Below are 210627 nucleotides of genomic sequence, written 5' to 3' on the forward strand. Positions count from 1 at the left end.
TAGAAAAGCTGAAATGCTCATTGACTTGCTAGCGAGATTTTGCAATCTCAATTGTAGTCACTTACGTGACTGAATTTGCTGATATGCTTCATTCATTTGTTCAGTTTTCAAAGAGCTTTATTGCGTTACCGTTTAAAGCGTTAATGTGTCGCTCTTGCGGTGACAAGAACATATATTATCAGGTTTCAAAATGAAATGCAAGTATCTTTTTAAATACATTATCTTACAGCTTGGTAAAGCCTGTAGTTACTGCATTTCGGCGCCAAACATCCTTCATGCCAAGCAAATGAACGCCACCGATCCATTCATCGATCCCGTTCAGAAAGATATGATCCTGTTTACACGTAAGAATAAGTTTACCCATATCTGTCATCTTTACTCTGTAATTTTCAAAATGCGGCGGCCATGCTTCATTGTACTTTGGCAGCCTATCACCACCAAGGACTTGGATAAGGGGATGCTCGCAATGCCAAAGCCCATTCAGGATGCCATAGAATTGCAAATCACCTAAGCCATAGCGGACGGCTTGCTCAGATATGTTTTGAAATAAGGACAAGACGGACACCTCGTCATCCACTAACAGCTCAAGCGTCAGCTGCTGAATGGCAGTCAAACCATTTTGCATAGAAGGAAAACGGGCTGTATGGGTCTCTAGGGCCTTTTTAAGAAAAGGGAGTGCTGAGAGATCTTCTTCTAATAAAGCCTCCATAGGCAAAGGCTCGGAAGCCGAATAGGCTGTCCAGACCTTGCTGGCAAGGGATTGCTGGTCATCGCTCACAGGCAACCAAGTGCCATGCAGCTGTAGAATTTGATCTACGGTTAATTGCCCCAAACCATAGAAAGGGTCTACGCTAGGGAATCTGTCAATGCAGATCAACGACAGTTCAAAGGAACGGCCAGGTGAGTCATCGATTCTTGAAAGCAGATAACACAGCATCAATTGATCATATAAATCATGTTCAAACCATAGGACAACCTCATCCACTTCATCCGTTAAGGTATCTAGCTTCGCTTCCTGCTGTATGGTCTGAGACTTGAAAGTGTCCTCGGGAATGCCGTAACGGTCATTCATATAAGTTGCTCTCATAGAGATAAGGGCACTATCAGACATCTGCATGCCAATAGGTCCCTCATAAAGTGACTCGCGCCACACCAAAATCTCACCATGGATACCGGATGCTCGCAGCTTATCGCCGAATGCGTCTCCGTTGACAATATGTAAGGTCGTTATAGGCATGGCGCTGTCACCTCTCTTCTATATAGATTAAGCTTCGCCTAACAGTTGCAGTAGCTCCTGCTCATCTTCAATGATTCGGATACCCAGCTCTTGCGCTTTCGTTAGCTTACTTCCTGCGCTCTCGCCTGCGATCACGATGTCGGTCTTTTTGGAGACACTGCCAGTGATCTTAGCACCTCTAGCTTCGAGCTTCTTCGCACACTCGTCCCGTCCCATCGAGGAAAGTGTTCCTGTGAGGACGATTGTTTTGCCGAAGAACGGGTTATCTTCGCTGGCCACGATGACCGGGGCTTCCTCTGCAACGGGGCTCACACCTGCGGCTAACATCCGCTCAATGCTGGATACCATCACAGGGTCACGGAAGAACGAGTGAATGCTCTCCGCTACGATACCACCCACGTCTGGAAGCGAGATAAGCTCCTCTGTCGTTGCTTCCATGATGCGCGAAAGGCTGCGATAGTGATCGGCCAGCACTTTCGTAGTGGTTTTGCCCGAGTTCGGGATGCCCAGTGCATACAGGAAAGACGCGAGATCGCGGGACTTGCTCTTATCGAGGGCGCCGAGAAGGTTACGCGCCTTCTTCTCACCAAAGCGATCGAGCTTTACGAGATCGTCGAATTGCAAGGTGTACAGATCCGCAGGATCACGGACATCCAGCTCTTGATGCAGCTGTGAAGCGGTCATCTCGCTGAAAAATTCAATATCCATCGCATCGCGCGAAGCAAAATGCGCCATCCGGCCCACGAGCTGCGGACTGCAACCGAGTCGGTTGAGACAGAAGAGGTGCGCACCGCGCATCTCCAGCTCACTGCCGCAGGACGGGCAATGCGTCGGAGCGACGATCTCCTCGCCGTCATTCTCCTCGGTGACCTTACCGAGAATCTCTGGAATGACGTCATTCGAACGGCGAATGTAGACGAGGCTGCCGAGGGCATGTTTGAGGTTTTTGCGCTCAATGTCGCCAACGTTGTTGAGCGTACAGTTCTGCACCGTCACGCCTGCGAGGTCAACAGCCTCAACTCGGGCTAGTGGTGTGATTTTACCCGTGCGCCCAACTTCCCAAGATACACTTTGCAAGATGGTCGTCGCCTCTTCGGCTTCAAACTTGTAAGCAATCGCCCAACGCGGGAATTTATCCGTATAGCCGAATACCTCTCGCGTGCGCATATCCGTCAGCTTCACGACGCTTCCATCAATGAGGAAGTCAAAGCTGGACCTCTCCTCAGCGATGCGTTCGAGCTCGCTACTTACCTCTTCGATGGTGGAGAAGTACCGCGTGCGGTTACTGATTTTGAACAGGTTATCCCGCAAGAACTGAACCATCTCCGCATGATCTTCAAATTGAAGGTCACTCGAGTAGCCCACATTATAGAAGAAAGCGTTCAGTTTACGCTCTGCGGTTAACTTAGGGTTCTGATTACGCAGGGCACCTGCTGCGGCATTGCGAGCGTTTTTGAGCGGCTCTGCGGCCGTCTGATTGTAAGTTTCAAGGACAGACAGGAACATGACGCCCTCGCCTTGCACTTCAATCGTCCCTTGATCATAAGGAATCTCCAGCGGGATCGATTTGATCGTTTTGACTTGGGCCAATATGCCCTCGCCAACGGTACCGTTCCCTCGCGTGGAGGCTTGTACCAGCTGACCTTGATCATACGTAAGGTTTAGCGTTAGCCCATCAAACTTCAGCTCGACCACGTAAGTCGGGTCTGGCAGAGGCGTATCAGGGTTCTTGCTATTGTAATCCGCAATCAGCTTAAGTACACGTGTATGCCACGTTGCCAAATCGGTAGCGTTTTGAGCCTTATCCAAGCTCCAAAGACGGGCTAGATGGCGGTGCGGTTCAAAGCCTTTAAGCAGATCCCCGCCTACCCGATGGGTAGGGGAAGCAGGCAGGGTAACCCCTGTCTCCTGCTCCAGCGTGGACAATTTATCGTAAAGAGCATCCCATTCTGCGTCAGAAATCGTAGGTTGATCCAACGTATAGTAATTATGGTTATGCTTGTTGATTTCTTGGATGAGGGTTTTCATTGCCGCGAGTTTATCGGTCATGGCGGACTTCCTCTCTCAATGGGAATATGGGTGTGACAAGGGTAAGACAGGGCAGGGCAGGACAGGGCAGAGCAGAGCAAGGCAGAGCGCTCCTACACTTTCGTGATCGGAGCGAACTTCGCGAGCAGGCGCTTCAAGCCAACAGGCGCCGGGAAAGCAATCTGCAGCTCGGTGTCATCACCCGAGCCCTTCACGGACACGACGGTGCCGACGCCCCACTTGCCATGCGACACGCGGTCGCTGGCTTTGTAGTCCGTCACCCCGCCGCCTGCGGCAGGCTGCGGAGCCCGGAACGCGGCCGGTCTCGGCGCGGCCGCAGGGCTTGGCGCAGCAGTCGCGCCAGCGGCAATGCCAGTGCTAGGCCGTCCCCCGAAGGAGGACGGTGTGCCCCAGGTAGACGAGCCGGTGGTGCTGCCACCACGGCTCGATGCAGCGGCGCTGCCGCCGCTGCCCCAGGACGAGGTGCCGCCGGAACGGCCGCCTCGGGAGAAGCCGCCGCTGGATCCGCCAGCGGAGACGCTCTCCAGGAGTTCCTTCGGAATCTCCTGAAGGAATCGCGACGGCGCGTTCGCGGCGGTACGGCCGAAGAGCGTGCGCATGCGCGCGCACGTGAGGAACAGCTCTTGCTCGGCGCGCGTAATGCCTACATAGGCCAGACGGCGCTCCTCTTCAAGCTCTTCGTTGTCGGCGAACGCACGGCTGTGCGGGAAGACGCCTTCTTCCATCCCGATGATGAATACAACCGGGAACTCGAGTCCTTTGGCGCTGTGCATCGTCATGAGGACGACAGCGTCCTGCTCTTCTTCGGGCTTGTCTTTATCTAGTGTATCGATATCCGCGATCAACGCTAGGTCGGTAAGGAAGGAAATGAGCGATTTATCCTCATTGCGCTTCTCAAAGTCCATGGTCACGGACAGGAACTCTTCAATATTTTCGAGACGAGCCTTGGATTCGATGGTGTTCTCGCGTTGCATTTCTAAACGGTACTGAGACATTTCAAGGATTTTCTCAGTAAGCTCGGTTACGGACAGGTAATCCACCATGCGATTGAGGTTATCAACCATTTCTCGGAAATCCGCGAGGGCGTGCTTGGCCTTCGTGTTGATCTCTAGAGAATCAACTTCCTCCAACATGGCAAATAGAGAAATCCCTCTACGTCCAGCCATTTCCGCCACTTTATCCAACGTCGTACCGCCAACGCCCCTTTTCGGCACGTTTACGATTCGATTCAAGGAAATATCATCGTTCGGATTGGAGATCAATCTTAAGTAGGCCAAAATATCCTTAATCTCTTTCCGATCATAGAACTTGACCCCGCCGACGATGGTGTAGGCGATATCCGATTTAATTAGAATTTCCTCGATGACCCGGGACTGAGCGTTCGTACGATACAAGATTGCGTGATGGCCGAAGCTCTTCCCGTTCGATTTATTCTTATTGATTTCATTCGTAACGAAGTAACCCTCTTCATACTCGGTATCGGCTTGATACAGCTTAATCGGTACGCCGCCCTCTTTATCCGTCCAAAGGTTTTTCGGCTTACGACCTGTGTTGTTCGCAATAACTTTATTCGCAGCTTGCAAAATATTCGACGTTGAACGATAGTTCTGTTCCAACAGAATAGCCGTTGCATCAGGGTAATCCTGTTCAAAATTAAGGATATTGCTAATATCCGCTCCACGCCAACGGTAGATGGACTGGTCACTATCCCCCACAACGCAAATGCGTTTATGTTTGGACGCGATCATTTGACATAGCATATATTGCGCTCTGTTCGTATCCTGATACTCATCGACATGGATATATTGAAATTTGTTTTGATAAAACTCCAGCACCTCTGGAACTTCTTTGAACAAATGAATCGTCGCCATAATCAAATCATCGAAATCTAAGGAGTTATTAGCTCTTAGCTTCTTCTGGTAAAGGGTATAAATTTTCGAGGTCAGCCCTTCGAAGTAGTCACCGATTTTGTCTTCAAATTGTTTAGGAGAGATAAGTTCGTTTTTGGCTGTGGAGATGGCCGCTTGGAATGTTTTGGGTTCGTGTTTCTTCGTATCAATATTGAGCTCTTTGCAGCAGGTTTTGATAACCGACAGTTGGTCACCTGAATCTAATATCGTAAAGTTCGAGGAAAAACCGATCCGATTGATGTCCTTGCGCAACATACGCACACACATCGAGTGAAACGTGGAGACCCAAATATCACTTCCACTACCACCCACCAGTTTACTAACGCGATCTTGCATCTCACGTGCTGCTTTGTTCGTAAAGGTTAGCGCTAGAATGTTCCACGGTGCCGCTTTGCGCGTACCAATGAGGTATGCGATTCGATGCGTAAGCACGCGCGTCTTACCGCTTCCCGCTCCAGCCATAATTAATAGTGGACCGTCTACGGCTTCTACAGCTTTGCGCTGCTGGGGGTTTAACTTTTTGACTGCTTCTAAAATATTGACAGTTTCATTCACGTTAGAGTTACCTTCCATTTCTATCAAAGTTCGCATGCACGGTCTGGAGCGCCTGCTCCAAGTCACTATATATAATGTTGCCGACCACAATTGTATCTGCCGCTTCGGCTGCTAGTTGCGCTTTCTCTAGGGAGTCGATCCCGCCACCATACAATAAACGGGCATTCTCGAGCACCTGCCGCGTCCGACGGACGAGCTCCATATCTCCGAAGGTGCCGCTGTATTCCAAATACACAATCGACATGTGAAAAAGCTTGTCCGCCATACGCGCATAAGCTGCTACGTCCTTCGCATCCAAGTCGGTACGCGCTGAGGTCAGCTGGGCTGCCGTCGCTTCTTTATTCAATATAATGTAGCCTTCGGCTACGATCTCATCCCAATTCAATAATGCGCCGTATTCCTTAAGCGCCTCATGATGTTGCCCAACGATCCATTTCGGATCATCTGCATTCAGCACTACGGGTATTAGAAAAAGGTCAAACCCAGGTACAATTGCTTCCTGATTCGAAATCTCTAAGGCAACAGGAACCTCATATTGGCGGATTCGCGATAAAAGATCTACCGTGTTATCGAACGTCACTCCGGAAGATCCTCCTACGAGAATTGCATCTGTACCGGATAAACAGAGCCGATCCAGCGCCTCGTCTGAGATCTCCCGATCCGGGTCGAGCTTAAAAACATGCTTCCACTTGCGTATATCGACGATCAACTCTTTCCCTCCGATTAGGCGGCAGTTCTGCCATACTATCAACAGTCTATGCTACGCATAGGGACGTGTCAAATGACAAAAGACGGGCTAATCGCCCGTCTTTTGGAGGAATATGCAACTGAACGTATCCGATCTTCGTGGAAGCTACATTTGCGCCCGAATACGCACAAATGTTCGTTATTTTACGACGATGTTGAGAATTTTCTCCACATTGATTTCTTTGTGATCATTTTGCTGAAGCTCAAGTTTAATTTCGTGGGCGCCTGTTGTTAAATTCGTGAGCGTCAGTGGGCCTGTCTTCCCGATCATCGCCTTCTGCTTGCCATCCACATACAGGTGGAGATGTCCTTCTCCTAGTACATTGGCTTTATTCATGTCTTCTTCCGATAATTTAAAATTGGACGTTTGGTACGTAATCGTGACATTCTTCCCGTCTACCTTGTAGCTGGCATCAATCGCAGGCTTTGCACTTGTCGTTGCCGCTTTCGTTCCTGTTCCAGTTCCTGTCTCCGTCTTCACTTGGACCGTTGTCGCAGTACCCGCATCCTTCGTCCCTGTTGCTACGGACGGGATGACCTCATCTTTGGAACCGCATGCTGTCGTTAATGCTCCCAATACCACTAAAGTAGCCGCACCATATACCCATGTTTTTTTCATCAGCTTAAGCTCCCTTTTCCCTAAGTTTGGACATCCTATGTTCCTTATATATGTGTGCCAAGCCGTACTCATTCCTGAATTAGAAAAATAGTGGGACAAATTAGAGGAAGAAGCAAAAAGACACCCTGCCAATGGAGGCCAGGATGTCTGAATGTCTGGAAACGATCTAAACATGTGATTACACTTGCTTAGAAGTTATATTTATTACCTTCTTGTGACCTATTCATGTAGGAGTTCCCTTCGGAACCAGGCGATGTTACGCCCTGCTGTGAACGGGAAACAATACGGGCTTGCGCACCTCTGCCTGTCCCCGTTATGCCAGTATGCTCATTTGCTTGGTTGGAAGAAGCTGCATATCCCTGAGGCCCACGACCATAGCTCGATGCATCATGACTCTGATCTTGGTAGCTCCTTGTTGGAGTTTGGTTATAAGAAGAGGACTGTTGCTGAGACTGACTAGGTGTGTATCCTTGGCCTCGACCTTGTTGATTGTTGTACACCGCATTCGGATACTGGTTAGCATAATTCACTGGCTGGAACGAAGGTGCAGGTGCTGCCGTTGGCGTTGGTGCTTGGTGCAGTGCCGCAACTTGATTCTGCCCTTGATTTGGTTGTCCTTGTTGCTGACTGTATGGCTGTCTTTGTTGGTATGACTGTTCGGATTGGTGAGACTGCGTTTGGTACGATTGGTGCTGCTGTGATTGAGATTGAGTTTGAATTTGCGGCTGATGCTGTTGCTGCGACTGTGTAGCTGATTCGGAACTCCGATCTTGCTGGGCAAAGCTTGTTGAAGCAGCTCTGCTAACATGCTGCTGGACGATGGATTGCACTTGTAATGCTGTCTGACTCTGCTTCTGAAGCTCTTGCTCAATCATCTGCTGCTCAGCCTGTTGAATCTGATAACCGCCAAGGCTCTGAATTTCTTGAAAAACAAGCGCTTGGTCATCTAATGTTTTCTGCAATAAAGTTTCAAAGGTCTGTCGAATGCCAGGATTAGCAGCTTCCAAGGCAGCCGTTGTGTATTCACGCGCACTGCGCTTCAATTCAGACAGAACGAAGTTGGCAAAATCTAAATCTTCTAGGTCGACTTGCTGTTGTTGGTGCTGTTGTTGAGAATTTTGCTGATACATGCGTCTTGCACCTCCTTGTGGGTTCGAATTAGTGGGTCATGCCGGATTGTTGTTGCAGGGCATTGATTAGGATACTCATATTTTGCAAACGTTCTTGAGATAGGTGAGACAGGGCTTGTTTCAAGGACTGACTTTGGCTGTTCACCGCGCCTTGTACACAAAGCTTTGCTAACAATTCTTCATTCTTGAATGTATCCGTTAGATACGAAAGTTCTTTACCAGAAATAGCTTGATTCTCTTGTGTGTTGTACATGTGCATGTGACCTCCTTTCCTCTCTTTTATTTTTCCCAAAAAATGCCGTTTTATGTCGGATGAACAAAAAAACTGCTTCGCCACAGTTTAAATCCCTGTAGGAAGCAGTTTTCTCGTTAGGAAGCAGGCTGAGCGGTCTTGCCCGCATAAGCATCTGCTAAACTTTGAATATCCTCGGCTGCCAATGCGTAGGCCCACTGCCCACCCTGTTTAGCTAGCCAAACTTGTTCTCCGCTCAATTTACCTTCATAAACGTCGGTAACATCTTTCCCGTCCACCGTCATAGCTATCTCCAACTTAAGCTCTCCACCGGTTGTCGGCTTCTGAGCTGCCGCTTGCGGAAGTTCACTGCCATGCAAGAAGATGAGCTGATCCAGCAGCGGACTCGCTTCCGTGCCTTTCATCTCTTTATCTCCAAGCTTCCAGCCTGCATCCGCAGCGACTTTATCTTTGTCTGTCTTAGAAAGGGTCCATGATTGGCCCTTCCACGTCAACTTGACACTTTGCACCTTGTCGTTCTCCTGATGAATCGGGCTTGTGTCGGCAAAGTCGACCGGCGTTTTGTTCAGCGATGTCAACGATTGATCACTGACTTGATACACAGCAGATGAGCCTTCCACCTGCACGTAAGAGAAGCCTTCGATCGGAAGTGCAGTCCCTACGAGCAAGCCTTTCTTGGAACCGTCCTTCATTGTAACTTCATAGGTGCCAACCGGCTTATCCAAGCCGTATTCGACTAAATTCGTTGCTTGATCCTCCACCAGCTTAGTCGATGTCACCAGGCCTAAAGCATCGAGCCAAGCGTCGACTTGGTTCGCATTCGTTGGCGCCGCTTGCGGCTTTTGCATATCCCAACCATTGGCCGTACGATTGAGTGCTGTCAACCCGCCCTCTGAGGAAACCGAGACAGCCTGCACATCTTCTTGTTTCAGGGTTAGAAGGGACTTGGGTTCATCTTTCTTCTCTTGGAAGAAGTCTTTGCTTGAGGCGTACCAGAAACCACCGATGCAAATGACGACTAACAGAATGGTTGGAATAAACCGTTTCATCCTCTTCTCCTCCTCCACCAGATTAAGCCGCCAATGACAAGGAACAAGAGTGGTAAGAACACGATGGTAATGAGGAAAATCGTATTCGCTTGGCTAGGCGTAATCATCGCCTGTTGATACGCATCACCTTGACGCGGTCGGATCGTAATTTGATCCTTCTGCTCCTGCAGCCAGCCAATACTGTTCAGAGCAAAATCCTTATTACCCTGATTCTGAATATCTTCATCTAGCACGAATGTAGAACCACCAAGAATAACGGCCTTAGGCTTGTTATCTTTGTCCGAGATGGCGTAACCCAAGTTAAGCGGTCCTTTGACATCTGTCGCATCCTGCTTCGTCTTGTTCTGTGCCAGCAGGTTAATGTCGGTTTCACCGTATGCTTTGTCCGTTGTCGTCAACAACAGAGATTTCGTGTAATCCGGTGCACTATCATCCGCATTCAAGCTAACGGCCAAGGAGAGCATGGTAATCAGATTATTGCTGGATAATTTGTTCGTAATATCGTGTGAACCGTACTCTGGAATGATTGTTAACGGGTCATACAACGACGTTTGTTTCGTTTCAATCGCAATCGCGTGCTGATCCTGAACACCGTAGGTTTTCATGATAGCATCAATGTTTTTCCACTTCGTCGTCATATCCTTGTTGAAGCCCAGTGCGATATAGATTTTACCTTTACCCTTCAAATAGGTCTGAATGAGCTCTGCTTCTTTGTCGTTCAAATCGTTGGTCGGTCCAAGGAGCATGAGCATTTGGGCATCATCCGGGATTTTGCCTTCCACGTAAAGATTCAGATCTTTCACGTCATAGTTGGCAGCAGCCAGGCTGCTTTTAAAAATACTCATAGCAGATGCCGGATACTCTTGATGACCTGACAGTAAGTAGACCGTATGTTTCTCTGTGGATGTCAGGCTTTGAATCGCTTGTGTAAACTTCTCTTCACCTGAGAAGGTGTAGGAACCATCCTGTTGCCCCACGAACAGTTCATAGAAGTTGATGTTTTGCTTTTTGGTTCCTATTTCAAAAATAATCGTTCCGCCTTGGTCCACCCCATACTGCTTCGCCATCGAAGGCTGCTTCAGCATATCGTACTCATCGTAGGTAATTTTACTGCTTTGCTTTTTGTACTCAGCTACCATATCCGTGACTTGGCGCGTCACAAAATCATTGCCATCTCCGCTGTTCGTGAAAGCGATGACGTGAATATCTTGATTAAGATTTTTGAGTGCAGCGGTTGTTTGCTCTGAGAGCGTGAAATTTTTATTTTTCGTCAAATCGACCTGGAAGCCCTTAAGCGAGTGAAGGAAGATTGTCAGAATAATGAAAATGCCGATAACCGCGATTGATAGAACCGTCGCATTAGTTCCCCGTATCCACTTATTCATTCCGCTCACCTCCAACGCTTTCTTTCAAGGACTTGTATACAAAGAACCAGGAACACGGCTGTTAATGTGATGTAAAAGAGGATGTCGCCGCCATGGAAGACGCCTTTTTGCAGGTTGTTCAAATGACTGGTCAATGAGAATTGACCTACGTAATCCTTTAATTTACCCGTCATCGTGCTGCTGACCCAATCTAATAACCATAGCAAGAGCAGAATAACGAAGCCGGTGATCCCCGCGACCATCTGGTTATTCGACAGACTGGATGCGAACAATCCGATCGCCATCATCGCACAGCCAAGCAGGAACATGCTCAGGTACGACAACCATGTAACAGGCATATCTAATGTACCGAAGGAAGACATGATGAGCGGATACACGAGAGAGATCGCCACTAGGCCGACTTGCACGATTAGCGCGGATAAATATTTACCCAGCACGATTTCGCTAATACCCGCAGGTGATGTCAGGAGCAACTCATCCGTACCCTGACGAAACTCATCCGCAACAAGACGCATCGTTAGTAGTGGGATGATGAACAGGTAGATGAATGTGGTATTGCCCACGATGGAGCGCGCATCCACGATTGGCGGCTGTCCCGCTACGAAATTGATATAAAAGAAGAAGCTCGACAACAGCACATAGAAGGCAAACGCCACATACGCAACTGGCGAGAAGAAATACATTTGCAGCTCTTTGGAGCAAATGGCCCAGATTCTACGCATCGGTGTCACCCTCCTCTTTGGATGTGTCGGCTGGCTCGTCCGTCGTCAGCTTGAGGAAGATATCCTCTAAGCTGAGGCTTTCTCGCTTCATCGCTAGAATCGGCAGTCCTGCGCTTGCGAGTCGGAAGAATACCGCTTCGCGGATGTCTTCTGCGCGATCTGCGGAGGTGACGAGGAGTTTGACGGACTCGACTGGTGCAGATGACAGAGCAGCTGCCGGAACATCGGTTGCTTCGTCTGTAGCGGACTCCACAGGTTCCAAAGCTTCCAAAGATTCTAGGGCAGACACCGTTGGTGCTGCTGCGCCCGCTTCCGGTGCGTCGACTTCTTTCACTTCGCCGATGGAAGGCAGGCTGCGCAGCTCGTTCAAGATCCGCTCGCGAGGTCCCTTGACCTCGAGCGACACTTCGAACGTCTCGCCCATCGTGCGGCCGAGATGCTCGGGGCGCTCGTCGAGAACGACGCGGCCTTGGTTGATGATGAGAACGCGATTACAAATCGCGTTAATTTCAGGCAAAATGTGCGTGCTCAGCAGCACGGTGTGATTCTCGCCCAGCTCGTGGATGAGCTGGCGGATCTCGATGATCTGCTTCGGATCGAGGCCCGACGTGGGCTCGTCCAGAATCAGCAGATCCGGTTGGTGCAGGATCGCTTGCGCGAGTCCGAGGCGCTGCTTGTAGCCCTTGGAGAGGGAGCGAATGATTTGCTTCTCGCGACCTTGCAGTCCGAGCTTGTCGATGGCTTCGCCGACACGCAGTTTTTGCTCGCGCGCAGGCACATCGCGCAGGTTGGCGATGAAGCGCAGGTAAGACTGTACCGTCATCTCGGGGTACAGGGGCGGTGTTTCAGGCAAGTATCCGATCTTGCGGCGCGCCTTCTTCGGGTTCTCGGCCATGGAGTGACCGTCCACCCATATTTGACCATGCGTCGGATTCAGGTAACCTGTAATCATGCGCATCGTCGTTGTTTTGCCAGCACCATTCGGCCCTAAGAAGCCGACGATTTCACCGCGCTGCATCGAGAAGTCGATGTTATGCACGCCGCGATCATTTCCGTACAGCTTGCTGACTTGTTTGACCTCTAGCATCCAAGATCCCCCATTTCTATGCGTTCGTATTATTCATCATCACTATACGGGTGGAAACATAAACCAACCTTAAGCAAATCTGAAAAATAGATTAAAAAAATGTGTCCGATTTGTGAACGAGAGGAGATTTTTGTTTAGATGTGTTCGGCTAGTGCGCATTATGTCGGATATACGATTTAAATGGAAAATATGTAGGTAATTCCGTCTGTTTCTCTGTTTTTTCCGAAATAACTGGAAAAGGTACAGCTATTCTTGGCTGTAGGGCGAAAATGTGGTGGTATGGTCAAAATTAGCTGGATAATTTCCAGTTAAATATTAAATTCGCTTAGAAGTCGATAATTTAGATGGAGGTTTTCCAGTTAAAAGGTGCGGGGAGCGTTGGCATGGGGCGGGCGATGAGTTGGTGGTGGAGTGGCTATTGGTTGGGAGCTCGATTGGGTGGGAGTTGAGTAGCTTTTGCTTGGGAGATCGAATAGGTGGTGGTGGAGTAGCCTTTGCTGAGGAGATCGATTGATTGGAAGTTGAGTAGCTTCTGCTGGGGGAGATCGATTGGCTGGTAGTTGAGTAGCTTCTGCTGGGGAGATCGATTGGCTGGTAGTTGAGTAGCTTCTGCTGGGGAGATCGATTGGCTGGTGTGTTTAGTAGCTTCTGCTGGGGAGATCGTTTGGCTGGTGTGTTGAGTAGCTTCTGCTGGAGAGATCGTTTGGCTGGTGGTAGAGTAGCTTTTGTTGGGGAGCTCGATTGGCTGGTAGTTGAGTAGCGTTGGTAGAGAGCTCGATTGGCTAGTAGTTGAGTAGCTTTTGCTGGGAGATCGTTTGGGTGGTGGTGGAGTAGCTTCTGCTGGGGAACTCGATTGGCTGGTAGTTGAGTAGCTTCCGCTTGAGAGATCGATTGGGTGGTAGTTGAGTAGCTTTTGTTGGGAGATCGATTGGTTAGTTGTCGAGTAGCGTTTGTTGGGAGATCGATTGGTTAGTGGGTGAGTAACGTATGGTAACTCCTAGAGAAATCGCCTGCTGGGCGTAAGCAAACTCGCCATAGGCAGTGAGAATGACAATTATGGCCTTCCTTCACAGGGCTCAATGTAAAATCGAAGTCCAAATTCAACTCCCAAGTATAACTGAATGCGTTCCTGAATGTTTCGCAGACCCAGATTATTTAATCTTTTTTCAGATGATGACGTGACGTTCCCCGCAAGAATATGTTCAAGTTTCACTGGATCAATGCCAGGGCCTTTGTCAGAAACCTCAACCACGACGACCCTATCTTCCACTGACGATGCCGTTACGATAATATGATTGACGGCTCGTTTGCGTAATCCGTAAAAAATACTATTTTCAACCAAGGTAATAATCGTCAGTTTAGCAATGGATACTACCGGAAATAAGAAAAGAGGTGAGCTTGTGCTCACCTCTCAAACGAATACCTATCGTGTTCCAGTTATTTATTTCACCAAAGTACCCTTCGTTACACCCAATTGATTGGTCGCTTTCAGGGAACGCCACACTTGTGTGCCGTTAATTTGACCATCGATCGCACGGCGGTACAGGTCAAGAATTTCCGTTACTTTCTCCGGTGTCTCTTCCAAGAACTCCACACGGAACGAGCGAATACCGAGATCCATGAAGTGGTTCAAATACTCCGCACCAGACTGGTCTATCGCGTTGTACACGGTATTCCGGCAACCTTCATCAACACGCACGGGATGTGACATCCCGACACGGTCCTGCAAGGATACACGCTTCTCCTCGCATGGACGACCACAGTTCGTGAAATCCGTACCTTCACTCAGGAAGGTACAGTACACGCAGTGTTCGGTGTGGAACATCGGCATATGCTGATGAATAACAACTTCGAGCTTGGATGTTTCCGCGCGGCGAAGCAAGTCGACCATCTGCTGAATGTTCAAGTCATACGAAGGTGTTACCTTTGAAAGCCCAGCAGCCAAGAACAAATCTGCTGCCTTATGGTTAGCGACATTCAAGGAGAAGTCACCAATCAACTCTGGTTGTGGTGCATCGGGATTCTCTAAGCGATGCTTCAAGAAATAGTACGCTGCGCCTGTATTACGAATCAGAACCGCATCTGGCTTAAGCTTGAGTATATTGTTAAAATAGCCCGTTTCCCCTGGCATATGAATCCGCGGTGTCACGAGGGCAATTTTGCGCCCAGCGGCATGCACGGCTTCGACAGCGGCAGGAAACTGCTTAATAAATTCAAAATCAGCATAAATCAAGTTGACGTCCGTAGTCGCCAGCACAGCCTTTATCTGATCCAAGCTACGGCAAAGTGCGGTCAACTGGGCGCTACTACGATCCGCTTGAGATAAAGCAGGTGCATTCACAGCGGTAACAGCCGCATGATGCTCGGTTACAGCAACCGGCACGTCGTCATACACGCCGACTTCGCGCTTGATGTACGTGCGCGGCTTCTGCCGCTCGTCTTCCATCAACTCGACAGCCATGCGGCGCATGCTGTTCAGCTCACGCATCGGCACGATCAAAGCGCCGTCCAGCTGGACATCCAGCTCGGCAAGCTCATAAATCGTGCCGCCTAGACGACCGAACTGCTCGGTGAAGAGCTGTTCGTCCATGGGTCTTTTTTCCGCTTGAACCAGCGGAAGCTCGGACTGTACGAAGACGGTGTGACCGCCTTTCACATCCGTCCACCAGCTCTTCAGCGTCTCGCCAAGGACGCCGGTTACTTTCACGCTTACCGGGAATGTACGGTAAGGCTTATCCGTCTCGAACGTCTGACGCAGACGTTTGTCCAGCGCAGGGTCGTTCGTCTTCCAGATGCGGTCGCCAACGTGCAAACGGCCTAGCTCTACATCGTTGCGTCCCATAACGATTTCGATCAATCCACCCTCGGCTTCGCCTTCGAGTTTCTCTCCCTTGCGGCGCAAATCGTAGATGCGCCCGCCCTCTTCCTTCTTCGTCGGATCCCCCGCGTCGAAGACAAGACCATCGCCGCGCTTCAGCGGCGCTTCCAGCTCACAGATCACAGCATCACGCAGGATCTGCTTGATGCGACCCACGAAAACCCCGCGGCTCTTCGGAAACGTGCCGTCAACCAACTGCTTGTTGTTGGTTCCTTGCAGGAACCCAACGGTAAAGCCACGTGAGAAGCTCTGCTGCAGCTCACGCACTTCCTCTTTGGACGGACGAGCGTCCAGCCCATCGAAATAACGATCAATCGCTTTGCGATATTTGCTCACAACATTGGCTACATATTCAGGGGTCTTGAGACGCCCTTCAATTTTGAAAGAACGAACACCCGCTTCGATCAACTCTGGCACGATTTCAATCGCCGCCAAATCTTTCGGCGACAGCAAGTACGTAACGTCACCCATTGGCTTTTGTTCGCCATCGACCATCAAGTCATACGGTAACCGGCACGCCTGCGCACACTCTCCACGGTTAGCCGAACGTCCTCCCCACATTTCGGAGGTTAAGCATTGTCCCGAATAGGACACACAAAGGGCACCATGCACGAACACTTCCATCGGAAGTTTCGCTTGATCACCGATTTGTTTAATTTGTTTCAGGTTATTCTCACGACCAAGAACGACACGTTCAATATCGAAAGGTTTCGTAAACTCAACCGCTTCTGGCGATGTAATCGTCATCTGCGTTGAACCGTGAATCGGGAAATCGGGTGAGATTTCACGAATCATTTTAACCAAGCCCAAATCCTGAACAATTACCGCGTCCACGCCCGCATCGACACACGCGTCAATTAATTGTTTGGCATCGTTCAACTCTTCCTCGAATACGAGAATGTTAAACGTTAGGAAACCCTGTACACCATATAGATGAAGGAACGACATAATATCCGGCAGCTCAGCCATCGTAAAGTTATGCGCTCTCGCTCTCGCATTGAATTTCTCCACACCAAAAAACACGGCATCCGCCCCATTGGCTACAGCCGCTCGCAAACAATCCCAATCCCCCGCAGGGGCCAATAATTCTACATCTTCTCTGCGTATCGTACGCATGGCAGCAAATCCTTTCAATATCAATCCTCGGTAATCCTCAAACTCTTCTTCTCTTTAGTGTAACAGAAACGATAGGTAGGAATCTAGGGCAGGGGATAACTACGCCTTAAGCCAATATCCGACAATACAATGCCTTTCCATGCCTTTAGAAGTTAACAAACGTACCCATGAATGCTATAATGGCAAGGATAGTGACCTTTATTGACAATTCTCCCATGCTTCGACAAGGGTGAATTGCAACCTTTCTAGCAATCGAGGGATCCTTTTGAATTTGTCGAAAATTCGTGTAACCCAACTACTGATCGGGTTAAGCCTTGGCCTCTTAATCATCGTGCTAACCCTTCTATTTTTGCCAAAAGTCGAGGAAACTAAGCTTCTATACGCAACGAGCGGGGATTCTTATGATATGGCCGCTTATAGTAATTTCGAGCAAACCTTGCAAGCAGGTGTTCAAATTGATAGAAAAAGCGTGCTTTCCCTCTCAGCCCGCCAGCTACGCTCCTATGACGCTTTATATCTGGATCCCGCGCTAGCGCAGGCTTCCACATGGCCCAAACAAGCGGATAAGCTCATCAGCTTCGTGAAGCAGGGCGGACATTTACTGTTAGAAAATGAGTTTGCGAATCAGTTCCCGGTAGACTTTCTGGGAGCTAAGTCGATTATTGATTTGAAAAAAGTGCCAATCGGCAACTTAGTTTTAAGCCCTCAGTCAGTAGATTCGCTGACGCTTGGCTATCCTCAGGTGTCTGTTAATTTACAGGGCATTCAGCAATCGTTTCAATTGTTTACACAAAGCTATCTCAAACATAATGCCATGGATGATATGCCTGGATTTAATCTTGGATACGGCTTTGAGCCATCTACCGGACAATCCGTTATCAACATGTACAAAGCATTCGAATCCAAACAGCCTGTCTCCCTTGTCTTGCACAATCGTGTGGGCAAAGGTGCCGTGCTCATCAGCAGTAATTTCCTGCCGAATCGGTACTTCCCTACCGGTTTTGATATGAAGAGCGGATTCGATCCGAAATTAGGCTTTGCCAAGCTCGCAGAGAAATACGAAGCAGCAAGCAAGGTAACTCCGGGAACGACTTACTTCAATAAAAGAGCGATGCCCATCGAGCCCTATTTTGACTTTGCTTGGGCGGCGGCGAACATGCAGTATCGCAGTGAGCTGCTCGCCTATGTCGCTAAGGAAACGCTCGGGTACAGTATTAAGAAGAGTCTTGGACCGTATGGCAGGCCAGCGATGGCGTTTCAAAACCATTTTGAGGCGATGCCGGCGATCGGGCAAAAAGACGGCATCGCTTGGGCGGAGAAGCTGAAGGAGTATAACGAGGTTCCCTCGTTTACCCTAGTGCGCAGCGCCTTCTACTGGGGTGAATGGCGCGAGAGCGTGACGGTGCAGCTCAACACAGGAACGAACGCGAAGCCGTCGTTCGTCGGCGAGCTGCCCGGCTCCGGCTACGCGAGCGGACTGCACGTGATGGCTGCCGGCATTCCGTTGCGGCAAGCCACGTACGGGCCGTATCGTGACCTCGCAGGCACGATTGAACTGCCGTACCGCGCGTACCCGGCCGCCGCGGATCTGAACGGCGACGGCCGCATGGACCTCGTCGTCGGCAGCGCGGATGGATTCGTGTATGTCTACACGAATCTGGGCAAGGATGAGGCGACTTACGTCAGCGAGCCGCCGCCGAAGGGCATGGCGCTGCCCGACACGTTCGGCGCGCCGGTGAAATTGCTGCTGGAGAGCGGCGCACCGCTCCAGCTCAGCCCTTACAGTGCCGTTCACGCCGCAGACGTGAACGGGGATGGCCGCACGGACCTCGTCGTCTCGGACGAGTCCGGCGGGGTGTGGCAGCTGCCGCAGCTCGCTAGCGGCAGGTTCTCCCCGCCCGCAGCTGTGCGCGCGGGCGGGAAAGCGCTGCAGCTGCCCGGAGGGCCTGCAGCGCCAGCCGTCGCCGACGTGAACGGCGACGGCAAGCTCGACCTCGTCCTAGGCGCAGCCGATGGACGAGTGTGGCTGTATCAGGGCCGCAGCGCAGCGGCCCTGGATCTCGAGGAAGGCAGCGCGCTATTCCCGCTGCCCAATCACGCCACGCACGCCGCGCCAGCGGTGCGTGACATGAATCAAGACGGCCGACCGGATCTTGTGGTCGGCAGCAGCGACGGGGACCTCCAAGTGTTCACCAAAGAAACCGGTGGCGCTTGGGCAGACATAGGCCCCCTCGCCGGGACAACCTTAAACCAAGTCGGCAACCACGCGTTAGTTGCTGGACATTATTCCGTGCCATTATGGCTGGATCTCAATCACGATGGCAATGACGATCTCATTGTGGGTGGTATCGAATTCGGCTCACCGGTAGCGATCGATGACCCGCACTTTCCTTATAAAGCGGAACTAAACGAGTTCATTGCGTATGCGAAAGATCAGCATTTACAACTAAATCCACATACATTTGTACATAATTTTAAGAGTGCTGAAGATGAGACCACAGAGTTCAACCTGCATCAACAGGCTTTTGATAAGCTTGGTATTCCATGGTTACACCCTGGAACGAACCAGCACACCTGGCGCATTAACAATGAAGCATGGAATCAGACCTTTTCTACAGAGAAAAAGAACAAGATGTGGTACAACTTCGGATTCTTACCGTCCGAGTCACCTGTGCTCGCTCGTCCAGAATCGATCTGGTCGCTTCCCTTCCTTTTACAAGATGAGCAAGGAAAGACTGATGCGACGATGCTCATTCATGCACCTACACCCGTCCTTAGGCCGGCTGGTGACAATGCCAACACAGATGTATTCGAATCCATGGTCAAGCTGGATATGCCGATTGATTATTTCGAGCATATTGAATACCATTTTCCTGAACCTCAGAAAATTGCTAACTTAACGGAATTTGCTGATTACTTTGACAAGCTTCGCACGAAGCATGATTATAATTTTATGTCCGAAACACAGATGGCCAAATCGTTCTTAACCGCTATGCAAAGCGATGTGAAGATCAGCCAATCCTGGGCGTCCTACCTGTGGGATCGATTGAAAGATCATCTCAGCGGAGGTAGTCCTCACTTCCACGCCACGCTGTCACCAGAAACATCAGGTGTCTCTGGTTTAGCGGAAGAGTATGCAAATACCCTAGGCGTCACCATTGAAAAAGGCGATAAGCTCGCCCTATATTCCCTGCAAAGCAATTCCAACATCTATACGACGATGGAGAACAAGTTATATCTCGGATTAGCGAAGAAGGCTGAGATTCGCGTGGGCCCATCTTCACAAGAGTTCCACGTTGTGCGTTCGAATGTCCCTTTTACCCTTACTAGTGAAGGAAGCACACATCAGTTGAAGCTTGAATCAGCAGGACTGCAGCAAGTTAAATTGTTTAGTCCTGTCGAGCTTAAGTTTAGTACCACTGACGACACGTCAATTGTTTATGATGCACCTACCATGACGTACACAGTGACCCGATACGGGGACGTGACAACACTTACTTTTACCGGACCTGCCGCCAATGCGCAGTAACCCTATCAACATTAATCATATCTACCCATTTGTGAATCAGGAGGCTTTCCCCATGTCTACTTTATTAGAAGAGCTTGAGCAGCATATTCGCGAGCGTTACGAAATTGCCGAGGACGATGACGATTTCGATGTTAATGTTCATTTGTTCGATTATGGTTTTATCGATTCCGTTGGGGCGACTGCCCTCATCGCGCATATTGAGAAAACGTACAACCTGCAAGTGACGAATCAAGATCTTATGCTCTATCCGATGAACACGGTGAATGAAATTGCCGAATTTATTTCCAAGAAGACAGCGAGGTAATCAACTCATGACGACAGTTAAAATTTCTTTGGCCGGTCTTGCTGAAAGTCAGCATGGTCAAGTCAAATATGCCTCTGCGTTCGCCGATGAGCATATTCAGGAAATTCTTTTAATCGATGGGCACATCATCATTACCCACAACTCGCCTAACGGCGATGAAGGTATTACTCAGCGGGTTGAGCGTCTCATTGAGCGTTTCTCCCATGGTGATTTCGGCTTTAAAGAGAATATTTTGTTCGAAAATAAAGTGGACACGCCTTATGAAGGCGACATTATTGCTGAGCTCGCTGAGCGTAAAGCGATAAAAGTGCTAGAGCCCGGCCTCTTCATCTTCCGTGAGCCTTTCTCCAGCTTGATGCGTTTCCTTGACTACTCGTTCGTCAGCAAAATTGCGAGACGTTTCGAAGGTGTCCAAGAGGAACAATATCCTGCGGTTATTAACAGTCATACGTTGAACAAAACGAATCATTTCACTTCGTTCCCCGAACACATTCATTTCGTGACGCATCTGCGTGAGGATCTCGATGTGATCGAGGCATTCTCCCAAACGATTCGCGAAGCTGGCGGCTGGGACCAAGAAAAGCCATTGGCGCTGGACAACAACATGGTGAAGCCTAACTTCATGATGAACCCTTCTACTTGTTACCACTGCTATGAAGGTCTCGAGAATGAAACCCTGGAAGGCGACGGCATTGTCGTGACTGCGATTGCGAAATGTCATCGTTTCGAATCTAAGAACCATTCCGACTTCGGTCGTTTGCTCGACTTCTCGATGCGTGAAATCATTTTCGTCGGTAAGCCTGAGTTTGTGAAAGAGAATCGCTTGAAATCCATCGAGTATTTGAAAGAACTGGCGGTAGAATGGCAGGTAGACAGCCTGCTTGAGATCGCGAACGATCCGTTCTTCACGAATGACTTCCAAGTGAAAGCATCCTTCCAACGCAACCAGGAGATGAAGTACGAGCTTCGTCTGAACATTCCGCATGTGAAGAAGTCGATCGCCTGCTCCTCGGTCAATTTCCATAGCAATACGTTCGGCAATGCTTTTAATATCAAAATGGGCAAACGTAACGCCGTTACAGGCTGTGTAGGCTTCGGTATCGAGCGTTGGGCGTTCGCTTTCCTCGCACAGTACGGTCTTGATGAGCAGCAATGGCCTGCCACGTTCCGTGAGCAGTACCACGCTTGGCAAGAGAAGGCTTTGTAATCTAATTACCCCAGGGTTCTCGTTTATCCGAACGAGGCCTTGGGTTTTCATTTTCACCACTACGAAGATAATGAGTGATTCTATTGAAAGCAACCGCTGCTTTTCTCAAAAAAAATAGCTTTGCACTCGGCCTTTTGCTCGCCATCGTCGTCTCCGACCTGCTGATCTCCTGGTGGAACCCGATGGCGTCTTCACGCCGTTTTTACAAAAACGACTTCACCAAAACGCTCTTCCACCATAGCTGGTCCCATACGGGTCCGGTTTTCTTCGGTAATTCGGCCGTTACGGGTGCTTATATCGAAGAGAAGTCGGATAGCCATTTGGTCGAGATGGGGCTTTCCTACGGGAAGCTCACGGATCTGAAGGGCATACTGAAGAACAACCTCTACCAGGTGAAGGACCAGCTTGTGATCGGAATTGACGTGCATACGATGCTCGACCCTCTCGAAACGGATCCAACCTATCAATGGTTCAAGCCTTGGTACCAGCCTTATGTGTATACGTACCGCGATTACTTCCGTGATTCGGGTACCGAGTTTGCTCGTAATTTAAGCAAAGGCAGTCTTGCCTTCGAGCCGCGCTGGATTGATAAAGAGCTGTACCCAGGACGTAAGGACGACGCAGCGTTAAAGCTCAAGTGGGACGACTACGACAAACGGTTCGGCGCCATGACCTTGAAGGATTTCCAAGACAATCTGGATGCCTTGCAGTGGGTCCTCCAGTATGCGGACGAGCATAAGCTCGCGCTGCGTGTGATCTGGATGCCGTGGAACAAAGGCTACGCCGATCCTCCCTATGTCGCTTCACTGAAGGATGCCGTTAACGCCCAGCTGAAGGCTGCGAACGTTCCCACGCTCGATTTGATGCACACGTACGATCCGCGTTATTTCCATGACCTCGTTCACTTGAACCGGGAAGAGGGCGCGCCGTTATTTACGAAGGAGGTTGACACATGGTTAAATTCCTTAGGAAAACCGTCGAAATCCTCATCTACCTCGTGATGCTTTACTTGGTTTTCATTTATTTTACCGGCAAGGGATTGTTCATCTACGAGAAGTTCTAAGATCTAGCAAGCGAGGAGTTCTTTAGCTATGTTTTATATGCACATGAACGCGATGGTCGCGATGAGTGGCATGATTGCCGTTCTGATGCTCACCCGCAAGTGGGCGGATAATAAGCGCATTTTGATGATCATATTCAGTCTGTGCTTCCTCCTGTTGTTTAGTAAGAAGCTGGTGATTTTCTATGCGGCTTTTACGATTATTAATTATTTCGGGTTTGTGTATCTGTGCCGGACGACAATATGGCGGAAAGCGACCTTTATTTTCGGAATCGCCGCGAATATTGTGGGTGTCTTTCTCGGTGTTCGTTTTTTCGTTATGGGTGTTTTCAGCTCACCATTGTTCGACGCCATCATTTATTTAGGACTCATTTACAACGTTCTCAAAGTGATTGATTCGTACTATTTCGCTTATTTCTTTGGAAAAGAAGGCGAAGTGCCAGCCATTGATTATGCCAACTATCTATTGTTTATTCCGACTTTTACTTCCGGACCGATTCTGAAATTCCGTGATTTCATGGCTGACAGCAAGAAGCCCTACACGGTAGATGCCAAGCTGTTTGAAGACAGTATTAAGCGTATTATTTTGGGCTTATTCAAAAAGATCGTCGTCGTCACCTGGATGACTGGGGTGTTCGATAGCGTGTTGAAGCATGAGCTTCATACTTGGGAATCTTTGTTCCTACTGATCTGGTTCTATGCGCTCATTTACTTCGATTTCTCGGGCTATTCCGATATGGCGATTGGCTTTGGCCGCTTAATGGGGTATACGATGCCTGAGAACTTCAAAAAGCCTCTCTTCTCACCTTCCATGACGCAGTTTTGGCGGAATTGGCATGCGACGCTGGGCGATTTTTTCCGGGATCACATCTTCATGTTCTTCTCGCGTAAAACACCCTCTACGGCGCTCACAGCTAGCCTATCCATCCTGATCATGGTGCTGATGGGCTTATGGCATGGCTTTACGTGGTTGTACTTCCTCTACGGGCTGTACCATGGCATCATTATTGCGATTGAGAATATCTTCAAACTTACAACCGTGAATAAGAAAAAGGTGTCTAAAGCATACTTCTACTTCCGCTGTTTGGTGACGCAGACGCTCGTGACGTTCTCCGTGATCATCTATAGTTCGAATTACGATACGGTGCTTCGGATCTATAAAGGCTTGCTTCATTTTACTGGATGATAGTGGTATAATTTGATCTGATTGTTTTATCAATTATGGAGGTGTAATCGAATGAAGTTAGGCGTTTTTATGGTTCTTTTCGGTGGAAAACCTTTCGAGGAAGCTTTGGATTATATTGCTGCGAAAGGCTTAGATGCTGTTGAGATTGGTACGGGTGGCTACCCAGGTACTGCACACTGCAACCCAGCTGAACTGCTTGCTGATGCAGGTAAACTGAAAGCTTTTAAACATGCGGTAGAGTCCCGCGGCTTGACGATTAGCGCACTTAGCGCTCACGGTAACCCTCTTCACCCGCAAAAACACATCGCGAAAGAGTTTCACGATGCTATTATACAAACGATTGAATTGGCTGAGCGCCTTGAAGTACCTGTTGTTAACACGTTCTCTGGTTGCCCTGGTGACCATGAGGATGCCAAATACCCGAACTGGCCGGTTGCGCCATGGCCGAACGATTTCCAAGAGATTTTGGACTGGCAGTGGACGAACAAAGTCATTCCTTACTGGACAGAAACAGGTAAATTCGCAGCAGATCGCAATATCAAAATCGGACTTGAGCTGCACGGTGGTTTCTCCGTTCATACGCCAGCTACGCTTCTTCGCCTTCGCGAAGCTGCAGGTGAGGCAATCGGTGCTAACTTGGATCCAAGCCACATGTGGTGGCAAGGGATTGATCCAGTTCAAGCGGTACAAATCCTTGGACGCGCGAACGCGATTCACCATTTCCATGCGAAAGATACGTCCCATGATTACAACAACACGAACCGCTTTGGTGTGACGGACATGCAGTCCTACACAAACATGCTGGATCGTGCTTGGCAGTTCCGTTCCGTTGGTTTCGGTCACGATATGAAAGTATGGGCAGACATTATCAGCGCATTGCGTCTGGTTGGCTATGACTATGTCGTTAGTATCGAGCACGAAGACGGCTTGATGTCCGTTGACGAGGGCTTCTCCAAAGCCGTATCGAACCTGCAACAAGTACTCATCAAGGAACCCCTTGGTGAAATGTGGTGGGTGTAATTTAATAGATTGTACACAAAAAGCCCGCAGGCTAGAGATCTTCCGATCTAAAGTCCTGCGGGCTTTTGTTTACTTGTATGTACTACCAGCCTTTGATCATGATAACATCCATGAAAAGAAATACGAGTAGAGATACAGTTCCAAATCCAAGTGCGAACAGATTTCTTCTTGGGTTGATCAATTGACGGATAACGGCAATTGCAATCACCACTGTGAAGATCAAAACATAGATATCAAAGCTTGTATACGTACTAGTTGATGCTTCAGCTGCTTCTGCTAATAACATGGTGAAACCTCCTTATAGTAACTCGGTGCAAGGCACACGTCCTGCTATTTTAATACTATGTTAGCTCGATTGGACACGAGATGCAAGTAGTTGCATCGATGTGTAACAAGTTTGTCACCTTTTGTTTGGGATTAGGCCTATTTGGCTAGCCCATGCAGGCAGATTTCTTTATTATCCCTTGTACGTATAAAATGTCCATCTGTGCAACTATTTATTACTCTCCGTAAGAACAACAAAAGCCCATACGGAGAAACCGTACGGGCCTTGTTCATTGGAACTTTAAACTATGCTTACACGGCTAGCGCATCTCGGTGATCTTCATCTTCCGGAATTTCGGTCAATTCGGCGTATGATAGCTCTTTCTCTTGCCATGCTAGAAATCGGAATGGATCAATCCCTAATGCAGATACAATTTCCTGTAGCTCTAACGTCGGTTTCATCATTTGCCTCCATTACATGGAATAGATTAGAACTGCTATATCTCTCAATCATCAAGTCAATAGTTAAGGGAGAGGGAGATGTTCACTGTTACTTACTATTATTATAGGCCTACTTCTATGACTATTGATAGAGGGTTAAATTGTCGAAGCATGTATCATTCAATTAAGTCTTCGCAAACTTTTAGGTATTTTTGTCACTTGCGCAAATAAAAAGCTCGGAATTGGCAAATGAAACACCCAATTCCAAGCTTAAATGTTCGCTTTCTAGCTAACGGATCCTTCTAGGACCTCCATCCGCTTCGCATAGTCTTCTGAACGCACGCGATCCCGTTCAAGGATCGGCTTCAAATATTGGCCAGTATACGACCCGGCCACCTTCACGACATCCTCTGGCGTACCCGCCGCCACGATCAAGCCCCCACGGTTACCACCTTCGGGTCCTAGATCGATGAGGTGGTCCGCCGTCTTGATGACATCGAGGTTATGCTCGATGACTAGTACCGTTTCACCGCTCTCCACGAGGCGGTGAAGGACCTTCAGGAGACGATCGATATCATGGATGTGAAGCCCCGTCGTGGGCTCATCCAGAATATAGATCGTCTTGCCAGTGCTGCGGCGGTACAGCTCCGCCGCGAGCTTCACACGCTGGGCTTCGCCGCCTGACAGCGTGGTTGCTGGCTGGCCGAGGGTCATGTAGCCCAGGCCGACATCGAGAAGGGTATTCAGCTTACGATGAATACGCGGCAAGTTCTTAAAGAACTCGCAGCCGTCCTCAATCGTCATCTCTAACACTTCAGAAATGCTCTTGCCCTTGTACTTCACTTCCATCGTCTCGCGGTTGTAGCGTTTGCCTTTACAAATTTCGCAAGGCACGTAAACGTCCGGCAAGAAATGCATCTCGATCTTGATGATGCCATCCCCACGACAAGCTTCACAACGGCCGCCCTTCACGTTAAAGCTAAAGCGTCCCTTCTTATAACCACGCACCTTCGCTTCGCTCGTATTCGCATAAACATCACGGATATCATCGAATACACCTGTGTACGTTGCTGGATTGGAGCGCGGTGTGCGCCCAATTGGCGACTGATCAATATCGATAACTTTATCAATATGCTCTAATCCGACAATTTCTTTATGTTCACCAGGTCGGACTTTCGCCCCATTCAAATCACGGGATAACGTCTTAAACAAAATTTCGTTGATTAACGTACTCTTGCCTGACCCGGATACACCGGTCACGCAAGTAAATACCCCTAAAGGCACCTTAGCCGACACGTTTCGCAAGTTATTTTCTTTGGCGCCTTTCACTTCGATCCATTTGCCATTCGGCTTACGTCGAACCGCAGGAATGGGAATGAACCGCTTGCCGCTCAAATACTGACCTGTTAAAGAGTTATCATCCTGCATCAACTCGGTTGGTGTACCTTGGGCAATAACCTGTCCACCATGAATACCAGCCCCTGGACCAATATCAATGATATAATCGGCCGCCATCATCGTGTCTTCATCATGCTCGACAACGATCAATGTGTTGCCCAGATCACGCATATGCTCGAGTGTTTGAATCAATCGCGTGTTATCCCGTTGATGCAAACCGATACTCGGCTCATCGAGGATGTACAGGACGCCCATGAGGCTTGAACCGATTTGCGTAGCCAATCGAATCCGTTGCGCCTCTCCACCTGATAATGTGCCTGCGGCTCGATGCATCGTCAAATAATCAAGACCCACGTTCACCAGGAAGCCTAGACGAGCTCTAATTTCTTTCAGGATCAAATTCGAAATCGTCAGCTCACGCTCGTTCAGTTGCAGACCCTTAAACCATTCTTCCGCTTCACCGATGGAAAGGGAAGTTGCGTGCGAGATATTCTTACCGTTAATCGTTACGGCAAGTGTTTCAGGCTTCAAACGGTGCCCTTTACATTTCGGACAAGGCTTCGTACTCATGTAGGTCTGAATATGCTCACGGATGCCTTCAGAGAAGGTATCTTTGAACCTGCGTTCCAAGTTGCGAATGATGCCTTCGAATGGAACCAATGCTTCTTTGGATGCACCCATATCATTCTCATAACGGAAACGGATTTTCTCGCCACCCGTCCCATACAAGATCACCTTCATTTGATCGCTGCTTATCTCAGATACAGGTACATTGCGTGGGATCTTGTAGTGCTCACACACAGCGGCAAGAAACTGCGGATAGTAGTTAGAGGTACTGCCCGCCCACGCTTCAAATGCCCCCTCTTCAATCGTCAACTTCATATCAGGAACAAGCAGATCCGGATCGACGATCATCTGACTGCCTAAGCCATCACAATCTGGACAAGCACCGAAAGGACTATTAAAAGAAAACATTCTCGGCGCTAGCTCCTCGACACTGAATCCACACTCTGGGCATGCCAAATTCTGGCTGAATAACAGTTCTTCTTTCTCCATAACATCGACAATGACACGACCATTCGCCAATTTAAGCGCAGTTTCCAAGGAATCTGCCAAACGAGTCTGTACATCATCTTTGACCACGATACGGTCAACGACCACATCAATGGTGTGTTTTTTATTTTTGTCTAGCTCGATTTTCTCGGAAAGGTCTACCGTTTCCCCGTTTACGCGAACCCGCACAAATCCTTGCTTCTGAACATCCACGAATAGCTTCGTATGCTCACCTTTGCGCCCAGAAATAAGGGGTGCTAGAATTTGAATCTTCGTGCGCTCCGGGTACTCCATAATTCGGTCTACCATTTGTTCCACGGTTTGCGAAGTAATCTCGATACCATGGGTAGGACAGTGCGGTCGCCCAATACGAGCAAACAACAGCCTTAAATAATCGTATATCTCCGTTACGGTTCCAACCGTGGAACGTGGATTACGGCTTGTCGTCTTTTGGTCAATGGATATGGCTGGTGACAACCCTTCAATCGAATCGACATCTGGTTTATCCATATTCCCAAGAAATTGACGCGCATAGGCAGACAGTGACTCTACATAGCGCCGCTGTCCTTCTGCATAAATCGTATCAAAGGCCAGCGATGATTTCCCCGATCCACTTAAGCCCGTGAGTACGACGAACTTGTCACGTGGAATGGTGACATCAATATTTTTAAGATTGTGAGCTCTAGCTCCTTTAATAACGATCTGATCTCTAGACACAGATACCCTTCCTCTCCTATGTGAAACTGAAACCCTCTTGCTTAGGCGTCAGCTTTCATTTCCATAATCGCGTCACGCAGCTGTGCTGCACGTTCGAACTGTAGGTTCTTCGCCGCTTCTTTCATCTCCACTTCTAGGCGCTCAATGAGGGATGCTCGATCTTTCTTCGACATCTTAGCACCCTTCACATCAGCCAGATAGTCGGATTTCTGTTCAGCAACCTTGGTTGCTTCGATCACATCGCGGATTTTCTTGGCAATCGTCTGTGGCGTGATGCCCAATCGCTCATTGTTTGCTTCCTGTAGGGCGCGGCGTCGATTCGTCTCCGAGATCGCTTTCTCCATGGAATCGGTGATCTTATCCCCGTACATGATGACTCGACCATCTGAGTTCCGAGCTGCACGACCAATCGTTTGAATCAACGAACGCTCCGAACGCAGGAAGCCTTCCTTATCTGCATCTAGAATAGCGACCAGTGAAACCTCTGGTAAATCAAGACCTTCTCGAAGGAGGTTGATCCCGATTAGCACATGGAACGTCCCCAACCGCAAATCTCGCAAAATCTGCATACGTTCAAACGTCTTAATATCCGAATGCAAATAACGCACCTTAATGCCAATTTCTTTAAAATAATCCGTTAAATCCTCCGACATCTTCTTCGTTAAGGTCGTCACAAGCACACGCTCATCTTTACGAACACGGTCATGGATCTCAGCGATAAGATCATCAATTTGACCTTTGGTTGGTCGAACCTCGATAATCGGATCCAACAACCCTGTTGGACGAATAATTTGTTGAATCATAGTAGGACAATGTTCTAGCTCATAAGGTCCTGGCGTTGCTGATATATATAAAATCTGACTGACTTTCTCTTCGAATTCCTCGAAACGCAGCGGACGGTTATCCAATGCGGAAGGCAGCCTGAAGCCGTGATCAACTAATACATCTTTCCGTGCTTTATCCCCATTAAACATCGCGCGAATTTGCGGCAACGTCACGTGGGACTCATCCACCATGAATAGCATGTCGTCTGGGAAATAATCCATCAACGTATACGGGGTTGCCCCACGCTCACGGAATGTTAGTGGCCCCGAGTAATTCTCGATACCTGAGCAGAAGCCCATCTCTTCCATCATTTCCATGTCATAGCGTGTACGCTGCTCCAATCGCTGTGCTTCCAGAAGCTTACCTTGCTCCCTCAACTCAGCTAAACGATCCTCAAGCTCTTGACCAATGTTCACGAGCGCGCGCTTCATCGTATCCTCGCCTGTCACGAAGTGAGATGCCGGAAAAATCGCGATATGATCGCGTTGGCCAATAATCTCGCCCGTTAGGACATTGATCTCTGTTATTCGCTCAATCTCATCCCCAAATAGCTCAACACGAACTGCATGCTCACTGTGCGAAGCTGGGAAAATCTCCACAACATCTCCACGTACACGGAACGTACCGCGAACAAAGTTCATATCATTGCGTTGATACTGGATATCTACTAGACGATGCAGGATTTCAGTCCGCGATTTCTCCATCCCTACCCGTAACGATAACAGTAAATTACCGTACTCAATTGGTGATCCCAAGCCGTAAATACACGACACGCTGGCAACAACAATGACGTCACGGCGTTCGAACAAGGAACTTGTCGCCGAGTGACGAAGTTTATCGATTTCTTCATTGATGCTGGAATCTTTCTCGATGTAAGTGTCGGAGGAGGCAATGTAGGCTTCGGGCTGGTAGTAGTCATAGTAACTAACGAAGTAGGAAACGGCATTATGAGGAAAAAACTCTTTGAATTCACTGCACAGTTGTGCGGCTAAGGTTTTATTGTGGGCAATAATCAAGGTTGGTCGGTTTAGTTTCGCTATTACTTGTGCAGCTGTGAACGTTTTACCCGTTCCCGTTGCACCGAGCAGCGTCTGATGTTTGTTGCCGGCTTGTATGCTCTGGACGATCTCCTCAATCGCTTGAGGCTGGTCTCCCTGCGGCAGAAAATCGGATACAAGCTCAAATTTCTTAGAGCTCATGACAAGTTCACTCATCCATTATCACCCTCATTGTCGAAATAAATCGAACTTTTATCCTATAAACTTTCCCAATCGACATTCCGATATAGAAGTCTATGGAACTTTTTCGTACATATATGAAGGATTGCAATATCTATCCAACATAAGAATGTTTGTTCTCGTTTTTTCATTATACTATTTTTGAATCATGGATGCAAACAGCTTTATCTGTTTTAGCCTTATGTAAGGCGGTTTTCCTAAGTTTTTGGACCCTATTCTTTTTATGATAATTAGGAGTGGTACAGTCATGGATTTGACAACAGTATTAGGATTACTATTAGGACTTGCAGGTTTAATCGGCGGGTACATGTGGGATGGCGGTCATATCAATTCATTGATCATCCCCAGTGCGATGCTCATCGTTTTCGGCGGAACCTTCGGTGCAGTCGCCGTTAGTTTCCCTGGCTCTATTTTAGCCAAAATTCCTAAAGCACTCGGCATTGCCTTTATGCAAGTCAAACGAGATCCCGCAGCAACCATTAACGAAATTGTCGATATGGCCTCTGTCGCTCGTCGCGAAGGCGTACTTGCCTTAGAGCAACGCGCTCAAGAGCACGAGAACCCGTTCCTGAAGGACGGATTGCTCATGGTCGTAGACGGAACCGATCCCGAACTCACAAGGCAAATTCTGGAACTGGAAATGGACGCCATCGAACATCAAGTTAATAATATGTCGAAGGTATTCGAAGCCGGAGGCGGATATGCACCAACGATGGGGATTATCGGTACGGTTATGGGACTTATCCACGTTCTCGGAAATCTAGATGATCCCTCTTCCCTTGGCCCAGCGATTGCCGTTGCATTCACAGCTACTCTCTATGGTGTTATGAGCGCCAACTTAGTTTATTTGCCCATCGCTAACAAAATCAAAGTCCGTGGTAAAGAAATGGTCAATGAAATGGAACTCATGTTAGAAGGCATCCTTGCCTTGCAAGCTGGGGAAAACCCGCAATTGATTAAGAAAAAACTGAACTCCTTCCTCCATGATAAATCGAAAAAAGCCGTAGAGGAGGTTGATGTGAATGGCGAGGCGCAGTAAGAAGCAAGAAGAGCATGTTAATCATGAAAGATGGCTCATTACTTACGCCGACTTAATTACGCTGCTGCTCGTATTTTTCATTATTATGTATGCGATGAGTAAAGTGGATGTTCAAAAGTATGCCGTTTTGGCGCAAGCCTTAAACCTACAATTCCAAAAAGCTGACTCTATCTTAGATAAAAACCATGGTATCAGCGGCTCAATGACCCCTAAGCAAGGGGACGCAGACAGCAAAGATAAGGATTTAACGCATCAGAATCAGGATGATCAGAAAGAAGAGCATGACAAGACGAAGACGGAAGACAGCGAGAAAGAAAAGCGCGAGAAAGAGCTTCAAGATCTTTTGAAACAAGTACAAGCCTATATTAAGGATCAAAATTTAGAGGCACAAGTGTCCGCCAGTGATACGGAACGCGGTGTGGCGATCACGCTCAATGACTTATTCTTATTCGATTTGGGAAAAGCTGATCTGAAGGCGCCGTCGTTCCCGATTCTGCAAAAGCTGGCTTCGCTCTTTCCAACTTTGAAGAGTAAAGTTAGCATCGAAGGACATACGGACGATTTACCCCTTGCACCAGGCTCTCCCTATAAGGATAACTGGGGACTATCGTTTGCCCGTTCTCTTTCTGTTCTTCGCTATTTCAGCGATACGGCTAATTTGGATGATCACAAATTCATCGCCACCGCCTATGCGGATACGATGCCCCAAGTGGCCAATTCCAGCGATGCAAATCGCAGCAAAAATCGCCGCGTGGAGATCATTGTCTTGCGGAACGATATTGCACCAACGACCCCAGTCCATTAATTCGTCTGGACGCATAGAAGCCCTATTTCCACGTTTGTGGAGGTAGGGCTTTGTTGTTGTGGTGGGTTGGGGTTGGGGTGGTTGTTATTGTGGTTGTTCGTGTTTCATGCATTATCTTGTTCGTGCTTTGCCTTCACGCTTTGGCATGTTCACGTCTCAGTAGCTGTGCCGCTATTAGTAACTGTAAAAACTCCAGCTATTTCGGCCATTTCTCCCTCCAAAATCAAAATAACTGGATAACACGTAGTTAATTCTCCCCTTTCCATTCCATCTGAGCTAAATAGGGAAATTTAACTGTAGGAAATCCATCTATTGTCCGAACTGCGCCAAAACAAGCCGATTTAACTACATAAAATCCAGCTATTCACCTAACAACCGCTGATGCGTAGTCGTAGCACGACGAACATTGAATATAAAAAAGAGCCATCCTCACCCGTAGTTACCACTACGCATGAGGACAACTCTTCTCACATTGACTTTGTCGAGTCATTCGGCAATAAGCCCGTTAATTTGCTTCGCAGATAGCTAAACAAGTGCATCGGACGCTGCTCCAAGAAGTACAGCACATCCTGATCCGGTGCCAGTAGAATGCCCAGTTGATGATGCTCACCGGCAAAAATCCCCCGCTTCAGGAAGCGAACCTCCCCTTGATCATTCAGCACTTCCAGTCTGCAGAAAGCTGAATTGAGGCTCATGGCCGCATGTAGATCCGTTTTCGTCTTAATTTTGTATCCATTAACTTTGTGGATGATCTCCCCAACGCTGATTCCTAACCCCTGAGCAGGACTGTTCGGAACAACGGATAGCACCATAAGCCCGCGCTCCGAGTGGATGTAGAAGGGCGTCTGCTTCGCTTCTACCCACCGGTTGTAGAGCAGCAGCCCTTCATGAAGGGCTATGCTAAGAATTGCGACAATCAGCACCATTGGCGTCCAGTAGTGGGCAGCAACGGCTGTGCCTAGCAGAACGAGCCCGTACACATAGAGCAGCTTAGCGCTGAAGCGTGCCTGTCTCTTCGGCAGCTTCGAAATCGTCAACTCCGTGAAGCCGATCATGGCCGGGAATGCGAGCATCGTCCAGCCTGCGCCTAAGTTAGGGTCGAACAACGTTGGCCACGGCAAGCCCAGTTCACTGCCTCCAGCCATCGGCACTAGGAGAAACAGAGGGACTGGCCAAAAGCCCTGCAACTGCTGTGCGCCAATCATTTGCCCGCGCTTCCCTTCGAGGAACAGAGGAGTCGCCATTCGCGCACCTTGGAAACCAACGAGCACGCCCTCCAAGAGATGAAGCACGCCTACTATGACAAGCAGCGATGGGATATCTGCGCTTGCAATGGTCTCGAGAAACGTGTAAGACTCACGTAAACTCTCTGCATTAGGAAACCAAGAGAAGATCACTTGGGCAATTCCTAGAATCCCTACTGCATAAGCTAAGCATAGGAATCGTATGCGGAATATCATCAGTACGACGGTGATAATCCAGAGCACAATCACGACATTCAGTTGGATGTTTACTCCGACGAAAAGGAGCAGAACGGAGGCTCCTAGCCCGCCTAACCAGCCCCATAGCACCACGCGCCACGTTTCATTCAACAAGGAATGAAGCCGCGTGTGAAACAACTTGCGTTCTAATTGGATTTGCTTCCTGTAATGTAACACGATAAAAACAATACCTATATAGTAGAAAGGATTCGTAAACAACTGCCCCACAGCCAGCAGCATTCTGTCCAATAATTGAAACCACACATCCATACGAATCTAGGCTCCTTGAAAAAGAAATAGGAAGGCTGCCTAAGCAACCTTCCTACTCTATTTCGACTGTGAAAGCTTATTTCCTGCCCGCTTCGCACAATTTCCATTAACTAACGGTTATTATTTCCCAAGCTGCTTCTGAATTTGAAAGACAGCTGCTTTCAATTGCGAGTCATTCTTCGGATCACGAATTTGCGCTAAAATCGCTTTTTCGATTTTGGCCGCTGTTTCCGTATCAACTTCGCCGGTCACCGGCAAATCGTTGGTCCGTTGGAACGCTTTAACCGCGAGAGCCGTTTTATCGTTGAAATAGCCATCTGTTCGCTCCGGATTGAAACCAATACCAGCAAGCATCAACTGCAAATTCTTCACATCATCGCTGTTGTTGTCTAGTTTCAACACCTCTTTCTTCGAAAGCGGTGCTGCTTTGAAATAGGCTGGTTGCTCGATCGGGATATCCGGCGTAATGCCTTTTTTGTGAATCCAGTTGCCATTTGGCGTTAGCCATTTGTAGACGGTCATCTTAATGTTGCTGCCATCGCCCATTTCCTTCTCGAACGTCACTTGAACGGTGCCTTTACCGTAGGACGTTTCACCAACAATCTTACTGCCTACTGCTTCTTGGAATGCGCCTGCAAGAATCTCCGATGCGCTGGCACTTCCTTTATTAATCAACACGGTAACTGGATAGTTCTTACCTTTACCTGTAGAAGGTGTTGGCTCACGTTTGCCGTCCCGATTCTCCACTTGGAGAATGGAAGCGCCACTCTTCACGAATGGATTTACAATATCGACAACGACATTCAATAGACCGCCTGGATCATTACGAACATCGATGACGAGTCCCTTCATCCCTTTAGCCTCTAAGTTTTTCAACTCTTCAGCAAAACGAACGGCTGTGTTCGAGGAGAACTGACGAATCTCGATCTTGCCAATCTGATCCTGCATCATTTCACCGTAGACTGTTTCAACGTCAATATTGTCTCGAACCACGATGACTTGAACCGGATCCCCTGTTCCTTGACGGAGTAAATCCAGCTTAGCTTGCGTGCCCTTCGGTCCGCGGATTTTCATGACGGCTTGATTCAAGGTAAGCCCGTCCAATTTATCGCCATTCACAGAAAGGACAACATCTTTGGATTGAATGCCTGCTTTCTCGGCAGGTGAACCTTTAATCGGTGATACAATGACGAATTTACCCTCCTCTAGCGATACCTCAGCCCCGATGCCTTGGAAAGAGGACGTAATGCTCTCATCGAATTGTTTGGCTTCCTTCTGATCCATATAAACGGAAAAAGGATCCTCTAATGATTCCAACATCCCATTAATAGCTCCGTTAACCAATTGATCATGATCAGGTTGTTTCAAATATTTGCTTTCAATTAGCTGAAACGTTGTTGCGATCTTGCTTAAATCCTTACTCGAAAGACCAGACGAAGCGGATACAGAGGTAGCTGAACCTCCTGTTGATTGCTCCTTCTGTCCCCAAGTAAAGGAGGGATCTACAATCGTTAATGTGACGATACTGCTTGCAAACATAGCTAACAGAACAAATACAATGACCGTGCGACCTTTGAATTGCAAAACCGATTCACCGCCTTTTTCCTAAAACCGAATTTGAGTTGGCCTGATTGTAGTATATGACAAGCCATACCCCTTTTATGAAAAAACCTCTTATCGAGGGTATTCTTGGAAGAACGACCGCGTTTAAAGAGGAGAGACTTTGGTCTCTGACCAAAGATCCCTATATATGGTTTTATCGCCAATAAGAAAGCTGTTTCCGGTAAGCGAAAACTTAAGCTCTCTTATGTGGTAACCAGTTTGTCCTATCGAAGGAACGGTTTAGGATCGGTAGGCACTTCATTTTTCCTAACTTCAAAATGCAAGTGATTACCCGTCGACTGTCCTGTGGAGCCCACGCCAGCAATTTTCTGGCCGCGCTTCACGACATCGCCTACTTTCACATAAATCCCATCGTTCATAATATGACCATATAACGTCCACAGACCATTCCCGTGATCCACGATGACACAATTCCCGTAACCGTTCATCCACGAAGCATAAATAACAGAGCCATTCTCCGCAGCAAGAATTGGTGTGCCTTTCGCTGTACCCAAGTCAATCCCTTTATGATTCTCAGCTCGCCCTGTAACGGGATTAATCCGCGCTATGAAATCGGAGGTCATTGGCGCTTGTACAGTCAAAGGATATCCAAGCTTACCGCCCGAATAAGTAAACGGTGATTTCGCATTCTCTGCTGCCCGCTTCTTCGCTTGCAAATCCGCCTCTTGCTTCGCCAGCTGCGTGATCATTCGGTCGCTTTCTTCCGAAATATCCTCGAGCTCTCTCTCCTGCTTGGAAAGGGAAGCGATCTTCACTTCTTTCGCTTTTTCCTTCGCTTGCAGATCGTCACGCAAGGCATCTGCTTCCGCATAAAGCCCCTTCACGTTCTCAAGCTGCTTCTCGGTATCTGCCTTCTTCAGCATAACCGTTTCTTTGTCTTTCATATTCGACTCTAGTATTTCTTTGTCTTGATTGACGATAGATTTCAAGGCTTCGACTCGATTCAAAAAGTCAGAGAAGCTCGTTGCACTCAACACCACGTCCATATAGGAAACGAAACCGTTCATATACATCAAGCGAACGCGGGATTTCAACATATTATCACGGCTCTCTACACGAGCCTCGGCTTCATCCAACTGCTTAGCGCTCGCTTCCAGGGCGTTCGACACTTGATCAATTTGTTCATTAAGCTGCGTCAGCTTTTTGCTTGCCTCATTCACCTGGCTGACAAGGGCATTCATATCCTTCGTTGTCTGATCCTTCTCGGATTGAACTTTCGTGATTTGACTTTGGGCGCTATTGGCCTTCTGCTGCGCTTCCGCCTTCTGCTTTTTAAGCTGCGTCAACTGCTGGTCGATCTTGTCCGTTGCCGAAGCGGCATAGCTAGCTGCATGAGGTATAGTCAGCGATATCGCCATACCTAATGTTAATACGACAGGTAGAATCTTCTTCTTCAAGCACGTAGCCTCCCCATTTTCAAGCGATTAATGCTGCATGTATGGTTTGAATCTCTTACGTTCTGAGTCTAGGAATCTATACTTATAGAAATCTATGAATCTTTGAAAATGAAAAAACGAGGAATAGATGAAAAGGAGGCAAGAGGAACACTCTGCCCCAGTTTTCATTCAAGGTTTCCTTAAACGCGTAGGAACTTGCGAACGGAAATGAGGGAACCCCATACCCCAATCACGATCCCTAAACCGATCAACAATACAGTCAACGTTGGTGCAATATCTTCAAATGGTGTTAATTTAATCATCAATAAATTCAAATTCAAGGAGCTCAAATTCAGCAATTTCCAGTAGCCAGCAAGAATAATGGCAGTTGGGACAGCCGAACCAATAAGTCCGAGTAACGCACCTTCAATGAAAAACGGCCAACGAATAAACGAATTCGTCGCACCCACGAGCTTCATAATCGAAATCTCTCGTTTTCTTGCCAAAATCGTAACTTTGATCGTATTTGCAATCAGGAATACCGCTGTAAAGGAAAGCAAAATAACGATACCAATGCCAATCCAACGTGCAATCTTCGTCACTTTAAACAACGCTTCCACAGTTCCTTTACCGTAGTTCACTTTGTAAATAGGCTTAGGATCTTTGCCAACGTTAAGCGCTGAGATCTGGTCAGCTACAACCGCGACATTCCGAGGATCATCCACTTCGATCGTGAACGCATCGTTCAGCGGATTATTGTCCCCCTCGAAACCATCTAAGAGAGCCTTCCCGCTATCGCCAAGCTTTTCGCGTAAGTAGACAAGTCCCTCTTCCTTCGAAACGAATTTAATCGTTTTCACTTCAGGGATCGCCTTGATTTGCGTTTCGAGCGCTGTGATTTGATCCTGAGCGGTGTTTACCTCCAGGTACACGTTGATCTCAACCTGTTGCTCAATTTGCGTAGCTACATCATTCACATTTAAGGTGATAAGTACAAAAATACCAAGAATAAATAGGGAAATTGCGATGGAGCTAATCGACGCGAACGTCATCCAACCATTTCGCACGACATTTTTCGTACCTTCTCGTAGATGTCGAGAAGCTGTACTAATCTTCATAGCCATATTCCCCCCGGATTTGATCGCGAGCAATAAGGCCATTCTCGATTGCAATCACGCGCTTACGCATCGTATTCACGATTTCTTTGTTATGCGTAGCCATGACAATGGTGGTACCGCGGAAATTAATTTCCTCCATCAACTTCATAATGCCCCATGACGTTTCGGGGTCCAAATTTCCTGTCGGTTCATCGGCGATAATGACGGAAGGGCTGTTTATTATTGCCCGGGCAATAGCAACACGTTGCTGTTCGCCCCCGGATAACTGCGATGGGAGGGAGTTTGCCTTGTCCTTTAGCTTAACGAGCTCAAGAACTTCCATGGTGCGTTTCTTGATTTGCTTCTTAGGAGCCTCAATAACTTCCATGGCGAAAGCTATATTTTCAAAAATCGATAATTTCGGAAGTAAGCGATAATCTTGGAAAATCACGCCGATATTTCGTCGTACATAAGGAATTTTGCGTTGTTTAAGTTTCTCTAAATTAAATCCATTAACGAAAATTTGACCTTTCGTTGGTCTTTCTTCTCTATACATCAACTTCATGAAAGTAGATTTACCTGCGCCTGAAGGTCCAACCACATAGACAAACTCATTGCGGTCCACTTTTACATTAATACCTCTTAATGCATGAGTCCCGTTGGCGTATGTTTTCCATACGTCCTGCATTTCGATCACAATATCACATCCTAATTATATAGATAGCCTATATCCATTCGACACAAAAGGTGAAAATCCTTCTAAAACCTCTTTGAAATTCATGGGGAATACCGTCATTATACCATGCATTGCACATATTTTAGCCGAATCAGGATTATGTACTAAATTGGCATCGAGATTGATACATATAAAGAGACAGGCCGTATCACATTCGTATGTAAAGGAGTGGCTCTTCATGACACGCTCATTCAGAAACCCCATCCTCTATTTCTCGCTCGCTCTTGGTTTATTCGTCACGTGCGGCACCGCACTCTACATATATGGATCTCAATCTACGTTCCCTAAGAATGTCACGATTGCTGGCTGGCGTGTGGGCGGAATGCCTTATGCGACATTTCAGTCTGAATCCGAACAGCGCCTGAAGCGACTAGCCGCTTTCCCGGTCCTTTTGCATACATCCTATCCAGAAGTTCCTGCCAAAGAATTGTCACTTGGACAACTCGGCATTCGTTATGACAAGAACCTCCTCACACAATCTCTCCAACATTTAACTAGCGGATCTCCCTTCGAACGCGCCAAAGCCCGCTGGACCTTGCGAAATGCGAATATCCCTTTAAATGTCTCGCTGGATCCCACTCAACTTACGGCCACTGTAAAGGACAATTGGAAAGAGCTATACACGAAACAGCCTATTGCTGCCAAACGCATCCTCAAATCGCAAGACCAGGTTGATTACGAACCGGAGCGAAACGTGCTGCGCATCGATACTGCGCACTTACAGGAGCAGCTACAAAGCATCGCACCCAGCTTGGGTACGCTAACGCACACCGCACCACTCGGGCTCTCGTTACCCATTTATGAGCTGAGCCCTACTATTACAATGGCATCCTTGAAGCGGCAAGGTATCGATGGCAAAATTTCTGAATTCACGACCTCGTTCCCCCAATCAGGCGAAGGGCGGGTTCACAATATACGAGCAACCGCTACATCCATACAGGATTACTTGATGGCACCGGGCGACACCTTTGATTACAGTAAAATTATTGCACAGACGGAAGCCAAATTCGGGTACAAGGAAGCCCCTGTTATTCTCAATGGAAGTCTCGTCCCAGGAATCGGCGGCGGCATATGCCAAGTATCCACAACACTCTATAATGCCGTTTTACGCAGCGGTCTTGAAATCGTAGAACGACGTAATCACTCTCTCCCGGTCAGTTACGTCCCTCTCGGGCAAGATGCCACATTCGCAAGCGGCTATATTAATTTCAAATTTCGTAACAATACCAATAGCTATATCTGGATTCGTACCATAACGACGGATTCAGCGGTGACTGTGAAACTTTTTGGGCATCAAACACCAACGATCACCTATGACATTGCGTCCAAGATCGTAGAAACGATTCCGCCTCCGGTCAAATATGTGAACAACCCAAGCTTGAGCCCAGGGTTAGAACGCCCCATCAGCGCGGGAAAAGTCGGTTACAAGGTTGAGACCTATCGAACCAAACGAGAAAACGGCACAATCGTGAGCAAAGAATTAATCTCGAAGGATCAGTATTCACCTGTGCCTACCGTCATCGCGGCCAACCGTAAAGGTCTCCAAACGGAGGACCCAACTCCAAAGCAACCTATGGTGGAAGATGGCGTAAGTACGCTCGCTGTACAATGATAACCAATAAATGTGATGAAATCATGAAGGTCATGTGACTGTAGTTACTACGTCATTATGACTTTTTTCTTTTATGATAAGACTATGGAAAGAGTATTGAAGGAGGCATAACGATGAGCAAAGTGGATTATTTCAAAGAATTAAACTATCGCCTGCGCGGACTTCCTGAGAAGGAGCGCCAAAATATATTGAAAGTATATGAAGAATTATTTCAAAAAGCCGTTGAAAACGGCAAGCATGAAGATGAGGTATCACAGTCTCTCGGCTATCCGCGGGTACCGAACTGGGATGCGCAGAAAGAGACACCACCCGTGAAAGAGGAAGTTACCAAGCGTCCCATAGATGAGTTTGATGTTGAAGCGATACAAGCTGAGGAGCTGCCTTATTCGAATGAGGAGCTTGGAGAGACAGCTATCCCGTATGTCAAACAGCCCGATTCAGCTGCCGGACCGAAAATTCCCGTACAAGCCCCAGAGTCCTGGATGCCGCCTGCCTACACACAGCCGCCTCAGCCGAATTACCCACCTGTGTATAATACACCTTACCCTCCTCCCTATCCGACAGCAAAGCCGGAAAGTGGGATTAAGGCGATCATTATTTCGATTATGCTTGGTTTCTTTAATCTCGTATTCGTTCTAGGTCCGTGGGTCGGGATATGTTCAGCTTTGATTGGGTTATTCGCTGCCGGATTCGCTCTTCTGATCGCACCTGTTGTTGGCGTGCTTACTAGCTTAGCGGGAACATCGGGGAGTGACTTCCAATTCATTTCCTTTTCACTACTTGCCTGCTTTGGCCTAGGCATCATCATCACAACGCTTAGCACTTGGCTGCTCAAACAGTTTTTCAAGCTTAGCTGGAAGTACATCCAATTCAACGCCAAATTGATTAAGGGGGTTTAAGCCATGCAACGTAAAGTGAAATTTTTCTTAGTGACCGGCTTTATCTGCCTGGCAATAGGCTTGATTGGAGCAGCCGTCTCTTTCCAATCCTTGGATTTCGATGCAGGTGTCTCAAACATAGATGTCGAGAAGAAAATAGCCGCAGCCAATATCGATACATTAATTATTGAAAATGATATCTCAGGCATTACTTTCGTTCCTAGCAATTCAGATGAAATCAGCGTTCGTTTAGTCGGTGCTGCTCGATCCGAGAATGATCAGAACTGCACAATCGAAGCCGTGACAGAGGGTTCAAATACGTGGCGAGTCGACGTCTGTACGAATAGAAAGCAACACATTGATTTCGGATTTGACATCACCGAATTCAAAAGCTTATTCAGTGGTCAAAGCCTTCGTTTACGAACAGAAGTCAGTTTGCCCGACAAACTTTACAAAGCCATCACTGTCAGGACAGATACAGGTAGCATCAACTTCAAGGAAGTGAAAGCTGAGAAGCTAACGGCTAGTGCAGATACGGGAACTATTACGGTTGACCGTTATGAAGGAAAAACATTGAATCTGCAAACAGACACAGGCAGTATTCATCTCAATGATGGGCAGGGCAATGTGAAACTCAAAACCGATACCGGTTCCATTACTGCGAAGCTTCGTGAGCTTGGTGATGCAGTTACCGCTGAATCAGACACAGGCTCAGTACGCATACAGCTAGATTCCACACCTACAGATGCGAGCTTCGATCTACGCACAGATACAGGCAGCGCTGCGCTGGATGTACCAGGTGTGAACGTTCAACAGCGAACCAGCCGCAATGAAGCCAAAGGCACTATCGGCAATGGCAGTAAAAAAGTTACGGTGCGGACAGATACAGGTTATGTAGAGGTTAAGGGTAGATAACTGTTTCAGATACACATCGTTTTTCCCGAGGCTGTCTCTTAGGTCCATTCGACCTTTTGAGACAGCCTCTTTTCGTTAACAAAGCAATTGCTTACATTTATATTATTTTGTCGAAGAAGAAGGAATTAAGTCACACGCCCCCGAATATACAAAAATATACAGTTTTCCTCTATATTTATCCAAATGTTAATAAAACTGTATATACAAAGAGAGAAGAGGGTCAACATGAAAAATAGTAGAGAAATTCGAGAAGAAGCAAGAAAAGCATTAAAAGGGAATTGGCTTGCAGCAGTTGGGCTGTATCTAATTACCATTCTAATCACACTCCCATTTGCGATTGGCAGTAGTTTAACTGAAAACGGTGAGCATTACGTATTATCTATCTTGTTTAGTTTGGGTTCCATCCTTCTTTCCGTTGTTATATCCACAACCGTATCAACTTACTTCCTTCACATAGCTAGACAACAGAAGATTGGGTATGCTGACTCATTTTCATTTGCATTTAAAAAATTCTGGCCATTTTTCAAGTTAACTTTTTTAATGGGACTCAAAATATTGGCTTGGACTCTTCTATTTATCATCCCAGGTATTATTGCTTCTTTACGATATTCACAAGCAATATACATTAAGTTAGACAATCCAGAATTATCTTCATCGAAAGCCATTCGAGTTAGTTCGGAGATGATGAAAGGGTACAAGTGGAAATACTTTTGTTTAGCTCTTAGTTTTATAGGATGGGTACTATTAGTTCCATTCACATTATTTATTGGAGGATTATGGGTTAGCGCTTATTATAATACCGCAAGATCCGTATTCTACGATATCCTGAACGCGGACAGAATAGTTAAGCTCACCTAATAAGTCATACCATAAACTTAAACAATAAAGCTCCTCCCAAGCATCCGATGGATGACGGGAAGAGCTTTTTTACGATAAATGGACTTCTCAAGCGGTGACCTCTTTCAAAAAGTTCTGAATCTTCTCCAATAGCCGATTCCAATCAACCGGCTTCGTATCGAAGTCATCGCAGCCAGCCTCGAAAGCCATCTCCCGATCCGATGCCATGGCATGGGCGGTTAGCGCGATAATGGGAATTCCTTGCGTCTCCGGCGATGCTTTGAGCAGTCGTGTCGCTTGCCAGCCATCCATGACAGGAAGACTCATATCCATAAGTATAAGAGCTGGCGCTTCGGTCCGCGCTGCATCGACGCCTTGCTGTCCGTCTGTCGCCATAATGACTTCAAAGCCTTTGCGGATTAAACGGCGGGACAGCATGTCACGATTCATTTCGTTATCTTCCACCAATAAAATTTTAAACATGGTCGTCCGCTTCCTCTTTACGTCGAATACAGGCCTGATCTCCGTTGCTATGCTCATTCATTGCACTTGCCATAAGGCTGCGGATTTCCTGCAGCAGCGTTTCACGCTTAAAACTTCCTTTTTGGACAATGTTTTTCACATACCCGTTCAGCCGCATCCGGTCTTCGGAATTAATATCTTTCGCAGTAACAACGACAATCGGTATCCATTGCCAACCCTCACGTTTGCGCAGCTCCGTAACAAACTCGAAACCATCCATGCCCGGCATCATTAAATCGAGCAAAATCAATTGCGGAAGCGCTTGAGACATCATGTTCAATGCCGCGCGACCATCCTTCGCCTTCGAGACTTTGAAGCCTTCCCTTTCCAACATTTGTGTCATCATGTGGCTTGTTGTCACGTCATCCTCGATGACAAGTACCGCGTTGGTTTGACGCTCAGGGATATGCTTATCCAACACAGCGATTAATTTATCGATGTACACCGGCTTGGTCAGAAACTCTGCCGCGCCAAGCGCATAGCCCGTATTCTTGTCATCGGTCATCGACATCATGATAACGGGGATACCGGATAATTCCGGATCGTTCTTAAGCGTCGTCAGCACGGCCCAACCATCCATGCCCGGCATAAGTACATCTAGGGATATCAAGGTAGGACGCAGCTCTCTAGCGAGTCGAATGCCTTCTTCACCATTTTGGGCCAAAGCAACCGTACAGCCTTCTTTGCCGAGAAACCTCTGCATCTGTTGCAGTACAGCTGGATCATCGTCAATGACTAACACCGTGCGATTGTTTTGAATGTCGAGCGGACTGTTCTCCATCAATTCATCAGGGCTTCCACCCGCCTGATTCTCCTGCAAAGGCAACCAAGCGGTAAACGTTGTACCTTGACCGTGCACACTATCAACGGTGATATGGCCGCCCATCATTTGGCACAGCTTCTGAGAGATTGCAAGTCCAAGCCCCGTACCTCCGTATTTCCTCGTTGTCGAGGAATCAGCCTGTTTAAACGCTTGGAATAGATGCGTCATCTGCTCCGCCGTCATCCCGATCCCGGTATCCTGAATACTGAAGCTAATGCCCGATTGCCGATTGACCATCTCGTAACCAGCCGTCAGCCAGATGGTGCCATCCTTCGTAAACTTACCTGCATTGCTCAACAAATTGAAGAGAACCTGCATCAGTTTCGTAATATCTGTTCGTATTTCCCCTTCAGGGAAAACGACCTCCAAACGGTTGCCGCCTGCCTCTATAAGCGGATTGACTGTCGTCAGCACATTGCGAATCAAGGTCGGGATATCACAAACTTCTAGATACATATCCATCTTGCCTGATTCGATCTTGGAGAGATCCAGAATATCATTAATGAGTGTCAGCAGATGCTTGCCGGCGTTATGAATTTTGCCCAAGTCGTCTGCAAATGCGGGTTCATTCATATCTTCGGCATCTTCTTTGAGCATCTCGCTATAGCCAATGATCGCATTCAGCGGTGTTCGCAGCTCATGGCTCATATTCGCGAGGAACTGACTTTTGATCTGATTGGCTTCGATCGCCTCGTCACGCGCTTTGGAAAGCTCCGCCGTACGCTCCTTCACCAATTCCTCCAGTTGATCATTTAACTGCATCAGCTCTTGATTCACATAATAAATTTCCCGAGTCTTCTCCTCGGCGATCTGTTCGGCTGCCTTCCGCGCTTTCTTCTCCCGCTCTAGCTGCCTTCGAAGAACATCAATTTCGGATATATCCTCCATTTATCTCACTTCCGCTTTCGACAAAATAAACCGTGCCGCGGTTCCTTCCTCCAAGTTCTCGCGAACCACGTTAATCGCCTCACCATAATGCTGAATGCACCCGTTAATCAGCCCTTCAGCCAAATCCGCAAACGGTCGCGAGGAGCGATAAATCATGATCAGCGTCCCTTCTACGGATGTGTCATATTCGAACGCAGGCAGCTCGGCGCCTGGATAGAGCTTACGAACTTCAACGTGAATATAGCTGTCCACCTTTTGCAAAAAACTAAATACCGTACTGTTTTCTTCAAGAAATTGCGGGTGCAGCTCAGTAAGCTGGGTAAACAAATATTCACCGAACGTGATAATCAAATCGGTAACGGGGATGCTTGTCCGCTGGCTTAACTGCACGATAAGTTGAATCATTTCATTATGATGATAAGTGCCCACAGAGGTATAGCTGCCGCCCGAAGGTAAATCCGAGCCTTCAATAATTTGATCGACGATGCTTAAAGAGAATTTATTTTCAACCATTTCCAGAAAAGAAGTAAAAACCATGCCTTTCATCGTAACACGCTCCCATTTTCTATATAGAATAACTCTCTTTACGTACGATGTGCATGAAGGCATCCACCACTTGGGGATCAAAATGATAGCCACGCTGCTTCTGAATTTCCGTCAAAGCTTCCTCGGCGGACCAAGCCCGTTTATAGGGGCGTTCGTGCGTCAAGGCATCATAAAAGTCGGCAAGTGCCACAATGCGCCCTGCAAGTGGAATCTCCTCTCCACTTAAACCGTTCGGATACCCGGTACCGTCCCATTTCTCATGATGCGTTAAGGCAATCGTATGGGCTAACTGCAAATCCGGGAATTGACTCCCCTCGAGAATACTTGCACCAATCGTCGTATGCGTCTTCATCTGCTCGAATTCTTCTGGACTGAATCTTCCTGGTTTCAATAAAATATCATCCGGTATGCCTAGCTTCCCGAGATCATGCAAAGGTGTAGCTCGTTCAATCAGCGATGCTTCGTGATCCGATAAACCAAGCGAGGAAGCAATCTCCTTCGCCATTTGACCCACACGCTGCGTATGCTGCCCCGTCTGATCATCACGGAATTCCGAAGTTCTTCCTAGTAATTGCAGGATTTCCAGCTTCGCTTGCTCTAGTTTAACGGTTCGTTCTTGTACGCGCAGCTCTAATAACTGATTCTGGTCTTGCAGCTGCAAATGATAAAATCGTGTTTTCAACAAGTTCTTGATCCGTAAGACAACTTCTGTTTTATCTAAAGGCTTCGTAAGGAAATCATGAGCGCCCAGGTGCAGCGCTTCCTTCTTGGCCTCCTGCGTCACATCTGCAGTCAGCACTAAGATCGGCAGAAAATGACCTTCCTCCACCCGTTCTCGTAGCAGCTTCAAAGCTGCGAATCCATCCACATCAGGCATATGTAAATCCAATAAAATAATATCAGGTTTAATCTCTTCATATAAGACTTCTAGCTGTCTGGGATCCGTTGTACAGTGTAAATTGGAAAAACCTGCACGGCTCAGTATTCGCTCTAACAGGCTGATATTGTAGGCCTGATCATCGATAATCAGAAAACGAGCGCCTTGCATCCAAATTTTATCCATCTATGCACCTCATTCCATCCTTGCTTGCTGATCTAATTCTCATGCATATTTTACCATATATATCATGCTATGTGACTTTGTAATGTCGAAATTTAGAATAAAAATTAACATGGTTTTCATTTAATCGAATTGTAAAAAATTTGTCGAAATAGAGGGAATACAATAATTATCAAGAATATATACAAAATAATACAGAAAGTAGGTAAATTAACCATATGTCAAAAAGTTTTCAGATGAACATTCAGATGAAGATTGTGACAACATCTCTGCTTTTACTACTTATCCCCATTCTCATCCTTGGCAGTATCAGCTACTATGTATCTTCCAATGTTACGAATTCCCTGATCGAGAAAGACTTACGGAATGCTGTGCAAATGTCCATCCAACTGATTAAATCCTTCGATGATTCCGTTAAATCGGGGAGTATTACGAAGGAAGAAGCGCAAGAAAAAGTGAAAATATGGATGCTCGGTCCCAAAACCGATGGGAAAAGGCCGATCAATCCAAAGATTGATTTAGGTAAAAACGGGTATTTCTTCGTCCTTGATAACAAGGGAACCGAGCTTGCACATCCCTCATTGGAAGGCCAAAATATTTGGGATAAGAAATCGAATGATGGTCAACTTTTCATCCAAGAAATGATTCAAAAAGCAGAAAATAACGGTGGATTCACAACCTATATGTGGCCACTGCCTGGTGGTTCCACGAAGGAAGCTATGAAAATTACCTACGCAGAGAAGGATCCTCTGTGGGGATGGGTTGTGGCAGCCGGATCCTATTTACAAGATTATAACGCTGGACAAACAGACATGTTGAATACGATTATAATCACTCTTATCAGTTGTTTACTGGTCGGCCTGATCGTCCTCATCCTCTTCGCTAGACATATCTCTAAGCCTCTCGTCCGAGTTGAACGTCAAGCCAGTCAGATTGCGACAGGCAATCTATCGATAGCGGATTTGAACGTGATGAATCGTGATGAAATCGGCAAGCTGGCCGGTTCTTTCAATCAAATGAAAGCCTATATCAAGCAGCTTGTTTCCCAAGCGGGCTCGAGTTCAAGTGCTCTTAATGAGGAATCTAAGCAAGTCTCACATTCTCTAGATCAAATGGCACAAGCAGCGAACCACATTTCCTCTGTGATGCATAGTGTCGCAGCGAGTACAAACACACATGCACTAAGTGTCATGGAAAGCTCCTCCGCTATGAAAGAATTGTCCGACAGCATTCAGCAGGTCGCGTCCAGCTCATCTATTGCCTTCGATTTATCAGAAAACACGGTTCTGGAAGCGGAAAAAGGAAATGCCTATATCCAGCAAACGAATACCCAGATGCAGGTCGTTAGCTCCACCATGGACAACCTCTCTAGCATCATCGACTTACTGCGTGATCGCTCCCAGCAGATTGGCGAAATCGTTTCGATCATCTCCGACATCTCGTCACAAACGAACCTCTTGGCCTTGAATGCTTCAATTGAAGCCGCACGCGCTGGGGAACATGGCAAAGGGTTTGCCGTAGTCGCTGGGGAAGTTAAGAAACTTGCCGAGCGCTCCAAAACGTCTTCAGAGCAGGTCACAGAGCTGATCGTAGGTATCCAAGGTGACATCCTCGGAGCCGTTGAAACCATGCATAAAGGTGACGAAGAAATCTCGTCTAGTGTAGGGACCCTTAAGGAAACAGGGTTCGCTTTTGAACGTATTCACAGCGCTGTTAAACAGGTGTTAGGGCAGGTACAGCAAGCATCCTCAGAAGCCGATCGTATGTCAGCTACCTCTCAACAGATCATGTCATCCTTATCCGAAATGGAGAATTCCGCCAACCAGTCAGCAGGTACCGCACAAACCATATCTGCTTTGACCGAAACACAGCTATCCAGCATCGATGGCATCTCCGCCTCCGTTAAAAACTTAAATGACATGTCAGCCCAGCTGCAGAATGTTATTCAACAATTTAAGGTATAGGTCGGTAACGTGAAAAATAGAAAGTAAAAAGCTCTTCCCATCATTGACGGGAAGAGCTTTTTTACGTGCCTATTTGAAAATAGCCCTATTTGCTTTTCTCTAAAAAGTCTTGCAACCATGCCTGCGATTCCGCCAGCACTTGCTCTGCGCGACCAATCGCCTCGCTCACTTGATTACTCGCTGTTCCGCCGAACACGTTACGTGCATTCACGACTTGCTCCGGTTGAAGAACCGCATAAATATCGGACTCGAATAGCTCGGAGAAGGTTTTGAACTCCTCGATGCTCATATCGAGCAAGTATTTTTTGTTTTGAATGCAGTAAAGAACAGTCTTGCCAATCACTTCATGCGCTTGGCGGAAAGGAAGACCCTTGTTCACCAGGTAATCTGCGATATCCGTTGCGTTCGAGAAGTCTTGGTTCACGGCTTGGCGCATGCGCTCCGTGTTCACCTTCATCGTCGACACCATCGGCGCAAACAATTGCAGCGCGCCTTGCAGGGTACGAACCGTATCAAACATGCCTTCTTTGTCTTCCTGCATGTCCTTGTTGTACGCCAGCGGCAGCGACTTCAGTACGGTCATCAGACCGAACAAATTGCCATAGACGCGACCTGTCTTACCACGGACAAGCTCTGCTACGTCCGGGTTCTTCTTCTGCGGCATGATCGAGCTGCCGGTGCAGAACGCATCATCGAGTTCGATGAACGCGAACTCGGTCGAAGACCAGAGCACCATTTCCTCGCTGAAGCGAGAAAGGTGCATCATGATCATGGACGCGTTGGAGAGGAACTCCAGAATGAAATCGCGGTCGCTGACCGCGTCCAGGGAGTTCTCGTACACGCGTCCGAACCCGAGCTGCTCCGCCACGAAATGACGGTCGATCGGGAAGGTCGTGCCCGCGAGCGCGCCAGCGCCGAGCGGCAGCATGTCTACGCGCTTGTAGCTGTCCTGCAAGCGCTCAAGGTCACGCTGGAACATGCTGACGTAGGCCATCAGATGGTGCGCGAACAGGATCGGCTGCGCACGCTGCAGATGCGTGTAACCCGGGATAATCGTATCGAGATTAGCCTTCGCTTTCTCAAGCAAAGCCTCCTGTAGCTTGATCAGCAAGCCAACGAACTCAACCACGCGCTTGCGCAGGTAGAGATGCATGTCTGTCGCCACTTGATCGTTACGGCTGCGGCCCGTGTGCAGCTTGCCGCCGACAGGGCCAATCAGGTCGATCAAGGTTTTCTCGATATTCATATGAATATCTTCATTTTGAATCGTGTACTCTAGCTCGCCGCGGCGAATCATGCCCTGAACCTGAAGCAAGCCGTCTTTGATTTTCTCTACATCGTCAGCAGGGAGAATCCCGCATTTGCCCAGCATTGTCACGTGCGCCAAGCTACCTTCAATATCTTCCTCGGCAAGCTCTTTGTCGAAAGTAATGGATGCTGTATATTCTTCGACCAATTGGTCGGTTTGTTTCGTGAAACGTCCACCCCAAAGCTTAGACACCTTGCATGACCCCTCTCGTATGAACCTTGTCCTATGAGACAAGCTTATGGACAGCCCAAAGGCTTTCCACGAAGGGAAAGCCCACGGCTGAGGCTATTGAAATTTTACTTCTTCGCGTTTTGTTCCACGCCGGAACCAACTTTCAAGCGCAGTGCATTCAAGCGAATAAAGCCTGTTGCATCGCCTTGATCGTAAGCCTTCGTTGGATCAGCTTCCATTGTTGCGATATCCGGGTTGTATAGGGATACTGGGCTTTTCACGCCAGCGCCGATTACATTACCTTTGTACAATTTCAAACGAACTGTACCGGATACGTTCTTTTGGCTCTCGGACACAAGCGCTTGAATCGCCAAACGCTCAGGTGCGAACCAGAAGCCATTGTAGACAAGAGATGCATATTTCGAAATTAAGGAATCACGAAGGTGCATAACGTCGCGGTCCATCGTGAGGGATTCCATTTTGCGGTGAGCGGTGAAAAGAATCGTACCACCCGGAGTCTCGTAAACGCCGCGGCTCTTCATGCCGACGAAGCGGTTCTCAACCATGTCCACACGGCCAATTCCGTGTTTGCCACCGATTTCGTTCAACGTTTCCATCACTTCAAGTGGGGAAAGCTTCGTTCCGTTGATCGCTACGCAATCACCTGCTGCGAACTCAAGCTCGATGTACTCGGCTTGATCTGGAGCGTCTTCTGGCGCAACGCTAAGCACGTACATGCCTTTGTTGTCATCAGCTGCTGGATCGAACCAAGGATCTTCCAACATACCGCTCTCGAAAGAGATGTGCAGCAAGTTGCGGTCTGTCGAATATGGTTTCGCTGCAGATGCCGTTACTGGAATGTTATGCTTTTCCGCGTAAGCGATCATCTCTGCGCGGCCCGGGAACTCCTCGCGGAACTGCTCCAAACGCCAAGGCGCGATCACGGACAGTTCAGGCGCAAGCGCCGCTGCTGTAAGCTCGAAGCGCACTTGGTCATTCCCTTTGCCAGTTGCACCGTGTGCAATGGCTGTTGCGCCTTCAGCGCGAGCGATCTCAACCATACGCTTCGCGATCAATGGACGCGCAATGCTTGTGCCGAGCAAGTATTGCCCTTCGTAAAGAGCAGCCGCCTGGAACATCGGGTTGATGAAATCTTTTGCGAACTCAGCGCGAAGGTCGTCGATGTAGATTTTGGATGCGCCAGTTGCCAGTGCTTTTTCTTCCAGACCGTCAAGCTCATCTTTTTGCCCAATATCCGCTGTGAAAGCAATGATTTCTGCGTCGTACGTTTCTTTTAACCATTTGAGGATAACTGATGTATCCAACCCGCCTGAATAAGCGAGTACGATTTTTTCCTTAGCCATGTCTACTCTTCGCTCCGTTTCTACACTCTCATTTGAAATTTATATCATTGTCGCGGCCATAATGGCCTTTTGCGCATGAAGACGATTCTCTGCTTGGTCGAAAATAATGGAATGCGCGCCGTCGATGACGCCTTCGCTCACTTCTTCCCCGCGGTGTGCAGGCAAGCAGTGCATGAACAGGTAATCCTGCTTCGCATATTTCACCAAAGCTTCATTCACTTGGAAGTTCTTGAACGCGATTTCGCGCTCTTTTTGCTCATCTTCTTGACCCATGCTCGCCCATACATCCGTATAGATGATGTCGGCATTTTCAATTGCTTCGCGCGGATCGCGCGTAACGAGCAGGCTTCCGCCTGTTTCAGCGGCATTTTCCTTGGATTGACGAATCACTTCTTTCCCAGCCTCATAGCCCTCTGGCGAAGCAATCGCGAAATCCATCCCAAGCTTACTAGCTCCCATCATCAGGGAGTGTACCATATTGTTGCCATCGCCGATATAGGCGACTTTGATGCCTTTCAAACGGCCTTTTTTCTCCAAAACCGTCTGATAGTCCGCCATAACTTGGCAAGGGTGTGCATGATCCGTTAAGCCATTAATGACAGGCACTGTCGCGCCGCGCGCCAAATCGATCACCTTGCGGTGCTCGTAGGTACGAATCATGATCCCGTCCAAGTAACGGGATAGGGTTTGAGCGGTATCCCATACCGTCTCTCCGCGGCCCAGCTGCAAATCATTTTTGCTTAGGAAAAGCGCTTGCCCGCCTAATTGGTACATCCCCACTTCAAAAGACACACGCGTACGCGTCGAGGATTTCTCAAAAATCATGCCCAGCGTCTTACCCGCTAGTACGGCATGCGGCTCTCTCGCCTTCTGCTTGCGCTTCAGCTCAATGCCGTAGTGAATCAAATATTCGATTTCTTCCGCTGTATAATCAACCAATGCAAGAAAATCCTTGCCCTTCAACTGGGCAGCCATTTCTTCCTTGACCATGCTATTCATGTGATCCAACCTCTCTACTGTAAACTTCGGTTAGACGCCGCTAATGGTCGATGCCTTCTGGGAGAGGACACCGCACACGACTTCTAACGCTTGATCCAAATCTTCTTGCGGTATCGTTAACGCCGGCACCAAACGAATCACGTTAGGTCCTGCTGGAATGACCAACACGCCTTGTTTGTGGATTTCGCTGATGATTTCGGCACTTGGCTGTGCACATTCAATACCAATGAGAAGTCCAATACCACGGATGCTTTTGACCAACGGATTACCCGCTAGCTTGCTCTCCAACGTCTTCACCGTATACGCGCCTAAATCTGCTGCACGCTCCGACAACTGATTGTCGATAATCGTACTTAATGTTGCATGAGCCGCTGCGGTAGCAATCGGTGTGCCACCGAACGTGGAACCGTGACTGCCTGCGCTGAACGCTTCCGCCAAGTGCCCTTTAGCTAGCATCGCACCAATCGGGAATCCACCGCCAAGACCTTTGGCCAATGTGAAAATATCCGGTTCAACGCCATAATGCTCATAGGCAAAAAGCTTACCTGTACGTCCTACCCCCGTCTGGATTTCATCCGCGATCAGAAGTAGATTATGTTCCTTACAAAGCTCAGCAAGCTGCTTCACAAATGTCGGATCCGCCGGCAACACGCCGCCTTCACCTTGTACGAACTCAAGCATAACCGCACACGTACGGTCGTTCACAAGGTTGCGAACAGACTCGATATCGTTATAATCGGCATACACAAAGCCTTCTGGAAGCGGAAGGAAGCCTTCCTTTACTTTGTCCTGTCCCGTCGCTGTTAATGTAGCTATCGTACGCCCATGGAAGGACATGTTGAACGTGATGATCTCGTACTTGCCGTTGTTCAGCACTTTTTGGGAGTAGCGACGCGCGATTTTGATCGCAGCCTCGTTCGCTTCCGCTCCTGTGGAACAGAAAAACACAGCATCCACACAACTGTTGTCCGTCAATAAACCAGCCAATTTTTCCTGATTCGGAATATGAAATAAATTACCCACATGCCAAAGCTGATCCAGCTGCTCGATCAATTTCTCCTTCACGCCTTGCGGTGCATGCCCAAGAGCGGCAACGGCAATCCCGCTCATCATGTCGATGTATTCCTTCCCTGTGTCATCCCACAGTCGGCTGCCTTCACCTTTCACTAGCGTAATCGGATATCTGGCGTACGTTGGAAATAACGAGCTTTTCCCTTGTTCTGTCATGTACATTCCCTCCTTATGGGGTTATTAAAATTACCGCACAATGCGCGTGCCGATACCTTCGCCCTTCAAAACTTTGCTAAGTACGTTCGGTTCCGAACCGTTCACGATAACCACTTCTTGCACTTGCCCTTGTATACAAGCAATCGCTGCACGAACCTTCGGGATCATGCCGCCATAGATGTCGCCACTTGTGATCATCTCTTCAATTTGCGCTACGCTGACGACAGGAAGCACTTGCTTCTCGCCATCCACGACTTTCATAATGCCGGGAACATCGGTCACAACAACCATTTGTTCCACGCCAAGGTGAGAAGCGACAGCACCAGCCGCCGTATCGGCGTTAATGTTGTAACGTTGTCCGCCATTTGCCCCCAGACCAACTGGTGCGATAACTGGAATATACCCCATGCCTACGATGCCTTGAATCAGCTCAGCATTCACCCTAGTCACATCGCCTACAAGACCAACTTCATGGCTGTTGGCTACCGGCTTCGCTTCGATCAAATGTCCATCCACACCGGACAAACCGAGCGCCTTCGCGCCCGTCAATTGAATACGGCGTACGATTTCTTTGTTAATCTGGCCTGACAGCACCATTTCCACTACGTCCAGTACCGCTTCAGAAGTTACCCGGAGACCGTTCACAAAGCCAGACTCGATGCCAAGCTTGCCTAACGTATCCGAAATGGCAGGACCGCCGCCATGTACGATGACTGTAACGATTCCTTCTTCCTGAAGCTGACGCATGTCTTCAAAAAAACTAGTTGGCAGCGCCGCAAGCGTGCTACCTCCGCATTTCATTACAAAGCAATTGTTCTTCACTGCTCTTTTTCCTCCTTACGTCCGATACGCCGCATTAATGCGGACATAATCATAGGTCAAGTCGCAGCCCCAGCCCGTTGCTTTGCCTTCGCCCATATGTAAATTCACATGAATTTGAATCGTATCTGTTTTCAAATAAACCAATGCCGCTTCCTCGTCGAACTTCACAGGACGCGATTGCTCCAAAACTGCGATATCGCCTAAACGAATATCGACCGTGTTCACGTTCACCGGCTGACCCGAGTAACCTACAGCCGCAATGATCCGGCCCCAGTTCGCATCAGCGCCATATACGGCGGACTTCACGAGGCTCGATCCGATGATCGACTTCACGATCTTACGAGCCGCATCGTCGCTCTCTGCGCCGATAACCGTCGTCTCGATCAGCTTCGTCGCGCCTTCGCCATCACGTGCAATCGCTTTGGCCAGGTATTCGCCAACGTATTGGAACCCTGCCGCGAAAGCTTCCCAATCCGGGTGACCCGGATGTAAGGAGTCGCCGCCGGCTAGCCCGCTTGCCATCACCACGACCATGTCGTTGGTGCTTGTATCTCCGTCAACGGTGATCATGTTGAACGTGTTATCTGTAATCCTGCTTAGCAACAGCTGCAGGTATTCGCTCTCAATCGCGACGTCGGTTGTCATGAAACCGAGCATCGTCGCCATGTTCGGGTGAATCATCCCCGAACCCTTAGCCGCACCGGCAATGTGAACCTCTTTGCCGCCAACAACAACACGGACGCACGTCATCTTCTGCACGAGATCCGTCGTCAGGATCGACTGGCAGAAGTCTTCGCCGCCGTCTAGCTTCAGCTTCGCCGGCAGCTGCTCGATGCCGCTTAGCACTTTGCCCATCGGCAGAAGCTCGCCGATCACGCCCGTGCTCGTCACGCCGACGTGGTGCTCCGCCACGCCAAGTGCCTTCGCACTTGCCGCGCGCATGGAGCGAGCGTCGTCTTCGCCTTGCTGACCGGTACACGCGTTAGCGTTACCGCTGTTCACGATCATCGCCTGCAGCTTGCCGCTGTGGGCGATGCTTTCTTGCGTCACGCGCAGCGGTGCCGCTTGGAACGCGTTCAGCGTGTACACGCCTGCCGCTGATGCAGGTACATCACAGAGGATCGCGCCAAGATCATAGCGCTCCGTCTTCTTCAATCCGCAGTGCAGGCCGCCTGCACGAAAGCCTTTCGGTGTTGTTACAGTGCCCTCTGGCACGACAGTGAAGCTAACTTGGTCCGACATGGTCGTCTACTCACCTATCCTCATCTTCTAGTTATGGATATACCGGTGCGAACAACAACCCTGTCGTTTCGTCCCAGCCTTGCATAATATTTAAATTCTGAATCGCTTGACCTGCGGCGCCCTTAACCACATTGTCGATAACCGACACGATCGTTACACGCCCTGTACGCTCATCCACAGCGAAGCCAATATCACAGTAGTTGGAGCCCATAACTTCCTTCGTTGAAGGATACTTCCCAAGTGGGCGAATTCTTACGAATTTGCGGCCTTCATAGTACTGACGATATTTTTCGATAAACTCTTCAGCTGTATGTTCACCTGTTAACGTGGCATACATCGTCGCCATAATCCCCCGTGTCATTGGCACAAGGTGCGTCGTGAACGTCGTCACAACCGGTTTCCCTGCAATGCGGCTCAACGCTTGCTCAATTTCCGGGATGTGTTGGTGCTTATTTATTTTGTAAGCCGATAAATTCTCATTCACTTCGGAGTAGTGTGCGCCCAAGCTCAAACCTCGACCCGCACCCGATACACCGGATTTCGCATCAATGATAATCGTGGACGGATCAATCCATCCCGCTTCAACCGCAGGAATAAGTCCTAATAGCGTCGCTGTTGGGTAACAGCCAGGGTTCGCGATCAGATCACTGCCCTTCACTTCGTCCCCGAATACTTCGGATAGACCGTAAATCGAACGGGCCAATGCTTCTTCAGAAGCGGCCGGTTTTTTGTACCATTTTTCATAGTCGCTAGCGGACTTCAGTCTCAAATCCCCCGAAATATCAATCACCTTCAGGCCTGCCTCGACCAGTTTAGGCGAAAGCCCCGCGCTCACACCTGCCGGAGTAGCTAGAAACACAACGTCTGCTTTACCAGCGATCAAATCAACATCAAGGACATCAAGAATATCCACAACTACTTCCTGCAAATGTGGAAAATGCTCCGCCAACGGCGCTCCTGCATTCGAAGTCGAAATAACGGATGTAATATGTACAAGTGGATGCGCCTGTAAAAGACGAATCAATTCCGCACCACCATACCCTGTTGCTCCAATAATAGCCGCTCTAATGCTCTGACTCATTCCCATGACCTCCCGATGTTCCGAAAATATATGTATTATTATACATTCGTATACATAATAATTCAATGAATTTTTTTGCGCTCTGGCTTTGGCCGAAAATGCTGTTCAGCAAGGTATTTCAAGGCTTTTATCCGGTAAAATCGAATTGAATTTAGTTAACTGAATAGTCTGACTATATCGATTTATATACACATTATGCATCAATTTTCGCAAGTCGTGCATAAAATTAATCGCAATCACCGCCATCGCTTCTTCCGTTATCCATTCGCCCAGCCTTACTCATTATCCCAAAGACTATAGTCGAAAGGCAAATTATGTTAGTTGCCCTTGAGTTATGCACATTTGTACACAGGCATTGTGTATAAGTCAGGGGATTACGCACAATTTGCCAACAAGTTATCCACAAAAAAGACCATCAGGCATATTTCTCCTGACGGCCCTCCACTATGCGTGGCGCTTAAACCCTTCTCCCAACACTTCATTCGTTTCACTTAAAATAACAAAAGCCTGTGGATCCACGGATTGCACCAGTGTTTTTAACCGACTGACTTCATTCTGTTTCACAACCACCATCATGACCGTCCGCGATTCGCCCGTAAATCCACCCGATCCGCTAAGTTCGGTTAACCCGCGATCCAAATCGTACAAAATAGCCTTCCGTATGGCATCCGTATGATCCGAAATAATAAAGGCCACTTTGGCATAGTTAAAGCCGAGCTGCACGATATCAATCGTTTTGGTCGTAACGAATAAGCCGATCATCCCATACAGCGCATTCTCTGGCGTAAACACTAGGGCGGAGCTGATAATAACGAGTCCATCGAATATGGCAACCGAAAAGCCGAGGCTTAAGCCGGAGTACTTATGTAATAATTGTGCTGCCAACCCCAGTCCACCCGTGGAGCCACGCCCTTTAAAGACGATCCCCAGACCCAAACCCACGCCGATGCCTCCATATACAGCAGCTAGTAATGGATTATGCGTCGGCACGCCTAAGTGGGTCGTGACGAGTACGCAGAATGGGAAAATAACCGATCCTACAATGGCTTTAATGCCGAATTTCCTCCCTAGCAGCCACAGCGCTAACAGTAAAATCGGGATATTAAGCGCCCACTGTGTGTACGCCGGGTTTATTTGGGTGACTTTCTGCAAAATGGTCGAAATCCCCGAGACCCCGCCTGTCGCGATTTGGTTCGGGTTCAGAAAGCTGTTGAAACTCGCTGCCATGATCAACGAACCAACGATCAGTAATATATATTCAAAAACGGTATGCGTGGGACTTCCCATTGTAATTCGTGGTTCTCTTCTGGACACCCGTGGTCCTCCTTTGTTCGTTTACATGAAAAATCCTACACCCATTAGGTGTAGGATCAACGTTTATGACGTGAACCATGCACAGCCCGGCAAAACAGCTTGCTTGGCTTGTGGCAGGCTTACTCTGGCTTCCGTATTTGATGACGCAGATACGCGTCAATGAAGGTATCCAGATCTCCATCCATGACGGCTCCAACATTGCCCGTCTCAGCGGAGGTTCTGTGGTCCTTCACCATGCTGTACGGATGAAAAACGTAGGAGCGAATTTGGCTGCCCCACGCAATATCCGACTGCTCGCCGCGAATCTCGGCAAGGTGCTTTAATTGCTCTTCGATCTTCCGCTCATAGAGCTTGGAGCGTAGCATCTTCATCGCTTTCTCGCGGTTCTTGATCTGCGAGCGCTCTTGCTGACAGCTCACCACGACGCCAGTCGGAATGTGCGTAATCCGCACAGCCGAGTCCGTGGTGTTGATATGTTGACCGCCGGCGCCGCTTGCGCGGTACGTATCGATCTTGAGATCCTCGGAGCGGATCTCACCCACGTCGGTGTCGTCTTCGATCTCTGGCATCACGTCACACGATGCGAACGAGGTATGACGACGGCCAGAGGCGTCGAACGGCGAGATCCGGACGAGCCGGTGCACGCCCTTTTCTGCCTTCAAGTAGCCGTAGGCGTTGAAGCCTGTGATCTGCAGCGTGACACTCTTCACGCCAGCTTCGTCGCCGGGCAAATAGTCGAGTACCTCGACTTTGTATCCCCGCTTCTCCGCCCAGCGGCGGTACATCCGCAGCAGCATCTCTGCCCAATCCTGCGACTCGGTACCGCCGGCGCCTGGATGCAGCTCTAGAATCGCATTCAGCCGGTCGTACGGCTGATTGAGCAGCAAACCAAGCTCGAAAGATTCGAGCTTCTTGACGAGCGCCGCGATGCCGGTTTCGATGTCTTTGACAAGACCCGCATCGCTCTCTTCTTCTTCGAGTTCAACCATAACTTGAATATCCTCGAACGCGTTCGTGAAGCCTTGGAACTCATCCACGACACTCTTGATCACGTTGAGCTCAGCGATCGTCTTCTGGGCACGTTCATTATCGTCCCAGAAGTCTGGCGCGCCCATTTTTTCCTCAAAATCTCCGATGGCTTCTAGCTTATGATCTAAGTCAAAGAGACCCCCGTAATTCGGTTAGTCGCTTCGCTGTTTCTCTTAAGTCTTGTTTTACTTCTGGTTCTAGCATGTCGTACACCTCGTTTATTCTGCTTGCATGTACCTAGACAAGTTGTTTAGTTGCTTACATGCCTTGCCCGTGGCACTGCTTGAACTTCTTACCGCTGCCGCATGGGCACGGGTCGTTGCGTCCAATACGCTGCTCTTCACCGCGTACTAGCGGTTTTTTGCCGCCGGCTTCATTCTTCGTATCAACAGCCTGACCTTCTGCTACCGCTTGGCGCTCCAGGTTGCTCTGTACGTGTGCTTTCATAATGTACATCGCGACTTCTTCACGAATGTTGTCGATCATCTCTTGGAACATCTCAAAGCCTTCAAATTGGTACTCACGAAGTGGATCTGTACCGCCGTATGCACGTAAGTGAATACCTTGGCGCAGCTGATCCATCGCATCGATGTGATCCATCCATTTGCTATCTACTGCACGAAGCGCTACGACTTTTTCAAATTCACGCATGAATTCTGCGCCAATTTCCGTTTCACGCTCATCATACCGTTTGCTCACAAGATCTTTGATCAGCTCGATGATCTCATCTTGCTCTTTACCCCAAATGGTTTGATCTGTAATTTGTGCATCGTCGTGCAGCAAGTTGTTATTCACAAAGTTCGCAACTTCTGTCAGTTCCCACTCTTCTGGGATTTGCTCCTCCGGACAGTGTGCTTTCACGATGCGCTCGATGACGGAACCGATCATCCCCTCGATGACTTCGCGGATATTTTCGGACTCCAGCAGCTCGCGGCGCTGTTTATATATAATCTCACGTTGTTGATTCATGACATCGTCATATTGAAGGACGACTTTACGTACGTCGAAGTTGTTACCCTCAACGCGCTTTTGCGCGGATTCCACGGCACGGGAGATCAATTTGCTCTCAATTGGTTGATCTTCTTCCATTCCGAGACGATCCATCATCGCCATAATATTTTCAGCGCCGAATCGTTTCATCAACTCATCTTCAAGAGAAAGGTAGAATTGAGAGGAACCAGGGTCACCTTGACGTCCTGCGCGTCCACGCAGCTGATTATCAATCCGTCTGCTCTCGTGACGTTCCGTACCTATGATATGCAAACCGCCAGCATCATGTACGCCTTGACCAAGCACAATGTCAGTACCACGACCCGCCATGTTCGTTGCAATCGTAACGGAACCTGGTTGACCTGCACGTGAAACGATTTCAGCTTCTTCCGCATGATACTTTGCATTCAATACTTTATGTTGAACGCCTTTCTTCTTCAGCATTTCGGAAAGCTTCTCCGAGTTCTCAATGGATACCGTACCCACAAGCACTGGCTGATTCAGCTTATGACGCTCTAGAATTTGCTCAACAACAGCTCTGAACTTACCGTTCTCTGACTTATACACCACGTCCGGTAGATCCTTACGAATCATTGGACGGTTCGTCGGAACGATAATAACTTCAAGGCCGTAAATTTTCTTCAACTCTTCTTCTTCCGTCTTCGCCGTTCCCGTCATTCCCGCTAGCTTGCGGTACATACGGAAATAGTTCTGGAACGTAATCGTAGCGAGTGTCATGCTCTCATTCTGAACTTTCAGCTGCTCTTTCGCCTCAATGGCTTGGTGCAACCCATCACTATAGCGACGGCCAGTCATGATACGGCCTGTAAATTCATCAACGATCATAACTTCTTCTTCTTGAACAACGTAGTCCACGTCACGTTTCATAATGAAACGAGCTTTGAGCGCTTGTGTGATGTGGTGGTTGATGTTTACGTTTTGATGATCAAATAAGTTCTCAATACCGAAAGCTCGTTCACCTTTCGCCACGCCTTCTTCCGTTAACGCGACAGCACGCACTTTGATATCGATCGTGTAGTCTTCTTCTTCTTTCAGCGTCGATACAAAACGGTCCGCCGTAAAGTACATATCTGTTGATTTCGCAGCTTGTCCAGAAATAATCAATGGCGTTCTCGCTTCATCGACTAGAATGGAATCCACCTCATCGATAACCGCATAGTACAGCGGACGTTGAACCATCTGCTCTTTGTACAGCACCATGTTGTCACGCAGGTAGTCAAACCCGTATTCGTTATTCGTACCATACGTAATATCACAAGCATAAGCGGCTTGCTTCTCTTCATGAGACAAGTCATGCAAGTTAACCCCAACGGTTAAGCCGAGGAACTCGTAAATTTGACCCATTTCGCCGCTATCCCGCTGTGCCAAATAGTCATTGACGGTAACAACGTGTACGCCTTTACCAAGCAAAGCATTCAAGTAAACAGGAAGTGTTCCAACTAACGTTTTCCCTTCCCCTGTTCTCATCTCTGCGATACGGCCTTCGTGCAGTACCATACCCCCGATAAGTTGAACGTCATAATGGCGTTTTCCTAATACACGGATACCTGCTTCTCTGACTACTGCAAATGCTTCAGGCAATAAATCATCGATTTCTTCGCCCTTCTCAAGACGTTCTCTGAACTCGATTGTTTTCCCTTTTAACTGTTCATCGGACAGCGGTTTAATGCTGGCTTCAAGCTCGTTGATGTAGTCAACGGCCTTGAGCATCCGTTTAATCTCCCGTTCATTGGAATCACCAAAAATTTTCTTCACTAGTCCTAGCATCGGTGAACCCCTTTCCATTGCGTTCGTATCCTTAAATTGTACCACTTATGACAGTCCTGTCGCAACAAACGAGCATTCTCTTCCTTCTAAAACCTATAGAAATAGGACTTAAAAACCATGCTTTTCGTATTTCTTAGTATGAAATGGAGATGCCGCTAACATGCATAGCAAAAATTATGACTTCATCGCTAAAGGAAAGAGCTTAATCCGATGATATCGAATTAAGCTCTTTTGATCATTTTGTATAGGAATGTTGATTGAATGTATTAGGCCATTTATTTATGCATTACATCGCCGGTTCGATTAAACCGTACTTACCGTCGTCTCGTTTGTAGACCACATTGACTGTGTCTGTCTCCATGTTCGAGAATACAAAGAAGTTGTGACCCACCATATTCATTTGGAGAATCGCTTCTTCCACGTCCATCGGCTTCAAATTGAAGCGTTTGTTACGCACGAGTTCGAAGTCCTCTTCTTCTTCCATATAGGAAGCCGCCGCGACTTCTACCTTGAACAAATCACGTTTGCCACCATCTTGGCGAATTTTACGATTCGTCTTGGTCTTGTGCTTACGAATTTGACGCTCTAATTTGTCCACAACCAGATCAATAGATGCGTACATGTCAGTGTTGCGTTCTTCAGCTCGCAGCAGCACGCCTGTTAATGGGATGCTTACTTCGATGGCCTGAAGACCTTTAACCACGCTTAGCTTTACTTGTACATCGGATGTAAGGGGAGCTTCAAAATACCTCTCTAGTCTATTCAACTTCTTGTCGACATAGTCTCCGAGGGCTTCAGTAACTTCAAGGTGTTCTCCGCGAATGCTAATTTCCATAGTTAAACATCTCCCTTCCTTCTTACATTATACTACATTCCACTCCAACTTCATAATTCCTTTAAATTCCGAGCTAAACTTTCTAGGCAAAATATAAAAAACACCCCAGAGTATGTCCCCAGGGTGATCTTGTTCATCGTTGTATGCGATGGCACAATACGTGCCGATTAATTATAGTCTGCTTACGTTTGCAGCTTGTGGTCCGCGCGCGCCTTCTACGATGTCAAACTCAACAGCTTGACCTTCGTCTAGCGTTTTGAACCCTTCGGACTGAATCGCGGAGAAATGAACGAATACATCCCCACCATCTTCGCGCTCAATGAACCCATAGCCTTTTTCTGCGTTAAACCATTTCACTTTACCTTGCATATCGTACACAATCCTTTCGTTTTAAAAAATATAAATGATAAGAGCGAGAAATGAAAACCCTTACATTTTGACTATACCACCTACCTGCTTGACCTGTCAATTTCTAACTTTTAATAAAATAGAATATTTAGAAAATTCAAGTATTTACATCCCGTGGATAACTGCAGAATTTGTAGAATCCTGTCACGACGGGCTTCTTTACATGTTATTAACAAAGTTATTAACAGGTTTATGCACATTATCCACAGGTGGAATGGTGGGAATTATGGATAACTCGTGGTGAGTTCATCGATTTATTCACATATAGGGCCTTTATAAAATGGATTGTCCACATTTCATCACAAAATGGACTGGATAACATAAAAACCTCTTGCCGCGGCAAGAGGTTTTCTGTATCTTTATTTTTTTCGATCAAAAAAATAGCTTTCAACGTCATAATTGTTATCGTAGGCATTTCGTTGCGTCTTGCCATTGTCAATCTTAGCCAATTGGACACTGGCTTCATCACGAAATTGTCTAAGCTTCTTCACAAAAATAGGATCTAAACTTAGGACCGCTTGAATACGAGCTTTATATCTGCCCATTTCACTCTTTGCAGTTACTTCCGTAACTTTAAGGAGAGCCTGCATGATAGTCCCCCGCCGCTCCATATATTCAGAAAGACGCTCCACATCCATCGTAATAAGCTCAGCAAGAGCCTGTTGCGTTTGTTGTTCTAGCTCTGTGACTAGCTTATCCATGCAAGGCTCCAGTAGATGCTGCACTAGCTGTGCTTCCTTTAATTTGCAAAGCAGCTTGCATCCACGTTTCTTTCAACTGCATCAAAAAACCTAATACTTCTTCGGCCGGCTCTATTGATTTTTTCATGTTTGCTTCAATTAAACGATGATTGAAGTACTCATATAATCGCAACAACTCCACGGCAATTGGAGCATTACGATCTATCGTGATGGAGAATTCGCTAATAATATCCTGTACCCTGACTAGGTTGGTGTTAGCGTCTTGGTAGTTGGTATTTTTCAAAGCCTCAATACCCGCACGGCAAAAACGAATAGCTCCATCACAAAGCATAATTAACAATTGCGCTGGGCTTGCTGTTTGAACAGTGTTCTCCAAGTATTTATTACGTTGGGCTTGAATCATCGATATTTCCCCCTAGTTTAAAGTAGGACTCTTACTAGCCCATTTGCTGTGTTAGTTGTGCACTTTGTGCTGACATTTGATTCATGTACTTTTCCATAGCTGTGAATTGAGTGTAGTAACGGGTTTGCAAATCCTCTAATTTGATAGTCAAATTATCAATTCTTGTATTAAGCTCTTTTGTTGTTTTTCCTAATGTATAGCTGGTATCCACACTGTTCGTTATACCAGCTCTTGCTGTAATTTTACCTATTAATGATGTAGCAAGGTTATTTAAACGAGTGGCTACACCATCACCACTGGTAGATTCTTTCAACTTGTCGTCCGATATAAACAAAGCCATAACTTGATCCGGATTCTCGGCAATAGCTTTCTTAAGCTTATTATCGTCGATAAATATTTTCCCGTTTTCTAAATAACTGCCAGAGATTGTTCCACCAATTGCAACACTTGTTGATATACCTATTTCTGAAAGACTTTTGGCACTGCCTGAAGGCAAACCTGTTACAGGGCTTGAAAAACTACTTCTAAGACTTGTTAACGCTTGACTAAGTATCCCATCTCCACGCAACATTCCGCTCTTGGCTTTAGTTTCCCAAGCTGTAATTTGATCGTCTTTCATACTCTCACGTTGATCATCTGTCAGTGGTGTATAATCCCTATACTTCTTTTCAGTGACCTTTGAATTGACGGTATCAATAAGCTCGTTATACTTGTCAATGAAATTTTTAATGTTAGTGTAAATAGAATCGGTATCACCGACCACGTTAAAGTCTACAGCCGACGTTGTCGTTTTCTTCGCAGTAAAATTTAATCCATTTATGGTGAAGGAGTTTGTATCGTATTTGGCTATTGCCCCATTAAACTTAACTTCAGCTTGAGTTCCTGTATTCTTTAACTGATTAAAGGTCGCTGCTGTAGCCGTGCTGTTCATCTTAAATTGCGGCATTACATTTGCCAAGCTATCCTTTTCATCAGTTACGGCAATCGGATCCGATGTTGGATTAGTAAAAGAAATATTATGATTATTATCTAGATATGCAGATACACCTAACTTACCTACTGCCGAACTATTAATAGCATCGATCACATTAGCAATTGTGGTTGTCTTATCAATACTTATATCAACGGATGCTGATCCAACTTTCACTCTTAATTGTTTCGTTGTCGTTAAACTTTTATCAATTAATGTTGAAACCGGCACTTCCAGGTTAGGAGCAGGTGTAGTTAGTTTGCTATTTACATTCATGATATCATCATTTTGGTCTGATAACGTAGCGGTGACTGGATTGTTGCTAGCATCTTTAAATTTTAAATTATTATTACTATCCAAGTATGCCGTTGCAGTTGTTGATATTTCAGACTTGTTAATCTCCGAAATTAACTTGTCATAGGTAGTATCCTTATCAATCGTGAAATCAGCTGTTGTACTACCAATCATTACGCGTAATGTCTGAGTTGTCTTTAGAGAGCTATCAATTTGTAGAGATCCTACAAAATTATTTGTCCCTGAAATTATAGTACCAGCTTGGGGTGCACCACCTGAAATCTTCAGCACATCAGTTAGTAAGTCAGCCGTATTACCAGTTGCGCTCTTACTGCTTAGGTTTACTTGACCTGCTTTACCTGTTGAGGTAGATGTGAAAAAGAGCTTATCGATGGTCGCATCATAGCTTACATTAACGCCAGTAATACTAGCTTTACTATTAATTGAGGAAACAAGGCTACCTATTGTATCAGTAGGTTTCACCTCAATAGTGGTAGTCCCCTTGGAACCACCTATAGATAGAAGCGTGTTATTTACAAAAGTCTTAGCCGGAATATTCGCTCCTGCTATATCAGATATTTTGGTGTCTGCTCCCTTTACTGTAGCACCTAGAAGACCGGATGTTGCTGTCGCAGCTGTAGCCAACTTGTCTACTTGAAGCGAGTAGTTTCCAGGTGTTGCTGTTGAAGTTCCAGTTACACTTACACTGCTCTCATCAGTAGATGTAGCCTTTTTTGATTGATAAGATGTCTGGAGCTTCATATTAAACGCTAAATCACGAAAGGCCATAATTTTAGAATTAATAGAACGATAATCATCACGTTGCCATTCAATTGATTGTTTCTGCTGTTTTAATTTATTCTGTGGAATGCGAGCCGCCGCCATTAACTTCTTTACTGTATCATCAATATCAATACCCGAATTTGAGAAACCACTCAACCTTAATACCATATTATCCTACCTCTCATGCTGGAATACTATCTCTTATCTCTTCTCATCGACAAGAATCCCTGCCATTTTCCAGAGCTTAGCTACAAAATCCAAACTCTTTTCTGGCGGAATTTCACGAATCGTTTCACCTGTATCTTTATCTAACACTTTTACGGAGATTAACTTCGTTTTTTGGTGGATAGAAAACTCAAGAGAAGTTGTTCTTCCTTGCATTGCTTTGATGGCGTGCTCAATTGCTTTAACGACCTGCGCATCACTAATGGTGACACTCTCACCCTTTAGTTCTGCTTCCTTGAGATCCGAAGTATTCGTAAAGTTAGATGCAATGATTGCTGCTGCGTTACTCGTTCCGATCTCATCCACTTTATGAACTTTTACTGGTTCAGGAGAAGGTCTGCTATCTCCTGGATTTCCATAACCACTTACAGGGTTATTAATACTCATAGAAACAACCTCCAGTCGAAGATATACATATATCTTATATATCGGATGGAGGAGTTTAAGATATTAGTGGATTCACAGAGTATTTGGTTATTTTTTATTTATAAGCTTGATAAACCTTCAAAACTGCCGAAATAACATCCTGAATATCTTGATCTGCCATCTTAGGAAATAAGGGAAGCGTAATTGCTTCTTCATAATACTTTTCTGCTTGCGTACATTGACCTATTTGATACCCTAGTTTTTGGTAATAGGGCTGATTATACACCGGAATATAATGGACGTTAACACCTATATTTTCTGCTTTCAATGCTTCGAAGACTTCTTTTCTACTTTTTTTCAAGTACCCATTTACAAATCTCAAAATATATAAATGCCAGCTCGAGTTTGATTTGTAATGCTGAAAGGGTGTAATTATTCCTTCTACATGTTCAAAAGCGTTCTGGTACGTTGCTACAATTTCTCTTCTTCGTTCAACAAATGAAGTTAGCTTACGCATCTGTGAAAGACCCAAAGCTGCCTGAATATCCGTAATTCTGTAGTTATATCCAAGCTCTTGCATTTCGTAATACCATGGGCCATCATTCTGAAGTAACTTTGAAGGATCTTTCGTCATCCCATGACTCCTAAAAAGCTGTAACTTGTCGAAGTAATCCTTAGAATTTGTAGTGATAATGCCTCCTTCACCCGATGTTATATGCTTAACTGGATGGAAACTAAACATCGTCATATTAGCCAAAGCGCCAACTTTACAACCATCATAATCAGCGCCCAAGGAATGTGCAGCATCTTCTATAACCACTAATCCATGATCTTCCGCGATACGAATAATTTCATCCATTTCTGCAGGCTGACCTGAGAAATCAACAGCAATAATTGCTTTTGTATGGGGTGTAATTTTAGCCCTGATTTCGTTAGGATCAATATTGTATGTATCTGATTTGATATCAGCAAATACCGGGATTCCCCCTTGGTATAGTACACTGTTACTACTTGCCAAAAAAGTAATAGGCGAAGTAATAACTTCATCCCCAGCCGTGATATCGGCTGCAAAACACGCCGCATGTAATGCCGCGGTACCATTACAAAATGCGACAGCATATTTCGCACCAACATAATTTGCCACAGCTTGCTCAAACTCCGCAATTATCGGTCCTTGCGTAATATAATTACTTTCAAGTGTTGTAATAACCGCAGATATATCAGCTCCATCAATCCACTGCTGTCCATACGGAAGCAAGGACTTCCTAACAGGATTCCCACCTTCAATAGCAAGCTTCATTTTTTTAAGCCTCCAGTATAGTAAACAAGCTACCTGTTAGATAAGGTAGCCTGTTTGAATCCATTCTTCTGTACGTGAAATTCCTTCTTCCAAAGTAACCTTAGGTTCCCATCCAAGAAGTTCCTTTGCTTTTGAATAATTACATAATAGTTTCTGTATTTCACTTTGCGGATGAATATGGGGGACATGTTTAATTCGGGAAACATCTCCTACCACAAGCTTGGCTAAATCATTAACAGATATGTCGCGTCCTAATCCAGCATTTACAATATGACCATTGACACGATCCGAATAACCCGCTTCTACAACAAAGCGAGCACAATCATCCACATACAATAAATCCCGAGTTTGCGTACCTTCTCCATAAATATTCAAATCTTTGCCTGCCAATTTATTATTGATAAAGATCGCTACTACGCCGCCTTCACCGCCAGTCTTTTGAAACGGACCGTATGTATTAAAAGGACGAATAACGACGACAGGTAAATTGTATGCGTAGTAATACGAGAGTACCATATTCTCAGCTGCGATTTTGGAACCTGCGTATGGGGAAGCAGGCTTAGTTGGATGCAGCTCCGTAATTCCTTCTTCATCCGTACAACGATCATAAACCATGCATGTGCTCATAAATACCACTTTGACTTGATGCTTGCGGCACTGTTCCATGATATTGAACGTTCCAACCGTATCGTTATTGAACGTCGTTCTCGGATCATCTATGGAGTCCTGCACATTGATAGAAGCTCCAAGGTGATAACAAATATCGAATTTATTCGCAGTGAATAATGCTTCTAACAGCGATTCATCTTTAATGTCACCCACAATGATCTCCTTCAACCCAAGGTGATGAAGGAACTCACTTAAATTTCCTTTACTACCGTTGGATAAGTCGTCCATAATCCAAACTGCATGTCCATCCTGAAGTAGACGCTTGGTTACCCAGCGGCCGATAAAACCCGCTCCGCCTGTTAATAATATGTTCACGAGAGGGTCAACTCCTTAGTTTAAAATGCTTTAATTAGTGGCGGTTCTTGCACGCCGAATTCACCGTCCAAGAAACGATCGACGATATCGTTGTCGAAGTGATTATAAACGAGCCTCAGGTGCTGCGGCTTCCAATCTACTCCGGTAAAGAGTTTGCCTGAGTTCTTCTGGGGCTGCCCGTTTATTTCCTTCCCATCTTGTAAAAGGATTAATATTTGTATCAAATCTTCTGCCACCTGAATAACAGCCCTGGAGGCTACGTCATGAATGCCATCTCCACGGACAAGCTCTGGAACAGAGTGATGTACAATCGGCCCTCCATCCAACTGAGCAGTCAGATGATGCACAGTCATGCCTGCAAAGTTTGGTTGTAAGAAATAGAATGGCCAGAACATCGTAATGTTACCTCGGTACCATGGCGAGAGTCCTCCGTGGATGTTCCATGCATATTTGGGAAGAATGTCGAGAATATTCTTGTTTATCTTATGGACACCGTACGACAGAACAACGTCAGGATTTTGCTTTTGAATCCATTCCTTTACCTTGTCGCTATTAAGTTCTTCCATCGTGACACGAAGGACTGGAATACCTCGGATTGAATCACTTTCTGGCGTGCTTAAGAAGCGCTCTTCTGATTCGCTGCGGTCCTTGAAATGACGAACGAAGTTATGATGATCTACTTCTTTTAATCCTGCATGGGGAGAAGGCACGAACTCTTCCCTCTCTTCAACTAATAGCCCGCTCAGTAAGTTGGCTTTATGTAACCTCCATGCAATATAAGAATGTCGTGTATGAGAACCAGTTAAGAAAATGACTTTCATTCGAACAACCCTCTTTTCTCAGTGAAAGGACCTTTAATGAGCTGTTTCTCCAATAAAATTTGCAGTACTGGTTCTAGCTCCAGGACGCTGCAGCCGCATTTATCAGCAATTTGAAGAAGACTGTGCTGCCCGTCCGCATAATTCAGCATAGTTAAAATGCGATTTAATTGGGTCCGATGATCAACCACTTGATTATTGGAATGTCCCCACAATCCAATGAAATTAAAATCCGGATACAACTCATGCTTATCCAACTTTACTTCTCCGTAGGGATTAAGATTAATATAATGACCCTGTAGCTCAAGCGAATGAAGAATCGTCTCAAGCTCATTCACACTCCGCTGCAAGGAGTCGATCCCCATGGCCTCTTTTGTGTCCATCGAATTATGGTAGCCGATATAACCGTCATGTAACACCCGTGTGATTTGCCCTACTGGCAAATTAAAGCCAGGGGAACCATACTGTCTTTCATCCGAGCCGTGTATAGGTGTAAAAGGTCTGGTTCTGCCGGGAATTTGATTATGAAACAAATGCTGTATGAGTACATCCAAGTCCGTGTTGCCGCGTCGTGTTCCTTTGAAACTTAGAGTAGCCTCGCCGCCTAAACAGGTCAGCACAAGACCCGCGTGTAGGTTCTCAAGCAAGTCTTTCCCATTCTGATGCAAATAAGCAACTGCTCCAATCGTTTCAGGCGCCAAAACAAATCGATAAGTAAACCGCCGTTTGGGCCAACTTTTGATCCGATTGTAAAGAAAGGCCGCAACAATAGGACCACTTAACTCATTATTTGCCATGGATGGATGACATATATAAGAACTAATTAGAACTTCTTCCGTGTTCTCTCCAGGAAGAACAAGATGCCCGTAATTTAACTCTCCGTGAACATGTTCACTATCTATATACACCTGATAGTTTCCAGGTTGCAGCCCTTCCAACTGTCTTTGCGAAAGACAAAAACCCCATCTTTCTTTGTAGTAGGAAGTTACATATGGAATAGCGTCAGGAAGATGAGGCAACGAATATAAATTGCTCTTTAATTCATCAAGCGTCATCGTTTGATCAACAGGAACGCTATAGTTTAATACGTGTAAGTTATTCTCTTTGAAATCCACAATTTTGTTGCCTTCGCTATCCTTAATCCAAGCATCACGAATTCGCCATTCCTTAGGAATTTGCCAATCGTACACAACCGTACCTGTAGAAACTGCTTCAACTTGCAGCGGAATGTATTCTTGTAGAATAGCTAAAGTTTCACGAACACCCGGCCCTGTAATACTTCGACAAATCGGAAATAACCGATCGAACAATTGATCCATTTGATTTCTTTCCAGATTTGTATCCAATTGATTTGTTAGAAGAACTTCCATCTTAGCCCTCCTTTTCTTCAAACTTGATCCCATGTGATTGGTGTTCCTTTAGGAATATCCTTAACAACTCTTCTTCCCAAAAACTTGTCCAGATACTTGGGGGGCATACCAGCGCCAGGTCGAATTGCTCTTACATTGTCTTTAGTTAAGATGTCACCTGCTGCAAGATCCTGAACAATGTATAAAGATCTTCGATGCTTCAAAGAGGGCTTCTCCGCTTGTGTCGGGCCATATGTTACTTTGCCTAGGCTTTGCCATACGCGCTCAGATTCAATGACTAAGGATTCAAACTCGTGAGGCTCCATTGAAAAAGCAGAGTCTACGCCTCCTTCGGCTCTCGACAATGTAAAATGCTTTTCAATGACCGTAGCGCCGAGCGCTACACTGCCTATACTCACGCCGACTCCCATCGTATGATCCGATATTCCGACGTGGCAGTCAAACAACTGCCGCAGATGAGGAATCGTCATCAAGTTCGTATTCTCGGGACTAGCCGGGTATGTGCTCGTACATTTTAACAGAACAAGGTCGTTACAACCGGCTTCTCGCACACATATTACGGTTTCATCGAGTTCCGCTATGGAAGCCATACCGGTTGAAATAATAACAGGCTTACCGGTTGCCGCGACTTTCCTAATGAGGGGCAGATCCGTATTCTCAAAAGAAGCAATTTTATAGCAAGGCACGTTCACACTCTCCAGGAAATCAACCGCGGTTTCATCAAAAGGCGTGCTGAATGCAAGCATACCAAGTTCCTGACAGCGCTTGAAGATAGGCTCATGCCACTCCCATGGTGTATATGCTTCTTGATAAAGCTTATACAGAGAGTTACCCTTCCATAGGCTGTTAGGATCCTCGATAAAAAAATCACCTTGATCAATATCAAGCGTCATTGTATCTGCCGTATAGGTCTGCAGTTTAACGGCATGCGCACCTGCTTTGGCTGCAGCCTCTACGATTGCTAGTGCTCTCTCCAAGGATTGGTTATGATTTCCTGACATCTCGGCGATGACGAACGGCGGAAATTCTTGACCAATCGAGCGGCTGCCAATCTTAAATGCTTTCATGATGAACCTCCCAATATCGCTGTTACCAATGGATGCCGACCACCGGCCGCATCCATTAAGTCATAACAAGCTTTTGATTTTCGCAAAACCATTTTCGGATCATGTAAGGCTTCTGTCAAAGTCTGAGCGATATGTGACGGCAGTACCTGTTCATACCATCCCAAATTCCAAATAGTATCCGTTGTTTCCAACGCCTGGACGGGTTCCCGTTGATTATCCGCAACTATGGTTACGATAGCGGGGAGACCTAGTATGCTGCGTTCCCACATAGCTGTACCCCCTGCACCTATAGCAAGATCGGCTTTGGCCATCAAATCAGCCATATAATCAATCTGGTAATGATACGTTATATTCGAAGCTTCTGAACATAGCTCACGTATTGCCTCTTTCTGAGGGTTTGCTGCACCCACTACGACATCCACAAGTAAATCAGTCAGTTGCAAGCTACCGATTGCTTGAAGCGTCTTAATCGTTTCCTCAGTCGGATCGCTGCCACCAAAAAAGACAAGAATTCGACGAATGCTTCCGTCCCGGGTACAAGAATCCATTTCCCGAGATTTTATAAATTCAGGGCGAAGCAGCGCATACTGAGGACCAAGTAACAGCTTACACGATTTGGAGACTAAGTCGAGATACCTTGATTCCATGTTAAGGTAATAATTTTGGTCGAGCAACACATCGCAATCATGCAGTCTATTCGCCAAGTCGTCGATAACCGCGATGTTACTCGCAGAAGCTCGAAGCTTCTTCTCCCATCTGGCATCGAGATGGTAATGATCCACGATGATCCAATCAGGATTAGTAACATATGTGTCAATGACAAGCATTGTTTCCCTTGCATCAGTTTCCCAATCAACCACTTTAAACAGCTTGTAAACAGCGAAATCCTCCGCTTCAGCAAGTTGCTGGAGTTCTACGGGTATATATCGACAAATAAAAGACGGAATTGTACCCTCCATCTTAAAATATTTGGCCAACGTCAAACAACGGATGAAATGTCCAATCCCCCATGCTGTGGAGGCATCCACCCGAAATATAATTTTGGGGTTCATTATTGCACCGGCTTCTGTTGAATATAGGAATTAATTGATGCTAACTCTGGATGCTCTTTGAGGAAAGTAACCATCTCTACAGCCGGTAACTTCTTATCTTCACCTAAATGCCTCACAATTGCTTGGCACAATTCGTAATCTTCTGGGGTATCCAATGTCATTCGAAGATCAGAGTTACTTGCATATGCAGAAGGGTAAAATGGCGTCAGCTGAAACTCGCTAGGAAATTCTTTAGCATAGTACGTAACATGCTCGCGATGTCTTACTTCTTTACCATTCATGTGCATGTATTCAAGAGCTTTAAATGAAACGACTTCAACAACTAATCCTCTGGTCAATTCTGATTCGCCTTGAATCGACAGCATATCCGATGGACACTTTTGCATAAGCTCTACCATTTGATTAGCCATATCATAATCCATAAATGGGCAATCACCCGTTACCCGGATCACGTAATCCGGTTTATAGGGCAGCGCACATTCATAATAGCGAGATAACACATCTTCTTCAGAGCCACGGAAAATAGGGACATGATTTTGTAAACACCAATTTTCAATGGCATCATCTTGCTGCTGCTTGGAAGTTGCAACAATCACTTCATGGATATGATTTATTTTTTGGCATCTGGAAACAACATAATCAAGGATAATGGATGAACCAAGTGGAAGCAGAACTTTACCCGGTAGACGTTCTGAGCCCATTCTTGCTTGGATAATCGCGAGTGTTTTCATTGTTGTCACCGCCTATTTAAAGTGTTCGTAGTTGATCTAACAAGTTCGATGTCAATTCATCCAAAGAAGAGATTCTCACATGTGCTTCATATTTTTCTTCCTTTTCAACATCTTTATGATTTCCCTGCATGATTCTTACCGTGCGGAATCCAAGAGCCTTAATCCCAATAAAATCTTTTGCCGGATTATCACCTATGTAAACAATCTCTTCCGGCTTGACTTCCTCCCACTTAGCGATTTTTTCAAAGCAGTAGGGGGATGGTTTGGCATGCTTGATCCCATAGCGGTGAGTAACAAAGCAAAACTGGATTCGTTCGTAAAGACACAAGGCTCTCAACTTGTTATGCTGAACCATCTTATTTCCGTCCGTCACAATGTACACGGGATAATCTTTAAAGCGTTCCAAACATCTTTCCGCGGCAGGATCCAATGTGATTTCTGGTGTGTGTGTGCGATAGGCTTGTACACATTGATGGACATGTTTCTTAGAGTAGCCGTTGAAATGGCGCAACATTTCGTCGAAAATATGTCCTCGACCCTGTCCAAGTGCTTTCCACATAAGATCAAAGGCTTCTTTTGAATTGATTCCAAGCTGCTGCTCTACAAAGTCAGCAACAGCAAGAAAACCACTACGGACATAAGTTAATTCTTCATAGAGCGTGTCGTCGAGATCAAAAACAAGGACTTTCATGGTGCGCCCCTTCTCACAAAGTTCGTTGCAAAATTTCTTCCCAGTTCCATGTAACTCGTGCAATATCTTCTTCGAGCAACTCGCTTCCCATTTGAATTTCCATGAACACAAGATCGCTGATCGCCTTCAAAGCATGACCTATCCCCATAGGGATATCAACGATATCACCAGCCCTTATTTGTTTGAAACTTTGGTCTAATACAAATTCACCTTCCCCCGAGAGAACGGTCCAAACTTCTCTTCGACGGTTGTGGAACTGATAAGATAAATTATTTCCTTGCTTCAAATGGATGCGTCTCGTTAATGTTTCCATTTTCCCATCCACAATAGAATGATCCAGGATACGATACGAACCCCATGAGGTCTCCTCATACATCGGTTGTTGCTGGAAATCGCTAACCATCTCTTTAAGTCGGGGGCTTGCTAGCTTGTCTGATACCAGAATACCATCTGGACTCGCAGCTATCACAACGTTCGAAATACCTAGGACAACGATAGGGATATCGAGCTCATTAATCAGATGAGTGTTATGTGAATCATGGCTGATTCTACCTTTACCAACAAGGGTATCCTTCATTTCGTCAGTAAGCGTGTTCCAAGTACCAAGGTCTCTCCAATAGCCATCGTATGGAAGTACTGCTATACGAGAGGCTTTCTCGACAACCGCGTAATCAAAGCTGATTTTCGGCATTTCGGAGAAACCTAGAAGCAGTTCTGAATAATCGAGAGGAAGGCCTTGAGCCTTAAGGATATCCAAGATATAGCCCAAACGAAAAGCGAAGACGCCGCAATTCCATAGCGCATTTCTTAAGATCAGCTCTTCCGCATTATCTTCTGTTGGTTTCTCTACAAATTTCTCAACATGAAACCAAGAATCATCGCTCATCTGTTCCCGCGGGAGAATATATCCATATTTCGTAGAAGGATATGTGGGCTTCACACCTATTAACGATATTTCTGAGCCACTTTCTTGCAGTACATTACTTAGCGCCCCCATCTGTTGGAAGAAACGTTCCTCGACATAGGGATCCACTGGAAGAATACATATAGTCTCATCCTCGGAAACCCCCTGCTCAGTAAACAGATAAACACACGCCAAAGCAATGGCAGGCAACGTATCCCTACGTTCTGGCTCTACAATCAAAGGCACTTCTTTACCTAATTGGCTATGAAGCATTTGCACCTGTGCTTTACTAGTGGATATATAGGTATCATGGCTTAAGCCATTACTGTCAATTTGTCTCCATACTCGCTGCACCATGGATTCCATCGAGCCCTCTTTATTGGATAGCACTTTCAGAAATTGCTTGGATCTAGCGTCATTAGACAAAGGCCACAACCGTTTGCCAGATCCACCTGATAGTAAGACAAGCTTCATAGCATTGTTCCTTTCATCTGCCTACTTATTATGCGAAGTAGTAGCTACAAGCGAGGTCATAGCCGTTTCGTATTTCTTTACGGTGCTCTCAAATGAGAAAGAGTGTTGAAGTGTACGCGATCCTTGTTTTACTAAAATGCTTCTCCGTTCAGCAGGCATGTTAATAACGGCAATCGCTTGTTCAGCAATGCTTTCGATTTGTCCAGGTTGGAAAGTTCCAAGACAGTCCTTGTCCAGAATATCTTCTATATCTTTCATTCCCTCAACCGAGGAGAAAATGGTAGGAACCTCCATCGTCGCTGCTTCTACAATTGCCATTCCCAAGCCCTCACTATAGGAGGGGAATATGAATAAATCTGTTGCTGCCACGATCTCGTGAGGATCTTTCACCCATCCCATGAACTTTACATGATCTCTTAACTGATGTGCATCCAGCGCCTGGTCGATTTGCATTTGATATTCCTCGTTACGGCATTCTCCAATTAACAAAAGATAAGCATGTTGAACTTGTTCTCGTATGGCTTTCATCGCATGAATCAAATCGAGCTGCCCTTTTCTTTCCGTAATTTCTGCCAAATTGGATATCAACACCGCTTCAGACGGGAGGTTCAACTCTTGTAAAAGACGGGAACGATAGCTTTGCTTATTTGCCAAATAGGGGGTTGGATTGATGAGTAACCCTGGATAAATAACGTCATGTTCGGTATGGAGGCCGAAAGTTCTGCCAAATCTCATATATTCAAGAGAATCAAAAAACACCTTATCACATTGATTAAATGCCCATGTATCAGCTGTGTTCATCCAAGCAGGACGATCCTTACTCCAGCTATGAAACGTGGCAATGATGGGTATATTAGCCTTACAGGACACTTTGGCTGTATAGGCAGCCATCGCAGGTACACCTGCATGAGCATGAATCACATCAAATTGCTCTTGCTGGATAAGCGTTGTCAGCTTCTCTACTTCACTCCAAAAAATATTCGGTTCACGTTTAAAAAAATTCAATGTATGATGAGCAATTTGGCTGTTAGCTAAATCACTTAATAGTTCTTCCCAATCTACTAATTGCTCAACATGACCACTTGAAATCACTTGTACATCATGTCCGTGACTTTTAAACATCTGAGACAAACGAGTAGTAAAAACCCCTGCGCCCCCTCTTAAAAAAGTGGTCATTTCTAAGATTTTCATGATTTTATCTCCAATCTTCCCTTCCAATACTCAACCATCTCTTCTAACGTTTGTTCTAATGATATTTGCGGCTCCCACCCTGTTGCAAGGCGAAGCTTGTGATAGTTGCCGAACAGAATTGATGCGTCCTGCTTTCTATGATGCTCTTCAGAGGATTGAATCCGTAGGGGCTGTCCAATTATTCGGCTTAAAGTATCTATAATAATACCAATTTCATATGCCTTGCCGCTACAAATGTTATAAGCTTCTTCTGAGGTGCCTTGACGTAAAAGCAGATGATAGGCCCTTACGACATCTCTAACATCTGTGAAATCCCTTGCTGCCGCCAGATTACCAGCTTCAAGCCAAGTATCGGTACGATTTAAAGCAACTTCAGCAGCATATTTAGCTAACTTAGCGCATACATAAGCCGTAGTTTGTCTAGGACCCGTGTGATTAAAAGGGCGCGCGATCACAATAGGCAGGTTCTCTGCTTGATAAGCTATTGCTGCAGCTTTACTAGCCGCATAATGATTATATGGACGAATCTCTGTACGCTCTGAGATTGGCATTTGATTATTCAATACTTGTCCATATACACCCGATGTACTAACGACTAATATCCGAGCGCTCGGTCTAATTTCTTTAACTGCTTGCAACAAATTCACTGTTCCAACAAAGTTATTACTGTAATAGTCCGTAGGTAATTGCCCGGTAGTAACTGCAAGACCAGCTAAATGATAGATTTCATCCGGTTGGAAACTTTGGATCACTGTTCGAATTTCTGACTCCTTGCACAAATCCACTTTGAACCAGGTCACTTTGCCCGATTCCGAATTAAGAATAGCTGACTGATTCGACATGGAAGCAACCTGATAGCCTAAATTAAGCAAATATTCAATGAGATAAGAGCCTGCGAAGCCGCTGCCGCCTGTGATTAGTGCTCTCATTCGTTCCTCTTCAAATCGGCTTCTACCATAATAGTAACTAATTCTTGGTACTTTGTAGAGGGTCCCCAATTCAAGTTGGTTTTTGCCTTTTCAGGGTTTCCTATTAACAGCTCAACTTCCGTTGGGCGGAAAAATGTTTCATCAATGACAACATGGTCTTCCCAACAAAGACCTGCTGCCGAGAACGCCGCTTCAACAAATTCCTTGACAGAATGCGTCTCATTCGTTGCAATGACATAGTCTTCTGGCGTTTGTTGTTGAAGCATTAGCCACATAGCTTCTACATATTCTGCAGCATAACCCCAATCACGCTTAGCATCCAAGTTGCCTAAACGGAGCTGCTTTTGCTGCCCCTTTTTAATTCTAGCAACAGCTTTAGTAATTTTCCTTGTAACAAATTCTTCTCCACGCAATGGAGATTCATGGTTAAACAAAATACCCGAGCAAGCAAACATATCATAGGACTCTCGATAATTAACTGTCATCCAATGTGCTTATAACTTTGCCGCGGCGTATGGGCTTCTTGGGTAGAAAGGTGTCGTTTCTATCTGCGGTACCGCTTGCACTTTCCCAAACATTTCACTTGTGGAGGCTTGATAAAACTTAATCGATGGATTCACAATCCGAATAGCTTCCAGTATTCTTGCCGCACCAACACCTGTGATGTCTGCTGTCGCCAAAGGCTCCTCGAACGAGACTCCCACAAAACTCTGAGCAGCTAAATTATATACCTCATCTGGAATAATTTTCATTAAAACACGAATAATATTGCTTGTGTCTAATAAGTCCATATCTATAATTTCTACTTCTTCACGGATACCCAGATATTCGAGTCTCCATAGATTCAATGTACTTGTCCTACGGACTGCACCGTAGACTTTATATCCTTTGGATAGTAATAACTCCGCTAGGTATGCACCGTCTTGTCCTGTAATTCCTGTCACTAAAGCTTTATTAGTCATATAATCGCTACCTTCCACTTGTTAGCGTTCTAAAATTAATCATAATTCATTATCGACAATAAAACGACGTATTATGATATTTTCCAACAAAAAAAGATGAGAGCAGGGGCTCTCATTGTGAATTTCGAAGCTTATAAAATAAATTACGGTTGTAAAATAGATTGAAACAATTCGTGCGTTCTCGTAGCAGCATCCTTGTAAGTGAATAACTTCGCTCTAGAATGTCCTAAAGCAATTAACTCTTGGCGTTTGGTTGGACTCAAAACAACACTTATAATAGCTTCTGCAATTGACTCAGCTTCGTAAGGGTTACAATATACTACAGCATCTCCCCCAACTTCTGGTAAAGAGGAGTTGAATGATGTGACAACCGGCACTCCACATGCCATAGCTTCCAATATCGGTAAGCCAAATCCCTCAAATAAAGAAGGATACACAAAAACTTCTGCATTACGGTATAAAGCAGGAAGTTCTTCATCTGGGGCAAACCCCGTCATAATGATATCTTCTTTGAATTCAAATTGTTGCAATTCTTGTAGGAGCTTCTGATAATCCCAACCTAATCCACCCACTAGAACTAGCGCCATTTTTTCCTTCGTCCGCTTTCGCACCAATTCATATGCGGCTAAAGTTCTTGACAAGTTTTTTCTAGGTTCAATCGTACACACGGATAAAATATACGGCATATTAATCTTATATTTATTTAATATAGCAGTATCCTGGCCAGTATTACTTATAACTTTCTCGAAAATGGGATCTATCCCAGGATAAATGACAGAAATTTTCTCATCCTCAACATTAAAAAATTCCATTATATCATTTTTTGTAGCTTGCGAAATCGCTATGACATGATCAACTGTCTTAATTGAACTTCTTATATAGCGATCAAAGAGAGTATTATTCACAAATAACTCGGGAAATCTCAACTGAATTACATCAAGTACTGTAAGAACGCCTTTGAAAGCTCTACGCTCAGGTATTGGAAAAAAAGGGGAGTATAATAAATCAAGATCGTGCATTTGACCATTAAGCGCTAACAACTTATTGGCATATTCTACGCTGCTATGAGGTATATCGATTTGAATTTGTTTGGATTTATGAAACAATCCTTCTTCATAAAACTCCCCTAAGGAATAATATGAATCTACGTCTTTTTTAACAAGCTCTCTTACTAAGTTATAGGTGTATCTTCCTGTACCTGTGCGATTTACATCATCTAACACACGCAAATCTATCCCAATCCGAGTCAATGTATCACCTACTCTCTATATTCTCCCAATGCCACTCCGACATTGCTTTCATCAATTTCAAACTTTTGATATGTAAATTAGGATTATCAATTCTTAAAAGCTCCCAGTAACTATTAAAAACATAGAGTTCTTTTTCTGTTATAGAAGACATGATTTCCAGCACGTTTTCATAATCGATCCCATACCTATTATTATAAAGTAAGCCAAATCGGTCAATTGATTTGCTCTTAATATATTGTAGCTTGTCTTTTAGATACTCGACATCGTAACTTCCCGTATGCGTATATTCGATTATCTCACAATCTTCACCACATATTTTAATAACATCTTCTTTGTCTCTTGAATGCGTTAGAATATATAGGAAAATATCAGGATTTACTTCTTTAATACTTTTTATAAACTTTGAAAACATCTTTGGACTTGCGGATCTTATGATAAAAGCAGTGCGGTCTTGTGAGAAAACTTGCAAATTATCTGTGGTAGGCTTTATTTGTTCGTAAATTGCGGTAAATAGACTCTTCATTGCTATATCCGTATCCATCACTATCCCCCAATTATGTTACTAAAATAAGCTATTACAAACCTTTTTTTAATTTAAAATAACTTCAACAAAATCAGTCGTTTCCACATATCCGCGAGTATTTAAAGAGGCTCTAATTTCTTTAGAATAGGAAGAGCCAATTACTATAAATGCTCTTTTTGATAATTCACAGTTACTCTCCAGTACCACTTCTGGACTAAGTATTTTCTTATCTAACAACCGCTTTTCCCACTTCAGCGAGTTAGAATCAATAAAACCTTCAATTTCAATTTTGCGTTGCATCATCAATTCCGCTACTCTTTGTCCAGCACTTCCGCCACCCCAAACATATATAGGCCTACCTTGGGACAAGCTTTGTATGTGATTGCCTTGCAATAAAGTATTAATATCTTCCCTCAAAATTCCTTCATCAACATAATTTAATACAATACTTTCAATTAACGCTATTTGTTGTTCTAGACTAACTACAGAAAGGGGGGGGAGATATTCTTTAATGATTAGATTTTTCCATTCCTCATTTTGATGAGTCAATATATCTATAAAATTACGAATAAGTTGATCTTTTGAATTATGATCTATACGGGAAAACTTAATGACTTCAATTAAATCCCTTGCAAGATTACTATAAGGAGTTTTTATTTCAGAAACGGTTGGTTTATCATAATTCATTAAAAATTCTTCAAAACTCTTATTTGATGTTCTATAGTAAAAAAGCGGCTCATTTACTTTGACAATATCACCACGCAGCATGATTTCTAATGTAAAAGATACGTCTGCACCAAAACGAGATAAGTCAACTTTGCGATCTTTGATTGTTTCTAATCTATATAACCCATATGTATCATACCATCCAAAATTATTAAAAATGTGGTCAGCGCTTTGTAAGATCGTTTTTCCCACTGTCTCTGGTGTAATATATGTTGTTGTTGAACATTTACCATCTTCATCTATGAAAATAAGGTCACTTAGACAAAGAAGAGCATCAGGTGACTCCTCTAATTTTTGAACACACTTAGCAATAAATGTTTTATCAAAAAGATCATCATGCGCTGCCCACATGAAATATTTCCCCTTTGATAAATCAAAGACCCTCTGGAAATTATAAGCAATTCCTTTGTTTACTTCTTCTTTTGAGTATTTAATTCTACTATCTTGGGCAACAAAATTCATACAAATATCACCAGTTGCATCGGTTGAGGCATTGTCTGAAATTATTATTTCAATATTTCTATACTCCTGAGACAGCAGTGATTCTAATGCCAATTGTAAATACTTTTCTCCGTTATACACAGGCAATCCAACGCTAATTAGTGGACAATTTGCATAACTGTTCATATTCCAACCACCTAGCTTAGATATTTAAATTAAAGTACCTTGCTAAACTTTCATCACGAGTGACCGCCTTCGAGCTGGCAACGTGTACACGTCTCGTCAGGTTGTAAGATTTATGGGTCCTGTTCTGCAACGTTACAGAACCAAGGCTCCGGAGGCATTCATTGTCGTTCGCGTCTTGCGTAACCCAGCCAGTTCGATACAAAGCAGGCATTTCTAGTTGAATACAATCGTCATCATCTTTTATATCCGCACAGTGTTTTCGATCAAATATTTACTAATAATATTATTAGAAATTAAATCATAATAATCACTTCTTGGTGATCCAGAGACAGATAATTTAAAAAGTTCTATGTACATTGTTATGTTACTCGATCCTTTTACTTCATATTTATTTCCCATTCTGAATACTATCTGCATTAGATATAAAAACAACTCAATAATACATTTATTAATAGACTTATTATCATCAAGGTATGCGAAATGAGTATTAAATAAGCCTATGGCGATTTTTTTCCTTTCTGATTCAGAATAGGAATAAGAAAATACTTGATCAGCTAATTGATATAATAAATTAATCTCTTGCACGTATGAGTTGGAATTTTCTATAGTTTCTATTTTATTTGGTGGATTAACTTTACATAGATACTGGTAGGGATAAAACTCTTCATTATAGACACCAGTTAAATATTCGTAAAAATCCTTATCTTGCCTAACAGCATATAACCCGTTCTTATTAAGATCATTTATTAAAGTCTCCGAGGTATCCCACCTTACATGTGGGGCTGTCAAATCGTCTCTAGCACGTAACCTTGCGTGTCTAATAAACAAATCACTATCATCCGTAAATTCTTTATAATTTTCATAAATTAACACATTACGACAAGTATCAACCGTAAATTCCCTAAGACTCTTTGCATTATACGAATACACATAAATAAAGGCATCTTCGTTCATTAAACACTGTTTGATTTTCCCAATAAAGGTATCAAATTCTTTTATGCAAGGCAATATTCCATATAACCAAATAAAATCTGCTTGGAGATTTAATTCTTCTTCAAGAATATTCCCATGAATAATTTCAATATTTTTGATATTCAAATTTATACAATAATCATTGAAGCGTCTAACGTTATCTGAAGAAGCATCAACTGATATAACCCTTTTAGCCCCTGCTCTTAAGAATGCAAGAGACCAATTTCCCCGACCGAATGCATAATCTATTACCACTTTATCTTGAATCAGTTCTCCACAAATCTCTACTATATAATCTGCACATGATTGAATCCATTTCTCGTGTAACTTTTCATTGATAAACATACTGTTTGCATACTCATTTATTCTATCTACACTCACGTTTGTACCTCCACTTTCAAAAGTCAATGATTTATTTTATTAATAAGATTTCCCCTATGAGTAAAGCATCAATATTTGTACTCAAGAAGCATCTAATAGCATCCTCAGGAGTTTCTACAATCGGTTCTCCTGCTACATTAAAAGATGTATTCAACAATACGGGGACTCCACTGATTTTATAAAACGATTCAACTAAATCATAAAAAGCACCGTTTCGTTCCTTGGTCAATGTTTGTACGCGTGCTGTACCATCCACATGTGTAACTGCAGGTATCACTTGTCTTTTGTCTTCGTTTACATTCGGAACCAGCAACATATACGGACTTTGTCTGTCAAGATCAAAGTAATCACAAGTAAACTCCTCAAGTATTGCTGGAGCAAAGGGTCTGAACGACTCTCTATGTTTAACCCTTTCATTAAGAACATCTTTATTTTCTTCAATTGTAGGATTCATTAAAATTGAACGGTTACCTAATGCTCTAGGTCCCATTTCAGATCTGCCATAGTGACGTGCAATTATTTTATTGTCGATCAGCATTTCAGTTAATTTTTCTATCGCATTCCTTTCGTAAATACTAAAACCTGTAAATGAACTAATAGCTTTATTAATATCTTCTACACTATATTCTGGTCCCATATAAGGATTTATTGTACTGTAACTTTTAGGTCTCCCTTTAGCAATATGGTACCCATATAAAGCACATCCTAATGGGATACCTGTGTCTGAACACGCTGGATTTATAAATATGTCATTAAACAAACCACTTTTTAGAACCTTATCATTTGACACAGAGTTTAACGCTACCCCACCTGATAAACAAAGGAAATCTGATTTCGTTTTTTCTTTTGCATACTTTGCCAAATGAAGGAAGGCGGCTTCACATTCTTCTTGGACCTCATAAGCCGCTGTTGCCACATCGTCCCAACCGCTAATTTCCTTGTCATATTCGGCAGTTAAAGTATACGTACCCTCACTAACAACATTAGAATAGTCCGTGACAACTCCAACAAACTCTTTAGGAAAATTAAATATTCTTTTGTTGTTATCCCGACCATATGGTGCTAAGCCCATTGTCTTTCCTTCTTGCATTTTGCCAAAACCTATTTTTTGAGAAACAGTAGAATACAATAGCCCTATTCCCACCTTGTCGGTTGAGTCCAATAAATTAATTTGATTATCCTTAGTGGAAGCATAGAAAAGACTTTGAGTTTCTTTCATAGTCCCTCTACCATCAACAATTAATACCGCCGCCTCATCAAATGATGAGGAAAAAAAAGTAGAACAAGCATGGGCGAGATGATGATTAATTATTTTTATTTTCTCTTCATTTATGTCTTTAAAAAAATCATTTACAATTACTTCTCTTGTTTTATTATCTTTTCTCCAGTCAATATCTTCAATATGATCCATAACAATTAAATCAATCTCATCCTTTGAGTTAATGTTTAATTGCTTCATACATGCAAGAATGGATTTTATCGGAAATACCCTGGAGTCCTTTTCCCTGTTTAATCTTTCTTCACTGATAAACGCAAATTGCACTTCATTGTCTACTTCTTTTATGATCGCAGCACCTGTATTGTGCCAAGGATCTTTATGAATACCAAGAATAATCAATATACTCCACTCCCGCTGTTAAAATACTTTACTCATGCTTTAATTTAATCTTTTTAAATAAGCACTCGGCCAGTAGGTTACTCTCTCTTTAATGTTACCTTCATTAAATGGAAATACAGGCTCTTCTAATACAAAGCGGAGATCTCTTTCAACAAACTTCTCTGCTGCGGCTTTAGGATTATTCCATACCCAATCTTCCTCAGAACGCGGGGCTCCTACTAGTGAGCTCATTATTCCATCACATACAACTGCATAGGAGTTTACGGAAACCAAACTTGAATATGCTTCTAGTTCTTTTGTAACATGATCTTTTGTATGATTAGAATCTAAAATGAGTAGTACCGTTTCTCCTTTATCAACCAAGGAATGTACTTCCTGAACGATTGTAGAATCTACTGAATTCCCTTCAATCAGCGTTATATATTCGAACATCTGATGTTCCTCAATTGCTTTGCGATTATGGGGTCTTATTTCCACATCAATTCCAACTACTCTACCCTTGCCAATTGCTTTGCATAATCCAGCATAGAAGATGCAAGAACCACCATGTGCTACACCTGTTTCTATAATGACATCAGGTTTTATCGAGTAGATAAGTTCTTGAATCCGAATCATATCTTCTGGCAGCTGAATGATAGGTCTTCCTAACCACGAAAAGCCATATACATATTTATTATCCCAGCCACTACGCAACCACGTTTGGGAGATATAAGAGAAAGCTTCCGATGAGCCGATATCGTATGCCTTTTTACCCGTTTCATTTTCAACTAAAACTTTCCCTTGCTCTGTATCAATTGTTATGATCATGTAATCAATCCCCTTACTTTGGAAATATAACTGTTTGTTAAAGTCTCTATAGTATTATCTAAATTTGTCGGAGAATACAAAAACTCATTTTGAAGTCTTTGAATATCAATACTTATATCGATTCGAGTGACAGGGTCATGAGCTACTTCTACTAAGCAGCCAGTAACCTGTTTTATTTTATTTATAATGAATACATTAGTAGTGTTTATTCCACTGGCAACGTTATATATTCGATGTTTTCCGCCGATTGATATTTCAGGCAAAAGCTTAACTACATCCTGAATATCAATATAATCTTTTTCGGACTCCATTGTTGTATTTAATAAAATATATTTTTTTTCAACAGCGTCTTTTATTAGAGAATTAATAAAATTATTCGAGTTAAAGTCATTACCTATCACATTAGAAATTCTAGCGACTCGAACTGTGGGGCTTTGTTTAGAGAAGCAGATAGATTCACCCATCAATTTAGATATGTTATAAAGATCACTTGGATTTAATGGATTAACTACTAAATCCGCTTGTTCACATGTCCGTTTTTGACCGCTATATATCCGTGTAGATGATAGGTAGAGGAAAGAATCAAAGCTACATTCACTTAAAATTTCCTTTAATAAACAAACATGTGCCTCTACAGTGTCAAAAGGACGTTCCCTAAAATCTGCCGTTAAACCAATACAATAAATAACATGTCCTAAGTGTCTACTATATATCGATAAATCGTCTCTCCCAGGAGCGGTATAATTCATTTGATGCTTCTTCAAATAATTAACGAGGTGAGAACCCACAAAGCCACCAGCGCCCAAGACTGTAAAATGATTCATTATTCCCTCGCTTCATTTTTTTGTGTTTAGTGTCTCGAACATAGCATCTTTGTCTGATATAATAATATTATTTCCCTCAGGCCACGCAATCCCAAAAGCCGGATCATCCCACCGCACACCTCTCGCACATTTCGGTTCATAGGACTCACTCATCTGATAAAACACTTCCGTTTCATCCTGAAGCGTCTGAAATCCATGAGCAAATCCCTCTGGAATATACAACATTGTTCTATTGTCCGCGGTTAACTCAACTGAAATCCACTTCTTATATGTCTCCGACTCTGGTCGTAAATCCACAATGACATCGTAGATGGCACCTCTAGTGCATCTCACCAACTTAGCTTCCTCGTGAGGAGCGCACTGATAATGCATACCTCTTAACGTCCCTTTTTTCTTGTTATACGAAATATTACACTGAACAAGATTCGGATTCATTCTCCGTTGCTCAAACTCATCGCGGCACCACGACCTGGCAAAGAAGCCTCGTTCATCCTCTATCTTGTCCAATTCGATGATATATGCATTCTTTAGTTTAGTTTCGGTAAATAGCAGTTAAAACACCTCCACTTCAGGAATCGGCACGACAAACCGTCCTCCCCAATCATAAATGTGTTTCATCTGCTTACTAATTTCATCCTTGAGATTCCACGGCAAGATGAAGACATAATCCGGCTTAGTCTCCGTTATTTTATTAGGGTCGTAGATCGGAATATGTGTCCCTGGCAGGAACAATCCTTGCTTATGAGGACTGCGATCCACAGTATAATCGATAAAATCGACACCTACTCCGCAATAGTTTAAAAGCGTGTTTCCTTTTGCAGGAGCGCCATATCCAACAATGGTCTTGCCTTCATTCTTAGCTTTGGTGAAAAATTCAAGAATTGCACGCTTAGTCGCCTTCACTTTCTCTGCAAAAGCTGTATATGTAGAAAGTTCATACATACCGAAAGCCTCTTCTTTCTTCAACAAGTCGTCGACCCTGCGGCTACTCGGATGCTTCCCGAAATCCTCATGTTGAGCATAAATGCGAATAGAGCCTCCGTGTGTAGGTAACTCTTGAACATCGAACACAGTTAATTTTTTTGAGGCAAAGATCTTCATAACGGTTACCAGCGAAAAGTAGGAAAAGTGCTCATGATAGATAGTATCGAATTGATTCTCCGACATAAGGCGAAGAAGATACGGGAACTCCATGGTGATGATGCCATTTGCTTTAAGCGCTAGTGTCATTCCTCCCACGAAATCGTGAAGATCCGGTACATGAGCCAGAACATTGTTACCAATCAGCAAGTCAGCTTTTTTATCCTTTAATGCCAGCTCAGCTGCTGTCTTCCTCCCAAAAAAATCAACGTACGTAGGAATCCCCTTCTCTTGAGCAACTTTGGCAACATTCGCTGCTGGTTCAACTCCTAGAACAGGGATATTCTTTTCCTTAAAATATTGCAGCAGATACCCATCATTACTAGCAATTTCAACAACCAGTGAATTACTTGTTATTGGGTATTTAGATGTAATATCATCTACATAATGCCTTGCATGCTCAAGCCAGCTGTCTGAGTATGAACTAAAATAAGCATATTCACTAAAAATATGCTCAGCAGATTCAAACTTCTCCAACTGGACTAAAAAGCATTCCCCGCAAACATAAGCATGTAAAGGATAGTAATTCTCTTTTTTATTTAACGCATCCTTATGTAAATAAGAATTGGACAACGGTGTCATTCCTAGATTGACACAAGACTGGGTTAATTCTGCATTACAAAATCGACATTTTCTATCATTCATAGGATTTGCTCCTTAGCTATGAGCACTTAGTTTCTCATATTTCTCAATTTGCTCTAGAGTTACTCGAAGCATGTTTTCTTCACGATGAAACGCACGAGTCCATTCTACAATCCACGCTATTGTTTCATCAGTCGAAAGCCGCGATTTCCAATTTAGCATGCTGCGTGCTTTGGTGCTGTCCAATCTTAGTATTGAAGCTTCGTGAAATGTTTCACCAGTATCATGTAGTACATGAGTTTGATCCCCGCCCCAAAATGATACCATTTTGAAGGCTAGGTCATTCACTGTCATTTCCCCTGAATAGGAAGGCCCAAAATTCCAGCCGCCTGATAAATCTTTATTGTCCCATAGCGCTTCTGCCAAAAGGATGTAACCAGCTATTGGTTCAAGTACATGCTGCCAAGGACGAATCGCATGCGGATTTCTCAGAACAATATCTCTGCTCTCGGATAAAGCGCCTAGAATATCAGGGACTAAACGATCGACTGACCAATCACCACCGCCAACAACATTCCCCGCTCTCGCAGAAGCAATCGTAATCTCTCTAGCACTGAAAAACGAATTAATATAAGCAGATGTTACTAATTCAGAGCAACCTTTACTCGCACTGTATGGATCATAACCACCCATAGAATCCGATTCTCTATAGGGCCAAATCCATTCTTTATTGTCATAGCATTTATCACTAGTCACGTTAATAAAGACTTTTACACTTTCTTGTTGTCGAACAGCTTCTAAGACTGATACAGTTCCCATAATGTTTGTTGAAAACGTAGTTACTGGATCAGCGTAGGAAGGCCGAACCAATGCTTGTGCTGCAAGGTGCAATACAATATCCGGTTGATGATCGTTCATAGCTGTTTTCAAACACTCAGTATCTCTGATATCTCCATACGTCGTCGGATATCTTTTCTCTAACCCAAGTAAATTGAATAGATTAGGGTCCGTATTTGGCTGCAATGAATAACCAGCTACTTCAGCACCCAATTTCGTTAGCCACAAAGACAACCAACTTCCTTTAAATCCAGTATTTCCAGTAATGAGCACTTTCTTACCTTGCCAGAACGTTTGTTTCATGACCATACCTTCCACGGTGCTTTACCAGATTCCCATAACTCCTCAAGCTTAACCCTGTCTCTAAGCGTATCCATTGGCTGCCAAAAATGATGGTGGCGATAAGCTGATAACTGTGAATCTTTAGCTAAGTTCTCAATCGGCGCTTGTTCCCAAATTGTCTCATCATCTTGTATGTAATTTAAAGCTTTAGGCTCAAGTACAAAAAAACCGCCATTTACCCACGCACCATCTCCCTGAGGCTTTTCCTCAAATGAGGTTACTAAATTGTGATTCATATCTAGTGCCCCAAATCGCCCTGCAGGTTGAACTGCTGTAACGGTAGCTATTGTTTTTTGCTCTTTATGAAATTGGATAACTTCCGCAATGTTAACATCACTTACCCCATCTCCATAGGTAAAACAAAACGTCTCGTCGCCAATATATTTTTGCACCCTTTTTAATCTACCGCCAGTCATTGTGTGTTCACCTGTATCAACTAGCGTTACTTTCCAATTTTCCGCGTTGTTCTGATGAACTTCCATGGTATTCTTCAGCAAATCAAAAGTCACATCCGACATATGGAGAAAGTAGTTAGCGAAATACTCCTTAACCATATATCCTTTATATCCTAGACAGATAATAAACTCATTAATTCCATAATGGGAGTAAATTTTCATAATATGCCATAATACAGGCTTCCCGCCAATCTCAATCATCGGCTTCGGTTTTAGATGCGTTTCTTCACTGATTCGGGTGCCTAGTCCTCCCGCAAGAATAACTGCTTTCATATGTTCCCTCCCTTACCTATAATTCTAATCAATGCTACTCCTTGCGGAACACCGCTTCCTCATAACGAAGCATAACGAGATCTTCTTGAAAAGGCAGTAGCTCAGGAAAGCTTGATGTTTTTTGTAATATTAGCTCGGCGTAAGGAATTCCCGCTTGAATGGTTAAGGGGACCCCTCCACCAAATCTCGGATTAATTTCGGTAAAGTAAAAGCGGTTTGTATGATCCTCAATAATTCCTTGAAGCGTGACTGGACCATAGAAGGGAAGTTGTCGCAAAACATCGTTAGATGCGCGAATAATCGCATCATTTTTCCTTGTCACCGTTTTACTTACCTCCCCAGCCCTTACTTCCAACCTTACACGCGGCACAACGGATCTAACCTTGCCTTGCTTGTCTACATAAGCATCTATCGTGTATTCTTTACCCGAAATAAATCTTTGAACAATCGGAGATGATACCCTTTGTATCCACTCACTAGCATTGTTTTTTTCAAGATCGATAAAGTGCACATCCTTGCTTGCCATTCCTCTTCTCGGCTTAACAACCCAGTTATCACTCTTTTCAGCAAACTGCTCTGGTAAATACGTCTCCGGCGTCGAAATCTGATGATTTATAAAAAATTGATACATGTGATACTTATCTAAACAAACACGAAGTGTCTCTAAACCGGAAACGAGGATGTCGATACCCTCAGCTTCGAATTTATGGTTCTGCTTAGCTAGTAGCATTAGCTCGGGTTCAAAAAGCGGAATAACAATGCTCACTCGTTCTGCGCGACAGATTTCCAATAACCGATCAATATAATCTGGATCATCGAAGCGCGGAAGTTGATAAACACAACTTACAAAGTCACTTGCCGGAGCATAATCAGGGTTCAAGTCTGTACCAACTACTCTGACACCCGCGTTTGTAAAATGCTTTATTAACTGCACTCTTCGGCCTATTGCTGTAAATAACACTGTTTTCATAGGAACTCTCCCACTAGATAAGTCTATTAGACATAATCCAATCCCCTAGAACCTCTTGACTAATGAACGGATCGTTATCTACCGATGGCTTAACCGTCGTTCTTACCGCATTTGGGTACTCCTGTTGGTCATGGTTCGAAAAGTGTGATGGTATGATATACATATCCGGTGTTTCGTAGGAAGTGTACACCTCATCATCCGACATCAATTCTTCATACATCTTTTCCCCTGGTCTAAGACCTATCTCCTTGATTTGAACTATCTCTTTGATTTGGTATTTGTTGGTCACTTTCTCGACCATTACTTCAGCGAGGTCTGATAAGCGAATCACTGGCATTTTCAGAACAAAAACTTCCCCGCCTCTAGCCATTTCATTCGCTTTAAGCATTAAAGAAATTGCTTGAGTAGGAGTCATCATGTACCGCTTCATGTCCAAATTTGTTACAGTGACATATCGATTCTCTAAAATTTGTTGTTTAAAAAGTGGGATCACAGAACCACGAGAACTCATGACATTTCCAAATCGAACTGAAGAGAAAATAGTTTGTTTTGGACCCTTTTGATACTCCGCGGCGGAGATTAATCTTTCGGATGTAAGCTTGGTTGCTCCATACGTATTCGTCGGAGATATCGCTTTATCCGTGCTTGTGAACAGCACCTTCTTTACCTTTGCAGCTATAGCTGCTTGTATCACATTTTGAGTGCCCAATACATTTGTCTTTACCGCTTCGAACGGATTGTATTCACAGGCCGGAACATGCTTCATAGCTGCAAGATGAAATACATAATCGATATCTTCCATTGCTCTTAGCAGCCTCTGATCGTCACGAATATCCCCAATCAAGTAACGAATATTTGTATTCTCACTAAACTCCTGCTGCATTTCATACTGTTTATGTTCATCTCTACTATAAATGCGAACCACTGAAGGGTTGTAGGTCAAGATTGCTTTCAGTAAGTGCCGCCCTATTGTGCCCGTACCACCTGTAATTAACACTTTTTTGTTCGTATACATTTGAAATACGGCCCCTGTCTAATTATTCATCGGTTTTTCTTGGTTCAGGGCAATCTGTACAGCTTTTTGCATGTTCATGTAAAGTGGAGTTATCATCTGCAAATCGTTCCGTATATCGTAGACAAACTTCCCAACTTTCTCGACAACCTTCTTTGTTTTTACTAGCATGTCCGACTCATACTTTATTGTATCAAATTGCTTCGTAAGCCACTCAAGCTGCAGCATATTCATTGGTTTAAGAATCGTCTTGTAAAATTCATTTTTTTGAAAAGACTCAAACGCAGTGTCAAACTTTTGCGTCAGTTTGAAAGCTTTTTTAGCGTTCTTTTGATTAACACTACGATTCATATCATTAAAAATCCCAATAACTTCATCAATCTGCTTAACAAAGAGCTCACGCTTCTCTTCCAAGAACTTGGATTGCTCCCTTAAATAATTCAGATCGTATCCTAGCCCTTCATTGACATACCAGTTCGAATCTACAACCTCATCATTCAAATATACCTTCATGACATCGCTTAAATCCATAAATTGGGTCCCTTGAATCTTGGCACCCCCTTGAGTTGTATTAATAACGGTTCTATCGGTGTACTTTGTCAGATGGAACTCCATCTCAAGTCTCATTGTGTTAAATGACCAGTCAGTTTGAATCATGTTTCCAGAAACATCTTCCACTTGGAAAGAAGCGTCTAGATCACTTTGTACAAGTACTCTGGTGTTTTCAAGACCACTCGCATAGTAGCTATTATTACGGTAACCAAGATTTTGACCGACCAAAACAATGGGATTACAATGCATTTCAGAAAATAACTGCAGAGCTATTATTGCAATTGATGGAGCATCTTCAAGTTGCTCAAACGTTTTTTCATTTTCCTTTTTTAATAGCATACCCACTATGGGATCCTTATCTGTAAAAAGAGACACTAACGGTCCAGGATAATCCTTCAGCGTTCCAGCACCTACAGTCGACCCATAAATAAGTGGAATGCATGTAATCTCCTCATCAATTACTTTCTTGAAGACATTCACATTGTGAAAATGTGGATCATAGGTGCAAGCACCGTCAGGTATAATACCATGGTGTAATAAAGATGTAATCGCTGAACCAACAGCGAAGATATACGCAGATTTCTGCGCTTTAATGTATTTGAGGTTCTCGATTTCTTCAACTAATGATGGTCCTGCAGCTACAATGATTACAGGCTTACCTTCAAATAATTGCTTTTTATTACATATATGCTCTGCATGTATGGTAAATGGAAAATTGTCCAAAGCATTAATGATCCATTTTTTTTCGAACGCATGTCTAAGCTGGAATATTTTCCGGGTTTCCTGAAGAAAATGCTGCATGGTCTCTGAAAATCTTCTAAATGCTTCAGCATAGACTCGTTCATAGCTAGGCAGAGTAATAATCGTTGCTTGTCCGCTTGTTTGATTAACAAAGTCCTGAACGTAGCTGCTGCATTCGCTAACATCGAGTTCTACGTAAATATGCCTAAGCATCGACCATCTCTTCATGTCTTGATGTGAAAGAAAAGCACGAAATACATCCACATCTGGTTCATATATCGAAAATGGGATCGTAGGATTATGCCGCGCAAAAATATCAATATGGTAACCCAACCCAACTCCATAAAACAGTACATGGTTATGTGCGTCTTGAAGGTGCTGTTCCATGAACTTCCCGGCTTCGTGTAACGGATTATATTTGCTGTGTAGATACTCGGCAGTTCCAGAACGCTCGACTACTAGGGTAGAATCCCCCGACTTACTGTCTACTACTTGTACTTGCCCACTTTCCCCAATAAAACCAATCTTGCTTGCAAAATAGGGGTGTTTCGCTTTTAGTAAAGCATAGTTGTCTGCAACCCTCATTTAGGTAACCTCTTGCTCAACGATGATGACAAGAAAACCATGTATTTTTTCTAAAATCGGTAAAACTTCATAGTTTAAAATATCTCCAATCGCAACAGAATCCTGAGCACTAATTGCCTCATATAATCCTTCCAATTCATTAGAAAACTTGATGATTGCATTCTCAACTTCATGCCATCCCTCGTATGAAGAAGCTCCTGCTTGCGTCATCGACTCAAAAACTTGAAAGATCCATGAAAATGCTTCAGCTAGTTGTGGCAGCTCGCTCCATGGCTGATGTTCCAGCGATTTATAAAAACGATCAGCCTGATCTTTAATTACTGGTAATGAGCGATTCAAATATTGTTCAAAGCTGAGTATGACCTCGTTAAGTTGTGATCTCACATTGTTAGTTTCCATCATTACACCCCATCGATATGCATGTCGTATATGTAATCTTATACAATATTATCGGTTTTTGTCGAACAATTATAAAGAGGGAACAAAAAGAAAAAGACTGGGAAAATTGTCCCAGTCTTTTTGATTACCATACTACTATTAACGAAGCAATTGCAGAACGCCTTGTGGTTGTTGGTTCGCTTGAGCCAACATTGCTTGAGCTGCTTGGGAAAGGATGTTGGATTTTGTGAAATCCATCATTTCTTTCGCCATATCCACGTCACGGATACGGGATTCAGCTGCTGTCAAGTTCTCAGAAGCAGTTTGCAAGTTGTTGATTGTGTGCTCCAAACGGTTTTGAACAGCACCCATTTTGGAACGTTGGGAAGATACGTTTTTGATAGCTGAATCAAGTGAATCTAACGCTTTGGAAGCACTAGTCGCAGTACTTACATCGACAGAAGAAATACCAAGAGCTGCAGAACGCATGTCGCCAATGCCAAAGCTAATTGTTTGTCCACGGTTTGCACCAATTTGGAACGTCACACCGCCACCACTAGAGGATTCTGTTTGAGCTTGGCTCAATCCAAGATCTTTAACAGCTGTTCCGCCAGCTTGATCATCCAATCTTACTGGGCCGCTTTCGCTATTGATTACAAATCTTCCATCTTTATCAGCGTTCACAGTTACTTTCTCAATATAGCCTGCTTGACCAGACGATTTCCCAGTTGTATTGTTGTATGCGGTGATGGCAGCATTGAGGTCTGTTTGCAACTGAGTAGCAGTAGAAGACATTTTGTCTTTGTTATTAATAGCTGCTGTTGTTGTCACTTGCATCAAGATGTCACCAACATGCATATCAAACTTAGTGCCCGAAGCAATATTTGCACCGTTATAGTTGGAATCGCCATCTTTTTTAACTGCAGTGTTCATCACAGTTTTCAACACACCATTAGCTGCCGCAACATCAATTTTAGAATCAGTTCCCTTAGTTCCACTTTCTAGTACTAGTTTGCCATTTGTTGTATCAATATAACCAGTAACATGCGCTACACTTTTACCTGAAGCATCGATAGCTTCATTAATTTTGTTTACAATAAGCTCAGCAGCTGCATTACGGGAAGTACTGCTGCTTGTCATGCCGCTAAGCGTACCTTTTTCAACACTTGTAAGATCTTGCCAGTTTACATCAATATCAGTACCATCAATAGTAATTGTTTCTTTTACAAATTGGCTTGCTGCCAGAGCAGATTTATTATTTTCAATAGCAGCAGCTGAAGTTGAAGTACCGCCAGACAATTTAGCTACAATCGCTCCATTTGTTGAATCTTGAGCTACGTTGGATGTGCCAGCAGATTTCAAGTTACCATTCAGCAACTTTTGAGTATTGAACTCAGTTGTGTTACCGATACGGTCGATCTCGGATTTAAGCTGTTTAACCTCTTCTTGAAGTGCTGCACGGTCGTCATTTGTGTTCGTTCCGTTTGCGGATTGGTCAGACAATTCGCGCATACGTTGAAGGATGGAGTGAGTTTCGTTCAATGCACCCTCAGCTGTTTGAATCAAGGAGATACCATCTTGAGCATTCTTAGCAGCCATATCCAAACCGCGGATTTGTGCTCTCATTTTCTCGGAGATTGCTAGACCAGCTGCATCATCACCAGCGCGGTTGATGCGAAGACCGGAAGACAATTTCTCAAGGGATTTGCTTGCTGCTGCTGTGTTACCCGTCAATTGACGGTGAGTGTTCGCTGCTGCGATATTGTGATTAATTCTCATGTGTTTCTTCCTCCTGAAGGTTCGTTTGATCCACATCCATGTGGATTTATTTTGAGCTCACAAGCGGGTCGGCCGCCCAGCTTGAGGCCCGTTGTTATATATATCGTCCTAGCGATTCCGAAAGTTTATAGGTAAATACAAAAAAATGTCGACCAAGGTCGACATTTCCGCTTTATTTGGACTTATTCATTAATTTGCTTAGGTTTAAAGGACTAATTGGATTAGAAACCGCTTCTTTATTCGACTCTTGTATGTTCTGATAGATCTCTTTGCGGAAAACTTCGACATGTTTTGGTGCGCGAATGCCCACACGAATCGTATCTCCCTCACTACCCAGAACGACGATCTCGATCTGATCACCGATCATAATCGATTCTCCTTTTTTCCTGGCCAATACGAGCATACTCCTCACCCCTCCACTTGTGTTGGTTCGCCTACTTCGCTTAACACGATTTCATGTTTGACGTTGTACTCCGAGTCGTGCAAGATAATCTGCTTGGCTAACTGCTCTTGTACATTCCATATAATAGGCGCCAGGAGGTTAAGTGTAATTTTCGTAAAATCATCATTTACCGTAACGACCGACCAGACTTGCACATCCTCTGGCTTCTCAATGTTTAATTCAGTCTGCACAGCGTCTGGAATACTTAACTCATAATCTTTAAAGAAAAGAAAAGGGTCTGTTACCAAAAAAGTAAGACCGCCTTCTTGTACGGATTGGAAATATGAGAAAGGAGCACTATCAGCTGGCTGAACTAATGTAAACCGAGTTAGTTCTTCAAAGCCTGGCACTCCTTGTGTAAACGTGACTATATCCGAGTCCTGCACTTCGATCTCTCCGAAAAATAAAGTCGTTATCTTCATCTACCTAGCTCCTTCATTTGAACGAATAATGAGAAAACCTCTATCGGGGCCATTCGAAGATGAGCGACCGCGTTTAGAGGTAGGTTATATCACCAATAATCAAGCTGTTTTCGGAAACCGAAAAATTATACTTTCTTATGTGGTAAAAAAGGCTATAGAAATCATCTATAGCCTGATTATACCCTATTATGTTTTGAAATCAATTTGTGGCACCGAGATATCTACCTTAGGATATTGTCTCATGTAAATATCAAGTTTACCTCGATTATACTCAATCTCAGGCTTATTCACTTGCGCATTAACATTTATTTTACCGTCCGTAACATTGATTTCAGCTTTGCGTGCTGTATACGTTATATCAACGTTATCGTAACTTGCTTCACCGTAGTAATCGAATTGTGGACGGCTAATACTAAGGTCTTTCGCAATCTCAGCAATTGCATTCCCGCCATGATGAATGGCAGCCATCCTATTGCCATCCTCTACACGCCTGGCGATCCCCTGCATAGCAATTTGTGAGCACTGAGAATAGATCCGGCTCAAAGCTGTTAGAATCGGCCCTTGACCAAGGGCGTCCCAAGCTCGGCTTTGATCTATCTCTAGCTCTCCCCTAGGCTGTTGTATGTCCTGTTTAGGGCGATCAACTTGCATTTCATAAGTAGCTCTAGGCTGTCGAATATCTTGCTTTCCGAGGTCGGCATCTATTCCAATTAGAGCCGGCTGCTGGCTTATTTGTATTTGTGGGATACTTGGCACTTCAACCGCCTCCTAATTGAAATTATTACCGCAAGAAATCAACTAATGTAGGGACAATCACTTTGGATCCGGCAGAAAGCGAAGCCTGGTAGACATTCTCTTCCATTTTCAAATTGGTGATAACTAATGACATGTCTGCATCTTCCGTCTTCGATTGCAGACTTTGCAAGTTAATACCAATGTCTTGCAAGCGCTCCTCTGCAAGCTGAACGCGATTTGTTTTGGCACCAATATCTGCGCGTGCACCCAGGACTCCACTCATTCTTTGATCCATAAGTTCAATAGACTTCTGTATATCTGGTGTTGTACCTGATGCTAAAGCCGCAGATAAATCCTTTAAAATTTGAAAAGCGTTATTAACATCACCGGATTTGCCAAAAATCTCTTCCGCTGTTTTATTCATAGCGATTTGAACGCCAGCACCAATTTCAAACTTAATTTCACCACTATCCGTTACAGCATTAGCTGCATTATCCGGATCAGGAAATGGCGCCTTATCTGTGATTTGCCCATTAAAGACAAATTTACCATTGAATTGACTATTTCCGATGTTCGTTAACTGATTATACAACTGGTCAATCTCCGTTTTCATCGCATTCAGCGACTCTTCCGAGTTGGTGCCATTCGCAGCTGCTACAGCAAGCTCACGCGCTCTTTGCATGACACTTCCGGTTTGATCCAACATCGTATCCGTATAATCTAGAAAAGAAACCGTCGCATCGACGTTTCTCTGATATTGATCGTTCGTTTCTAGCTCACTTCGGTAGCGCATAGAGAAACTAATTCCCACCGGATCATCTGAAGGCTTATTGATCTTGCGACCTGTTGACAATTGATCTTGAAGCTTATCCATCCGCGATAAATTTCCATTCAAATTACGCAGCAATTGTGTGTTTAACATGCCTTGTGTTACGCGAAGAGCCATTGCAATTCCACCCCATACCTCAAGTTTTGTTACTTACATCTATCTGCCTACTGTACCCATTGAGTTAATCACCTTATCTAGCATCTCATCAAATGTAGTTAAGGAACGCGCTGCCGCGTTATATGCATGCTGGTATTTAATCATATCGGCCATTTCTTCATCTAACGAAACACCGCTTACGGATTGACGTCTTGCATCCACTTGATCGACAAGAATCTTCTGGTTAGAAACTTGGCGTTGAGCCTCTTGCGTTTGGACCCCGATTTCGGAGACTACTGCACGAAGGAACTCGTCAAATGTCCCACCATTCAAAATGATTTTGGTAACTCCCGATCCGTCGAAATTATATTTCTGATTTTTGATTCCCGCCATTTTCAGCGCTAGCTCATTATTACCTTTTACAACATGCTCAACACCATTGGCGTCAAAATACGTCTTCGAAGAAGCTGCAATATTTTCAACATTATCTGTAATATTCGCACTAACTTTAAATGTGGCTGCAGCTGTACTGAAATCAGCAATCGGAGTGAAGAAATCGCCACCTTTTGTAGGAGGATCTTGCAACGTGTACCCTTCTTTATGTGCCGCATTCACCGAAGTTACAATGGTGGAAACCATCGAATTCAATTGATTCTTATACTCTGTAACGTAACGTTGATTGGATAGCATAAGTCCATAAAGCTCACCGCTGTTTAAATCAGCTGGATACGCAGAAGCTGCCGTATTCTCATCGAACTCTGTAGCTGTGCTTGCCACAACCAAATCCTGATTTCCCATCTTCACACGATAACCGCCTGATTCTTCTTGAACGGAAACATTGATAACCTTTGACAGTTCATCGACTAGCAAATCACGCTGATCGCGAAGATCATTCGCATTATTGCCAAGACCCTCAACACGGAAAATCTCATTATTCAAGCCGGCAATTTGCTTTAGTGTTGTATTCACTTGTGTGACTTTAACCGTAATATTGTCATTTAAATCAGACGAAAGGTCGTTCAATTGCTTCGCTGCATGATTAAATGCGTCAGTTACTGCCAATGCGCTCTCTTTAACAACGGCTCTTGTCTCCAAATTATCTGGTTGCTTACTCAGCTCTTGCCAAGAGTTCCAGAAGTTATCAAGAACTTGTCGAAGACCTGTATTAGAAGGCTCATTAATAATCGCTTCCAATTTCTCAAGAGTATCTTGGCGAACAGTCCACTCGCCTAGACTCTTATTCTCATTCGCATATTGCTTATCTAGGAAAGCTTCACGAATACGTTTCACTTCTGTAAACTCGACACCCTGCCCCATTTGTCCAGGGATTGTTGAACGGTTAAAACTTAATGCCTCAATGGGCTCAGAAGCAACCATTTTGACAACCTGGCGTGAAAAGCCCGGCGTGTTGGCATTTGCCACGTTATGTCCAGCCGTTGTAAGTGCTGCTTGCTGCGTTAGGATCCCACGCTTGGATATTTCAATTCCGCCAAAAGTTGATCTCATGGTTTCTCTCTCCTATGCCCTACTGGGTATTCTGATTAAGATTTACGCCTAGCCTCTTCGATCGAAAAGTCCTTGCCGATTTCCGCTCTTAGCTTGGTTCGGATTCTTGTACACCATATCATCATCTGGCGGTCCAATAATAAGATCCAGTGAATAGTCTACAAAAGCCAATGATTGCTCAATCAATTGTTGATTGATTACGTTACTTAACTTCAATTCCTCTATGGTAACAAGCAGTGTTTGTTGAGCTTTCATAAGTGCTTGCTTCTCTTCAGCTTTAAAAATCACTTTAATTAAATCACTTACCGTGATATTGGGATTGGGATTGTAACCTCTCGATATCAAGTAAGAACCGATGAATAAAATACGTTGTTGATTCGCCTCTGCAATCGCTCTAACCCACTTGTTCTCTCGATTCACAATCATATTGAGCTCATCAATATTGTTGCTGACAAGGACCTGCTTCTTCACCTTGGCTAGTTCAAGCAATGCCTCATGCGCTTCCTGCAGTGTGTTCATCGTTTCCAATAAAGGCTGTATTGACATTATCGTCACCCACTTTTATCTAATGTATAAATGAGCTGTTTATTTCAAGTATGGTAACATCTTCTCTGCGATTTTACCCGCGTCCACATGGTAAGTTCCAGATACAACAGAAGATTTCAATTGATCAATTCGAAGGGATCGCTCTTCTGTTCGATTTCCTTGAGCACCAAGCAGCTCTTTCGCTTCAGCAGATATCTCAACCTGATCCTTCGCTTTACCCTTCTTCCCTGCAGCCTGTGCGAATGCGGATTCTCCCGATTTCTTATATGGATTCACATTGCCAATGCGCCCATTATCATTAATTTTCATACCGATACACTCCTATATTCTCTGACCTAAAAAATAAAATGCCGATAATCGTTAGAACTATTATCGGCATCTTCTATATGAAACTTTATATCTTAACTGACCTATTTCTAAATTAGTGGCGGTCCCGTAAGCGTTCTTGAATTTTAAAGCTGACTTTACTTTCCTGAGAAGCATGATCCTGCTTTCGCCGCTCATCCTCCGAATTATTCCTTACATCCTTTACAAGCTTCATTCGGCAAGGTTCGCAAATTGTATTTTCACGGATTAGAGTTCCACATACTTCACATGGATACGACATATTAGGCGCATGCAGAATGGAAATGCGGCCTTCACGAATGAACTTTGTAATTTGTTTAAGAGAGACACCTGTCGCTTCGCTTAAATCGTTTATATTGACGCCTTTATTTTCACGTAGATACTTCACACATTTCTCATATTGTAACTCTAGGTCTTTCATGCAATTCGGACAAAAATCGGCAAAGCCTTTTACAAATATTTTCCCACAACGTGAACAATTCTGCACATTCATACTCATTGTATGTCCCCCTTTTCAGCATTCCCAGTTTCCACTTTTTAATTCCAGTTTACCGCAATTCGACAGCTTTTGCCTAATACTATTTTTATAAAAATAGGACTTTGACCTATTTATCTCGCCCATGTGAGTCCGCAAATTTCGACACGCATCGACATTTTCTCTTTTAACACCATCGCACATTGATTCATCGTACTCCCCGTTGTGTACACATCGTCAACAATATAAATAATAATGGCGTCCCCGTAACCCATTATGGCTCCAAGTTCTGTCGTATCAAACTCAAAAACGTGTGCAAGGTCATCGATCCTCTCACTTCGACTTTTAAAACTCTGCTTTGCCGTATGTTTAGAACGATTGAGTAAACGGATGACCGGAAGGTCCACTCGTAGGCCTAGCTCTCTCGCCATTTGTTCCGCTTGATTGAATCCACGCTCTTGCATGCGTTGATCACTTACGGGCACGTAGGTGATAACTTCTCGAACTTGCCCCGCTGACGCCGATACCCGATCCAACCGAAGTTGCTGAAAAGCATGAACCAGCATATGACCGAAAACTGCCTTCAAGCGCTCGTCTCCTCGATACTTGTATCTAGCCAACAGCTCTTTCATCGTCTCATCATATCGGACGGCACTTCGGCTTTTGGCGAAATAGGTGTGCGGTTTCCGACGACAATCTGGACAATACTCACCTCGTCCACATGATAAACAAACCACCTTACGAATCCACGGAATTCGGGTGTAGCACGTGTGACAAAGCCCCAACTGGCCTCTCTCCAGACTGGTTACCTGTTTGCACAATAAACACATTTCCCGCTTAGGGCTTAATAACGAAAATAGCGTGTTCCCGAGACGCCTCCACTTGCTCATACCTGGCCTCCTTGTAGAAAGCCCTGTCTTCGCGCAATCCGATTCATCGTGCGTATCTGCCGAACAGCTTCTTTCTGTGATTTCGTTATTTCTGCAGCTGCCAAATATACCTTGCCATGTGGGTCATCCTTCGATCTCCCAGCCCGACCTGCCATCTGGACAAGTGCAGCTTCATCGAACAACTTCGAGTCTGCATCCAAAATGAAAACATCGGATTGGGGCACGGTTACCCCACGTTCGAGGATGGTCGTCGTTACGAGTACACGAATATCCCGATTTCGGAAAAGCTGTACCTTCTCCGTACGCGAAGTATCCTTAGAGGAGGTTCCCTCTACGCGAACCACTGCGCTTTTAGGGGCCTTGCTCAACTTCTCTCTCAGCAGCATGACCATCGGCTCCACAAGCTGGATATTCGGAACGAATACAAATACTTGTGCTCCACGTTCAATAGATATTTCTAGTCGGGATTGAATAGATTCCGGGATGGATTGAGAAACAATGGATTTTCTTAATGTAGGCGTAGATATCAACTGAGGTACTGGTAGGGGATGTTTATGAAATCGTACTGGAACGCGAACATGTGGCAGACGTCCGCGTTCGGCTGCGTGTCTAACGCGCGTAGGCGGTGTCGCTGACAGTAGGATATTCGTTCCGCCGGGCTTGCACACTTTCTCTGCAGCGTAGCTAAGCATGGGGTTATTGTGATACGGGAAGGCATCGATTTCATCGATGATGACGAGGTCAAAAGCTTGATGAAACCGCAACAACTGATGCGTTGTTGCGATGGTGATTTGCCCTTGCTCCCAGCGCTGCTCGCTTCCGCCATATAGCGTGACCACGCTGTATGTAGCGAACGCCCGCTGGATGCGCGGTTGCAGCTCTAACACCACGTCCTTACGTGGTGTAGCGATGAGGACACGCCCGCCTCGAGCGGCGGTGTAGTGAATGAACGGGAAGATCATCTCTGTCTTCCCTGCGCCTGTAACGGCCCAGATAAGGAACTTGCCTGGGCCGCCAGGCTGCTTGCCTTGGATGTAGCGCAGCCCCTCAAGGGAAGCATGGGTCTGAGCATCACTGAGCCCCCAGGGCTCTATGTAGCCTTGTAATTCGTCGGTAGCCTCCGCGTCAGCAGTCGACAGCGCATTACCCGAGCCTCCGAGCACAAGCAAGGAGCAAGATCGAACCCTGCCCATTGCGAGGCACTCCTCGCAATAGGGACAGTCTTGTCCGCAATGCAAGCAGGCCGACCAGAACATCCGCGCTTCGCCGCTTCCACAGCGTTTACAAGCGTAATGCGAAGTCTTCCTGAACCATCGCCGCCAGTCACGCTTTACCTGTAGGTGTAAGCCACTCGTGAGCGACACATCGCCATTGAGATAGGCGAGTTGCAAATAGGCTGGCCACAAGGCTTCCAACCCCGCTAACCCTGCCGTCTCAACACCAGAAGCCTCTATTAGCTGCTGAAGCTCGTCTACCAATAGCGAACGCCCTCTGCAAGCTTCAACGAGATTAATATAAGTGGACGAGTGTAGCTGGAAGCTGCTGCTAAAACGTTTATCACACCATAACTTATAGTCCATCACTTCCGAACGCATTTCATCCACGTTCGCTATTCCAAGCACAGTGGCTTCCCGTTTAACCATCGCAAGTAAGCGACTCTCGTTAGTATCCTTAGAAGTCGCATCACTTTTTCTTAACTTCTCAAGCAGTTCCATGCCCTGCCCTAAAGAAACAAAAGGTTCGAACAATACGAGGCCGGCGTCGGCTGCGTAATGCTCGAACCAACATTGGATATCTGTCTGGGCATGCATCGTGAATTGCCACTCCCACACATATCTCTTGCGAACAGCATAGATCTGAACCTTCATTCCTCACCGTTCTCTCTTCATCAAATATAAATCATATAACGTACATGTTAGTTGAAGGTTAGTAAGTTTCTACCTGAAAGCGTTTGCTCTCAGACAACAGGAATCTTCACGAGATCCTCCCTATTACTGAGGTGAACAAGTACAACAGGATCTTCATCATGCTGACTCAGAAAACGATCAACGGCATCATAGTCAGACTGTACACGCAGCTCTATGGCATACGTTTGGGATAAACGCTCAATAATCTCTCTTGTATCGTCAGACGACCCCTCGTCAATAATCGTAGCCTTGACCTGGTTGCCTCTTACACGCGAAAAGAAAAATAATGAGCGAATAACCCACTCAATTTGATTTTGATTGTTTTTGGTAACAAGTAAAACAGTAGCAGGTTTCTTCTTCGTTCCCTTACGGGTACCCAATAAGAGATGCAGCACGATAATGCTCACGCCATAGCAACCGAAAATACAAAGCAATCCAATCCACATAGCGGGTCCCTCCCTTACCTGCAGTGTATGCGGCAGTGCAAAGGGGGGTTCCTATAGGCACGGAAAAGCAGGATAGCGAGTTACAATGTTACCCAACCATTCTTGATTGCAATAATTACCGCTTGCGTGCGGTCATCGACTTCCATTTTTTGAAGAATACTACTCACGTGGTTTTTCACTGTTTTCTCACTGATGTACAAGAATTCGCCAATCAGCTTATTACTCTTGCCTTCCGCCATAAGTCGAAGCACTTCTGCTTCCCTTTTGGTTAGTGGGCTATTCGCATTATGTATGTATTTCAATCCGGAATCCTTCACGCCTGTGCCCGTACCAACCACACCAACGTCATCCAGATACGTCATACGTCTTAGTTGATTGATTAGCTTACCCGTTACCTTCGGATGAATGTAGGCGTGTCCTGCAACGACAGAACGAATGGCATTAATCAGCGACTCCGCTTCCATATCCTTCAGCAAGTAACCTGAAGCTCCTTTGCGAAGCGTCTCAAACACATAGCTTTCATCATCATGAATGGATAGAATGATGACTTTAATATCAGGAAAAATCAGTTTCAGACGTTCTGTTGCAATGACACCGTTCTCCAAGGGCATATTGATGTCCATGAGCACGATATCAGGCGTAATTTGATTACACAATTCAATGACTTGGATGCCGTCGCCACACTCACCGATAACTTCCATGTCATCTTCCATATTAATGATCCGTTTAACACCTTCACGAAAAAGCTGATGATCGTCTGCAATGACAATATGTACATTGCGTTTGTGACTCGCCGTGTTGTCCATTCTAGTTTTCCTCCTTGTTCTCTCCAACGCCGCCGATAGGGATGAGCATCGTAATTTTTGTTCCTGAATCTTTCTCGGACTCCAGAACCATGGTACCTTCTAGCAGTTCCACACGCTCTCTCATTCCCAGTAAACCAAAGTTATTCCCCTTGGCTATTCTTAGTTCTGTTAGCGGAACATCAAAACCGATTCCGTTATCTACAACGTAAATCTGTACTTGATCTGGTTCTAGCGTGAGTTCAACAGACAAGAAGGTTGCTTTGGCATGTTTGTTTATATTCGATAAAGCTTCCTGCACCAAGCGGAAAATAGCTATTTCCAACCCAGACGGGATGCGTGTTTCTTTCCCGACCAAGTTAAACTGTGTGTGGATTCGATATTTGTCCTCGAAATCCTGCACATATTTCCGTAATGTAGGCACAATCCCTAAATCATCGAGCGCCATTGGTCGGAGGTTGAAAATAATTTTGCGAACCTCTTCAAGGCCATTTCTGACTTGTCCCTTTAAATCAACTAACTCATCCTTCACCGCCGAAATATCTTCCTTGACGAGCATCCGATGGGCAATTTCAGTCCGAAGCACAACGTTCGCCAAGGTTTGAGCCATACCATCATGAATTTCGCGCGCGATTCGTTTGCGTTCTTCCTCTTGAGCCAAAATAATTTTCAGCCCCAGCAGTTGTCGATTCTTAGCCGACTCAATAATACGTGTTAACTGATTGAGGTCCCCTGATAAATATTCCAGTGCAACATTCATCTGAGAGACGATCGTTTCGGCGCGTTCTACCTGCTTGTCCACATTCTTCATGCGAACCTGCAGGTCATTGCGGCGGATCTTGAGATTATTCTCTTTTTCCCGCGCAACGGTTAGCTGTAGTTGAAAAGCGATAGCGGCTTCATAAGCAATCTTGATATCTTCTTCTCGATACTTGTTGAAATCTCGACTCACTTCCGTGAGCCGGATCCGCGATCTCTTATATTCTTTCTCTAACATATCCACGAGATCAATCGTGACACCCGTCTCATGCTTAATGTCATTCAGCTCCCGAGTAAGCGACTCCTTCTCTAAGCGTGATGACTCAGCAATCTCAAACAATTGATACTTGCTGCTTTCCATGACGTTAATGGCGTTGGTTATGACCTTGTCTATAGCGTCTGGTTGCACATGAAACGAGCTCCTTTTAATAAAACCTTATAATAGTAAGTTGTCTACCCCATATTGTAGCATAGTTCTTCCCGTTTGCCGTGTACTTCTAGTACTATTTATTCAATAGAAATTCCGTAATTCTGGGGATCCCAGCCTACTTTGAAGCCTAATCGCTCCGAAATGAGCCGTAACGGGACCATTGTCACATTATTCATGATCGCTGGAGCCACTTCTGCCGTGACACGACCGCCATTTACAAGCAGATCAGCTTGATCAATCCATAGGTCAATTAGTTTATCTCCTCGAAGGACAGTTACCTTACGTTCTTTGTCATCCCACTTCACAGTGCCACCCAATGCTTCTGTGACAAAACGAATCGGAACCAACGTATTATCCTTCACGATCGTCGGTGCTTGTTCCAACGTCATAGGCTTGCTATTCAAAGTTGCTTGCTTCTTATTTACGGTAAGTTTAATTGCATTCTTAGGTAACGTTGGCATTTGTCCTTTATAAATGAATGAAATATCGTCAATATTAATTTTCCCTTTCGTGGCTCTTTCATCCTGCCCGTTAGCTGGATTTGCGACATAAATGCTTTTTACAAGCAACGGTGCCTTCAGATCCGACACATCCGCCGTCACCTTACGCCAGCCTGTCCAGTTCATATTTTCCGTAAAACTAACATAATTCAACTTACCATCCGCATCAATGACCTCTGCACGGACCCAGTTGAAGCTGCCATCACCCAAGACTTTAGCCGTTATAAATTCAGGTTCACCCTCAATCGGCGCACCATTCCCATTATTAAACCTCGCATAGGCCGCTTTCGTTCCTTGTCCCTTGGAGAAATCATAAGTGATTTCCAAGTTCTTATTTCCATTGTTCGGTACAATATTGACGCTAGCAACGACCTCTGCCGGATATTTGTCTCCTGTCGTCATGACTGCAAATTTATCTAAATCGTACCATACTTTCTCCTGCCCGACAGGCAAAGTTACCATAGTGCTATACCCATCGTATCGTGCAATAACCTGAGCCGTTTGCGCTCCAGATGTACTATCTACGTGTAAGACGCCATTCGTAATCGTTCCTTTAACTCCGCTAAGCTCCCAAGTCGCTGATGCCGCGGGTAACTCTCTCGTTGCTCCACTTCGCGTTGTAACGGTAATAGGAAGCTTGAAATCGCCGCCCTCCGTCAATGAGAATGATCCTGAGCTAAAAGCCATCGACGTAATCTGATCACGCCCGACAATTTCCACATCCATCGTTGCTGATCCTTTGCCTGATTTTGCGACAATCTGCGTTTTCCCAGGCATTGTTGGTGTATATACGTTATCCTTAAACGAGCCATTGGCTACCGTGGTACTCCATTGTGGAACAATTCCTGTTACAGCAATAGGATTATAATAATCATCATAAGCTTTGAATTGATAAGTGCTGGATTCATTTACGAATAATAAGGATTGCCCTTTTAAAATAAGACCTAGTAAATCACCTTTCGGCGCTGTCGAATATACCCCCAAACCGTTTGCTACCGCACGTTGATTTCCGTTTTGTGTTTTGTTCACTAGCTTCGGATCTACATCACCAAGTGGCCTAGACACCATCTGTGTCGATCCACCGCCATCAAGGACCATCCCTCGCCAAACACCAGCATCAATCATGAATTGCTGAAGCTCTGGCAGCGTCATCCCGGCACTAGGTCCGTTGCGATCGGCAGTAATGATGTAAGCCTTCTTCAGATCCTTGGAGTAACCCACTGCTGTCCTAGAAACAGGACTATATCCGTTGAAATCATTAATATTCCGTGTAAAATAGCTCGGCTTCGCCTCATCAACCAGCAATGTGCTGCCACCGATGAGCATTTTGAAGTTCTTCCAATCATATGTCTTCGACGCATCGTGTGGAATCATGTCGTACTTCGTCGAGATTTTATCGCCAACCTTGAGATGATTTACAATAAATTCTCTAGCTAAACCGGAGCCCCTAAGGATATACCCATCTGCAGGAGCAACCATTTTTACATTCGTATCAACTTGGATCTCCTTAACAATATCATTCTGGATGAGGGCCTCCGTCGGTACGTGTGTGCCATCCACAGCGCGCTGTGTCATCGCCCAAGCACTTGTATAAAGGAAAAGGCCGTCAGCTATCAGCGGAACATCATTATCGTCCCAGTAGAACGTTTTGTTCACACCACCAAGCTCGAACTTTGTCCCATCCTTTGCCGTAACCGTACCCTGGAAATCGAAAATATCAATAATCGGCTGATTCGTCTTCGTAATAGCAAAAGAGTACAACCCCGAAATCTTCGCTGGCGTCGCCATCACCTGTCCGTTCGTAATCTGCGCCCCCTCTGGTACGCCTTCCGCCTGGGTATTATAGAAATCCCCGTTTACGCCTGCTACAGCACCTGTATCCTTCACCATGCCGAGCACACTCTGGTTCTTCGTGAACTGATTGTTCGTTCCTGCCATTGCGTCTATCTTCACGTTCGGGTTCGTCAGATCCACTTCGATCACATTGGCGTTCACCGATACTTCCTTATTGCTTCGTGTTGTCGACCATACGTAATTCTTCATAATTGCACCTGATGTGATCGTCTCTTGCGAGCTCAACGTCAGTTTCGTGCCCGCCGCGTTTACCGTAACTCCCGACACCAACTGCCACACCATAGCGCAAGCCAGCGCTGCTACTCCTACTTGCCTCTGTACCTTCACGTTGCCGTTCCACTCCTCTTATTATCTAATACTTCCATGTCTATCATTGATGCGATAACTATATAGACTCTTAAACTATGGAAAAAGTTACGATATTCCCCATGTTGTATTCATATGTCACAGATAAATGGTAAAAAAGCAAAAAAAGAGCACAACCCTCCCGGGTCTGCTCTCTGCTTGAGATGCTTATATAATGATTAAATTATTTTCTTTAATTTAGCTTCTTGTTCAATCGATCGCGCTGAGAGCAGTTCAATAATCCTGTGTTGTTGCTCTTGCACATTTTCCAAACGCTTCACGATTTCGTTGGTTTCCAGCACGGCTTGTTTAATTTGAGATTGTTCTAATTCTAATCTGTCTAGTCTTGAATCAATACCATCTAATCGAGAATCAATGCCAATAAGTAGTGGTGATAATTCTGCCTTAAGTATAGCGGTAAGTGCGTCTTTCAAATCGTTATCCAATACATCGCTCTCCCTTCTTCTAATAAAACAGAACTTACCTAGTATTCATCATAACATAATTCCCTATGAATTAGCATCAGATGACATATACATATAGTACCACCATTATTAACAAAAGGATACAAAAATATTTACAATAGCAAATCATATGTTGGCGAAATGCAAAACAAAAAGCCGCCCATGAAGGACGGCCTCTCTCTATTAATGCTTAAGCTCTAACGCTTGCGTTCTCAATGATTCTGCTTTATCTGTACGCTCCCAAGGAACATCTAGATCGTTACGGCCGAAGTGACCATAAGCTGCAGTTTGACGGTAGATTGGACGACGAAGATCAAGCTCTTTAATAATACCCGCTGGGCGAAGGTCAAAGTTACTGTGGATCAGCTCAACAAGCTTTTCTTCACTCACTTTAGCCGTACCGAATGTATCTACAGCAATAGATACAGGACGAGCAACACCAATCGCGTATGCCAATTGAACTTCACATTTCTCAGCAAGGCCAGCTGCTACGATATTCTTCGCAACATAACGCGCCGCGTAAGCACCGGAACGGTCAACTTTTGTCGGATCTTTACCGGAGAATGCGCCGCCGCCATGACGAGCATAACCACCGTACGTATCAACGATAATTTTACGACCTGTAAGACCTGCATCCCCTTGAGGTCCGCCGATAACGAAACGACCAGTTGGGTTGATGAAGTAGTTCGTCTTCTCATCCAGCAAGTGTGCTGGAACGATTGGAAGAATAACATGTTCTTTAATATCTTTTTGGATTTGCTCCAAAGTTGTGTTCTCATCATGCTGTGTGGATACAACGATTGCATCTACACGAACAGGTTTATCATCGATGTACTCAACAGTTACTTGAGTTTTACCATCTGGACGCAAGTATGGAAGAGTGCCGTTCTTACGAACTTCTGTCAATCGACGAGCCAATTGGTGAGAAATAGAAATCGGAAGAGGCATAAGCTCAGGCGTCTCATTTACTGCAAAACCGAACATCAAGCCTTGGTCACCAGCACCAATTGCTTCGATTTCTTCATCAGACATGTTACCTTCTCTTGCTTCAAGGGCTCTATCTACACCTTGTGCAATGTCAGGGGATTGCTCGTTCAACGAAACGAGAACCGCACATGTTTGGGAATCGAAACCGTATTTAGCGCGTGTGTAACCAATCTCTTTAATCGTTTGTCTTGCGATAGCTTGAATATCTACATATTCAGACTTCGACGTGATTTCACCAATTACCAAAACCAAACCAGTTGCTACAGATACCTCACATGCTACACGAGCATTCGGATCATTAGCTAGAAATGCATCCAATACCGAGTCAGAAATTTGGTCACAAATTTTATCTGGATGACCTTCTGTTACGGATTCGGATGTAAATAAACGACGTCCACGAACTTGAGCCATATTATTCATCCTCCTACAATACAATTAGTATGTTTGAAAAGCTTCTACTCGATGCCTCTATGATAAAAAAAGTGGGCCCGGCTTTAGCGGAGCTTTTCTCGCCAAACGGAATCCCTCTTTTGCGCTCATGCGCTGACAAGATCTTTGAATTCCGCACTGGTACAAATAGATAAATCATAAATAAAGACAATACATGATTAAAGACAATACATGATTAAAGACAACATTAAAATGAACCTTCCCCTATCGGAAAAGGTTAAATTGAATATTGACCTTCAATTATCCATCCTACTTTATTTGTCGTGTAATGTCAATTTATAATTTTTATTTTGTAATGAAAAAGAGGTCAGCAATAGCTGGCCTCTCTTTCATTTTTATAATAAATAATGATTACAGAGTAAATAACGTTTCTTCGGCTCGTTGGATTAATCGCTGCGTTATGCGCCCGCCTACAGCGCCTGCATCCCTGGAGGTGATGTGTCCCCAGTAGTCTTTTTTCATAGAATTTGAAGGAATAGAACCAAGTTCACCCGCAAATTCTGTATCTGCATTGGCAGACATCGAATTGCCTACTGGGAGACCCAACTCAGCAGCAATTTCGTATTTCAAGATATCTAAAGCTTTTTTCGATTCTGGAACCACTTTACTTCTAGCCATACTCAAACGCCTCCTTAGAGTTTTTGTTCAGAACATGCACTCGATAAGCAGTTACCCGATCAATGGGGTACGTTAATAGTATGGCTAGAATCAGCTCCATGAACCGAATAAGAAGTTGTCATTTTGGGTAAAATTATGGAGTAAACATTTATTGTGGAACTTTACTACCATCGGCATTTAAAATCAAAAATCCACCACGTACCATGACATATATGGACGTGTCATTTTTTGGCGAAGGCTTAATACCGCGGCCCTCCGTTGGGAAAATCAAAAGATGATTCAGCGCGACTTCCGTCCCCGCTGGCAGATCCTTGCCTCCCGTTACATCCGGGATGCCGTTCTCATCGTTGCTCACGGCTAGAACTTTGCCGCTTCGCACGATAAATTCCGCGCCAGCGCCGGCATACAAGGTTTGTCCATTTTCCAATTGGACAACTTTCATATTGGCCGCTGCCGTAGGGGTAGTGCTCGTGCCTCCGTTGCTCCCGCCAGCATTCGCTGCGATCGCGGAGGCCACAATCTCTTTCACCTTTGCTTCGCTTAAGGTGTGCAGTTCGAAGTAGCTTTGGGTGATCACCGGGTCGGTTGTGCCGGGTGATGGGGCATCAGCGAAAGATGTCGATGATATTAGCCAAAATACTAAGATACATGAAATCAATACAAACAATTTTGATTTTAACATTATCATTTGTGCCCCGTTTCTCTTAAACTTTAAGTATATATATCTTCAAAAAAAAATAAAGGAGACCACAAGGGCCCCCTTTATTTAATAACTTCTAATACAATTATTTTACAAATGTAGTAGCAGAGAAGCCTGCTGCTGATGTAGCAACCAACTCAAAGCTTGTAACACTCGATCCAATTGTAAGATTACCGTATTGATCTACAGTAACAGTGTTATTTGTTGCAGCACTAGCGTTAACGTTTTTAACTGTGAATACTACACCGAACAGGTAGTTATACTTTTGAGCATCAAGACCCTCGTATGTGATTCCGTAGTTATCAGTTGTTTTAACATTTGCTAGGATAAATGCGTTTGGTGTAGCATTTGCTTCAACAATTGTTCTTGTGCTATTACCCACAGCAACTTTAGTGGAAGTAATAAGGTCATCTTTAACGTTTACTGTTACAGTTTGCAGCAAAGATTCACCCTTGTTAGTTTCGAACAACACGTTCAATGTTGCTGTTCCTTTTTTATTACCAATTACAAATCCTTTTTTAGCGGAAGCATCAAGTCCTGTAACAGCAACTATTGGGTTAGAAGATGTAATGGATTTAATTACTTTTGGCAATGCAACTGTGTTACCTGCTGCATCCAATGCTTTTACTGTTACTTCACGTGCAAGCTTAGAAGTACTAGCTGTTTCTTGTGTAAGAACTTCAAGAGTATCATTAGCACCTAGACCATAAGTAGCTTTTTGTACAGATGCAGTATCAACAGCGTTAATCAAATCAGCAACTGTATTTACGCTATAAGTCAAGTTGTCAGCAGAAGTGAGTGAGTCAATTCTCTTAGTAACCGTGTTTGAAACATCCGTCCACTCACCAGTTTTGATACTTTTTTGAACAACTGCACTAATTTCTGCTTTATCATTTGCAGCAAGATTAGCACTCGCTACAAATTTATGCTCTTGATTAAAGATATCTTTAACATCTGAACCACTGTAATCAGCACTTAATGGGAAATTAGCTGCTGGTGTAGATTTGTTGTTCCAAGCTTTAACTTCTACGCCTTGAACAGTTGTTACGTGTACACGGTATGAAGCAACCTTGTTACTGCCATCTGTTGGAGTTATTGTTGCATTTCCAGCAGCATCAACATTTTTGAAAGTACCAAGATCTTTACCGTATTGATCTTTTACCATGAATTTGAATGCACTCGTAGCATTAGCAATAATTTTTGTAGCTGGAGCAGTAACTACTGTGATTGAGTCTGGGATACGAACATCAGATACAGTATAAGTTTTGCTGATAAAGCTATTTGCATTTACTTCAGTAATAGATGCAGTAACAGATACTACTGATCTTGGTGTATTAGGAATGCCTGTGATTTTGATTTTGCCTTTTTTGTCGCCAGCAGTTTGAAGAACTGCACCAGCACTCAAATGAATACGAGCTGCGTTTGAAGCTTCTACTAATTCATCAACAGTAAGTTGAACGCCATTTGCATCATAAGCAGTTAATGGAATGTAAGCATCATCATCACCTGCTGCGATTACGTCAGTTAGTTCACCTAACTCTAACTTAGTTGCTACTTTACCAGCTTTTACAGCAACTTTAACTGTTGCATTACCAGCTTGATTGTAAACGGAGAAAGTGTACTCACCATTTTTGTCAAGAGATTTGTTTAACGAGATTTTAACGTCTGTGATTTTATCACTGTTCACATCACCAGCAGCACCAATTGTGAATGCAGGCTCGTATCCGTTAAGAATTACACGTGTATTTCCTTGATCAGTTACATCGGAAGCAATTACGTTTCCGTATTGATCATAGTTAACAACATCGAAAGTAACATACTCTCCAGTTGAGGAAAGTGAGTCTTTACCAGATGAGTATTTAACTGGAGTAACTTCCATTTTAGTTGCGAATGGAGCTGTACCAAGTTTGAAGTTTTTGGATACTGTTACGCGTGAATCATTGTTGAAGATATTAACAGGAATTACGCTAAGACCAGATGTATAAGGTGATGGAGCAGGGAGTAAAGTATCCAATTCCAACAACAATTCTCCTGCTTCGTTCTTAGTTAACTTTTTGAATACATCCTGGTTATTACCAGCGTATACAGTATAGTTACCCGCAGATGCAGAAGCTGCTTCACCATATTGGTTGCTTGCTTTCAACTTAACAATTACTGTGTCTGCTAATGCAATTGTATCGTTCGCACCTAAGAAATCAAGTTTTGTAACTTTTTCGTCTTCAGCAGTGAATTTACCTGTTGCGGTCTTAATTGCAGAAGCTTCAAGACCTGCAAGTGTTACAGTGTACTCACCAGCCATCAATTTGCTATCAGTAATAGTCAATGTAGCTGATTTTTTGTCATCAGACCATTTAGTTGTTGTTGCTACTGCAACAGAACCTTTAGTAAGGGCTAGTGTAGCTTTAGTAGTGTCAACATCGCGATCAAGAGTTACAGTTACGGTTTTAACACCAGTTCCTTTAACTTCTTTCACGGATGCAGCAGCAGGTTTGTTGGAATTTTGGAAAGCTACATCAGCTGCATATGAACCAACAACAAGATCAGCACGAGTTGCAGCTTTAGCGCCATCAGTTCCTAAGTCAACACCGTTAGCTTTAGCAACATCTAGGTAACCTTGGTACCAAGGTGTAGTTGTTTTTACGTCAGTTGCTTTACCAAAGCCTTTAACAAGCAATGTAGCAAGTTGACCTAATGTTACGTTATCTTTTGGAGCGAATGAAGTATCAGTCATGCCATCGATGATGCCAGCTTTTTTAGCTGCTTCGATGAAAGGAATTGCCCATGCTTGGGAAGCGTCAGTTCCGTCAACATCTTTGAAAGAAGAAGTTGTTTCAGTACCAACTGTTAGGTTGAAGATTTTCGCAACAAGCTTAGCAGCTTCTGCACGAGTCATGTTACCTTCGATGTCGAATGCAGTTTCGGATTTACCATCCATGAAACCTTTTGCTAGCAATGCGTCAATTTTCGCAAGCAATGCTGCATCTTTACCAGCTAGATCAGCAAAATCTTTGGAAGTTTTAACTGCTGCTTGAGTAGTTACAGCTGTTGGAGTTGTTTCAGCAGCCATTGCTACCGATGCAAACATGGAGAATGCTAGTGTTGCTGTTGCGATTACTTTTAAACTTTTTTTCATAACCTTTTTTTCTCCTCCTTGAATATCTTTGAGTTTTTTATTTAGGTTGGATCTATGATTATTTGAGCTCGTTTCACTCATTCTCAGTTCACCCCCTTTCCAGAGTTAGAGCGTTATATAACTAAGTTCGCGTGTAGCCCTATTGACTACATTGGAAACTAGTAAACTTTAAACAAAAGATAGACACTCACACCAATTTACATTATACATCGGTGGAATAACGTCGTAAAGAGTTATTTTCTAATGAAAATGAGTCGTTAATCACTTTATTTTTGTTTTCATAGTATTAAACGCTGTGTTTCGGAAAAAGTTGCGCTTTTTTTTTATTTTTTTCGATTTTCAAATAATAACAAAAGCACGTGCAGTTCAGCTAATGTATATCTCGTTTTTTACAACTTATAGAAAGCTGCCGCACATCACCTCGTGTATCATTTGATCTATCATGTTCTCTACAAACTTAGTATACGATAACCTATACAACATTTCATTGATAAGTATTTTCCAGATCACCAGCTACGCTTTAATTTTTATCCGTTCTGGCTTCTACTTAATAAACTCATAAGAGACCCTAATGGGTCTCTTATGAGTTTTAAATAATTAGTTATTTACAAATGCACTTACCGTTTGACCATTTGCAGTCGTTGCCGTTAGCTCATAACTAGTTGGTGTTCCGTTTGTATAGGTAATCTCACCATCTTTATCTACGGACACAGATCCAGTTCCTGTAATATGAGTTACACTGAAAGTTATTCCAAACAAGTAGTTGTATTTCTGTGCATCCAAACCTTCGTAAGTTACACCGTAGTTATCTGTTACTTTAACATTTAGAGCTACGAATGCATTTGTTGAAGATCTCGATATTGTTTCATTTTCAAGAGTGATTTTTGTTGCTTGAATCACATCATCTTTCACATTAACGTTCAATGTTTTCATTTCTTGAACGCCTTTGCTTGTTGTATAAGCCACATTTAAGGTTGCTTTTCCTTTATTGTTACCAATAACATATGCTTTGTTCGTGCTTGGATCTACAGCTGCACGGGCAACACTCACGTCTGAAGAGGTAATTGCTTGAATTGTAGATCCTACAGCTACTGAATTACCAGCAGTATCCGTTGCACTTAACTTCACTTCTTTTGCAAATTTACTTGTTACTGGCGATTCTTGATCAGCTACTGTTAGTGTACCTGCTCCGTAATTTGAATCCGCTAAAATATCAGAGTCAATAGCATTGAACAAGTCGCTTACTGCATTCACAGAGTATGCCAATTCATCAGTTGTATTTTCAATCGTTCTTACTTGTTTACTTAATTCTTGCTCTGTTGCCCAGTTATCTGTTGTTTTAACAATTCGCGCTGTAAACTTGGCAGATGCTGTCAGTGTTGGGTTTGCCGCTTTAAATGTAAATCCATCATTGAAATCAACTACATCATCACCTGTATAATCACGGCTTGCTGGAATCGATGATGTGCTATCTACAATATCAACGCCTGTTCCTGTTAATTCTTTTGTTACTACTACTTTGTATTGCGCGACACCAGCTGTTGTTGCAACAGTTACACTTCCATTAGAATCAACATTTTTAAGATCAGTCATTTTCTTACCATATTGATCATAGACAACAAATTTGAACTCACTAGTTGCTCCGCCGATAATTTTTTGCTTTGCTTCAGTAGATACAGACATACGCTCAGGCACACGAACATCGCCAACTGTAATTGTTTTTGTACTTACACTATTCGCATTGGGTTGAGCGATAATCGCCGTTACTGAAAGTACACTTTTAGGTGTTGTAGGGATAGAACTTACTAGGACTTGTCCTTTATGCTCACCAGAAAGTACAAGTGTTGCATTTGAGCTAAGCGTGATTCTTCCTGCATTCTGTGCACTAATAACATCATCTGTACTCAATTTATTGCCAGCTGCATCATAAGCTGTTAATGGTAGGTATGCAGCAGTGTCACCAGCAGCAATGATTTCAGTTGCATCACCAAGTTCCACTTTATTTGCTACCTTGTTTGATTTTAGTGTTATTTTTCCTGTAGCCGAACCAGCTTGGTTATATACACTAAAGTTATACTCAGCATCTTTATCTACGCTTTGGCTCAAGGAAATTTTCATGTCCGCGATATTATCATTGTTGGAATCTGTAATAACTGGAGTCGTTAAGCTTGGCTCATACCCCTCTAATGTAAACCGGATAGCTGTTGCATCATTTGTTGAATAAGGAATCAAGTTACCGTATTGGTCATATTGCAATACATTAACCATTGCATTTTCACCAGTTCCAGAAATATAGCCTTTTCCGTTACTATATGTTACTTCACCAATTTCTAATTTACTTATAAATGGCGCAGTACCCATTTTAAAGTTTTTGGATGCTGTTACATGAGAATCATTGTTATAGATATTAATCGGAATAATGCCAGTACCCGCTTGATATACATCAACGCCACCCGTTTGGATATCTGTTCTTAGATTTAGTAATAGCTCACCTGTAGTTTCATCTTTCTTAAGGCTAACTAATACATCGTTATTGTTACCTGCTGATACTGTGTAGGATGAGGAATTAGCTGAGGCAGCTTCACCGTACTGGTTGGTAGCTTTCAACCTAACAATTACACTGTTCGTACGTGGCAAAGTATCATTTGTATTGATAAAATCAATTTTTTGAACTGTCTCGTTTTCTCCTTTAAAGGAAGCAGATGATTTATCTACATTTGTCGCATCAAGGCCTGATAGAGTTGCTGTGTATTCCCCTTCGGTAACTTTTGTGTCAGTAAGAGTCAACACTACGGACTTCTTATTATCTGCAAACTTAGCTGTTGTTGCTATTTCAACAGCACCTTTTTTCAAAGCAACTGTTGCTTTCGTCGTATCAACTGGTTTATTGAACGTTACTGTTACTTGTTGTACGCCAGTAGCTTTTGCTTCAGTCAAAGATACTTGACCAGCCGGTACGTATTGTTGTTTTGCTTCATAAGCACCAGTTACTAGAAGATCACGAGTTGCATTCGTAATACCACCGAATGTGCCGTCTGCATTGTTAGCAAGAACTTTCAATGCAAGTGCTTCAGCTACATAACCTTGCGCCCAACCAGAAACGGTTTTGTCTGTACCCGTTAATGCTTTAGCTTCTGCGTCTTTACCAAGTACACGAACCAAGAAAGTAGCTAGTTGTTCTTTTGTTACTTTACCAGCCGGGTTGTATTGACCTTCTGCATATCCATCCGTTACGCTAGCTGTTTTCAATGCTTCGATGTAAGGAAGTGCATAACCATTCGCTGGGTCGGTTACACTAACGTCAGTGAAGCTTGATGTTTTAAGATCTTTATTTACTTCAAGACCCATGATCAAAGCTGCTACTTTAGCGAATTGTGCGCGGTTCATTTCTTCTTTAAGACCAAATGTTGTGTCGCTTACGCCATCAAAGATTTCAGCGGAGATCATCGCATCAAACTTTGCTTTTGTTGCTGCGTCAAGGTCTTTCAGATCCGTGAAATCTGCAGATGTTTTACCAAATGCTACGGACGAAAACATGGAAAGAGCCATTGCGGACGTAAGAACTACAGATAGAGTTTTCTTCATAAAGGGTATTTCCTCCTAATATTTTAAGTTTAGTTTTTTTCTATAAAAACTTATAACCAACTGAGCGACTTTTGAAACCTACAACTTGCTTTAAACGGTCTGTTTGATATACTTCCGTGTAGATTTTCGTATGTCATCTCGTCTACAAACTTAGTATACGACACTCTATACTACATTTCATTGCTAAGTATTTTCCAACTGAGTTCCACTCTAGACTTGCTAAGCTCTTCTCAATCTTTACTTTAATAGCAAATAGCAATAAATTAAGAGTACAGTCTATTTGTAAAGGAAATACGACTAGAAACTTAATAGAAACTAAAAGTTAACTGAAGGTTTCCTGAAGTGTAGAGCTTCTTTTTAGAGCAATCCTTTACTTTCAGTTATTCAATTTTCCGCATAGATGCAAAAGACCCAACACCTTGTAGGTATTGGGTCTTTTGCATCTAGATTTTTAAATCAGGTAAAGCCAATAGCATAACTTGCCGTAGTGTTCCATGATTAAGGAACCATCTTCTGTTGCTTCATTACACGATATCCGATTATAGATGCTTGTGCGCGTGTCAGAAGCTCAGTTGGGTCAAATCGCACTGTTTCTTTCTTCTCTCCTGGAAGTAAGGTATTCGGAATGCCTTCGATCAGCCCCGCTTTAGACACCGCCTCAACGGCAGGTCTTGAATAGGACTCGATTCTATCTCCATCCGTGAACGATTTTTGCAAGGAGATCAGGGATTTGTTAAGATCAGTGCTCATTTTCATTTCGGCCGCCCTAGCGATCATTACAGCCGCGTCTTGGCGGGTAATGGATCCGCCTGGATTAAATCGATTACTCGCTTGACCACGAATAATGCCCGCTCTCGCGGCTGTTTCAACATACTTATAGTCGTAGAGCATGCCTATCGCGTTATCAATTTTGAGAACATCCGAAAATGTTGAACTACCCGCGTAGTTCAATGGAAGTTTAAAGATTTTAACCAATACTTGAGCAAACTCGCCACGTGTAATGTAATCATTCGGACCAAATGAGAACGTAGTTTTCGCTCTCATTAAACCTTTGGAGTACAGTGTCTCGAGCTCGTTCCTTGCGAATGAGTGCCCTGTCATATCATCGAAGCTGCGATCCATATACATAACTTGATAGTAGCCGAACTTCCGGAATGGCACTGTGATCGTATTGTTTTTGGTATCTACAACGCCGCCGAGGTTCCTCCAGCCATAGTCTGTCGTATTAGAATAATTCGCATAAATATCATAGAAGAATACAGTGATGTACTTTCCAGCTTCTTGACGAATGGCCTGATCGAACTGTAGCGTCAATTCTCCATCTTGTGTGGGTACAACGATCTCATCGTTTAGACGGTTAAAATAGGCTCTTCCTGAGTTCGTAGTGTCATACGGATCGACACCAGTGCCGTTAAGTCCTTTAGTTAAATCATCAGGTGTTGTTGTAGTTGAATTTGGTGCTGGAATGAAACCTGCATCCATATAGTAGAGATTACTTGCTGGATGGAAGGTATCTTCTACAACTTTGACACTAATTTTAGATTTATAATACCCATTGGGTACAGGAAATAACGATTTATCTACTCGTCCATCATCTATATCCGCGATACCAAATAATATCTTACGTCCTGTTGTAATATACTGATTGTTATTACTATCCGGTACATTTCTCATTAATTTAGTGTCTTTAGGGAAAGACAACTGTAGTCCGTTATTAAAGAGTTTAAACTTAGTATTCATATTTTGAAGCGTAGCTGCACCCTGAACATTGGTATTGGTATTGAAAAGAATAAAACTACCATTCACCTTAGCTCCATTACGATTAATAGTAAACTTAATTTGATTTGCACCAGGTTTCAAGTTAGTAACTTGATATAAATATTGATCCACGGAATTCACTGTACGTTTAGTTGCTTCATTTTTATCGAATAAAACACTATCCGCATTCTCAGCTTCAATAATGATGTTATAAAAATCACTATTGATGTTAGATTGCAGCTCCCCTTTAGGATTCTTGATCAAGAGAGGTTGAACAACCGTGTAAGGAACATTCTGCCTTGTAATAGTAATAGACTTCGTTGCTGTGATATTTGAATTATTGGTGATTCTAAACTCAAAGACAACATCTGAGTCATCCAGCAATTTAAATGCTGTTGTTTTAAAGTTTGTGTCGCTAATTGATGTGAAATAGTCAACTCCATTGGAAGTCACTATTTGCGAATTTAATGTTTGGTCGATTGGAACAATCGAGCTGGAACTACCTATCGTTTGCTGATGGACCAACGCATCTCCTTTGGCATCTTTCGTATGCACAACCAACGTTAAAGCTTTAATAGATGATGCCAATCCATTAGCATTTAAACTTGAATATAATCCATCAAATGATACCGTACGCTGTGTCGTTGTGTATGTATCAGGATCGCTGTTGGCAATAAATTGAGTTCCTGATGTACCACTTTCCACTGGTTTAATAGTTGTAAATTGAGGAGCATCTGTTGAGAATAAATAAATGTCATACGACTGTTCCGTGATAAATACGTTATTGACGTAAATTTTGAACTTCAACGTATTTTTACCTTCAACCATTACCTTTGTAAGATCAGCGTTAAATAAATTCAGTGGTAACGTGAAGGTATTCAATGTTCCTGGAGTAGTTGGTGTAGAAGGAACTTTCCCGAATATCGTTTCAGCAGTTCTAGAATCAAGTGTATACACACTTTCATTCATAGACACTTCTACTTTATTAACCGGCACCGCCGGTGCTGTTACTGGATCTTGATAGAAATTGACAAGTCTACCCGAAATACATGCTTGTGTACCTCCGCATGCTAAATTCGTGATATTCTTGATCGTCATGCTGTTAGAGATATTATTAACCAGCACATAAGGAGCATTGCTTATATTTAACTTATAATCAACTGTGCTGTATCTCGTTGTTCCCGCGTCACTGTAAAGCTCAATACTTAGTTTCTTGTTGCCATCAGTTATGCCTTGAAGTTTAAGATCATATTTATATAATTGTGTAGCGGCATCCAATGTCCCTACAATTGGATTTGCATTAGGATAATAAACGCCATCAATCAGAGCCTTAATTGCAAGTGTTTGGTTATTTGCATACACATGTATATCAGCTGGAAGTTCGTTGACTAGTGTTGCATCACTTAGGCTAAGTTCATTTTCAATTGTTCCATTACTTATAGTTGATCTTTCGATATATGGATGACTCGGATCTACATATTTAAATTTATATTGAGTAATTGCTGGGTTTAGGCTATTCGTAGCATCCCTAAATTTAAATGTTAGAAGTTGCTCATTCGCGGCAACATTAGTAATCGTAGGTATTGCAATCTTTAAATCTTTCACTAAATACTCATTGCTTCGTGACAATGAAGTATTAGTAGTAGCAGAATAGGTAACTAGTGCTACGGTATTCGATCCATCAGTTGCGCTTAAATCAATTGTAGCCACCAAAGATCCATTAATCGCCACATCTACAAAGGGGTATCGTAATGACGTCGCTGTTTCCAAATCGCTTTTGACACTAGCTGTGAACGTCAAAGCGCTTGTTTGGAATGTTGGAATCGTAATTAAGTCTTTTTGCGGTAGTGTGGCTAACGTATCTTGTATTTTCCCGTTAAAAGCAAACGGCTGACCGTTATCGTACCAAAGTTTCTTAACGGCTTGATATTTATTCGTATCATTGCTTGCGATAAAGCTAATAATGTTGTCACCTGGATTCAAACAGAAGCTAGTGACAGATGCACAAGTTGAAGAGGATTTGTTCTTGTCATCCCCAGTGAAATAGAAATAACCATCATTACTTTTGAAGCCTTGTTTAGGCAGACTATCGCCAGTTATTGTAGCTTGAACAGCACTAGCGTTGGACGCCTTCGTTTTAATTTGGATACCTGTTGTCCCTGCTTTCAGAGGACCACGATCAATTGGATAGATCTTTCCTTCTTCCAGTTGAGCGTTATTAACCGTGATATCGGATAGATTGGTCGTTGGCGCATAGTACAACCAACCGGGTGCAGAAGCAATTGCATTAGAATCACCCAGATAAACGACAACTTTATTTAAGCCTTCTGTTAACTGGATATTATCGAATTTCACAAGATTTGTTCCAGCAATAACCGCTTTATTGTTCTTCTCTGTTGTCACAACACCTGAGTTAATATTCGTAATTTCGAAATAGATCGATGGAATCTGTGAATCTGTTACATTTGTTGTCTCTACATTTAATGAAAAAGGTAATTGCGTGATTCGGGTAACTAAGTTGTTATCCTTTGGTTTGACCAAAGATGTGCCGGCATTATCAGTCTCGGTGTAAAGATTCTTAATAACTAGCGTTGAAGCTGCACTCGCTGTCATCGCAGGCATTAAACTAATCATCAATGATATGATCAACAGTATGCTTGCTAGTTTGGTCTGTAATCGTTTCAAAGCAATTTCCTCCTTATGTTATCTAAATGTTATTAGCTGTTTATGTATGGGGCAGGTGTATCACTTTCACTTATCACTTACTAAATTCGACAATCCCTCCTATATCCTTCTACCATTCTACATGATTAGACGTGGTTGAACGCCAAAAGTTGTTGTACATTACTTATCGGTAGATCGCCTTGAAATGTTTAGAGAAAGAACGTTTTTCCTTAAAAATACAAAAAATCCAGCCCCGAAGGCTGGATTGAATTTTTTCCTATAACTGAAAACTTATTTTCCTACGCGATCGCTCTGTACCTGTTTACCAACTAATCTTTGCAGGAAGTTGATCACAGGCTTGCGGCTTTTGCTAATAATACCGATAGCCTCTGCTCCGACAAGCATTACGAGGAACAAAGCGACTATAATCATAATCAATCCCCACGTAGAGTCTTGGGAAATAAATACCGAGCAGACCACCGCGCTACCACCGAAAATAGCAGCAATTCCATAGATGATCAGAACGCTTGTACGATGGCTGAAGCCCATTTGCAATAAGCAGTGATGCAAGTGGCTTTTGTCCGGTGCCGAGATTGGCAGTTTATTCACATAACGGCGAAGCATGGCGAAGAAAGTATCAGATAAGGGCACGCCTAGAATCATAATCGGAATTAACAGTGAAACAACGGCAGCTTGTTTAAAGCCGAGAATCGAAAGTGTCGCAAGGGCGAAGCCCAGGAACAAGGCGCCGGAATCGCCCATGAAGATTTTGGCCGGATGGAAGTTAAAGAACATAAAGCCTGAAATACTTCCTAGCAAAATCACACAAAGTAAAATAACAGTTACGTTCCCCATCATAAGAGCAAGAATGAGAATGGTTGTTGTCGCGATACCCGATACCCCTGCTGACAAGCCATCCAGGCCGTCAATCAAGTTAATCGCATTGGATACACCAACAATCCACAATATTGTAATCGGGATACTCAACCAACCAATCGGCAAGTTCGTTTCGCCAAACGGAATATTAACTAAGTCTATTTTGAGTCCAAATGAAACAACGATACAGGCAGCAATAAGCTGTCCTAGAAGCTTCCATTTGGGGGATAATTGAAAACGATCATCCAGAGCGCCTGTGACAACAATCACAAAGCCTCCGAGCAGAAGTCCAAAAGCAGCATCTGAGTTCACAGCATCAAGTGCTGGAGAGACGACGAAGTAAGCTCCCACGAACGCGAGGAATATCGCTAATCCTCCTAAACGCGGCATAATTCGCGTATGAACCTTCCGATGGTTCGGGGCATCAACAGCTCCTACCCAGAAGGCAAATTTTTTGACCAGGGGTGTCAGCAACAACGCCATAACGCACGCAGCAATAAACCCTATCGCATATAATCCATACATGTCTTCTTCACAGCTCCTCTTGTCATGGGTGGCAGGCTGGTGACCGCCGAAATGAATTATACTCCCATTCCGTCACAAATACTACTGCTAAATTCATCTGAAATGACCGTTTTCAGCCAATTTTCAAAGATATTTTCATGGTTTTGTGACGTTCTCTTTGTCGCGCATCACTTTCACTGCGAATTTCGGTAATAGAAGCATTCTCTTATAGCGCCACGGTTCCTGAAGAAGGCGGTAAAACCATTCCAGACGTAGTTTTTGAAAAAATTTAGGTGCTCGCTTTAGCTTGCCCGAAAGCACATCAAAACTTCCGCCGACTCCCATCATTACGGGCACACCCAGTTGTTCTTTGTATTTCCCGATCCAAGGCTCTTGATTCGCTGCCGCTCTGCCTACGAGTAGCAGATCTGGTTCAGCGTCTTTAACAGCTTGGATCACTTGCGCGTCCTCAGCATCGCCGAAATAACCATCCCTTACTCCGACCAAGTTTACATTCGGATAAGTCGTGCGAATCTTCTCAGCCGCGGCTTGAATAACTTCATTAGAAGCACCTAAAAGATAGACCTTCCATGCCTTCTTCTCCCCGACCTTCATGAGTTCGTGGATTAAGTCGTAGCCAGGCACTCTTTCTGCGACAGGTTGACCAACGTGATTAGCGGCCCAGACAACACCTGTTCCATCTGGGACAATCAACTCTGCGCGCTGCATCATTTTTAGGTAAGAAGGATCGTCTTGCGCAGCCATCACCATAATGGGATTAGCCGTGATCACCTGATGCGGCTGTTTGTACTCAATGACCTTCGTTAAGTAGTCGACGGTTTGTTTCATACTCATTTTGGAGATAGGCACACCGTAAATTCGCACTTTCGGTATGACTTGCAAGGATGCCAGTGCTGCTGGCTGATTGGTAACAGAAGTCGAGCTCATTATATCTCTTCCTTATTATTGACGTTGTAAGTTGCTATTTGGTTGCTAGTTGGTGGAATGTGGATGAAAATCTATCTACTATTTCCTTTTGTAAAAGGAAATGATCCGCTGCGCGGGCAGCTGCGCTTGCGCCTTCAGCTGCTCGATGGCGGCGCTGCTCGACGCCGCCCACTGCTCGCGAGCATCGAGGAGGCCCAGCGCCTCCTCTGTAAAGGCAGAAGCATCGAAGCTAGCTGTCGATGCAGCGGCTTTCATACCAAGCCTATGGAGGAACTGGTCGATCTTCGGATCGTACGAGATCCCCACCATAGGCACGAACTGCGAGGCTGCATAAATCAAAGAATGCAGCCTCATCCCGATCAGCAGGTCGCACGCCGCGACCTGCGCCAGCATATCCTGCGGATGCGTGATGCCACGCAACATCTCCGCTCTGTTCTTATGATCGCCCAAGCGGTCGATCACGAACTGCGAGGCCACCTCATCCGAGGGGAGGTGGAAGGGCAAGAACCGCAGCTGCACGTCCGTGCGTGCTGCGAGCAGCTCTTGCAGGGACCGCGCGAGGGCTTCCAGCTCGGAGCGGTCCTCGTTCCAGAAGCGGACGGACACACCGATCGTCCGCACCTCACTACCACTAAGCGCGGCTCCAACCGTCGCGCCACCGCCTTCCACTGCATCCCGGAGGGGCAAGCCCATCACCGGGTCGGGCACGACCGTGATGCGCTCCCGCGGGAGGCGCATCTTACCTAATAAGTCCGCGGACTCTGTATCGCGGACCGACACGAACGCGCAGCGCTTGAACACGCTGCGGATCCAGCCGTAAAACATCGGCCGGCCCACCGGCCCGATGCCTTGCGAATAAATAAACGTTGGCTTCCCAAGCCATTGCGCTATTTTCAAGACAGCCAAGTAATACGGGATCGTCTTCGCGCTGGTGGCATCTTGCAATAAGCTCCCGCCACCGCTGATCAAACCATTCGATTCGCGCAAAGCACGCAACAGCGAACCTGGTTTCATCCGATGATAAGCTTTCACCCCGTACATCGCTGTTGTTTTCTCTGGATTGGCCGAAAGCACGATAGGTTCAATCTGAATGCCCTGCTCTTGACCTTGCTCCTGCAAAGCGAACAAAATCGACTGCAGTACAGCCTCGTCCCCGCTATTATCGAAACCGTAGTAGCCGGATAACGCTATTTTGACAATTGGGGCTGTACCCATCGTTTCCAACTCCTTGTGATGATTTCCCAAGCTGCAATGAGAACTAACCCGATGATTGCACCTAGCACAAGTCCGTAGAAGATACGGATTAACGAAATGTGCAGCGGTGTGTGCAGATGAGCAAACGTATCCACTAAGGAAAGTTGACCAACAACACCGATGAACAGCAAGTACACGGCATGACGGTAACGAACGGACAAATACGCACCGAGTACGAAAATCGGATGAGCGACTAGGAACTCCTTCGTCCGTGGACGTACGCCTAATGTATTTTCTAAGAAGGAACGGAATAACTTCTCAACAGAAGAAGCTTGTCCTTCATTCCCTGTACGAGACAAGTAGTAGAAGACAGCTGCAAGCCCTACGCCTGCGATCACAATCCACAACACACTTATATAGGAAGAAAGCAATCGGCGAATATTCGCGATCTTTTCCTTATACGTATTATTCTCACTAAAGAATAAGAGATACACACCAACTATGGCAATTGGTAGCAAATGCAGCATCCCAACTCCCCTAAACTGCTGCAACACCAAGGAATACGTGACATGATTCAATAGTGCTACGACATACACAATACCTAAACAAGACACGAGCGATGTTCGTAATAACTGCCACAGCCCGTAAGCCAGTCCTGATTTCCACTTCGCTGCAACACCTGATCGCACTGATCGGATGGCCAGCATAACCGCAACGCTAGGTGCACTAATCGCTGTCGCCAACGCAAGTCCTTGTGCGTACAAATTCGCCGAAAGCGTGTGTAGAGCAACTAAACCAAGCAAGCCGACAACGAAGAAAACGATCGTCAATTCAGGCAAGAAGAACGAAATCATCCATACGATCAAGCTTAGTCCGCCTAACAGTAAGAAGAATCGAGCAATCTTCTGCCAACCTGTTGTATGTACATCGAATGCCTCAGCTGGTCCTAATGTAAAGCCTACGTCTTGGATACGAGGAATCGCACCGTCTTTACCCTGTAAGGCTGCATAATAGGACGAAAGCGGGTCAACAAGCTTGCCTTTATCTAAGCTTTTCACCGGTCTAGCATTCAGAAATACCATGCGGATATTACGATCCTTCACAGCCAATACAAGCCTGTCTGACACACCTTGCACACGATCTGCAAGTTCGGCTTTCTTCAATGGCTCTGTCAGTTTCTCGCCATCTTTCTCTGTAAAAGAGTGCAGACGCACAACGTTGTAATTCGTTTGCTTAGCTAATGTACTAAATCCTTTTTGCGGCTCCTTCAATAACTCAATTGCTGCGAGTCCGATGCCGTACTTATTAAGCAGATCAGCCATTTTATTCAAATTCACTTCTGTATCTTCTTCGGTATACCCAGGGACTTCATTCCCATCCACGATGATGCGTTTGACACCAAGACCATGGAACTGCTTGAGCATAGCATCCATCTCATTGGTGTGAAACGGTCTGCGATTCGCTAACCGTACGACGATTTGGAATCCTTGCTCTTTCAGCATTTGTAACGTGATCGGATCGGGATCCATCGCCTTAATAGAAGCATCATCCGTGCTCATCTGAATGATGAGACCATTACGGTTTTTGAAGCTCCACGGCTTTACGCCTACATTCAGATCCGCAAATGTTTTCTGGATAAGCGGCTCTAGCTTCTGTTGCGTTTGATTATCTGCGAACAGAATATACGTATAGTTCTCGCTAGGATTACCAAGTGTTTGCGTCAGCATAGCCGCGTCACGAGAGTTGTACATCTCAATGCGACGGCTCTCCTTGAACTCACCCAGCGTACTTTCGTAAACAGCCATAGAGCTTATACCCGCGGCTTTCATGTTCTTTAGCTCATTGTTTACAAAGTTCTGTGGATTGGTCTGCACATCGGCAATATCCAATAAGTCGCGATAGTCAAACACGAATTCAACTTGATTCGCCGACGTTTCGGTTTGGTGACGTGTGTAGGCCAGCGGTAAGGAACACAGCATCCCCAAAATCACGATCCACCACAAAATATTTCTTAACGGGTTATTCCAGGTTTGATACAAATTCACTGGTTCGTCCACTCCTTAGAGCATCTACTTTTTTTAGTTACTTTCCATTCCCGTATACATTCGAAAACCTCTCCGCCCCCAAACGCGGGGATTACGCCCAATACATGGTAGATTTCTTATCCTGCCATGTATTAGACGAGCTATCCCTCACTTAGGTTCTGAAGAGGTTTTGTACACCTATTTGTACTATCCGTCTACACGATTAAGTACGTATTGAATGATGCCATCTAGTTGCTGTGCAGCCTCAGGTCCAGTTACTCCTTGGACTGCAAAGTAAAATTTAATTTTCGGCTCTGTGCCGGATGGACGTAAGCAGAACCATGAACCGTCCTCTAGTTTGAACTTAAGAACGTTCTCCCGAGGTAAGCCATTAATCCCTTGTGCGTAGTCCTCAACCGCGATTACACGTGTACCGCTGATCTCAGTTGGCGGATTCGTTCTCCAAGCTTCCACCATTCGGCCAATTTGTTCCACGCCGTCTTTCCCTTTAAGAGTTCTTGATTCCAGTTTTTCCAAAAAGTAACCAAAGGATTCGTACAGCTCTTGCAGCACCTCATACAAGGTCTTGCCTTGCTTCTTATAGTAAGCCGCAGCTTCTGCAATTAACATAGCCGCGATGACTGCATCTTTATCCCTTGCATAATCGCCAGCCAGGTAACCATAGCTCTCTTCATAGCCAAACAGGTAGGTATGTTCACCCGTTTTCTCGAATTGCGACATTTTTTCACCGATATACTTAAAGCCCGTTAAGGTATTCAGTGTTGGAATTCCATAGTGATTCGCGATAACTGCGCCCATCTCACTCGTTACGATCGTTTTGATCACAACACCGTTAGCTGGAAGTATTCCACGCTCTTTCATACTCGACAATAGATAGTTCACAATAATCGCACCGGATTGATTACCCGATAGCACGACATATTCACCATTCGGATCTTTCACGACAGCACCCATACGGTCAGCATCCGGATCGGTTCCGATAATGATATCGGCATTCCATTCCTTCGCTTGTGCAATCGCTAGCGTGAACGCTTCACGCTCTTCTGGGTTCGGCGATTTGACGGTAGAGAACTGTGCATCTGGCAGTTCTTGTTCAGCAACAACACGCACTTGTTCAAAGCCAACGGCCTTGAGAACTTCGCGTACCGGTATATTCCCTGCGCCATGTAGCGGTGTGAAAATCACACGGAAATCATCGCTGATTTCCTTAATGACGTCTGGATTTTGACTAACGGCCGTAACCGCCTGTATGTAAGCCTGATCAACATCATCGCCTAACCAAGCAAGAAGCCCTTGCGCTTCCGCTTCCTGCTGAGACAACTTCTTCACTTTATCAAAGGTGTTGATGCTCTGTACGTGCTCAATCACTTGCTCTGCAAACTCAGGCACCAATTGCCCACCGTCTGCACCGTACACTTTATATCCATTATATTCTGGTGGATTGTGGCTCGCTGTAACAACCACACCCGCTGTCGCGCCTAGATATCTCACGGCAAAAGAAAGCTGCGGTGTCGCATGCAGCGTCTGGAACAGATAGGCTTTAATCCCATTACCCGCGAAAACAAGCGCGGATTCCAAAGCGAACTCAGGTGACATGTGGCGGGAATCATAGGCTAGAACGATAGCTGGATTAGCCGCTCCTGTTCCGTTTACATATTGCGCTAAGCCTTGGCTAGCGCGACCAACGGTGTATACATTGATACGATTGGTACCCGCGCCAATGACCCCACGGAGACCGCCTGTCCCAAATTCAAGATCTTTATAAAAGCGATCCTCGATTTCTCTCTCATCTTCCCGAATAGCTTGAAGTTCTTGCTTCGTTTGCTCATCGACAGCTGGATCTTGGAGCCATAATTGATACTCTGTTTGCACACGCGTCATCGTCGTAGGTTCATCTCCTTTATATGTATGGGCTATTTATTAGCAAGGGCGAACATAAGCTCACCTTCGACTACCACTTTGTCGCCAACTTTAGCCACAGCTTGACCTTTAACTATGGTGCCTTTTACCCGTGTGATGGTCATTTCTAAGGTAAGTGTATCTCCTGGTACAACTTGCTGACGCCAGCGAATGCCATCTGCACCTGCGAATAAGCCGATTTTGCCTTTATATTCAGGCATGGACAATACAGCTACAGCACCAACTTGTGCTAAAGCTTCAACAATCAACACCCCCGGCATAACTGGATAGCCAGGAAAATGCCCTGCGAAGAAAGGTTCATTGATCGTAACATTTTTTATTCCTACAGCTCTAACCCCTTCTTCTACTTCCAAAATACGGTCAACGAGAAGGAAAGGCGGGCGGTGAGGAATGATCTCTTGAATTTGATTAATATCTAGCATCTTGCGTTCGTGCTCCTTTCGAATACTTGTATAAAATACAAGGGAATTACTTACAATAGGGAGGTCCCTTCATATCCTGCAGAAGTGAAGGTTCATATAAGGGGAGCTTATGTAACGGTCTGTATGACAGACCCCTACATAGGCTCTTTTTTCATTTTGTCTATAACCGTTATTTCGCTCGAGCCCCACGATTTAATAGAAGGAACTGGAAAATATAAATGAATGACGTTAAGAAAGAGACCCCGATCACATACCACAAATAGGTGATGGCAAAGTCGAATTCAAACACAATAAAGAGGATGGCGAAATAGTAGAGTACCGTTGTTAGCTTCCCCATAACGTTCGCTGGAACGGTCAGTTTGCCTCTGAAATGAAAGAAGGCGGAGCCAATAATCATGCCTGCGTCACGGATGAACATGGCCACTGCTGCCTGCCAAGGAATCATCTCCGAGATGAGGAGGGAGAGGATGACCGCAATCATCATGCACTTGTCGGCAAGTGGATCTAACATAACACCCATCGGGGTGACCAGCTTGCGCGTTCTAGCGATATAGCCATCTAGAATATCCGTTAATCCAGCTACAAGTAGAATGATGAAGGAGGTTCGGATGTAGCCATTGAAAAAAAGCACGAGGTACACGGGGATTAGTACAAACCTGCTGATCGTGAGCATGTTCGGTATATTCAAGGTACTCCTCCTGCGCCTAAGTATCCGATCCGAAACTTCAATATTTGGTAGATAAAGTCTTTCTTCATTATACAACTGCTCTTACAAAAATAAAACTCCCATACGGGAGTTCAATTAATTCGCAAAAACGAGATCGTATAAATGCCGCCATGTGCTAATATGTAAGATTTCTGATGAAGGTTGATTTCCGAGCTTCGTGTAGCCTACCCATAAACCAACATAGATCGCTACAACGGCTAGCACGGGAATACGTAAAATTTTGAAAATAAGCCATAGGATCTTCTGCCATCTCGGCCTTGGCTTCTTCTTGACTGGAGCTGGCTTGTCTGCCATCGAACCTATCCCTACCTTTCTACGATCATGCACGTAAATTGTTAGCCATGTTCATCATCTGATCAGAGGATGTGATGGCACGGGAATTCAGCTGCAATGCGCGTTGGACAATAACTAGGTCCGTCATTTCATCCGAGAGTGTCACATTCGATTGTTCAAGAAAGCCCTGCATTAAGCTAACGCGAGTCGCTTCTGTTGCAGCCACGCCGTTCACATCTTGCAAGATATTCGCTTTCTCAGCCTCAGTAATCCCCGTTGGAAGTGTGTATAAATTATCCCCCACATCTTGAAGAAGTTGCGGTCGTACGACACGCACCAGCTTGATTTGACCTAATATAACGGGTGCAGCAGCTGGATCCTGTTCATTGTAGCCTTTGATCGTACCGTCTTTCTCAACGACTGGTCGAGTCCCTGATGGTACGTTAATCGGGCTTCCATCGATATCGGAGATATAATGGCCCTCTTTCGTCGTAAGCACCGTTCCGCCTTGTCCGTCCGGCGTTAAACTGAATGCCCCGTTACGTGTCCAAGCGGGCTGAAATACTTGATTACCATTATCGTCCACCTTGCTGACAGCCACTTCAAACAAGCCATCGCCTTGAATAGCGAAGTCCGTTGTATTGCCAGTTGGCTGGATCGGCCCTTGCGCCAAATTCGTCTGAATTTGCACAAGCCTTGATCCCCAGCCTTGGTTAAAACCGAGTGGCGAGAAGCGACCTTGCTGACGGAACCCTTCAGGTTGTGCTTGTACATTGGTCAACACATCCTCGAAGGAGGCTTCCTTCTTCTTAAAGCCGTTTGTATTCACATTTGCTATGTTATTGGAGAGAATATCCAGCTTTTGCTGTAAGCTGTGCATGGATACCGATGAGTTGATCATGGAATTGTTCATGGCTGGCTCCTTCGCAAGCTAGATTTAGACGCGCCCTACTTCATTTGCTGCTTTGTCCATACTTTTATCATACGATTGGATCACTTTCTGATTCGCCTCATAGGCGCGCAGCGCCGACATCATATCCACCATGGATTGCGCGGAATCCACGTTCGATCGCTCGATAAAGCCTTGGCGCACTTCAACTTGGTCACCTAGTGCTACTTGCGAGATCGTCGCTTCATCTCCTGGATTAATACGTAATAACCCATTCCCCTCGCGGAGCAATAGATGCGGATTCTCTGCACGTGAAAGCATCAAACCTATCGGAGCACCTGCTGCATCTAGAATCGGGCGTCCATCGCTATCCATGAACTCGCCCTTAGCCGTTACTTTGAAATTGGAGATCGGCTGCCCGGCTCCATCCAACAAAACTAAGGGTTGTCCATCTCGGCCCAATACTTGTTCGCCATTGGCATTAACAAGCTGACCTGCTGCATCGACAGTGAACTTCCCGTTTAAAGAGTAACGTTGCTCGCCATTCGGGTTCAAGACGGTAAATAGTGCCTGCGGTTGGAACGTTCGCTCCCCTTCTGCATTTACGTATTTACCCGTTGTATCAAATGTAATTCCCGGTAGTTGAATATTGGAAACCAATGCGAAATCGAAGGGATTCTGCGTTTCCTGCAGATCACCTTGGGTGTGGACGGAGATACTCTCCTCCGAGAACACACCTAAGCTCATCCTCCCAAGCGGTGCTGGAGAGGCACCTTGTCCACCGCGAATCGTAGAGATCAGCATTTCTGGAAACGAACGCGACAAGGCATTACCCTGTTTAAAGCCTGGAGAATTCAAGTTAGCAATATTATTCGTTATGGTATCGTGTCTGCGTTGCTCAGAAATCATCCCTGCCGCCGCGGTATACAGTCCTCTTAACATCTAGTCACCTCTTAGATAGGTTGTTATTTCATCATTAAAATTTACGTTTGGTTACTTTATCTAAATTATCCAACATAATGCCTGTGCCTTTAACCACACAAGACATTGGATCTTCAGCGATAAGTACAGGTACTTTCAACTCATCCGCAAGCAGTTGATCAAGACCATGCAACAATGCGCCGCCGCCTGTCAGAATAACGCCACGGTCAATAATGTCCGCAGACAACTCAGGAGGTGTCCGCTCAAGTACGCTCTTCGCCGCTGTGACGATGGAGTAAACTGGATCCCATAACGCTTCCTGTACCTCACTGGAGTGAATTGTAATTGTCAATGGAAGTCCAGAAACCATATCTCTTCCGCGAATATCCATCTCTTGATCACGCCCATGTGGATATACCGTTCCAATTTTCAACTTAATATCTTCACTTGTCCGTTCACCGATCAACAGCTTGTACTTATTTTTGATATACTTCGTGATCGCGATATCGAACTTGTCGCCCGCAATCTTGATGGAAGAGGAGGTGACGATGTCGCCCATGGATAACACGGCAACATCCGTCGTCCCTCCGCCAATATCAACAACCATGTTACCGCTAGGTTGGAAGATGTCCATACCAGCGCCAATTGCCGCCGCCTTCGGTTCTTCTTCCATGAATACCTCTCGGGCACCGCTGCGCTCAGCTGCTTCACGAATCGCTTTCTGCTCAACTGAGGTAATGTTGGTAGGGGCGCAGATCAGTATTCTCGGATGAGAATACCAATTCTTGCCCCCAATTTTGGCAATGAAATGCTTCAACATCATTTCCGTAATATCAAAATCCGCGATAACACCATCCTTAAGAGGACGAATCGCAATAATGTTACCAGGTGTTCTACCTACCATGCGGAAGGCTTCTTCTCCAACAGCCAACACACGTTTCGTATCACTTTCAATCGCAACTACGGATGGCTCATCAAGCACAACTCCGCGACCTTTTACATGAATAAGCACATTTGCCGTGCCGAGATCTATTCCAATATCCTTGCTGAACATTTCTAATTAATCCTCCCTAAACCTACCGTCCATCCCGTGAAGAATCGGCGCTCTGATATACAGTTCTAATTATAAGCTAAATTCGCTATAAATGCATGTTTTCCTCTTTTTCCGTGAAATTTCGACACGCCCAGTTAAAGGAAACACAGGAAACATCTCGGGATGAAGGGTATCTTAGGACTTAACCGTAACCAAGACCTCGGAAAGCTTAGGATTACGGGTCTTACGATACTTAATTTTCGTCGCTTCTCCTCCCCTAAGGTGCCGAATTGACTTGTGATACTCCAAAATGTGTTTCACCTGATTGGCCAGGTCCGGGTTGATTTCCGGTAGTCTTTCCGTCAAATCCTTATGCACTGTGCTTTTGGAAACGCCGAATTCCTTAGCAATGGTGCGAACCGTATTCTTGGTCTCGACGATACAGGTACCAATCTTAATGGTTCGCTCTTTGATGTAATCGTGCACTCCCCTCGCCTCCCTACTCGAGATAGTTTGGTAAAGTATATGAGGGGCATGACTAGATATTCTACGTAACCAAGCCTGACAAGCTCATTTCCCATATTTATTTTCAAAATAATCAAAGAAAATCAGCTTTAGGCGCCTTTACGGGTCAAATGTTCAATAAAAATGTGAAAAAGCAGCAGGTATATACCCGCTGCCGTTCACAGTATGTAGGCCTTAGCCTCATGTATCGCAATGCTCGAAATGCTGCTTATTGCTTCACGTTCAAGAGGGTTTCTGGGTTAACGGCTGCATTGTCGCTAACTTGACGTACTTCAAAGTGTAAATGCACGCCATCTTCCTTCTCAAAATCGTTGCTGCCAGCTTTGGCGATGATATCGCCCTTCTTCACTTCTGCACCCTTAGTTACCTTCACATCAGATAAACTTTGGTAAATACTGATCAATCCGTTGCTGTGTGTAATCTCAACTAGCTTACCAACAACAGGGCTTTGCTCAACCGCTGTAACTTTACCACCTAGTGCCGCTAGAACATCAAATGCTGCGCCATCTTTGGCTTTCAAGTCAATTGCTGTGTGCGGTGTCAGTTGATCGAGGTATTCGATCATTGCCGCTGCTTTCACATCATTGGATGCATTCGTGTCATAGTAAGGAATTGCCACATCGACAGCAGCTCTGTCTTTCACAGGCCATTGCATGGCTTCTGTGGTTCCGTTAACCGCGAGAGCCCCATCATGTGGTGCTTTCGGATTATCGGTTTGTTCGCTACTGCTAACCTTAAGACCCGGATCTTCTAGGCTGACTGTTTTCGTTCCTGCTCCCTGGTACACCCACATTAAGGTTAAGATAATTGCTGCTGCTGCCACATACGTCGCTGGGAATACCCATTTCTTAGCAAGCAACCTCTTCCATGCAGATGTTGGACCTTGTGCTCCTTGAACAGTTTTAGGAGCTTCTTCTTTCTGAAAACCTTTGTTATTATCACTCATGGTTATCACCTCATCAACCATTCTTGACACTTTACAAGGTTTTATACTTACAGAAAGATATTTTTATAGAAACATTAAAAGTTTATGATTTGCCCAGAAAAGAAGCTGCATTTTCAATAGAGATGCCCGTGTAATAATAGGTTACGATCTCCTCCGCGGTTTTCCCTTCTTTCGCCATACCATTGGCGCCCCATTGGCTGAGACCTACTCCATGGCCGTATCCGAACGTAGTAATCGTGATTTGAGAGCCCGCCCATTTCCAAGCGAATTGAGAGGATGCTAGACCCAACTTCTCTCTTACTTCGCGTCCTGAGAATACCTTGCCTCCTATCGTCATGCTTTTAATACGATGTCCGGTAGACCAAGAGAGTACTTTCATGCCCTTGGCACTGGTATCTGTCGTTGAGATACTAGCTACACCTAACTTCTGAAGCATCGTCTTATAGCTAATCGTGACACTTTCTTGATAGCGAGAGGAGAGCTTAATATCCCACGGACTAGGCACGCTGCGTAAATAAGGGCTTGCGAACGGCCAATATTCTTCTGAATTCTCGGTATACCCATTGCTTGTAGAGAAAAATGTCGCGTTGATCGGTACATGTCCAAACGTAAGTATCTTATCTTTGGTCTCATTGACGGCTCTATCAATCTTGGCCATATTCGTTTCGTACTTGGTCTTGTCCCACTTCGTTCGAAGCTCTTGATCCGTTAGATAGGCTTGATGGGCTGTCGTGTCTGTCACTAGTGCATCATTCACGGGCATATTGCTATGATCCTTCTCTATGACTCTACGCACAACATAGGTTCTTGCCGCCATCGCTTGCGCTTTGAGTGCCTCTAACTCAAAATCTACGGGCATTTCGGCAGCCAGCACACCTCTTACATACTGTTCTAGTGGAACGGTCTGCACGACTTCCTGCTTCGTCAAATACACGGGAATCATCAAACCTTGCCCCGCGCTAGTCTCTTGCAAAGTTGTGCCTTCGATGGGGATCGGGTACACCTCGTCGGTCGGAATCTTCTTGACTAGCAATCCAGGCACGATGATAGTGACACACAACATGGAAGATAAGCAAACAGTCATCCACAGGATGACTTCTTTTCTGAGCACGCGTTTCTTTTTAAACATATGTCTGAGCAGCCTCCATAAGCGCGTTTACTAGCAGCAATTTTGGTATGTCTTAGCTTATGAGAGGGGTTGCTAGAATAGAACACGAACGAGGCTGGTAAGTAGTTGATAGGTATCTGATATGCTCCCCTGCCAGCTGCGGGTTAACTGGAAAACCTCCATCTATTTTCCCCGTAAAGGCCCGAAATCTCCAAATAGATGGAAAACTTACAGGTAAAATCACCGCAATCGGCCATATCAGTGAAATCTCGCTAGATTAACTACAGGAAATCCAGTTAGTTGATTTTAAGCGAGAAAAGTGGCGTAATTAACTGTAGTTTTTACAGTTAAATATGCGAGAGGGTTATTTTACTTTTCATAGGAGCAGGAAGAGAGGATAGGAGTAGTGTAAAGTCTAGCTTCGAGGTAGGAGTAGAAGTAGGCTTGGAGGGAGAGGGAGACGTAGAAATAGGTGTGAAAATAGAGGTCAAGTTAGGTATAGGAGTTAATCAAAAAAAGAACCATCAGGTCCGTTCCCTGATGATTCCTCTTGTCTTACGCTAGCGTCGGCTGGATATTGAAAAATCCAAGCTCCGCCACTTCTTGCTCAATTTCTTGTGGGACCGAGCGATAAATATCGGCACCTAGTTCACGCAGAACGTCGGTGATATCGACATAGCCACGATCAATGTGGTGAACACCCGTGATCTCCGTCTCACCCTCAGACGCCAATGCCGCGAGAATGAGCGCTGCACCAGCACGCAGGTCTGTTGCACATACCTTGGCACCACGCAGTTTGGAGTTACCGCTTACGATCGCTGTGCGACCGTCCACTTTAATATTTGCATTCATATTCGCGAATTCTTCAACATGCATGAAACGGTTCTCGAACACCGTCTCCGTTACAAGGCTCGTTCCGTCCGCTACCATCAACAGTGCCATCATTTGCGACTGCATGTCGGTTGGGAAGCCTGGATACGGCAACGTTTTCACGTCTACCGCGCGCAACGGACCTGTAGCTCGAACGCGAATGCCGTTCTCATCTTCTTCGATCGTAACACCCATTTCCTGCATTTTGGAAATGACAGGACGAAGGTGGTCTCCAATCGCGCCCTCCATATACAGCTCACTGCCTGTAATGGCTGCAGCGATCATGTATGTACCGGCTTCTACGCGATCTGGAATCACCGTATGTACGCAACCACGAAGCTTCTCTACACCCTCAATACGAATAACCCCCGTTCCCGCACCGCGGATTACAGCGCCCATCGCATTCAGATAGTTAGCCAAATCAACGATTTCCGGCTCTTTTGCCGCATTTTCAATCGTTGTCGTGCCTTCTGCAAGCGTTGCAGCCATCATAATGTTCTCGGTTGCACCTACGCTGGCGACATCCAAGTAAATCTTGGCACCCTTCAGGCGCCCTTTCACTTTGGCTTCGATATAGCCTTGACCTAGTTCAATATCGGCACCCATCGCTTCAAAGCCTTTGAGATGCTGGTCAATCGGTCTTGTGCCAATCGCACAACCGCCTGGAAGCGAAATTCTCGCTTGACCCAACCTAGCTAACAAAGGACCCATCACGAGGAAAGAGGCTCTCATTTTACGGACTAGATCATAGGAAGCCTCACAGGTATTAATCTGCCCAGCTCTTACTCGAATCACCTGACGGTTATATTCGACTTCAATTCCTAAGCTTTGTAACACTTTATTAATGACTAGTACATCGTCAAGGGGAGGCGCATCATGGATGACGCTTTCACCTTCCGACCCCAGAATGGAAGCCGCAATAATCGGCAGTACCGCATTTTTTGCTCCGTTGATTTTTACATTGCCAGCTAGCTTTCGGCCACCGCGGACGATAATTTTGCTCATCATGGTCCCTCCGCGCACTTATTTTAAAAGACAGGTTTTGCACATTTCCTAAGTTTATCATTTGGAGCCACATAGATACAACTGTGTTCTTTTGGCAGTCAGAGATGCCCTACATAGAGTTCGAAGCGTCATGTGATTTTCATTCCGTTCTATTATCCATTGTTGACAACAAACTTCTGCATTATTCGGAAAATCGCATTAAAACATCTTGCTGAAGCTCATCGAGAGACCTAAATACTGAATGAAAAACCCTGCAACCAGCTGCCCGAGTCCGATCGAAAGTAAAATTTGCAGCATAATCGCTTGTGCGCCTTTGGGGTTTCGCAGCAAAACATCAAAGCGGAACGCTTGCAGCGACCACCATGCCAACCCAATGCAAAGAATATAGACAGCTATACTAGCCATATTCATCCATGACGCATATTGCGCCACTTCACTCCATTTGTCCGTCTCGCCCATAGGTCACTCCTTTTCGATTTTACCGATTTACGACTCTAGCCAGCAAAGTCACAAATTCAGCCCGTGTTGCCTGATCTTCTGGATGGAAGGTACCATCGGGAAATCCGCTGACCCAGCCATCTGCCGCCATCTGTTTGAGGATGCCTAAACCCCAGTAAGATTCACTCACATCGCTAAAAGGTGTATTGCCTCTCAGCTTCCCTGTCATATTCATACTCCGCGCAAGCATTTGCGTCATTTCCATACGGGTTAGCTTGCCATCCGGGTTAAACGTTCCATCCGGGTAACCATCTACGATAGAGGCTTGAACGGTTTTGGCTATATCCGCGTAAGCCCAATGTGAAACGGCCAAATCGCTGAATCGCAAATCCTTGCGCTTCGATAAACGCAAAGCACGGGATAGCACGGTAGCTGCTTCAGCCCTTGTAATGGATTGATTCGGTGCAAAACGATAATCCCCATAGCCGCTAATCATCCCTTGCTCGGTAAGCTGGCTAATGGCATCTTGTGCCCAATGTCCAGCAATATCAACATAACCACTGACCAGCCCATAACTATTCAACTGCAAGCGATACATCTGACTCATAAACCACTGATTCGCCTGGAGTTTAATATAATACGTTCCTTCGGGCAACGGCTTCTCGAAATTAAGCTGACTCGAACCACTGTCACTACGATAGGTGCCTTGTTCCTGTAACGAATTATTATACAACGTAGCATACAACGTACGTGAGGTAGGAATATTCGTCAATCTGATTTGGGCCAGACTATCGGAAGTCAATCGGAACTCGAACCAATCCACATCTTCATTTTTACTAAAAACACCTTCATACCCTGCATTCATCGCAACAAATGTAGCTTGATACGATTTGTCATTCGGCTCGTTTGCGTCAATCAATTTAGGCGTATATTCAATCTCTAACGTGTATTCACCCGTAATCGGTCCGGTATAATCCTTCACATTACTAACACGAATATAATATTGGCCAGGCAGTACTTCCATCTGGGAACTCACTTCCATACCGCCATCGCCAGCCTGATCGATCGTCGTCGACTTCTCCCCCTCTTTCTGAAAAAGAAGCATAGGATCGATCCGCCCCGTATCCGTCGATAGTCTAAGGCGCATCGTGCCCGAGTGTTCAAGCGTCATTGCGAACCAATCGATGTCGTCTGTTTTATGAAACGTACCTCGAATGGTCTGACTGCGTTCTGGCAATGTAAAAGCTTTATACTGCTTATCATTATCCTCAAAAGGATCGGTATAAATAATAAAATCCGTTTGCAACGTGTAATTCAGCAGGGTCTTGCGTGCTCGATCAACATTCTCCAACTGCACATAAGTAATGCCTTTGGTCACAGCCACAGTGAATGACTGTTTTCCTTCATCAGTACCACTTACTGCATCGAAGCTCTGTCCTGAATCGAACTTCACACGAATACCTGCCCCATCCTCGGGCTTTACGACTAACTGAATGTAACCGTCATACGCTGCATCAATCGCATACCAGTCCTGATCCTGCCCCGAGCTGAGGTTCGCTTTGACTAACGTATGATTAGGAAGCGAAGCAGCCTGACTTACAACATCATTCGGCTCGAAGCGATCTTGCTTATAAGGCTCCGTCAGTGCCTTTTCGATATTCAGTAAGCCGTAACCCGTTTTAGCGTCCCAGCCTTTGGACATTAAGTCCGTAGCTGTTTGCTCGATCTGTGAGCGCACCTGATACGCCGACATTGCCGGATATTTCCCCCAGATCAGCGCAGCTGCAGCTGCCACTTGCGGCGCAGCCATTGAGCTTCCATCTTGGTATTGGTAGCCACCGCCAAGCGCCGCCGTATAGACGTCCCAAGGCGCCATAATATCGAGCTCTGGGCCGTAATTCGATCGTGGATCAGCCTGTTTATTGATGCTCACACCACCAACAGAAAGTACAGTCGGATACGCCGCGGGGTATTTCACACTCGTGCTTTCATTACCAACAGCGGCGACGAGTAAGACATTACGGTCCTCTGCGTATTGCACAATACCTGCCAGATAATCCGAGTATTTATTCAATCCCAGGGAAAGGACTACGATTTTCGCCCCGTGGTCCACGGCATATTTAATGCCTTCACCCAGCTTGGCTTCGCCGCCAGTTCCATCTGCTTCAAGCGCCTTGATTGGCATAATTCTGGCATTAGGGGCAATTCCCGCGATGCCTTTATCGTTATTAATCGTAGCGGCAATCAAGCCGGCTACGTTCGTTCCATGTCCATTATCATCATAAGGCTTCTTCGAAGCCTGCAGCAAGTTCACACCATCCACTAAATTGCCAGTTAAATCTGGATGTCCAAGGTCAACGCCTGTATCAACCACGGCGACGATGATCGGCGTATGGGAATCACCTGCCGCAGCCCATGCTTGATCAACGCGAATCATATCCAAATAAGTTTGCTTCACTCTCATGGGATCCGAAGACACCGCATAAGCCGCATCTACGTTAGGCACGAAACCCGTTAGTCCTAAGACTAGCATTGTCATCAATATCATGGGGCCTACGTATCGAAAATATGTCATCACATCAGGTCCTTTATCCCAAAATAAATCTCTTTGTCATTTACTTACCACATAAGAAAGGTATACGTTTTCGGTGTCCGAAAACAGCTTTGTTAATGGCGATAAAACTTACATCCTCCTGGGGTCCCCACAAAGTAATCGGACTTTGCTTCGAAGATTATCGTCACTTTGTGGGGTGGAATAGCGGTCGCTCATCTTCGAGGTGCCTCGATAAAAGTTTTCTCATATATCTATACCATATTAAACATCTTCTCGATACCTATAACGGTTCATCTTCGCAAAAAGTTCAGATCTTACAACAAATTTTTAAAGTATTTTTTGGGAGTTGGTCAAAGCACATCTAATTAATGTGTACAAGTGGGGGACAATGGAACTATAAACCTTTATTTCCGGGGAAATGAGGTGAAATCGATGGCAAATGCCTTTGGGCCAACAACTTCAAAAATTGGGGCAAAGTTGAGTGCTCATTACGGCGCACGGAATGCGAGTACGAAATGCGAGTATGGGGCTCGACGCTCGGACGGCGTTGGAAGTGTTGGTGCTGTTGGTCGAAGGGTCTCATGCTCTACACATTTGTATTAACTGGAAAATGTACAGCTATTTCCGAAGAATTCCTTCGAAAATTCGATTTAACTGTATAACATGTAGTTAAAATCGCCTGTTTTGTTCCGATTGGGTGGATTGATCAAAATTAACTGCAGGTTTTCCATTTATTCCGCGTCCAATCGGAAAACCCCAATATTTAACTGGATAAAATCCATCTATCATCTGTTGCATAGGAGAAATACGAAACTTCCATCCGATCAACTCACTACTCTGACTTAGCAATCCATGTCATTAACCGCTCAGTCGCTTACTACCTACATTTACTCTTACCACACCCACCACCCTTACTCGTACTTTTACTAATACTTCTACTCCTCTCCACTCACACCACTCTACTCGCAGCAAAAAAGCCCTCCCTACATTTACGTAGGAAGGACTTCTAGGGTACGGATTATTGGATAATAAAATCCTTCGTCAAAGTAAAGACGCTTTCGATGCCTTTCAGCACCACATGCGGAACCACACCAAGCGCCACGCTGATTAGCGCACATAACCAAACGGTTATGCCTAACGGCACGGACACTTTGATTGCGGCTGGCTCGTAATCGCTGCGCATGAACATTTGACGCACGATACTGAAATAATAGTAGAACGAAACAACGCTGGTTGCGATCATTAGAGCACCAAGCCAGTATTGCTGCGTCTGCATCGTTCCTAAGATGATGTAGAGCTTACCGAAGAATCCACCTGATAACGGGATACCAGCTAAGGAAAGGATGATTAATACCATCGCCACAGCTGTTAAAGGTGCGCGATAGTACAGACCCGCGAAGCCTTTGGCTTCGGTATGTCCTTCAGCCTGCTCGATAATCATCAATACAGCGAAAGCTCCGATGTTCATAAACATATACGCGATTAAGTAGAATATGAATTCCGAGAAATTGGCATAATGCGTGGCCGAAAAGTACGTTCCAATCGGAACGAGCAGATAACCTGCATTGGCAATTCCCGAATAGGCGAGTAGCCTTTTCATATTCGTTTGCTTCAGCGCAATGAAATTCCCCACGACCATCGCTATAGCCGCCATAACGGATATCGCTAGGAAGACATCGGATTGCAACTTGCTCTCTCCGAAGTCGCTAAATCCGAACAAGACATAGAAGACACGGAACAAGATGGCGAATCCAGCCGCTTTGGACACGACAGCCAAAAATGCCGTAACCGGTGTTGGCGCACCTTCATAAACATCTGGCGCCCAGCTGTGGAAAGGTGCGGCGGCAATTTTGAAACCGAATCCGGCTAACAGCAAGAAGAAAGCAACGTAGAGCAGCGGCTCGTACGATGTGACCAACGTTGGTAGGGCTGCGCCAATCTCTTGCAGATTCGCAGAACCGACCATCCCGTACAGGAAGGACATGCCATACAGGATAATCGCGGATGAGATACCACCCATCACCAAGTATTTGAATGCTCCTTCATTGGATTTCTTGTCTTTCTTCTTCATAGCCACCATGAGGTAAGAAGTGATACTCAGCAATTCCAACCCAACGTAGAGTGTAATCAAATCGCCCGAGGATGACATGATCATGGCCCCTAGCGCTGCAGGCAAATAGAAGTAATAATACTCCCCGACATGCGGGATGCTATCCTCTTTCACGAAGCCTAGGCTCATGAATACGATGAGTCCCGTACCGACAAGGGTGCATAATTTAAGTAAGTTCGAGAAGTCGTCGACGCGATAGCTTTGATTCAAGAGTTGAATCGCCTCGTCCGGATTCAGCTGCAGGACAACGAACACGGCAGAAATCGCGAGGCCGACAAGGGTCAACCATCCGATAATCGAACGACTGAATCGGTTCGGCAGAACCAAATCCAAGAGAGATAGGATGATCGCGGTAGCAACCAGCGCAAGCTCAGGGAGCAGATACGATAAATCACTAGCATGGAGTCTAATCTGTTCCACTGGACTAACCTCCTATCTTCCCGGCTACGCTATGGATCAATTGATCCAAGCTGCCAATGGTTTGTTGAAGCGGCTGACTCAGCACGCTTGGGTACACGCCCAGCAAGAGAATGAACGCGACCAAGGTAATCATCGGCACAGCCTCGATGAGACGCGCGTCGCGCATCCCTTGCTGCAATAAGCTCGGCTGCTGAGGGCCGAACGTGATGTTCAGTACCCCCCGCAGCACGTAAACCGCTGCGAAGATAATACCCAGTGTACCGACAATCGCGTACACGCGGTGGGTTTCAAAGAGTCCGACGAACGCGAGGAACTCACTGATGAAGCCGGATAAGCCTGGCAATCCGAGCGAGGCCATGCCCCCGATCAGCAGAATACCACTGATGAAGGGAATATTGCGAGCGAGACCGCCCAAGCGATCGAGCTGCGTCGTTTCGGTCCGCTCGTAGATGCTGCCGACGAGCAAGAACATCAGGGCTGAGATCAGACCGTGTGAGATCAACTGGAACACGGCGCCTTGCAGACCTGAGATGTTGAACGCAGCAAGTCCCAACAGGACGATGCCCATGTGGCTGATACTCGAGTAGGCGAGCACGAGCTTGAAGTCCTTCTGGACCATCGCAAGAAGCGCACCGTACACGATGTTAATGACGCCGAGGAGCGCGAGCACCCACGCCCATTGCTGGGCTTCTGCCGGGAAGAACAGAATGCCGAAACGGATGAGGCCGTAGGCCCCCATTTTGAGCAAAATCCCGGAGTGAATCATAACAACAGCAGGCGGAGCCTCTGTATGTACTTTCAGCATCCACGTATGGAACGGGAAGATCGGCAGCTTGATCCCGAAAGCGACCAGCAGCATGATGAACACGGTCCATTTCATGTTTTGACTCATAAAGAACGGCGTACCGCTCTGATTCACGTAGGCCTCAGGAGCCTGCAATAAATTGTGTGCAATCGTATGAATGTCGCCGCTATAGTAAATGATAGCCTCTGTCTGCGATGGATCTTGGTTAAATCCTGCAGTCGTCACCAGAATAAGGAAGGCAATCAGCATGATCGCTGATCCAAGACCGTTATACAGCAAGAAGCGATTTGCCGCCTGCTCCCGGTTCATATACCCCCAAATTCCGATTAAGAAGAACATCGGCACGAGTGTAATTTCGAAGAACAGGAAGAACAAGAAGAGATCCTGTGCCATGAATACACCGAACATACCCGTTTCTAGCAAAAGGAACAAAATGAAATACGTTTTCCAACGTTTCTTGATATAAACAGACGCTAATGCGGCCATCGACGAAATCAGTGCCGTTAGAAAGACGAGCGGCAACGATATGCCATCGACAGCTAACGAATATTTAAACTCGAAGAAAAATTGTGTAATTTGCTGAATACCCTCGTGGTTTAAAGGGACTTTAATCCAACTCAGCTGTTCTTTGTACTGAAGTGGATCCCCTTGATAGTTATAGTCCACATACAGCCATGCCGCCAAAATCAGCGGAATCAGCGTCGTGACGATACCTACTGTTTTAATCAAACGTCCACGATCACCTCGAAGGAAAAGCAGGACGAGCACACCAAGCAGAGGTGAGAAGGCAATCATACTAAGAATGGGTAAATTAGCCGGCATGTATGAACCTCCTTCCTGCAATGGCAAGTGCCAGAATCAGCATCCCGAGCAGCATGATGACCCCGTAGGACTGCAGTTGACCATTTTGGAGTCGGGAGCCTAAGCGTCCAAGACTAACCACCGTGAAAGCAACTAAGCGAACAATCCCATCAATGATGTAAATATCAATCAATTCCAAGATATAGCCAAGGCCACGAAGCGGTTTGACTACAATGGCATCGTAAATTTCATCGATGAAATATTTGCGATTAAGCAACGTGTACAACCAAGGCATTTTGCTCGAAACAATATCCCGAGGGATCGTGCGTTTCAGATAAATGAGGTAACCAAGACCAATGCCAAGCAATCCAGCTAATGTGGACAAAATAATAACCGTCCAATTGGCCGTCTCCTCATGTTCCTGCCCTGTCAGCCAGTGACCGAGCCATTCATTGAATGGCGTATTCACGAAGCCTGCCACTACAGCAAGCACGGCAAGCACGATAAGTGGTGTCGTCATCGAAGCTGGAGATTCATGCGGCTCATTGGCGTGGTCATGGCCATGATCATCGTGATCCTCCGAAGCCACTGCTTTCGCTCTAGACGTACCCATAAACACAAGGAAGAACAGACGTGACATATAGAAAGCGGTGAAAAACGCCGCAATCACACCGACCCAGAACAGAAGCTGGTTATGCTCGTATGCTTCCGTGAGAATCATATCCTTCGACCAGAAGCCTGCAAACGGGAAGATACCGGCTAAAGCCAGCGTTCCAATCGCGAAGGTCCAGGTCGTGATTTTCATTTTGCGGGATAAACCGCCCATTTCGTTGATATTTTGCGTATGAACCGCGTGAATCACACTACCTGCACCCAAGAAGAGCAGCGCTTTGAAGAAGGCATGTGTAAACAGGTGGAACATTCCTGAGGTGAATGAAACGCCAATCCCCAGCGCCATCATCATGTAACCGAGTTGACTCACCGTCGAGTAAGCGAGAATCCGTTTAATATCGTTCTGTGCAATACCGATTGTTGCTGCAAAAATGGCGGTAAATCCACCCACATAAGCAACGACCGTCAACGCATCCGGCGATGCGTGGAAAATATCGAACGTCCGTGCCACAAGGTACACCCCAGCAGCAACCATCGTTGCGGCATGGATCAACGCGGAAATCGGCGTCGGCCCTTCCATTGCGTCAGGTAACCACGTGTGCAGCGGGAATTGACCGGATTTACCCATCGCCCCGATGAAAATCAGAACAGCGATCCACGTGACGATCGTAGGGTCGATTTTTCCAGTGGTGAAGGCGTTATGTATCGATGTGAAATCTAGCGCGTGCCCTGGCATGTAGAGATACAACAACAGGATCGCGATAAACAAGCCCACATCCCCGATGCGGGTGACGATGAATGCCTTTTTGGCGGCAGCCTTCGCCTCTGGCTTGAAGTACCAGAATCCGACAAGCAAGAAGGAACATACCCCTACTAGCTCCCAGAAGATGTAGAGCTCCAGCATATTTTCAGAAATAACAAGGCCTAGCATGGAGAAAGAGAACAGCGCAATATAACCGAAAAACACGTGAATACGCTCGTCGCCTTTCATGTAGCCTTTGGAATAAATGTTCACCAACAGTGAAACTAGCGTGACGATTACGAGCATCAGGGAGTTTAGATTGGTGACCTCAAACCCCATTTTCAGCGTAAAATCGCCCACTTGCAGCCAATTCATTTTATCCCATGTGAAATCCTCAACATTGCCGCCAATCCGCTCCACAAAAATGAGCAAAGCCACAATAAACGAAAGCAGCATTGCAAAAATGCTAATGTAAATGCCTAAATCTTTTAGTTGACGCCCCATTGCCGTAAGCGCTAGAAAAGCAAGCAACGGAAACAATGGAATGAGCCAGGCGTACTGTGAATAGTCCGATACCATAGCCTTGTTAGCCTCCTAGCGCTTCATAGAATCCAAATCTGTCACTTCGACGGTGCCTTTATTTCGGTAAATCGTGATCAATATCGCAATCCCCACAGCCGCCTCGGCAGCTGCAATCGTAATGTTAAAGAGGGAGAAGATATGCCCCGTCAATGCGGGGTGATCTCCTAGTTTCGAGAAGGCAATCAAATTCAAGTTCACCGCATTGAGCATAAGCTCGATGGAGAGCAAGACGATAACCCCGTTTTTCTTCGTTAATGCACCGTACAGTCCAATGCAGAATAGGATCGCCGCTAATGTAAGATAAGGAGTAATTAAGTTACCCAACGCTAATCCTCCTCTCTCTTTGCAACTACGATGGCACCAATGAACGCTACCGTCAGCAGCACGGACATGATTTCGAAGGGAATGACATGCACGTTATACAGCAGCTTCCCGATTTCGAGCGTATTATCCTTGCCAGCATCCAACGTCCCCGAAGAGACGAAGGTCGATTTCTGAATCGCATAGAACAACACGCCGAACAATCCCACAGCGCCAAGAATGGCCAAGCCTTCATGCCATGGACGCTTAAGTCCCTCGTCTTCACCCTGTCTATGCTTCGTCATCATAATGCCGAAAATCATCAGAATGGAGATGGCACCGGCATAAATCAAGACTTGCACGAAAGCGACAAACTCTGCTTCAAGAATGACATACAGACCAGCCAAGCTAATAAACGTGAGGGCCACTGCAACAACCATGTGCACGACTTTCGTAAAAGAGATCATAAAGATCGCCCCGCCGATCGCGAGCAACGCGAAAATAAAGAATGCCCAACTCGTACCACTGGATAAGAAATCGCCGAGTCCACTAAACATCTTTCTTCGCGCCCCCTTTAGGCATCGCAGAATTGTTCTCTTGACGAATGTTTTGGGTGTTGTTGCTCAGCCACTCCATATTTTTGAACAAATCATCCCGACTATAGCTGCTGAGCTCAAAATTGTTCGTCATCACGATCGCTTCTGTCGGACACACCTCTGTGCACAGATCGCACAGGATACAAATTTCGAAGTTGATGTCATACGTATCAATGACCTTCCCCTTTTTCTCAGGGTCTGGGTTCGCTTTTCCAGTTAACGTAATACACTCCGTCGGGCATACACGCGCACATTGATTGCACACAATGCATTTCTCGGGATCAAAATATTGAATACCACGAAAACGATCCGGCATTTTAATCGGAACTTCCGGGTATGCGTACGTTACTTTCTTCTCAGTCAAATGCTTGAACGTGAAGCCTAAACCTTTCATAATGCCCTTCATATGTTTCAACTCCTTCAAGTTTTGCGCTAGCAAAACTAACTTCGAAAGCATGGACTTAACGTTTTGCGGAGGAAAAATCCGACCAAGATCAGCTTTCTTGCTTAGAAGATGGTCATGATAATCGCCGTCACCAGCATGTTGACCAGTGCTAGTGGAAGCAGCACTTTCCAGCCGAACCCCATCAATTGATCAATTCGAACACGTGGCAGTGTCGCCCGCAGCCAGAAAAGGAAGAACACGACCGACGAGAATTTCAACAGGAACCAGATTACGCCTGGTATGAAATCAAGGAATCCGAATGGCGCGTGCCATCCACCAAGGAAAATCAGACTCACCAGTGAAGCAATGACGAAGACGTACACATACTCGGATAGCATGAAGAAAGCGAAGCGGAAGCCGCTGTATTCCACATGATAGCCCGCAACGAGCTCAGATTCTGCTTCTGGCAAGTCAAACGGCGTACGATTAAGCTCCGACACACCCGCAATCACGAAAATAATGAAACCCAGGATCTGCGGAATGAAATTCCAGTGCCAGAAGCCGCCTGTTTGATGATCGACAATCGTATGTAGATTCAAGCTGCCCGTCATCATAATTACACCAACAACCGAAATAACTAACGGAACTTCATAACTAATCATTTGAGCTGCCGAACGCATGCCGCCCAGTAACGCATATTTATTGTTGGATGCCCAACCGCCTAGAATAATTCCGATGGTTGATATCCCTGTTAGCGCCACGTAATAAAGCAATCCCACATTTAAATTCGCACCAAACATCCGATCCGAGAAAGGAATGGTGGCAATGATTGTAAAGGACGGGATAAAGGTAATGATAGGTGCGAGTATGAAAAGCTCACGCTCGGCTTTCTTAGGAATCGTATCTTCCTTAATGAGAAGCTTGAAGACGTCCGCGACACTTTGCAACAGCCCGAAAGGTCCTGTCCGGTTCGGCCCGATCCGCAGCTGCATCCAGCCGATGACCTTACGCTCGAAGTAGATCGCATAGGTAACGAACCCCAACACGAGCATGAGCATCACGATGCCCCAGAATAGGAATACGAAGAAGTTCGTCCATGTCAGACTCTCCTCCAATAAATTGACCATTAGGCATCCACCTCCCCAACGACAATATCGATGCCGCCCAGAATCGTAATTAGATTGGTCATCGATTCCCCGACCAGAAGCTTGGGCAATATTTGCAGATTCACGAAGGACGGTCTGCGGAATTTCAAGCGGTACGGTTCTTGCTTACCTCGGGAAATAATATGGCAGCCAATTTCCCCACGCGGAGATTCAATCGCTGCGTAAATTTCGCCTTCTGGCGGGCGGATGACTCTCGGTACTTTGCCCATCGTTTCGCCACCCTCAGGGAACACGTCTAAGGCTTGTTCCAAGATGCGAAGGGATTGTTTGATTTCTTCCATTCGAATTAAATAGCGGTCATAGCAATCCCCGCCACTGCGCACAGGCACATCGAACTGGAAGCGGCTGTACAGGCTGTAGGGCTGCGTCTTGCGAATATCCCAGTCAACACCCGTACAACGCAGATTCGCCCCGCTAAGGCCATACGCAATGGCTGTCTCAGCGTCATATTTGCCTACGCCCTTGATCCGTGAGAGGAAAATCTCATTTCCAGTGACAAGTGTGTGATACTCTTCTAATTTGCCGTACATATACGGCACGAATTTGCGTACCTTTTCGATCCAACCATCTGGTGCGTCCCATTTCACGCCGCCTACACGCATGTAGTTGTACGTTAATCGCGCGCCACACAGTTCATTGAAGAGATCGATAATGATTTCACGGTCACGGAACGCATACAAGAACGGGCTCATCGCCCCGATATCCAGCAGGTACGTTCCCCACCACACCATGTGTGACGCGATCCGTTGCAGCTCCATTACGATTAAGCGAAGAAATTCCGCTCGTTCAGGTACTTCGAGTTGCATCATTCTCTCTACGGCGTTAACTAACGCGTAGTTGGTCGTCATCGCCGATACGTAATCCATACGGTCGGTGTATGGGATGATTTGGGTATAGCTGAGGTTCTCAGCCAATTTCTCTGTTCCTCTATGTAAGTAGCCCATAACGGGTATGGCTTCTCGAATGACTTCACCATCCAACTTTACAATCACGCGGAAAACGCCGTGAGTACTGGGATGCTGAGGACCAACGTTTAACAGGAGCTCTTCTGTCCGTAACACGTGCTACACCTCCGGGTCAAGCGGTTCGTAGTCTTTGCGCAGTGGATGTCCCACCCAATCATCAGGCATCATGATCCGTACTAAGTTCGGGTGGCCAGGGAAGTCGATGCCGAAAAGGTCAAAGGCTTCGCGCTCGTTCCAGTTGGCTGTCGGCCAAACATCAGCTACCGAAGGTATGCTTGGTTGCTCGCGGTCTGTCTTCACCTTCACACAATACTCATGCTTGTGTGTGAGGGAAAGCAGATGATACGCCACCTCAAGGTGCGTTTCTTGGTCCACACCGGAGAGATTGCGCAAGTAATCGCAGCGCAGCTCTTCGTGATTGCGAAGCGTCAGCGCGGCCTGCGGCCAGCGCGAGCTGTGAATGATGACGTAAGGACGATGCGCGTCCCTTTCGTTGATGAAAGATTCGACGACGGCGTCTTCGCCTGCCTCGGCCTTCAAGATCGCGACCAGCCGGTCTAGCAGCGGCTGGTTCGGTGAAGGTTCCTTCGGCGCGGCTGGATCCGCCGATTCGGGCTTCGCTCCGCGTGCTGCGGCTCGCGCGGCACGGGCTTCTGCGGCGGCCTGGGCTTTGGCCGCCTTCTCTTCGTCAGAGCCAGCGTCTGCGGACGCTGGCGTTGCTGCCCCGGCGGGCGCAGGCTCGCCCGCCTCTGCTGCCGCGCGCGCTGCGAGGCGCGCGGCTCTTGCCGCGGCGCGCTCTGCCGCCGCGTCCGTGGCTGGCGTGCTTGCGCCAGTCGGCGGCACGCTAGCTTCGGTTTTGCTCTCCGAGCTTCCTTCCGGTTTGTTCTCAACCGGCGGATTCTCCGCTCCAACGGAATCGCTACCTACCGGTTTGCTCTCAACACTGCCATCAGCAGCGCTCCCCGCTTTGCCTTCCTCTTTCCCATCCTCACCAACAGGAGGAGTCGGAACCGTGGTTTCTTCCGGCTTGTTCTCCTCACTCATCGATTAATCACCTGCTTCCCAGTCTTCGCTTCATAACGAATCTTCTCCTGAAGCTTGTTGATGCCATAGATCAGCGCAGCTGGATTCGGCGGACAACCTGGAATATACACGTCCACAGGCACGATTTGATCGACACCCTTCACGACCGAATACGATTTCACATACGGACCGCCTGCTGTTGCACAGGAACCCATCGCGATAACCCACTTCGGTTCAGGCATTTGTTCATAAAGTCGGCGCAACAAAGGAGCCATTTTCTTCGTAACTGTCCCTGCTACAATCATGACATCTGATTGCCTTGGTGACGTACGGAAGATGACTCCGAATCGGTCTAAATCATAGTGAGAACCGCCCGTTCCCATCATTTCGATTGCACAACAAGCCAAGCCAAAGGTTAATGGCCAAAGCGAATTACTGCGAGCCCAAGCTTTTACCTGCTCCAGTGTTGTCATAAATACATTACGGTTTATTTCTTCCCGTTCCTCGGGAGAGATTGATTCTAGACTGAAGTCCATCGCAGCACCTTCTTCTTCCAAGCGTATATTAATCCTATGGCAAGCAAGGCTACAAAAATACACATTTCAATTAATGCGAATAATCCAAGTTGATTAAAGGCAACGGCCCACGGATAGAGGAATACGGTCTCCACATCAAAGATGACAAACATCAAAGCGTACAAATAATATCGAATGTTAAACCGGATTTGTCCCTCACCTACAGGTTCGTTCCCACTCTCATACGTCGTATACTTCTCATCGATGGGTTTACTCGGTCTTAACCATTTGCCAATCGTCAGCGCTGCTATGGGAAGGAAAATACCTAACCCTAGAAAAACCGCTACGATTACATAGTTATTTGTATACATCATGTGAATGTAACCGCCTCCATTTCTTATTTGCATTCCTTACGATCTCGATAGTTTTGGTAATAATCACCTTTATTAGTATAACAAAAAGGGGTTTGGGCGTCGACATTAATTCTTTCCATGTATGAGTAGCATTTCACAGAAGTGGGTAATACTATTCACTGGGCATTCTAGACTTGTCCAAATTCCCTATTTTGATAAACGAAAGGAATGATTTTTTATGGCAAATGCATCGAACGCAAATCACCAACATAGAACCAATGACAAAGTTACTGAAACCGGTCGCTATCGCGATGCCGATGGGCAAAGCGTCGAGCTAGTTGCAGGCCAAACGTTCCCTCCATGCCCGAAAACAGGCGAATCCACAGTCTGGCACCACGCTTAAAAAGGAAATCATCAACGAGCTGTTCCTCTCCTCTGAGAGGGGCAGCTTTTTTCTTCGCTAATTCAACGCAAAAAAGCGGAAGAACCGAAGTCCTCCCGCTTTTATTTCATATATTTATTTCCCGGACACACCGATACGATTCACTGCTCTTTGTAAAGAAGCTTCAGCACGTTTGAAATCCACGTTATCTTGCTTCGTATCTGCAAGACGTTTCTCCGCACGGTCTTTCGCTGCCTTCGCACGATCGATATCAATTTGTTCAGGTAGCTCGGCGCTTTCCGCCAAAATAACCACCTTATCCTTGCGCACTTCCATGAAACCGCCATTCACTGCGATGACTTCGTCTTTGGAGCCCGTTTTCTTCACAGTAATCGGTGCGATTCTAAGTGGAGTGACCAATGGAATGTGATTCGGCAGAATTCCAAGCTCCCCTTCAGTACCCTTCACGCTAACCATGTTCACTTGTTCAGCGTACACTTTGCGCTCCGGTGTAACAATTTCCAGTAGGAATGTACTCACTTGGATTCTCCTTCCTTAGAGTTTAGCAAAAACTGATCTTAGCAAAAAGCCAAGCTTACAGTGTTTTTGCTTTCTCGATAGCGTCCTCGATCGTTCCAACGTTGTGGAAAGCTACTTCAGGAAGGTTGTCGTGCTTACCTTCAAGGATTTCTTTGAAGCTGCGCACAGTTTCTTTCAATGGTACATAAAGACCTGGGAAACCGTTGAACGGCTCAGCAACGTGAAGCGGCTGAGACAAGAACAAGCGAAGACGACGCGCACGGTGTACAGTCAATTTGTCCTCATCGGACAACTCATCCATACCCAAGATCGCGATAATATCCAGAAGCTCTTTGTAACGTTGAAGAATTTGTTTAACGCCTTGTGCTGTTCTATAGTGATCTTCGCCAAGTGTTTCTGGCGTCAAGATACGGGATGAAGAAGCAAGTGGATCTACCGCAGGGAAAATACCTGCTGCAGCAATACTACGCTCCAAGTTCGTTGTTGCGTCCAAGTGGGCGAAAGCCGTTGCTGGAGCCGGATCCGTATAGTCATCGGCAGGAACGTAGATCGCTTGAATGGAAGTAACAGAACCTTTTTTCGTGGAGGTAATACGCTCTTGCAATTGACCCATTTCTGTAGCTAGAGTTGGTTGGTAACCTACCGCGGAAGGCATACGGCCTAACAAAGCGGAAACCTCAGAACCTGCTTGTGTGAAACGGAAGATGTTATCGATGAACAGAAGAACGTCTTTACCTTCTTCATCACGGAAATACTCAGCCATTGTCAAACCGGACAAAGCTACGCGAAGACGCGCGCCTGGAGGCTCGTTCATTTGACCGAATACCATCGCTGTTTTTGCGATAACGCCGGAATCTTTCATCTCGTGATAAAGGTCATTACCTTCACGAGTACGCTCTCCAACGCCTGCGAAAACGGAGATACCGCCATGCTCTTGTGCAATGTTGTGAATCAACTCTTGCATTGTTACGGTTTTACCTACACCCGCGCCGCCGAAGAGACCGATTTTACCACCCTTAACATAAGGAGCCATGAGGTCAATAACTTTGATTCCTGTTTCAAGAATCTCTGCTTTTGTCGACAAGTTGTCGAAAGCTGGAGCTTCTTTGTGAATGCCGCTTGTAAGTGTACGGTCAACTTCTTCGATACCATCGATAGGGTCTCCCAATACGTTAAACACGCGACCTAGTGTTGCTGCTCCAACTGGTACAGTGATTGCAGCTTTTGTATCTATAGCAACTGCTCCACGTACAAGTCCGTCAGTTGAGGACATTGCGATACAACGAACCAAGTTGTCACCAAGGTGAACAGCTGCTTCGACTGTCATTGTGGATAGTACGCCATTATCATTTCTTTCAATCTTGATGGCATTCAAGATTTCAGGGAGTTGTCCGCGTTCGAACTCAATGTCGACGACTGGCCCTGTAATTGTTACAACGCGCCCTTTGCTCATGGTTTCCCTCCTAAGAAAAGCTTTGCCTCCGTAGAAGCTTTATTGTTATGCGTTCGCGTTCGCTCCAGCAACGATTTCCGAAATTTCTTGGGTAATCGAAGCTTGACGCGCACGGTTGTAAGCTAATGTGTAACCGCTAATCATTTTCGTTGCATTCTTCGTAGCGGAGTTCATCGCTGTCATTCTCGCACCGAATTCACTTGCTTTACCTTCCAGTACAGCACTGTAAATAAGCGTTTCTGCATATTTAGGCAGCAATACTTCCAGAACACCTTCTGGTGATGGCTCATACTCATAACTAGCAGCAGCCACGCCAGTAACTTCTTCCATAGGAAGCAGGCGGATCATCGTTGGAATTTGGGTAATCGCATTTTTGAATTGGTTGTATACCAAGAACAACTGGTCATACGTTCCGTTTTCGAAGTTCTTTACTGCTGCTGTAGCGACAGACTTGATGTCCGCGAATTTCGGTGAATCCGGAACACCAGTTACTTCTTCTACAACTGGCATGTTGCGCTTGTGAAAGAAGTTACTGCCTTTACGTCCGATTACGAAAATCGAATATTCAGCTGTTGATTTATGGTTTTCACGAATCTCGGTCATGACCTTCCGCAACACGTTAGCGTTGTAACCTCCAGCCAATCCACGATCCGAGGTGATTACTAAATAGCCTGTCTTCTTCACTTCGCGTGTCTGTAACATCGGATGTTTGATCCCTTTGCTTCCAGCTGCGATGCTTTGAACGACTTCTTTCAACTTGTCTGAGTAAGGACGCGCTGCTTCCGCAGAACGTTGTGCTCGTCTCAAATTCGCTGCAGAGACCATTTCCATCGCTCTCGTGATTTGTTTCGTGCTTTGTGTGGACTTGATTTGGCGCTTAATCTCGCGCATTCCTTTTGCCATACCTGCTCACCTCTCTTTTGAGGCTTAGAAAAGCCTTCATTCGAAGACCTGAATTCAGGCGATCAGCCTGCCCAGGATTAACATGGGAGGTAGAGCTTCACGTTAATGAAGCTCTGCCATCATGATTTATACAGAAGCTGCGAAGCTCTTTTTGAATTGAACAATAGCTTCTACTAGCGCTTTATCGTTATCCGGAGTGATGTCCTTCGTATCGCGAATGCTGTGTAGAATTTCTGGACGGTTCGATTCCAAGAAAGCCAAGAATTGACCTTCAAAACGTGTAACGTCTTGAACTGGAAGATCATCCACGTGTCCTTTAACAACAGTGTAAAGGGAAGCAACTTGCTTCTCCAATGACATCGGTTGGTGAACACCTTGTTTCAAAATTTCAAGCGTACGAACACCACGGTCCAAACGCGATTGAGTTGCTTTATCCAAGTCAGATCCGAATGCAGCAAATGCAGCAAGCTCACGATATTGTGCCAAGTCAACACGAAGTGTACCAGCAACTTTTTTCATCGCTTTCGTTTGCGCAGAGCCCCCTACACGAGATACAGAGTTACCAACGTTAACCGCTGGACGCTGACCTGAGTAGAACAAGTCGGATTCTAAGAAGATTTGTCCGTCCGTAATCGAAATTACGTTCGTAGGAATGTATGCCGAGATATCGCCTGCTTGTGTTTCAATGAAAGGAAGTGCCGTCATGGAACCGCCACCTAGCTCATCATTCAATTTCGCAGCACGCTCTAGAAGACGGGAGTGCAAGTAGAAAACATCCCCTGGATAAGCTTCACGACCCGGTGGACGACGAAGCAAGAGGGACAACTCACGGTAAGCAGCTGCTTGTTTGGACAAGTCATCATAGACGATCAACACGTGCTCGCCTTTGTACATGAAGTACTCACCCATTGCGCAACCTGCGTACGGAGCCAACCAAAGCATTGGTGAAGGCTCAGAAGCAGAAGCTGTTACAACGATTGTGTAGTCCAAAGCACCAGCGTGACGAAGTGTTTCAACAACACCTACGACAGTGGATTGCTTTTGACCGATAGCAACGTAAATACATTTAACGCCATTGCCTTTTTGGTTGATGATCGCATCGATAGCGATCGCTGTTTTACCTGTTTGACGGTCACCGATGAGCAACTCACGTTGTCCACGGCCAACTGGTACCATCGCGTCAATCGCTTTGATCCCTGTTTGCATTGGCTCATGTACCGATTTACGGGCCATAACGCCTGGTGCTGGGGATTCGATTGGACGGAATCCAGTTGTTTCGATAGGACCTCTACCATCGACTGGTTGACCCAATGGGTTAACAACACGGCCTAGTAGTGCATCACCTACAGGAATTTCCATGATACGGCCAGTACGTTTAACTTGGTCGCCTTCACGAATATCTTTGTAAGGTCCGAGAATAACGATACCTACGTTGCTTTCTTCCAAGTTAAACGCGTAACCTAGAACGCCACTTGGAAACTCAAGCAGCTCGCCTGCCATTACGCTTTCCAAGCCGTGAGCACGAGCGATACCATCACCAACTTGAATGACTGTACCTACATCAACCACTTGGATATCGGAATTATAGTTTGCTATCTGTTGTTTAATCAATGAGCTGATTTCTTCAGGTTTGATACTCAACGAACTTCACCCCTATTCTTACAGTGCTTGTGTTAAACCAATGCTTTGGACAAGCGATCTAACTTGCCTGCCAAGCTTCCATCATATAAACGATCACCGATACGCACTTGTACGCCGCCGAGCAGCTTTGGCTCAACTACGGACGAAACACGAATCGTTTTACCTGTTACTTTGCTAAAATGTGAGGCAATTTCCGCTTGCTGTTCATCCGACAATGCGAATGCTGAGTAAACGATTGCGCTCGCTTGTCCGAGTGCTTCATTCGCAACCTTGGCATAATCACTCACTAAGGCGTCTAGAATGGATTGTCTTCCTTTATCAATCAAGACCAGCAGCGTGTTCCACACCGGTTCGGAAACATTGCCCTCGAAAATCTGCTTCAGCAGGTCCGTTTTGACGGTCGTCCCGATATTCGGATGGTTCAGGAACTTCTGCAAGTCTGCATTATCCCTAATCGCACTAGCTACAGATTTAAGCTCATCTTCAACTTGGGAAATGATATTCTTTTCCTTCGCTACTTCGAATAAAGCTTTGGCATAACGCTTCGCTACGACGATGTCACTCATACGTTGCCTCCTACCTCTTTGAGGTAATGCTCAACAAGTTCTTCTTGTGACTTTTCGTCGATTTGTTTCTCAATAATTTTGGATGCGATTAGAACGGACATCGCGCCAACTTGGCTGCGAAGAGCGGCAACCGCTTTGTTCTTCTCATTCTCGATATCTTTCAACGCTTCGTCTTTCAGACGTGAAGCTTCTGCACTAGCAGCATGAATAATATCATCCGCTTGCTTGGAACCAGTATGCTTCGCTTGCTCAATAATATCGTAAGCTTCCTTACGAGTTTGTTGTAGCGCTTGCTTTTGTTCCTCTAACAGTTGATCAGCTTGCTTTCGGCTTGCTTCAGCTGTTTGGATTTGATCTTTCACCAATTGTCTGCGTTTCTCCATCATGCCGAACAGTGGACCGAACGCAAATTTAGAAAGCAGCAAGTATAACACCAAGAACGCAACAAGTTGTATAACAAATGTGGACCACTCAATATGAATCAAGTACCGTCACTCCCTTCTGATAACGTAGGCAAAACGAAGGCGTGATAGCGAGTACCGCCATCCCCGCCAATAAGTTTCTTACGCTTTTCCCATGAACAAGAATGCAAGAACCAATGCTACGACCGGCATTGCCTCTACTAGACCTACCCCAATAAACATCGTTGTTTGAAGCGTACCACGAAGTTCTGGTTGACGGGAAATACCTTCCAAAGCACGACCTACGATCAAACCGTTACCAATACCTGCACCTAGTGCTCCCAAACCGAATACGATACCTGCTGCTACTAATGCTATTGCTCCCATTGATAAAATCCTCCCTTAAACTCTTAGGTTTTTTGTTGTTTTATAAGTGACTCGAGACTTCCCGAGGTAAGTCTAATGCTTAGTGCTTTTCTTCATGAATCAATGTTTGTGAGATATAAACCATGGTCAACATCGTGAATACGAAGGCTTGAATCGCACCAACGAACACACTAAAGCCCTGCCATGCAACGAGAGGTACAATCCCAACCGCACCTAACCCCATGATGACAGATATCATGATTTCACCTGCATAGATGTTACCGTAAAGACGGAAAGCAAGCGTAAGCGGCTTCGATACAACTTCAATTAAATGAAGGATCAACATTGCCCCTTTGAACTCAAAGTAATGCGCGAAGTAATGCTTTGTATTACGTGTTATCCCTAAGTAGTGACTTAGAACGATAACGATAACCGTTAATGCTCCTGTTACAGCGATATCAGCTGTAGGCGATTTCCACCATGACACGTGATCTTCCGTCACGATTGAGAAAGGAAGGCCAAGCATGTTGCCGATAAAGATATACATAATGAGCGTAAGACCTAGTGCGATAAAACCCTTACCGTGTTTAGATCCAATTGTGCTTCCTATAATGCCTTCTACAAACTCAATCGTCCACTCCATGAAGTTTTGCATTTTCGAAGGATTTGTTACAGATGCTCGGCTAGCCCCTGCGATGGCAAGGATAAGCACGATAAGTGTAGTAACTCCGATCATCAGTAGTGCCGATGCATCGAAATGAATGCCTAACCACTCAAACTCTGGTACCTTATGTTCCATATTTTCCATTTTCACCCCTTTCATCCGTTGAAGTTACATCGTGGAATTACTTCTTAGACTTCTTAATAGAAAGAATACCCAGTACGAGTGTTGCCAATTGAGCAAAAAAGTATCCAACAATCGTCGTGGTTATTGCAACATGTTCGGGATACCTGACGGCGACCAAACCGACAAACCCCGCGATTGCTGCCCTTGTCAGAAAGCCAAGGGTTACCTTGCGCCCTGACTGCTCTATCGCAGCTGCTGCCAGCTTGTTAATCTTCCAGGCAAGAAACCTTGCGCTGATCATACTTGCAGTGGAGCCAAGCATAAGTCCGGCAAAGTAAATGCGGTAATCGACAAGAAGCGCCCATGCAGCCAAACAAAAGGATAAAAAGAATAGAAATACGTTTTGAACCGTTTTCAGAGTGGCTGAAAAGTCGTCCATCATAGCCCTCCGTACCGCTTAATCATGAAGTAAATGCTCATGATGCCGGTTACAAGCCCAAGTAAAAATCCGACTAGCAACCAGATCTGTCCGCCAAGTGCGCCACTCAACCAATCACCGAAGAAATATCCGGCTGCCAAACATACGACAAGGTCTATGCCAATTGCACTAGTTAACGCTACTGCCCGCCAAGGATTATCATTGGAATTTGGCCGTTTCATTGCACCCTCCTGGGTGTTTTCCACATGGGAAAACGCGTCTCGTAGCTCATCTGCTACGAATCCTCATTCATTGTATCGAAGCCATGCTAAGTTTGTCAATTGACGGAACTTCATTTGTCACATCTCACAAAAGTCCTTAGAGCCTTGCGGCTCTAGGGTTTGCGCTTTTTCAAACCGAACAGTCCAACTGTACGCTGTAGCGTTTGTCATGATTTTGTCACGGTTAGAAAGATTCCGGGCGTTCAGTCGTCCTACCGAAGTGATGAAGAATCGCTTGAACAATGCGTTCTGACGCTTTTCCGTCTCCGTAAGGGTTCGCAGCTTGGCTCATTTTATTGTACTGTTCTGGATCTGTCAGGAGCGCGCGCGCACGTGTGTAGACCACTTCTTCGTCCGTCCCAACAAGCTCTAATGTTCCCGCTTGGATGCCTTCTGGACGCTCTGTTGTATCGCGAAGAACAAGAGCTGGAACTCCGAAGGTCGGCGCCTCTTCTTGAAGCCCACCGGAGTCTGTCAGAATCATATAGGTATGGGGATAGAAATTATGCAGTTCGAACACGTCAAGCGGATCGATCAGCTTAATCCGTGGATGGTTGCCTAGAATTTCATGGGCAGGCTCGAGAACTACCGGATTCGGATGTACCGGGTAAACGATGGCAATGTCCTCAAACTCATCGGCGATACGTTTCACGGCACGGAATATTTGACGATGCGGCTCACCTTGAGCTTCCCGGCGATGTGCTGTCATCAAGATTAACTTGCGGCCCGCCGCCCATTCAAGAATAGGATGCTCGAAATTCTCCTGCACCGTGTACTTAAACACATCGATGGCCGTATTTCCCGTCACATAAATTTGGGACTCTGATTTATTTTCTTTGCGCAGGTTTTCAGCGGATTGCCCAGTTGGCGCAAAATGAAGATCAGCGAGAACGCCCGTTAATTGACGGTTCATTTCCTCCGGATATGGCGACAATTTGTTCCACGTCCGAAGACCCGCTTCCACGTGTCCTACTTGAATCTGCTGCATGAAGGCTGCATAGCTGGCAAGGAACGTTGTTAATGTATCCCCATGCACAAGAATCAGATCGGGCTTCGCTTCTTGGAACACTGGCTCCAAGCCTTGCAGCACGCGCATCGTAATCTCATTCAGTGTTTGGCGATCCTTCATAACGTTAAGATCAAAGTTCGGTGTGATTTTGAAAATATCAAGCACTTGGTCCAACATCTGACGATGTTGTGCGGTTACGCATACCAGAGACTCAATCTGCTCAGGATGCTTCTCCAACTCAAGAATGAGCGGAGCCATTTTGATAGCTTCAGGTCTTGTTCCGAAGATCGTAATCACTTTTAGACGTTTCATCGGTTTCTTCTCCCCTTAAAGTTTTCAGTTAGGAAAACTAGCTTCGTAAGCATGAGCTTAAGTTTTCATACAGGAAACTGACTTCGTAAGCGTTACTTTTGTTCAAAAAATTAATCCGTGCCATACAGACGATCCCCAGCATCCCCAAGACCTGGCACAATGTAGCCATGATCATTCAAGTGATCATCAACCGCTGCGACGTAAATATCTACGTCAGGATGTTCTTTTTGTACAGAAGCTACGCCCTCAGGTGCTGCAATGAGACACATTAGCTTAATACGTGAGCAGCCCCTGCGTTTCAGCACCTCGATCGCTGCATTGGCAGAACCACCTGTTGCAAGCATAGGATCAATGACTAGTAAATCTCGCTCCAACACATCGGTAGGCAGCTTCACATAATACTCAACAGGTTGAAGCGTATCCGGATCGCGATAGAGACCAACATGTCCTACTTTTGCAGCTGGCATCAGCTTTAATACACCGTCAACCATACCTAACCCTGCTCGCAAAATAGGGATCAGCCCTAACATTCTACCCGAGATAACTTGGCAATCTGCTGTTGTAACGGGCGTTTTCACTTGCACTTGCTGTAGTGGCAAATCTCTTGTAATTTCATACACCATTAATGTAGCAACTTCATCAACAAGTGCTCTGAAATCTTTCGTTGTCGTGTTCTCATCCCGAATATAAGTAAGCTTATGCTGGATAAGCGGATGATCGCAAATATGTACTTTACCCATATGTTCCTCCTAATTAAGCTTATAGGTCAGGCAAACCTCGTCCATTATATCATATGTTATCCAACTTATCTGCTGTAGAACCGCCATTTCTCTTGATGACTACTACAACGAAGCAGTGTGGTTTTCCTGAGGTTATAAAATCACGACAAAAAACCCTCGTGAACCGCACTCTCCAATCGGAGAATGGGCTCAGACAAGGGTTTTCATGTTAGGTTTAGCTGCCGTTTACCAGCAATAATTGAACGCCGGTCAGCCCGAAGCTGACAAAACAATAGCGATCCGTCCATATCTTGTCGGCACCTGCATCAACCCAACCGATTTTATCGGTAAAGCTGGTGGGTCCGACGAAAGTAACTTCACCTTTTAGATGATGATGAGGTCCGAATGTATTGCGCCCGCTGGTCAGCAGCTCGATTTGAAGCTGCAACTGCTCGCTTGCTATTTCATCTGTTACATCCAGCTGTTGGGCTCCCCATAGAATCGTATGGGTGATTCCGCCATTCACTGTGATGTTCATAGCTGGACAGCGCATAGCGTCCCACTGTAAGACAAGCCTGCTGCCCTCATCCCGCATGCGATTCAATACAGGCCCCGGTAGGATAATCGTTTTGGCTGCGGTCACTCGTCCCGAGTAGAACACCAATCCCTGCGTCGTGACGTCCGTCAATGAGAGCTGCTTCGGCATTGTGGTCAACGTGAACGGACCTTCTGTCCACAGTGCCTCACGCTCCGCCTGCTCCCAGCCGCCATGTGGTTTCACAGCGAAGGGGCCTAGCACATAAATGCTTTCGACTTCAACGTCGAATAAGAGCTTATTGCGAATCGGAGCCAAATTGGCGCCTGCCACGCCGAAGAACCGATAGACATCATCGTTACAGTAAAAGGATCCCGACATGCGGATACGATTACGACCCTCCCGTACGAATTCACCGATTCTCAGCGTTGGGAAGCTGCGGTCTCCGCCAAACCAGCCGTCAGCATCCTCCGCACGGACAGGCTGTCCGTTGACCACCAGCTCCCAATGCTCAGGACGCTCGACCGCAAGCTTCCACAGGGAGCGATCCGTATGCCGCATTAGCGCAGCATCGATCTCGAATGTGAACTCAAGCTCAATGTGCACCGGTCGCCGCATCGCGATACACTGTTCTTGGATATTTAGTACGTAGGTCGGGGATGACCACTCCCCTCCATCTAAGCGATAGATGGCATAGTCCAGTGTCAGGGCATTAGGTGCGGACAACTGGTAGTCCCACGGAGCATCAATGTTCGCTTCAACCACTGAGAATGATTTCTCAATCAGTGAAAGTGCTGCTGCCTGAGGCGGTTGTCCGAATGGGGGTAGATCCGACTTCGCAGTCTCTCCGTCCCAAATGGCGAAGAGCTTCGAATCGCCTGGAGCCAGCTTCACACTCAACGACAACATACGTGCATCAGCTTCGGCTTTTCCCCCTTTTTCCAGATCCATCTCCATCCACATTCGCTGATCAGAGGCAGGAATCTTCACCTCGATCGTCTCGGTTTCACCCGTATGCACAACATAAAGTAGGGTCACGCCTGGCAATCGCCTCTCCTGTACATAGAGCTTCCGCAATGCTTCCTGCGATGTGCCCTCTACTGGAATCCAATCCTGGCGCTCTTGCACATGCTCTCGCACGTCCCTTAATTCCGCAACGCGAACCACATGATCGCGCAAGAACCACGACGTCAGCTCCTCACATCTCTCACCATTCAAGTAAGCTGGTGCTTCGCCCACCAAGATGATCCTGCCTCCGGCTTCTGCGAATGATTTCAGCAATGCTAAGGTTGAAGCCGCCAACGTGAGCACATCGTTCACGATCACCGTGTCGTATGACTGCTCCCCAATTTGCAAAACGCTGCCCAGAACGCTGCCGTAACGCTCCATCAACGCCTCGTCCCCGTAATCGAAATCGCGCTGAAGTGCTAATAAGTCATCCGCTAACGCATCCATACGGTCCTGCATGCGTTCCAAAGCACTAACATTCTTCAGCAGCCAAGCCGATCGCATCGGATGCAAAACTAGAATCCCTGGAGCCGCCTTCCCAAGGGTCAACAAATACGTAAGCCTAGCAAAGTAATCATTAAACTGGCTGTACACGTCCCACCACGGTTGCTGAACGTAAAGCGATGGCGGATAATCCCGCTTCCGAACCCCGCGAATCGAATACGATTGCAGATGCGGGCATAGTCGGTTCACGCCTAGGACAAACTGCCACTCCGCGATCCGCTTCATCTCGCGAAAGCTCAAGTTCCAGCCACAGCATCCGAAGGTTTCTGTGATCACGAATGGTTTACCCAACTGCCGCGCTACCGAAGCAGCCTGCTTAGGCAGCAGGACGCTTCGCGGCGTCCGCCCCAGCATATCAATACCCGGCATATGCATCCGCTCATACAACGGCATCACTCCGGCCGTATACTTCATCTGGTCCATGAGAGTGTCTTCCCCCATGAAATGACCTGTCAGCTGCCAGCGATGTTCATCGCACCAGTCAGCTACCATTCGAACTGATGTTCGGAATCGCTCGCTTACTAGATGCCAGAACTGATAGCGTGCTTGATAGGCGGCATCCTTCATAGACTCATCCGCTTCTGTTAGCAGCCAACCGATCGCACTCGCAATCGAATCCCCGTAACGCTCCGAGTATGCTCGATCTAAATCATCAGACCACGGTACGCCTGAGAACTTAAACTCATCGGTAAAAATGCCCGGCATACCTCCTTCACCGAAACGGTCCCCCATACGCTGGAAATAAACCTCGTGGCACGCCTGCAGGAAAGCCTCCATGGCCTTTTCAGATAAAATATCAATATAATAAGGATTCACGCGGCACATTACAGCTACGGCTACATCCCAATCCTCCAGCGCCACAGCCGACTCTTGCACCCGCCATTGCTGCTCGTTCTCTCGACGAACAAGCAGGTACAGGAAGTCTGGATCCTGCCTATGCGCTTCAACCTGTTGCACAGCCTCCACTCTTTCGACTCGGATACCCTCTAGCGACTTCTGTTGATAGGAAGCCCCTAATGCTGGCACAACGCCGTTCGCCGTTCCACTAGGCCAACCGTTCTCATCGTAACACCAAGCTTCGAGCCCTTGAACCTTAGCCTCATCCGCCGATATCTCAACCGCATCCATAAACGCCTCACCCATATAGGGAGTAAGAAGCCCCTGTCGCGTGTGCATGAAGAAGCCGCCTAACCCGGCCCGCTTCATTTCACCAATTTGCCTGCGAAGCTCCTCGGGTTCCAGTTTATCGTTCCATGACCAAAATGGCGTGCTTCTATACGTAGCAGGTGGATTATGAAAAATCGATTCTTCGAATTGATCTCGAGCTTCCCTTGGTAACAAAGCAACTCTCTCCTCGTCAATCCCTCCAGTTTGCTGAGACAAACTTCTGTGGAGAGGTCCCGGTTATTTTTTTGAACAAGGTGCAAAAATACTTCTCATTATGAACGCCAACAGCCTCTGCCAACTCTAAATTCGAATAGTCACGCTTACGCAGCAGCTCGATGGCCCGCTCAATTCTGCGTTTGGAGACGTAATCGGTGAAATTGATCCCTAATTCTTTCTTGAAAAGCTCACTCACATATGTCGGATTCAAATGTATATGCTCTGCTACAACGCCTAGGGAAATTGATTCCTTCAGGTGATCCTCAACGAAACGCATCGCCTTCACCATTTCGAGACGCAAACCGCTCCCTTCTGCACGGGCATGCAGCTTCTCCCACTCCACGCGCAGACGCTCCACCAATTGATGCAGATGCGTACAGTCCGCAAATGTAACTACATCGGCTGTAACTTCATGATCAGCTGGTAGCATTCGCTGGCGAAGACGTGCGCACCAGCCCTCGATATAACCCAACAGTTTGCCAGGCACAATGCGATGGTTATGCAGCACATGCAGCAAAGGCGCAAGTGCTTCGCCTCCCGAAGACTTCGCACTAGAACGCTCGAGCGTTTGCTCAAAGCGTTCTGTTAACTCGCGCCAGTCACTTTCGCTATAGCCTAACCTGCGATTTGGCGTAATGACTGTGCCAAAGCTGGCATAGAAAGTGTCCTCAAGCGCACCTTTGGCTTCCTCGTAGGCCGCCGGCGCGGAACCCCAACCGTTGTACATCCGGCTCACACCCATCGAAACCGAGATCCGCAAGTACGTTTTGATCGCATCACGGATACTTTCCCCAAGCTCGTAACAGTTCCGGTCGAACGACTGTTCGCTGCCTGCCCGAATCGTAGCCAGAGCAACGATGACGCCCTGCTGCAACTCACAAGCGAAGCAGCTCCCATTCTCCCTGAGCACTTCCTCGATAATATTTAACATGCCGTACTTGAGCATGTTACGGTCCGCTGGCGAATACTCCGAGCAGAATACATCGTAATTATCAAAACGCACAGCAAAGCACCCATACTGCCGCGGCTCAAAGCCTGGTACTAGCTCCGCGCTTCGGCGCTCCATAACAGGATCAGATACCTCCCCACGGAGCAGCTCTTCCAGCAGATGCTTGCGCAGACGATAGGAATTCTCCTTCACAGATCCGCTGAGGCTTTGCAGGCGACGTTCCTTCTCCTCGCGTGCGATCACGTTATCGCGCGCTTTGGACAAGGCTGTGCGTACATCTTCTTCGCGCAGGGGCACCTTGACCAGATATTCAAACACACCCATGGCAATTGCTTGTTTGGCATAGGCGAAATCCGAGTAGGCGCTTAGGATGATGACTTCCACGCCAGGCAACCGCTCCCGCAGCTGACGAACGAGCTCAATCCCGTCCATGCCAGGCATCACGATATCCGTGATAATGAGATCAGGACGCAACTCCGTAGCCTTCTCCAGTGCTTCAGCGCCCGAATAAGCACGACCAACAAGCCGGAATGGCATCCGGCGCTCCGCCCACCGCCCGAAGTATGTCTCTAGCCGCTGCACCATCGGCGGCTCATCATCCACAATGAGGCAAGTCACCTCTCTCATTGCGCCTCCCCCCTTCCGCGTTCCTCAAGCTGATTTTGTGCTGTATCATCAGGGAATGTCAGTGTTACACATGTTCCACGACCTGGTTCACTCCATACACTAAGCCCATAAGGCTCCCCATAATTCAAACGGATGCGTTGATGGATGTTGTACAAGCCTATTCGTTTACGGTGATCAAAATTTCTTCCCACAGGATCCTCAAGCAATAGCTCCGTTGTCTTATCAGGTGTCATACCGATCCCTTGATCCTCAACCTCAACGATGAGATTGCCATCACGACGGACGGCAGACAATCGAATAGCTCCCGGTTTCCGCCCACCTGCGTAGCCATGGAAAATACTGTTCTCCACAATCGGTTGAAGTGCCATTCGTAAGACAGGAAGTTCTAAGGTAACTGGATCGACCTCTTCTATCAGCTCAAATTCACAGTCATATCGGATCTGTTGAATATATAAATAATCCTTCACATTCCGCAATTCCTGTTCCAAATTGACACGGTCCGAGAACTCCGTAATGCCGTATTCTAGGATCGAAATCAGTGCTTCAATGATGTTATCTACCTCATGATAGCGCCCAAATGCGACCACATTGGAAATTGAGCCTAGCGTATTGTATAGAAAATGCGGATTGATTTGAGACTGCAGCACTTGAATCTCTAACTCTTTCTTCTTGCGCTCGCCACGGTTCACATGCTCAATTAAGGTACGAATCTGGCCTAGCATGTCGTCGAATGTTGCTGCCAGTTTGCCGAACTCATCACGGCGTGCGCTCGATATGTTAACGTTCAAATCTCCGTGACCAACTTGGTTTATTTTGCGAATCAGATAGTACACAGGCGTTCGAATCATGCGGGCCACGAAGCCAGCCGTCAACACACTAAGCAAGAAGCCCAGCAACAGCAGGCCTATGAAAAATGTCTCCATCCGTTTAAGCGAGGTTTGCAGCGTCGTTCCGTCATAGAAAGCAAATACAATCCATTTGGTTCGTGGATTAATGCTCTTCATAATGGTCACAGCCGTACCATTCATATGGTCAGTAAAGACATCATCCTTGGACTCGACAAGCTCCCGACCATCTCGGTCATCAAAGCGTAGACGATGATCGACGATACTGAACAGGCGGCTGCCCGCTGGCTCCAGAATGACACGTCCCTCTTTGTCCATAATGCCTAACTGTAAATCGTTGCTGCCACCGCCAACTTTCTGCAATCGCTCCTGCATCGCAGTTAGATTCAGATCCACAGCCACGGCCATGGGTTCGCCCGCTATGGTAATCGCTTTGGTGAAAGTGACTGTCCAACCAGAGAAGAAGTTCTGATACGGCTGACTAACTGTCACGGCCCCGTAGGCGTTACTGTAGGCCATTTTATATATTGGATCACGATCATCTCTAGAATCGTTAATGACCTTGGTGACAGGATTTCCGCCTAGAATAGACAAATCTTTGCGAATCACGTACACGTCTGTCAGCATGATCGCGTTCTCCCGATAGGCATTCTCTAGAGCAGCTTGCGCAGCCGTCAGATCATTACGCCACGAAGCCGCTGAAGTGGAGAGTTGGCCGATCGTATTTTGCACAAGAAGAAAGTACAGATCGATATATTCCTCTTCCTTATGCAGCAACTGTGTCGCCTGGTTGAGCTGACTCGAGGTAATTTCATTTTTAATATAACGGTAAGATAAGCCGCTTAGAATAGCTTCCGAGCTGAGCACGAAGACGAAACAGACCAGAAACAGTCGGAATGATATATTGTGGAACCATTTCTTGATCCAATCTCGCATGATGTTCGCACCCCTCGTAGCTAGCTATAGAAATGTAGAAAAAGAGGAGGCTTCTCCCCTTTCCCCACTTAATTATTTTATAACACCGTCACCTTGCAGCTGTTTCGTATAATTGGCAATCGCATCGTTCAGCTTGAATTTGTCCTGCAGCGTCTTCACGTACGTATCCCAGTTCGTTAAAGGCTCTTTGCCCGTTACGAATTTAAGCATCATTTCATTCGCATATTTGAGGCGATCTTGCGACATAGGGTCAGCTGGATCATCAAAAACACGTGGATTTACGTTATTATCCTTCAAGTAGCTCGTGTTAATCTTCTGGTTCGCGTTCGTGATATCAGGCTTCTGGAAGTCGAAGTATACGCCGTCCGTCGCTTTGCGAACGAAAGCATAGTTATAGCGCCACTCAATTTCCTTTTCGTTGTAAGTGGATCTATCGATTAACTTCGGTGTACCATTCGTCACAGTAAAGGACTTATCTTTGATCCCATAAGCTAGGAACGGATACGCATCTTTATTGGTGTATAGATATTGAATGAACTGCATGGCACGCTTCGCTTTGCCTGGATCCTTCATCGCTTCCTTCGAAAGTCCAATGAGAGACTGTTGGAATGGCTTCATGTCAAGGATTTGATCTCCATACGGTCCTTTAGGAGGTGCGATTTGCTTCCAATCTGGCACACTGCCTCCGGCATCCTGCATTTTTTTCGTTTCCGCAGGCTCTAGACGGCGCCAATCTTCGATCATAATACCAACCTTGCCTTGGTACATTTTATTATCACGTTTGAGTCCGTCGTCGATCGTTACCCAGTCAGGGTCAACAACTTTCGCATCGATCATTTCTTTAATGAACGTCAGCGCTTCCTTTGTTTTGGCATCGGTGTTGTAGACAACAACTTTACCGTCTTTGACATCTACAAAGTTAGGCTGTACACCGTACATCCAGAAAATCTGTTGGAAACCTTGCGCACCACTCGTGCTGTACCCTAGTGAGCCGTCCTTCGGCAGCATGGCGACGTAACCATACGTATCATTCTTACCATTACCGTCTGGATCGTTGAACGTGAACGCTTTCATAACGTTGAGTAATTCTTGTGGATTCGTCGGAACCGACAGGTTCAACTTTTTGAGCCATGTATTGTTAATCCACCAACCATTGACGCCGCCAACGGCTTCAGAAGCTGGTAAACCAATCATGTGACCTTTATATTTCATAGGCTCGAGGCGTGAAGGATCGAATGCTTTTGGAAGCTCAGGGAACTCCTTCAGCAAATCATCGAGATCGGCGAGCAAGCCTTGATCGTAATATTTAATCGCAGAGGCACGGTCAGGGAAAGAGACGATATCAGGAATTTGATTAGAAGAGATCAGCAGGTTGAGCTTATCTTTCCAATTTTCTCCGCCCATGATCATATCAAGATCCATATTATTGTCTTTCTCGATCATTTGACGAATTGGATCCTGCTCTTTCGCTGGCATTGGCGTTGTTAATCGATAACCAACTGTATTATAAAAGCTTACTTTATACTTCTTATCTGCTTCCACCGGCTTAGCCGATTGCGTGGCTCCAGTAGAGGGGGCAACGCTCGCGCTTGGTGAAGCCGTATTCTCAGCCTTGCTGCAACCTGCAGCAACAACCCCTAGGATCACAGTCATACTGAGCAACGCACTTGCGTAATTCTTTTTCATCTTTGAACCTCTCCCTTTAGTCTATTATACATGCTATATCGAGAGTTGCCTCTAGATATCATCGCGATTTTGGCCCCCTATTATCCTTTCACTGAGCCAAGCAGTACACCTCGGGTAAAATGCTTCTGGATGAACGGATACACAACCAATATCGGCAACGTTGTAATGGCGACGGACGCCATTTGGACCGAAATGGGGTTTACCGAGTTAGCAGCTTCTGCTGCATCCCCGCTAATAGCGACAGAGGCAAGCAAGATTTGCCTTAGAAATAGCTGTACAGGCTGATTCTCTGGAGTGTTGATGTAGAGCAGGGCATCGAAATAACTATTCCAGTGCCATACAGCGTAGAAAAGACCAATCGTCGCGATAATCGGTACAGACAGCGGAATGACGATGCGTACCAGGATGGCGATTTCACCCGCTCCATCGATACGAGCAGCCTCGTCTATGGCCTCAGGCAACTGTTCGAAAAAGCTTTTCACAATCATGAGATAGAACGCATTGATCAATCCAGGAATGATGAGTGACCATTCGGAATCGAGCAGTCCTATATTTTTCACGAGCAAGTAGCCCGGAATAATACCGCCGTTGAACAGCATGGTGAATACAATGAACAGCAGGAATGGGCTTCGGCCAGGCAAGGCTTTGCGAGATAGCGGAAGTGCTGTAATCACTGTGAATACTAGGTTTAGCAGCGTACCGACAATGACACGAAAGAGGGTAACTTGGTAGGCATCGAGTAATCGACCGCCTTGCATAATCTCTCGGTAAGCTGTCAATGTGGTATGTGTCGGGATAATGACCAGCCCGTCTTTCTTAATGAACTCGGAAATCGGTGTCAGTGAGACGCTGATAACATACAGGAAAGGCAATACACAAGAAGCAGCGAGCAGGCTGAGCAGCAAATAGTTAACGCCTTGGGCGAGTCGGTCGCCTGTGGTCATATGACGCATGGATGATTCCTCCTTCTACCAGATTTGTCCGTCGAATTTTTTGGCAATCCGATTCGCACCAAGTACAAGCACGAAGCCGATTACTGATTTAAACAACCCGACAGCGGTAGCAAGTCCAATACGTCCCTCTTGTAAACCGACCCGATACACCCATGTCTCGATAACATCGGCCTTCCCTTGATTAAGCGGATTGAGCATGATGAAGATTTGATCAAAACCAACATCAAGAATGGCGCTGAGCCGCAGCACGAGCATGAGGATAATGACATTGCGAATACCCGGTAGGGTAATATGCCATAACTGACGGGACTGCGACGCGCCATCCATCGTTGCTGCTTCGTACAGGCTTGGATCGATACCCGTGAGCGCTGCCAAGTAAATGATGGCTCCCCAGCCGACTGACTGCCAAATGTCTGTCGTTACAATAAGCGTTCGGATCAGACCAGATTCCGTTAAGAAGGATATGCGGTCTAAGTGGAAGGCGGTTAACAATTGGTTAACGAGCCCTGTTCCAGGTGCGAGGAAAGCCACCAGCAACCCGTAAATAATGACCCATGATAGAAAGTGAGGCAGGTAGGTCAAGGTTTGAATGGTTCTTTTGAACCCCGCCCCAGTAACGGCATTGAGCATTAAAGCTAGAATAATCGGTGCTGGAAACGAGAATACCAGTTTGTAAAACGAAATCAGAATGGTGTTTCCAATAATTTGTTTGAAGTACACACCATCGAAAAATAGCTGAAAGTTCTGCCAGCCGACCCACGGGCTTTCCCAGAGTCCTTGCAGGACGTTGTAGTTCTTAAATGCAGCGGCGATGTACACCATCGGCACATATTTGAATACCGCAAAGTACAGCAAGCCCGGAATTAATAGGGCATACATGACACCGTATCTTCGCAGCAGGTTCATCGTTCGATGCATGAGCTGCCTCTCCTCTCTTTGTTTGTTTGTTATACTTTTATTGTAGCGCCGCGGAAGAGGCGATCCTTTTCATATCTTTGGCAGATGGTCTAAAATCTTCGGAAATACGAAAGCCGCCTCCTCGTTGGGAGACGGCTTCATTAAACTCCTCCTAACGGAATTCGAATGTTATACGATCGGCTTCCCTCCCGTTCAAGTACAGCGCACAGCAGGACGGCAGGCTTCCCGCTCTCGTCAAACCACAACTGTGGGCGTTCCAGTCTGAGGACGGATTGTGTGACCTGATGAGACCAGGGAATTTGAAGATCGAACGCCAGTACATACCGCGATGGTCGCCACACAATGCCGTCTGCTGATTCAAACAAGGCCACAGAGCCACGTTCAGATTTCGTAAAATAACCTTGAAAGTCCTTCATCAATGCATAGTACGCGTTGCCCTGACACCATACGTAAGGGTCCTCTACCGCCCAATCGTTCGTTGGGTTCGTTACGGTTGGCTCTGGCTGCTTACGGAACGGTCCTAGCGGATGATCAGCAAAGGCTACGCCCGCGTTAACAGCTCCGCCCTTTGGCGGAGGACCCTCGGCTACACCTTTGTACATCATCAAAATACGACCGTCCATGGTCTTACAAACCGTGGGATTACTCGTCATGAGTCCGTCCCACTTCCCTGGGGAGACATCAAGCACGGGCGATGTCGCACGGGTCCATGGACCTGCAGGGTGGTCAGCCACCGCAACGCCGATACGTTGATGGTTGCGATACGACCACCATGTTGCCTCATCGGCAGGTTGGTCGAGATCAAAATCGGGGCCATGCGTCCCCATGTAATACAGGTAATAGCGATTACCATGTCGTAAAATCGCTGGATTGTGCGCCACATCCCTGTCCCAGATCGCTGCGCCATCTCTACAAGTCCCGAGCGCATCCACATGGTGGAACGGACCCAACGGATTATCCGATACCGCATAAGCGATTTCGGAATGCGTCACCCAGGACTCAAAACCAGCGCTTTCAGGCCAACGCGAATAAAACAAGTAATACCTCCCCTCCTCCGCATCTCGCGTCATCGATCCACACCAAACATGCCATCCATCTAACTCGAACTTCGCCCCAGCCGGCACTGGCTGAAGCATCTCCTGAAAATTCATGCACACCTCTCCTAGCTGCGTAAGGATTTACATTCGTACAGAACCAGTGTAAGGCGTATGCGGCTTGGAAAGGTTCCATATTTTCGTAAGATGGTTTGAACTTTTGGGATGTGTGAGTGGATTGGTGAGTACTGAACAGTTGGCGTGGGATTGTGGCTGGATTATGGTTGTTCCGCGGCTGGTAGACATCTGGTGGACGCATGGTGAGCGACTGGTGACTGACGATTCGTGTTTAGATGTATAGACTACAGCTAATTTGCTCGATTCTGACGTGTTTCCGTGAATAGATGGAAAAAGTACATCTAATTTATCTCGAACTTGCAGAATCGAGCGAATCGAAGGAATTTAACTACAGGAAATACAGTTAATCTTTCAGATTCGAAAAATCCGCTTCAAATAGATGGACAAAATCCAGTTAGTTTGCGGGAGGCCGGAGATGGGTGGATGTGCCAGATGAAGGTGGGGAGCTAATTCAGGGGCTTGGAGATGAAGGTGAAATATGTGTAAAGTGGCTAGGGAGAGATAGTTTTGGGGTTGCAGCGGTAATATGGAGGGGGTGAAGGTAACCAGATTAGGTGGAAGTCGAGGATGATGGAAGGCGTCAAGAAAAGCTAGTTTGCGGAAAAGGGAGCTGAAGCTCTGAGTGGAAGCTGTAGGTAGCCAGGTTAGGTAGAAACAAAAAAGACCAGCTCCAAAAAGCTGGCCCTACAAAAGTAGCTATTAGTAAGTCAAACCTTGGTAAAGCGGGAATTGCGCCGTTAGATCGGACACCATGCCGCGAGCTTTCTCCAGCGTAGCTTCGTCTTTCGGATTTTTCAAAGTAAGACCGATAACTTTCGCGATTGTTTTCATCGCTTCTTCGTCCATACCACGGGAAGTAACAGCCGGTGTACCCAAACGGATACCGCTTGTTACGAACGGGCTAGTTGGGTCGAAAGGAATCGCGTTTTTGTTCGCTGTAATACCGATTTCATCAAGAACGTGCTCAGCGTCTTTACCAGAGATATTTAGGTTGCGCAAGTCAACCAACATCAAGTGGTTGTCCGTACCGCCGGAAACAAGGTTGATACCTTCAGCTGTAAGAGCAGTTGCCAAAGCTTGTGCATTGTTGATGACGTTTTGACCGTATACTTTGAAGTCCGGTTGAAGAGCTTCACCGAAAGATACAGCTTTCGCTGCGATCGTGTGCATCAAAGGACCACCTTGTGAACCAGGGAATACCGCTTTATCAATGGCTGCAGCCCAAGCTTTCTTCGTAAGAATCATACCGCCGCGAGGACCACGAAGCGTTTTGTGTGTTGTTGTTGTTACGAAATGTGCGTGCGGCACTGGGTTCGGGTGCAAACCAGCTGCAACTAGACCAGCGATATGCGCCATATCAACGAAGAACAATGCGCCTACATCGTTAGCAATGGAAGCCAAAGCTTCGAAATCAATCGTACGCGGGTATGCACTTGCACCAGCCACTAGCATGCGAGGCTTATGTTTGAAAGCTGCTTTACGAACATCGTCATAGTCGATGCGGAAATCTTTTTCGCTTACACCGTAAGCTACGAAGTTGTAAAGGATACCGGAAGCATTAACCGGGCTACCGTGTGTTAAGTGACCACCATGCGCAAGGTTCATACCAAGAACCGTGTCACCAGGGTTTAGCGCAGCCAAGTAAACAGCCATGTTCGCTTGTGCACCGGAATGCGGTTGAACGTTCGCGTGCTCAGCACCGAAAAGTTCTTTCGCGCGGTCACGAGCGATATCTTCCACGATGTCTACGTACTCACAGCCACCATAGTATCTTTTGCCTGGGTAGCCTTCAGCGTATTTGTTCGTAAGTACAGTACCCATAGCTTCAAGAACCGCTTGGCTCACGATGTTCTCGGAAGCGATAAGCTCAATTTTGTCGCGTTGTCGGCCAAGCTCAAGGTTCATTGCTTCTACGATTTTCGGATCTTGCTTGCTCAAAAAGTTTGTCATATGGAATTCCTCCTAAAGATGATAGTTAACATGTAATTAGCAATCTGCATCAGGTGCAGCTTGTTGATAAAGTTGATCCGCCTGATCCGCGGAATACACAGCTCTAGTACCACCGATGAGCTTCGGCCGCGCGAATGCCATCGTGACATAAGCCTGGCCAATATGGCGAACTGGCGGCCTCACGGGAACAGCGACTCTGCGCAGATGCATCCCAATCAGCGTTGAGCCGATATCGATGCCTGCATGCGCCTGAATCGTCTCGACAACGACCGGCTTCGCGAAGTGTCGATACGCGTAGGAAGCCATCGAACCCCCGGCCTTCGGCACGGGAATTACAGATACAGGTTCAAGCTGCGGCACCAGCGCCAGCAACTCTTCTTCCACAATCAGCGCACGGTTTAAATGCTCGCAGCATTGAAACGCCGCATGCAGCCCGAACTCGCCGCAAATGCGCGCAACCGTCTCGAAAATCGGCTTCGCTGCATCCAGCGTGCCCGATGTCCCAATCCGATGCCCGAGGATTTCACTCGTGCTCGTACCGATCACCAAGATATGACCAGGACGTAAGCTGCCGACAGTAACCAGCTCACGCAGATTCGCTTCCAAAGCTTCTGCGATAGGTTCATACATAGAATCTGTCATTTGGGCTCCCTCATTTCTAGGGATGTACCGTGAAACGATCTTCGATGCTCTGCACTTTATTGATGCGATTCTTGTGGCGGACACCTTCCGAGAACTCGGTTTCCAACCAGATTTTGACGATTTCTTCAGCTACCCCAGGTCCAACAACTCGCTCACCCATCGCTAGCACGTTCGTATCATTATGTTCACGTGTCGCTTTCGCGGAGAAGAGGTCATGCACCAGTGCACAGCGAATTCCCGGAACTTTATTGGCAGCAATGGACATCCCAATGCCAGTTCCACAAAGCAGAATACCTTTATCTGCTTCTCCCGAAACAACTTTTTCGCAAACTTGAAGTGCATAATCCGGATAATCGACGGAGTCGCCGCAGCTGCATCCGAAATCGATTACTTGATGACCTAATGACTCAATAAAAGGAATGATAACATCTTTCAAACGATAGCCTGCATGATCTGCACCTAAAGCAATTTTCATGAATAAAACGCTCCTTTTTGACTGTTCGAATTCGACCATCCTATTATATCCCAAAGCTCACCAAAAACGAAAAAAAGAGCGCACACGCTAAAAAACGCGCGTTGCTCTTTTGCCCAGGCGACCGGCCGTATAGCTCAATGCTCCATTGTGGTTACTCCCACTCGTCGCCAGTTACATTGAGTCTTGCTTGTTACTTGTATTTTATCGCATTCCCAGCCATGTGTAAAGCTCTATTGGCCTATGCCACTAAGGACCTTCATGGAAAAAGCAAACACCATCTTTCCCCTCGGAATGCTAGCGTATTTTTTTTACCAATTTATCAAGGCTCCGACTAATTTCTTCGGCTGTATACCGATAGTCCGCCAAAGACCCGCCATAGGGATCCGAAATATCAAAATCAGGAATCGTGTTTTCCAACGCATACATGCGGCTTCTTTCTTCCACAGATACCGCCTGAGATAGCGCTTGTTTGAGCTGAAGCTCTGCCGCAAGCTGCTCTCGCTCTTCAATCGCCTTGAGAATGCGAGCATCGTCCTCTACATACTCTTTGAGCGTATATGTCTTCTCGACCGCATGAGGAAAGCGCCCAATCACGGTACGTTTATGCCCTGTCGTCATCGTCAAGACCAGGTCAGCCCAATCGAGATCCGCAGCACTAATCGCTAGCGAACTAATCGACTCCTTGAAACCCGCTTCATGAAGAAGTGACTGGCTGTTTCGCGAAATCGGACCACCCGTCATCGCAGATACACCTGCCGAACGAACCTCCGCCGCAAGCCCCTCTTGATGCACCCTCATACGCAGCAAACCTTCAGCTAACGGACTGCGGCACGTATTTCCTGTACAGACAAATAGAATTCGCAACATGAAATCCTCCCTGGAATAAACGGCTATATTACCGTTCGTACTTACCCGTATTGTATCATAGTAAAAACTTGATCCCAAACCCTAATAGAATAAGCCCACCGAATGCCTCACCATATTCCCCGACCCAACCGCTAACTCGTCTGCCTAGCAATAATCCCGCTATCGAGAGCAAGCCGCCAAATAGACCGAAGATCAGTACTGTCAGCACAATGTCCGTGGCAAACATCCCAAGAGAAACGCCCACTGAGAAGGAGTCTATACTCACACTGAGGGCAAAAATAATAAGCCCCCATAACGTTCGATGATCAAAGGCCGAAGCCTCTTCCCCGCGTATCGAGCTATATACCATATGTGCACCAAGCAAAATAAGTAAACATCCCCCTGCCGCCGTAGCGACATTCCCCAGAAGGAGAGAGACATACTGCCCCATAAACATCCCCATCAAAGGCATAAGCACGTGAAAGAGGCCGATGACAATGCTTATTTTCAAAATATCCATCAAACGAATGCCCTTCATCCCTATGCCAATTCCCAAAGAAAAAGCATCTAGGCCCAAAGCAATCGCCATTATTCCAATTGTCATGAGTTGCCCAACTTGTACCCCAGATGCGAGCATAGCACGATCCCCCTTGTCCACGATTCTTTCTCAAGATATGCGGACAAACTGGGAATCATGCTAATTTAGAGGATGACCCGCTCGTGGCCTGCTGCTTTGAGCAGTCGATTCATAATGGCGCTGCCAATCCCTGCATCTGGAACACCTTCTGCAACAATATAGCTAATGCCTTTATGATCAAAAGTCCGCAGAGCGGCATAAAGGTCTCGAGCTATCGTTTCTGGCTGTGATAAGGAGCCGCAGGCGACAACGAGATCCGCTCGGTATCCGCCTACTCTTTCTTCGAAAGTGAGAATGCCCGTCGACTCTCCCCGTGACTTTGCGGCATCGATATCGCGTTGAATCCACGCTATGACTTCCAACTCGTCGTCCCCTTGAACAATGTGCATATAGCCTTTCGGCGCATAGTGCGTGTACTTCATACCTGGTGCCCTAGGCGTATCCGCAGCTTCAACCTCTGTCGGTTCAGCCACATGAATATGCATGTCTGGCAAAACCTCCTGGAGCTGCTCCGCAGTCACACCACCTGGCCGCAACACGTATAACTCACCATCTACAAGTTGAATAACTGTTGATTCTACACCGACACCCGTTGCACCGCCGTCTACAATCCCGCCAATCTTTCCATCCAAATCATCACGCACATGCGAGGCCAGCGTAGGGCTCGGTCTACCCGAGCTATTCGCGCTCGGCGCCGCGATCGGAAGTCCCGCTTCTCGCAGCAACTGTAGGGCCACCGGATGATCAGGTATACGGATACCGACCGTTTGCAGTCCAGCTGTAACGAACGGCGAAAGGCTACCTGCGCGAACAGGTAGCACAATGGTTAATGGTCCGGGCCAGAAAGCCTTCATAAGCACCTGATGATAAGCTGTGAGACTATCTGACTGAACAAGGCCTGAGAGCTGCGTCACATCAGCGATATGTACGATTAGAGGATTGTCGGAGGGCCTCCCTTTTGCGGCAAAAATCTGTAAAACCGCTTCGGTATTCGTCGCATCGGCACCAAGTCCGTAAACCGTTTCAGTCGGAAAAGCGACGGTATCCCCTTGTCGCAAGAGACTCGCTGCCTCTGCTATATCCTGGGCTGACGCTCTCTGTTCGCCTTGATTCACGTTCCAATAGGTTGTCACTATCACTCTCATCCTTACTTGTATGAAATAAAATTAGCTAAACCACGAAAAGATCGCCTTAAACATTTCCCAAATGAAAAATTTCACTTTCGGCTGAGCCGGCTCTTCGGTCGTGGAAGTTGAAACTGATGCTGCTACGACCTCAGCTTTAGCATCTTTCTTTACAACTTTCTCTGTGGAAGCAGGTTTATCCTTGCTTGTTTTAGCCGTCTTGTCTTCTTTAACTGGCTGCTTTTCCTTGCCGTTCTCATCCGTCGTTTTGGCCACCACTACTGCTGCCGAAGCAACCGCTTCACCCGATACGGAATCTACAAAGCATAAAGGTGGAAATAAGACGCACCACCAATTTTGTCCTTCACCAGAACCAATCACAACGCGCAAAGCTTCATAATCCCCAGCTGGGTAGACGTCATTACCGTACATTTTGGTTGGAAAAGGGACAACACCTAGCTCCACTGTATGTGGGTAGTTGTAGCCGCGGGACGCAATCATCTCGCCAACGAGTTGATCGAATTCAGGCAAATGCGCATTCACAACCGCTCTAGCCTCGTCCAAGGAATGGGGTTGGGCAACCCAATCTGCCATACGAGCAATAATTGCATCGCGAATCTCGCGTTTCAAAGCTTGGTCTTGCGCAGAATCCGAATTTGCTAGAATACGCAAACGAATCGATTCTTCTGGTATTGTAGGCGAAATAACCGCCGCATTCGTACGATTGGATTCCCAACACATAATCATAAGTATAAGTGCAAAAACAATGAATGATAAGCTCTTAACTGAGTGGCGCTCCGTTCTCTTAACCATGGCGAGTAGCCCCTTTCCCGTTCCCGTCTTCTACTAGCCAGTATGGACAATAGTGGGTGGGGCTAAACCTATGAATCTATTATTTTATGCAAAATGATAGAGTTAGTCAGCCAAGGGAAAAAGGCGTAGAGCAAGCAGCCGATCCTAGAAGGAAATCGGCTACTCCATGGAGCGGATCGCGATCACATGGCGATCGATCCCCTGGAGATCCTGCACGAAGCGGATCTCCGTCCAGCTAGCGGCGGCGCGCAGCAACGCCGCAACCGCCTCTGCCTGCCCGATGCCCACCTCGAACCCGACCACAGTCGGGATTCGTGGCAGCCGGTGCAGCTGCGAGACCATTCGGCGGTACAGGTCGAGTCCCTCGACACCGCCGAACAGCGCTGTGTGCGGCTCGAATAGCCGCACCTCGGGCATCAGCGCCGGCAGGTCGCCGTCCGGAATGTATGGTGGGTTCGACACCACCATATCCGGCGCGAGCCCGCGCTCAATATAAGGCTCGAGGAGGTCGCCCTCGAGCCAGGTTATCCGCGCAGCCACCCCGTGGCGCTGCGCGTTCTTGCGAGCCATCTCCAGCGCTGCCGCGGAGATGTCGCTGGCCGCCACGCGCCACGAAGGGCGCGCGTGCGCGATCGTCACCGGGATGATGCCACTCCCGGTACCCACATCCGCAAGGAGCGGAGCGCCTTGTGGGAACAGACGCGAGCCCTCGTGGAGCATCGCTTCCACGAGCAGCTCGGTCTCCGGCCGCGGGATTAGCACGGCCGGCCCGACTTCAAAGGGAAGGCCGAAGAAATCCTGCTCACCGGTGATGTATTGCACCGGTTCACCCGCGGCCTTCCTGGCAACGAGCTGGTCCCACGTGGCGACCAGCTCTGCCGGCATCTGTTCCTGCCACCAGCGGAACAGCAGTTCGGTCCGTGTGCAGCCTCCTAAGAGGTGCTGCAGCAATAACTCCGTGCAAGACGAAGCCTCTGCGACGCCTTGCTCCGCTAAAAAAGAAGAAGCCTTCACAAAGGCTTCTCTCACACTCATGTTTGCAGTCGTCATTACATCGCCTCTAAGGCATCGGATTGTGCAGCAATCGTTAACGCTGACACAATTTCCGCCATATCGCCGTTAAGAACTGTCTCTAGACGGTGAAGCGTCAAGCCGATACGGTGGTCAGTAATCCGGCTTTGCGGGAAGTTATACGTACGAATACGCTCTGAACGGTCGCCCGTTCCGACTTTGCTTTTACGCTCGCCGGCATATTTCGCTTCTTCTTCTTCACGCAATTTATCTGAAATCCGCGTACGAAGTACGCGAAGCGCTGACTCTTTATTGGAGTTCTGCGATTTACCATCCTGACACGTTGCGACGATACCCGTTGGTACGTGGGTTACACGTACAGCGGATTTCGTTGTATTAACGGATTGACCACCTGCTCCACTGGAACAGAATGTGTCTACGCGAATATCCGCATCGTGGATCACGATTTCCACATCTTCTGCCTCCGGCATAACAACAACCGTTGACGTGGAGGTGTGGATCCGTCCACCGGATTCCGTTACAGGAATACGTTGAACACGGTGCGCACCGCTCTCAAACTTGAGCTTGCTATAAGCACCTTTACCCGTAATCATGAAAATAATTTCTTTAAATCCGCCCAAATCATTCACGGATGCATCCAAAATCTCCGTTCTCCAACCTTGCGCATCCGCATAACGCGTATACATCCGGTAGAGATCGCCTGCGAACAGCGCAGCTTCATCGCCGCCTGCCGCGCCGCGAATTTCCACGATCACATTCTTGTCGTCATTCGGGTCCTTCGGCATCATCAAGATGCGAAGATGCTCTTCAAGTTTAGCGGATTGCTCGCTAAGCTCGTCGATCTCCATTTTAACCATTTCGCGCATCTCATCATCCAGCTTCTCGTTCTGCATCACTTTCGCATCAGCAAGTTGCTCGCTCACGCTCTTATATTCATTATAAGCATCGTAAGCTTCCTGAAGATCTGATTGCTCTTTGGAATACTCTCTTAGTTTCTTCGTATCACTCGTTACATCCGGGTCACACAATAACTCGCTTAGTTTGTCGTAGCGGTCCACAATGGACTGAAGTCGATCCAACATAGGGGATCACTCCTTTCTTATTTTTATCATCAATTAAACGTTGAAACGGAAATGCATAACGTCGCCGTCATTCACCACGTACTCTTTACCTTCAAGACGAACTTGCCCTTTTTCCTTCGCACCCGCCATGGACCCTGCAGCAGCCAAATCGTTATAAGAAACAACTTCTGCACGAATAAATCCACGCTCGAAATCCGTATGAATGACGCCAGCTGCTTGCGGAGCTTTCGTTCCTTTACGAATCGTCCATGCTCTAACTTCTTGAACCCCAGCTGTGAAATACGTGTACAAGCCGAGTTTGCGATAAGCAGCTTTAATCAATCTATTCAAGCCGGACTCTTGAAGTCCCAACTCTTCCAGGAACATTGCTTTTTCTTCGTCTTCCAGCTCAGCAATTTCGGATTCAACCTTCGCGCTAATGGAAACGACCTCGTTGTTTTCTTTCTCTGCGAATTCCTTCACAATTTTAACATATGCATTCTCATCCGCTGTTGAAACTTCATCCTCACTCACGTTTGCCGCGTAGAGCACTGGCTTCATTGTTAGCAAATGTAGATCGCGAACCAGGAGGCGCTCATCTTCTGTCAAATCCAAGCTGCGTGCTGGCATATCATTATATAAGGCTTCTTTGATACGTTCCAAACACTCAACTTCAGCAACCACTTTCTTGTCGCCGCCCTTGAGGTTTTTGCGTGAACGCTCGATCTTTTTATCAACCGACTCAATGTCTGCCAAAATCAATTCAAGATTAATCGTCTCGATGTCACCAATCGGATCGACTTTCCCAGAAACGTGAGTAATATTATCATCCTCAAAACAACGGACAACATGCACAATCGCATCAACTTCACGGATGTGTGCTAGAAATTTATTTCCAAGGCCCTCGCCTTTGCTCGCACCCTTAACCAAACCCGCAATGTCAACGAATTCGAAAGCCGTCGGCACGATGCTCTTAGGCACAACGATTTCCACCAGCTTCTGCAATCTCTCGTCTGGTACTTCTACTACCCCAACATTCGGATCGATCGTACAGAACGGATAATTCGCAGATTCTGCCCCCGCCTGTGTAATTGCATTAAACAATGTCGATTTTCCTACGTTCGGTAGACCGACGATACCTGCTTTCAAAGCCATTGTCGTTACAACTCCTTAATTTTCGAAAATCATCCTTCTTATTATATAGTACTTAGCGGGCAAAAAAAAGCCTGCAAGCTATTGATTGGCTGCAGACTTTTTTTCCATTGCTTTTTTGAACTCTTCATCCCGCTTCTGTTCGAAGTAAGTTTCAATCTGATTACGAAGAATAAACCCCCGTAATGTATTGCTTTGCTCAGCAGGAACGCTCTCGAAACTGGCTCCGTAATAGTAGCCGTCTTCCTGCTTTTCTTTCCTTATAATTTCCAACCTGCACAGCATCTCAAAACCCAAATCCAGCTCAACTTGCAACCTACATTTCTTATGAAGAATACCATCAATCATTGAATTATCATTAATAATAAAACCAATTCCGTTCATAGACATGTTTTTTATCGAAAATTCAATTGGATTTTCCAAGTGATGCTGCTCTTTTTGGGTAACATTTTGAAATCCTGCAATATATCCTACATTCTTCACATCGACCCGCGGGAACTCCCGTTTCTCCGAAAACTTCTTCCGATTCTCAGGTGGATTGATCACGATCAGTGAACCAGGCTCTCTAGCTACGACTGTCGAATGAAAAACGAATAGACCCGATTTCGTGTATAACGTCATTTTCGTCTTATCACCAAGCTGAAATACGTCGTATTCCGGCAGCTCAATCTCCATGATGTCTCCTTGTGCATAGGTAAGAATACCTGTTGACACGAAATCATCTTTCGCCACTACAGCTCGGCAATGCATTAATACCTCCGCATCATATCCTTCTTTACTCCCATATCGCTTCAAAGTATCCTGCTTCATCGCCATGCTCATCTTCACCCTCCCTAATGATGGATTTCATAGCATTTTTCCGCACAAAATAGACTGCCCCACACAGGGACAGCCTATCACCGCAATCATTAAAAGCATCGATTTTCGGTAACCAGGCTGCCGTAGTTCATAAGAACCGTAGACCCTCAGCTTTGCGTCCTTGCCTTTCAGCAAGTTTGCCATTGTCGAACCCTGCTATTCATTTATGTAATATATCGTTACTGGTCTAAATGATCTATCTTTCGTCCAAACTGGTCTAAAAGACCCACTGTACTCACCATTATACGTAGCTCATGCACTTCTTTCAACTAAAATCCTTGCATGGACCCTATTTTTATTGTATGAATGTGTAGTGGAAATTGAATATCCACAGGTTTATAAGTTATCCACATTGTTATCCACAGCTTGTTAACAACGAATATTTGTTCGGATTTTTATACACATGTGGATAAACTATTATTGCGAGGTGTCCCCCTGTGGATCAACATATCCCTTGGATGAGAAAAGCGATCGGTGAGGCGCTGAAAGCCGAAGCCATCCGCGAAGTTCCGATCGGCGCGGTCGTCGTCCATCAAGGTCAAATCATTGGCCGCGGCTACAATTTACGTGAAACAACCCTTGATCCTCTTGCGCATGCAGAGATGATTGCCATTAAACAAGCGAGCGAACATTTGCAGGCTTGGCGCCTTCTCGACTGCCAGCTCTATGTGACATTGGAGCCATGTCCAATGTGCGCGGGAGCGATTGTGCAAGCGCGTGTACCTCAAGTTATTTATGGTACGGTGGATCCGAAGGCCGGCTGTGCAGGAACATTAATGAACTTGCTGCAGGAAGACCGGTTCAATCACCGGGTCGATGTGGTTAGCGGTGTTTTGCAAGAGGAGTGTTCCACGATGTTAACGCAGTTTTTCCGGAAATTAAGGGGCAAGGCTTAAGCCTCGGCTAACTCTAAGAGCTTACTCATCGTATTCCAATTCCGCGCCGTCGTTTGATTGCCAAGCTTCTGAATGTTACTTGCCAGCTTCGAATCCAACACGCTTTGCCGAAACAGAAAATATATGGTGCAGCCCCGTATCTGAAATTCATCTACTTCACTCTGTCCCTTGGATAAGATGTCGGTGAATGTCTGCGGGGCTTCTTCTGTTAGCACGGAAATTTGAATGCTCTCCCCTTCGGACAAAGCTTCTGCGTCATAGGGGCAATTCCTTACAAGTTCAGCTAGCTCCGCTGCAGTACGCAAAATAACGGTAAGAGCTACACCTACCGCATCGCTGATTGCTTTTTCAATACGCGGACGAAGTGTTTCTCCTGACTCCTCTGATTGGAATAGCACATTGCCGCTTTGCAAATAAGTTTGTACATGCACTAATTCCAAGGCCTCTAACGTCTTTTTCAAGTCGGCCATTTTGATCTTATTTTTGCCTCCTACATTAATCCCGCGCAGAAAACCAACATAAATCGTCATTGTGGCCTGCCTCCCTTACTTTAATTGGATGGAACGAATGATGAAGAAGATGATCGTGCCAAACAGCATCAATAGGATAAATCCTAACACCCACCCATTCAGTTCGCCGTTGCCCACCCTTGCACTTTGGATAACAGACCATTCAATGAATCCAAACAAAATGACAATCACTGCTTTTAAACTATTCATAAATAAACGCGCATTCTGGTATTGCCCTCTGGCATTCTGAGCTGTAATAGGAGTCGGGTAGTTATATACGTGAGGGACCTTGCTTAACAGGGTCAAGCCAACGTAGACGATAATGCCTATGAGTGGTAAGGCTATTAGGCTCATTTTGTTCCCCCACCCATCGATCTCCCCTTTACCGTTAAAATGCATCGGAATTCGATCAGGTAAATTGCGCCATTCGTAGGCGACATAGGCGATCATGCTTACGATTACGAGCAAGGAAATGACATCAAGAATGGTTTCAGCTTTTGATCTGGAAAATGGAATGATGGGTCGTTGCTCCATAGGGTACCTACTTTCTATATGAGTGATTCCAATTCCAAACTTAACATCTCTCTATTCCTTCAAATTATCTGGATTATACGGAATATCTTGACCTATCCCATAGATAAAAAATGCCCTCGATCTCTCCTTATATGCAGAGATCAATGGCTATTAAGTCTGGTTTCGCGCGCATACAGCAGTCTGAGAGGTCTGGGGCAAGCCGCCCCTATCTACTCGATGCAATAGGATTAATCTTCTTCCTCATAATCTTCTTCTATGTCCCCACCAAGTGCTTCCGCTTGATCTCCAAGTGCATCCGCTTGTTGTGCCAACAGCTCTGCTTGTAGCTGAAGTTCTTCTGCTTGCACTTCCAGTTCCTCACCAGCGTCGATGAGGTCATCACCAAGCGTGTCCAACTGTTCGCCAAGAGATTCGAAATTCGCGGCATTCTGATTCATCGCTGTCGTGACTTGCTCAAGTCCAGCAGCATGCTCGCTTTCCTGACTCGATGAGAAAATATTTCTTAGCCAATCCCACATAGATACCTCTCCTAACATTTTATTGTAATTAAATCCCAAGTAAAAATTTTCCTTATAGTCATTTTAGCCTATGAATTTGAGAGATGTATATAGTAATAATAAAAAAGTCGAATTTCGTCGGCTGTATTGCACAAGAAATAATGCGAACCTCGCCACAAAGAAATATCACCGACCAAAAGATTGCGCCTTAAAAAAGGCTTCATGCTATCATAAATCTTACTATGCGCCCGTAGCTCAGCAGGATAGAGCAACAGTTTCCTAAACTCACTATCCACCCACGAACCCCTATTCCAGAATACCTCTGGAACAGAAAAATGGGGATTGAGAGCGACGCGGCGAAAATGTCTCGGAATGCGTCATGAAGTATATACACAACAAAGCCCTCCCACTAAGCTCGGGAGGGCTATTTATATTAGAAAACCGTAAGCGACGCGGCTCAGAACAACATGCCAGTTGAGCCGGGGCAAGTCCAACCAAGTGGATGCAATGTGCTCCAAGGCAACTTGCCAACGCCAACAGGAAGGGGTACGCAAGTCCTGCACATGGATGCTCTGTGGACGGGGCTGGGGGTGTGGACGAACTTTGTTTGCAGTCTGTTGAATGGTTGTTTGCAAATAGATAACGCACATATTCAATACTAAGATTATATTCTATATTTAATATAAAGATTACAAGGGGGAATTACTATGAGTACGAATAATAAGAACTATCTTTTATACTTCATTGGAGCAGTTGGAATTGCAGTTTTATTACAATTTATAAGCATCGGATTACTAGGAAACAGTGTCGCTAGTAACATTCCTTTATTAGGGGAATTATTGACTGTCATAGACTTTCTATATTTAACTCATTATCTCAATCATGGACTCGATTTAAATAATATGGAGCAATTTTTACTTAGGGCCGTAAGCTTAGCAGCAACTGCATATACTGCAATAAAAATGTTCGATTGGGGGTTCTATAGACTTAATGAATTATTCAATGATTCTCCCGACTTCGCCCCAATAGTAAAAGGTTTAACAATAGTAGTTGCCATCATTATTCATTTTTTCATTTATTTCGCTCTACATACTATTTATATTGATACGCTCTATCAGCTCTTTCATAGAGTTCAAGTCGAATTAGATACAGTTCAAAAGTTGATTCAAAACCTCCAATGAAGAAATGCTAACAACCAGTACCGTGTCGTTTCTGTCTCCTACTATTCTATTTATATACCTTGTCCGCTTGGATTTTTCAATCTTATAATCATAATAAATAATCAATCTACTTGCCGCCAGAGAATAGGCGGCTTTTTGCACCCATTTTGAGAGGAGCGCTCTATATAACACAAGCAACAGCGACACGCAAACGACTGACTTTAGCCGCGAACAAATGTTACAACCCAAGAGATTGCGCCACGAACGGCTTCATGCTATCATAAACCTTACTATGCGCCCGTAGCTCAGCAGGATAGAGCAACAGTTTCCTAAACTGTAGGTCGTACGTTCGAATCGTATCGGGCGCGTATAGTTGACCTAAAACCTTGATATATCAAGGTTTTTTTGTTTTTCCTTTGAAATAAAAATAACATGTAAAATCAAAAAAACGACCCCAATTTTCAGGATCGTCAAATAGAAAATAAAAATAAATATCATCCCAACTCATTTAATGCAAGTTGAGCATTCGCAAACTGTTGAACCCAAAACCCATGTAAAAGACCGTTCTTATAGCACGCTTCACTATCTCTTAGCCTTAATATCTCATCTTTTGCAGCATCGGCTAAAGTATCCAAAGCCTCTCTACGTGAATGAATACTAACATTTGTAAGAGCACGTTTAGGAATTCTATATGCTAAAAGACGTCGATCATTCCTTGCATCTGAATAAGTAAAATCAACATCCCCTGGGTGAATATCAAATAATTTCATGACTTGAAGGCGTTGAAGAACCAAGAATCCATGTTTGTGTGCCTTCTCTCCTACAGGTAACTGGCAATCCTCTACTATTAACAAATAGCCGTTATCCTTTAGCAAATGGTGAATCAAGCCTGTTCCCCCTAATACGCTTAACCAGGCACTTGGATGAATTTCGTGTAGGACATTACACATCACTACAACATCAAAAGTATTATCACCGTGATCGGCTCTTACCTCAGTTGCATTGTTATAATATCTTTGAAGTGAATCTTCATACACACGCTCAATTGTTGATCTACAGTATGATTCATCGTCCTGTGAAACATCAAAGGCAACGTAGTTTAACCATGTTGAGATTTGATCACGTTCGTTAATGTCTTCACTAAAATAAATATTATCAAGTAACCTCCCTTTCCCAGCTCCATAGTCCAGAATTGTAAGGTCACTTCCCGTTTCTAATAACTGTTTTAATGTGGCCTTGATCTGCGTAGTTTGAACATCATTATTTGGCGTCATCAATACTTGGGGAGATAAGAGACATTCAAATGCAAATTGATTACTGGCAAACTGGGCTGGTAAGGTTAAAAATGATGAGAGTTTACTGATTTGTTCAACATCACCAAGTAATCCACGTAAGACCTTTTCAGGACTTCTACCAGCATATGAAATACTACCTTCATACATATACCAAATTAATGACGGGTCAAATGCCGAAAGTAAAGGTATTGAATGCGTAGCAATCCAGATCTGTCCCTCAGTTACACTTGCTTGTATTTGTTTAATAACATCAATGAGTGCAGAAGGATGAAGATGGTTCTCAGGTTCATCCATCATAATTATAACTTCACTTATTGCAACCTTTTGAGAGTGGATCGCAGCACATAATTGTAGTAATACTTTTTGACCATCTGACAATTCTGCTCTACCTAGAGGAAAATTAAATAAAGTAGCATTTCCATTAGAATCTCGTGAAAGCTCGGTACCTAGGATATTAAAAATTATTTCTTTTAAACGTCCATACTCACAAATTATCTCATCTCTTTCTTCAGATGTAATTGAAGAACTTGGATGTATGGCATTCCACCAACGATCCTGAATTGATTGAATACTAGAAAATGTCCCACGACTTAATGAATATGTACCTGGTGATTTTAATGAATCTGCAGCATCATTTAATTGATTCTTTGTGAAATCATTGCAGTCTATTAGGTTTAGATCTTTAGGGACAAAATTAACTATTTGAACCGGTTTTGAGTCATCGGAGACATTGACATATTGTAGATACCTTAATCTGTCATTCAGATTATTAATCTCATTCTTCCAGTTTACTATATTCGGATGATTGGGATTAGTATCTACACCAGTTTGGATATCTCTTAAATTAGCCAGTAAATTAGTTAATTCCGGTTGATAAGGTTTGCTCCTCGCAATCTCACTTAAATGGGCAAGTAACCTTGACTTACCAGAACCATTTCTTCCAGCAATTAAAACAACGTCCCCCAACCTTGACATCTTGATAGATGAAAGTCCCTTGCTAGGTGGCAAATTAATGCTTGTAATCTTCATAGTTATATCCTTTCTATAGGTAAGCACTTTATGTTTAATCCTAGCGCTAATTCTATTATCTGCTAACGATCCCGCACTCTCAGATTGGCACAGGCGCTTATGCAGAGATTTAGAATTAGAAATTAACATTTTACATTTGAAATATCTCCCAAATGAGACGTATTTCGACACTAAATCATATTTCCCTTTTTCGTTACACCAGTATTTCGAAATATGATTACATTGCCAATAGTCACAATTGACCTATATAATATTCTAAAAGGGGATTTCAACTCAGGTTGACAATCCCTTTCTTTGTTATTGCCACTATCGCTTCATATTCGAAAGGAGTCCTCACTCCGATGACAACTCGCGCTATTTCATCTTATCGCATCCCGCTGTTCTGTGCGGTCACGATGCTGTTCTGGATGTCGATGTACACCAGCGTTCCAATCATGGCGCCTTACGTGGAATTCCTCGGGGGAAGTCATCAATTGGCCGGCTGGATTGTCGGTATGTACGGCATCTCGCAGATGCTGCTCCGCATACCCGTAGGCATTATGTCGGATCGTTTTCATAAAAGAAGACTGTTCATCACCTTCGGTCTTCTCTTCACTGCAATTACGGGACTTGGTCTTTGGTTCACGCACGATTTTACGTGGATCTTGATCCTCCGGGCACTTGCAGGGGCAGCCGCAGCGACTTGGGTTGATTTTACAGTACTATTCACGAGCTATTACAAGCATGAAGAGTCTACGAAGGCGATCGGTACGATCTCCTTTTTCAACTCACTCGGTCAGGTTCTGGGCATACTTAGTGCAGGCTGGGCAGCAGACAAGCTGGGTTGGGAATCCGTGTTCATTCTCGGTGCAGTGCTTGGTCTGTTAGGCATGGTCGGTTCTTTCTTCCTCATCGAAAAAGTAGAGAAAGACGCGCCCAAAATCACCATGCGCGGAATCGGAAACGTGGCGACGGATCGCACACTTCTCTTTGTTTCTCTGCTCGCTATCCTATCTCAGGTGCTGATATTTGCTACGGTGTTCGGCTTCACACCGGTTTATGCGATGCAGCTTGGCGCAGATAAATTCTCGCTCTCCTTGCTTTCTTTATTCGCGAACGTGCCTGTTGCACTAGCCTCTTTATTCGGTGGAAGGCGTTGGGCGATGAAATATGGCGAGAAACGCATGGTTGTTGCCGGCTTCCTTCTTATGGGGATCTTCACCTTTACGGTGCCATTCACCCATCATCTCTGGCTGCTCATGATTACACAGGCATTTGCTGGCTTTGGTCGCGGACTTTCGTTTACCCTGCTCATGGGGATGAGCATTAAGCATATGCCTGCGGATAAGCGGGCGACAGCGATGGGCTTTTTCCAGGCGATTTATGGACTCGGTATGTTCGTAGGGCCTGTCCTTATGGGCATCATCGGTGACTATTTCTCGCTCAATGAGGGCTTTATTATACTCGGTATCCTCGGTGCCGGCAGTGCACTACTCGCATATCTGTTCGTTCAGAGCTCCGCTAAGAAACAACCTCTGGGGACAAACAAATCTACAATGGCGCAATGATTGTAAAGAGTGAATCTCACGATTCGCTCTTTTTTTCATAAAGGTGCAGGGGTAAGATGGGTTGGCCTCGTCTATTCATGCGGAGAGGAGGAGAAGCATATTGAGGAGCACTTACTAATTGATCGTATTCTAAAAGGCGATGAAGCGGCCTTCCGTGAGTTAATTGCAAGGTACCGTCCGTATATTTTGCAGACGATCACTGCGATTGTTCGTCATCAGAAGGACGCCGAAGACTTGTCCCAAGAGGTTTGGACCCGCATTTACTTCTCCCTCCCTCGGTATGAAAAGAAAGGCCTGAAAACCTGGATGACGCGCATCGCAGTGAACCGGGCTATTGATTTCAAGCGCGCCACCAGCCGGCGCAAAGAGGACAGCGTCGCCGAATTCGAGGAGGCACTGTCTTCAGCAGGACCAGCGCCTCCAGAGCAGAGCGTGGAGCAGGAAGTGTTGATCAGAGAAACGACGGAATTCGTTCGTCACAAGCTCCATCAGATCCCAGCAAATTACCAAGATGTGTTATTGGCCTATTATATTCATCATCAATCGTATCAAGATATTGCCGATGCTCAAGGCATTACAATCAAAACGGTCGAGTCAAAGTTATACAGAGCCAAGATGTGGCTGCGAAATCACTGGAAGGAGGAGGAGTTTCGATGAAGGATCGTCATTTTAACCAGCAAGCGTGGTTGCAGTATGTGGAGGAGCGCCTGCCGTTACAAGAACAAGATGAGATGGAAAGTCATCTCTATCAATGTGATGAATGTCTAGCCAACTATATGCAGTGTGTGGAGCAAGTAATTGCTATACCAGACATGGACGGTGAACAAACAACAGCTTATGTGAATGGCATCATAGCCCGAACGGTAGGAATAAAGCCTGCCTGGCATCGCTCAACGATGTTCCACTATGGGATTGCGGCTGCCGCGACGCTTGTGCTTGTGGCGACTGGCTTTTTCCATGGCATATCACAGGAATTAGGAACGTTTGGTGCCTTCAAGCCCTCTCCTCCTCTGGAAGCGCCTGCCTCACTTGAAGCTCAAGTACCGATTTCAGATCACCTTATCCATAAAACACTAACATGGTTAGACACCTTACAAAATGAACACAAAAAAGGAGGTCTGGAGCCTTAATGCCTACCAAAAGTAATCTTGTTGCATTCCTACTATCTTTCATCCCTGGTGTGGGTCATCTGTATATGAATCGTACTGTTCGCGGTTTACTATATGGCTTCCTATTCTTCGGGCTATGTTTCTTACTCTTTTTAGGTATTATGTCTCATGATGCCGACAAATTCGCTTTTCTGCTTATTCCTATTGGGCTCACGTGGATCGTCAATATGGTCGATATGATTATCTATCTATTGAACGCTCCAGCGCCTATGCCAATTCCAACAACCTATCAACAAGCGATGCCAGCATATTATGGACCTTATCCATCTGAGCAAGAGGTTCCATCTTGGAATGGGGATGCCGCTTCCTATTATGTTCAACTAGCACAAAGACAAGAAAGATCTAAAGTTCTCATGCTCTCCTTCATTCCAGGCGTTGGCCATTTCTGGCTTGGTTTAATGCAAAGAGGCCTTACAGCCATGATCTCTTTCTTCGGAATCGCTATTCTTGTGTTCTTCATCACCATTCTGACGCATAACCAAGGTTTTATCGTTTTCCTATTATCGTTGCCAGTGCTCTGGTTTTATACCATGTTCGATGCGTTGAAGCAGTTGGATCGCAAGCAAGCTGGATATGAGCTCGTAGATCGCAGTATGTTTGAAGATTTCCAACGCGATGAGCATGGACGCAAAAATCGAACCCTTGCTACGATTATCGCCATTTTCCCAGGTGCGGCGCACCTGTACTTATCGATGACCAAACGCGGTATCCAGTTGATGGCTGTGTTTCTTTTTTCCATTTACGTGTTGGATGTGCTGCGGCTGTCCCTTTTCTTCTTTTTGATTCCGATTCTATGGTTCTTTAGCTTTTTTGATGCCTTACAGAGCATTTCTAAGTATGAAAATGGGACTTTAACTGACAAGCCTCTTGTCGAAAATTGGACAGCCTACCAACGCTATATTGGCGCTGTTCTCATCGTATTCGGCGGCTATTACATCTTCAGCGACGTCTTTGTGCAATTTATGTATCAGTTCCTACCCGCTTCGCGGAATTACATGTATTTGATCAACAACTTCAGCCAGACCTTCATTGTCGCTGTACTCCTCATTGGAGGTGGCATTCGATTACTACTGAATCGTAAGCAACCAGACGCCGCCATATACAACGAAAAAAAGAACCCCTAAGGGTTCTTTTTTCTGTCGGCATTGATGATATTTCTTTGAACCTTGTTACACATAAAACTTAAGTTAAATCTGCGTATAAAACACGGTAAGTGTCTTTAGCACATCGCCCTCCAGCCTGATTATAACAGGTAGAAAAGTCCTCTTTGCAATGGTTGTTTCCCTTTCGCTAATTGCTCCAACGGAACCACACCTCTCTGCTTGCCGACAATAATAGTATGACCGATTTCCGTTTTTTTAATCATGATATTTTAAAAATTTCATTGGCCGTTATCCGCCGTGTCCATGCCCTTCCGCAGCGTGGCCGCCGTGATGATTCTGGTTCTTCACTTTCTTAGATCCAGACAACGGCTCCTGATTGCCACCCGCGTTGTTTCGGTTTTTTACATTGCCATTATTAACGAGATTATCGCCTGCGGAATAGTTTTTAGGTTTAGACATAGCTCCTCATCCTCTCCCTTTATGAGTTGGTTCCTTGGTGATTTAGAGCATCTTGATGGCGGTGGTCATTGACCTTTTGCTGGATTTGCTGCGCATTATGGGCGCCCACTGGATTGGCATCCAAATCCTTAGCCACATTTTGCAAATTCTTATCGGTACTTTTTTGCTTCGACATCACGGAGTCCTCCTTCTTACTTAAGCGTTGGTGACCTTCTGCAAAGCCTGCGCACACTCATGAATATGCCGCACATAATCATCGATTAGCGACTGTACAACATCACTTCGTTCGTCGATATGCGTGATTCCTTGCTGTACGTCAGTCAGTTCAACCTTCACTTCTCTGGCGTCCATATACGTCACTTTAAAATCAAATGAATAGCCGGTATGTCCCGCCGTCATAATGTGCACGCGGATGGCATCTGCATCACCTTCATCTGCCCATACCCTTGTTTGATCAGAGGGTTGCAGTACGGTGGGCATGACGTTCATCCACTCTTTCACGAGTTCAGCTTGATCCACGCTAGGCTTATCTGATTTGCTCATTGGTAACACCTCCACATGATTAAAATGCGGAAGCCGCCCGTGTTTTATCCATGTAAAAAAACACCTACTCCCCAGCACGAATCAGATTCGTGCCGGGGGGTAAGTGCTATTGGCATTATCATTTATTTTACGATTTGCTGCAGAAGCATACCCAGCATCTTCGCGGCTTCTTCACGCGAAGCGAAATCCTTCGGCGCAAAGGTATTTCCCGATTTCCCGGAAATAATACCAGCCTGCTGCAACGCTTTCGCCGCGTCTACGGCGAAGGCAGGAATCTCTGCACCATCTGCAAAAGGTGCAGCGCTCAATGCTTGCGGCAAGGTAAACTTCTGAAGCTTAGCGAACCTCGCGATCATCGTGACCATTTGCTCACGTGAGATGTTGGCAGCAGGTGCGAATACACCCTCGCTTACACCGCTTGTAAGGCTGTTCTTAGCTGCCCATTGGACAGACTGGGCATAATAGCTGTCCGCCTTCACATCGCGGAAAATAGACGAATTGTAGGCGCTAAGATTCACGCCAGCCATACGAGCCAGCATCAACGTGAAATCGGCACGATTGATTTGAGCATTTGGAGAGAACTGGCCTTCAGCGGTTCCATTGATAATATTGCGAGCTGCTAGGTATGTGATATAGCTCTTAGCAAAGGTTGCTGACGTATCACCGAAAGCAACAGGTGAATAACCAACCGCATACTGCGAGAAGTGGCTTACTTTGAAAATTAGCGTACCTGTAGCCGCGTCGTAGTAGCTATTCGAGACTTTGACGAGCTCGCCATTGTCAGCAATGTAAAAGGCTATAATGGCATTCGTATCTTCATTAGCCGCTGGTTTATACGGTATTTGAACCTCAACGGAACCTCCGTTGAAGGTGGATACTGTTTTTCCACCGGCTGTGATGGTGAAATCGAAGACAGGGCGGTCGCCAATAGCTGCTTTAACCGCATCACTATCTTTTGCAGTCATATGTTGGGTAACCGCAGTTAGATCCGCTTTAGCGATGGACAGGGATACTTCACCCGTCGCCGCATTAGAGGTGATGGCAGCCAACACATTTTTATCCAATGTCACCGAGCCAATACCTAAGTCTAACTTAACTGCTGCAGTGGAGCTGTCGGCAACCTTAACGAGTGATTCCGCAGGCAATTTAATGACCGCTTCTTTCGAAGTAGCATCTACAGTAGCTTTAATTTCAAGAATAGATGATTTCCCCGCTGATTCGGTCATCTGTTTCAATGCATCCGTTACCTGTGCAGCCGTAAGGTTAGCCGTTGAAGTGCCTTTGCTGTCTTTGACAGTTGGCATTGTAATTGTAGTCATCTCTCCGTTAGTTGTTGGTTGACTAGGTTGTGTTCCCCCTACCGGCCCTGGACCTGAGGAAGACGATGTGCCACTAGAAGACACCGTTACCGGTACTTCCGCTGTCGCATATCCATCAGGGCTTATAGCTGTAATTACCGCGCTACCCGTATCCACGGCTGACACTAGACCTTCAGCACTCACCGTTGCAACCGCTGAATTCGAAGATTTCCAAGTAATCGTACCTGTGCCAACAGCATCTCCTGCAGCCGTCGTCACTGTTGCTGTGAGCTTGCTTGCAGCGTCTCCCTTGGTAACAGAAAGTGCTGACCTATCCACGCTAATCCGTTGTACATTAAGCTGATAGACAGCAACCGTTCCTCCCACCTCATTAGCAACTAGAAGCAGTGGATTCCCATTCGGGCTAATCGCGGCAGGGATGAAATCGATCCCCTCAGGCCCCGTATCTGTGTTCAGATTGTCCTTCGGTGTAAACACACGTGAATTCGTATAGTTCACGAACTTCGCATTCACTGGATCCGATACGTCATAGGTCATAATACCACCGACACGCTCGAGTCCCACGAAAGCAAGTGTTTTACTTCCCACTTTCCCCACTTTAACATCTTCGGGCTCTGGCCCTTTCTTCGAGCTGCGATCATCTAAAGCTGTTTTACTATTACTCGTGTTGAAATTGTTAGGAACACGCTGTGCAGTCACTTTCTCAAATTCATTTCCACTATCATAAACTTGAGCCATTGTGTTTGCTTGCCAGATTGAGAAGGAACGGCCTCCGTAAAGATAGATACTATCCGACCCCATATCACTAGCTACTTCTACGCCGTCGTAAGTCGTCTTACCAGCCAAGAATTGCGCGGCAGGTGAATTAGGAGCCAAGCTGCCTTTCATCGCGCCAATCGTGCTTCCATTGAGTCTCACACCTGGCCACTCAGTGACATCTCCCTCATTAGCAGAGAAGACATAAGGAATACCATTGATGGTTTGGCTTGCAATCCCGTCTGGCATGTACATACCATAGAAAGGGACATTTTCAAACTTGATCGCATTATCTTTCACTAGATCCAATGAATTCCGCGGCAAATTCAAATCCTTCAAACCTAGTCCTTTTATAGAGATAACAGCTTTCGTTGCTAAATCAATTGTTCCAATCGCATTATTTTCTTGGAAGGATACATAGGCTTTGCTATTATCTTCCGAAAGTGCGATATACTCAGGTTCCAGATCAAAAATTGCGTCTTGCTTCGTGCCTTCACCCGTAATCTGTATAGGGTTAGAAGCACCACGAATATGAACCTTATTATCGATCACGGAAGGATCGGCAAATCTTAGTTGTGTCACGCTATCCATAATCGTATCTACGATGGTTATACTTCCCTCTGGATCTATGCCAGCCGTGCGAGGCTCACCTTCATTCGCAGTTAGAATATATCTGCCATCTGTTGTGGATTTAATCATATCCGGCTGAATACCTGCATCGTACGTTTTCACTATGTTGCCATCATAATCCAGAACGACGATTTTACCAGCTTTTTTGGAATCTAACTCTTGCACAGATACAGATACTTTCTTGGTGGTCGTATTCACATCCACGCTTGTCAGGTCACCGTATAGGAAGCCGTTATTTTCAACTAAATCTTTTACTTTAATCGTTTTCTCTTTAACTAGGCCTTGCACAAGATCTAAACGAACGATATCTAAGCTAGGTGGATTCCCTGAGCCATTAACCAGATAGAACTTATTATTATCTTTATTGTATTTAACAATCTCGGCGACGCCGCCGTTACTATTCGTAATCCCTACTTGAAAGTCAGTGAGCTTCGTAATGCTCAACGTATCTTTGAATAGGTTAGAAGCGGGTTCAACCTTAATCGTCAAATTACGGCCATATTGCGCTAACAAACTATCCGTCACTTTGATGTATACGTTTGATGTAACGACTTCCGTCGGCTTACCGTACACTTCACCAGTGACTGTATTAATCGCTAATCCAGCAGGTAATCCTGTAGCTGCGAACGTAAATGGAGCCCTCCCTCCATACACATTCATCGATACCGAGTAGTCTTCTTGCTCATAGGCTATAGGAAATGTTTCATTCGAGTATCCAAGCACGGACACATTATTGTCCCATTGCCCGAATGCGCCGGATTTAGGACCTTTAACAGCCAATTCCTGCGTCGTCGAATCTGCAATCCCGAACTGCACGAAATCCTGCTTGTTATTATCCGTATCTGTTAGTGCTTTGCGACGGACAGATATCTTCTTGGAAGTACCTTCTGAAGATCCTCTCGGATATTCAAGTTCAAAGCCATCAATGTCCGTTTTAACGTCTACATTATCTCCGTCATTACTTCCTGTACCTAACATATCAACATAACCGGTAGGTTTAGGTGCATTTGAGAATGGATTTTTATTGGTTATATCAAGCTTCGTCTGATTGCTCATCAAAACAACTTTCAAACCTTTATTATTAATAAAACGATTGTTCCATAATTGATCATAAGTTGTTGTAAGATTCAATTTGGGTGCAGATGCTAACGTCGCTTCCCCACGAATGAGGAATGAAGATTTAGCTTTAATCGTGCCAACAAGGTTTAGTTTCTGCCAATCCCCAGTAGGTCCAGTTAAGGCATCAGTTCCACGATCCGCATATTGTAGCGACCAGCCAGTTAAGCTGACATCATTGCTAGTTGGGTTATAAAGTTCAATAAATCCATGAGAAGATGCTGTATTTTTCGTATCTGTTACCAAACCGCCGCCATAGACCTGATTAATGAACACATGCGGTATCGTGACATCGTAAGTGCCATTCGCCTGGTACGGCGTACCTGGTGTTATCGCTACAGCGCTTGCTGGAGTGGCTATTGCTAAAGAACTTATCGTGACTGCCACGGATAAAAGTACCGAGACTACCTTCGTTCCAACCTTCTTCACAGGGTTTTCACTCTCCTCATATTGGATGATCTCGTCCATTATAAGAAAAGCTCCAGCTACTAAATACCCACTTTTTGTTAAAATATGATTTAGATTATGTAAATGTCGGTCCCGCGATGCCATATGAAAATGAAAAACAAAAAAAGCCACACGATTTCAAGAATCGCATGACTTTTTGGTTGGGTATTACCTTGGCTACGGAGAGGGTGGGATTCGAACCCACGGAGACCTTGCGACCTCGGCGGTTTTCAAGACCGCTGCCTTAAACCACTCGACCACCTCTCCACGATAGGCGTCTCCGATTAGGGAGACGACCTTGTGCAGTGACAAAAAGCATTGTAGCACATAATCGTAACTCGTTGCAAGTGCTATTTTTTTGTGATGACTTTTACGTTGTTCATGTAAGGAACAAGCACATCAGGAACGATGATCGAACCATCGGCTTGCTGGTAATTTTCAAGAATCGCGGCCACTGTTCGACCCAGAGCTAAGCCTGATCCATTCAGCGTATGCACGAACTCTGGCTTCGCCTTCGCATCGCGGCGGAAGCGAATGTTTGCTCTGCGCGCTTGGAAGTCTTCGAAATTCGAGCAGCTGGAAATCTCGCGGTACGCACCGCTGTTAGGCAACCATACTTCCAGATCATACGTCTTCGCGGATGTGAAGCCAATATCGCCTGTGCAGAGTGACAGCACGCGGTAAGGCAGCTTCAACAGCTGTAGGACACGCTCAGCATGCCCTGTAAGCTTCTCCAACTCCTCGTAGGAGTCTTCGGGCTTAACAAGCTTAACAAGCTCAATTTTGTTGAATTGGTGCTGTCTGATTAAGCCCCGTGTATCACGACCAGCGGATCCTGCTTCCGAACGGAAACAAGCACTGAACGCCACGAAGTTAACCGGCAGCTGTTCATTCGTTAAAATATCGTCACGATGATAATTCGTAACCGGTACTTCCGCAGTCGGAATCAAGAAATATTCCGAATTCTCCAGCTTGAACACATCTTCCTCAAACTTCGGAAGTTGGCCTGTACCCGTTAAGCTATCGCGGTTAACGATATAAGGCGGCAGCATTTCTTCATAACCATGCTCATCGCTGTGCAAGTCCATCATGAAGTTGATCAAAGCACGCTCAAGTCTTGCGCCAAGCCCTTTGTAGAACACGAAACGGGAACCCGTTACCTTCGCCGCTGCTTCGAAATCCAGAATGCCTAGGTCTTGTGCAACTTCCCAGTGCGGCTTCACTTCGAAATCGAACGTAGGAATGTCGCCAATTCGGCGTACTTCTACGTTCTCTTCCTCCGTACGGCCTACAGGAACGCTGGCATGCGGCATGTTCGGAATGGAGAGAAGAACTTGTTGTAAGGACTCGTCCAAGACACGGATTTCGTCATCAAGCTCTTTAATGCGGTCTCCGACCACTTTCATTTCTTGAATCAGCTCATCCGCGTTTTCACCGGCTCTTTTGCGTCCCGCTACCTCTTGGGAAACAGTATTACGACGGTTTTTCAGCTGTTCCGTTTCTTGCAGAAGCTCTCTGCGCTTCACATCTAATGCTGTGAAACCATTAAGCTCCTCGATCTGCTTGCCTCGGTTTTGCATGGCAGCTTGTACAGCTGCTAAATCACTTCGAAGTAACTTTACATCAAACAAGGAGATTCCTCCGTTAGCGCAAAATGGTTTATATATGGAAGCAAGCACCCAAACCGGCAATCCGGCTAACTCGGGGTGCTTGAACCATTGGTTATGCTTGGCTTTGCTTTACCATGTCTAAGAAATAACTGTGCAGACGGAAATCATCCGTCAGCTCTGGGTGAAACGACGCCGCAAGGAGATGTCCTTGCCGCGCGGCTACGATCTGGCCGTCATACGTGGCCAGTACATCTACATCCGGTCCCACTTTCTCAATGAGTGGGGCCCGAATGAATACCGCGCGAACGTTCTCGTCAATGCCTTTGATCGGCAAGTCCGTCTCAAAGCTTTCGCGTTGACGACCGAACGCGTTACGAGCCACCGTAATGTCCATCAGCTCGAGATGAGCTTCCGGTTGTCCGGTGATCTCTTTCGCGATGACAATCAACCCCGCGCAGGTGCCGAACACCGGCTTGCCTGCCGCGGAGAACTCACGCAACGCATCGATGAAGCCATACGTGCGCATAAGCTTACCAATCGTCGTGCTCTCTCCGCCCGGGAGAATAATGCCATCTAGCTCAGCGAGTTGCTCGGTGCGTTTAACAACGACACCTTCGGCTCCCGCTTTTTCAATACCATATATATGCTCTGCTACCGCGCCTTGCAGCGCGAGAACCCCAATCTTCGTCATTACCAGCCGCGCTCCTGCATACGCTCGGAAGCTTGAAGCTTGGAAATTTCGATTCCCTTCATAGGGGCACCTAGGTTTTTGGAAATTTCAGCAATCAGTTTGAAATCAGTGTAGTGAGTTACAGCTTCAACAATCGCTTTCGCGAATTTCTCTGGGTTATCGGATTTGAAAATACCGGATCCAACGAATACACCATCAGAACCAAGGTGCATCATCAACGCTGCATCAGCAGGTGTGGATACACCGCCAGCTGCGAAGTTAACAACAGGCAATTTACCTGTTTGGTGAACTTGCAGAAGCAACTCGTATGGAGCGCCAAGTGTTTTCGCTTCGAACATCAACTCGTCCAAAGACATGCTTTGAACTTTACGAATTTGACCTTGAATTGTACGCATGTGGCGAACAGCTTCTACAATGTTACCAGTTCCTGGCTCACCCTTTGTACGAAGCATGGATGCACCTTCACCGATACGACGCAAAGCTTCGCCAAGATCACGGCAACCACATACGAAAGGCACTGTGAAATCACGCTTGTTGATGTGGAATACTTCATCCGCAGGAGTAAGTACTTCACTCTCATCGATATAGTCAACGCCTAGGGATTCAAGAATTTTCGCTTCAACGAAGTGTCCAATTCTTGCTTTCGCCATGACTGGAATGGATACAACTTTCATAACATCTTCAACAATTGTTGGATCTGCCATGCGGGATACGCCACCAGCTGCACGAATGTCAGCGGGTACGCGCTCAAGCGCCATAACAGCGGACGCGCCAGCTGCTTCTGCGATTTTAGCTTGCTCGGCGTTCATAACGTCCATGATGACGCCGCCTTTTTGCATTTCGGCCATACCTGTTTTAACGCGGGAAGTTCCAGTTTCCATTCTTTATTTCCTCCTATAGCTTCTATGCAATTTCTGTGTAGTTCCCTACACGATTCGATATAAACTTCTAAACAACAATTTTACATGAAGGAGGGGCAATATACAACCCATTTTCTGGCCTAAGAGCCGCCCTTGATCCCATTGAACATATCGCTGAAGAAGTTTTTAATGGAGCGGAACAGCAACCTGATCCAACTGCCTTTTTCAACATCGCCATCTGCAATTAGTTCTACTGTTTTTTCTTGCCCATTGTAGCTTACTTTGACTTTCCCTAGCGTGTCGCCTTTCGCAATAGGAGCTACTAGCTTGCTTTCATCAACAGACTCTGTCGTCACTTGGAAATCCGTATCTTTCGCGCCTTTTCTAGCAACGAACGTTACACCTGTTTTCGTAACAAGAGGTACTTCCAATTGTACCCCCTTCTTAATGTTCACACTTTTCAAAGAATCTATCGTCTGTTTCGCATTCAAGAACGGTTTTATTTCAAAATTATTAAAGGCATAGTCCATCAGCTTGCGTGTTTCATTGAAACGTTCAGGTTCCGTCTTCGTCCCCATAACTACCGTAATCATACGCATACCGTTACGTTCTGCCGTTCCCGTGAAACAGTAGCCAGCATCATCGGTAGAGCCGGTTTTCAAGCCGTCTAACCCTGCATACGAATATTTCTTAAAGTTCGTGTTCGTTGAATTTCCTTCGAGCATCCAGTTCCAGTTAATCATAGGTGATTTATCTGTTGCTCTTAGCTTCAAGGAAGGGATTTTCGTGAATTCTAGAATTTCTTTATGATCCTTCAAAATATTATAAGCAAGAATGGCGGCATCACGCGCCGTCATCTTCGTCTCACCTTCGATAGAAGCAGGTGGATTCTTGAGATCCGCACGTGACAGTCCTGTCGCACTAATAAAATGAGCATTAGCAGACATGCCCAGCTGTTTCGCTTTGTCATTCATCATTTTCGCGAAATTCTCTTCCGTTCCACCAAGCAATTCGGCAAAAGCAACAGAAGCATCGTTCGCGGAGTAGATGGACATCGCATTGAACATATCTTTAAAGCTCAACGTTTCATTTGCGGCAATTAATTGCCCGGAGCCAATGACATCTGCCGCATTTTTAGATGCTGTCACTGGTGAGTCCCATTTAAATTTGCCTTCTTTAATGCTTTCCATCGCCAAATACTCCGTCATCATCTTCGCCATACTGGCCGGAGGGAAGGCTTCGTCTGCATTCATTTGATACAGGACAGCTCCTGTACTTGCTTCCATAATAATCGCAGATTTCGCTGATACTTGAGGTTCATTCAGTGCAGGTGCTGCCGTTGTCCCTGCATTTGGAGCAGGCGTTGTTACCGCTGCTGGTGATGGCGAAGCTGTTGGCTTTTTCTCATCTGCCGCATAGGTTGGCTGTATATGTAAAAGTAAGGATTGAGCAATTAAGCTAATACCTAACACCAAAGCAACCTTTTTCTTTGTAAAACGTAACAATCTCACAATTTCACTCTCCCTAAATAATGTTTGTAAAACAATATGACATGCTATATTGTATCACACCCCATTAGACGAAATAAATGTCTACACCGTTCATTCAGAACGCATCCCATATATCTAGAAATATAGCCTCTTATCTGTGTATCAAGTTAAACGCTATTTTTCAAAAAAAAGAAAACGTGGTTTCAACTCCCACGCCTCCAATTTCATCCATATTGTAACAAGATATAGGGACCCTTTAGCGGAGCTAAAAGTCTCTCATCTACATCGAGTAATTTGGTGCTTCTTTCGTAATTTGAATATCATGCGGATGGCTTTCTTTCAAACCTGCTCCCGTAATACGAACAAATTGCGTATCATGAATAAGTTCTTGAATGTTGCGCGCGCCACAATACCCCATGCCTGAGCGAAGTCCGCCTACCAGTTGATACACCGTATCCGCCATTGGCCCTTTGTAAGCCACACGTCCCTCAATGCCCTCTGGAACTAGCTTGCTCTCGTTCTCTTGGAAGTACCGATCCTTGCTGCCTTCCTTCATCGCACCTAAGGAGCCCATTCCGCGGTAAACCTTGTATCTGCGACCTTGGAAAATCTCAGACTCACCCGGACTCTCTTCTGTCCCTGCAAATAGACTACCGATCATAACCGCGCTAGCTCCCGCTGCGATCGCTTTAACTACGTCACCGGAGTACTTAATCCCACCATCGGCGATAATCGGAACACCAAACTCGGCCGCTGCTTGTGCGCAATCATAAATCGCCGTAATTTGTGGAACACCGATCCCTGCAATAATGCGAGTCGTACAGATCGATCCAGGACCGATTCCCACTTTCACCATGGAAGCTCCTGCTTTGATCAAATCACGTGTCCCATCACCTGTCGCAACGTTACCTGCGATGATCGGCAGTTCTGGATATTGGGCTCTCAGTTTCTTCACAGTCTCTGCGATGTTAATATGATGACCGTGTGCAGAATCCACGACGATGACATCAATACCCGCTGTAACAAGCGCTGCGGCTCTCTCCAGCACGTCTTTAGACACACCAACAGCGGCACCAACAAGCAAACGCCCTTGAGCGTCCTTAGCCGAGTTAGGGAATTGAATAGCCTTCTCGATATCTTTAATCGTAATTAACCCTTTAAGACCAAAATTCTCGTCTACCAAAGGCAACTTCTCAATTTTATGCTTCTGAAGGATGCCTTCTGCTTGCTGAAGTGTCGTGCCAACTGGTGCTGTCACAAGACCTTCCTGCGTCATCACTTCTTTAATTTTAATGGAGTAATCATGTACAAAGCGCAAGTCCCGATTCGTCAATATACCAACTAAACGATTATTTTCATTGACAATCGGTACCCCTGAAATACGGTATTTCGCCATCAACTCTTCTGCATCATAAACGTGATGTTCAGGCGTCAAGGAGAAAGGGTTGGTGATAACGCCACTCTCTGACCTTTTAACACGATCAACGTGTTCAGCTTGCAGCTCGATCGGCATATTCTTATGAATAATTCCGATGCCACCTTCACGGGCCATAGCAATCGCTAGCGCGGACTCCGTCACCGTATCCATAGCGGAGCTAATGAACGGGATATTTAATTTCACACCAGGCGCCAGTTGCGTCGAAACATCGATCTCCTTACCGAACACTTCGGACTTCCTCGGCACTAACAAAACATCATCAAACGTTAAACCTTCCTTGCCAAACTTATCTTCTCTCACAGCGTTCCATGTCCTCCTTAAGCCCTCTAACTGAAGAAAGCTTGATTCATTAGCTTCAGCTCATTCTTGCGTATGATTGCAATCTTAACAAAAGCCTATTTTTGGTGTCAAGGAAAACGACGAGTAGACAGCTCCCACCATGCCTCGAATAAGTCAATTCCGTTAACGATAGGAGTACGTACTGCTTGGATTCCAGAGTAGGAACTGCTCGATCCCTTGCTCCTTCGCTGCCTTAATCTGCTCCTTTACATCGATCACACCATACTTTTTATGAGGCTTTACCCATGTTGCCGTAAAATCCTGATACCAAGGCCTGATCTGTGCAACCTGACTGCTGGAACGTGCTAACTGATGATTTTTCCATTTGGCGTCGTTAACCGCTTGATGAATGACCGCATACGGCTGCAAATCAGGGCTTTTGATGCCATAGATACCGCTGGTATAGTGTGACGGGTACAGCATTGGCGAAATGAAATGAACCTCCTTACTAATCATCGCCCAATCTTGTCCAATCCCCATATCATTAGGTAAAGACGTCGTTAATCCGAACACATCTGCTGAAATATACGCCTTGTTGCCGATCTGTTCCTTCGCTCTATGCAAAAAAGTTGCGATATCCTGCGCCTTACTTAGCTTCTGCGGGTTATCGAACAGTACCTCGCGGTCCACCTTCTGCCCATTCTCCGGAAATCTCACATAATCAAACTGAATTTCATCAAAACCCAGATTAGCTACTTCATTAGCGATTTGAATATTGTAGTCCCACACATCTGTCTTAAAAGGGTCTACCCACGCGATTCCCTTCGCGTCCTTCCATACACTTCCGTCTCTGTTCTTCATGGCATACATACTCTTCTTCTTACTTAAATATGGATCCTTAAACACAACTAGCCTAGCTATCGTATAAATATGCTTCTGCTTCAATCTCTGCAGCTTCGCTTTCATATCTTGTATAATGACGTGGCTATTCGCCCCGATTTCATTAACCAAAGGAACCGTTGAGGGATAGGTTACCTGGCCGGAATCGTTCTTAACATCAATCACCATCGCGTTTAAATCCGTATGCTCCACCAGCTCAATCAATTGCTCGAATTTACTTCCTACGGAGGACCAGGCGGATACATAAATACCTTTCACGATCGGTTTAGCAGGCATGGAAAAAGAAGGCGTTGCCGCATCGACCGGCATCTTCTTCGGTTCTTGATTAGGCGCGAGCCCCATGCTTCCTACATGACTTAAAGAGTGAAGTGGATTTGCCTCTTCCTTCACTTCTTCGATTTTCGTTGAGCAACCATTCATCATCAGCGTTACTATCGAACAAAGACATACCCTGCCCATCCATCTCATGCTGCTTGTTGAACTCATCATCATCCCTCCTCGTAGGATTAGTATGGTTAAAAAAGCATTATTTACAGATACAAAAAAAAGAGTCTTTCTGGAAATAATCCAGAAAGACTCTTTAGG

Annotated in this window: 182 protein-coding genes, 2 tRNA genes, 1 pseudogene and 2 riboswitches; of the genes and pseudogenes, 21 read left to right on the plus strand and 164 right to left on the minus strand. The window is 45.5% G+C overall.

What is annotated here, in order from left to right; translation table 11 throughout:
- Positions 1-223: 223 nt before the first annotated feature.
- The 13 genes from GC096_RS21880 to GC096_RS21940 form a co-directional block, all read right to left on the minus strand.
- Positions 224-1237 (minus strand): DUF1835 domain-containing protein, encoded by a 1014-nt coding sequence (locus tag GC096_RS21880; RefSeq protein WP_171633186.1) that lies wholly within the window; start codon positions 1235-1237, stop codon positions 224-226.
- A 27-nt stretch (positions 1238-1264) separates the two neighbouring features.
- Positions 1265-3286: an NAD-dependent DNA ligase LigA gene (ligA, locus tag GC096_RS21885; RefSeq protein WP_171633187.1), complete on the minus strand. Its 2022-nt coding sequence runs from the start codon at positions 3284-3286 to the stop codon at positions 1265-1267.
- Between the two features lie 92 nt (positions 3287-3378).
- Entirely contained in the window at positions 3379-5769 is a 2391-nt protein-coding gene (pcrA, locus tag GC096_RS21890; RefSeq protein ID WP_171633421.1) for a DNA helicase PcrA, read from the minus strand.
- On the minus strand, positions 5759-6460 hold the full coding sequence (gene pcrB / locus GC096_RS21895) for a heptaprenylglyceryl phosphate synthase (protein ID WP_171633189.1): 702 nt from the start codon (positions 6458-6460) through the stop codon (positions 5759-5761). The genes pcrA and pcrB overlap by 11 nt, the downstream gene beginning before the upstream one ends.
- A 177-nt stretch (positions 6461-6637) precedes the next feature.
- Complete coding sequence (locus GC096_RS21900) at positions 6638-7117, minus strand: DUF6130 family protein (protein ID WP_171633191.1); 480 nt, start codon at positions 7115-7117, stop codon at positions 6638-6640.
- 188 nt (positions 7118-7305) lie between these two features.
- Positions 7306-8247: a spore coat protein gene (locus GC096_RS21905; RefSeq protein ID WP_171633193.1), complete on the minus strand. Its 942-nt coding sequence runs from the start codon at positions 8245-8247 to the stop codon at positions 7306-7308.
- Positions 8248-8275: 28 nt separating this feature from the next.
- Positions 8276-8500 (minus strand): hypothetical protein, encoded by a 225-nt coding sequence (locus tag GC096_RS21910; protein ID WP_171633195.1) that lies wholly within the window; start codon positions 8498-8500, stop codon positions 8276-8278.
- A gap of 116 nt (positions 8501-8616) precedes the next feature.
- Positions 8617-9549, minus strand: coding sequence for a DUF4340 domain-containing protein (locus GC096_RS21915; protein ID WP_171633196.1), 933 nt, complete (start codon positions 9547-9549; stop codon positions 8617-8619).
- Complete coding sequence (locus GC096_RS21920) at positions 9546-10934, minus strand: GldG family protein (RefSeq protein WP_171633198.1); 1389 nt, start codon at positions 10932-10934, stop codon at positions 9546-9548. The genes GC096_RS21915 and GC096_RS21920 overlap by 4 nt, the downstream gene beginning before the upstream one ends.
- A 5-nt stretch (positions 10935-10939) precedes the next feature.
- Complete coding sequence (locus tag GC096_RS21925; protein ID WP_171633200.1) at positions 10940-11656, minus strand: ABC transporter permease subunit; 717 nt, start codon at positions 11654-11656, stop codon at positions 10940-10942.
- Complete coding sequence (locus tag GC096_RS21930) at positions 11649-12743, minus strand: ABC transporter ATP-binding protein (protein ID WP_171633202.1); 1095 nt, start codon at positions 12741-12743, stop codon at positions 11649-11651. The genes GC096_RS21925 and GC096_RS21930 overlap by 8 nt, the downstream gene beginning before the upstream one ends.
- Positions 12744-13797: 1054 nt before the next feature.
- Complete coding sequence (locus tag GC096_RS21935; protein WP_171633203.1) at positions 13798-14151, minus strand: sensor histidine kinase; 354 nt, start codon at positions 14149-14151, stop codon at positions 13798-13800.
- Positions 14152-14184: 33 nt separating this feature from the next.
- Entirely contained in the window at positions 14185-16737 is a 2553-nt protein-coding gene (locus tag GC096_RS21940) for a U32 family peptidase (protein ID WP_171633205.1), read from the minus strand.
- Between the two features lie 265 nt (positions 16738-17002).
- On the opposite strand from GC096_RS21940, the gene GC096_RS21945 reads away from it, so the two are divergent.
- The 6 genes from GC096_RS21945 (at position 17003) to GC096_RS21970 (ending at position 25043) form a co-directional block, all read left to right on the plus strand.
- The gene (locus GC096_RS21945; RefSeq protein WP_171633206.1) at positions 17003-20266 is read left to right on the plus strand and encodes an FG-GAP-like repeat-containing protein; all 3264 of its coding nucleotides are present in this window, start codon (positions 17003-17005) and stop codon (positions 20264-20266) included.
- A 52-nt stretch (positions 20267-20318) separates the two neighbouring features.
- Positions 20319-20570, plus strand: a complete 252-nt coding sequence (locus GC096_RS21950) for an acyl carrier protein (RefSeq protein WP_171633208.1) — start codon at positions 20319-20321, stop codon at positions 20568-20570.
- A 7-nt stretch (positions 20571-20577) separates the two neighbouring features.
- Entirely contained in the window at positions 20578-21777 is a 1200-nt protein-coding gene (locus GC096_RS21955) for a class-II aminoacyl-tRNA synthetase family protein (protein WP_171633209.1), read from the plus strand.
- A 182-nt stretch (positions 21778-21959) separates the two neighbouring features.
- Positions 21960-22778 (plus strand): hypothetical protein, encoded by an 819-nt coding sequence (locus GC096_RS21960; protein ID WP_246302889.1) that lies wholly within the window; start codon positions 21960-21962, stop codon positions 22776-22778.
- Between the two features lie 90 nt (positions 22779-22868).
- Entirely contained in the window at positions 22869-24023 is a 1155-nt protein-coding gene (locus GC096_RS21965) for an MBOAT family O-acyltransferase (RefSeq protein WP_171633213.1), read from the plus strand.
- A 51-nt stretch (positions 24024-24074) separates the two neighbouring features.
- The gene (locus GC096_RS21970) at positions 24075-25043 is read left to right on the plus strand and encodes a sugar phosphate isomerase/epimerase family protein (RefSeq protein ID WP_056611435.1); all 969 of its coding nucleotides are present in this window, start codon (positions 24075-24077) and stop codon (positions 25041-25043) included.
- An 82-nt stretch (positions 25044-25125) separates the two neighbouring features.
- On the opposite strand, the gene GC096_RS21975 is transcribed toward GC096_RS21970, so the two are convergent.
- From GC096_RS21975 to uvrB, 4 genes are all read right to left on the minus strand, one after another.
- Positions 25126-25329: a hypothetical protein gene (locus GC096_RS21975; RefSeq protein WP_056611440.1), complete on the minus strand. Its 204-nt coding sequence runs from the start codon at positions 25327-25329 to the stop codon at positions 25126-25128.
- Between the two features lie 290 nt (positions 25330-25619).
- Positions 25620-25769, minus strand: a complete 150-nt coding sequence (locus GC096_RS21980; protein ID WP_171633214.1) for a hypothetical protein — start codon at positions 25767-25769, stop codon at positions 25620-25622.
- A gap of 264 nt (positions 25770-26033) precedes the next feature.
- Positions 26034-28916, minus strand: a complete 2883-nt coding sequence (gene uvrA, locus GC096_RS21985; protein WP_171633216.1) for an excinuclease ABC subunit UvrA — start codon at positions 28914-28916, stop codon at positions 26034-26036.
- A 41-nt stretch (positions 28917-28957) separates the two neighbouring features.
- Positions 28958-30955, minus strand: coding sequence for an excinuclease ABC subunit UvrB (gene uvrB, locus GC096_RS21990; RefSeq protein ID WP_171633218.1), 1998 nt, complete (start codon positions 30953-30955; stop codon positions 28958-28960).
- A gap of 271 nt (positions 30956-31226) precedes the next feature.
- On the opposite strand from uvrB, the gene GC096_RS21995 reads away from it, so the two are divergent.
- Together GC096_RS21995 and GC096_RS22000 are read left to right on the plus strand one after the other, a co-directional pair.
- Positions 31227-32018, plus strand: a complete 792-nt coding sequence (locus GC096_RS21995; RefSeq protein ID WP_171633220.1) for a flagellar motor protein — start codon at positions 31227-31229, stop codon at positions 32016-32018.
- A complete protein-coding gene (locus GC096_RS22000) occupies positions 32002-32823 on the plus strand; it encodes an OmpA/MotB family protein (protein WP_171633222.1) in 822 nt (273 codons plus the stop codon). Before GC096_RS21995 ends, GC096_RS22000 begins: the two co-directional genes overlap by 17 nt.
- 467 nt (positions 32824-33290) lie before the next feature.
- On the opposite strand, the gene GC096_RS22005 is transcribed toward GC096_RS22000, so the two are convergent.
- The 5 genes from GC096_RS22005 to ftsE all read right to left on the minus strand — a co-directional run bounded on the left by GC096_RS22005 (position 33291) and on the right by ftsE (position 39367).
- Positions 33291-34574 (minus strand): PDZ domain-containing protein, encoded by a 1284-nt coding sequence (locus GC096_RS22005; protein WP_171633224.1) that lies wholly within the window; start codon positions 34572-34574, stop codon positions 33291-33293.
- 120 nt (positions 34575-34694) lie between these two features.
- Positions 34695-36158, minus strand: a complete 1464-nt coding sequence (locus GC096_RS22010) for a S41 family peptidase (protein WP_171633226.1) — start codon at positions 36156-36158, stop codon at positions 34695-34697.
- Between the two features lie 242 nt (positions 36159-36400).
- On the minus strand, positions 36401-37594 hold the full coding sequence (locus tag GC096_RS22015; RefSeq protein WP_171633228.1) for a murein hydrolase activator EnvC family protein: 1194 nt from the start codon (positions 37592-37594) through the stop codon (positions 36401-36403).
- 179 nt (positions 37595-37773) lie between these two features.
- Complete coding sequence (ftsX, locus tag GC096_RS22020; RefSeq protein ID WP_171633230.1) at positions 37774-38691, minus strand: permease-like cell division protein FtsX; 918 nt, start codon at positions 38689-38691, stop codon at positions 37774-37776.
- Positions 38681-39367 carry a cell division ATP-binding protein FtsE gene (ftsE, locus tag GC096_RS22025; RefSeq protein ID WP_056611468.1) on the minus strand — a complete coding sequence of 229 codons (687 nt, stop codon included), beginning with the start codon at positions 39365-39367 and terminating at the stop codon, positions 38681-38683. Before ftsE ends, ftsX begins: the two co-directional genes overlap by 11 nt.
- A 217-nt stretch (positions 39368-39584) precedes the next feature.
- Here ftsE and GC096_RS22030 point away from each other — a divergent pair, with 217 nt between their 5' ends.
- The 4 genes from GC096_RS22030 (at position 39585) to GC096_RS22045 (ending at position 43669) form a co-directional block, all read left to right on the plus strand.
- On the plus strand, positions 39585-41018 hold the full coding sequence (locus GC096_RS22030) for a VanW family protein (protein WP_171633232.1): 1434 nt from the start codon (positions 39585-39587) through the stop codon (positions 41016-41018).
- Between the two features lie 113 nt (positions 41019-41131).
- Positions 41132-41917 (plus strand): DUF1700 domain-containing protein, encoded by a 786-nt coding sequence (locus GC096_RS22035; RefSeq protein WP_171633234.1) that lies wholly within the window; start codon positions 41132-41134, stop codon positions 41915-41917.
- A gap of 3 nt (positions 41918-41920) precedes the next feature.
- The gene (locus GC096_RS22040; protein WP_171633235.1) at positions 41921-42811 is read left to right on the plus strand and encodes a DUF4097 family beta strand repeat-containing protein; all 891 of its coding nucleotides are present in this window, start codon (positions 41921-41923) and stop codon (positions 42809-42811) included.
- 225 nt (positions 42812-43036) lie between these two features.
- Positions 43037-43669 carry a DUF975 family protein gene (locus GC096_RS22045; RefSeq protein WP_171633237.1) on the plus strand — a complete coding sequence of 211 codons (633 nt, stop codon included), beginning with the start codon at positions 43037-43039 and terminating at the stop codon, positions 43667-43669.
- An 87-nt stretch (positions 43670-43756) separates the two neighbouring features.
- Here GC096_RS22045 and GC096_RS22050 read toward each other — a convergent pair whose 3' ends face one another.
- Genes GC096_RS22050 through GC096_RS22065 form a run of 4 tightly spaced genes read right to left on the minus strand, consistent with a single transcriptional unit; the run spans position 43757 to position 47490 of the window.
- Entirely contained in the window at positions 43757-44131 is a 375-nt protein-coding gene (locus GC096_RS22050) for a response regulator (RefSeq protein WP_171633239.1), read from the minus strand.
- The gene (locus GC096_RS22055; protein WP_171633241.1) at positions 44124-45881 is read right to left on the minus strand and encodes an ATP-binding response regulator; all 1758 of its coding nucleotides are present in this window, start codon (positions 45879-45881) and stop codon (positions 44124-44126) included. The genes GC096_RS22050 and GC096_RS22055 overlap by 8 nt, the downstream gene beginning before the upstream one ends.
- Positions 45882-46427 (minus strand): heme NO-binding domain-containing protein, encoded by a 546-nt coding sequence (locus GC096_RS22060; RefSeq protein ID WP_171633242.1) that lies wholly within the window; start codon positions 46425-46427, stop codon positions 45882-45884. It abuts the gene before it with no gap.
- Positions 46428-46446: 19 nt separating this feature from the next.
- On the minus strand, positions 46447-47490 hold the full coding sequence (locus tag GC096_RS22065) for an HD-GYP domain-containing protein (RefSeq protein WP_246302890.1): 1044 nt from the start codon (positions 47488-47490) through the stop codon (positions 46447-46449).
- Positions 47491-47705: 215 nt separating this feature from the next.
- On the opposite strand from GC096_RS22065, the gene GC096_RS22070 reads away from it, so the two are divergent.
- Entirely contained in the window at positions 47706-49451 is a 1746-nt protein-coding gene (locus GC096_RS22070; RefSeq protein WP_171633244.1) for a methyl-accepting chemotaxis protein, read from the plus strand.
- Positions 49452-49536: 85 nt separating this feature from the next.
- Here GC096_RS22070 and argH read toward each other — a convergent pair whose 3' ends face one another.
- The 91 genes and pseudogenes from argH to GC096_RS38805 form a co-directional block, all read right to left on the minus strand.
- Entirely contained in the window at positions 49537-50952 is a 1416-nt protein-coding gene (gene argH / locus GC096_RS22075; RefSeq protein WP_171633246.1) for an argininosuccinate lyase, read from the minus strand.
- A gap of 104 nt (positions 50953-51056) precedes the next feature.
- Positions 51057-52295, minus strand: a complete 1239-nt coding sequence (locus GC096_RS22080; protein ID WP_171633247.1) for an argininosuccinate synthase — start codon at positions 52293-52295, stop codon at positions 51057-51059.
- Between the two features lie 39 nt (positions 52296-52334).
- Complete coding sequence (gene argF / locus GC096_RS22085) at positions 52335-53294, minus strand: ornithine carbamoyltransferase (protein ID WP_171633248.1); 960 nt, start codon at positions 53292-53294, stop codon at positions 52335-52337.
- A gap of 30 nt (positions 53295-53324) precedes the next feature.
- Positions 53325-54521, minus strand: coding sequence for an acetylornithine transaminase (gene argD / locus GC096_RS22090; protein ID WP_171633250.1), 1197 nt, complete (start codon positions 54519-54521; stop codon positions 53325-53327).
- Positions 54522-54551: 30 nt separating this feature from the next.
- Positions 54552-55322, minus strand: coding sequence for an acetylglutamate kinase (gene argB / locus GC096_RS22095; protein WP_171633424.1), 771 nt, complete (start codon positions 55320-55322; stop codon positions 54552-54554).
- A gap of 36 nt (positions 55323-55358) precedes the next feature.
- A complete protein-coding gene (gene argJ, locus GC096_RS22100; RefSeq protein WP_171633251.1) occupies positions 55359-56585 on the minus strand; it encodes a bifunctional glutamate N-acetyltransferase/amino-acid acetyltransferase ArgJ in 1227 nt (408 codons plus the stop codon).
- A gap of 31 nt (positions 56586-56616) precedes the next feature.
- Positions 56617-57666 (minus strand): N-acetyl-gamma-glutamyl-phosphate reductase, encoded by a 1050-nt coding sequence (argC, locus tag GC096_RS22105; RefSeq protein ID WP_216626219.1) that lies wholly within the window; start codon positions 57664-57666, stop codon positions 56617-56619.
- Between the two features lie 444 nt (positions 57667-58110).
- On the minus strand, positions 58111-58953 hold the full coding sequence (locus tag GC096_RS22110; protein ID WP_171633428.1) for a YitT family protein: 843 nt from the start codon (positions 58951-58953) through the stop codon (positions 58111-58113).
- Positions 58954-59099: 146 nt separating this feature from the next.
- Positions 59100-60213, minus strand: a protein-coding gene (gene prfB / locus GC096_RS22115; protein WP_171633253.1) for a peptide chain release factor 2 whose coding sequence is annotated in 2 segments (ribosomal slippage) — positions 59100-60140 and positions 60142-60213 — 1113 coding nt in all. Because the reading frame shifts where the segments join, the coding sequence is not laid out codon by codon here.
- Between the two features lie 54 nt (positions 60214-60267).
- Entirely contained in the window at positions 60268-62787 is a 2520-nt protein-coding gene (gene secA, locus GC096_RS22120) for a preprotein translocase subunit SecA (protein ID WP_171633254.1), read from the minus strand.
- Positions 62788-63073: 286 nt separating this feature from the next.
- A complete protein-coding gene (gene hpf, locus GC096_RS22125) occupies positions 63074-63622 on the minus strand; it encodes a ribosome hibernation-promoting factor, HPF/YfiA family (protein ID WP_056611526.1) in 549 nt (182 codons plus the stop codon).
- A 171-nt stretch (positions 63623-63793) separates the two neighbouring features.
- On the minus strand, positions 63794-63991 hold the full coding sequence (locus GC096_RS22130) for a cold shock domain-containing protein (RefSeq protein WP_028556842.1): 198 nt from the start codon (positions 63989-63991) through the stop codon (positions 63794-63796).
- A 398-nt stretch (positions 63992-64389) separates the two neighbouring features.
- The gene (gene fliT, locus GC096_RS22135; RefSeq protein WP_171633256.1) at positions 64390-64731 is read right to left on the minus strand and encodes a flagellar protein FliT; all 342 of its coding nucleotides are present in this window, start codon (positions 64729-64731) and stop codon (positions 64390-64392) included.
- Positions 64724-65134 carry a flagellar export chaperone FliS gene (fliS, locus tag GC096_RS22140; RefSeq protein ID WP_171633257.1) on the minus strand — a complete coding sequence of 137 codons (411 nt, stop codon included), beginning with the start codon at positions 65132-65134 and terminating at the stop codon, positions 64724-64726. The genes fliT and fliS overlap by 8 nt, the downstream gene beginning before the upstream one ends.
- Positions 65135-65168: 34 nt before the next feature.
- Entirely contained in the window at positions 65169-67349 is a 2181-nt protein-coding gene (fliD, locus tag GC096_RS22145) for a flagellar filament capping protein FliD (protein WP_171633259.1), read from the minus strand.
- Positions 67350-67382: 33 nt separating this feature from the next.
- Positions 67383-67787: a flagellar protein FlaG gene (locus GC096_RS22150; RefSeq protein WP_376769517.1), complete on the minus strand. Its 405-nt coding sequence runs from the start codon at positions 67785-67787 to the stop codon at positions 67383-67385.
- A 100-nt stretch (positions 67788-67887) separates the two neighbouring features.
- Positions 67888-69072: a UDP-4-amino-4,6-dideoxy-N-acetyl-beta-L-altrosamine transaminase gene (pseC, locus tag GC096_RS22155; RefSeq protein ID WP_171633263.1), complete on the minus strand. Its 1185-nt coding sequence runs from the start codon at positions 69070-69072 to the stop codon at positions 67888-67890.
- Positions 69073-69108: 36 nt separating this feature from the next.
- A complete protein-coding gene (locus tag GC096_RS22160) occupies positions 69109-70056 on the minus strand; it encodes an NAD-dependent epimerase/dehydratase family protein (RefSeq protein ID WP_171633265.1) in 948 nt (315 codons plus the stop codon).
- 20 nt (positions 70057-70076) lie between these two features.
- Positions 70077-70877 (minus strand): formyltransferase family protein, encoded by an 801-nt coding sequence (locus tag GC096_RS22165; RefSeq protein WP_171633267.1) that lies wholly within the window; start codon positions 70875-70877, stop codon positions 70077-70079.
- Positions 70874-72244: a DUF4910 domain-containing protein gene (locus tag GC096_RS22170; RefSeq protein ID WP_216626220.1), complete on the minus strand. Its 1371-nt coding sequence runs from the start codon at positions 72242-72244 to the stop codon at positions 70874-70876. Before GC096_RS22170 ends, GC096_RS22165 begins: the two co-directional genes overlap by 4 nt.
- A gap of 17 nt (positions 72245-72261) precedes the next feature.
- The gene (gene pseI / locus GC096_RS22175) at positions 72262-73311 is read right to left on the minus strand and encodes a pseudaminic acid synthase (protein WP_171633269.1); all 1050 of its coding nucleotides are present in this window, start codon (positions 73309-73311) and stop codon (positions 72262-72264) included.
- The gene (gene pseG / locus GC096_RS22180) at positions 73308-74363 is read right to left on the minus strand and encodes a UDP-2,4-diacetamido-2,4,6-trideoxy-beta-L-altropyranose hydrolase (protein ID WP_171633270.1); all 1056 of its coding nucleotides are present in this window, start codon (positions 74361-74363) and stop codon (positions 73308-73310) included. Before pseG ends, pseI begins: the two co-directional genes overlap by 4 nt.
- Positions 74363-75094 (minus strand): cytidylyltransferase domain-containing protein, encoded by a 732-nt coding sequence (locus GC096_RS22185; RefSeq protein ID WP_171633272.1) that lies wholly within the window; start codon positions 75092-75094, stop codon positions 74363-74365. The genes pseG and GC096_RS22185 overlap by 1 nt, the downstream gene beginning before the upstream one ends.
- Before the next feature lie 16 nt (positions 75095-75110).
- Positions 75111-75785, minus strand: a complete 675-nt coding sequence (locus GC096_RS22190) for an HAD family hydrolase (RefSeq protein WP_171633274.1) — start codon at positions 75783-75785, stop codon at positions 75111-75113.
- A gap of 13 nt (positions 75786-75798) precedes the next feature.
- Positions 75799-77163 (minus strand): sugar phosphate nucleotidyltransferase, encoded by a 1365-nt coding sequence (locus GC096_RS22195; protein WP_171633275.1) that lies wholly within the window; start codon positions 77161-77163, stop codon positions 75799-75801.
- 21 nt (positions 77164-77184) lie between these two features.
- The gene (locus GC096_RS22200; RefSeq protein ID WP_171633277.1) at positions 77185-78354 is read right to left on the minus strand and encodes a glycosyltransferase; all 1170 of its coding nucleotides are present in this window, start codon (positions 78352-78354) and stop codon (positions 77185-77187) included.
- Positions 78351-79283: a GDP-mannose 4,6-dehydratase gene (locus GC096_RS22205; protein WP_171633278.1), complete on the minus strand. Its 933-nt coding sequence runs from the start codon at positions 79281-79283 to the stop codon at positions 78351-78353. The genes GC096_RS22200 and GC096_RS22205 overlap by 4 nt, the downstream gene beginning before the upstream one ends.
- Positions 79280-80245 (minus strand): annotated as a pseudogene (gene gmd, locus GC096_RS22210) (GDP-mannose 4,6-dehydratase). Before gmd ends, GC096_RS22205 begins: the two are co-directional and overlap by 4 nt.
- A 143-nt stretch (positions 80246-80388) precedes the next feature.
- Positions 80389-81468, minus strand: coding sequence for a glycosyltransferase family 4 protein (locus GC096_RS22215; protein ID WP_171633283.1), 1080 nt, complete (start codon positions 81466-81468; stop codon positions 80389-80391).
- A 31-nt stretch (positions 81469-81499) separates the two neighbouring features.
- A complete protein-coding gene (locus GC096_RS22220) occupies positions 81500-82036 on the minus strand; it encodes a hypothetical protein (RefSeq protein WP_171633285.1) in 537 nt (178 codons plus the stop codon).
- 48 nt (positions 82037-82084) lie between these two features.
- Complete coding sequence (locus tag GC096_RS22225; RefSeq protein WP_171633286.1) at positions 82085-83371, minus strand: glycosyltransferase family 2 protein; 1287 nt, start codon at positions 83369-83371, stop codon at positions 82085-82087.
- Between the two features lie 240 nt (positions 83372-83611).
- Positions 83612-84724 carry a class I SAM-dependent methyltransferase gene (locus GC096_RS22230; protein ID WP_171633288.1) on the minus strand — a complete coding sequence of 371 codons (1113 nt, stop codon included), beginning with the start codon at positions 84722-84724 and terminating at the stop codon, positions 83612-83614.
- 31 nt (positions 84725-84755) lie between these two features.
- Positions 84756-86342: a carbamoyltransferase family protein gene (locus GC096_RS22235; RefSeq protein WP_171633289.1), complete on the minus strand. Its 1587-nt coding sequence runs from the start codon at positions 86340-86342 to the stop codon at positions 84756-84758.
- 39 nt (positions 86343-86381) lie between these two features.
- A complete protein-coding gene (locus tag GC096_RS22240) occupies positions 86382-87149 on the minus strand; it encodes a cephalosporin hydroxylase family protein (RefSeq protein ID WP_171633291.1) in 768 nt (255 codons plus the stop codon).
- Complete coding sequence (locus GC096_RS22245; protein WP_171633293.1) at positions 87146-87973, minus strand: NAD-dependent epimerase/dehydratase family protein; 828 nt, start codon at positions 87971-87973, stop codon at positions 87146-87148. Before GC096_RS22245 ends, GC096_RS22240 begins: the two co-directional genes overlap by 4 nt.
- A 12-nt stretch (positions 87974-87985) precedes the next feature.
- Positions 87986-88525, minus strand: coding sequence for a dTDP-4-dehydrorhamnose 3,5-epimerase (gene rfbC / locus GC096_RS22250; protein ID WP_171633432.1), 540 nt, complete (start codon positions 88523-88525; stop codon positions 87986-87988).
- The gene (locus GC096_RS22255; RefSeq protein WP_171633294.1) at positions 88526-89758 is read right to left on the minus strand and encodes a class I SAM-dependent methyltransferase; all 1233 of its coding nucleotides are present in this window, start codon (positions 89756-89758) and stop codon (positions 88526-88528) included. It abuts the gene before it with no gap.
- Between the two features lie 12 nt (positions 89759-89770).
- A complete protein-coding gene (gene rfbG, locus GC096_RS22260) occupies positions 89771-90835 on the minus strand; it encodes a CDP-glucose 4,6-dehydratase (RefSeq protein WP_171633296.1) in 1065 nt (354 codons plus the stop codon).
- A complete protein-coding gene (gene rfbF / locus GC096_RS22265; RefSeq protein ID WP_171633297.1) occupies positions 90832-91602 on the minus strand; it encodes a glucose-1-phosphate cytidylyltransferase in 771 nt (256 codons plus the stop codon). Before rfbF ends, rfbG begins: the two co-directional genes overlap by 4 nt.
- A 34-nt stretch (positions 91603-91636) precedes the next feature.
- Positions 91637-92572 (minus strand): ATP-grasp domain-containing protein, encoded by a 936-nt coding sequence (locus tag GC096_RS22270; protein ID WP_171633299.1) that lies wholly within the window; start codon positions 92570-92572, stop codon positions 91637-91639.
- Positions 92573-92585: 13 nt separating this feature from the next.
- On the minus strand, positions 92586-93587 hold the full coding sequence (locus tag GC096_RS22275; protein WP_171633301.1) for a UDP-N-acetylglucosamine 4,6-dehydratase family protein: 1002 nt from the start codon (positions 93585-93587) through the stop codon (positions 92586-92588).
- 18 nt (positions 93588-93605) lie between these two features.
- Complete coding sequence (locus tag GC096_RS22280) at positions 93606-95462, minus strand: motility associated factor glycosyltransferase family protein (RefSeq protein ID WP_171633302.1); 1857 nt, start codon at positions 95460-95462, stop codon at positions 93606-93608.
- The gene (locus GC096_RS22285; protein ID WP_171633304.1) at positions 95463-95864 is read right to left on the minus strand and encodes a DUF8042 domain-containing protein; all 402 of its coding nucleotides are present in this window, start codon (positions 95862-95864) and stop codon (positions 95463-95465) included.
- Positions 95865-95999: 135 nt separating this feature from the next.
- Positions 96000-97619 (minus strand): flagellin N-terminal helical domain-containing protein, encoded by a 1620-nt coding sequence (locus GC096_RS39135; protein ID WP_171633306.1) that lies wholly within the window; start codon positions 97617-97619, stop codon positions 96000-96002.
- A 172-nt stretch (positions 97620-97791) separates the two neighbouring features.
- On the minus strand, positions 97792-98022 hold the full coding sequence (gene csrA, locus GC096_RS22295) for a carbon storage regulator CsrA (protein ID WP_171633307.1): 231 nt from the start codon (positions 98020-98022) through the stop codon (positions 97792-97794).
- A gap of 5 nt (positions 98023-98027) precedes the next feature.
- The gene (fliW, locus tag GC096_RS22300; protein ID WP_171633309.1) at positions 98028-98483 is read right to left on the minus strand and encodes a flagellar assembly protein FliW; all 456 of its coding nucleotides are present in this window, start codon (positions 98481-98483) and stop codon (positions 98028-98030) included.
- A gap of 186 nt (positions 98484-98669) precedes the next feature.
- The gene (locus tag GC096_RS22305) at positions 98670-99239 is read right to left on the minus strand and encodes a DUF6470 family protein (RefSeq protein ID WP_171633311.1); all 570 of its coding nucleotides are present in this window, start codon (positions 99237-99239) and stop codon (positions 98670-98672) included.
- 25 nt (positions 99240-99264) lie between these two features.
- Positions 99265-100164, minus strand: a complete 900-nt coding sequence (gene flgL / locus GC096_RS22310; protein ID WP_171633312.1) for a flagellar hook-associated protein FlgL — start codon at positions 100162-100164, stop codon at positions 99265-99267.
- A gap of 39 nt (positions 100165-100203) precedes the next feature.
- On the minus strand, positions 100204-101649 hold the full coding sequence (gene flgK / locus GC096_RS22315) for a flagellar hook-associated protein FlgK (RefSeq protein ID WP_171633314.1): 1446 nt from the start codon (positions 101647-101649) through the stop codon (positions 100204-100206).
- A gap of 48 nt (positions 101650-101697) precedes the next feature.
- On the minus strand, positions 101698-102195 hold the full coding sequence (locus tag GC096_RS22320; protein WP_171633316.1) for a flagellar protein FlgN: 498 nt from the start codon (positions 102193-102195) through the stop codon (positions 101698-101700).
- Between the two features lie 39 nt (positions 102196-102234).
- The gene (gene flgM, locus GC096_RS22325) at positions 102235-102504 is read right to left on the minus strand and encodes a flagellar biosynthesis anti-sigma factor FlgM (RefSeq protein ID WP_171633317.1); all 270 of its coding nucleotides are present in this window, start codon (positions 102502-102504) and stop codon (positions 102235-102237) included.
- 112 nt (positions 102505-102616) lie between these two features.
- The gene (locus tag GC096_RS22330) at positions 102617-103033 is read right to left on the minus strand and encodes a flagellar protein (protein ID WP_246302904.1); all 417 of its coding nucleotides are present in this window, start codon (positions 103031-103033) and stop codon (positions 102617-102619) included.
- 116 nt (positions 103034-103149) lie between these two features.
- Entirely contained in the window at positions 103150-103905 is a 756-nt protein-coding gene (locus GC096_RS22335; protein ID WP_171633321.1) for a ComFC family protein, read from the minus strand.
- A complete protein-coding gene (locus tag GC096_RS22340; protein WP_246302892.1) occupies positions 103902-105773 on the minus strand; it encodes an ATP-dependent helicase ComFA in 1872 nt (623 codons plus the stop codon). Before GC096_RS22340 ends, GC096_RS22335 begins: the two co-directional genes overlap by 4 nt.
- An 89-nt stretch (positions 105774-105862) precedes the next feature.
- Positions 105863-106258, minus strand: coding sequence for a glycosyltransferase family 2 protein (locus tag GC096_RS22345; RefSeq protein ID WP_171633323.1), 396 nt, complete (start codon positions 106256-106258; stop codon positions 105863-105865).
- An 80-nt stretch (positions 106259-106338) separates the two neighbouring features.
- Entirely contained in the window at positions 106339-107064 is a 726-nt protein-coding gene (locus tag GC096_RS22350) for a response regulator (RefSeq protein ID WP_056611570.1), read from the minus strand.
- Between the two features lies 1 nt (position 107065).
- Positions 107066-108229, minus strand: coding sequence for a sensor histidine kinase (locus GC096_RS22355; RefSeq protein WP_171633325.1), 1164 nt, complete (start codon positions 108227-108229; stop codon positions 107066-107068).
- 98 nt (positions 108230-108327) lie between these two features.
- Positions 108328-110931 (minus strand): stalk domain-containing protein, encoded by a 2604-nt coding sequence (locus GC096_RS22360; protein WP_171633326.1) that lies wholly within the window; start codon positions 110929-110931, stop codon positions 108328-108330.
- Between the two features lie 197 nt (positions 110932-111128).
- Complete coding sequence (locus GC096_RS22365) at positions 111129-111395, minus strand: hypothetical protein (RefSeq protein ID WP_171633328.1); 267 nt, start codon at positions 111393-111395, stop codon at positions 111129-111131.
- A 201-nt stretch (positions 111396-111596) separates the two neighbouring features.
- Complete coding sequence (gene metK / locus GC096_RS22370; protein WP_171633330.1) at positions 111597-112811, minus strand: methionine adenosyltransferase; 1215 nt, start codon at positions 112809-112811, stop codon at positions 111597-111599.
- Positions 112812-113201: 390 nt separating this feature from the next.
- The gene (locus GC096_RS22375; RefSeq protein WP_056611585.1) at positions 113202-113468 is read right to left on the minus strand and encodes an alpha/beta-type small acid-soluble spore protein; all 267 of its coding nucleotides are present in this window, start codon (positions 113466-113468) and stop codon (positions 113202-113204) included.
- Positions 113469-113616: 148 nt separating this feature from the next.
- Positions 113617-114150 carry a hypothetical protein gene (locus GC096_RS22380; RefSeq protein ID WP_246302893.1) on the minus strand — a complete coding sequence of 178 codons (534 nt, stop codon included), beginning with the start codon at positions 114148-114150 and terminating at the stop codon, positions 113617-113619.
- 103 nt (positions 114151-114253) lie between these two features.
- Positions 114254-117382 (minus strand): S-layer homology domain-containing protein, encoded by a 3129-nt coding sequence (locus GC096_RS22385; RefSeq protein WP_171633332.1) that lies wholly within the window; start codon positions 117380-117382, stop codon positions 114254-114256.
- Positions 117383-117898: 516 nt separating this feature from the next.
- Complete coding sequence (locus tag GC096_RS22390) at positions 117899-120886, minus strand: S-layer homology domain-containing protein (RefSeq protein WP_171633333.1); 2988 nt, start codon at positions 120884-120886, stop codon at positions 117899-117901.
- A gap of 498 nt (positions 120887-121384) precedes the next feature.
- Entirely contained in the window at positions 121385-125329 is a 3945-nt protein-coding gene (locus GC096_RS22395) for an S-layer homology domain-containing protein (RefSeq protein ID WP_171633334.1), read from the minus strand.
- Positions 125330-125599: 270 nt separating this feature from the next.
- Positions 125600-126709, minus strand: coding sequence for a glycosyltransferase family 4 protein (locus GC096_RS22400; RefSeq protein WP_056611602.1), 1110 nt, complete (start codon positions 126707-126709; stop codon positions 125600-125602).
- Between the two features lie 135 nt (positions 126710-126844).
- Positions 126845-127636 carry a WecB/TagA/CpsF family glycosyltransferase gene (locus tag GC096_RS22405; protein ID WP_171633336.1) on the minus strand — a complete coding sequence of 264 codons (792 nt, stop codon included), beginning with the start codon at positions 127634-127636 and terminating at the stop codon, positions 126845-126847.
- Between the two features lie 78 nt (positions 127637-127714).
- Positions 127715-128851 carry a polysaccharide pyruvyl transferase CsaB gene (csaB, locus tag GC096_RS22410; RefSeq protein ID WP_171633337.1) on the minus strand — a complete coding sequence of 379 codons (1137 nt, stop codon included), beginning with the start codon at positions 128849-128851 and terminating at the stop codon, positions 127715-127717.
- Positions 128824-130809 (minus strand): DUF5693 family protein, encoded by a 1986-nt coding sequence (locus tag GC096_RS22415; RefSeq protein ID WP_246302906.1) that lies wholly within the window; start codon positions 130807-130809, stop codon positions 128824-128826. The genes csaB and GC096_RS22415 overlap by 28 nt, the downstream gene beginning before the upstream one ends.
- 252 nt (positions 130810-131061) lie before the next feature.
- Complete coding sequence (locus tag GC096_RS22420; protein ID WP_171633340.1) at positions 131062-132756, minus strand: phospho-sugar mutase; 1695 nt, start codon at positions 132754-132756, stop codon at positions 131062-131064.
- Positions 132757-132788: 32 nt separating this feature from the next.
- Entirely contained in the window at positions 132789-133217 is a 429-nt protein-coding gene (gene fabZ / locus GC096_RS22425) for a 3-hydroxyacyl-ACP dehydratase FabZ (RefSeq protein ID WP_029195635.1), read from the minus strand.
- A gap of 169 nt (positions 133218-133386) precedes the next feature.
- Positions 133387-133905, minus strand: a complete 519-nt coding sequence (locus GC096_RS22430) for a CDP-alcohol phosphatidyltransferase family protein (RefSeq protein WP_246302894.1) — start codon at positions 133903-133905, stop codon at positions 133387-133389.
- A gap of 114 nt (positions 133906-134019) precedes the next feature.
- A complete protein-coding gene (locus tag GC096_RS22435) occupies positions 134020-134238 on the minus strand; it encodes a DNA-directed RNA polymerase subunit beta (RefSeq protein WP_171633342.1) in 219 nt (72 codons plus the stop codon).
- 25 nt (positions 134239-134263) lie between these two features.
- Positions 134264-135130, minus strand: coding sequence for a flagellar hook-basal body protein (locus GC096_RS22440; protein ID WP_171633343.1), 867 nt, complete (start codon positions 135128-135130; stop codon positions 134264-134266).
- Positions 135131-135154: 24 nt separating this feature from the next.
- Positions 135155-136048 carry a flagellar hook-basal body protein gene (locus GC096_RS22445; RefSeq protein WP_171633345.1) on the minus strand — a complete coding sequence of 298 codons (894 nt, stop codon included), beginning with the start codon at positions 136046-136048 and terminating at the stop codon, positions 135155-135157.
- A 34-nt stretch (positions 136049-136082) separates the two neighbouring features.
- Complete coding sequence (locus tag GC096_RS22450) at positions 136083-137081, minus strand: rod shape-determining protein (RefSeq protein WP_056611625.1); 999 nt, start codon at positions 137079-137081, stop codon at positions 136083-136085.
- A gap of 174 nt (positions 137082-137255) precedes the next feature.
- Positions 137256-137546 carry a sporulation transcriptional regulator SpoIIID gene (gene spoIIID, locus GC096_RS22455; RefSeq protein ID WP_057313422.1) on the minus strand — a complete coding sequence of 97 codons (291 nt, stop codon included), beginning with the start codon at positions 137544-137546 and terminating at the stop codon, positions 137256-137258.
- Between the two features lie 247 nt (positions 137547-137793).
- Entirely contained in the window at positions 137794-138531 is a 738-nt protein-coding gene (locus GC096_RS22460; protein WP_171633346.1) for a M23 family metallopeptidase, read from the minus strand.
- 82 nt (positions 138532-138613) lie between these two features.
- Entirely contained in the window at positions 138614-139660 is a 1047-nt protein-coding gene (spoIID, locus tag GC096_RS22465; protein WP_171633348.1) for a stage II sporulation protein D, read from the minus strand.
- Between the two features lie 534 nt (positions 139661-140194).
- Entirely contained in the window at positions 140195-141514 is a 1320-nt protein-coding gene (gene murA / locus GC096_RS22470) for a UDP-N-acetylglucosamine 1-carboxyvinyltransferase (protein ID WP_171633436.1), read from the minus strand.
- Positions 141515-141712: 198 nt separating this feature from the next.
- Positions 141713-141973, minus strand: a complete 261-nt coding sequence (locus GC096_RS22475) for a DUF1146 domain-containing protein (RefSeq protein WP_246302895.1) — start codon at positions 141971-141973, stop codon at positions 141713-141715.
- A gap of 19 nt (positions 141974-141992) precedes the next feature.
- Positions 141993-144527: a S8 family peptidase gene (locus GC096_RS22480; RefSeq protein ID WP_246302896.1), complete on the minus strand. Its 2535-nt coding sequence runs from the start codon at positions 144525-144527 to the stop codon at positions 141993-141995.
- Positions 144528-145524: 997 nt separating this feature from the next.
- Positions 145525-147036 carry an NADH-quinone oxidoreductase subunit N gene (locus tag GC096_RS22485; RefSeq protein WP_171633349.1) on the minus strand — a complete coding sequence of 504 codons (1512 nt, stop codon included), beginning with the start codon at positions 147034-147036 and terminating at the stop codon, positions 145525-145527.
- A gap of 4 nt (positions 147037-147040) precedes the next feature.
- Entirely contained in the window at positions 147041-148663 is a 1623-nt protein-coding gene (locus GC096_RS22490) for a complex I subunit 4 family protein (protein WP_171633350.1), read from the minus strand.
- A complete protein-coding gene (nuoL, locus tag GC096_RS22495; protein WP_171633352.1) occupies positions 148653-150575 on the minus strand; it encodes an NADH-quinone oxidoreductase subunit L in 1923 nt (640 codons plus the stop codon). The genes GC096_RS22490 and nuoL overlap by 11 nt, the downstream gene beginning before the upstream one ends.
- 15 nt (positions 150576-150590) lie before the next feature.
- Positions 150591-150902: an NADH-quinone oxidoreductase subunit NuoK gene (gene nuoK, locus GC096_RS22500; RefSeq protein WP_056611652.1), complete on the minus strand. Its 312-nt coding sequence runs from the start codon at positions 150900-150902 to the stop codon at positions 150591-150593.
- Positions 150903-150904: 2 nt separating this feature from the next.
- Positions 150905-151435, minus strand: coding sequence for an NADH-quinone oxidoreductase subunit J (locus GC096_RS22505; RefSeq protein WP_056611655.1), 531 nt, complete (start codon positions 151433-151435; stop codon positions 150905-150907).
- Positions 151428-151880: an NADH-quinone oxidoreductase subunit NuoI gene (nuoI, locus tag GC096_RS22510; RefSeq protein ID WP_056611658.1), complete on the minus strand. Its 453-nt coding sequence runs from the start codon at positions 151878-151880 to the stop codon at positions 151428-151430. The genes GC096_RS22505 and nuoI overlap by 8 nt, the downstream gene beginning before the upstream one ends.
- A gap of 101 nt (positions 151881-151981) precedes the next feature.
- Positions 151982-152986 (minus strand): NADH-quinone oxidoreductase subunit NuoH, encoded by a 1005-nt coding sequence (nuoH, locus tag GC096_RS22515; protein WP_056611661.1) that lies wholly within the window; start codon positions 152984-152986, stop codon positions 151982-151984.
- Complete coding sequence (locus GC096_RS22520; RefSeq protein ID WP_056611664.1) at positions 152986-154086, minus strand: NADH-quinone oxidoreductase subunit D; 1101 nt, start codon at positions 154084-154086, stop codon at positions 152986-152988. Before GC096_RS22520 ends, nuoH begins: the two co-directional genes overlap by 1 nt.
- Before the next feature lie 3 nt (positions 154087-154089).
- The gene (locus GC096_RS38805; RefSeq protein ID WP_246302897.1) at positions 154090-154530 is read right to left on the minus strand and encodes an NADH-quinone oxidoreductase subunit C; all 441 of its coding nucleotides are present in this window, start codon (positions 154528-154530) and stop codon (positions 154090-154092) included.
- Between the two features lie 130 nt (positions 154531-154660).
- Between GC096_RS38805 and GC096_RS38810 the strand changes: the two genes are divergently transcribed.
- Positions 154661-155041 carry a hypothetical protein gene (locus GC096_RS38810; protein WP_246302898.1) on the plus strand — a complete coding sequence of 127 codons (381 nt, stop codon included), beginning with the start codon at positions 154661-154663 and terminating at the stop codon, positions 155039-155041.
- On the opposite strand, the gene GC096_RS22530 is transcribed toward GC096_RS38810, so the two are convergent.
- The 32 genes from GC096_RS22530 to GC096_RS22685 all read right to left on the minus strand — a co-directional run bounded on the left by GC096_RS22530 (position 155031) and on the right by GC096_RS22685 (position 187729).
- Positions 155031-155549 (minus strand): NuoB/complex I 20 kDa subunit family protein, encoded by a 519-nt coding sequence (locus tag GC096_RS22530; protein WP_056611667.1) that lies wholly within the window; start codon positions 155547-155549, stop codon positions 155031-155033. The genes GC096_RS38810 and GC096_RS22530 overlap by 11 nt on opposite strands.
- Complete coding sequence (locus GC096_RS22535; protein ID WP_057313434.1) at positions 155534-155899, minus strand: NADH-quinone oxidoreductase subunit A; 366 nt, start codon at positions 155897-155899, stop codon at positions 155534-155536. Before GC096_RS22535 ends, GC096_RS22530 begins: the two co-directional genes overlap by 16 nt.
- A gap of 499 nt (positions 155900-156398) precedes the next feature.
- Complete coding sequence (locus GC096_RS22540; protein WP_171633355.1) at positions 156399-156803, minus strand: F0F1 ATP synthase subunit epsilon; 405 nt, start codon at positions 156801-156803, stop codon at positions 156399-156401.
- A 55-nt stretch (positions 156804-156858) separates the two neighbouring features.
- Positions 156859-158256 carry a F0F1 ATP synthase subunit beta gene (gene atpD, locus GC096_RS22545; protein WP_171633357.1) on the minus strand — a complete coding sequence of 466 codons (1398 nt, stop codon included), beginning with the start codon at positions 158254-158256 and terminating at the stop codon, positions 156859-156861.
- 45 nt (positions 158257-158301) lie between these two features.
- Positions 158302-159159, minus strand: coding sequence for an ATP synthase F1 subunit gamma (atpG, locus tag GC096_RS22550; protein WP_171633359.1), 858 nt, complete (start codon positions 159157-159159; stop codon positions 158302-158304).
- A gap of 126 nt (positions 159160-159285) precedes the next feature.
- The gene (atpA, locus tag GC096_RS22555; protein ID WP_065854482.1) at positions 159286-160800 is read right to left on the minus strand and encodes a F0F1 ATP synthase subunit alpha; all 1515 of its coding nucleotides are present in this window, start codon (positions 160798-160800) and stop codon (positions 159286-159288) included.
- A gap of 32 nt (positions 160801-160832) precedes the next feature.
- On the minus strand, positions 160833-161366 hold the full coding sequence (locus tag GC096_RS22560) for a F0F1 ATP synthase subunit delta (RefSeq protein WP_171633360.1): 534 nt from the start codon (positions 161364-161366) through the stop codon (positions 160833-160835).
- Positions 161363-161848 (minus strand): F0F1 ATP synthase subunit B, encoded by a 486-nt coding sequence (atpF, locus tag GC096_RS22565; protein ID WP_171633442.1) that lies wholly within the window; start codon positions 161846-161848, stop codon positions 161363-161365. The genes GC096_RS22560 and atpF overlap by 4 nt, the downstream gene beginning before the upstream one ends.
- Before the next feature lie 81 nt (positions 161849-161929).
- A complete protein-coding gene (gene atpE, locus GC096_RS22570; RefSeq protein ID WP_171633362.1) occupies positions 161930-162154 on the minus strand; it encodes a F0F1 ATP synthase subunit C in 225 nt (74 codons plus the stop codon).
- Between the two features lie 79 nt (positions 162155-162233).
- Positions 162234-162932 (minus strand): F0F1 ATP synthase subunit A, encoded by a 699-nt coding sequence (gene atpB, locus GC096_RS22575; protein ID WP_171633364.1) that lies wholly within the window; start codon positions 162930-162932, stop codon positions 162234-162236.
- 46 nt (positions 162933-162978) lie between these two features.
- Complete coding sequence (locus GC096_RS22580; RefSeq protein ID WP_246302899.1) at positions 162979-163362, minus strand: ATP synthase subunit I; 384 nt, start codon at positions 163360-163362, stop codon at positions 162979-162981.
- A complete protein-coding gene (locus tag GC096_RS22585) occupies positions 163359-163580 on the minus strand; it encodes an AtpZ/AtpI family protein (protein WP_056611689.1) in 222 nt (73 codons plus the stop codon). The genes GC096_RS22580 and GC096_RS22585 overlap by 4 nt, the downstream gene beginning before the upstream one ends.
- A 223-nt stretch (positions 163581-163803) precedes the next feature.
- The gene (gene wecB / locus GC096_RS22590) at positions 163804-164940 is read right to left on the minus strand and encodes a non-hydrolyzing UDP-N-acetylglucosamine 2-epimerase (RefSeq protein ID WP_171633367.1); all 1137 of its coding nucleotides are present in this window, start codon (positions 164938-164940) and stop codon (positions 163804-163806) included.
- Between the two features lie 110 nt (positions 164941-165050).
- The gene (upp, locus tag GC096_RS22595) at positions 165051-165680 is read right to left on the minus strand and encodes a uracil phosphoribosyltransferase (protein ID WP_171633368.1); all 630 of its coding nucleotides are present in this window, start codon (positions 165678-165680) and stop codon (positions 165051-165053) included.
- Between the two features lie 214 nt (positions 165681-165894).
- Positions 165895-169047 (minus strand): glycosyl hydrolase, encoded by a 3153-nt coding sequence (locus tag GC096_RS22600; protein ID WP_171633370.1) that lies wholly within the window; start codon positions 169045-169047, stop codon positions 165895-165897.
- Positions 169048-169063: 16 nt separating this feature from the next.
- Positions 169064-170665: a response regulator gene (locus tag GC096_RS22605; RefSeq protein ID WP_171633371.1), complete on the minus strand. Its 1602-nt coding sequence runs from the start codon at positions 170663-170665 to the stop codon at positions 169064-169066.
- Complete coding sequence (locus tag GC096_RS22610; RefSeq protein ID WP_171633373.1) at positions 170662-172446, minus strand: cache domain-containing sensor histidine kinase; 1785 nt, start codon at positions 172444-172446, stop codon at positions 170662-170664. Before GC096_RS22610 ends, GC096_RS22605 begins: the two co-directional genes overlap by 4 nt.
- Positions 172447-172518: 72 nt before the next feature.
- Complete coding sequence (locus GC096_RS22615) at positions 172519-174132, minus strand: type 2 periplasmic-binding domain-containing protein (RefSeq protein ID WP_171633374.1); 1614 nt, start codon at positions 174130-174132, stop codon at positions 172519-172521.
- Positions 174133-174212: 80 nt separating this feature from the next.
- Positions 174213-175085, minus strand: coding sequence for a carbohydrate ABC transporter permease (locus tag GC096_RS22620; RefSeq protein ID WP_171633376.1), 873 nt, complete (start codon positions 175083-175085; stop codon positions 174213-174215).
- Between the two features lie 15 nt (positions 175086-175100).
- Positions 175101-176003 carry an ABC transporter permease gene (locus GC096_RS22625; protein WP_171633378.1) on the minus strand — a complete coding sequence of 301 codons (903 nt, stop codon included), beginning with the start codon at positions 176001-176003 and terminating at the stop codon, positions 175101-175103.
- A gap of 140 nt (positions 176004-176143) precedes the next feature.
- A complete protein-coding gene (locus tag GC096_RS22630; RefSeq protein WP_171633379.1) occupies positions 176144-177154 on the minus strand; it encodes a glycoside hydrolase family protein in 1011 nt (336 codons plus the stop codon).
- A gap of 720 nt (positions 177155-177874) precedes the next feature.
- Positions 177875-179125: a serine hydroxymethyltransferase gene (glyA, locus tag GC096_RS22635; protein WP_171633381.1), complete on the minus strand. Its 1251-nt coding sequence runs from the start codon at positions 179123-179125 to the stop codon at positions 177875-177877.
- 36 nt (positions 179126-179161) lie between these two features.
- Positions 179162-179767 (minus strand): TIGR01440 family protein, encoded by a 606-nt coding sequence (locus tag GC096_RS22640; protein ID WP_171633383.1) that lies wholly within the window; start codon positions 179765-179767, stop codon positions 179162-179164.
- Between the two features lie 16 nt (positions 179768-179783).
- The gene (gene rpiB / locus GC096_RS22645; RefSeq protein WP_056611733.1) at positions 179784-180242 is read right to left on the minus strand and encodes a ribose 5-phosphate isomerase B; all 459 of its coding nucleotides are present in this window, start codon (positions 180240-180242) and stop codon (positions 179784-179786) included.
- Positions 180243-180346: 104 nt separating this feature from the next.
- Positions 180347-180427: riboswitch (ZMP/ZTP riboswitch) on the minus strand.
- A 109-nt stretch (positions 180428-180536) separates the two neighbouring features.
- Positions 180537-181109, minus strand: a complete 573-nt coding sequence (locus GC096_RS22650; RefSeq protein WP_171633384.1) for a low molecular weight protein arginine phosphatase — start codon at positions 181107-181109, stop codon at positions 180537-180539.
- 55 nt (positions 181110-181164) lie between these two features.
- Positions 181165-181725, minus strand: coding sequence for a manganese efflux pump MntP (locus GC096_RS22655; protein WP_171633386.1), 561 nt, complete (start codon positions 181723-181725; stop codon positions 181165-181167).
- A gap of 65 nt (positions 181726-181790) precedes the next feature.
- Positions 181791-182858 (minus strand): L-threonylcarbamoyladenylate synthase, encoded by a 1068-nt coding sequence (locus GC096_RS22660; RefSeq protein ID WP_446686386.1) that lies wholly within the window; start codon positions 182856-182858, stop codon positions 181791-181793.
- Between the two features lie 33 nt (positions 182859-182891).
- The gene (spoIIR, locus tag GC096_RS22665; protein WP_171633389.1) at positions 182892-183662 is read right to left on the minus strand and encodes a stage II sporulation protein R; all 771 of its coding nucleotides are present in this window, start codon (positions 183660-183662) and stop codon (positions 182892-182894) included.
- Positions 183663-183821: 159 nt separating this feature from the next.
- A complete protein-coding gene (gene prmC, locus GC096_RS22670) occupies positions 183822-184712 on the minus strand; it encodes a peptide chain release factor N(5)-glutamine methyltransferase (RefSeq protein WP_171633391.1) in 891 nt (296 codons plus the stop codon).
- Entirely contained in the window at positions 184712-185776 is a 1065-nt protein-coding gene (prfA, locus tag GC096_RS22675) for a peptide chain release factor 1 (RefSeq protein ID WP_171633392.1), read from the minus strand. The genes prmC and prfA overlap by 1 nt, the downstream gene beginning before the upstream one ends.
- Positions 185777-185809: 33 nt before the next feature.
- On the minus strand, positions 185810-186910 hold the full coding sequence (gene ychF, locus GC096_RS22680) for a redox-regulated ATPase YchF (RefSeq protein ID WP_171633394.1): 1101 nt from the start codon (positions 186908-186910) through the stop codon (positions 185810-185812).
- Positions 186911-186988: 78 nt separating this feature from the next.
- Positions 186989-187729, minus strand: a complete 741-nt coding sequence (locus GC096_RS22685) for a PilZ domain-containing protein (protein ID WP_171633395.1) — start codon at positions 187727-187729, stop codon at positions 186989-186991.
- Positions 187730-187830: 101 nt separating this feature from the next.
- Positions 187831-187917: riboswitch (cyclic di-GMP riboswitch) on the minus strand.
- Between the two features lie 285 nt (positions 187918-188202).
- Between GC096_RS22685 and tadA the strand changes: the two genes are divergently transcribed.
- Positions 188203-188661 (plus strand): tRNA adenosine(34) deaminase TadA, encoded by a 459-nt coding sequence (gene tadA, locus GC096_RS22690; protein WP_376769516.1) that lies wholly within the window; start codon positions 188203-188205, stop codon positions 188659-188661.
- Here tadA and GC096_RS22695 read toward each other — a convergent pair.
- From GC096_RS22695 to GC096_RS22705, 3 genes are all read right to left on the minus strand, one after another.
- Positions 188658-189191, minus strand: coding sequence for a DUF1697 domain-containing protein (locus GC096_RS22695; protein WP_171633396.1), 534 nt, complete (start codon positions 189189-189191; stop codon positions 188658-188660). The two genes, tadA and GC096_RS22695, sit on opposite strands and share 4 nt — an antisense overlap.
- 15 nt (positions 189192-189206) lie before the next feature.
- The gene (locus GC096_RS22700) at positions 189207-189704 is read right to left on the minus strand and encodes a DUF1648 domain-containing protein (protein ID WP_171633398.1); all 498 of its coding nucleotides are present in this window, start codon (positions 189702-189704) and stop codon (positions 189207-189209) included.
- A 227-nt stretch (positions 189705-189931) separates the two neighbouring features.
- Positions 189932-190222, minus strand: a complete 291-nt coding sequence (locus tag GC096_RS22705) for a hypothetical protein (protein ID WP_171633400.1) — start codon at positions 190220-190222, stop codon at positions 189932-189934.
- 686 nt (positions 190223-190908) lie between these two features.
- Here GC096_RS22705 and GC096_RS22710 point away from each other — a divergent pair.
- Positions 190909-191382, plus strand: a complete 474-nt coding sequence (locus GC096_RS22710) for a hypothetical protein (RefSeq protein ID WP_171633402.1) — start codon at positions 190909-190911, stop codon at positions 191380-191382.
- A 273-nt stretch (positions 191383-191655) separates the two neighbouring features.
- Positions 191656-191729: transfer RNA gene (locus GC096_RS22715), tRNA-Arg, on the plus strand.
- A gap of 126 nt (positions 191730-191855) precedes the next feature.
- Here the strand turns inward: GC096_RS22715 and GC096_RS22720 are convergent.
- A complete protein-coding gene (locus GC096_RS22720; protein WP_171633404.1) occupies positions 191856-193685 on the minus strand; it encodes an AAA family ATPase in 1830 nt (609 codons plus the stop codon).
- A gap of 341 nt (positions 193686-194026) precedes the next feature.
- Here GC096_RS22720 and GC096_RS22725 point away from each other — a divergent pair, with 341 nt between their 5' ends.
- The 4 genes from GC096_RS22725 to GC096_RS22740 are packed head-to-tail and all read left to right on the plus strand — an operon-like array spanning position 194027 to position 197525.
- The gene (locus GC096_RS22725) at positions 194027-195232 is read left to right on the plus strand and encodes an MFS transporter (RefSeq protein WP_171633405.1); all 1206 of its coding nucleotides are present in this window, start codon (positions 194027-194029) and stop codon (positions 195230-195232) included.
- A gap of 9 nt (positions 195233-195241) precedes the next feature.
- The gene (locus GC096_RS22730; protein WP_312886323.1) at positions 195242-195889 is read left to right on the plus strand and encodes an RNA polymerase sigma factor; all 648 of its coding nucleotides are present in this window, start codon (positions 195242-195244) and stop codon (positions 195887-195889) included.
- Positions 195886-196362 (plus strand): anti-sigma factor, encoded by a 477-nt coding sequence (locus GC096_RS22735; protein WP_171633407.1) that lies wholly within the window; start codon positions 195886-195888, stop codon positions 196360-196362. Before GC096_RS22730 ends, GC096_RS22735 begins: the two co-directional genes overlap by 4 nt.
- Positions 196362-197525 carry a hypothetical protein gene (locus GC096_RS22740; RefSeq protein ID WP_171633408.1) on the plus strand — a complete coding sequence of 388 codons (1164 nt, stop codon included), beginning with the start codon at positions 196362-196364 and terminating at the stop codon, positions 197523-197525. The genes GC096_RS22735 and GC096_RS22740 overlap by 1 nt, the downstream gene beginning before the upstream one ends.
- A gap of 267 nt (positions 197526-197792) precedes the next feature.
- Here the strand turns inward: GC096_RS22740 and GC096_RS22745 are convergent, their stop codons facing one another.
- The 11 genes from GC096_RS22745 to GC096_RS22795 form a co-directional block, all read right to left on the minus strand.
- Entirely contained in the window at positions 197793-197963 is a 171-nt protein-coding gene (locus GC096_RS22745) for a small acid-soluble spore protein P (RefSeq protein WP_157256842.1), read from the minus strand.
- Between the two features lie 19 nt (positions 197964-197982).
- On the minus strand, positions 197983-198138 hold the full coding sequence (locus tag GC096_RS22750) for a hypothetical protein (protein WP_171633410.1): 156 nt from the start codon (positions 198136-198138) through the stop codon (positions 197983-197985).
- Positions 198139-198158: 20 nt separating this feature from the next.
- Positions 198159-198506, minus strand: coding sequence for a hypothetical protein (locus GC096_RS22755; protein ID WP_171633411.1), 348 nt, complete (start codon positions 198504-198506; stop codon positions 198159-198161).
- A gap of 122 nt (positions 198507-198628) precedes the next feature.
- The gene (locus GC096_RS22760; RefSeq protein ID WP_171633413.1) at positions 198629-202795 is read right to left on the minus strand and encodes a choice-of-anchor I family protein; all 4167 of its coding nucleotides are present in this window, start codon (positions 202793-202795) and stop codon (positions 198629-198631) included.
- A gap of 159 nt (positions 202796-202954) precedes the next feature.
- A tRNA-Ser gene (locus GC096_RS22765) sits at positions 202955-203041 on the minus strand.
- A gap of 83 nt (positions 203042-203124) precedes the next feature.
- Positions 203125-204405 carry a serine--tRNA ligase gene (gene serS / locus GC096_RS22770; RefSeq protein ID WP_171633414.1) on the minus strand — a complete coding sequence of 427 codons (1281 nt, stop codon included), beginning with the start codon at positions 204403-204405 and terminating at the stop codon, positions 203125-203127.
- A gap of 91 nt (positions 204406-204496) precedes the next feature.
- Positions 204497-205075 (minus strand): pyridoxal 5'-phosphate synthase glutaminase subunit PdxT, encoded by a 579-nt coding sequence (pdxT, locus tag GC096_RS22775; RefSeq protein ID WP_171633416.1) that lies wholly within the window; start codon positions 205073-205075, stop codon positions 204497-204499.
- Positions 205075-205956: a pyridoxal 5'-phosphate synthase lyase subunit PdxS gene (gene pdxS, locus GC096_RS22780; protein WP_056611791.1), complete on the minus strand. Its 882-nt coding sequence runs from the start codon at positions 205954-205956 to the stop codon at positions 205075-205077. The genes pdxT and pdxS overlap by 1 nt, the downstream gene beginning before the upstream one ends.
- Before the next feature lie 119 nt (positions 205957-206075).
- A complete protein-coding gene (locus GC096_RS22785) occupies positions 206076-207446 on the minus strand; it encodes a D-alanyl-D-alanine carboxypeptidase family protein (protein ID WP_312886324.1) in 1371 nt (456 codons plus the stop codon).
- Between the two features lie 259 nt (positions 207447-207705).
- The gene (gene guaB, locus GC096_RS22790; RefSeq protein WP_171633418.1) at positions 207706-209163 is read right to left on the minus strand and encodes an IMP dehydrogenase; all 1458 of its coding nucleotides are present in this window, start codon (positions 209161-209163) and stop codon (positions 207706-207708) included.
- A gap of 162 nt (positions 209164-209325) precedes the next feature.
- Positions 209326-210528 carry a putative glycoside hydrolase gene (locus GC096_RS22795; RefSeq protein WP_171633419.1) on the minus strand — a complete coding sequence of 401 codons (1203 nt, stop codon included), beginning with the start codon at positions 210526-210528 and terminating at the stop codon, positions 209326-209328.
- Between the last annotated feature and the right edge of the window lie 99 nt (positions 210529-210627).

Source organism: Paenibacillus plantarum (genome assembly GCF_013141695.1).
Classification (GTDB): Bacteria; Bacillota; Bacilli; order Paenibacillales; family NBRC-103111; genus Paenibacillus_E; species Paenibacillus_E plantarum.

Coding starts and splice junctions, on each gene's coding strand:
- GC096_RS22030 (WP_171633232.1), top strand. CDS start 39,585: ATGACACGCTCATTCAGAAACCCCATCCTCTATTTCTCGCTCGCTCTT.
- GC096_RS22240 (WP_171633291.1), bottom strand. CDS start 87,149: ATGATCATAACAATTGATACAGAGCAAGGGAAAGTTTTAGTTGAAAAT.
- GC096_RS22330 (WP_246302904.1), bottom strand. CDS start 103,033: ATGAATGTGCAGAATTGTTCACGTTGTGGGAAAATATTTGTAAAAGGC.
- GC096_RS22385 (WP_171633332.1), bottom strand. CDS start 117,382: ATGAGTGAAACGAGCTCAAATAATCATAGATCCAACCTAAATAAAAAA.
- GC096_RS22440 (WP_171633343.1), bottom strand. CDS start 135,130: ATGAACAATTCCATGATCAACTCATCGGTATCCATGCACAGCTTACAG.
- pdxS (WP_056611791.1), bottom strand. CDS start 205,956: ATGGAAACTGGAACTTCCCGCGTTAAAACAGGTATGGCCGAAATGCAA.
- csaB (WP_171633337.1), bottom strand. CDS start 128,851: ATGGGTACAGCCCCAATTGTCAAAATAGCGTTATCCGGCTACTACGGT.
- GC096_RS22275 (WP_171633301.1), bottom strand. CDS start 93,587: ATGTATACGAACAAAAAAGTGTTAATTACAGGTGGTACGGGCACAATA.
- GC096_RS22070 (WP_171633244.1), top strand. CDS start 47,706: ATGTCAAAAAGTTTTCAGATGAACATTCAGATGAAGATTGTGACAACA.
- GC096_RS21940 (WP_171633205.1), bottom strand. CDS start 16,737: ATGCGTACGATACGCAGAGAAGATGTAGAATTATTGGCCCCTGCGGGG.
- GC096_RS22185 (WP_171633272.1), bottom strand. CDS start 75,094: ATGAAAACACTCGCGATTATCCAAGCAAGAATGGGCTCAGAACGTCTA.
- GC096_RS22415 (WP_246302906.1), bottom strand. CDS start 130,809: ATGCTGTGTTCCTTACCGCTGGCCTACACACGTCACCAAACCGAAACG.
- GC096_RS22375 (WP_056611585.1), bottom strand. CDS start 113,468: ATGGCTAGAAGTAAAGTGGTTCCAGAATCGAAAAAAGCTTTAGATATC.
- GC096_RS21995 (WP_171633220.1), top strand. CDS start 31,227: ATGGATTTGACAACAGTATTAGGATTACTATTAGGACTTGCAGGTTTA.
- argF (WP_171633248.1), bottom strand. CDS start 53,294: ATGAATAGCATGGTCAAGGAAGAAATGGCTGCCCAGTTGAAGGGCAAG.
- flgM (WP_171633317.1), bottom strand. CDS start 102,504: ATGAAAATTAATGATAATGGGCGCATTGGCAATGTGAATCCATATAAG.
- nuoL (WP_171633352.1), bottom strand. CDS start 150,575: ATGGTATCGGACTATTCACAGTACGCCTGGCTCATTCCATTGTTTCCG.
- GC096_RS21975 (WP_056611440.1), bottom strand. CDS start 25,329: ATGTTATTAGCAGAAGCAGCTGAAGCATCAACTAGTACGTATACAAGC.
- GC096_RS22270 (WP_171633299.1), bottom strand. CDS start 92,572: ATGAAAACAGTGTTATTTACAGCAATAGGCCGAAGAGTGCAGTTAATA.
- upp (WP_171633368.1), bottom strand. CDS start 165,680: ATGGGTAAAGTACATATTTGCGATCATCCGCTTATCCAGCATAAGCTT.
- GC096_RS22190 (WP_171633274.1), bottom strand. CDS start 75,785: ATGAAAGTCCTTGTTTTTGATCTCGACGACACGCTCTATGAAGAATTA.
- GC096_RS22255 (WP_171633294.1), bottom strand. CDS start 89,758: ATGAATGATAGAAAATGTCGATTTTGTAATGCAGAATTAACCCAGTCT.
- argD (WP_171633250.1), bottom strand. CDS start 54,521: ATGACAGAACAAGGGAAAAGCTCGTTATTTCCAACGTACGCCAGATAT.
- GC096_RS22225 (WP_171633286.1), bottom strand. CDS start 83,371: ATGAACAGTTATGCAAATTGTCCACTAATTAGCGTTGGATTGCCTGTG.
- flgK (WP_171633314.1), bottom strand. CDS start 101,649: ATGAGATCAACTTTTGGCGGAATTGAAATATCCAAGCGTGGGATCCTA.
- GC096_RS22335 (WP_171633321.1), bottom strand. CDS start 103,905: ATGAGCAAGTGGAGGCGTCTCGGGAACACGCTATTTTCGTTATTAAGC.
- GC096_RS22725 (WP_171633405.1), top strand. CDS start 194,027: ATGACAACTCGCGCTATTTCATCTTATCGCATCCCGCTGTTCTGTGCG.
- GC096_RS21970 (WP_056611435.1), top strand. CDS start 24,075: ATGAAGTTAGGCGTTTTTATGGTTCTTTTCGGTGGAAAACCTTTCGAG.
- murA (WP_171633436.1), bottom strand. CDS start 141,514: ATGAGCAAAATTATCGTCCGCGGTGGCCGAAAGCTAGCTGGCAATGTA.
- rfbF (WP_171633297.1), bottom strand. CDS start 91,602: ATGAAAGCAGTTATTCTTGCGGGAGGACTAGGCACCCGAATCAGTGAA.
- GC096_RS22535 (WP_057313434.1), bottom strand. CDS start 155,899: ATGTATACAAATAACTATGTAATCGTAGCGGTTTTTCTAGGGTTAGGT.
- GC096_RS22050 (WP_171633239.1), bottom strand. CDS start 44,131: ATGTTTAAAATTTTATTGGTGGAAGATAACGAAATGAATCGTGACATG.
- GC096_RS22445 (WP_171633345.1), bottom strand. CDS start 136,048: ATGTTAAGAGGACTGTATACCGCGGCGGCAGGGATGATTTCTGAGCAA.
- GC096_RS22380 (WP_246302893.1), bottom strand. CDS start 114,150: ATGTTAAAATCAAAATTGTTTGTATTGATTTCATGTATCTTAGTATTT.
- GC096_RS22655 (WP_171633386.1), bottom strand. CDS start 181,725: ATGCTCGCATCTGGGGTACAAGTTGGGCAACTCATGACAATTGGAATA.
- GC096_RS22695 (WP_171633396.1), bottom strand. CDS start 189,191: ATGACGATTTATGTTGGTTTTCTGCGCGGGATTAATGTAGGAGGCAAA.
- GC096_RS22505 (WP_056611655.1), bottom strand. CDS start 151,435: ATGTTTAGTGGACTCGGCGATTTCTTATCCAGTGGTACGAGTTGGGCA.
- uvrB (WP_171633218.1), bottom strand. CDS start 30,955: ATGAGTGAACTTGTCATGAGCTCTAAGAAATTTGAGCTTGTATCCGAT.
- GC096_RS22480 (WP_246302896.1), bottom strand. CDS start 144,527: ATGACATATTTTCGATACGTAGGCCCCATGATATTGATGACAATGCTA.
- GC096_RS22340 (WP_246302892.1), bottom strand. CDS start 105,773: ATGAAGGTTCAGATCTATGCTGTTCGCAAGAGATATGTGTGGGAGTGG.
- fliT (WP_171633256.1), bottom strand. CDS start 64,731: ATGGATAAGCTAGTCACAGAGCTAGAACAACAAACGCAACAGGCTCTT.
- GC096_RS21905 (WP_171633193.1), bottom strand. CDS start 8,247: ATGTATCAGCAAAATTCTCAACAACAGCACCAACAACAGCAAGTCGAC.
- GC096_RS22000 (WP_171633222.1), top strand. CDS start 32,002: ATGGCGAGGCGCAGTAAGAAGCAAGAAGAGCATGTTAATCATGAAAGA.
- GC096_RS22450 (WP_056611625.1), bottom strand. CDS start 137,081: ATGTTCAGCAAGGATATTGGAATAGATCTCGGCACGGCAAATGTGCTT.
- GC096_RS22755 (WP_171633411.1), bottom strand. CDS start 198,506: ATGAGCAAATCAGATAAGCCTAGCGTGGATCAAGCTGAACTCGTGAAA.
- GC096_RS22700 (WP_171633398.1), bottom strand. CDS start 189,704: ATGGAGCAACGACCCATCATTCCATTTTCCAGATCAAAAGCTGAAACC.
- fliD (WP_171633259.1), bottom strand. CDS start 67,349: ATGGTATTAAGGTTGAGTGGTTTCTCAAATTCGGGTATTGATATTGAT.
- GC096_RS22320 (WP_171633316.1), bottom strand. CDS start 102,195: ATGTCAATACAGCCTTTATTGGAAACGATGAACACACTGCAGGAAGCG.
- GC096_RS22245 (WP_171633293.1), bottom strand. CDS start 87,973: ATGAATCATTTTACAGTCTTGGGCGCTGGTGGCTTTGTGGGTTCTCAC.
- pdxT (WP_171633416.1), bottom strand. CDS start 205,075: ATGACGAAGATTGGGGTTCTCGCGCTGCAAGGCGCGGTAGCAGAGCAT.
- GC096_RS21920 (WP_171633198.1), bottom strand. CDS start 10,934: ATGAATAAGTGGATACGGGGAACTAATGCGACGGTTCTATCAATCGCG.
- GC096_RS22585 (WP_056611689.1), bottom strand. CDS start 163,580: ATGAAACGGCCAAATTCCAATGATAATCCTTGGCGGGCAGTAGCGTTA.
- ftsX (WP_171633230.1), bottom strand. CDS start 38,691: ATGAAGATTAGTACAGCTTCTCGACATCTACGAGAAGGTACGAAAAAT.
- GC096_RS22165 (WP_171633267.1), bottom strand. CDS start 70,877: ATGAAAGTCATTTTCTTAACTGGTTCTCATACACGACATTCTTATATT.
- GC096_RS22280 (WP_171633302.1), bottom strand. CDS start 95,462: ATGAGGGTTGCAGACAACTATGCTTTACTAAAAGCGAAACACCCCTAT.
- csrA (WP_171633307.1), bottom strand. CDS start 98,022: ATGCTCGTATTGGCCAGGAAAAAAGGAGAATCGATTATGATCGGTGAT.
- fliS (WP_171633257.1), bottom strand. CDS start 65,134: ATGATTCAAGCCCAACGTAATAAATACTTGGAGAACACTGTTCAAACA.
- pcrA (WP_171633421.1), bottom strand. CDS start 5,769: ATGGAAGGTAACTCTAACGTGAATGAAACTGTCAATATTTTAGAAGCA.
- prfA (WP_171633392.1), bottom strand. CDS start 185,776: ATGTTGGATCGACTTCAGTCCATTGTGGACCGCTACGACAAACTAAGC.
- pseG (WP_171633270.1), bottom strand. CDS start 74,363: ATGAACCCCAAAATTATATTTCGGGTGGATGCCTCCACAGCATGGGGG.
- GC096_RS22620 (WP_171633376.1), bottom strand. CDS start 175,085: ATGCGTCATATGACCACAGGCGACCGACTCGCCCAAGGCGTTAACTAT.
- GC096_RS21910 (WP_171633195.1), bottom strand. CDS start 8,500: ATGTACAACACACAAGAGAATCAAGCTATTTCTGGTAAAGAACTTTCG.
- GC096_RS22205 (WP_171633278.1), bottom strand. CDS start 79,283: ATGAGAGCACTAATCACAGGCGGCAGCGGCTTCGCAGGCTCTTATCTC.
- wecB (WP_171633367.1), bottom strand. CDS start 164,940: ATGAAACGTCTAAAAGTGATTACGATCTTCGGAACAAGACCTGAAGCT.
- GC096_RS21965 (WP_171633213.1), top strand. CDS start 22,869: ATGTTTTATATGCACATGAACGCGATGGTCGCGATGAGTGGCATGATT.
- GC096_RS22435 (WP_171633342.1), bottom strand. CDS start 134,238: ATGGCAGACAAGCCAGCTCCAGTCAAGAAGAAGCCAAGGCCGAGATGG.
- pseI (WP_171633269.1), bottom strand. CDS start 73,311: ATGAAAGCATTTAAGATTGGCAGCCGCTCGATTGGTCAAGAATTTCCG.
- GC096_RS21980 (WP_171633214.1), bottom strand. CDS start 25,769: ATGAAACCGACGTTAGAGCTACAGGAAATTGTATCTGCATTAGGGATT.
- GC096_RS22795 (WP_171633419.1), bottom strand. CDS start 210,528: ATGAGTTCAACAAGCAGCATGAGATGGATGGGCAGGGTATGTCTTTGT.
- GC096_RS22720 (WP_171633404.1), bottom strand. CDS start 193,685: ATGAAGATTACAAGCATTAATTTGCCACCTAGCAAGGGACTTTCATCT.
- GC096_RS22285 (WP_171633304.1), bottom strand. CDS start 95,864: ATGATGGAAACTAACAATGTGAGATCACAACTTAACGAGGTCATACTC.
- GC096_RS39135 (WP_171633306.1), bottom strand. CDS start 97,619: ATGAGAATTAATCACAATATCGCAGCAGCGAACACTCACCGTCAATTG.
- fabZ (WP_029195635.1), bottom strand. CDS start 133,217: ATGCTAGATATTAATCAAATTCAAGAGATCATTCCTCACCGCCCGCCT.
- GC096_RS22350 (WP_056611570.1), bottom strand. CDS start 107,064: ATGGACAACACGGCGAGTCACAAACGCAATGTACATATTGTCATTGCA.
- prmC (WP_171633391.1), bottom strand. CDS start 184,712: ATGACGACTGCAAACATGAGTGTGAGAGAAGCCTTTGTGAAGGCTTCT.
- GC096_RS21930 (WP_171633202.1), bottom strand. CDS start 12,743: ATGCTAGAGGTCAAACAAGTCAGCAAGCTGTACGGAAATGATCGCGGC.
- GC096_RS22710 (WP_171633402.1), top strand. CDS start 190,909: ATGAGTACGAATAATAAGAACTATCTTTTATACTTCATTGGAGCAGTT.
- argC (WP_216626219.1), bottom strand. CDS start 57,666: ATGAGTCAGAGCATTAGAGCGGCTATTATTGGAGCAACAGGGTATGGT.
- GC096_RS22080 (WP_171633247.1), bottom strand. CDS start 52,295: ATGGCTAAGGAAAAAATCGTACTCGCTTATTCAGGCGGGTTGGATACA.
- atpB (WP_171633364.1), bottom strand. CDS start 162,932: ATGGAACATAAGGTACCAGAGTTTGAGTGGTTAGGCATTCATTTCGAT.
- GC096_RS22130 (WP_028556842.1), bottom strand. CDS start 63,991: ATGCAAGGTAAAGTGAAATGGTTTAACGCAGAAAAAGGCTATGGGTTC.
- GC096_RS22610 (WP_171633373.1), bottom strand. CDS start 172,446: ATGCGAGATTGGATCAAGAAATGGTTCCACAATATATCATTCCGACTG.
- fliW (WP_171633309.1), bottom strand. CDS start 98,483: ATGAAGATAACGACTTTATTTTTCGGAGAGATCGAAGTGCAGGACTCG.
- GC096_RS22625 (WP_171633378.1), bottom strand. CDS start 176,003: ATGCATCGAACGATGAACCTGCTGCGAAGATACGGTGTCATGTATGCC.
- spoIID (WP_171633348.1), bottom strand. CDS start 139,660: ATGTTTAAAAAGAAACGCGTGCTCAGAAAAGAAGTCATCCTGTGGATG.
- atpD (WP_171633357.1), bottom strand. CDS start 158,256: ATGAGCAAAGGGCGCGTTGTAACAATTACAGGGCCAGTCGTCGACATT.
- spoIIR (WP_171633389.1), bottom strand. CDS start 183,662: ATGGTTAAGAGAACGGAGCGCCACTCAGTTAAGAGCTTATCATTCATT.
- GC096_RS22040 (WP_171633235.1), top strand. CDS start 41,921: ATGCAACGTAAAGTGAAATTTTTCTTAGTGACCGGCTTTATCTGCCTG.
- flgL (WP_171633312.1), bottom strand. CDS start 100,164: ATGGCTCTTCGCGTAACACAAGGCATGTTAAACACACAATTGCTGCGT.
- ychF (WP_171633394.1), bottom strand. CDS start 186,910: ATGGCTTTGAAAGCAGGTATCGTCGGTCTACCGAACGTAGGAAAATCG.
- GC096_RS21955 (WP_171633209.1), top strand. CDS start 20,578: ATGACGACAGTTAAAATTTCTTTGGCCGGTCTTGCTGAAAGTCAGCAT.
- glyA (WP_171633381.1), bottom strand. CDS start 179,125: ATGACAAACTTTTTGAGCAAGCAAGATCCGAAAATCGTAGAAGCAATG.
- GC096_RS22615 (WP_171633374.1), bottom strand. CDS start 174,132: ATGAAAAAGAATTACGCAAGTGCGTTGCTCAGTATGACTGTGATCCTA.
- GC096_RS21950 (WP_171633208.1), top strand. CDS start 20,319: ATGTCTACTTTATTAGAAGAGCTTGAGCAGCATATTCGCGAGCGTTAC.
- GC096_RS22170 (WP_216626220.1), bottom strand. CDS start 72,244: ATGGAAGTTCTTCTAACAAATCAATTGGATACAAATCTGGAAAGAAAT.
- GC096_RS22735 (WP_171633407.1), top strand. CDS start 195,886: ATGAAGGATCGTCATTTTAACCAGCAAGCGTGGTTGCAGTATGTGGAG.
- GC096_RS21900 (WP_171633191.1), bottom strand. CDS start 7,117: ATGAAAAAAACATGGGTATATGGTGCGGCTACTTTAGTGGTATTGGGA.
- GC096_RS22345 (WP_171633323.1), bottom strand. CDS start 106,258: ATGTGGATTGGATTGCTTTGTATTTTCGGTTGCTATGGCGTGAGCATT.
- GC096_RS22560 (WP_171633360.1), bottom strand. CDS start 161,366: ATGAGTGACATCGTCGTAGCGAAGCGTTATGCCAAAGCTTTATTCGAA.
- GC096_RS22390 (WP_171633333.1), bottom strand. CDS start 120,886: ATGAAGAAAACTCTATCTGTAGTTCTTACGTCCGCAATGGCTCTTTCC.
- rfbG (WP_171633296.1), bottom strand. CDS start 90,835: ATGAAACAAACGTTCTGGCAAGGTAAGAAAGTGCTCATTACTGGAAAT.
- GC096_RS22405 (WP_171633336.1), bottom strand. CDS start 127,636: ATGAGCTCGACTTCTGTTACCAATCAGCCAGCAGCACTGGCATCCTTG.
- nuoH (WP_056611661.1), bottom strand. CDS start 152,986: ATGGTCAATTTATTGGAGGAGAGTCTGACATGGACGAACTTCTTCGTA.
- argJ (WP_171633251.1), bottom strand. CDS start 56,585: ATGTCGGACCAAGTTAGCTTCACTGTCGTGCCAGAGGGCACTGTAACA.
- pseC (WP_171633263.1), bottom strand. CDS start 69,072: ATGAAGCTTGCTATTGAAGGTGGGAATCCTGTTAGGAAGTCCTTGCTT.
- GC096_RS22110 (WP_171633428.1), bottom strand. CDS start 58,953: ATGGGAAGTCCCACGCATACCGTTTTTGAATATATATTACTGATCGTT.
- GC096_RS22200 (WP_171633277.1), bottom strand. CDS start 78,354: ATGAAAATCTTAGAAATGACCACTTTTTTAAGAGGGGGCGCAGGGGTT.
- GC096_RS22060 (WP_171633242.1), bottom strand. CDS start 46,427: ATGAAAGGCATGGTTTTTACTTCTTTTCTGGAAATGGTTGAAAATAAA.
- GC096_RS22630 (WP_171633379.1), bottom strand. CDS start 177,154: ATGAATTTTCAGGAGATGCTTCAGCCAGTGCCGGCTGGGGCGAAGTTC.
- GC096_RS21925 (WP_171633200.1), bottom strand. CDS start 11,656: ATGCGTAGAATCTGGGCCATTTGCTCCAAAGAGCTGCAAATGTATTTC.
- GC096_RS22650 (WP_171633384.1), bottom strand. CDS start 181,109: ATGTTGCGAATTCTATTTGTCTGTACAGGAAATACGTGCCGCAGTCCG.
- ligA (WP_171633187.1), bottom strand. CDS start 3,286: ATGACCGATAAACTCGCGGCAATGAAAACCCTCATCCAAGAAATCAAC.
- nuoI (WP_056611658.1), bottom strand. CDS start 151,880: ATGAAGGGCATTATGAAAGGTTTAGGCTTCACGTTCAAGCATTTGACT.
- GC096_RS22580 (WP_246302899.1), bottom strand. CDS start 163,362: ATGATGGACGACTTTTCAGCCACTCTGAAAACGGTTCAAAACGTATTT.
- argB (WP_171633424.1), bottom strand. CDS start 55,322: ATGAAATGCGGAGGTAGCACGCTTGCGGCGCTGCCAACTAGTTTTTTT.
- GC096_RS21880 (WP_171633186.1), bottom strand. CDS start 1,237: ATGCCTATAACGACCTTACATATTGTCAACGGAGACGCATTCGGCGAT.
- GC096_RS22605 (WP_171633371.1), bottom strand. CDS start 170,665: ATGAGAGAGGTGACTTGCCTCATTGTGGATGATGAGCCGCCGATGGTG.
- GC096_RS22420 (WP_171633340.1), bottom strand. CDS start 132,756: ATGACGCGTGTGCAAACAGAGTATCAATTATGGCTCCAAGATCCAGCT.
- GC096_RS22195 (WP_171633275.1), bottom strand. CDS start 77,163: ATGAAGCTTGTCTTACTATCAGGTGGATCTGGCAAACGGTTGTGGCCT.
- atpG (WP_171633359.1), bottom strand. CDS start 159,159: ATGGCAAAAGGAATGCGCGAGATTAAGCGCCAAATCAAGTCCACACAA.
- rpiB (WP_056611733.1), bottom strand. CDS start 180,242: ATGAAAATTGCTTTAGGTGCAGATCATGCAGGCTATCGTTTGAAAGAT.
- GC096_RS22035 (WP_171633234.1), top strand. CDS start 41,132: ATGAGCAAAGTGGATTATTTCAAAGAATTAAACTATCGCCTGCGCGGA.
- GC096_RS22045 (WP_171633237.1), top strand. CDS start 43,037: ATGAAAAATAGTAGAGAAATTCGAGAAGAAGCAAGAAAAGCATTAAAA.
- GC096_RS22220 (WP_171633285.1), bottom strand. CDS start 82,036: ATGGATACGGATATAGCAATGAAGAGTCTATTTACCGCAATTTACGAA.
- GC096_RS22055 (WP_171633241.1), bottom strand. CDS start 45,881: ATGGAGGATATATCCGAAATTGATGTTCTTCGAAGGCAGCTAGAGCGG.
- GC096_RS22640 (WP_171633383.1), bottom strand. CDS start 179,767: ATGACAGATTCTATGTATGAACCTATCGCAGAAGCTTTGGAAGCGAAT.
- GC096_RS22745 (WP_157256842.1), bottom strand. CDS start 197,963: ATGTCTAAACCTAAAAACTATTCCGCAGGCGATAATCTCGTTAATAAT.
- GC096_RS22750 (WP_171633410.1), bottom strand. CDS start 198,138: ATGTCGAAGCAAAAAAGTACCGATAAGAATTTGCAAAATGTGGCTAAG.
- GC096_RS22005 (WP_171633224.1), bottom strand. CDS start 34,574: ATGGATGTGTGGTTTCAATTATTGGACAGAATGCTGCTGGCTGTGGGG.
- secA (WP_171633254.1), bottom strand. CDS start 62,787: ATGCTAGGACTAGTGAAGAAAATTTTTGGTGATTCCAATGAACGGGAG.
- metK (WP_171633330.1), bottom strand. CDS start 112,811: ATGGCTCAAGTTCGTGGACGTCGTTTATTTACATCCGAATCCGTAACA.
- GC096_RS22740 (WP_171633408.1), top strand. CDS start 196,362: ATGCCTACCAAAAGTAATCTTGTTGCATTCCTACTATCTTTCATCCCT.
- GC096_RS22475 (WP_246302895.1), bottom strand. CDS start 141,973: ATGGGCGAGACGGACAAATGGAGTGAAGTGGCGCAATATGCGTCATGG.
- GC096_RS22760 (WP_171633413.1), bottom strand. CDS start 202,795: ATGGACGAGATCATCCAATATGAGGAGAGTGAAAACCCTGTGAAGAAG.
- GC096_RS21915 (WP_171633196.1), bottom strand. CDS start 9,549: ATGAAACGGTTTATTCCAACCATTCTGTTAGTCGTCATTTGCATCGGT.
- atpE (WP_171633362.1), bottom strand. CDS start 162,154: ATGGGAGCAATAGCATTAGTAGCAGCAGGTATCGTATTCGGTTTGGGA.
- GC096_RS22460 (WP_171633346.1), bottom strand. CDS start 138,531: ATGAGTGATAATAACAAAGGTTTTCAGAAAGAAGAAGCTCCTAAAACT.
- GC096_RS22490 (WP_171633350.1), bottom strand. CDS start 148,663: ATGCCGGCTAATTTACCCATTCTTAGTATGATTGCCTTCTCACCTCTG.
- GC096_RS22065 (WP_246302890.1), bottom strand. CDS start 47,490: ATGGATAAAATTTGGATGCAAGGCGCTCGTTTTCTGATTATCGATGAT.
- hpf (WP_056611526.1), bottom strand. CDS start 63,622: ATGGAAATTAGCATTCGCGGAGAACACCTTGAAGTTACTGAAGCCCTC.
- GC096_RS21960 (WP_246302889.1), top strand. CDS start 21,960: ATGGCGTCTTCACGCCGTTTTTACAAAAACGACTTCACCAAAACGCTC.
- GC096_RS22530 (WP_056611667.1), bottom strand. CDS start 155,549: ATGGACTTCAGTCTAGAATCAATCTCTCCCGAGGAACGGGAAGAAATA.
- GC096_RS22400 (WP_056611602.1), bottom strand. CDS start 126,709: ATGTATGGATTATATGCGATAGGGTTTATTGCTGCGTGCGTTATGGCG.
- GC096_RS22685 (WP_171633395.1), bottom strand. CDS start 187,729: ATGAGCATGGCGATGAAGCAGGATACTTTGAAGCGATATGGGAGTAAA.
- GC096_RS22705 (WP_171633400.1), bottom strand. CDS start 190,222: ATGTGGGATTGGCTAAGAAATATTTTCTCATCGAGTCAGGAAAGCGAG.